The organism is Gardnerella sp. DNF01189 (assembly GCF_049244195.1).
Classification (GTDB): Bacteria; Actinomycetota; Actinomycetes; order Actinomycetales; family Bifidobacteriaceae; genus Bifidobacterium; species Bifidobacterium swidsinskii.
On sequence record NZ_CP058385.1, the window covers coordinates 346,030 to 576,715 of the forward strand.

Annotated in this window: 182 protein-coding genes, 6 tRNA genes, 3 pseudogenes, 1 CRISPR repeat array and 3 riboswitches (2 of these 195 running past the window's edge); of the genes and pseudogenes, 73 read left to right on the plus strand and 118 right to left on the minus strand. The window is 41.5% G+C overall.

The window, feature by feature from the left end; all coding sequences use genetic code 11:
• The 3 genes from HXT41_RS01395 to HXT41_RS01405 form a co-directional block, all read right to left on the minus strand.
• A protein-coding gene (locus tag HXT41_RS01395) for a DUF58 domain-containing protein (RefSeq protein ID WP_415691625.1) crosses the window boundary here: on the minus strand, positions 1-422 show its beginning. Its footprint begins 520 nt before the window's first position; 422 of the gene's 942 nt are visible here — the first part of the coding sequence; its start codon is at positions 420-422; its stop codon lies off the left edge, out of view.
• The gene (locus HXT41_RS01400) at positions 419-1,543 is read right to left on the minus strand and encodes an AAA family ATPase (protein WP_033888761.1); all 1,125 of its coding nucleotides are present in this window, start codon (positions 1,541-1,543) and stop codon (positions 419-421) included. The genes HXT41_RS01395 and HXT41_RS01400 overlap by 4 nt, the downstream gene beginning before the upstream one ends.
• 90 nt (positions 1,544-1,633) lie before the next feature.
• Entirely contained in the window at positions 1,634-2,350 is a 717-nt protein-coding gene (locus tag HXT41_RS01405; RefSeq protein WP_004106746.1) for a uracil-DNA glycosylase, read from the minus strand.
• A gap of 127 nt (positions 2,351-2,477) precedes the next feature.
• Here HXT41_RS01405 and HXT41_RS01410 point away from each other — a divergent pair, with 127 nt between their 5' ends.
• Positions 2,478-3,146, plus strand: a complete 669-nt coding sequence (locus HXT41_RS01410) for a LytR C-terminal domain-containing protein (RefSeq protein ID WP_102703072.1) — start codon at positions 2,478-2,480, stop codon at positions 3,144-3,146.
• Positions 3,147-3,346: 200 nt separating this feature from the next.
• Positions 3,347-4,972, plus strand: a complete 1,626-nt coding sequence (gene groL / locus HXT41_RS01415) for a chaperonin GroEL (protein ID WP_012914136.1) — start codon at positions 3,347-3,349, stop codon at positions 4,970-4,972.
• A 106-nt stretch (positions 4,973-5,078) separates the two neighbouring features.
• Here the strand turns inward: groL and HXT41_RS01420 are convergent, their stop codons facing one another.
• A complete protein-coding gene (locus tag HXT41_RS01420; RefSeq protein WP_004111519.1) occupies positions 5,079-5,372 on the minus strand; it encodes a WXG100 family type VII secretion target in 294 nt (97 codons plus the stop codon).
• Positions 5,373-5,423: 51 nt separating this feature from the next.
• Here HXT41_RS01420 and HXT41_RS01425 point away from each other — a divergent pair, with 51 nt between their 5' ends.
• The 6 genes from HXT41_RS01425 to HXT41_RS01450 all read left to right on the plus strand — a co-directional run bounded on the left by HXT41_RS01425 (position 5,424) and on the right by HXT41_RS01450 (position 13,827).
• On the plus strand, positions 5,424-6,329 hold the full coding sequence (locus HXT41_RS01425; protein WP_421788764.1) for a hypothetical protein: 906 nt from the start codon (positions 5,424-5,426) through the stop codon (positions 6,327-6,329).
• A 78-nt stretch (positions 6,330-6,407) separates the two neighbouring features.
• Positions 6,408-7,148, plus strand: coding sequence for a response regulator transcription factor (locus tag HXT41_RS01430; protein ID WP_004111521.1), 741 nt, complete (start codon positions 6,408-6,410; stop codon positions 7,146-7,148).
• Positions 7,149-7,150: 2 nt separating this feature from the next.
• Positions 7,151-9,097: a sensor histidine kinase gene (locus tag HXT41_RS01435; RefSeq protein WP_012914138.1), complete on the plus strand. Its 1,947-nt coding sequence runs from the start codon at positions 7,151-7,153 to the stop codon at positions 9,095-9,097.
• A gap of 191 nt (positions 9,098-9,288) precedes the next feature.
• Complete coding sequence (locus HXT41_RS01440) at positions 9,289-9,678, plus strand: cold-shock protein (RefSeq protein ID WP_012914139.1); 390 nt, start codon at positions 9,289-9,291, stop codon at positions 9,676-9,678.
• A gap of 17 nt (positions 9,679-9,695) precedes the next feature.
• The gene (locus tag HXT41_RS01445) at positions 9,696-11,084 is read left to right on the plus strand and encodes a DUF3027 domain-containing protein (RefSeq protein WP_033888762.1); all 1,389 of its coding nucleotides are present in this window, start codon (positions 9,696-9,698) and stop codon (positions 11,082-11,084) included.
• Between the two features lie 151 nt (positions 11,085-11,235).
• Positions 11,236-13,827 (plus strand): ATP-dependent Clp protease ATP-binding subunit, encoded by a 2,592-nt coding sequence (locus tag HXT41_RS01450; protein ID WP_033888763.1) that lies wholly within the window; start codon positions 11,236-11,238, stop codon positions 13,825-13,827.
• A 90-nt stretch (positions 13,828-13,917) separates the two neighbouring features.
• Here the strand turns inward: HXT41_RS01450 and HXT41_RS01455 are convergent, their stop codons facing one another.
• Together HXT41_RS01455 and HXT41_RS01460 are read right to left on the minus strand one after the other, a co-directional pair.
• On the minus strand, positions 13,918-14,601 hold the full coding sequence (locus HXT41_RS01455) for a DUF4190 domain-containing protein (protein WP_421788765.1): 684 nt from the start codon (positions 14,599-14,601) through the stop codon (positions 13,918-13,920).
• 307 nt (positions 14,602-14,908) lie between these two features.
• Positions 14,909-15,049, minus strand: a complete 141-nt coding sequence (locus HXT41_RS01460; RefSeq protein WP_004111528.1) for a type IIL restriction-modification enzyme MmeI — start codon at positions 15,047-15,049, stop codon at positions 14,909-14,911.
• Between the two features lie 552 nt (positions 15,050-15,601).
• Between HXT41_RS01460 and HXT41_RS01465 the strand changes: the two genes are divergently transcribed.
• The 4 genes from HXT41_RS01465 to HXT41_RS01480 all read left to right on the plus strand — a co-directional run bounded on the left by HXT41_RS01465 (position 15,602) and on the right by HXT41_RS01480 (position 18,390).
• Positions 15,602-15,985, plus strand: coding sequence for a recombinase family protein (locus HXT41_RS01465; protein ID WP_410310404.1), 384 nt, complete (start codon positions 15,602-15,604; stop codon positions 15,983-15,985).
• Between the two features lie 48 nt (positions 15,986-16,033).
• Positions 16,034-16,528, plus strand: coding sequence for a recombinase family protein (locus tag HXT41_RS01470; RefSeq protein WP_410310403.1), 495 nt, complete (start codon positions 16,034-16,036; stop codon positions 16,526-16,528).
• Between the two features lie 57 nt (positions 16,529-16,585).
• Entirely contained in the window at positions 16,586-17,362 is a 777-nt protein-coding gene (locus tag HXT41_RS01475) for a hypothetical protein (protein ID WP_410310402.1), read from the plus strand.
• Between the two features lie 311 nt (positions 17,363-17,673).
• Positions 17,674-18,390: a hypothetical protein gene (locus HXT41_RS01480; RefSeq protein ID WP_421777153.1), complete on the plus strand. Its 717-nt coding sequence runs from the start codon at positions 17,674-17,676 to the stop codon at positions 18,388-18,390.
• A gap of 165 nt (positions 18,391-18,555) precedes the next feature.
• On the opposite strand, the gene HXT41_RS01485 is transcribed toward HXT41_RS01480, so the two are convergent.
• Positions 18,556-18,855, minus strand: coding sequence for a hypothetical protein (locus HXT41_RS01485; protein WP_410310400.1), 300 nt, complete (start codon positions 18,853-18,855; stop codon positions 18,556-18,558).
• Positions 18,856-19,222: 367 nt separating this feature from the next.
• On the opposite strand from HXT41_RS01485, the pseudogene HXT41_RS01490 reads away from it, so the two are divergent.
• Positions 19,223-19,390: pseudogene (locus HXT41_RS01490) on the plus strand (ATPase); the annotation flags it as partial.
• Between the two features lie 265 nt (positions 19,391-19,655).
• Here the strand turns inward: HXT41_RS01490 and HXT41_RS01495 are convergent.
• Positions 19,656-19,988 carry a type II toxin-antitoxin system RelE/ParE family toxin gene (locus tag HXT41_RS01495; protein ID WP_012914160.1) on the minus strand — a complete coding sequence of 111 codons (333 nt, stop codon included), beginning with the start codon at positions 19,986-19,988 and terminating at the stop codon, positions 19,656-19,658.
• Positions 19,985-20,299, minus strand: a complete 315-nt coding sequence (locus HXT41_RS01500; protein WP_012914161.1) for a type II toxin-antitoxin system RelB/DinJ family antitoxin — start codon at positions 20,297-20,299, stop codon at positions 19,985-19,987. Before HXT41_RS01500 ends, HXT41_RS01495 begins: the two co-directional genes overlap by 4 nt.
• Before the next feature lie 406 nt (positions 20,300-20,705).
• On the opposite strand from HXT41_RS01500, the gene HXT41_RS01505 reads away from it, so the two are divergent.
• The 27 genes from HXT41_RS01505 (at position 20,706) to HXT41_RS01635 (ending at position 52,203) form a co-directional block, all read left to right on the plus strand.
• Positions 20,706-21,464 carry a hypothetical protein gene (locus HXT41_RS01505; RefSeq protein ID WP_012914162.1) on the plus strand — a complete coding sequence of 253 codons (759 nt, stop codon included), beginning with the start codon at positions 20,706-20,708 and terminating at the stop codon, positions 21,462-21,464.
• Between the two features lie 271 nt (positions 21,465-21,735).
• Positions 21,736-22,818: a hypothetical protein gene (locus HXT41_RS01510; protein ID WP_421782541.1), complete on the plus strand. Its 1,083-nt coding sequence runs from the start codon at positions 21,736-21,738 to the stop codon at positions 22,816-22,818.
• Between the two features lie 426 nt (positions 22,819-23,244).
• Positions 23,245-23,457 carry a helix-turn-helix domain-containing protein gene (locus tag HXT41_RS01515; RefSeq protein ID WP_421788766.1) on the plus strand — a complete coding sequence of 71 codons (213 nt, stop codon included), beginning with the start codon at positions 23,245-23,247 and terminating at the stop codon, positions 23,455-23,457.
• Positions 23,457-25,064 (plus strand): N-6 DNA methylase, encoded by a 1,608-nt coding sequence (locus HXT41_RS01520; RefSeq protein WP_421788767.1) that lies wholly within the window; start codon positions 23,457-23,459, stop codon positions 25,062-25,064. The genes HXT41_RS01515 and HXT41_RS01520 overlap by 1 nt, the downstream gene beginning before the upstream one ends.
• Positions 25,051-25,692, plus strand: coding sequence for a restriction endonuclease subunit S (locus tag HXT41_RS01525; RefSeq protein WP_421788768.1), 642 nt, complete (start codon positions 25,051-25,053; stop codon positions 25,690-25,692). Before HXT41_RS01520 ends, HXT41_RS01525 begins: the two co-directional genes overlap by 14 nt.
• 20 nt (positions 25,693-25,712) lie before the next feature.
• Positions 25,713-26,189 (plus strand): restriction endonuclease subunit S, encoded by a 477-nt coding sequence (locus HXT41_RS01530; RefSeq protein WP_421788769.1) that lies wholly within the window; start codon positions 25,713-25,715, stop codon positions 26,187-26,189.
• A gap of 3 nt (positions 26,190-26,192) precedes the next feature.
• Positions 26,193-29,534, plus strand: a complete 3,342-nt coding sequence (locus HXT41_RS01535; protein ID WP_421788770.1) for a type I restriction endonuclease subunit R — start codon at positions 26,193-26,195, stop codon at positions 29,532-29,534.
• 94 nt (positions 29,535-29,628) lie between these two features.
• The gene (locus HXT41_RS01540) at positions 29,629-30,525 is read left to right on the plus strand and encodes a hypothetical protein (protein WP_033888756.1); all 897 of its coding nucleotides are present in this window, start codon (positions 29,629-29,631) and stop codon (positions 30,523-30,525) included.
• 161 nt (positions 30,526-30,686) lie between these two features.
• The gene (locus HXT41_RS01545) at positions 30,687-31,031 is read left to right on the plus strand and encodes a 3'-5' exonuclease (protein ID WP_421788771.1); all 345 of its coding nucleotides are present in this window, start codon (positions 30,687-30,689) and stop codon (positions 31,029-31,031) included.
• 65 nt (positions 31,032-31,096) lie between these two features.
• Positions 31,097-31,870 (plus strand): helix-turn-helix domain-containing protein, encoded by a 774-nt coding sequence (locus tag HXT41_RS01550; RefSeq protein ID WP_116994713.1) that lies wholly within the window; start codon positions 31,097-31,099, stop codon positions 31,868-31,870.
• An 88-nt stretch (positions 31,871-31,958) separates the two neighbouring features.
• Positions 31,959-32,705: a hypothetical protein gene (locus HXT41_RS01555; protein ID WP_421788772.1), complete on the plus strand. Its 747-nt coding sequence runs from the start codon at positions 31,959-31,961 to the stop codon at positions 32,703-32,705.
• Positions 32,706-33,233: 528 nt separating this feature from the next.
• A complete protein-coding gene (locus HXT41_RS01560; protein WP_116994712.1) occupies positions 33,234-35,489 on the plus strand; it encodes a KAP family P-loop NTPase fold protein in 2,256 nt (751 codons plus the stop codon).
• Positions 35,490-35,827: 338 nt separating this feature from the next.
• Positions 35,828-36,159: a CRISPR direct-repeat array (repeat unit 28 nt; unit sequence GTCTTTCCCGCATACGCGGGGGTGATCC).
• 592 nt (positions 36,160-36,751) lie between these two features.
• Entirely contained in the window at positions 36,752-37,066 is a 315-nt protein-coding gene (locus HXT41_RS01565; RefSeq protein WP_116994711.1) for a hypothetical protein, read from the plus strand.
• 600 nt (positions 37,067-37,666) lie between these two features.
• A tRNA-Gly gene (locus HXT41_RS01570) sits at positions 37,667-37,739 on the plus strand.
• A 28-nt stretch (positions 37,740-37,767) separates the two neighbouring features.
• Positions 37,768-37,838 (plus strand) — tRNA-Cys (locus tag HXT41_RS01575).
• Positions 37,839-37,868: 30 nt separating this feature from the next.
• Positions 37,869-37,940, plus strand: a tRNA-Val gene (locus tag HXT41_RS01580).
• A 39-nt stretch (positions 37,941-37,979) separates the two neighbouring features.
• Positions 37,980-38,052: transfer RNA gene (locus HXT41_RS01585), tRNA-Val, on the plus strand.
• 234 nt (positions 38,053-38,286) lie between these two features.
• Positions 38,287-38,376: riboswitch (TPP riboswitch) on the plus strand.
• 168 nt (positions 38,377-38,544) lie between these two features.
• Positions 38,545-39,786 (plus strand): hydantoinase/carbamoylase family amidase, encoded by a 1,242-nt coding sequence (locus tag HXT41_RS01590; protein WP_004108971.1) that lies wholly within the window; start codon positions 38,545-38,547, stop codon positions 39,784-39,786.
• A 299-nt stretch (positions 39,787-40,085) separates the two neighbouring features.
• Entirely contained in the window at positions 40,086-41,570 is a 1,485-nt protein-coding gene (allW, locus tag HXT41_RS01595) for an allantoin permease (RefSeq protein WP_421788773.1), read from the plus strand.
• Position 41,571: 1 nt separating this feature from the next.
• Complete coding sequence (gene allB / locus HXT41_RS01600; RefSeq protein WP_415692999.1) at positions 41,572-42,948, plus strand: allantoinase AllB; 1,377 nt, start codon at positions 41,572-41,574, stop codon at positions 42,946-42,948.
• Positions 42,949-43,021: 73 nt separating this feature from the next.
• The gene (thiS, locus tag HXT41_RS01605) at positions 43,022-43,219 is read left to right on the plus strand and encodes a sulfur carrier protein ThiS (protein ID WP_004106666.1); all 198 of its coding nucleotides are present in this window, start codon (positions 43,022-43,024) and stop codon (positions 43,217-43,219) included.
• Entirely contained in the window at positions 43,220-43,843 is a 624-nt protein-coding gene (gene thiF, locus HXT41_RS01610; RefSeq protein WP_004108962.1) for a sulfur carrier protein ThiS adenylyltransferase ThiF, read from the plus strand.
• Positions 43,833-44,600, plus strand: coding sequence for a thiazole synthase (locus tag HXT41_RS01615; RefSeq protein ID WP_004108959.1), 768 nt, complete (start codon positions 43,833-43,835; stop codon positions 44,598-44,600). The genes thiF and HXT41_RS01615 overlap by 11 nt, the downstream gene beginning before the upstream one ends.
• 143 nt (positions 44,601-44,743) lie before the next feature.
• A tRNA-Gly gene (locus HXT41_RS01620) sits at positions 44,744-44,819 on the plus strand.
• 174 nt (positions 44,820-44,993) lie between these two features.
• Positions 44,994-48,245: a tetratricopeptide repeat protein gene (locus tag HXT41_RS01625; RefSeq protein ID WP_101886048.1), complete on the plus strand. Its 3,252-nt coding sequence runs from the start codon at positions 44,994-44,996 to the stop codon at positions 48,243-48,245.
• Positions 48,246-48,303: 58 nt separating this feature from the next.
• Complete coding sequence (gene ligA / locus HXT41_RS01630; protein WP_116994760.1) at positions 48,304-51,072, plus strand: NAD-dependent DNA ligase LigA; 2,769 nt, start codon at positions 48,304-48,306, stop codon at positions 51,070-51,072.
• Between the two features lie 3 nt (positions 51,073-51,075).
• Positions 51,076-52,203 (plus strand): Mrp/NBP35 family ATP-binding protein, encoded by a 1,128-nt coding sequence (locus tag HXT41_RS01635; protein ID WP_012914185.1) that lies wholly within the window; start codon positions 51,076-51,078, stop codon positions 52,201-52,203.
• A gap of 93 nt (positions 52,204-52,296) precedes the next feature.
• Here the strand turns inward: HXT41_RS01635 and HXT41_RS01640 are convergent, their stop codons facing one another.
• On the minus strand, positions 52,297-53,667 hold the full coding sequence (locus HXT41_RS01640) for a DUF349 domain-containing protein (RefSeq protein WP_012914186.1): 1,371 nt from the start codon (positions 53,665-53,667) through the stop codon (positions 52,297-52,299).
• A gap of 96 nt (positions 53,668-53,763) precedes the next feature.
• Here HXT41_RS01640 and hisS point away from each other — a divergent pair, with 96 nt between their 5' ends.
• From hisS to HXT41_RS01700, 12 genes are all read left to right on the plus strand, one after another.
• Positions 53,764-55,164 carry a histidine--tRNA ligase gene (gene hisS, locus HXT41_RS01645; RefSeq protein WP_041160579.1) on the plus strand — a complete coding sequence of 467 codons (1,401 nt, stop codon included), beginning with the start codon at positions 53,764-53,766 and terminating at the stop codon, positions 55,162-55,164.
• Between the two features lie 91 nt (positions 55,165-55,255).
• Positions 55,256-57,052 carry an aspartate--tRNA ligase gene (gene aspS, locus HXT41_RS01650; RefSeq protein ID WP_116431675.1) on the plus strand — a complete coding sequence of 599 codons (1,797 nt, stop codon included), beginning with the start codon at positions 55,256-55,258 and terminating at the stop codon, positions 57,050-57,052.
• 146 nt (positions 57,053-57,198) lie between these two features.
• Complete coding sequence (locus tag HXT41_RS01655; RefSeq protein WP_012914189.1) at positions 57,199-58,011, plus strand: amino acid ABC transporter ATP-binding protein; 813 nt, start codon at positions 57,199-57,201, stop codon at positions 58,009-58,011.
• 70 nt (positions 58,012-58,081) lie between these two features.
• Positions 58,082-58,915: a glutamate ABC transporter substrate-binding protein gene (locus HXT41_RS01660; protein ID WP_012914190.1), complete on the plus strand. Its 834-nt coding sequence runs from the start codon at positions 58,082-58,084 to the stop codon at positions 58,913-58,915.
• Between the two features lies 1 nt (position 58,916).
• Positions 58,917-59,594, plus strand: a complete 678-nt coding sequence (locus HXT41_RS01665; RefSeq protein ID WP_004108938.1) for an ABC transporter permease subunit — start codon at positions 58,917-58,919, stop codon at positions 59,592-59,594.
• 5 nt (positions 59,595-59,599) lie between these two features.
• Complete coding sequence (locus tag HXT41_RS01670; protein WP_064621584.1) at positions 59,600-60,685, plus strand: amino acid ABC transporter permease; 1,086 nt, start codon at positions 59,600-59,602, stop codon at positions 60,683-60,685.
• Between the two features lie 209 nt (positions 60,686-60,894).
• Positions 60,895-62,334: a UTP--glucose-1-phosphate uridylyltransferase gene (locus HXT41_RS01675; protein WP_064621583.1), complete on the plus strand. Its 1,440-nt coding sequence runs from the start codon at positions 60,895-60,897 to the stop codon at positions 62,332-62,334.
• 292 nt (positions 62,335-62,626) lie between these two features.
• The gene (locus tag HXT41_RS01680; protein ID WP_004108930.1) at positions 62,627-64,546 is read left to right on the plus strand and encodes a helix-turn-helix transcriptional regulator; all 1,920 of its coding nucleotides are present in this window, start codon (positions 62,627-62,629) and stop codon (positions 64,544-64,546) included.
• A 2-nt stretch (positions 64,547-64,548) separates the two neighbouring features.
• Positions 64,549-64,890 (plus strand): hypothetical protein, encoded by a 342-nt coding sequence (locus HXT41_RS01685; RefSeq protein ID WP_064622067.1) that lies wholly within the window; start codon positions 64,549-64,551, stop codon positions 64,888-64,890.
• Between the two features lie 27 nt (positions 64,891-64,917).
• Entirely contained in the window at positions 64,918-67,551 is a 2,634-nt protein-coding gene (locus HXT41_RS01690; protein ID WP_064622069.1) for a DEAD/DEAH box helicase, read from the plus strand.
• A 109-nt stretch (positions 67,552-67,660) separates the two neighbouring features.
• Positions 67,661-68,008, plus strand: a complete 348-nt coding sequence (locus tag HXT41_RS01695) for an RNA polymerase-binding protein RbpA (RefSeq protein ID WP_004106625.1) — start codon at positions 67,661-67,663, stop codon at positions 68,006-68,008.
• A complete protein-coding gene (locus tag HXT41_RS01700) occupies positions 68,001-68,735 on the plus strand; it encodes an HAD hydrolase-like protein (protein WP_012914194.1) in 735 nt (244 codons plus the stop codon). The genes HXT41_RS01695 and HXT41_RS01700 overlap by 8 nt, the downstream gene beginning before the upstream one ends.
• A gap of 257 nt (positions 68,736-68,992) precedes the next feature.
• Here HXT41_RS01700 and HXT41_RS01705 read toward each other — a convergent pair whose 3' ends face one another.
• The 20 genes from HXT41_RS01705 to uvrA form a co-directional block, all read right to left on the minus strand.
• Complete coding sequence (locus tag HXT41_RS01705; RefSeq protein WP_231130938.1) at positions 68,993-69,262, minus strand: hypothetical protein; 270 nt, start codon at positions 69,260-69,262, stop codon at positions 68,993-68,995.
• Between the two features lie 118 nt (positions 69,263-69,380).
• Positions 69,381-69,986, minus strand: coding sequence for a MerR family transcriptional regulator (locus HXT41_RS01710; protein ID WP_102703127.1), 606 nt, complete (start codon positions 69,984-69,986; stop codon positions 69,381-69,383).
• Entirely contained in the window at positions 69,964-70,404 is a 441-nt protein-coding gene (locus tag HXT41_RS01715; RefSeq protein WP_004108920.1) for an FHA domain-containing protein, read from the minus strand. Before HXT41_RS01715 ends, HXT41_RS01710 begins: the two co-directional genes overlap by 23 nt.
• Before the next feature lie 18 nt (positions 70,405-70,422).
• Positions 70,423-71,259, minus strand: coding sequence for a DUF881 domain-containing protein (locus tag HXT41_RS01720; protein ID WP_004108919.1), 837 nt, complete (start codon positions 71,257-71,259; stop codon positions 70,423-70,425).
• A 3-nt stretch (positions 71,260-71,262) separates the two neighbouring features.
• Positions 71,263-71,595 carry a small basic family protein gene (locus HXT41_RS01725; protein ID WP_004106615.1) on the minus strand — a complete coding sequence of 111 codons (333 nt, stop codon included), beginning with the start codon at positions 71,593-71,595 and terminating at the stop codon, positions 71,263-71,265.
• Between the two features lie 2 nt (positions 71,596-71,597).
• A complete protein-coding gene (locus HXT41_RS01730; RefSeq protein ID WP_081378935.1) occupies positions 71,598-72,647 on the minus strand; it encodes a DUF881 domain-containing protein in 1,050 nt (349 codons plus the stop codon).
• Positions 72,648-72,662: 15 nt separating this feature from the next.
• On the minus strand, positions 72,663-73,271 hold the full coding sequence (locus tag HXT41_RS01735; protein WP_103013867.1) for a CDP-alcohol phosphatidyltransferase family protein: 609 nt from the start codon (positions 73,269-73,271) through the stop codon (positions 72,663-72,665).
• A gap of 123 nt (positions 73,272-73,394) precedes the next feature.
• Complete coding sequence (gene rpe / locus HXT41_RS01740) at positions 73,395-74,060, minus strand: ribulose-phosphate 3-epimerase (protein ID WP_103013866.1); 666 nt, start codon at positions 74,058-74,060, stop codon at positions 73,395-73,397.
• 79 nt (positions 74,061-74,139) lie between these two features.
• A complete protein-coding gene (gene lgt / locus HXT41_RS01745) occupies positions 74,140-75,057 on the minus strand; it encodes a prolipoprotein diacylglyceryl transferase (protein WP_103013865.1) in 918 nt (305 codons plus the stop codon).
• A gap of 42 nt (positions 75,058-75,099) precedes the next feature.
• Positions 75,100-76,131 carry a phosphatidate cytidylyltransferase gene (locus HXT41_RS01750; RefSeq protein ID WP_116994705.1) on the minus strand — a complete coding sequence of 344 codons (1,032 nt, stop codon included), beginning with the start codon at positions 76,129-76,131 and terminating at the stop codon, positions 75,100-75,102.
• A gap of 33 nt (positions 76,132-76,164) precedes the next feature.
• Entirely contained in the window at positions 76,165-76,719 is a 555-nt protein-coding gene (frr, locus tag HXT41_RS01755) for a ribosome recycling factor (RefSeq protein ID WP_004106603.1), read from the minus strand.
• Positions 76,720-76,738: 19 nt separating this feature from the next.
• Complete coding sequence (gene pyrH / locus HXT41_RS01760; RefSeq protein WP_004108906.1) at positions 76,739-77,488, minus strand: UMP kinase; 750 nt, start codon at positions 77,486-77,488, stop codon at positions 76,739-76,741.
• Positions 77,489-77,662: 174 nt separating this feature from the next.
• Complete coding sequence (gene tsf, locus HXT41_RS01765; protein ID WP_076002884.1) at positions 77,663-78,514, minus strand: translation elongation factor Ts; 852 nt, start codon at positions 78,512-78,514, stop codon at positions 77,663-77,665.
• 100 nt (positions 78,515-78,614) lie between these two features.
• The gene (gene rpsB / locus HXT41_RS01770) at positions 78,615-79,433 is read right to left on the minus strand and encodes a 30S ribosomal protein S2 (RefSeq protein ID WP_032842488.1); all 819 of its coding nucleotides are present in this window, start codon (positions 79,431-79,433) and stop codon (positions 78,615-78,617) included.
• Between the two features lie 309 nt (positions 79,434-79,742).
• On the minus strand, positions 79,743-80,231 hold the full coding sequence (locus HXT41_RS01775) for a peptide deformylase (RefSeq protein ID WP_004108893.1): 489 nt from the start codon (positions 80,229-80,231) through the stop codon (positions 79,743-79,745).
• A 62-nt stretch (positions 80,232-80,293) separates the two neighbouring features.
• On the minus strand, positions 80,294-82,333 hold the full coding sequence (locus tag HXT41_RS01780; RefSeq protein WP_076002885.1) for an AMP-dependent synthetase/ligase: 2,040 nt from the start codon (positions 82,331-82,333) through the stop codon (positions 80,294-80,296).
• 287 nt (positions 82,334-82,620) lie between these two features.
• Complete coding sequence (locus tag HXT41_RS01785; protein ID WP_004108888.1) at positions 82,621-83,211, minus strand: hypothetical protein; 591 nt, start codon at positions 83,209-83,211, stop codon at positions 82,621-82,623.
• A 365-nt stretch (positions 83,212-83,576) separates the two neighbouring features.
• A complete protein-coding gene (locus tag HXT41_RS01790; RefSeq protein ID WP_064622111.1) occupies positions 83,577-84,707 on the minus strand; it encodes a GuaB3 family IMP dehydrogenase-related protein in 1,131 nt (376 codons plus the stop codon).
• Positions 84,708-84,745: 38 nt separating this feature from the next.
• Positions 84,746-87,085: an excinuclease ABC subunit UvrC gene (uvrC, locus tag HXT41_RS01795; RefSeq protein ID WP_116431667.1), complete on the minus strand. Its 2,340-nt coding sequence runs from the start codon at positions 87,083-87,085 to the stop codon at positions 84,746-84,748.
• A gap of 101 nt (positions 87,086-87,186) precedes the next feature.
• Complete coding sequence (gene uvrA / locus HXT41_RS01800; protein ID WP_254597235.1) at positions 87,187-90,078, minus strand: excinuclease ABC subunit UvrA; 2,892 nt, start codon at positions 90,076-90,078, stop codon at positions 87,187-87,189.
• 284 nt (positions 90,079-90,362) lie between these two features.
• Between uvrA and HXT41_RS01805 the strand changes: the two genes are divergently transcribed.
• Positions 90,363-91,964 carry an ABC-F family ATP-binding cassette domain-containing protein gene (locus HXT41_RS01805; protein WP_004108881.1) on the plus strand — a complete coding sequence of 534 codons (1,602 nt, stop codon included), beginning with the start codon at positions 90,363-90,365 and terminating at the stop codon, positions 91,962-91,964.
• 46 nt (positions 91,965-92,010) lie between these two features.
• Positions 92,011-94,227 carry a beta-carotene 15,15'-monooxygenase gene (locus HXT41_RS01810; protein WP_421788774.1) on the plus strand — a complete coding sequence of 739 codons (2,217 nt, stop codon included), beginning with the start codon at positions 92,011-92,013 and terminating at the stop codon, positions 94,225-94,227.
• Between the two features lie 19 nt (positions 94,228-94,246).
• On the opposite strand, the gene HXT41_RS01815 is transcribed toward HXT41_RS01810, so the two are convergent.
• The 3 genes from HXT41_RS01815 to HXT41_RS01825 form a co-directional block, all read right to left on the minus strand.
• Positions 94,247-95,434: a pyridoxal phosphate-dependent aminotransferase gene (locus HXT41_RS01815; RefSeq protein ID WP_421788775.1), complete on the minus strand. Its 1,188-nt coding sequence runs from the start codon at positions 95,432-95,434 to the stop codon at positions 94,247-94,249.
• Positions 95,435-95,527: 93 nt separating this feature from the next.
• Positions 95,528-96,301 carry a polyphosphate--glucose phosphotransferase gene (gene ppgK / locus HXT41_RS01820; protein WP_004108876.1) on the minus strand — a complete coding sequence of 258 codons (774 nt, stop codon included), beginning with the start codon at positions 96,299-96,301 and terminating at the stop codon, positions 95,528-95,530.
• Between the two features lie 93 nt (positions 96,302-96,394).
• Positions 96,395-97,429, minus strand: coding sequence for a glycosyltransferase family 2 protein (locus HXT41_RS01825; protein WP_421788776.1), 1,035 nt, complete (start codon positions 97,427-97,429; stop codon positions 96,395-96,397).
• A gap of 72 nt (positions 97,430-97,501) precedes the next feature.
• Positions 97,502-97,648: riboswitch (FMN riboswitch) on the plus strand.
• Between the two features lie 6 nt (positions 97,649-97,654).
• Here HXT41_RS01825 and HXT41_RS01830 point away from each other — a divergent pair.
• The 3 genes from HXT41_RS01830 to HXT41_RS01840 all read left to right on the plus strand — a co-directional run bounded on the left by HXT41_RS01830 (position 97,655) and on the right by HXT41_RS01840 (position 101,092).
• A complete protein-coding gene (locus HXT41_RS01830; protein ID WP_004108872.1) occupies positions 97,655-98,224 on the plus strand; it encodes an ECF transporter S component in 570 nt (189 codons plus the stop codon).
• A gap of 47 nt (positions 98,225-98,271) precedes the next feature.
• Positions 98,272-100,596 carry an energy-coupling factor transporter ATPase gene (locus HXT41_RS01835; RefSeq protein ID WP_416091195.1) on the plus strand — a complete coding sequence of 775 codons (2,325 nt, stop codon included), beginning with the start codon at positions 98,272-98,274 and terminating at the stop codon, positions 100,594-100,596.
• 190 nt (positions 100,597-100,786) lie between these two features.
• Positions 100,787-101,092, plus strand: a complete 306-nt coding sequence (locus HXT41_RS01840) for a YhbY family RNA-binding protein (RefSeq protein WP_004108863.1) — start codon at positions 100,787-100,789, stop codon at positions 101,090-101,092.
• A gap of 13 nt (positions 101,093-101,105) precedes the next feature.
• Here HXT41_RS01840 and HXT41_RS01845 read toward each other — a convergent pair whose 3' ends face one another.
• The 4 genes from HXT41_RS01845 to HXT41_RS01860 form a co-directional block, all read right to left on the minus strand.
• The gene (locus HXT41_RS01845; protein WP_102703135.1) at positions 101,106-102,494 is read right to left on the minus strand and encodes a replication-associated recombination protein A; all 1,389 of its coding nucleotides are present in this window, start codon (positions 102,492-102,494) and stop codon (positions 101,106-101,108) included.
• Between the two features lie 87 nt (positions 102,495-102,581).
• On the minus strand, positions 102,582-105,110 hold the full coding sequence (locus HXT41_RS01850) for a DEAD/DEAH box helicase (RefSeq protein WP_103013862.1): 2,529 nt from the start codon (positions 105,108-105,110) through the stop codon (positions 102,582-102,584).
• Between the two features lie 50 nt (positions 105,111-105,160).
• Complete coding sequence (gene der / locus HXT41_RS01855; protein WP_102155121.1) at positions 105,161-107,365, minus strand: bifunctional cytidylate kinase/GTPase Der; 2,205 nt, start codon at positions 107,363-107,365, stop codon at positions 105,161-105,163.
• Complete coding sequence (locus tag HXT41_RS01860; protein WP_041160499.1) at positions 107,362-108,135, minus strand: pseudouridine synthase; 774 nt, start codon at positions 108,133-108,135, stop codon at positions 107,362-107,364. The genes der and HXT41_RS01860 overlap by 4 nt, the downstream gene beginning before the upstream one ends.
• Positions 108,136-108,381: 246 nt before the next feature.
• Here HXT41_RS01860 and HXT41_RS01865 point away from each other — a divergent pair, with 246 nt between their 5' ends.
• The gene (locus HXT41_RS01865; RefSeq protein WP_004108851.1) at positions 108,382-109,353 is read left to right on the plus strand and encodes an MIP/aquaporin family protein; all 972 of its coding nucleotides are present in this window, start codon (positions 108,382-108,384) and stop codon (positions 109,351-109,353) included.
• Positions 109,354-109,361: 8 nt separating this feature from the next.
• Here the strand turns inward: HXT41_RS01865 and HXT41_RS01870 are convergent, their stop codons facing one another.
• From HXT41_RS01870 to HXT41_RS01940, 15 genes are all read right to left on the minus strand, one after another.
• Positions 109,362-109,679 (minus strand): hypothetical protein, encoded by a 318-nt coding sequence (locus tag HXT41_RS01870; protein ID WP_012914210.1) that lies wholly within the window; start codon positions 109,677-109,679, stop codon positions 109,362-109,364.
• A gap of 141 nt (positions 109,680-109,820) precedes the next feature.
• A complete protein-coding gene (purH, locus tag HXT41_RS01875; RefSeq protein ID WP_116994699.1) occupies positions 109,821-111,491 on the minus strand; it encodes a bifunctional phosphoribosylaminoimidazolecarboxamide formyltransferase/IMP cyclohydrolase in 1,671 nt (556 codons plus the stop codon).
• A gap of 33 nt (positions 111,492-111,524) precedes the next feature.
• Positions 111,525-112,898, minus strand: a complete 1,374-nt coding sequence (locus tag HXT41_RS01880) for a DUF6350 family protein (RefSeq protein ID WP_421788777.1) — start codon at positions 112,896-112,898, stop codon at positions 111,525-111,527.
• A gap of 89 nt (positions 112,899-112,987) precedes the next feature.
• Positions 112,988-113,569: an adenine phosphoribosyltransferase gene (locus HXT41_RS01885; RefSeq protein WP_012914213.1), complete on the minus strand. Its 582-nt coding sequence runs from the start codon at positions 113,567-113,569 to the stop codon at positions 112,988-112,990.
• Between the two features lie 140 nt (positions 113,570-113,709).
• Entirely contained in the window at positions 113,710-114,111 is a 402-nt protein-coding gene (gene yajC / locus HXT41_RS01890) for a preprotein translocase subunit YajC (RefSeq protein ID WP_064621375.1), read from the minus strand.
• Positions 114,112-114,170: 59 nt separating this feature from the next.
• On the minus strand, positions 114,171-115,175 hold the full coding sequence (ruvB, locus tag HXT41_RS01895; protein WP_217431467.1) for a Holliday junction branch migration DNA helicase RuvB: 1,005 nt from the start codon (positions 115,173-115,175) through the stop codon (positions 114,171-114,173).
• Positions 115,176-115,269: 94 nt separating this feature from the next.
• Positions 115,270-115,899 carry a Holliday junction branch migration protein RuvA gene (gene ruvA, locus HXT41_RS01900; protein ID WP_064621376.1) on the minus strand — a complete coding sequence of 210 codons (630 nt, stop codon included), beginning with the start codon at positions 115,897-115,899 and terminating at the stop codon, positions 115,270-115,272.
• Between the two features lie 87 nt (positions 115,900-115,986).
• The gene (gene ruvC / locus HXT41_RS01905; RefSeq protein WP_012914216.1) at positions 115,987-116,568 is read right to left on the minus strand and encodes a crossover junction endodeoxyribonuclease RuvC; all 582 of its coding nucleotides are present in this window, start codon (positions 116,566-116,568) and stop codon (positions 115,987-115,989) included.
• 6 nt (positions 116,569-116,574) lie between these two features.
• Positions 116,575-117,333: a YebC/PmpR family DNA-binding transcriptional regulator gene (locus HXT41_RS01910; protein ID WP_004106544.1), complete on the minus strand. Its 759-nt coding sequence runs from the start codon at positions 117,331-117,333 to the stop codon at positions 116,575-116,577.
• A 62-nt stretch (positions 117,334-117,395) separates the two neighbouring features.
• Positions 117,396-118,052: a CDP-alcohol phosphatidyltransferase family protein gene (locus tag HXT41_RS01915; RefSeq protein ID WP_064621377.1), complete on the minus strand. Its 657-nt coding sequence runs from the start codon at positions 118,050-118,052 to the stop codon at positions 117,396-117,398.
• A gap of 215 nt (positions 118,053-118,267) precedes the next feature.
• The gene (gene thrS, locus HXT41_RS01920) at positions 118,268-120,298 is read right to left on the minus strand and encodes a threonine--tRNA ligase (RefSeq protein WP_012914217.1); all 2,031 of its coding nucleotides are present in this window, start codon (positions 120,296-120,298) and stop codon (positions 118,268-118,270) included.
• A 182-nt stretch (positions 120,299-120,480) separates the two neighbouring features.
• Positions 120,481-121,374 carry a metal ABC transporter permease gene (locus tag HXT41_RS01925; protein WP_004108805.1) on the minus strand — a complete coding sequence of 298 codons (894 nt, stop codon included), beginning with the start codon at positions 121,372-121,374 and terminating at the stop codon, positions 120,481-120,483.
• Complete coding sequence (locus HXT41_RS01930; RefSeq protein ID WP_012914218.1) at positions 121,375-122,331, minus strand: metal ABC transporter permease; 957 nt, start codon at positions 122,329-122,331, stop codon at positions 121,375-121,377.
• A gap of 6 nt (positions 122,332-122,337) precedes the next feature.
• The gene (locus HXT41_RS01935) at positions 122,338-123,060 is read right to left on the minus strand and encodes a metal ABC transporter ATP-binding protein (RefSeq protein ID WP_041160582.1); all 723 of its coding nucleotides are present in this window, start codon (positions 123,058-123,060) and stop codon (positions 122,338-122,340) included.
• Between the two features lie 144 nt (positions 123,061-123,204).
• On the minus strand, positions 123,205-124,386 hold the full coding sequence (locus HXT41_RS01940) for a metal ABC transporter substrate-binding protein (RefSeq protein ID WP_004108796.1): 1,182 nt from the start codon (positions 124,384-124,386) through the stop codon (positions 123,205-123,207).
• A 472-nt stretch (positions 124,387-124,858) separates the two neighbouring features.
• Between HXT41_RS01940 and HXT41_RS01945 the strand changes: the two genes are divergently transcribed.
• The 4 genes from HXT41_RS01945 (at position 124,859) to HXT41_RS01960 (ending at position 128,525) form a co-directional block, all read left to right on the plus strand.
• Positions 124,859-125,998, plus strand: coding sequence for an ADP-dependent NAD(P)H-hydrate dehydratase (locus HXT41_RS01945; protein ID WP_102155119.1), 1,140 nt, complete (start codon positions 124,859-124,861; stop codon positions 125,996-125,998).
• A 98-nt stretch (positions 125,999-126,096) separates the two neighbouring features.
• Positions 126,097-126,747, plus strand: coding sequence for an HAD family hydrolase (locus HXT41_RS01950; protein WP_012914222.1), 651 nt, complete (start codon positions 126,097-126,099; stop codon positions 126,745-126,747).
• 180 nt (positions 126,748-126,927) lie between these two features.
• Positions 126,928-127,860: a LysR family transcriptional regulator gene (locus tag HXT41_RS01955; protein WP_012914223.1), complete on the plus strand. Its 933-nt coding sequence runs from the start codon at positions 126,928-126,930 to the stop codon at positions 127,858-127,860.
• 215 nt (positions 127,861-128,075) lie between these two features.
• Positions 128,076-128,525 carry a Panacea domain-containing protein gene (locus HXT41_RS01960; RefSeq protein WP_012914224.1) on the plus strand — a complete coding sequence of 150 codons (450 nt, stop codon included), beginning with the start codon at positions 128,076-128,078 and terminating at the stop codon, positions 128,523-128,525.
• A gap of 198 nt (positions 128,526-128,723) precedes the next feature.
• Here HXT41_RS01960 and HXT41_RS01965 read toward each other — a convergent pair whose 3' ends face one another.
• The 3 genes from HXT41_RS01965 to lepA are packed head-to-tail and all read right to left on the minus strand — an operon-like array spanning position 128,724 to position 132,436.
• Positions 128,724-129,179, minus strand: coding sequence for a hypothetical protein (locus tag HXT41_RS01965; protein ID WP_012914225.1), 456 nt, complete (start codon positions 129,177-129,179; stop codon positions 128,724-128,726).
• 57 nt (positions 129,180-129,236) lie between these two features.
• Positions 129,237-130,559: a radical SAM family heme chaperone HemW gene (hemW, locus tag HXT41_RS01970; protein WP_004108768.1), complete on the minus strand. Its 1,323-nt coding sequence runs from the start codon at positions 130,557-130,559 to the stop codon at positions 129,237-129,239.
• On the minus strand, positions 130,556-132,436 hold the full coding sequence (gene lepA, locus HXT41_RS01975) for a translation elongation factor 4 (protein WP_012914227.1): 1,881 nt from the start codon (positions 132,434-132,436) through the stop codon (positions 130,556-130,558). Before lepA ends, hemW begins: the two co-directional genes overlap by 4 nt.
• 262 nt (positions 132,437-132,698) lie before the next feature.
• On the opposite strand from lepA, the gene rpsT reads away from it, so the two are divergent.
• The gene (rpsT, locus tag HXT41_RS01980) at positions 132,699-132,959 is read left to right on the plus strand and encodes a 30S ribosomal protein S20 (RefSeq protein ID WP_004106518.1); all 261 of its coding nucleotides are present in this window, start codon (positions 132,699-132,701) and stop codon (positions 132,957-132,959) included.
• A 97-nt stretch (positions 132,960-133,056) separates the two neighbouring features.
• On the opposite strand, the gene HXT41_RS01985 is transcribed toward rpsT, so the two are convergent.
• The 6 genes and pseudogenes from HXT41_RS01985 to HXT41_RS02010 form a co-directional block, all read right to left on the minus strand.
• On the minus strand, positions 133,057-133,335 hold the full coding sequence (locus HXT41_RS01985; RefSeq protein WP_033888441.1) for a hypothetical protein: 279 nt from the start codon (positions 133,333-133,335) through the stop codon (positions 133,057-133,059).
• A gap of 1 nt (position 133,336) precedes the next feature.
• A complete protein-coding gene (locus tag HXT41_RS01990; RefSeq protein ID WP_012914229.1) occupies positions 133,337-133,894 on the minus strand; it encodes a hypothetical protein in 558 nt (185 codons plus the stop codon).
• 309 nt (positions 133,895-134,203) lie between these two features.
• Positions 134,204-134,599, minus strand: a pseudogene (locus tag HXT41_RS01995) (transposase-like zinc-binding domain-containing protein); the annotation flags it as partial.
• 154 nt (positions 134,600-134,753) lie between these two features.
• Positions 134,754-135,467 carry a trimeric intracellular cation channel family protein gene (locus HXT41_RS02000; protein ID WP_041160500.1) on the minus strand — a complete coding sequence of 238 codons (714 nt, stop codon included), beginning with the start codon at positions 135,465-135,467 and terminating at the stop codon, positions 134,754-134,756.
• Positions 135,468-135,607: 140 nt separating this feature from the next.
• Positions 135,608-136,777 carry a branched-chain amino acid aminotransferase gene (locus HXT41_RS02005; RefSeq protein WP_004108753.1) on the minus strand — a complete coding sequence of 390 codons (1,170 nt, stop codon included), beginning with the start codon at positions 136,775-136,777 and terminating at the stop codon, positions 135,608-135,610.
• 245 nt (positions 136,778-137,022) lie between these two features.
• Positions 137,023-137,646, minus strand: a complete 624-nt coding sequence (locus HXT41_RS02010; RefSeq protein ID WP_012914231.1) for a 50S ribosomal protein L25/general stress protein Ctc — start codon at positions 137,644-137,646, stop codon at positions 137,023-137,025.
• Positions 137,647-137,972: 326 nt separating this feature from the next.
• On the opposite strand from HXT41_RS02010, the gene HXT41_RS02015 reads away from it, so the two are divergent.
• On the plus strand, positions 137,973-140,021 hold the full coding sequence (locus HXT41_RS02015; protein ID WP_012914232.1) for an AMP-dependent synthetase/ligase: 2,049 nt from the start codon (positions 137,973-137,975) through the stop codon (positions 140,019-140,021).
• 180 nt (positions 140,022-140,201) lie between these two features.
• Here HXT41_RS02015 and era read toward each other — a convergent pair whose 3' ends face one another.
• The 6 genes from era to HXT41_RS02045 form a co-directional block, all read right to left on the minus strand.
• Entirely contained in the window at positions 140,202-141,263 is a 1,062-nt protein-coding gene (gene era / locus HXT41_RS02020; protein WP_064621622.1) for a GTPase Era, read from the minus strand.
• Between the two features lie 22 nt (positions 141,264-141,285).
• The gene (locus HXT41_RS02025; protein WP_116994696.1) at positions 141,286-142,785 is read right to left on the minus strand and encodes a hemolysin family protein; all 1,500 of its coding nucleotides are present in this window, start codon (positions 142,783-142,785) and stop codon (positions 141,286-141,288) included.
• 20 nt (positions 142,786-142,805) lie between these two features.
• Positions 142,806-143,366, minus strand: coding sequence for an rRNA maturation RNase YbeY (ybeY, locus tag HXT41_RS02030; RefSeq protein ID WP_064340645.1), 561 nt, complete (start codon positions 143,364-143,366; stop codon positions 142,806-142,808).
• A gap of 3 nt (positions 143,367-143,369) precedes the next feature.
• On the minus strand, positions 143,370-144,563 hold the full coding sequence (locus HXT41_RS02035) for a PhoH family protein (RefSeq protein ID WP_064621624.1): 1,194 nt from the start codon (positions 144,561-144,563) through the stop codon (positions 143,370-143,372).
• A 3-nt stretch (positions 144,564-144,566) separates the two neighbouring features.
• Positions 144,567-144,929: a histidine triad nucleotide-binding protein gene (locus HXT41_RS02040; RefSeq protein ID WP_004108733.1), complete on the minus strand. Its 363-nt coding sequence runs from the start codon at positions 144,927-144,929 to the stop codon at positions 144,567-144,569.
• A gap of 113 nt (positions 144,930-145,042) precedes the next feature.
• Positions 145,043-145,840, minus strand: a complete 798-nt coding sequence (locus tag HXT41_RS02045) for a 16S rRNA (uracil(1498)-N(3))-methyltransferase (protein ID WP_103013857.1) — start codon at positions 145,838-145,840, stop codon at positions 145,043-145,045.
• A 94-nt stretch (positions 145,841-145,934) separates the two neighbouring features.
• Here HXT41_RS02045 and HXT41_RS02050 point away from each other — a divergent pair, with 94 nt between their 5' ends.
• A complete protein-coding gene (locus tag HXT41_RS02050; RefSeq protein ID WP_103013856.1) occupies positions 145,935-147,029 on the plus strand; it encodes a succinate dehydrogenase/fumarate reductase iron-sulfur subunit in 1,095 nt (364 codons plus the stop codon).
• 1 nt (position 147,030) lies between these two features.
• Here the strand turns inward: HXT41_RS02050 and HXT41_RS02055 are convergent, their stop codons facing one another.
• The 5 genes and pseudogenes from HXT41_RS02055 to HXT41_RS02075 all read right to left on the minus strand — a co-directional run bounded on the left by HXT41_RS02055 (position 147,031) and on the right by HXT41_RS02075 (position 150,827).
• Positions 147,031-147,834 (minus strand): TIGR00730 family Rossman fold protein, encoded by an 804-nt coding sequence (locus tag HXT41_RS02055; protein WP_103013855.1) that lies wholly within the window; start codon positions 147,832-147,834, stop codon positions 147,031-147,033.
• A gap of 72 nt (positions 147,835-147,906) precedes the next feature.
• A pseudogene (locus HXT41_RS02060) lies at positions 147,907-149,145 on the minus strand (Na+/H+ antiporter NhaA); the annotation flags it as partial.
• Between the two features lie 167 nt (positions 149,146-149,312).
• Positions 149,313-149,386, minus strand: a tRNA-Arg gene (locus tag HXT41_RS02065).
• 152 nt (positions 149,387-149,538) lie between these two features.
• On the minus strand, positions 149,539-150,213 hold the full coding sequence (locus HXT41_RS02070) for an ATP-dependent Clp protease proteolytic subunit (RefSeq protein WP_004108705.1): 675 nt from the start codon (positions 150,211-150,213) through the stop codon (positions 149,539-149,541).
• A gap of 2 nt (positions 150,214-150,215) precedes the next feature.
• A complete protein-coding gene (locus HXT41_RS02075; protein ID WP_004108703.1) occupies positions 150,216-150,827 on the minus strand; it encodes an ATP-dependent Clp protease proteolytic subunit in 612 nt (203 codons plus the stop codon).
• Positions 150,828-151,041: 214 nt separating this feature from the next.
• Between HXT41_RS02075 and HXT41_RS02080 the strand changes: the two genes are divergently transcribed.
• Positions 151,042-151,845, plus strand: a complete 804-nt coding sequence (locus tag HXT41_RS02080; RefSeq protein WP_064621629.1) for a hypothetical protein — start codon at positions 151,042-151,044, stop codon at positions 151,843-151,845.
• 128 nt (positions 151,846-151,973) lie between these two features.
• On the opposite strand, the gene HXT41_RS02085 is transcribed toward HXT41_RS02080, so the two are convergent.
• The 7 genes from HXT41_RS02085 to HXT41_RS02115 all read right to left on the minus strand — a co-directional run bounded on the left by HXT41_RS02085 (position 151,974) and on the right by HXT41_RS02115 (position 162,275).
• Positions 151,974-153,269 (minus strand): chloride channel protein, encoded by a 1,296-nt coding sequence (locus HXT41_RS02085; protein WP_231875303.1) that lies wholly within the window; start codon positions 153,267-153,269, stop codon positions 151,974-151,976.
• A gap of 259 nt (positions 153,270-153,528) precedes the next feature.
• Entirely contained in the window at positions 153,529-154,878 is a 1,350-nt protein-coding gene (gene tig, locus HXT41_RS02090) for a trigger factor (protein ID WP_012914242.1), read from the minus strand.
• Between the two features lie 53 nt (positions 154,879-154,931).
• Positions 154,932-156,362, minus strand: coding sequence for an HRDC domain-containing protein (locus tag HXT41_RS02095; RefSeq protein ID WP_064622074.1), 1,431 nt, complete (start codon positions 156,360-156,362; stop codon positions 154,932-154,934).
• Positions 156,363-156,553: 191 nt separating this feature from the next.
• Positions 156,554-156,934 (minus strand): hypothetical protein, encoded by a 381-nt coding sequence (locus HXT41_RS02100; RefSeq protein WP_116994693.1) that lies wholly within the window; start codon positions 156,932-156,934, stop codon positions 156,554-156,556.
• Positions 156,935-157,077: 143 nt separating this feature from the next.
• The gene (gene pflA / locus HXT41_RS02105) at positions 157,078-157,959 is read right to left on the minus strand and encodes a pyruvate formate-lyase-activating protein (RefSeq protein WP_064621742.1); all 882 of its coding nucleotides are present in this window, start codon (positions 157,957-157,959) and stop codon (positions 157,078-157,080) included.
• Positions 157,960-158,069: 110 nt separating this feature from the next.
• Positions 158,070-160,445 carry a formate C-acetyltransferase gene (pflB, locus tag HXT41_RS02110; RefSeq protein ID WP_004108690.1) on the minus strand — a complete coding sequence of 792 codons (2,376 nt, stop codon included), beginning with the start codon at positions 160,443-160,445 and terminating at the stop codon, positions 158,070-158,072.
• A 117-nt stretch (positions 160,446-160,562) separates the two neighbouring features.
• Positions 160,563-162,275, minus strand: coding sequence for an NAD+ synthase (locus HXT41_RS02115; protein WP_004108689.1), 1,713 nt, complete (start codon positions 162,273-162,275; stop codon positions 160,563-160,565).
• A 221-nt stretch (positions 162,276-162,496) separates the two neighbouring features.
• Here HXT41_RS02115 and HXT41_RS02120 point away from each other — a divergent pair, with 221 nt between their 5' ends.
• The 4 genes from HXT41_RS02120 to thiC all read left to right on the plus strand — a co-directional run bounded on the left by HXT41_RS02120 (position 162,497) and on the right by thiC (position 167,892).
• The gene (locus HXT41_RS02120) at positions 162,497-163,330 is read left to right on the plus strand and encodes a MetQ/NlpA family ABC transporter substrate-binding protein (protein WP_004106340.1); all 834 of its coding nucleotides are present in this window, start codon (positions 162,497-162,499) and stop codon (positions 163,328-163,330) included.
• Positions 163,331-163,535: 205 nt separating this feature from the next.
• Positions 163,536-164,384, plus strand: coding sequence for a methionine ABC transporter ATP-binding protein (locus HXT41_RS02125; protein WP_004108686.1), 849 nt, complete (start codon positions 163,536-163,538; stop codon positions 164,382-164,384).
• A gap of 2 nt (positions 164,385-164,386) precedes the next feature.
• A complete protein-coding gene (locus HXT41_RS02130) occupies positions 164,387-165,067 on the plus strand; it encodes a methionine ABC transporter permease (protein WP_004108684.1) in 681 nt (226 codons plus the stop codon).
• Between the two features lie 64 nt (positions 165,068-165,131).
• Positions 165,132-165,237: riboswitch (TPP riboswitch) on the plus strand.
• The gene (thiC, locus tag HXT41_RS02135; RefSeq protein ID WP_012914246.1) at positions 165,235-167,892 is read left to right on the plus strand and encodes a phosphomethylpyrimidine synthase ThiC; all 2,658 of its coding nucleotides are present in this window, start codon (positions 165,235-165,237) and stop codon (positions 167,890-167,892) included. It overlaps the preceding riboswitch by 3 nt.
• A 328-nt stretch (positions 167,893-168,220) precedes the next feature.
• Here thiC and HXT41_RS02140 read toward each other — a convergent pair whose 3' ends face one another.
• The 7 genes from HXT41_RS02140 to hrcA form a co-directional block, all read right to left on the minus strand.
• Entirely contained in the window at positions 168,221-168,757 is a 537-nt protein-coding gene (locus HXT41_RS02140) for a peptidylprolyl isomerase (protein ID WP_064621922.1), read from the minus strand.
• A 236-nt stretch (positions 168,758-168,993) separates the two neighbouring features.
• A complete protein-coding gene (locus HXT41_RS02145) occupies positions 168,994-174,783 on the minus strand; it encodes a GA module (RefSeq protein WP_421788778.1) in 5,790 nt (1,929 codons plus the stop codon).
• A gap of 463 nt (positions 174,784-175,246) precedes the next feature.
• A complete protein-coding gene (locus HXT41_RS02150; RefSeq protein ID WP_004108666.1) occupies positions 175,247-176,077 on the minus strand; it encodes an inositol monophosphatase family protein in 831 nt (276 codons plus the stop codon).
• A gap of 226 nt (positions 176,078-176,303) precedes the next feature.
• On the minus strand, positions 176,304-176,957 hold the full coding sequence (gene serB / locus HXT41_RS02155) for a phosphoserine phosphatase SerB (protein WP_004108662.1): 654 nt from the start codon (positions 176,955-176,957) through the stop codon (positions 176,304-176,306).
• A gap of 25 nt (positions 176,958-176,982) precedes the next feature.
• Positions 176,983-177,966, minus strand: coding sequence for a methionyl-tRNA formyltransferase (gene fmt, locus HXT41_RS02160; RefSeq protein ID WP_004108659.1), 984 nt, complete (start codon positions 177,964-177,966; stop codon positions 176,983-176,985).
• Between the two features lie 69 nt (positions 177,967-178,035).
• Entirely contained in the window at positions 178,036-179,187 is a 1,152-nt protein-coding gene (gene dnaJ, locus HXT41_RS02165; RefSeq protein ID WP_102703152.1) for a molecular chaperone DnaJ, read from the minus strand.
• A gap of 90 nt (positions 179,188-179,277) precedes the next feature.
• Positions 179,278-180,294: a heat-inducible transcriptional repressor HrcA gene (gene hrcA / locus HXT41_RS02170; RefSeq protein WP_165845982.1), complete on the minus strand. Its 1,017-nt coding sequence runs from the start codon at positions 180,292-180,294 to the stop codon at positions 179,278-179,280.
• Between the two features lie 219 nt (positions 180,295-180,513).
• On the opposite strand from hrcA, the gene tkt reads away from it, so the two are divergent.
• Together tkt and tal are read left to right on the plus strand one after the other, a co-directional pair.
• Positions 180,514-182,613 (plus strand): transketolase, encoded by a 2,100-nt coding sequence (tkt, locus tag HXT41_RS02175; RefSeq protein WP_416091166.1) that lies wholly within the window; start codon positions 180,514-180,516, stop codon positions 182,611-182,613.
• A 220-nt stretch (positions 182,614-182,833) separates the two neighbouring features.
• Positions 182,834-183,937 (plus strand): transaldolase, encoded by a 1,104-nt coding sequence (tal, locus tag HXT41_RS02180; protein WP_116994688.1) that lies wholly within the window; start codon positions 182,834-182,836, stop codon positions 183,935-183,937.
• 259 nt (positions 183,938-184,196) lie between these two features.
• Here the strand turns inward: tal and HXT41_RS02185 are convergent, their stop codons facing one another.
• From HXT41_RS02185 to HXT41_RS02270, 18 genes are all read right to left on the minus strand, one after another.
• Positions 184,197-185,828: an RNA-binding domain-containing protein gene (locus HXT41_RS02185; RefSeq protein WP_012914255.1), complete on the minus strand. Its 1,632-nt coding sequence runs from the start codon at positions 185,826-185,828 to the stop codon at positions 184,197-184,199.
• Positions 185,829-186,088: 260 nt separating this feature from the next.
• On the minus strand, positions 186,089-186,916 hold the full coding sequence (locus HXT41_RS02190; RefSeq protein ID WP_116994687.1) for an HAD hydrolase family protein: 828 nt from the start codon (positions 186,914-186,916) through the stop codon (positions 186,089-186,091).
• A gap of 80 nt (positions 186,917-186,996) precedes the next feature.
• Complete coding sequence (secG, locus tag HXT41_RS02195) at positions 186,997-187,245, minus strand: preprotein translocase subunit SecG (protein WP_004127207.1); 249 nt, start codon at positions 187,243-187,245, stop codon at positions 186,997-186,999.
• Between the two features lie 52 nt (positions 187,246-187,297).
• Positions 187,298-188,095, minus strand: a complete 798-nt coding sequence (gene tpiA, locus HXT41_RS02200; protein ID WP_012914257.1) for a triose-phosphate isomerase — start codon at positions 188,093-188,095, stop codon at positions 187,298-187,300.
• Positions 188,096-188,259: 164 nt separating this feature from the next.
• The gene (locus tag HXT41_RS02205) at positions 188,260-189,465 is read right to left on the minus strand and encodes a phosphoglycerate kinase (protein WP_004108635.1); all 1,206 of its coding nucleotides are present in this window, start codon (positions 189,463-189,465) and stop codon (positions 188,260-188,262) included.
• Positions 189,466-190,149: 684 nt separating this feature from the next.
• Positions 190,150-191,097: a DNA-binding protein WhiA gene (whiA, locus tag HXT41_RS02210; protein WP_012914259.1), complete on the minus strand. Its 948-nt coding sequence runs from the start codon at positions 191,095-191,097 to the stop codon at positions 190,150-190,152.
• Positions 191,098-191,386: 289 nt separating this feature from the next.
• Positions 191,387-192,262: an RNase adapter RapZ gene (rapZ, locus tag HXT41_RS02215; RefSeq protein ID WP_100066708.1), complete on the minus strand. Its 876-nt coding sequence runs from the start codon at positions 192,260-192,262 to the stop codon at positions 191,387-191,389.
• A gap of 80 nt (positions 192,263-192,342) precedes the next feature.
• Positions 192,343-193,536, minus strand: coding sequence for a shikimate dehydrogenase family protein (locus tag HXT41_RS02220; RefSeq protein WP_076002916.1), 1,194 nt, complete (start codon positions 193,534-193,536; stop codon positions 192,343-192,345).
• Positions 193,537-193,558: 22 nt separating this feature from the next.
• Positions 193,559-195,979: a primosomal protein N' gene (locus tag HXT41_RS02225; RefSeq protein WP_012914261.1), complete on the minus strand. Its 2,421-nt coding sequence runs from the start codon at positions 195,977-195,979 to the stop codon at positions 193,559-193,561.
• Positions 195,980-196,051: 72 nt separating this feature from the next.
• Positions 196,052-197,269: a methionine adenosyltransferase gene (gene metK, locus HXT41_RS02230; protein ID WP_012914262.1), complete on the minus strand. Its 1,218-nt coding sequence runs from the start codon at positions 197,267-197,269 to the stop codon at positions 196,052-196,054.
• A gap of 138 nt (positions 197,270-197,407) precedes the next feature.
• Positions 197,408-197,692, minus strand: a complete 285-nt coding sequence (gene rpoZ / locus HXT41_RS02235) for a DNA-directed RNA polymerase subunit omega (RefSeq protein ID WP_004108619.1) — start codon at positions 197,690-197,692, stop codon at positions 197,408-197,410.
• An 82-nt stretch (positions 197,693-197,774) separates the two neighbouring features.
• Positions 197,775-198,383, minus strand: coding sequence for a guanylate kinase (gmk, locus tag HXT41_RS02240; protein WP_012914263.1), 609 nt, complete (start codon positions 198,381-198,383; stop codon positions 197,775-197,777).
• Between the two features lie 15 nt (positions 198,384-198,398).
• Positions 198,399-199,310 carry an orotidine-5'-phosphate decarboxylase gene (gene pyrF, locus HXT41_RS02245; protein ID WP_004106386.1) on the minus strand — a complete coding sequence of 304 codons (912 nt, stop codon included), beginning with the start codon at positions 199,308-199,310 and terminating at the stop codon, positions 198,399-198,401.
• Between the two features lie 3 nt (positions 199,311-199,313).
• The gene (gene carB, locus HXT41_RS02250; RefSeq protein ID WP_076002918.1) at positions 199,314-202,709 is read right to left on the minus strand and encodes a carbamoyl-phosphate synthase large subunit; all 3,396 of its coding nucleotides are present in this window, start codon (positions 202,707-202,709) and stop codon (positions 199,314-199,316) included.
• Positions 202,710-202,741: 32 nt separating this feature from the next.
• Positions 202,742-203,953, minus strand: coding sequence for a glutamine-hydrolyzing carbamoyl-phosphate synthase small subunit (gene carA, locus HXT41_RS02255; RefSeq protein WP_421788779.1), 1,212 nt, complete (start codon positions 203,951-203,953; stop codon positions 202,742-202,744).
• An 86-nt stretch (positions 203,954-204,039) separates the two neighbouring features.
• Positions 204,040-204,522 carry a transcription antitermination factor NusB gene (gene nusB / locus HXT41_RS02260; protein ID WP_004106395.1) on the minus strand — a complete coding sequence of 161 codons (483 nt, stop codon included), beginning with the start codon at positions 204,520-204,522 and terminating at the stop codon, positions 204,040-204,042.
• Positions 204,523-204,689: 167 nt separating this feature from the next.
• The gene (gene efp / locus HXT41_RS02265; RefSeq protein WP_004111770.1) at positions 204,690-205,253 is read right to left on the minus strand and encodes an elongation factor P; all 564 of its coding nucleotides are present in this window, start codon (positions 205,251-205,253) and stop codon (positions 204,690-204,692) included.
• Between the two features lie 83 nt (positions 205,254-205,336).
• Entirely contained in the window at positions 205,337-206,542 is a 1,206-nt protein-coding gene (locus HXT41_RS02270; protein ID WP_004108607.1) for a zinc-ribbon domain-containing protein, read from the minus strand.
• Positions 206,543-206,775: 233 nt separating this feature from the next.
• Between HXT41_RS02270 and HXT41_RS02275 the strand changes: the two genes are divergently transcribed.
• Positions 206,776-207,165 (plus strand): YccF domain-containing protein, encoded by a 390-nt coding sequence (locus tag HXT41_RS02275; protein WP_004108603.1) that lies wholly within the window; start codon positions 206,776-206,778, stop codon positions 207,163-207,165.
• On the opposite strand, the gene pyrE is transcribed toward HXT41_RS02275, so the two are convergent.
• The 14 genes from pyrE to HXT41_RS02345 form a co-directional block, all read right to left on the minus strand.
• On the minus strand, positions 207,141-207,833 hold the full coding sequence (gene pyrE, locus HXT41_RS02280) for an orotate phosphoribosyltransferase (protein WP_421788780.1): 693 nt from the start codon (positions 207,831-207,833) through the stop codon (positions 207,141-207,143). The two genes, HXT41_RS02275 and pyrE, sit on opposite strands and share 25 nt — an antisense overlap.
• Positions 207,834-207,895: 62 nt before the next feature.
• A complete protein-coding gene (locus HXT41_RS02285) occupies positions 207,896-208,885 on the minus strand; it encodes a dihydroorotate dehydrogenase (protein WP_116994678.1) in 990 nt (329 codons plus the stop codon).
• A gap of 5 nt (positions 208,886-208,890) precedes the next feature.
• On the minus strand, positions 208,891-209,787 hold the full coding sequence (locus tag HXT41_RS02290; protein WP_116994677.1) for a dihydroorotate dehydrogenase electron transfer subunit: 897 nt from the start codon (positions 209,785-209,787) through the stop codon (positions 208,891-208,893).
• Between the two features lie 94 nt (positions 209,788-209,881).
• Positions 209,882-210,925, minus strand: a complete 1,044-nt coding sequence (pyrF, locus tag HXT41_RS02295; RefSeq protein WP_288231417.1) for an orotidine-5'-phosphate decarboxylase — start codon at positions 210,923-210,925, stop codon at positions 209,882-209,884.
• A 34-nt stretch (positions 210,926-210,959) separates the two neighbouring features.
• Entirely contained in the window at positions 210,960-212,372 is a 1,413-nt protein-coding gene (locus HXT41_RS02300) for a dihydroorotase (protein ID WP_174182561.1), read from the minus strand.
• 55 nt (positions 212,373-212,427) lie between these two features.
• A complete protein-coding gene (gene pyrB / locus HXT41_RS02305; protein ID WP_103013848.1) occupies positions 212,428-213,663 on the minus strand; it encodes an aspartate carbamoyltransferase in 1,236 nt (411 codons plus the stop codon).
• Between the two features lie 144 nt (positions 213,664-213,807).
• Positions 213,808-214,140, minus strand: a complete 333-nt coding sequence (locus HXT41_RS02310; RefSeq protein WP_174182560.1) for a type II toxin-antitoxin system mRNA interferase toxin, RelE/StbE family — start codon at positions 214,138-214,140, stop codon at positions 213,808-213,810.
• The gene (locus HXT41_RS02315) at positions 214,140-214,373 is read right to left on the minus strand and encodes a hypothetical protein (RefSeq protein WP_174182559.1); all 234 of its coding nucleotides are present in this window, start codon (positions 214,371-214,373) and stop codon (positions 214,140-214,142) included. The genes HXT41_RS02310 and HXT41_RS02315 overlap by 1 nt, the downstream gene beginning before the upstream one ends.
• An 80-nt stretch (positions 214,374-214,453) precedes the next feature.
• Complete coding sequence (locus HXT41_RS02320; RefSeq protein WP_421788781.1) at positions 214,454-217,642, minus strand: bifunctional [glutamine synthetase] adenylyltransferase/[glutamine synthetase]-adenylyl-L-tyrosine phosphorylase; 3,189 nt, start codon at positions 217,640-217,642, stop codon at positions 214,454-214,456.
• Positions 217,643-218,263: 621 nt separating this feature from the next.
• Positions 218,264-225,187 (minus strand): peptidase, encoded by a 6,924-nt coding sequence (locus HXT41_RS02325; RefSeq protein ID WP_416091162.1) that lies wholly within the window; start codon positions 225,185-225,187, stop codon positions 218,264-218,266.
• 874 nt (positions 225,188-226,061) lie between these two features.
• Positions 226,062-226,916 (minus strand): methylenetetrahydrofolate reductase [NAD(P)H], encoded by an 855-nt coding sequence (metF, locus tag HXT41_RS02330; protein ID WP_116994673.1) that lies wholly within the window; start codon positions 226,914-226,916, stop codon positions 226,062-226,064.
• 3 nt (positions 226,917-226,919) lie between these two features.
• Positions 226,920-229,274, minus strand: a complete 2,355-nt coding sequence (metE, locus tag HXT41_RS02335) for a 5-methyltetrahydropteroyltriglutamate--homocysteine S-methyltransferase (RefSeq protein ID WP_116994672.1) — start codon at positions 229,272-229,274, stop codon at positions 226,920-226,922.
• 713 nt (positions 229,275-229,987) lie between these two features.
• Positions 229,988-230,545, minus strand: coding sequence for a SixA phosphatase family protein (locus HXT41_RS02340; protein ID WP_004108244.1), 558 nt, complete (start codon positions 230,543-230,545; stop codon positions 229,988-229,990).
• A 9-nt stretch (positions 230,546-230,554) separates the two neighbouring features.
• Positions 230,555-230,686, minus strand: partial view of a tRNA (adenine-N1)-methyltransferase gene (locus HXT41_RS02345; RefSeq protein ID WP_076002925.1) — the 3' portion only. Its footprint extends 1,005 nt past the window's final position; 132 of the gene's 1,137 nt are visible here — the last part of the coding sequence; its start codon lies beyond the right edge, outside the window; it ends in the stop codon at positions 230,555-230,557.

The window sequence follows — 230,686 nt, forward strand, 5'->3', positions numbered from 1 at the left end:
TCTGCACACAACAAAGAAACAGCATCATGACGTTTTAAACTCAAAGATGCAAAAAAGCATGCAGAGTTAGACGCAACTTCATACAGAGATTCTCCAGAAACACAAGCTCCATTCATATTGATGCTTGTATCTAAAGCAATCCAAGTATGAGAAGACGAAGTACGCTCTCTAGAAGACACCATAGGTTGTCCAGTTCGAGCACTCGCAGACCAATTCATCATGCGAGCTTCATCTCCTGGCTGCCACGCGTGTATGTCAATAATATCACCTGTGCCAAAACGTCTGTGCGAAGGATGGTCTCCCTCTAATAAGCCTAAAGCTTTACGCGCAATAGGCAAATCAATTCGCTGATCCAAAAGCTCAATTTTGCGACGCACGGCTTTAGCAGGTTCAGATAATACTAACCGCTTCGTACGCATCATGGCACAGGAACCGTCTTAACTAATGCATCAATTACTTGATCTGTAGTAATAGAATCAGCTAAAGCTTCAAAAGTTAAAAGTATGCGATGCCTTAACACTTCATGCGCAAACAATTTAATATCTTCAGGTATCACATAATCGCGTCCAGAAAGTAAAGCGTGAGCTTGAGCAATACGAATAAGTGCAATTGATGCACGCGGGCTAGCTCCCATACGAACCAATGAATTAATTGTAGGAAGTGGATGCGTACCTTCACCGCGAGAAGTTGCAACAAAATCAACTACATATTTCATAACTGCTTCAGAAACGTGTATGCGACGCGCTGCAGTACGCATAAAAACAACATCTTGCAAACTTATGCGTTGAGTATTTAGCTTTGAAGGATCAACGACATCCAATCCGCGTTGAGTAAGTAATTGCAGCATACGAACTTCCTCTTCAGGATTAGGGTAAGTCATAACTGCCTTTACCATAAAACGATCCATTTGGGCTTCTGGAAGATTAAATGTTCCTTCTTCCTCAATTGGATTTTGCGTAGCAATAACCATAAATGGTTGAGGCAGAGGAATTCTTTCGCCTCCAATAGTTGTTGCTCCTTCTGCCATAGCTTCAAGCATTGCAGATTGAGTTTTTGCATTTGAGCGATTAATCTCATCCAACAAAATAACATTTGCATGGATAGGACCAATTTGCGTAGTAAAATGTTGAGAAGCAAAATCAAAAACTTGAGTACCAACTAAATCTGCTGGCATTAAATCCGGAGTACACTGCACACGACGGAAACTACCTGACATAGCTGTTGCAAGAGTTTGAGCAGCAGTAGTTTTTGCGAGACCTGGTACTGATTCAATAAGAATGTGTCCGCCTGCAATAAGAGTAAGAATAAGAGACTCTCGTAAAGCGTCTTGACCGACTAAAGTTTGTGCAAAACGTGCGCGCAAAATATTTGCAATTTGCTGACAACGACGTATGTCATCACTCGAAATAGTTGCAGTGACTTGCGCACTTGCATTAGAAACAGCAGACGGTTGAGGTACAGCTGATCCAATGCCAAGCTTAGAAGCAATTGAAGTTTTATCGGTTAACGGTTTCTTCTGTGGTTGCGGTGGAAATAATGCCATAAGAGACATTTTAACCGATATGCAGTACTGACATGTTCAAAAATGGCATTTTTATTGTCTTTATAAGATAATTTGCAATATTTAAGACAATTAGATTTCTTGAGAATCTAGGGACCAATTAATTGGCGAAACTCCCATATTAATTAAGGCCTGATTAGCTCTTGAAAATGGATGCGATCCAAAGAATCCTCGCATTGCAGAAAGAGGACTTGGGTGCGCTGAAGTAATAAGAGTTGCATTCGTCAGCAAAGGAGCCAAACTTTGCGCATTACGACCCCATAAAATAGCTACAAGCGGCAATGGATTACCATTGCAATCAGTTCTATTGTTTAATGCTCGAATAGCTGCATCGGTTACAGGCTCCCAACCTTTTCCTTGGTGGCTATTTGCCTTACCGGCCTCAACAGTTAAACATCTGTTAAGAAGCATCACACCCTGCCTGGTCCACGGTGTTAGATCTCCACTTTTTGGAGTTTCTACACCTAAATCGTTTACTAATTCTTTATAAATGTTTATGAGACTTTTTGGCAGTGGGCGCACTTTTGCAGCTGTGCAAAAACTTAAGCCTACTGGATGGCCCGGCGTTGGATATGGATCCTGGCCAACAATTAAAACTTTAATGCTTTTTAGTGGAATAGAAAAAGCACGCAAAATGTTGTGGCTAGCAGGAAGAATATGATGTCCGCTTTCTATCTGCTCTCGCAAAAATACTCCCATTGCGCGTATTTGTGGCTCAACTGGCTTTAATGCTTCAGCCCAATCAGGATCCATTAGCTCGTTTAAAGGTTTAATATTTTGAGGATTCATATTGCTACTGTATGTCAAGGCATACCATAAAAGGAAACCAATCAAATTTTCTAAATTTGTGCTTTGTGCTAAGCATTAGATAGTATAGATTCATTATTGTTTAAATGATTTTATAAGGAGTGCAATTATGGCGCGAAATAATCAGAACGTGTCGTATACGCCTGATGCTTTTGATGAGCCACCAGAGGGACCGATTGGAGTTCATCGTGGAAATCCTGCGTGGTATGCCGTAATACTTCCTTATTTTGTTGCATTAATTGTTGCAGCGGTTGTTGGTGTTTTGGTTTGGGCTATCGCTTCTGGCGAAATCTCACATCTTCCGTTGCCTTGGAATCATCAGCAACAATCATCTCAATCAGCATCGCCTTCTAAGACTTCTGAAAACAAAAAGTCGGTTAAAAGCGACGAAGATAAATCTTCTGAAGGCGAAGATGACGACGATAATAAATCTGAAGAAAATAAATCAGATAGGAAAGATGCTGGTGACTCTAAGGATAATTCAGCAAATGATTCTAAGACGCAAACTTCACTAGATAAATCAGTTGCTGTGAAAGTTCTTAACGCAACCAAGATAAGCGGTCATGCTGCTGCTGGCGCAGATAAGTTAAAGCAAGCGGGATACGCAAATGTGACAGCTGGAAATCCAACTGGTAAAGTCCCAGGCGAGTCTGTTGTTTGGTATAAAGACGATTCACAAAAAGCTGCAGCTGAAGATATTGCAAAGACTTTAGGTATTAGTGCTGTCGAAAATGAAAAACAAATCGTTTCTCCGATTGTAGTTGTGCTTTGCAAGTAATATTTTTCGCATAAAAATAACCGGTTAGAATTATTTTCTAACCGGTTTTTATGTATAAACGCCAAAAAAGTTGGCACTCGGGTACATAGAGTGCTAATCTTCAAATTAGCACTCAAGCCTTGAGAGTGATAATAAGCAGCTGACGGCTTATTACTCAAGATTGCAGTGAAAAGTTCATAAATAACGTATGTGGAGGAACTATGGCAAAGATTATTGCCTACCAGGAAGACGCCCGCCAGGGTATGCTCGCCGGTTTGGATAAGCTTGCAGACACTGTTAAAGTTACACTTGGTCCAAAGGGTCGCAACGTTGTATTAGATAAGACTTACGGTGCACCAACTATCACAAATGATGGCGTTTCTATCGCTAAGGAAATAGATCTTGAAGATCCATACGAGCGTATTGGCGCCGAACTTGTTAAGGAAGTAGCTAAGAAGACTGATGATGTTGCAGGCGACGGTACTACAACTGCTACTGTTTTGGCACAGTCTTTGGTGCATGAAGGTTTGAAGAATGTTGTTGCAGGAAGCAACCCAATCGCTCTTCGCCGCGGCATCGAAAAGGCTGCTGAAGCAATCGTCAAGGAATTGCTTGCTTCTGCAAAGGATGTTGAGACCAAGGAACAGATTGCTGCTACTGCTACGATTTCTGCAGCTGATCCTGAAGTTGGCGAAAAGATTGCTGAAGCTTTGGATAAGGTCGGTCAGGATGGTGTTGTCACAGTTGAAGACAACAACAAGTTTGGTCTTGACTTGGACTTCACTGAAGGTATGCGCTTTGATAAGGGCTATATTTCCCCTTACTTCGTCACTAACGCTGACGATCAAACTGCTGTTCTTGAAGATCCATACATTTTGCTCACTTCTGGCAAGGTTTCAAGCCAGCAGGATATCGTCCACATCGCTGAGCTTGTTATGAAGTCTGGCAAGCCATTGCTTATTATTGCTGAAGATGTTGATGGTGAAGCATTGCCAACACTTGTTTTGAACAAGATTCGTGGCACTTTCAACACTGTTGCTGTTAAGGCTCCAGGATTCGGCGATCGTCGTAAGGCTATGCTTCAAGATATGGCTATTTTGACCGGTGCACAGGTTGTTTCTGACGACCTTGGCTTAAAGCTCGATTCTATCGACGCTTCTGTGTTTGGTCACGCAGCTAAGGTTATTGTTTCTAAGGATGAAACAACTATCGTTTCTGGTGCTGGATCTAAGGAAGATGTTGATGCTCGCGTGGCTCAGATTCGCGCAGAAATCGAGAACACTGATTCCGATTACGATCGCGAAAAGCTTCAGGAGCGTCTTGCTAAGCTTGCTGGCGGCGTTGCTGTTATTAAGGTTGGCGCTGCTACTGAAGTTGAAGCTAAGGAGCGTAAGCATCGTATTGAAGATGCAGTTCGTAACGCTAAGGCTGCTATTGAGGAAGGTTTGCTTCCAGGCGGTGGCGTAGCTTTGGTTCAGGCTGCTGCAAAGATTGAAAAGTCTCAAGCAATCACAGAGCTTAAGGGCGAAGAAGCGACGGGTGCTGCAATCGTGTTCCGCGCTGTAGAAGCTCCAATCAAGCAGATTGCTCAGAACTCTGGCGTTTCTGGAGATGTTGTGCTCAACAAGGTGCGTGAGCTTCCAGAAGGCGAAGGCTTCAACGCTGCAACCAACACTTACGAAGATTTGATGGCTGCTGGCGTTACTGACCCAGTTAAGGTAACTCGTTCTGCTCTACAGAACGCTGCTTCTATTGCAGGTTTGTTCTTAACCACTGAAGCTGTGGTTGCTAACAAGCCAGAAAAACCAGCTGCAGCACCACAAGCTGGTGCCGACATGGGCTACTAAATTAAAAGTTGTAAAAATTTTATAGCTGAATAGCTCATAGTAAATGGCGGTATGCTCACAAGTAAAGTATACCGCCATTTATATTTCATTAGATTATTCAGACTATTCAGCCCATTCCAAATAGGGAAGTAGCTTGAGCTTCCGCATCAAGATACACTCCTGACGCATGTTGCATAGCTTGCTGAATTGCTTCTAATGATTGTTCCATTTGTTGTTGCGCCGCTCGCCACTGCTGAGCGGTCGACGCAAATTGTGTAGCCGCCGATCCAGTCCACACGCTCTGCAATTGCTGTAAATTGGTATACATCCCGTTGACTGCATCTCTAATTGCACTAACCGAGGTTCCAACGGCTGCCGCAGCCTGCTGAATTTGCTCTGAATCAACTCGAAATTGTGCCATATTTCCCCTCCATTTGTTTTGCGTCTAAATAAACGCTTTTTATAAATTATTTTGCGAAACATTCCAAATAAATTAAGCAAGGATTTTTATAATGCTACTTTTACTTGTGTGATGTCACGCTATTATGAATATATGCCATCAAAAAACTACGAAAAAGATTCATGCACCAATGTGGTTAAAAGCTTAACTTGCACGCGTATTGCAAATTTTAACTACCAGCATTCTCATTCAAAACTATTTTTAGCTAAACGCGTATTGCTTTTATTAATGGCATTTTTATTTAGTTTTTCTTTTATTCTTCCAACTCTTCCAATAAATTCGCTCATATTTTTACCTTTAAATAGAGTAAATACAATTAATGCATATGCTGAAAGTAATGAGCAAAATTCTGGAATAGTTGCAACAGACTCAATAACAGACACAGAAAATTTGCTTGGGGATTCTGTCAGTAAAGTTGCTGACATGATTGAGACAACAAAAAAGCGTACAGGAGTAAATGTTAGGCTCTTATATTTGTCTACTTTTGGAAATACAAAAAATCCATCAAAATGGGCTAGTGATTTGTTGATTAGTACGCTTCCAGCTAAAAATACTGTGCTGCTTGCAGTAGCAACTCATAATGGAAGATTAGTTGTAGCTGTTTCGCCTAATTCCGATGAATGGCTCAAAAATAAAAATACTGTAGACTCGTTATCCGATGCAGCTTATAAGCCATTAGTAAGCACAACTGGAACGCATTGGGATCAATCTGCAATAATGATGATGAAACAAATAATGCGTGCAAAACGTACGTCAACAACTTCTTCTGCAAGTCTTATTTCTACAATTATTATGCTATTAATATTGTTGGCATTATTCTCAATAGTCGCGATTATTCTGTTTAGAAAGAATCGCATACAACGTCAAATACTTGCTGGTGTTAGAAAAGCTCGTAGAAGGCACGCTCGTCACAGGTAGACAAAAATATTCGATAACTTGTTTTATTTTCAGCAATTATTCAGGAAACATTCAGCTTGATAAGTGATGCTAATCAATATGAGTAAGAACGTTGAAGCATCTATTGTCGTGGTCGATGACGAGCCATCAATCCGTGAACTTTTGGTAGCATCTTTGCATTTTGCTGGGTTTGAAGTAGAAACTGCTGCATCCGGCTCAGAAGCTGTTGAAGTAATTGAACGAGTAAATCCAAATCTTATCGTTATGGATGTTATGCTCCCAGATATTGATGGTTTTACTGTTACGAGGCGTATTCGTCAAAATGGAATTAAAGTTCCTGTATTGTTCCTAACTGCAAGAGACGATACACAAGATAAAATTATGGGTCTAACCGTTGGTGGAGATGACTACGTTACAAAGCCATTCAGCTTGGAAGAAGTAGTGGCAAGAATACGAGCAATTCTTCGCAGAACACAAGAACCTGATGAAGAAACTCATATTATAAAAGTTGCAGATCTTGAGATTAACGAAGATTCTCATGACGTAACTCGATGCGGCGTGCCAATCGAACTTAGCCCAACTGAATACAAACTACTTCATTATCTTATGGACAATGAAGGTCGAGTTCTGTCAAAAAGCCAGATTTTGAATCACGTATGGCAGTACGATTGGGGCGGAGACGCAGCAATCGTTGAATCTTATATTTCTTATTTAAGAAAGAAGATTGATGGCATTGAAATTACTGATGATTCAGGAAAACAGCAAAAAGTAGTTCCTCTTATTGAAACTAAACGTGGCATCGGTTATATGATTCGAGAGCCTAAGGCAGGTCAAGCCTGATCATGCAATCTAGTAATAATAACTACAATAACGCTGAATCAACTATTAGCAACAGCACAAATAATAACTCTAAAGATGATTCAGATGTTAGAACTGCTGGAAAAAGTGTTGCGATAGAGCTAAGTGAAAATAACAAAAAAAACAAAAAGCCTCGTAAAACCTGCTGGCTACGTCGTCGCATAAATGCAATACCACTGAGTACGCGTTTAGTTGCATGTACTCTCGCTATTTTAACTGTAGCCGCTTTTTGCATATCACTATCAATTCAGCAGCTCGTAGGAAATTATTTGCTAGAAAAAACTGATGTACAATTAGCAAGTCAAGCGCAATTTGTTTATGACAATGTTGATTCATTGCGCATGAAAAACTCAAATCAATCTTCAGTAGGTCCAAATAATTACTTTATGCAAGTTAGAGATACGCATAATAAAATTATTTCTACTCCATTAATACCAATTAAAGGATCGGTTGTTTCGGTTCCTAAACTTCCTGCAGACGGTTTTGATAGTAAAAAAATTGTTACCCACAAGCCTTACACAGCACCTGCAATCGTCAAGGGGAATACTAATAAAGTCGATGCAATCACTAAAAAGGCTGCAACAGCTCCATGGAGAGTTTTAGTATTAACGTGGGGTCAAAAAAATAGCTATAACTCAGAGTTAAGTGTTAGCGGTTATGTCTATATTGCTTTATCTCTTAGCGATCAAATTGATACCGTTAGCACACTTACTCGTTACTGTATAATGGTGAGTATTGCAGTTATTTTGTTTGGAGCAGTATTTTCAGCAATTATTATTCAATCAGCTTTAAGACCGTTAAAACGAATTGAAAAAACAGCTTCAAAAATTGCTTCTGGAGATTTAAGCAAACGAGTTCCATCTGCTCCTGAAAATACTGAGGTTGGATCTTTAGCAGCTTCTCTTAACTCTATGCTTGCTCGTATTGAAAGAGGATTTAATGAGCAAGAAGATATGACAGAAAAAATGAAGCGATTCGTTTCAGATGCAAGTCATGAATTACGTACTCCATTAGCTGCAATTCATGGATATGCTGAGTTATATACAATGTGGCGCAACATGCCAGGAGAGCAGGAGAGAGCAGATGACTCTATTGCCCACATTAAGGCTTCTAGCGAGAGAATGACTGAACTAGTAGAAGATTTGCTTTCTTTGGCGCGTTTTGATGAGGGTCGTGGAATTAATATTTCACAGCAAGTTAGCTTATCTCCAATACTTTCTGACGCGGCTAATGATCTACATGCTCTTGATCCTGCTAGATCCGTTCAACAAGGCTATTTAACTATTTCAGATGAGTGGAAGCTTATGAGTTGCACAAATTGCGATTTTGAGCGTAAGCTCCAATTCCATGTTGGTACACTTCCAACTGTTACGCTACTCGGTGATGGTGCTAGATTACGCCAAGTAATGACAAATATCGTAGGAAATATTCATAGATACACCCCTGTTGATTCTCCTGTAGAAATTGCAGTAGGAGTTATGAAGGCGTCTATAACTCCAAATGAATTATCTAAATTACCTTCTGTAAAAGAATCACTGAAGGAGTTTTTGGAAGCAGCGGAAGTCAGCCAATCTACTGATACGGGTCATAAGTATGCTGTAATTCGAGTTGTTGACCATGGCCCTGGAGTTCCAGAAGAATCATTGTCTAGAATTTTCGAGCGTTTCTATATTGCTGACCCATCAAGAGCTAGAGAAAAAGGTGGAACTGGCTTGGGTATGGCAATTGCGCAATCTGTAGTAAAAGCACATCATGGTTTTATTTGCGCAACTATATCTTCTCCACTAGAAGCATCGACCAATTCTAAAACTAATCTTGATGACACTATGGATGGGTCTGAGCAAATAGATGTTAAAGCTCATGGCCTAACTCTTACTGTAGTTCTGCCAGTTAATGAAATCGATGAGCCTTCTAAAATTGTTAGCGATTAAAATATTGGCATTAGCAACACTTGCGTAGGTTAAAAAAATTTTATTGCCCGCGTGTATGCGCTACAATGTAATAAGGAAACAAGTAATAACAATATTTGGTACACTATCTATAAACCTATCGCATATGCTGATACTTTATGCCTTGTGCACTTCAGCGTGCGAAATGAGAATTATTTGGAGTGAGGTGTGTTATGCCCAATGGGCGCGTGCGTTGGTACGATACGCAGAAGGGGTACGGCTTTATTGTTGGAGATGATGGTAAGGATGTTTTCTTGCCAGCAGCAGCATTGCCAGTTACTGTAAAAAGTTTACACAAGGGTACACGAGTTGAGTTTTCTGTAATTGAAGGTCGCAAAGGACCACAGGCTATGGGCTTGAATGTTATTGCAACAGCACCATCGCTTGTAAAGGCTACTCGTCCTAAAGCCGAAGATATGGCAGCTATTGTAGAAGATCTTATTAAGCTTCTTGATTCTGCTGGTAATGGTTTGCGTCGACGTCATTACCCATCAACTGCTGAAAGCAAAAAACTTGCTACATTGTTGCGTGCAGTGGCAGATAATTTTGACGTTCAGGAATAGTGTCTGGAATATTATTTATGACTGATGAAGTGATGGATCCACAAGAACTAGCTAGAAGTATAGCTGTGGAAACTTCAGAACGTACTGATGCAGTAGGAGATTTTGTATCTTCTATAGAGCTTGGCAACGGAGTTACAGACTTTCGTTTCGTAAGCAATTTAGTTGGGTATGAAGGCTGGCAGTGGTCAGTTACGTTGTATCATGATGAAGAAACGCAACGTTGGACCGTGAACGAATCAACGCTTGTTCCTACTGAAAATTCTTTGCTTTCACCACCATGGATTCCGTGGAAAGACCGCTTGAAACCAAGTGATCTTTCTGTAATGGACTCTATTGGCACATCTGAAGACGATTCTCGACTAGAAGATGGCTTCCGTCAAGTAAATAATATTGATGATAATAATTCTGAAAAGAATATAGAATCAGCAAATTCAGATGATTATTCTGAGTCTAAAACTGAAGATGACGCTAAAGCTAATACTAGCGAAGAAGATGCAGACACAAACGCAAACGCAGAAAAAGATATTAATCAAAATCAAGAATCTTGCGATGCAAATAATGATTTTGACGAAGATCTTGAAGAAGCTGTTTCAACGCTAAGACTGTCTCGCAGACGAGTAATGACTGCGGAAGCAATTTCGCAAACAGCTAAACGCTGGTACGCAGGTCAACATGGCCCAAAGTCGTTATCTACAAAAATTGCCGATGGCAAAGCATGTTCATCATGCGGATTCCTCATTCCTCTAGCTGGAAGTTTAGGCTCTATGTTTGGCGTATGCGCAAACATGTGGAGCCCAGACGATGGGCGAGTTGTATCGCTTGATCATGCTTGTGGTGAGCATTCTGACATTGAACCACCTGAGCCATCGCAGCTTTGGATTCAATCTGAGCCTGCATACGACGATTATCATATTGACATTTTGCAACAAGCTCCACGAGATGAGCGAGCAGACGTTGAGCTTATTGAGGAAGCAATCGAAGACAGTAAGATGCATCGTCGTAAGCGCAGAAAATTAGATTCAAAATTGCGCAACAAAAGAGAAGTCTCAACAGACAACGATGAACAAAATAATTTATCTGAATCTGATTTAATAGACAATTCAACTATTGGCGAAAAATCATATGAAAATAATGATGACAAAAATCGCGAAATTGAAGTTGAAAATCAAACTGAAAAAATTGAAGAGACTGTAGCTAATGAATCTGAAAAATTTGAAAAATCCCAAAAAGATACAGATTATCCTGATTCTTCAGAAGTAAACTTAGTAGACGAAAATTCTGTTACAGAAGAAATACCGTTAACAGGAAAAGTGGAAGAGTCACAAGAATCTGAAGACACTTCAAAAACTACAGCATTCACATCAATGCGATTATATAAAAGAAAATCTCGCAGACAACATAAGTAATTATGCAAGAAACGAGAATATGAATATTTAGGTTCATCATTCATGATTATTGTGATGCTATGGAATGCTGTACGAATGAATAAATATATACGACGCTTCGCGTCATGGCGACTCGTTACCATGGAATGAAAGAAAAGAACGGAAGGCAGTTATGTTTGAACGGTTCACTGATCGCGCACGACGCGTGATTGTGCTAGCTCAGGAAGAGGCTCGCTCACTTCAGCACAATTATATTGGTACTGAGCATATTTTGCTAGGGCTTATTCGCGAAGGTGAGGGCATTGCCGCGAAAGCGTTAAGCTCAAAAGGCGTAGGCCTAGAAGGCACTCGCAAACAGGTTGAAGAGATGATCGGCAAAGGCACTGTTTCGCCTGCTGGTCATATTCCTTTTACGCCTCACGCTAAGCAAGTGCTTGAACTGAGTTTGCGCGAAGCTCTTCAGCTTGGTCACAGTTATATTGGTACTGAGCATATTTTGCTAGGGCTTATACGCGAAGGCGAAGGTGTGGGCACGCAAGTACTTATAAAGATGGAAGTTGATCTTGGAGACTTGCGAAGCACTACTGTTGATTTAATTCGTGGAGATAATGCTCCTAATGGTAGCGAGAAGGGCGAGTTAGCTAATGCTGGAAGTGTGCAAGATAAGCGAAATCAATCCGGCTCTGCTCTTCTTGATCAATTTGGACGCAATTTAACATTTGAAGCTCAAGAAGGAAAGCTTGATCCTGTTATAGGTCGTTCTGAAGAAATTGAACGCGTTATGGTTGTACTTAGCCGACGCACGAAGAATAATCCTGTGCTTATTGGAGAGCCTGGAGTTGGTAAGACTGCAGTTGTAGAAGGTCTCGCACAGAAAATCGTTGAAGGCGATGTGCCGGAAACGTTAAAAAATAAGCAAGTTTATTCTCTAGACTTAGGTTCAATGATTGCAGGATCTCGCTACCGTGGCGATTTCGAAGAGCGCTTGAAAAAAGTGCTTAAAGAAATTAAAACACGCGGCGATATTGTGCTTTTTATTGATGAGATTCACACTATTGTTGGAGCAGGTTCTGCTGATGGAGCTCTTGGTGCATCCGATATGCTTAAACCAATGCTTGCGCGTGGAGAGCTACAGACAATTGGTGCTACTACTACTGACGAGTATCGCAAGTATATTGAAAAAGATGCTGCTTTGGAGCGTCGTTTCCAGCCGATTCAAGTTCCAGAACCTACAATTGCTGAAACTATCGAGATTCTTAAAGGATTGCGTTCTCGCTACGAAAATCACCATCATGTAACTATTACCGATGGAGCTTTACAGTCTTCTGCTGAGCTTTCTGATCGTTACATTCAAGATCGTCACCTTCCAGATAAGGCTATTGATCTTATTGATGAAGCTGGTGCGCGCTTGCGTATTAAGCGCTTGACTCAGCCGCCTGAGCTCAAAGAATTAAACCATAAGATTGCTAAGATTTCCGAAAAGAAAGATGAAGCAATCAAGCAGCAAGATTTTGAAGAAGCTGCCAATCTTCGCGACGATCAAGAAAAGCTTGAGAATGAAGCTGCAGAGAAGGAAAAGGCTTGGCGCGAAGGCGAGTCTAACGTCAAGATGGTTGTTGATGAAGACATGATTGCTTCCGTTGTTTCGAGCACTACAGGCATTCCTGTAGTAAAGCTTACTCAAGCGGAATCACAGAAGCTTCTTCAAATGGAATCTGAACTTCACAAGCGTATTGTTGGTCAAGATGAAGCTGTGTCTGCTTTAGCTCGCTCGATTCGTCGTGCTCGAGTTGGTTTGAAGGATCCTAAACGTCCTTCTGGATCGTTTATTTTTGCTGGTCCTACTGGAGTTGGTAAAACTGAGCTTGCCAAGGCGCTTGCAAACTTCTTGTTTGATGACGATAATGCCTTAATCAGAGTTGACATGTCAGAGTTTGCAGAAAAGTATGCTGCGTCTAGGCTTTTCGGTGCTCCTCCTGGATATGTTGGATATGAAGAAGGTGGCGAGCTTACTGAAAAAGTTCGCAGAAAGCCATTCTCTGTGGTGCTTTTCGACGAGATTGAAAAAGCTCATCCAGATATTTTCAACACGCTTTTGCAGGTACTCGATGACGGTCACTTAACAGACGGTCAGGGTAGAAAAGTGGACTTCAAGAATACGATTATTATTCTTACCACCAATCTTGGTACTCGCGATATTGCGAAGGCTGCAAACACTGGCTTTACACTTGGAAATAACGCTGATTCCACGTATCAGCGCATGAAAGATCAGGTTAATTCTGAGCTTAAGCGTCATTTCCGTCCAGAGTTCTTAAACCGTTTGGACGACACTATTGTGTTCCGTCAGCTTACGGAGCCAGAAGTTCGTCAAATTGTTGACATGGACGTGAAGTTGCTTAACGACAGGCTGTTTGATCGTCACATGTCTCTAGAAATTACGGATGCCGCTAAGAATTTGCTTGCACAGAAAGGCTTTGATCCTTTGCTTGGTGCACGTCCGTTGCGTCGCGTAATTCAGCGAGATATTGAGGATACTATTTCTGAAAAGATTTTGCTTGGTGAACTTTCTGACGGCGAACACATTAAGGTGGATGCTGAAGGCGAAGGATTGCTGGGGGAGTTCACAATTAAAGGCGAAAAGTTTGAGACAATAGACACAACTGCTGCTGTTGCTACTGAAGAAAATAAATCTGAGGATAATAAGTCTGAAGATAGCGAAAAAGAAGATAGCGCAGCTAAAGAAGATAGCAATAAGAATAAGTAAAGTTACACAATAACTAACTGAATACACTAAAAGCCCGGCGCGTAAACTCGTCGGGCTTTTGTTTGAATAAATTTTATAAAAACGTATAAATTACTTAGCAGTTATGTCAGACGCAGTGCACATTACATTAGCAGAAGTTCCAGCTGCGCTCTTATGAGACACTTCTTTGCCATCAACAGTAATTGAACATTCAACTTTGTAATTGTCTGGCGTTGGATTATCAACGTCTATTTTTGGCGATGCCATGATTGTCCAATCCTTTTGAGCATCCTTGCCAGTAAAGACTTTCTCCCAAACACCATTATTTGTGCTTTCATTGCTGTTAGAACCAGAAACTAATAAGTTAATATCAGTTGGAGCAGTGCCCTTAACTTGAATCTTCATCTCTTTAGCATTCTCATTGGCAATACCTTTTGCCATATTGTCTAGCTTTTTACTTGCTTTATCTAAGCCAGACTTAGCTTTATCTATAGAAGCACTAAAACTTGCTTGCATAGATAAAGTAATTACTATTGAAAGGATACCTAGAACAAGACCAGCGATTACCATTCCATGACCACGCTTGTGTCCTTTTTTACCAGTTGATTTCCAAGAGCATCCAGCAAAAACTATTGCTAGAACTCCCAACACTATGCACAAATTGTTAATAATTGGAACTACAGAAAATACAATGCTAATAATACCCAATACAAGCGCAGATACTCCAAGCCCACTCAAATGCTTGTTATTGTTATCATTATTCACTGGAGGCATTTCCATATTCTCCCCATTCATCTTTCTTCCTTTCTTAATTCGATTTGAAAATTATGCAAAATTAGAGTCAGCCCCAAAATTTGCATACATCACAATAAAGTTTATTCACTTAAAAAAAAAGCAATATTTTTTTCGAACTATGAGGATAAAAGGTTCAGTTACGAGTTTCACAATTCAACTGCGTATTGTTTCAGAAGAATGAATATGCTAGAAGGTCACACAAAACTTGTGACCCTCTGCTAACAGCAATCAACACTTCTTAATATAAATCCTGACTTGTAGAAACTACAGATTTGTTTTTAGTTTTGTGGGTTTGTTTATATTAAATTCATTCCTTAGTCATGTGAATATAGGATTTGAAGAGAATTTCTAGGCGCTCGTCGTTATTAGTGCAAGGCTTTGTAGCACCAAAAGCAACATCTACTATTTTATCTAGCTCGTTGTGAGCTTTGCGCAAATCTGGAGGCATGTAGGTCGGTCTAGTTTCTTAACTCTTGGATACTCTGAAACTGTTTGCTTTCGTACTCTGAAACTGTTCCTTCTAAACTCTGAAACTGTTTGCTTTTATACTCTGAAACTATTGCTTTCTGTGTTATATATCCCAACACTCATCATGTTGAGAGTGTCGTATTGATGTCTAGGGCTGATTAGGTGAGTGCAAGTTTGCCCTTGTGTAGCAGGGTTTAGTGAGAGTTATCGTTAAAGGGTTTAGCCTGTGGTGGATTTAAGCTGGCTTTGCTCGGTTTTTGAACGTATTTTGGCTGTTTGAGGGAAGATATCAACGTTCTAGGGTCGCGTGCACAGGATGTTAACGTACTTCGCTTGCGTTGAAAGCACACTGTGCTTTCAACTTTGAGCAAGCTCAGCGAATCGAAGTGCATTCGCGAATTATATTTAATCGCTCATGCAAGTCGATTCGCCACTTTGCACCCAGCTGGTGAAGTGGGAAAATAAGGTTTAGGCTAATTATCATGGAGAAGAAATCTAAGTTTCGTTAGTCTAAAAATAAGGAGAGATGGCTATGGATAAGATAGATGAGCTAAATAGTGATGTGATAGTCATCAAACCTAAGCGGGTTGTTAAGGATTATGCTGTAGGTATTTATGCTCGTGTGAGTACGAATCGTAAAGAGCAGCTGGATAGTCTTTCGACTCAAGTGTCTGGTCTTACTCGTCTTGCTGCTTCTCACATGACTTGGTTTGTTGCTGATATTTTTCTTGATGTTGCTTCAGCTAAGGTTGGATCTTCAAGAAACGAGTTTAATCGAATGATTGATGAGTGTGAGAAAGGTAATCTTGATATTATTCTTACTAAAAGTGTGAGTCGTTTTGGTCGTGATACAGTAGATGCTTTAGAAGTATTAAAAGTAATAAAACAAGCCTGTGCAAGAATTATCTTTGAATAAGAAAACCTAGATAGCCAAGAAGATGATACAGATATGATCATATCCATTATGGAATCATTAGCACAATCAGAAAACGGACAGAGAAGTGAAAATATACAATGGGGTCTGAAGCAAAGAGCAGCACAAGGCACATCAAAACTTTATAATCGAAAGAGCTATGGCTATAATCATGATGAAAATGGAGAGTTGATTATAAATTTCCAACAAGCAAAAATAGTCAAGAAAATATTTAATTGGTACTTAGATAGGAAAAGTGTCATAGGCATTGTCAAAGAACTTGAAAAAGAAAATATTAAATCTCCAACAGAGAAAAACAAATGGCCAAAAAGAAGTATTGAAACCATGTTAGAAAATGAAAAATATACAGGTTCTGTAAAACTATTAGATTCAGTAAATAAAGAAAATTATTATCTTCTAAAAGACAATCATGAAGCAATTATTACAGAGGAAGTATTTAATAAGGTTCAAAAAGAAAAATCAAGTAGAAGTAATCTTAATGAGGACAATGTTAGAAAGAGCAGAAAATATAGTTCAAAAAAATAAAGTTATGTTATAGTACATCAGAGGATAACACAAAATTGTAAATATAAATGAGGTAAGATGGTGAAAAGAAAACAATTTGATGATTTTTATTTTGTTAAAGACGTTCAATTTCATGAATTAGATGAAGTTCAAGAGCATTATGAAAAAAATAACGGTGACATATCTTATTATAAAGGAAATATGAGATGTCCAGAATGTAAAGAAGCCAGACTAGCTTTTACACACAAAACATCAAAGAACCGTGAATACTTATCAAAAGAGCCTACTTCGAATCATTTAGGCAACTGTTCCTATAATTATGATTATGCTACTAAAAAACAAATAATTGAGTATGTAAAAACAATTAATGAAGACCAAATTCAAGATAAGCTCGAATCAGCATTAAATATGCTGATGAATAGAGACACATCAACAGACATTAAGATAAATAGTCACACACAAAGAGATAATCCACTTATTATAAAAAGTTCTAACGGGGGCAATTCAATACAACGAACAATCCCAAGAAAGAGTTTTAGTATGCGGTTAGATAAAGAATATGAAGGTAAAGTTTTTATATTCTATGGTAAAGTTAAATTAAAGGTTGAGCCAGTGAAACAAGCAGAGCAAGAGGGACGAGTTGAGCCATCTGAAGAATTTTTCAAACTATTGATTTATACCAAAAGAAGAGATGAGACATGGGGATATAAAACAAAAGTATTTCGTGGAAGAGTTGAAGATAAAATAGATGAAACTAAAGAATATGATATAGCAATTTTAGGGTATCTCGACTTTTCTTATGGGAATACACCAGAAATAAAGCTGGTAAAATACAACTCATTACTATATAGATAAAATCTTATGAGAGAGGTTATAACGAAATAATAATTATTTTTTAGCACTTTCTATAGTTGAGTCATATATTAGCCTAATCAAAAAAATAGTTGGTGCAGACGATAATGATGTAAAACAAGAATAATTAGCGGTTTTATGAAATAAAAATGAGATAGAATATAACCTAACTATCACACGTGGAGTGTGTTTGCCTAATGTCCAAGGCGTAATGTCGAGACGCGTGGAGTGTACAAGATTGATGTAAGAAAAATGCACACCATTTGCACCTGGCTTTGTATGTGTATTTTACGCAGAAGGAGAGAGAGTTTATTATGGGTAACAATAGTTCGAAAGAAGAGTTAAATACTGAAATAAAAAATGCTGGAAAAGCATATTCTGAGATAGAAACATTGAATAAGGATTTAAGTAAATTTAAAACAAATCAAAATCAAATTAACATGCATAGAGGTAGAGGTAAATTCAAAAATTTATATTGGTGGGTAATAGATCTAGAAAATGAAGTGGATATTTACAGGATTAAATATAACAAAATTTTTTTAATGCCATATACTTTTGGACTTACAGAAGATGATTTAAATACAAATACAAGTACGGATATAATAGATTTGAGAAATTATGAAGAAAATGATGAGTTATCTGATGAAGAAGGTAATAATTTATTTTATCGCATAAGTAAACAAAAAAATTATAAAAAAGCTAAAATACATTCTAACAATTATAACGTAGATATAACTACAGGTAATTTTCACCCACATGATGCTTTGAAGGGAGTAATAAAAGGGGAAAAAATTAAACAAATCATGCTAGTAAGAAATACCTTAAGAAATACATATAAAAATCAATCTCACTACGGAGTTTTATGCGAAAAAAACAATTGCCCTAAAGGCGAAGAAAAAAATTTCATAGTTTTAAGAGATGAAGCCAATGAATTCTACTACATTCCTAAAAAATGCATAAAACTAGTAAAAGAAAACGAAGAACTTGGAAAAGCACTTATTGATTTTTTAAATTCCATAGGAGTTGAATAAATAATATTACTTAGAACTAAGAAATAGTTATCAGATGTAAATGTGATGTGACCCCAAAAAGTTAGACTTTTGTGCTTGAAAAAATAGGGGGGTATTTGATAATTTTACGTAAGAAAATAAGTAAAGCAGCTATAGGCTATAAGAAAAAATAATATTTGTATATCCCTATTTTTCATATTCGTGTATAACACGTTTTATAAGAGCTTCTTTACCGGGGCCTGGTTCAATCATTGATAAGAAATGACGGGATGAAATTGTTGTAAGCAGATCAATTAGATATCTCACGCTTTCGTCAGGCCCAAGAATAGTATCTTCTTTACCAATATGTTTAAGGATGTAATGCTTGTAGTATTTAGCCGTACTATTAGGTTTCCAACCATTTTCTTTTAGTTCATTGTATAATTTGTCAAGATCTAAAGTAATGGTGACCGTTTTAGGTAAATTAATGTTTTCATTCTTATCCATAAATTTGTACCTCCTATTGCTGATAACATACTTCAATGTAGAAACAAAGGCAACAAAATTAAAAAGTGGTAGGTAAAAATCTCCAAAGACCTATTATACGCTACGCAAAAAGACTGTATAAAGCTTCAGGATAAAGAAATTTTCAGATCTCAGGAATGGTTGACATACCACATATTGATGCTCCAAATTATATTGTTGTGTCTAGTGGTCTTGTGCCGTTTTCTCAAAGGCAGTGTAGCTGTGATAAGCAAGACTTTGTTTGCTTTTACGAGCATGACATAAAGTTTAGAGATATTTTGACGCATACGGAAGATTACTTGATGTTAACACGTGGATGTCGTTGTTAACTAGTAAAGGTAATCTAGACAGACCTAGCTTGAAAAAGTTTAAAGAATTATTCCCTAATCAAACGAAATTACGCATACGATTCTCGCTGAATAATCTCAAACTAGACGATGATATGTTGAATATTCCGTTATTTATGGCTGATTACACGGATAAGCTTATAGAACTTGCGCTGAAAGAGAATAATTAAGAAAGAAAGATAATTAAGAAAAGGAACGATTAGAAGACATAGAAATAAACTAGTGCAAAAGTTAAAAAGAGTGTCAAATCCTACGAAACGTTACGACCAGCCTGGGGGGCTTCTAGGCTGGTTTCATTCCCAAAAATCAAGCTATTAAGCCAATCTTAAACCTTTTTGCGATATTTTCCTATCGTTAAAAGGTGCACCCAATATCCATAGTGTGCACTAAAAAGTGTGAATACGTTGCCAGTACTTTTCTATCCCAAATCGCGCATTAATTGTTTGAGTCGTTAACAATGTTTTCAATATTTCTGCCTGAGTAGAAGATACGAATAACTGTTACAGTCATTTGGTTTTCGTCTACTTGGTAAAAAACTGTGTAGTTATCGACTGAAACTCTGCGTATTCCCATAGAATGCCACGGCTCCCACTCTACAAGCTGATAGCGCATAGGCATAGTGTTAAGAGAACGGATAGCATTCTTAATGCGGTTGACTTGTTTTTCAGCTGTTTTTGGAACTTGTAATGTAAAGCGAATGTATTCGTATAGTTCTGTAAGATCAAGGAACGCTTGCGGAGAATAAATGACGCTATAGGTTGTGCTCATACGCCGTATTCCTTAGCGAAGAATTGTTCTACTTCATCTGCACTATATTGTTTGCCAGTCGAAAGTGAATCGATGCCTTTTTGTAATTCTGCATCCAGTTCGGCTCGAGTTAAATTACCTAAAGCAAGCGGTTTTTCTTGTGTATTAGTCGGCAGACGAAGTTCAAATGGCATGCCTTTTTGTAAAACGATTTGACTATAAAGCATTTGGATTGCTGAAGATGGAGTTATTCCAAGCTGGTTCAATATGCTTTCAGCGTTTTCTTTAAGATTTGTATCTATTCTTGCATATACAGCGTTTGTGTTTGTCATTGTGTTCGCATCCTTTCTGACCTTATTTTACAAAATAGTTGCAAGCATACGCAAGCAGATGAAAGCAAAAGTTTAACTACTATTCAGATTATAGCTTTCCGTTGTTGGTTTAGGTGTTTTTTGTTGGATGTGAATTAGGCGCATTGACGAACAAATAACGCGCTTTTGGGGGTCATGTGATTACAGAAACTGTTTGCTTTCTGTGTTATACGTTTCGCAAGCATCACGCTACTTGAGCCTTTTGTTAACACGTTAAAAATTGCAGTGGGATAATACAAAAGGATTACATATCAGTTTTCTGCATCAACAAATTCGTACGTACGCTGATTCTATTAAATACGTACGCTGATTCTATTAAAATAGTTTCATAATCTGTACGCACTTTTAATGAGGAGAGTGTTTAGTTATGGGATATTCAGTTACACAACGCATTAAGAGCATTAAACAACCTTATGGTGGATATTTGCCACGAAAAGAATTTGTTGAAGAATCATTAGGCGAAGGAATAGAAGACTTATACGATAAAGAGAACATTCACCCAAGTTTAGTTGGTATAGTAGTTGACTACATGACTCGTTTAATGTCTGGATCGAGTGCAATAGACGCGTTTAAAATTTCCTTATTGGGCGCAATGATTATAAACGAACACGATAATGCATCGAAACTTATGTCTGGCATTAAAGGACTTGGCGATGAAGATATAGTTAACGCCGTCAAACTTGTTGGATTCGACGTATGCTTTAGATATGGTCCTATTGGCTACAGGCCTTTTGACGAAATCAATCCCGATGAGCACACAATCCAGAACATCAGAGTTATGGTTCAGCGCTCGCTTCATTTTCTTGAGTGTTATGGCCCGAAGGTGCTTGATGGTTTTACGCTAGAGGGCGGTTACACTGATACGGTAAGTGCTGGCGATGGTGATTTTATAACAGCAGATACTTTGTGGGATTTTAAAGTTTCTAAAGAAAAGCTGGATAAGGATCAGACTCTTCAACTGCTTATGTATTGGCGTATGGGTTTGCGTTCTATTCATCCAGAGTTTCAGAATATTAAGTACTTGGGTATTTATAATCCGCGCATGAATAAGGTTTATCGAATTGCTGTTGAAAACATATCCGAGGAAGTTATACGCGAAGTTGAGAAAGATGTGATTGGATATTAGGATTAGGCGGTTTTGCATACAAAGTATGTCAAGTAGGAAACATATTGCGCAATGAGCTTAACGAGAGGAGCATTACGCACGAAACTACTTCTAATATTTAGTGTTTTATGCGTGGGAGTCCTTTGTTTATATCAATAGTCTTTAACTGAATGTTTTGTGGTTTGAGCTAAAAGGTGGTTTTGTGATACAGTTTCATTGATACAAATATGGTGAGAATAAAGAAGTTCTAGTTCATAGCCGGCAAGTGTTCTTGCGTTAAGGAGTGCTTTAAATGTCGCAGAATAACGAAATGTCAGAATTGACTAAGTCAGGGTTATTGGATATTTTCGTGAGCGAAGAAGATAAAACTGGAAATGACATTTTAGCAATGTCTGATTTTTTTGATGTCATAGATAGAATTAAGCGTGATGTGGAAGTGAATACACTGTGGGAAAAGATTGATAATGTTGGAAACGTTGTTGGTTTAGTATCAAATGCTCTTAAGATTGGCTTTGATGTTTCTAATGCAAATATGCTTGTTGCAGATTTTTCGCATTTTGGTGAAGATATTATTAACGGTCTTAAAAATGGTACGTATAGTATTCAAGAATCAAAAAAGTGTGTTGGCAATTTTTGTTCTAACATTGTTAATGCAAAAGGACGTATTGTTAGGTCTATTACACTAAGAAAAGCAATTGATTCAACACAAATTTTTTCTAATGTTCCAATGCTGTGTATACAACTATCTCTTCAGCACATATCTTCACAAATAGCTGATGTAAGTAGAAAAATTGATATGATGATTGAAGACGCTCGTAGCGAAAGCTTGATTGATAAGTTTATGAATGCGAGAGACAAGATTAAGTTAGCATCTAATGCGTCATCAGAAGAACAAGAAGAATATCTAAAAGAAGCAGACACATATTTAATGGAAGGTCTTAACTCTTTGTATTCGAATATATATAACCGAGTCAAAGACTTAGATAAGATTAATAAAAAAAGAGTATGTGGAAGTATTAATGATGTAGATTCAATACTTTCTTATATTACTGAAGATATGAAAATAATACCGAAATATCTTGGGCTAAGAACATATCTGTTTCATTATCGTGGAAAGTTTGAGGATATAAAGTCTATTTTCGAGCATTATTCAGGTTTTCTACGTAAATTAAATGAAGCAAGAATTTATAGCGGTAATAAATATACTGCTTTTGAATTAATTCACGAATATTACCAGTACAATGAGGAAAATATTAATTTTTGGCTTGAAGAGCCAAAACAGATAATTAATTCAGTTGATTCATATAAGGCTCTATTGGCTAATAAGAGTAGAGATATCTTGTGTTTAGAGGCGGAGCGTTTAGAAAATGAGTAAAGAATGCGAAAAGCGTCGTTGTAAGCTTTGTAAGAAATTGCTTATATGTGAGAAACATTTATGTAAAAGATGTTACTTAGATGCAAAAAATAAGTTTTGTTTCGCTGCTGGTACTGCTGTTATTGCTTGTCTATCAGTTTTTAGTAAAAATGCATATGACAATAAAAACAAAAATTCTAGCAAATGTGACAATTCTAATGAAGACTGATTTATTTGCGTAAATTTATAGCTCTTTGTTACTTATTTATCTTTGATAATTCAATTATCAGCAATGATCTAAATCGATACCTAAGAGATTATCAACAAGATTTATCACAACCCACGTCATATTTGTCTTTCACTTTCACAGCAACAGCTAGTTCTTTATATCGTTGATATACTCACAGAATCGTGATAATGTTTAATTATTAAAATAAGGAGGGGGTTTTGGCTGTTAGTTATAAAAAACTATTACATCGCATGATTGAAGAAGATATTTCCAATCAGGACTTAATGAGAATGAGCAATATTTCCGCCAACATTATTACGAAACTACGCACTGGGCAATATATATCACTGGAAAAAGTGGAAGGCATCTGCACGGCTTTACACTGCACGCCCAACGATATTTTGGAATTTATGGCGGAGGATGAAAAGTAATGGCTAAAAAGGAAACTGCTGAAAAGGCATTAAATATAGATAGTATACTTTTTAATTGTAGAGATTACTTACGTGCAGCACGAAATTCTGGCTCATTTTTTGAAAAAAGAGATATGATGCTCACACTTGTATTCTTGCGTTTTATCGGTGAGAAATACGAAGACGGCATCGAATCACTCCGTAAGACTTTAATTGAGCAGGGACTAGACCCTGATGATGAAAACATCAGAGCTGCATTCTTTGATGATGCTACTTTTGCAGATGGAACATACAACCTTCCTGTAGAAGCAAGATGGTCAACCATCATTAACACACCGGCTCCAAAACTCAATGTTGCACTTGACACTGCATTAAGCAGACTTGAAGAGGAAGATCCTCAGCTTAAAGGTTGCTTTATAAAGGGTACATTTACCACTCGTAATTTAGCTGCTAATGACATCAAGAAAATTGTTGATGAAGTTAATAAAATCAGTCACAAGGCTTTTGGTGAAGAAAAAGATTTAATTGGCTATGTGTATGAATACTTCCTTAAAGAGTTCGCAGTTAATGCAACAAAAGAAGAAGGAGAATTCTATACTCCTCACGATGTAGTTAAGCTTATTGCAGCTATGATTGAACCGTTTGAAGGCACACTTTATGACCCTGCCTGCGGTTCTGGAGGTATGTTTATTCAAAGTACCGAACTTGTGAAATCAAAGCAGGGTAATCTTAATAGCATCAATATTTATGGTCAGGAAAAGGAAGCTGCAACTTATCGTCTTGCAAAGATGAATTTGGCACTTCGTGGTATTAGCCATAACCTTGGTGGCACAAATGATTCTTCATTTACCCATGATTTACACAAGGGATTGTATTTCAACTACATCATGGCAAATCCACCTTTCAATCTTAAAGGTTGGTATGATGAAAATCTAAAGAATGACCCTCGCTGGGCAGATTATGGCACACCGCCTGAAAGCAATGCCAACTATGCGTGGATTTTACATATACTCTCACACTTAAAACCTTCTAACGGTGTTGCTGGATTCTTGCTTGCTAACGGTGCATTAAACGACAGCGATACATTGGAAATTCGCAAAAGACTTATCCAAAATGATAAGGTGGAAGCTATTATTGTTCTTCCGCGAGAACTGTTTATTACAACGGACATCAGTGTAACACTTTGGATTTTGAATCAGAATAAAAAGGGCGGAAAATACCACGATAGAAATCTTCGTAATCGTGAGAATGAAATTTTGTTCATGGATTTACGCACTTGGACGGAAAATGCTGTCAAAGGTGAAAACAAGAAAAAAGTACGCCTTAGTGCTGAGCAGATTCAGCATGCTGCCGATATCTACCACACTTGGCAAAGTGAAGGCACAGACGGCAATAATTATGCCATTCCGGAACTTTATCGCAGTGTTGGGATGACAGAAATTGAAAGCAAGGGATGGGCTCTCACACCAAGCAAATATATCGAGTTTATCGACCATGATTTAGATATAGACTATGACAAGGAAATGGCACGCATTCAAGCCGAGATGAAAGATCTCCTGCATGAGGAAAAAGAGTCGCAAAAGATGCTTGAGGACGCCTTCAGGGGGATCGGTTATGGGATTGAGTAAATACAAACTTGGTGAATTGATTGAGCAATGTGATGAAAGAAACGATGAGCTGAAATACACGTTGGAAGATGTTAAAGGAATATCAATTCAAAAGATATTTATTGAAACTAAAGCTGATATGAAGGATGTATCGCTAACCCCATATAAATTGGTGCGGCCTGATAATTTTGCTTATGTTACAGTTACTTCGAGAAACGGTGAAAAAATTACATTAGCACATAACACAACTGTTAACACCTATATCGTTTCATCTTCATATATCGTTTTTAAAGTAAATAGAACTGATTTGCTTTTATCTGATTTTTTATTTATATATTTCAACCGTCCGGAATTTGACCGCTATTCACGCTTTAACTCTTGGGGTTCAGCAAGAGAAACTTTTAGCTGGGAAGATATGTGCGATATGGATATTGACCTTCCGTCACTTGCCATCCAGCAAAAGTATGTAGATGTCTACAATGCCATGGTCGCCAACCAAAAAGCCTACGAGCGTGGATTAGAAGATTTAAAGCTTACTTGCGATGCTTATATTGAGGATTTATCGACCTGTGATTGGCATAAAATAGGCAATTACATTAAAAGGAATAGAAAAAGAAATCAAGAAAAAAATTTACCAAAGCTGGTGTAAAAGGCTTTAACAATGATGGTTTGTTTATTGAACCAATGAGGTTGTTTTCTGGCGATATATCTACATTCAAAATAATAACAAAAAATGATTTCGTATATAATTCGAGAATTAATAGCACAATAAAAAAGTTAAGTATCGTAATAAACGAAGCTGAAGATGTAATTGTTAGCCCTGCTTATGAGTCATTTTATATAGAGAAGGGCAAAGAGCTACTATATCCATTCTATTTATATTTGCTTTTACAAAGAGAAAGTTTTGCAAGAAAAGTGCTTTTTAATTCCTTTGGAAGCTCAACTATTGTTTTCGGATTTGATGACCTAAGTGAAATAGAAATACCAATACCAAGTTTTTCAGAACAGGTTGCTATAGCAAATCTTTATAAGGTTTATAAAGAACGATGGTCAATTAATGAAAAACTAAAAGCCCAGATCAAATCTATCTGCCCTATTTTAATTAAAGGCTCTATCGAAGAAGGAAAAAACACAAAGGAGGCATAATCTATGGCAAACTTAAAGGAATATAACGGCCACTACTGTGAATCAGAGTATGAGTATGCCTTCATTGGATTCCTGGAAGCGGAAGGCTGGGATTATATCGCCGGCAATAATATCAATCGCATCAGCAAAAGAGATGTATTGATTGCTGATGATTTCAAAAAGTTTATTGCCAAGACAAATCCAGAACTTACCGAAGATGAGGTTACACAGATTTTCGACAATGTTCGTCTTGTCGGTGCTGAAAGTGATTTTGCAACCTTACATAAAGTCTATGGTTGGATGGTTGATGGTATTCAGTTTACACCGCAAGACGGTTTAGCCAAGATGATACCTCTTATCGACTTTGAAAATCCTTATAATAATATATTCCGTGTTGTGAACCAGTTTACTGTGGAATATACAAATAACGGACAGAAGGAAAATCGCAGACCTGATGTGCTGTTGTTTGTTAACGGTATGCCATTATGCGTTGTCGAACTTAAAAATCCGGCTGATGTCAATGCAACAGTGTATGACGCGTGGGAACAGATTAATATTCGTTATTGGAGAGATATTCCCCATTTATTGCATTACTGTCCTCTTGCCTGTATTTCCGACGGTGTGAAGACACGTCTGGGAACAGTTCGCACTCCTTATGAGCATTTTTATGCCTGGCGACGTGTGAATGATGATGATAAAGTTTCTACGCTTCCTTTCGCTGAAACTGAAACAATGATTAAAGGTGTATATTCACCTGCCAGATTTTTAGAGATTTTCAGAGATTATATTTATTTCCAAGATAGTATTTATGACAGTGCCGAAGTTGAAATTGTATGTAGATATCCGCAGTTTTTTGCTGCAAAATTATTAAAGCAAAGCATTGTTAATTCTATCGCTACCGGAAATGGTAAAGGTGGTACATATTTTGGAGCAACTGGCTGTGGTAAAACATATACAATGGCTTTTCTTGCCAGGCAGCTTGCACTTCGTTGTTCTAATATTCCTCAAGTAGGCTCACCGACAATTATTCTTATCGTTGACAGAGAAGAATTACAAAAGCAGGGTGCAAAGTTATTTACCAAAAGTAAAGAATTCTTAAATCTTGGTGAAGTATCTGTTGTTAAAAACAGAGCACAGTTAAGACAGGAGCTGGGTGCAAGACAAAGCGGTGGTTTCTATATCTGCACAATTCAGAAATTCTGCGACCGTGAAGATGATAAAATCGGGCTTATCAATGACCGTCAGAACATTATATGTTTTTCTGATGAAGCTCACAGAACTCAGCTTGAACATTCTAAAAAGATTCAATTCAGTAAAGATGCTGATGAAAATATGAAAGCTATGGTATCAAAGCCATATGCAAAAGTATTAAAGGAAGCATTTCCGCATGCTACGTTTGTAGGTTTCACAGGAACTCCTATTGCCGAAACATATCAGACCTTTGGTCAGGAAATTGATAGATACACTATGGATCAGGCGGTCGCAGATGGACTAACTGTTTCTATTAAGTATCATCCTCGTATTGCCAAAGTATTGCTTGATAAGAACAAGGCAAAAGAAATTGAAAATTACTATAAAAAGTGTGCCGATGATGGTGCAACGTATGATGATATTGAAGCCAGTAAACATGCAATGAGTTCTATGGAAGTTATCCTTGCTGAGCCTTCTCGCTTGGAAAGGCTTTCTACAGATATTCATGACCATTATATTTCATCTTGTGATAGTGACCCAGATAGAATTCAGAAAGCAATGATTGTCTGCTCTAACAGAAAAATTGCATATTCACTTCTTTTGAAATTCAAAGATAAATACCCAGAATGGTTTGAAGAAAAGAAAACTCCTGACAGAGTTACTGCAACAGATGAAGAACTTAAAGAATTAAAACCTATGCCATTTATGGCTATGGTATCGAGTGTTGGAAGTAATGATGAAGCTGAGATGTATAACTATCTTGGTGGCGTTAAAAATGATAAACGTTGCGAAGAACTGGATGCAGCCTTTAAACAAGAAAAGTCTAATTTCCATATAGTTATCGTAGTTGATATGTGGATTACAGGGTTTGATGTTCCGTCACTTACCTATTTATACAATGATAAGCCTTTGAAGAAGCACTTGCTGATTCAAACTATCAGTCGTGTAAACAGAAAATATCCCGGCAAAGAATATGGTATGGTTATCGACTATATTGGCATTCGCGATAATATGCGTGAGGCCATGAAGGTTTACGGTGGTGATACATCAGTTGCTCCCACATCGGATGACGTTGAGCAGGCTACCTCTGCATTCAGGGAGGAGATTGAAATACTTAAAGCACTGTTTACAGATTATGACTTAGCTCCATTCCTTAATACGAAATGTGACCCTGTTGAAAGATATAAATTACTTTCCAAAGCCGCTGAGTATGTCTTTACATCAGCACAGGTCTTGCAGACAGAAGGAAACGGAAAAACTAATCAGGTCTCGTTTAAGACATATTTCTTAAAGTCTGTTAAGAGAATGAGAAGTGCTTTTGATATTTGCCAACCTTCTGGGAATCTGGGCGAAGAAGAATCTGCGCTTGCACAGTGCTTTATGGCTATAGCAGGTTTCGTTCGTAAAATGAGCGGAACCAGCGATGTTGATGCTGAAACTATGAATCTTGTGGTATCAAAGATGGTTGAAGAGGCATTAAAATACAATAAGGTAGAAAGTGTTCTTGAAAGTGGCGAGGAAGAAGATATCTTCTCTCCTGAATACTTTGAAAAATTATCAGATGTAGAAATGCCTGCTACAAAGTTAGAATTACTTATCAAAATGCTCCGTAAGCAAATAAAGGAATATGGCAGGGTTAACCAATTGGCAGCGAAATCTTTCCAAGAAATGATTGAAAAGACTATTGATGAGTACCATGAAAGACGTAAGCACCTTACTGCTGAAGAAGCCGGGGCAACACAGGAAGCTGCCTCAGAAGATATTATTAAGGCTGCAACTGAACAAGCTTTAGTGATACTTCGTCAGATGAACGAAAATCGTGAGAGTTTCCGTAAAATAGGATTAACCTTTGAAGAAAAGGCATTCTATGATATTTTGATTGCTCTTCGTGACCAGTATAAGTTTGAATATGGCATTGACAAAGAAGTTAACGGTGTTGTGATAAACGATAAATGCAAGACACTTGCTAAAAAAGTTAAGGAAATAATAGATACCGAGTCTTCATTTGTGGACTGGCTCAACAATCAGAATGTGCGTAATCAGTTAAAATTAAAGATAAAGATTTGTTTGGTTAAGAACGGCTATCCGCCACAGTATAGTCCTGAAGTGTTCACAAAGGTTATGGAACAGGTGGAAAATTTTGAGGAGCATTCTGAAACAACTTCAGAAAGTTAGGTTATTCCTTTTCCTTGTTCTGCTCCTACACAAAGATCTATGATGTTTGATGAGGATAGTGCCCTATATAGCAGAAAGAAGGATGGTGAATAACATGGGAAGTATTGTTTTAGAATTACAGAATGAAATTGTGTCATCAAATTGCGATGTTGTTAATATATTACGCAAAGCACATTTGATTGCATCAAAATTAAAGCTTGCTGATTTTGATCAATGGATTCAACACGAATTAAATGGTTATCCTGACAAAGAATCTTGTCCTGAGTATAGAAAGGTTTGTGGAAGTTTAAAAGCTTTCAATCCTTATCGCGGTTGGATTCCAACCTTAATACAGGATAATGAATTCGAAAAAATGATTTGTGAAAGAAAGTTAGTAAATTCAATTTCTGAAATCATTTCTTTATGTCAGTCCTCAGAAAATGTATTAATTTTAGATTTTTCAGGCGAACAACTTGCATTGTTTGATAAAATGTTTGATTCGCCACTTCCAATGAGGTATGCATTACATGTACCTACAACTGCAGTTAAAGACATTGAAGAAAAAGTCAAAAATACTATTTTAGAATGGACATTGAAATTAGAATCGAAAGGTATTGTAGGGGAAAATATGGTTTTCTCTGAGACTGAAAAAGAATCCGCAGTGAACATGCCGCAAACCGTGAATAATTATTACGGAAATACAAGTGTTATCAATTCACCATCCGATAATGTACAGATAGTGTCTGGAAGTGAGAACACAGTTACATTTTCATATGATAAAGTTAAGGATGTAGTTGATGCCGTTGAAAAAAGTATTAGTGAATCTGATTTATCAAAAGAGGATATAGAAACAGCAACAGAATTATTAGCTGACATCAAATTAAAAATTGAAGAAGAGAAGAAACCGCATATTTTAAAATCAGCATTGGTTGGACTAAAAGACTTTTTAATCAATACAGGTGCCGGCGTTACTGCAGGGGTAATACAAGCTAAAATGCAAGGTTTGTTCTAAAAAATCTCACATACCGTTTTGATACTTGAGTATAAGAAAACGACCACACAGAGTACCTCTACTCTTGTATGGCCGTTATTTCTTATATTCCCGCTTAAAGGCTTTCAGTCGGTTTTCTCTTAATCCCTTACTGAACGCCCCTTAAGGGTGTTTATATTGTTATGCGTAAAGATTTGCAGGATTATATTAATGAATATAATCCTAAACTTTTACGTCACAGCAAAGCGTGTGGTAAAAATTTAGAAAATTTAGATTTTAAAACCATTGGAAAAGTAAAAGGATTATCGTTTGACCATGTTGCAATATTAGTCACCAAGCAAATATTGAATTTTATTAAAAATAAAGATAAAGTCTTGACACAGAAATCTGCTTGCGAGTTTTATGTAGCTGTTACTCGTGCTAGACATTCAGTTGCTTTAATTGTAAATTCACTTCCTACAATTGATCCTTCATTAAATATTAAGGAATGGAAACCTATATTGAAGCAAGGTGTGTTTGATCTTTAAACTGATAATTGAAAAGAAGTATCAAAACTGTTTCCTTAACGCAACAATTTTGATACACTTGCGTTATGTCTATTTTTGTGAATGATACTCTTCTTACGCGTGAGGAAGCTGCAGCCAAGCTAGCAGTTAGCACTCAGAGAGTTAGCGCATTATGCTCTAATCATTTACTAACAGCATACACATTCGGAAGTAGGAAGATCTTAATTTCACTAGATTCCGTAAATCGTTACAAACAACAAAACTCTAAAAGCGGTAGGGCGTATGCTCCGTCATTAGCTTTTGCAGCATTGTTTATGCTTAGCGGTTGTGAAGTTTCGTGGATCAATAGGCAGCAGAAGTATCGTATAGAAGCATATTTGCGCTCGATTAGTCCGCAAGATTTGGTTAACCGATCTAAAAATCGCGCGAAAACAATGGAATATTGGTGCAGAAAATCACGTTTAGCAGAACTTTCAAAGCACTTAATACTTTCTGCTGCAACTGGAAATATGCATACACAATTCCAACTTACGCAAGTTGACAAAATAGAAGGATATATAAGCAGTAACAATCTAGGGGATTTAATAAATAAATTTCATCTTAAAAAGAGCGAAGACGGCGCGGACAGTTCAATAATTAACGTTAGACTCCGCGTTATTGAAGATTCTGAAGTTTTCTATTTTATTCGCCAAAATTCGTCTTCACGCATTACTGAAGGCACGCAAGAATCATCGGTAAAATCCTTTATGCCGATCGCAGTGTGCGCTGCAGATCTTGCCGAATCGTTTGACGTTCGCGAGCGCCAAGCAGGATTAAACAAGCTCTCAGAACTGCTTACAACATACAATAATGCAAAATAAAATTTAGTCACACAACAAATCAATAAAAAAGAATCATACCTTTTGCTAAAATTTAGAAACAATATTGGGGAGTTTTTGGGGGAGTTTTATGATTGATATAAGTGTACCTACACCTACAGTTGAAATTTCTAGTAGCACACATCCGTGGAGCACGATATATGCACTATCTAAATCGTGTGATAGTTCACTATGGATTTTAACTGGCGGACTTATGATTCAGTTACACGCAATAATGAATGGAATTACAGCACGCCCTACTTCTGATGCTGATTTATTGATTGATGTAATTTCTAATAAGGATAACGTTCGTAAAGTTTATAACGCTCTAAAAAATCTAGGATTTGCACTACAAACTGGCCTAACTGGATACGCAACCAGATTAAGGAATAACAAAAATGATGTTGTTGATGTGCTAATAGCTGATCATACTCCCAAAAATCTATTAGTCTTTTTGAATATCTTTAATACTCCACTTTTATCCATGCCAGGCGGAGCTCAAGCAATAGAACGAAGCATGCTAGTAACGCTTATTGATAGACATGAAAATAATGAAGCAATGCTAAGAATCCCAGATTTACTTGGAGCGCTCATATTGAAAAGTGCTGCATATAAGGCAGATAATATGGGAGACAGGGAAAAGCATTTGTATGATGCAGCGCTAATAGCATCTTTAATAGACAATCCAGATTCTGAAGCTAGCAGATTGCACAGTAAGAATGATTATAAAAGATTAAGATTTTTAAAATCAAAACTTACTAAAGATTCAATATACTGGGACACTCTAGATGCCAAGCATAAATTAAACGGTCTAGATGTGATTAATACGCTTGTATAACTTTGCATATGATATTTATATACAAATATAAACAGCTGCAATTTATTGTCTGTAATTTTTAGTGATATAAACCAATGCAGCAATCAATAATTTCGCTTGAGAATATTACGCACCTGTGTATCAAAACTATTTCCTTAACGCAACAATTTTGATACATCTTCACACTAACTTTGTAAATTAGATTTGGTATACAAACAAAGTCAAAGTTGTAAATACAGCAATATTTTGTAGCATGAGTTATAGGAGTCTTCCTGCGTTGAAAGTCGGCTTCATGCCGTCGGTGATTTACTCACCTTAGGCGTTGTGTGGGCTCCTTTATTTTTTTGATTTTCAACCATCAATACTCTGTATGCCAGTTTGTATTCTATGTAATAGTATTTTCAAATTTTTGTGTTTATAACCTTATAACTCAATTTTTTAGAATACCTAATATTATTGTAAGGATTAGCTAAAGAATAATTTGCATAAATGATTAGAATATAAATTATTATACGAAATACTGCAATTGCAAAAGTAGGGAGAAAGCATATGAGCTACGTTGCGGATAAACCTATTGAAAAAGCTGATGAAGATTTATTGGGAAGATCTGATTTTGCTAAACAATTTGGAAAATCGATTTGTGAATATGATAGCAAAGATGGTCTTGTAATCGGTTTGTATGGAAAGTGGGGTAGCGGCAAGACATCTATTATTAACATGGCAATATCCGAGATTCCAGTAAATAAATCAGAGAAGAAAAAATGGTATTCAAAAGTATACAAAAGAATCAAAAAAATTTTTACTTCACAAAAAGCTGAAGAAGAAGATCAATGTCATTATCCAATAATTATAAGATTTTCGCCATGGAATTATTCAGATAAAAACAATTTGATTAGTTTATTTTTCCATGAATTGAAGAATAAATTAGGCGTAACTAAAGGAGAAGAGAATAAAGGAAAAATCGGAAAGGCTATAAGTCAATATTCCGATATTATTGACGTTTCATTACTTATTCCAGTAGTTGGGCCTGCAATCGCTCCTATATTGAAAACTATTTCCAAATCAAAAGGAGCTAAATTGATGCAAGCTCCTAGTTTAGATGAAGCTAAAGAAAAACTGTGTAAGGCGCTAGAAGATTTTAACCACAAAATAATTGTTTTTATCGATGATATAGACAGATTAACTACTCCTCAGATTAAAGACATTTTCCAATTGGTTAAGCAAGTAGGCGATTTTCCTAACATAATTTATGTTCTTACAATGGATAGGGAAATTGTTTGCAATGCTTTGTCTGAATATCACAATATTGACGGAGATGAATATTTAAAGAAAATTGTTCAAGTTTCTTTTGAAGTTCCTGAAATTGATAAAACAACAGTGCATGAAATATTAAGAGATCGCCTTAATGATATTGTTCATAAAAGCAAGAATGAAGAAGAATTTGAAAATAACAAATATTTTGAAACAGTACTTGAAAAGTGCGTAAATCCATATGTAAATAATATAAGGGATGTAAATAGATTACTTAATGCTTTCCGCTTCAAGTATGGCGCTTTATGTGAAGAAACATCATTTGTTGATTTATTAGCTATTACTGCAATAGAAATTTTTGAGCCTAAGCTATATGAATGGATTATTGATAATTCAATCTATGTATGTGGACCACAATCATATAACGATTTAAATAAATATGAAAAAAGAACTTATGAATACTATAAAAATGAATTCAAACAGTTAGGACTAAATTCAGAGTCATCTATACGAATGCTCATATCGATGTTCCCCCAATTTGCTAGGTCTATTAATTACATTGGCGAATATTCTCATTCAGACGATTTGCAACTTTTAAGAGATAATCGCATCGCATCTGTTGAAAAATTTAGTTTATATTTTATGTTCGATATAGATAGAATTAAGGTTTCAAGAGAGAAAATTTATGATTGCTTGTATAAATATGATAAAGATCTTTTAATTAGTACTGTTAAAAATATTAATTCGCAAGGCAACCTTGACTATTTGTTAAGAAGCATGGAGTCATTGTTTGATAAAGAGCATTATGAGCGTTTTAAGTTCGTTGTATTTACGCTTATAAATTTGTATGGAGAATTTGTAAATAAAGCAACAGAAATAAATGAGATAAATAATATTTCTGATTCAGTATCTGAATTTGTACTCTATTTTATTCAAACATTAGACTCTGAATATAAACGTTATGAAATAATTTATTCTATTCTTAAAAATTCCAATAAATCTAATCTTGGACTTATTGCAGCTATTCTTAATCAAGAAGAAATGGCATTTGGGAGATTTAATAATAAACCCGAGCGTAAGGATTTGCAATTAGTTAACTTAAAGCATTTAGAATCTCTTGAAAAAATTTATATAGACAAAATTGAGCTCATTTCAAAATCTGAAAATATGTTAAATATAGGAGTATTTAACATAGTATTTTATTTGTGGGAAGATCTTGATAAAGAAGGAGCTGAAAATTATGTTAAAAAACTATTTAACGATAAAGTGAGTAAACTTAAATTTATATGCACTAAAGCATATTTCTTCAGTGGTTCGAATGATTATGGATGGGATTTTAATTTAAAAAGTTACTCAAATTATATTTCTAGAGAAAATCTTTACAATGAAATTAATGATTCCGTTAAAAATCATTTAGATGAATTTACTAAAGAAGAACAAATAAAATTAGCGTCGTTTGTATTGAATTATGAAAATAATAGTGATGACTTTAACCATGCGTCTGAGCGAGAAGCATTGCGACTCATAGAAAAGTGGAAACTGAAAGCAACTTAGCAAAGTAATAAATCATATTGGGCACTAGAGCACTGCAGTTGGTGCCCAATATTTTTTTTGTCGCTATAATCTAACCGCAAAGTATTTAAAACCGCTCGCACCCGCGTATCAAAACTGTTTCCTTAACGCAACAATTTTGATACACTTGCGTTATATCTATTTTTGTGAATGATACTCTTCTTACGCATTAAACATCTACATCTGCTTTACTTTTGTAAGAGTTATACCACTTTGAACAATTTTAAATTTATACTACAAACGGATTAACTGAAGGCGTACAAGATCTAGATTCAAGGAATCACAATAACAATGTTGTTGATGTATAATCGCTTTTGATAGTCTTTCCCGCATACGCGGGGGTGATCCCTTATACAACAAATATTAAACGAAGCTCGTTCTGTCTTTCCCGCATACGCGGGGGTGATCCCAAACCTTAACGATGCACTAGAACGCGAAATTGGTCTTTCCCGCATACGCGGGGGTGATCCTATTATCGCGTAAGTGAAAAAATTGAGCAGCATGTCTTTCCCGCATACGCGGGGGTGATCCTACTTTTGGCTGGCTTGTCAACAGGAACATGGGGTCTTTCCCGCATACGCGGGGTGATCCCAAGCTCACTAATAATGGCGAAACGCAGGGTATGTCTTTCCCGCATACGCGGGGGTGATTCTACACAGTGGTAATCCTTGAAGCGCACTAAGTAAATAAAAAGTCCCGAACAGCCGAAGTGTCCAGGACTCACTATCCACTATACTGCAGGCTCATTATGAAATTAGATGCGATATTATCAGCCATACTCTCACTCGTTATTATCGCTGGAATATGGTGTCATTTTTCGCCTTGGCTCATACTCTTTCCCGCATACGCGGGAGTGACCCCATTTTAACTATTATCATTATGATTTGGTTAGATTTCCGCCACGACAATAAGCGCAAGTAAAAAACGGGGGTTCCAACCACTCATACTGGCTAGAACCCCTAGCCTTCAATCTTTCCACAGATTATGAGTAGAGCAAGAGTATTAGGTATTATTTCGGCAATATGCGCTATTACCGCATACGCTGAGGTGATCCTATAAATATTGTGATACGATATAACCAACGTGGGGACCTCGGCAACCAGCTTTCAAGACTGGAACATTAGTCTGAGGAGCACCCCACGTTTTTCAGTTTTTGCAACGATTGAGAGAGAAAATAAAAAAAGTGTGGAGCGTTAATACAGCATTCCCAGTTGTGGAAAATAAGAAGGGGGAGTGAGAAGCTGATGAACATGCAGAAAATTTATTATGACATGGCTGAAAAACTTCGTCCCTATGCTGAGCCATACATGAATGAAGATTGCAAAGAAGCAGCTAGTAATGCTACATGCGCAAGAGAGCCTTATGAAGCGTTAGCAGATTACTTAAGTTTTGTAAGTTTTGTAAGTTTTGCATGGGAGCAGCAAGATACTCCTCGCAAACTTATTATTGAAGCATACAATCTTATCGACGATGACTATCTTGATTCATATAACGAAATGGCAGATAAACTAGGGATTCCACGTCGCCAACATTCTGCAGATTACGACGAAGATGAATAAATCTTATATTAAAAAACACTTAAAATGAAAATTGCGAGGGAACCCCTCGACTAACAATCTGACGTAAACGGCAGCTGCGAGGCCCTCGCGTTATGTTCATTATAGCTTTATTTTTTATAATATCCAATGTACCAAAGGATTCAATAAATACTATTGTTCAAAAACGTTTATCTAGGGAAGATACAAAGCTAAATTGCGTTTGCATAATAGAAAACGGGAAAATTAACTATTACAAAAGAGCTGGTGATTCCCCCAAACCTACCCCGTGAAGGGTCAAGGGTAAGGGGGAGCCCCAGCTCTCAATTCGATTCTATCATATGAGCACCTTCCTTATGTGCAAAGGTTACTCATATTGTTGTTATTGTTTGGCTAGATTTATCATAAGCAATAATCGCATGTATCAAAACTGTTTCCTTAACGCAACAATTTTGATACACCTTCGCCGAATAGAATATATGACACACCAACAGACACGCTGAAAAACACGCCAAATAGCACACCAAACGACACGCCAAATAGGCGAGGGCTTGCATTTGAGAATATTTCGGGTATAGTAGTTACTCGTGCTTCGGCGCTGACATTGGTCAGTAAAGTTGCATTGCGGACATAGCTTAGTTGGTAAAGCGCAACCTTGCCAAGGTTGAGACCGCGGGTTCGAGTCCCGTTGTCCGCTCTAGGTCCGATGAGTTATTCGACCTTACGGTGGGTTAGCCAAGCGGTTAGGCAGCGGCCTGCAAAGCCGTATAGATGAGTTCGACTCTCGTACCCACCTCGATTAAGCTTCAAGCTTAATTAACAACCTGGGCGGTTGGCGCAGTGGTAGCGCACTTCCCTGACACGGAAGGGGTCACAAGTTCGAACCTTGTATCGCCCACTCGAAAGGATTGCCTTTCACGCATAATTAAAAAATTTTGGGTGATTGGCGCAGCGGCTAGCGCACTTCCTTCACACGGAAGGGGTCATAGGTTCGATTCCTATATCACCCACAATATGTTCGCAGTGTAGAAGCACTGCGTTTTTTGTTATCTGGCTATTTTTTATTTGCTAACCTTCATATGAAAATTTTTCGCAGCCGAACACACATGCAACCACAAATGGAAGCAATATCTCATAGCAGTCAACCAATCAGTCAACCAACCAATCATTTCTTCACAGAAACACACATGATAATGTTCATTTTGAGTTCATTTAATATCGTGCTATACTCATCCGAGTACAAGTGAAAATTGCAGGGGTACTGGAAACAGTTGAGAAACACCCTTTGAACCTGTTTTGTTAAGACATGCGTAGGGAGCAATTACAGTAAGTGATTTCTTTCTATCACGATTTTCGTGATATCTTGCGTTGCCACAAAGTAGTAGCAATTACACGAGTATCAACTAAACAATTAAAAAAAAAACTAAACAACCAAAACCAAAAAATATCCGCCTGAATGTCACTTTTGGGGAAACTTGCACAAGTGAGGAGGAATACTGCAGATGATTAATAGCAGCATAAGTGCTGAAACTATAGAATCAGCCATAAGCTGGCTTGCAGGATTCACAGAAAAACCAGGAGAACAAGGAGTTACTCGACCTCTTTACACAAAATCTTGGAAACAGGCTCTTTTTGCTCTTCGTCAACGATTTGAAAAACTCGGTATGACTGTAGAATTCGACCAAGTTGGAAACCTAATTGCAACTGTTGAAGGATGCGAAAAGCCAGAAAGCATAATAGCTTGTGGATCGCATATTGACACAGTTTCAAGAGGAGGTCGTTTTGACGGTCAACTTGGAATAGTTGCAGCATATTTAGCAATTAAGAATTTACTTACTAGATATGGAAAGCCAAAGAAAAGTCTTCGCATTATCTGCTTAGCAGAAGAGGAAGGCTCACGTTTCCCATACGTATTCTGGGGTTCAAAGAATTTCTTCGGACTAGCCAAAAAAGAGGACGTAGAAAATATTTGCGACAGTGAAGGTGTTCCTTTCGAAACAGCAATGCGTGAAGCTGGGTTCAATTATCAAACAACTCAACCTAAGTTCGCAAATCTTGAAGCCTGGATTGAGCTACACATTGAGCAGGGACCAACGCTTTACAGCAATCACGAAGATTTAGGTATTATCACTAGCATTGCTGGTCAGCATCGTTGGGATATTCATCTTAAAGGCGTACAAAATCACGCTGGCACAACAATGATGTCCTACAGGCACGATGCAGTAGATTGCATGTCTCATATAATCGCCAAGAATCTTGACAAAGCCAAGCAAGCAGGCGACCCACTGGTACTTACTTTCGGTAGAATCAGCGTAGTTCCAAATCAAGTAAATATTGTTCCTGGAGAAGTTACTTTTTCAATGAACTGCCGTCATACAGATAAAGCTTTTCTTGATAAATTCTTGCAGGAACTCGACGAGGATATTCACGAAACTGCCAAGTCTTATGGCATTACAGCGCAGATCGATAAGTGGATGTCTGACGATCCTACACCACTTAGCGACGATATTATTAATCTTTTGAAAGATCAAGCTAATAAGCAAGGTTATGCGTACAGAGTCATGCATTCAGGTGCTGGTCAAGATACGCAAATTTTTGCTCCGTTTGTAAAATCCGGAATGATTTTCGTTCCTTCAAAAGATGGTATTAGTCACGCTCCAGAAGAGTACACAGATCCACAAGACGCTGTTCACGGAGTAAAGCTTTTACGAGATGCTCTGCATAGTTTGGCTTATGAGGACTAACTAAAAACCAACTAAAAAGATAACGAAAACCAAATAAATAGAAATCTAGGAAGGACGCAAAAGGCATATACGATGCAAACTTCACTGCTTAATTAATCGCAGCGAAGAAAAGTGAATATCGAATGAGAGTACAACGCTTATTCACGAATAAGAGGCTGATACGAAGGGGCGCACCACCACGGGTACGAAATCCTTTCGTATCTTTTTTTATTTTTGAGCAAAGTTGCGATTATTACTTTCAAAAAACTCAAAACACAAAAAAGAATCAAATTACAAACAAGAAAAGTAAGGAGGTGCGCATGCAAATTAGTAAACTGCTACAAGACGAGCCAGTAGCTAGTAAAAACTTGGAATGTTACCGCGAGCGCGGCTACACCAACGAAGATTTACTGCCAAAGCCGCAAGAAAAACGCACAATGAGCGCTCTTAATTTTTGCACTTTGTGGATGCAGTCTGTACACAATATTCCTAATTATGCTGCAGTTGGCGCGTTCCTTTTGATGGGATACTCTCCAATTTACGTAATGATTGGTATCATGCTTGGCGCAATTCTTACAGCAATTGTCATGGTTGCTAACGGTGTTGTAGGTTCCAAATACGGCATACCGTTTTCTATGCATTTGCGCGCAACATACGGAAAAGCAGGCGCTCAGCTACCAGGATTCCTTAGGGGAGTAGTTGCTGCAATCTGCTGGTATGGCATTCAAACATATATAGGTGCGAAAGCTTTAGAGATTCTAGTTGGCAAAATTTGCCCTGAGTTTCTTACGTTTGGAAGCAAAATACCATTTGTTGGTTCGCACATACCTATTATTATTTCCTTCGCAATATTTTGGTTGCTTAATTTGGCGATTGGCTTAGGTGGAGGAAAGACTCTTAATAAGCTAACTGTAGTATTAAGCCCGCTTATTTACGTTGTTTTTGGTTGCATGAGCGTATGGGCTATTAGCTGTGCTGGTGGTTTATCTGCAATCATGCAATATCATGCTACCGTTCAAGCTCCAACTAATTGCGGTCTTGGGCTTTTCATGATGATGGTTGTAAATTCTGTGCTGGGTGTTTGGGCTGCTCCTGCCGTTTCTATTGCTGATTTTACGCAAAACGCAAAGTCAACTATGGCTCAACTAAAAGGTCAAATTGCTAGCTTCTTGCTGAGTTACGCGCTTTTTGCTTTTACAAGCGTAGTTATTTTAGTGGGCGGATCGCTTTTTTACCATGAAACTATTACAGATGTTCTTGTTATCATAAACAAGTGGGATAGTATTCCTGCAATTGCAATAGCTACTGGGTTGCTTCTACTTACTACAGTTTGTACAAATGCTACTGGCAATATTGTTCCTGCAGCATACCAGCTAACTGCTTTAGCTCCGCGATTTGTAAATTATAAGCGTGGCGTAGTTATTGCAGCTCTTGTAAGCACTGTGTTAATGCCGTGGAAGTTTATGGCTAATATTACAGGCTTTTTGAATCTTATTGGCATGCTTTTAGGCCCTATTGCAGGTGTTCTACTTGCCGACTATTACGTAGTAAAGCGCACGCATATTGATCTTGATCAAATTTATTACGATACAAATAGCTCGTCAAAATCTGCTTATTCTGGAACTAACTGGATATCTTATACTTCTACGATACTTGGGCTTTTATTTGCTCTTTCCGGGCAGATAATTCCTCTACTTTCACCGCTTACTCAAATCTCATGGATTGTGGGATGCGCTGTAGGATTCGTGTGTCAAATATTACTATCAAAAGTTTTTCAGCCAACAATGGCTAAAGAAAGGAAATAATATGAACTACGATGTAGTAATCACAAACGGTTTGGTTGTATTCGATAATGAAGCCACCAAAGCCGATATAGCAATTAAAGACGGCAAGTTTGCCGCTTTTGGAAGCAACTTTACAGCCGATAAAACTATTGATGCAACTGGTTTAATAGTTGTTCCTGGAAAAGTTGATTCTCATGTTCATATTAACGCTCCAGGCGGCGGCGTTCGCGACGATTGGGAAGGTTTTGTAACAGCAACTTCTGCCGGCGCAAAAGGCGGCATTACTACAATGCTGCAAATGCCTTGCAATCAGATTCCTGCTACTACTGATGGAAAGTCATTTGAAGCAGTGCTTGAAGAAGCCGACGGAAAGCTCAAGGTTGATGTTGGTCAAACTGGTGGTTTGGAGCCACAAAATCTAAACGGTGGGATATGCGAGCAAGATAAGCAAGGTGTTGTTAATTACAAGGCATTCCTTGGAACTACAGGCGACAAGGATTTGCAAGTTGATTTGTATAATTGCGACGATTATTCCCTCTACACCGGTATGCAGCAGATTGCAAAAACCGGCAAAATTTTGATTATGCATTGCGAAAACGCTCCTATTACAGACCAGCTTGGAAAGAAAGCTCATCAAATGGGAGCTAGAAAGCTTTCTGAGTTCGTAGCAACCAGACCTGTTTTCACTGAAGTTGAAGCTATTGAGCGCGCTTGTCTTTTTGCTAAAGAAACTGGATGCAGAATTCATATTGTTCATGTTTCTTCACCAGAAGGTGCTCAAGCTGTTGCTGACGCTCGTAAGAATGGCGTTGACGTAAGCTGCGAAACTTGCAACCATTACCTGTATTTCGACACTTCTGAGCTTGACGAGATTGGAAATATTGCTAAGTGCACTCCGCCGATTCGTGACAAGGAAAACCAGAATGGCTTGTGGGAAAAGGTTTTTGACGGTTCTATTAACTTCATTGTTTCCGACCATTCGCCAGCTCCTTTGAGTTTGAAGCAAACTGATGATGCTTTCACAGCTTGGGGTGGTATTGGTAGCGTTCAAAACGATGTTGATGTGTTCTTTGATGAAGCTGTGCAAAAGCGCGGAATGTCATTAACTCAATTTGTGGCATTGAATTCTAGCAATTCTGCAAAACGCTTCGATCTGAAAGGAAAAGGAAGCATACGTTTGGGTTACGACGCAGATCTTGCATTCATTAAGCCAAACGCTCCTTATGTTCTTAAAGCTGAAGACCTTGAGTATCGAAACAAGTTCAGCCCATACGTTGGTCGCACTATTGGCTGCCAGGTGGTAAGAACTTTGCTTCGCGGCGAAGAAATTTACAGCCAAGAAAATGGCGTTTGCAAAGGCTTCAAGGGCAAGTTTATTCTTCATCCAGCTAAGGATTAGGTAGAATCTTTAAACGTAATATTCAAACGTAATATTCAAAACTTAAAGCATATTCTATAGAAAGGAGGTAAGTGTGCTGAAACTTAATCACGATACTGTGGATTATGTTGAGAACGAGAATTTACTTGAACTACTTAAGCGCGAAGGCTACGACAGTACTTTTGTTGCAATAGAAGTTGATGGTGAATTAGTAAAACGCAAAGATTTTGAAACTTTCATAGTTAAAGATAACGCAAAAATTGAAGTATTTAGCATTATGGGAGGAGGATGAATGGAAAGTGACGATATTCGCGCAAAAGTTCTTAAACGTCAGCTAAAGGAAGATAATGATTTGTTTGCTCAACAATCAGTTTCAATACTTGGCTGCGGCGGTTTAGGATCAAATATTGCGTTGATGCTTGCGCGAGCCGGCGTAAAAAAGTTGTACATTTACGATTTTGACAGTATCGAGTATTCGAATTTAAACCGTCAAAATTATACGATTAACGAAATTGGACAACACAAAGTATATGCTACTAAAGCGCGACTTAATGAAACTTTGCCGTACGTTGAAGTAGAAGCTTTTGTGCAAAAAGTTACGCCGGAATCGTTGGATGAGATTGCTGAACGCTCCGACTTGTTTATTGAAGCATTCGACAATCGCGAATCGAAAGCAATGGTTCTTGACTATTTCATGAATCATCCTAACAAATATGTTATTACTGCTTCTGGCTTATCTGGACTAGGAGATATTAGGAACGTAAAAATTAAGCATCTTTCAAACGTGTGCTTAGTGGGTGATTTTAAGTCTTCTCCCGAAGAAGGCTTGTATTTGCCTTATGTTTCGATTATCGCAAGTTTAGAAGCCTTAGAAGCGTTGAAATGGATAAAAAATGGAGGAAATTATGGAGAATGAAGATTATTTAGAATTGGGCGGTAAGAAGTTTACTTCTCGATACATTTTGGGTTCTGGAAAGTATTCTGAGGAGCTTATTGATGCCGCAGTAAATAGTGCTAAAGCTGAAATGATTACTGTAGCAATTCGCTATAGCGAGAAAGCTGCAGGAATTTTAAAGCATATTCCAGAAGGCGTTACCATTTTGCCTAATACTAGCGGATGCGTAACTGTAGAGGAAGCAGTTAACACTGCACATATTGCTCGCGAAATGGGTTGCGGAAACTTCATCAAGCTTGAGATTATTCCTGATCGCAAGTATTTGTTGCCAAACAATGAAGCTACTTTGCAAGCAACAAAGATTTTGGCTGACGAAGGCTTTACTGTTCTTCCTTACATGTATCCAGATTTGTACTTTGCTAAGGCAATGCGCGACGCTGGAGCTGCTGCAATTATGCCTCTCGGCTCTTTGATTGGCTCTAACAAGGGTCTTGAAACTAAGAAGTTTATTCAGCTTATTATCGACGAAATCGATCTTCCTGTTATTGTCGATGCCGGCATTGGCGTTCCAAGCCAGGCTGCTGAAGCAATGGAAATGGGTGCTGCAGCTGTAATGGCAAATACTGGAGTTGCTACTGCAAACGATATTGTGCTTATGGCTAAAGCATTCAAGCTTGGTATTGAGGCAGGCCGCGCAGCTTATCTTGCAGGCCCTGGTCGAGTGCTTGAAAAAGGTGCAACACCATCTTCTCCAAAGCGCGATGACGAAAGCAAGTAAGCAAACAAATAAAATAAGTCTTCAACTTAAAACACTGAAAATCTGAAATAAGTAAGCCTTACAAGTACAGCCAGTACTTGTAAGGCTTGCGACATACCTAATTTGCACTTTTTATGAAAATGATATAAGGTATTCACTTGTTTGCGGACATAGCTTAGTTGGTAAAGCGCAACCTTGCCAAGGTTGAGACCGCGGGTTCGAGTCCCGTTGTCCGCTCCATTTGAAAATAAAATATCCACAATTCTGCAACATTCACACATCGAACATGCGTTTCCTATATACTACTTATATACTGAACTATGATGTGACGAGTGCAGTCAGCGCATAAGATTAAATGCTGAATGCTTACGAACGCAACTTGCATTATGTCAACGACTTGAAAGAATGGGGATTATGGCTGAAGACGTGCAATCTACCGAGCAGACACACTCTAAAGAAGATCGTATGTCAATCATGTCAGACGCTATTGATTCCTTATGGCAACAAGGCGAAATTACTTCCATTCCTACTTTTTCTAAACACCGTATTTTTCGTGATTTTCCAGGACTTCCAGCAAATACCCAACTAGCTTGGTTTAAAATCCCTGGGAAACTATTTGGAATTGCACTAGGTTTATGCAAAGATGATGGAAAACATTTTCGTCAACTTGCAATCGCAGACAAAGATGGGAGAGTTTACACAGGAGATAAAGTAACTCCTGTAGAAGCAATTGAGCGCATACCACAATTGTCATTTATTGAGCAAGGGTCTTTTAATCTATATAACAAAACTAGATTCTATGGATCTAAGCAAATACAAGCATCACATAACTTTACAAAACAACTACAAAGCGTATTTAAAAATTTACGAAAAAAGAAAGTAAATAAGAATACTTCAAGCTCATACGCAAAACAAAACATTAACGATAAGCCTTTTGTCTATGGCGATGTTGTTATGCAAGTTTCTTTAGATGATGGCTTGCATCAAGTTGCTTCATGGATTTGCTTAAACAATGGAAAGCATAAAAAATATACTATTGAAGGCACACGCGTATCGTTGAGTGACGATTTTAGATGCAATCTTTCATATGAAGACGCTATTGCTACAGTATTTTTTGCGACTTTTTTTGTGCCAGATTTACACCAATCATTAGTTGGTTTTGGATATTTTCACGTATTACACCGCTTGCATACAGAAGCTCCTCTTGGCGCAATAAGAAGAAGCGTTTCCGATATTAAAACTGCGCGCAAAGAAGGTTTTAGAGTTTCCGGTTTGGAAGAATACTACGAACGCGTCATGCGCGACGTTGGAGCATTAGAGCAAACTCACAGTCTAGAAGCAGTCCATGCAGCGGAAAGATTACACTTACAACCTGCACAGAAAACTTCAGCACATTACTTGATTTGGGATGATTCATTAGAGCCTTCTGCAGCTTTGAAAGTGTTGCGCATTGAAGGTGCATTAAACAGACTACAAGCAATTTATCAATGCATTCAAGCAAACGCATCGCAAGGTGGTAAAAGTTTAGAAGATAATATTACTTGCGAGCGCATTTGTGCTATCGATAACTCATTTATTGAAGATCCAGCTTTTATTGCTAGCGAAGATTTAGGAATGCAAAGTTTCGGAGATCCTACGCAAGATGACTGTATTCGCCCATTAATGCATTTATGGCGCAAAGCTCGCAAGTGCCAACAGTCTGCATCGTATTTAAAACAGACTGAAGCAGGAGAGTGGTTGTATCGCCAATCTTTAGCTGAACTTATTCGTAGCTTGTATTTACCGTTCCGTTTTGATGCAGATTTTCGCTCTAATTTAGGAGATGGGAAAGTTGCATTAGCTTTTACAGCAACAGGATCATCACTAATGCCAAGAAGTATCTACGATACTCATAAAAATAAGTGGCATGAGTATAGCGATAGCGAAAAGTCCAATATTTCAGTAAATTACAATTTGAGAATTGGAATTATGCTTGCAACTCTCGCTTTTGGTATTAGCGATAAAATACAGCAAGTTTCTATTAGACTTGACTCTATAGGTTTAGAAGAAATGGTTGCTGCACAAGATAGCGCTATTAGCAATCTACTAAATCGTACGCTAAGAGCACTAAATAGAATTGATAACAATAGTACGCACGAAAAAGGTGAGCCAAAAGATGGAGACATTCATGGTGACCCTTCTAAGTTGCAAGATTTGCAACACCTACCGTTTGCTGATGTTGTAGAAGCTGCGCAATCATTAGTAGATGAGCATAGTGATGATTTAACAAGCGCGATGGAAGTCGGAAACAATGAAAACAACGCAAACAACACAAATAACACAAATCCTTTAGCAGCATTTAGCGAACCGCCAGAAGTGCGAACTTTAATGACCGTCACTTTCGAACGTGACAATTTCGTAAAACATATTCGTTCGCACGGATTACAAAATCCTATAGAATTCTACAAAAAATCTAACGCGCGTATAAGCTTAAACGAAAATTGCAAGCTTAACACTGTAGAACCATCATTCGATTTGCATGACACTTGCTTCTCGCCTAACGGCGCACAGGAAGAGCCAGAGTTTTCAGACACACTATTTAACGAAGAACAAGAAGAAATACTCGGAACAGAACATGCTAAAGGTCTTTCTATACAACGAGAAGACTTGCTACAGCAAGCAGTCGCCGATTTTCATCATATTGCTTCACAACCATTGCTAACAACAGCTGAAAAAGCTCGTGAAGCAATGAATATCATCGAACAAATTGGCGACCCAGAGCTTAACAACCAAGCAGATATAGTAACTCGTTCACTTATTGACGAAACTACAATACCGGAACTTCATTTCAAAGCATCTCAAAATATAAGAGATATGCGCATACACGCCCAAGAACAACTCATAGAGGGCGACATTAAACAAGCATTAGAATCTTATGAGAACAATATTGCAAAATTTGACACCATGTTCACAATAGATAATGCTGTGCCACGTTACTTTAATTCATATGCAGAACGAGTAGTGTACAACCGCTTATTCGCAACACCAGACGAGCAAACACTACTTATTCCAGACGGATTATTCTACGCCCACATGGAATTAGCAGATTTGCTCTCACAACTACATCAATATGATGCGGCGTTAAAACATTTAAACACAATGGTTTCATACGCTCCAACATACGCATTATCGCATTTGCGACTTGCAGCAGCATTATCGCAACAAGAAGATTGGACGTCAACAGTAGCAGCATGTCTAAACGCACTTCGAGTCGCATTAGACAAAGACGACGCAGCATTCGCATACTATAGATTAGCTTATGCAGCTTGGATGCAAGACAAGTTCACTCTGGCAGCAAGCGCTTACCGAATGGCAGACTATTTAGCTCCAGGAAGAATAGAACCGCTACAAATGGAACTAGAAGAATTATTATCACGAATGCGCTCGCAGTGTTATAAAGCTCCTACTAGTATGGATGATGTCAGACATTGCTTTATGAGTGACGATATTCCTGTCTGGCCTAATATTGAAGCAAATCATATTATTGGAAAAGCTGCAAAGCTAACTGTTGACGATGGAATGTTTGTAATTGCAAGAACTTTGTGTGTAGCACATATTCGAATGTCACTGAATGACGATTGTGAAGGTGCAGTACAATCACAGTTCTTACGTTCATTAAATGCGTAAATGGTAAGTGACATAATCTATATAAAGCAACAGCTGATTTGAAGGGGGTTTCATGAGTATGGCTCACGATGATATCGAGTCAAAAAACGCACAATGGACTCTTTTTGACGATTTTGACGAGCAAAATGAGACTCATGAAAATACGCAAAAAACAGATACGTGGATTGCTCAACTTCAGCCAACAGACACTGATGCGTTGGCTCTTGGAAACTTGCAGCCAGCGACGCTTACTATAGAGCAAGCTGCGAAACTTTGGGCAAAATTGGCAGCTTGGGCACAATCTGATCAAATTGCTTATTACGTAGAAGATTCTCCGACTAGTTCAGACGCAGCATATGATGCAAGAATGCGAGCGCTAAGCGCTTTAGAAGCTGCCTTCCCAACTTTAGACACACCTCAATCTCCAACACATCGCGTAGGTGGAACTTTTTCTAACGATTTTACTTCTGTAAAGCATCCGTCTCGAATGATGAGTTTGGATGACGTATTTTCAATTGAAGAATTACACGATTGGTATAACAGCGTAATTCGCGATTTACAATGGGATGAGTCTCAACCTCTTCCTATGACTTGCGAAGTAAAAATTGATGGTCTTGCTTTAAATCTTATTTATCGCAACGGTACTCTTGAACAAGGTCTTACTAGAGGCGATGGCGTAACTGGCGAGGATATTACATTAAACGTAAGAACGATTGAAGCAATACCAACACAGCTTCATTCTGATAATCCTGACGATATTCCTGAGTTCGTGGAAATTCGTGGCGAAGTTTTTATGAAATGGGAAGACTTTAGAAAATTAAATGATGAACAAGAAAATGCTGGACGAGTTGCTTTTGCAAACCCTCGTAACGCTGCAGCTGGCTCTTTGCGCCAAAAAGACCCACGAATTACAGCCACGCGTCGATTAAGCTTTTTTGCACACGGACTAGGTGAGCTTCGTTGGAAAGAAAATACAAGCCATAACAATAGTGAAACAAAATTTAATCAGTCTGACGCATATAAGCTCTATCAACAGTGGGGAATACCTGTTTCTCCGTACACAAGAAAAGTCACAAATTTTTCTGAAATAGAAGAAATGATTGACTATTACGGAAAGCATAGAGCAAATATTTTGCACGCTTTAGACGGCATAGTTGTAAAAGTTGATGACAGAGCATTACAGCATCAACTAGGAGCTACTTCTAGAGCTCCACGATGGGCTATTGCATACAAGTATCCTCCTGAAGAAGTTAATACTTATTTGAAGGATATTATTGTCCAGGTTGGAAGAACTGGAAGAGTAACTCCTGTAGCTGTTCTTGAACCTGTTACTGTAGCAGGATCGACAATTTCGCGTACAACTCTTCATAACGCTTACGAAGTTGAACATAAAGGTGTGCTAATTGGCGATACTGTCGTAGTTCGTAAAGCTGGGGATGTTATTCCGGAATTAGTCGGACCGGTACTTAAAGCTAGGGAAGGGCGAGAAAATGAACTTAAAAAGTTTGTTATGCCAGAATACTGCCCATCTTGTGGAACTAAGCTAGCTCCTGCAAAAGAGGGAGATAAAGACATTCGTTGCCCAAATGTAGAAAACTGTCCAGCTCAACTTACAGAACGAATAATTCACTTGGCTTCCAGACAAGCTTTTGATATTGAAAATTTGGGCGATAACGCTGCGCTAGCTCTCACAAATCCTGAGGATTGCAGGCCTACAACTGCAGAAGTTTACTGCCCAGATATGGATAAAATTATAATTCAGCGAGGCGCAACTCAACAACCATATATACCTTCACCAGATTTAACGCTACCTGAACCACAAACTCCAGTACTTAGAAATGAAGCTGGATTATTTAGTATTACTGCCGACGATTTACAAAATGTAATGGTTTGGAAAGAAATTCCTCTTGTTGAAGAGTGGAAAGAAGTTAGTAAAGACGGTAGCTTTAAAAAGCGTACACGCAAAATAGGCGGATCTGGTCTTTGGCATCAAGTTAGAGCATTTTGGACTCGCACAATCGAAGCAAAGTTATCTACAAATTACGAAGCAGCAGAAACTTCCGAAAAAACTACTTCACTAAACGAACAATGGGATCCTCAATATCCTAAATTCCAGGTTCCAATTGACGCTAAAGTAGTACTTTGGAAAAATAAGCGCATTACTAGAAATGCTAAAACTAGCGACAACGCTAAAGAAACAATAAATGTGCCATGGTATACAAGACCTTCTGAAACTACTCGTAGCATGCTTGAAGAAATAGCTCAAAAAGGCAAAAATGCAGCACTGTGGCGAGTTTTGGTTGCTTTATCTATTCGTAGACTAGGTCCACCAACTGCACGTCTTATAGCGGCAAATTTTGGATCTTTAGACAATATTTCCAAAGCATCTATTGAAGAACTTACACAAATTGATGGAGTTGGTCCTGAAATTGCGCAAGCAGTATACAACTGGTTCCAGCAAGCTAAAGACCCTGCTAATTGGCAATTTGAAGTATTAAAATCGTGGCAAGGAGCAGGTGTAGTAGGAAAAGTTGAAGCATCATCTTTCGCTCAAACATTAGTAGGTAAAACAATAGTTGTTACAGGATCTTTGCAAGGATTTACACGGGACAGCGCAAAAGAAGCTATAGTCTCAAGAGGCGGCAAAGCATCAGGGTCAGTAAGCAAGAACACATATTGCGTTATTCTAGGCGAAAATGCAGGATCCAAGGCAACTAAAGCGCAAGAACTTGGCATTCCTATGCTTAACGAACAACAGTTTAATACTCTTTTAAAAACTGGGAACTTAGAAGAAATACTACAAATTGCAAATAATACTGTGCCAAATCTCATTGCTGAGGAATCATAACGCATGAATACAAGTGAACTCGAAAAACAAGTTTACGATTTACTGGGTAGCGTTATTGATCCAGAATTAGGTCGCTCTGTTACCGAATTAAATATGGTAACCGGAGTGCATGTGATAAAAAAAGCTGAAACCATTGATGCAACAAAGTTTGCTTATGATGTAGAAATAAATCTTGAACTTACTGTGCCAAATTGCCCTCTGGCAGAAGTGATTACAGGACGAGTTCAAGAAGCTATATCTAAATATCCTCAAGCAATACTCATACCGCACGTTAACGCTACTGCAATGAGTAAAACTAAATTAGAAAAGTTAGTTGCAGATTTAAAAGCTGAACGCAAAGAAAATCCATTTAATAAAGCTGGCACTCGCACGAGAATTTTTGCTATAGCTTCTGGGAAAGGCGGAGTGGGAAAATCTTCTATAACTGCTAATTTAGCTGCAACTTTTGCAGCATTAGGTTACGATACTGCAGCTATTGACGCCGATATTTACGGCTTTTCTTTACCGCGAATGTTTGGAGTTAATTCTCAACCAACAAATTTAAACGGAATGCTTATGCCTGTAGTTGCTTGGGGAGTAAAACTTATTTCTATTGGAATGTTTGCTGGAACCGATCGTGCTATTTTGTGGAGAGGGCCACGATTACAACGTTCTTTAGAACAGTTTCTTTCCGATGTTTGGTGGGGCAACCCCGATGTTTTACTTCTTGATTTAGCTCCAGGCACAGGAGATATGGCATTAGCTGTAGCGCAATCCTTACCAAACGTAGAGCTTGTTGTAGTAACAACTCCACAGCCTAGTGCATCAGATGTGGCAGTTAGATCAGGTCTTATGGCTTTGCAAATTCCTGTAAAAGTTCGCGGAGTTGTTGAGAACATGAGCTGGTTTGAAAATAACGGCGAGCGCTTAGAATTGTTTGGTTCAGGGGGAGGAAAGAGAGTAAGCGAACAACTTTGTAACGCTCTTGGCACTAATGTGCCTCTTTTAGCTCAACTTCCTTTAGATCCTGCGCTTAGAGAAACTGGTGAAGCAGGGCGACCTGCTGTTCTAACCGAAAATGGAAAATTGGCAGATTCTAATTTAGCTAATACTTTTATTCATTTAGCTAAATCTTTAATAAAAAACTCTTAAAAGCAAATAAATCTTAAAATACAGCCGAAAAATAAGTATGGGGTCGCTTGATTTTTAAGCAACCCCATACTTTTAATTAGTTATAAAACTAATTTACTTAACAGCGCTAAGCCACTGCTCTTTAGTAGCCTTTTCAGCTTCCAACTTAGCTTTACGCTTATTATCGGTTTCCTTAGCAATAGCAGCGTTAAGCTCTTCGAGTTGCGCTTCCAACTGTAAAGCAAAACTGGACTTACGAGCATTAGCTTCAGGATCAGCCTCACGCCAAGCAGCGTCTTCAACAGCCTTAATCTTTTTATCAACGTCGTTCAAGCGAGACTCAATACGACGCATATCTTCACGAGGAACGAAACCAATAGCATCCCATTCTTCCTGAATCTGAGACAAAGCCTTACGAGCCTTCTTAGCAGCTTCTTCATTTTCTACTGGCAACAAAGCCTCTGCTTTTACGAGCAAAGCTTCCTTCTTAGCAAGATTTTCGTGTTCTCCAGCATTAACCTTTTCACGGTCATTTTGACGAGCATGATAGAAAGCATCAGCAGCTTCGCGGAACTTAGCCCACAAAGCATCATCGTGCTGACGACCAGCATTGCCAGCTTTCTTCCAACGATCCATCAAAGCATTGAACTTCATAGAAGTTTCACGCCAATCTTTTGAATCTTTTAAGCTTTCAGCTTCTGCAATAATAGCTTCCTTAAGCTGCTTAGCAGTATTACGCACGTGCTCACGTTCTTTAACCCAAGAGTTACGAGCCTGAGAGAATGCAGAACGAGCCTTTGAAAAACGCTGCCACAAAGCATCGGCATCAGACTTATTTAAGTGAATAGTAGTACGCTGATGCTCCTGCCATTCGTCAAATAAAGCACGTAACTTATCGTTTAATTCACGCCAGTTTGTAGATTCATTCATTTGTGCTACTAACGATTCTGCACGTTCTACAATATTTGTACGTTCTTTCAAAGCTTTTTCTAGAGCTTCTTTTCGAGCTTTAGAGATTGCTTCCTTCTTTTCATTACCTTTTGCAGCCAATTCGGCGTGTCGCGCACGTAAAGCAGCAATATCGCCTACGGCAGCAGGATTTTCCAATTCAGCTTTCAAAGTATTAAGCGTTTCGTCAATTTCTTTTGCTTTTACATTGGAAGCTTCCAAGCGCTTAGCGAAAAGATCAAGCTTAATCTTCAAATCAAGATAACGATGAATATAGAAAGTCAACGCTTCTTCAGGAGTGCCAGTGGAGTATTGACCAACCTCACGCTCAACACCGTTTTCAGTAACGTAAACAGTGCCATTTTCATCAACACGGCCAAAGGTTTTTGCGGCTTTAATATCCTCTTCACTATAAGAAATGGTTGGTGCTTGAGCAACAACACGAGTCTTATGCGCGAAGCTTGCTGGAGATGGAGCAACTGGCTTTGGCGCGGTAGTAGTTTTAGTAGTTTCTTCAGGTTTAGACTGTTCGGTCACGGGACGACTCCTTACAGCAGATGCACGGTAACATTGTTACGAATAAGTATGACGGTAAGCCATGATTTTTCCGCAACACCACCTATTATAGTGGACATGGTACAAGGCTCATCAATATCGGGTTTCCCTGAATGGCTTCCTAGTGAACGCGCTGTTGAACAGCAAGTAATTGACACACTAAGAGAAGTGTTTGAACTCAACGGTTTTATTGGAATTGAAACGCGTGCAGTAGAACAGGGTTCAAGCTTATTAAAAAAAGGCGAAACCAGTAAAGAAATTTATTTATTATCGCGTTTACAAGAAGTTGGTCACGAATCCGACACTCCTGTAGAAGAACGCATTGGCTTACATTTCGATTTAACAGTTCCACTCAGCCGTTACGTCGTTGAGCATACTGGCGATTTGACGTTCCCATTTAAGCGCTGGCAAATGCAAAAAGTTTGGCGAGGGGAGCGTCCACAAGAAGGTCGTTTCCGTGAGTTTGTTCAAGCAGATATCGATGTCGTAGGAAATGGCGAATTACCTTCACACTACGAAGTTGAACTTCCACTTGTTATGGTTGAAGCTCTTGAGCGTTTACGTAAGTTTGGTCTTCCTAAGGCAACTGTTCATGCTAATAATCGAAAGCTTTCTGAAGGTTTTTATCGCGGTATTGGATTAAGCGATATCGAGGGAGTTCTTCGAGAAATCGATAAGCTAGACAAAATTGGCGCTGAAGAAGTATCCAAGCTTTTGGTAAAAGAATGCGGCGCTACGGCTTCTCAAGCTGATGCATGCTTAGAATTAGCTGAACTTACTGCCGAAACAGGAGATGAGTTGAAGTCTCGTTTCAACGAATTATGCGATAAGCATAATATTTCTCGAAGTGATGATAACGAGTCTTACGTTTTAGCTTCTCAAGGTGTTGAAACTCTTGCGATGATTGTAGACGAAGCAGCACGTATTCGCCCAGGCGCTGTTGTTGCTGATTTGAAGATTGCTCGTGGACTTGACTACTATACTGGTTCTGTTTACGAAACTTTCCTTGATAATGCAGCATCTCTTGGTTCAATTTGCTCTGGTGGACGTTACGATAATTTAGTTTCACAGGGCAAGAAGAAGTATCCAGGCGTAGGACTTTCAATTGGCATGTCTCGACTGCTTTCTTATATGCTTCACACTGCAGGAGCTACTGTTTCCCGAGTTTCTCCTGCTGCAGTACTTGTTGCAGTGTGGAATGAAGAAGATCGTCCTGCATGCAATGCTATTGCTAAAACTTTACGAGATCGAGGCATTGCAGCAGATGTTGCTCCTAGCGCAGCAAAGCTTGGTAAGCAAATAAAATATGCTGACAAGCTCGGCATTCCTTATGTGTGGTTCCCTGCTGATAGCACTGAATCAGAGTCATCTCACGATGAAGTAAAAAATATTATTACTGGCGAACAGGAAACCGCGGATGCCACGTCTTGGCAACCGGATACTGTTTATGCCCGGCAGACAGTTTCTTGCGCTAAATAATGTTCTTGCAAATTTGCTTGAATATTGTGCGCAAAATCATGTCAATAGAAACAAATGAATATATCAATTAGATTGTAGAGGAAGTGGACTTATGAGCCAGACGGCGTATCGCACACATCATGCCGTTGAAGTGACTGAAGAATTAGTCGGGCAAAAAGTAACCATCGCTGGTTGGGTTGATCGTCGCCGCGATCATGGTGGAGTTGCCTTTGTTGATGTCCGTGATAACACAGGCTTAGTGCAAGTTGTTATTTACGATGAAGAAACTGCACGACCATTGCGTAGTGAATTCGTTGTGCAAGTGACCGGCGAAGTTCGCTTGCGTCCAGATGGCAACGAAAACGATCATTTAGCAACCGGTAAAATTGAGATTGTTGCAGAAACTGTTACTATTCTCGCAAAGTCAGACGCTTTGCCATTCCAGGTTTCAACAGCTTTGGAAAACGAGTCCGAGAACAAGCTTCCAAGCGAAGATGTTCGTTTGAAGTATCGTTACCTTGATTTGCGTCGCCCATCTATGCAGCGCAATTTGAAGCTTCGCTCTGATATGGCTAAGGCTGCCCGCCATGCTTTGGAAGACATGAACTTTACTGAAGTTGAAACACCAACTTTCATTAAGTCAACTCCTGAAGGTGCTCGCGACTTCGTTGTTCCAGCACGATTGGTTCCAGGCTCTTGGTACGCACTTCCACAGTCTCCTCAGCTTCTAAAGCAGTTGCTCATGGTTTCTGGCGTCGAGCGCTACTATCAGCTTGCTCGTTGCTATCGCGACGAAGACTTCCGTGCAGATCGTCAGCCTGAGTTCACTCAGCTTGATATGGAAATGAGCTTTGCAAGCCAGGAAGATGTTATGGCTATGGCAGAGCGCGTTATTGCTGCTATTTGGAAGGAAGCTGGTCACGAGATTACTCTTCCTTTGCCTCGTATTACTTGGCAGGAAGCAATGGATAAGTATGGTTCCGATAAGCCTGATTTGCGTTTTGGAAACCCACTTATTGAGTTGACTGACTACTTTAAGAACACTCCATTCCGCGTGTTCCAAGCTTCATACGTTGGCGCTGTGCTCTTTAAGGGCGGTGCTGCAACTCCTCGTCGCCAATTTGACGCTTGGCAGGATTGGGCTAAGCAGCGTGGAGCTAAGGGATTGGCTTACGTTGTGTTTGGTGAAGATGGCGAGTTAAAGGGTCCTGTTGCTAAGAATCTTAGTGAAGAAGAGCGCGCAGGTCTTAAGGAAGCTGTTGGAGCAGAAGATGGCGATGCAGTGTTCTTCGCAGCAGGTTCTCGCGAGTCTTCGCAGCTTTTGCTCGGCGCAGTGCGCGTTGAACTTGCTAGCCGCGCAGGATTGCTTCACCCAGATGAGTTTGCTTTCACTTGGGTTGTTGACTTCCCACTATTTAAGCGCACTGATGATCCAGATGATGACGACGTTGCCGTTGGTCACTCAAAGTGGACTTCTATGCACCATCCGTTTACAATGCCATCTGCTGATTGGATTGATAAGTTTGATAAAGATCCAGAGCACGCTATGAGCGATTCTTACGATATCGTGTGCAACGGTAATGAAATGGGCGGCGGATCCGTTCGTATCCACCGCGACGATATTCAAGATCGTGTGCTTAATGTTCTTGGAATCGATAAGGCTGAAGCTGACGAAAAGTTCGGCTTCTTGCTTGAAGCTTTCAAGTATGGTGCTCCACCTCACGCCGGTATTGCTTTGGGTTGGGATCGTACTGCTGCAATTTTGGCAGGCGCAAGCTCAATCCGCGACGTAATTGCATTCCCTAAGGCTGGCGGCGGTCGAGATCCTCTAACCGGCGCTCCTGCTCCGATTTCTGACGAGCAGCGTGCTGAAACTGGCGTTGATTACGATCCAGAAGAAAACGAGTAAATAGAAATACTTGTAAAAAATATTATTGATAAGCCGTTGATTGTTGATTTTATAATCACAATCAACGGCTTTTTTGTAACGTAAGAGTTACAAAACGTAACGATAGTGATAAATAGCTGTAACACAGATTAGCTAAACTTCTTGTTATGGATAAGCAAGTATCAAAGTCAAATCCAAACGCCGAGGATATGACTAATCGCACTATTTCAGTGCAAAAAGCGGCAAATCCCCTCGTAGAACTAAGTCATGTCGAAAAGCATTATGGAAAACTTCATGTGCTAAAAGACATCAATCTGACTGTTAACAAAGGCGAAGTACTAGTTATTATCGGTCCATCTGGTTCTGGTAAATCGACAATGTGTCGCACAATTAACCGTCTCGAAACTATTGATTCAGGTGACATACGTATTGACGGTGAGCCACTTCCTCAAGAAGGAAAAGAACTTGCAGCTTTGCGAGCAGAAGTTGGTATGGTATTCCAGTCCTTTAATCTTTTCGCTAACAAGACTATTTTGGAAAATGTTACTCTTGCTCCAATGAAAGTGCGCCATATGGATCAGCAAAGTGCTGAATCTCTTGCTATGGAATTGCTCACTCGAGTCGGAGTTGATAATCAAGCAAACAAAATGCCTTCACAACTTTCCGGCGGCCAGCAGCAGCGTGTTGCAATTGCTCGAGCTCTTGCTATGCAGCCAAAAGTTATGCTTTTTGACGAGCCTACATCTGCACTAGATCCGGAAATGGTTAATGAAGTTCTTGATGTCATGGTTGAGCTTGCAAAAGAAGGCATGACTATGATTTGTGTTACCCACGAAATGGGATTTGCACGCAAGGCAGCTGACAGAATTGTATTTATGGCAGATGGTCAAATTCTTGAACAAGGCACTCCTGAAGAATTCTTTGAACATCCAAAAACTGATCGTGCAAAAGATTTCCTTTCCAAGATTCTTACGCATTAATCTGCTTTTTTGTTTTATCTTTCAGTAAAAATTCTGAAACTTTAAAACAGTTCTTACGAAGGGAAAAGATATGAAAATATTACAAAATCGCATTTTTCGTGCGATACTAGCGATGCTTTGTACCATATGCTGCGTTATGCCGCTTACAGCTTGCGATCGTAGCGATGGTAAAAAAGTCATACGCATTGGTATTAAATTCGATCAGCCTGGTATGGGTTTCAAAAAATCAGGAACTTACGTTGGATTCGACGTTGATGTTGCTAAGTACGTTGCCAAAAAGCTCGGCTATTCAGAAGATCAAATCGTATGGAAAGAATCACCATCTAAACAGCGTGAAACAATGCTTCAAAACGGTGATGTAGATATGATTGTTGCAACATATTCCATTACTGACGCTCGCAAGAAAATGGTTTCGTTTGCAGGACCTTACTTTATTGCCGGTCAGGATTTGCTAATTCGAAAAGATGAGCATAAAGTAAGCGGTCCAAATGATTTGGACGGAAAGCGTTTATGCTCAGTTTCAGGCTCAACATCTGCAATTGCTATTAAGGAGCGTTACTCTTCAAAAGTACAGCTTATGCAACAGCCTGGTTATGCAGAATGTGCAACTGCATTATTCTCAGGAATTGTAGATGCTGTAACTACCGACGACATTATTCTTGCTGGTTTAGCAACCGCTTCTCGAGGTCGTTTAAAGCTTGTAAACAAGCCATTTACCGCAGAATATTACGGAATTGGCATTAAAAAAGGAAATACAGGCTTAGCTAAGAAAATTAATGCAGCCTTAAAAGACATGATTCGTAACGGATCATGGAAAAGAGCTCTAGACGACAATTTACGAGGCACTGGCTTTAAGCCGAACGCAAAGTATAATCCGCCAATTCCTCAAGAAGGAGAGAAGTAATATGCAAGATTTTATGCAGCTATTTACCTCCTACAATATTCCAGGAGCATTCTTGGTTAATATTGAAATAACTTTATGGAGTGTACTTTTTTCATCAATTATTGGCGTAATTCTTGTTACTATGCGCATTTGCCCTGTTTCATCATTACGCATGATTGCTACAGTTTATGTTGAATTGTTTAAAAACATGCCACTTACCATCATTATGGTTTTCATGGTTTTAGGCGTTTACGCTCAGCTTAAGATAGGATTCTCCTCAATTTTTGAAGTGAATTTCTTCTGGCTGGCAGTTGCTGGATTGTCGCTTTATACTGCAGCATTTGTTTGCGAATCTTTGAGATCTGGTCTTAATACCGTACCTGTTGGTCAAGCAGAAGCTTGCCGCGCCCTTGGATTAAATTTCTTCCAATCTGCAACACAAGTAATTCTTCCACAAACTTTCTGCGGTTCAGTAGCACCATTAGGTAATACATTTATTGCTTTGCTTAAAAATTCTACAGTTGCTGCTGCAGCATCAGTTGCCACTGAGACTTCAACAATGATGAGCGAAATGATTGAGAAACATGCAGATTTGATTGTTCCAATCTTCTTAATTTTCGCTTGCGGATACATTATGCTCATCATTCCTATCGGCATTTTGACTACTTATTTGTCAAATAAACTTGCTGTGAGAAGGTGATAACAATGGCTAAACAACGTGAACAATCATTATTATTCGATACTCCAGGTCCAAAAGCTCTTAAGAAAATTCGCATAGCTAATATTATTGCCGGTTGCATTTTTGTTATTTGCATTATTGCTATTCTCGTTCGTTTGAGCAATCCTCCAGAGGGAGAAAACCAACTTTCTTGGACGCTTTGGAATCCTGCACTCGAATCTGAGGCCTGGGTTGATTTTTATCTTCCTGGATTATGGATGACACTAAAAGCATCGTTACTTGCAGTAGTTGGTTCTATTGTATTTGGCTTATTCTTCGGACTTTGCCGTTTACTACCTAATTTTATTATTCGTAGTATTTCCGCAATAGTAGTAGAATTTTGCCGCGCAGTACCAGTATTGATGCTTATGATTTTCTTGTGGAGAGCATTCGCACTTTCTGGTATGAAAGAATCATCATACTGGGCTGTTGTTTTGGCACTGATTATGTATAACGGCTCTGTTGTTGCAGAACTTGTTAGATCAGGTGTTGGCAACTTGCCAAACGGTCAAAGAGAAGCTTCACTTGCATTAGGATTGAGCGAGTACCAATCATTGACACAAATTGAAATGCCTCAGGCAATTATTGCTATGATGCCTGCAGCAGTAACTCAGCTTGTAGTTGTTTTGAAGGATACTGCACTTGGTTCAATTATTATGTACACTGATTTGCTTCAGGAATCGCGCAGACTCGGATCAATGTACTTTAATATTTTGCAAACATTAAGCGTTGCAGCAGTAATATATTTCCTTATTTGCTTGGCATTGTCTTGGTTTGCACAATGGTTGCCATCGCACTTGAAGAATCGAACTGCCGCTCCAACAGAACCAGAGCCTGTTGCTCCAATTGCTATTATGGATCCTTCTAATGTGAACCAAATGGCAGTTGCTAGCGAAGTTAAAGAGCTTCCTTATGGCGGTACTCCACGTAAGTATCACGTACATCATCGCGGTACGAACGCTTCTATTCACCATTGGCGCCACACTCGTTACTTGCAAGGCTACGACGAGCATCATCTAAAAACTGGCGATGAACCGGAAGAAAATGATGACAACAATGCAGAAAATAACTAAATTTCATATTTAGTGGTGTTTAGTAGCAAATTTTCTCATAAGCGCAGTCGGTATTTATTATTGGCTGCGCTTATTATTTTCTATCTTGCAATTTCTAACTTTGGTAGAATCATAATAGTATTTCAAAATAACCGTTAAAAGCAATATTTGCGCAGCAACGCACAAATCGCTAAACTATTAAGGTCACATGCATACGAGGAGGCTTTTACATGGATGACGCGTTTGAGTTGTCCGCTGCAAAGATGCGCGAACAAGGCATGAGCGAAATTGCTATTGAACAATTTAAACACTTATATAATGCTTGGAATTTAGATAAATCAGGGGATAAGTCTGCGGAGTTTATTCGCGAGAGCACGGTTGAGCCTATTAAAAGCGTTCCAACTTTCCACGAAATTTACGAAACTATTGATCACGACAAAGCTGTTAACGCATTCGCAAAAACTGCTTTTATTAAATTAAATGGCGGTTTGGGAACATCTATGGGCTTGTCTTGCGCAAAATCTTTACTACCAGTTCGTAGGCATAAAGCTCGCCAAATGCGCTTTATTGATATTATTATTGGACAAGTTCTTACAGCTCGTCAGCGATTAGGAGTTAATCTTCCGCTTATTTTCATGAATTCTTTCCGCACGTCTCATGATACTTTGCAAGTACTAAAACGCAATCGCAAGTTTGTGCAAGACAATATTCCTGTAGAAATTATTCAACATCAAGAACCAAAATTAGCAGAGGAAACTGGAGAACCGGTTTCTCACAAGGAAGATCGATCTCTTGAATGGTGTCCTCCAGGTCACGGCGATATTTTTTCAACTCTGTGGGAATCTGATTTATTGCATACTCTTAAAGAAAATGGAATTGAGTATTTGTTTATTTCAAATTCTGACAATTTAGGTGCTAGACCGTCGCGCACTCTTGCTCAACATTTTGAAAATACTGGCGCACCTATCATGATTGAGGTTGCGAAGCGAACTCAAGCAGATCGTAAGGGCGGTCACATTGTTAGGGACGCGAAAACAGGAAGACTAATGCTACGAGAAATGACACAGGTTCATCCTGAGGATCGTAGAAGCGCACAAAGCATTAAAAAACATCCATACTTCAACACAAATAATATTTGGGTTCGTGTAGATGCTCTAGAAAAAAAGTTAAAAGAGCACAAAGGGATTTTGCCTTTGCCTGTTATTTTTAATCACAAAACTGTTGACCCAACTGACGAAAGCAGCACTCCGGTAGTGCAATTGGAAACAGCAATGGGAGCAATAGCTTCACTTTTCGATGACGCAATTTGCGTAGAAGTTGATCGCATGCGTTTCTTGCCTGTTAAAACAACCAATGACTTATTTATTATGCGATCAGATAGATTCCATCTTACTGATTCATATGAAATGGAAGATGGTAACTATATATTTCCTGATATTGATTTGGATCCACGTTATTACAAAAACATCAATGATTTCAACGAAAGATTCCCATATTCTGTTCCAGCTTTAGCTGCTGCAAAATCAGTAACTATTAGGGGAGATTGGACATTTGGAAACCAAGTTTCAATGTTTGCTGACGCTGTTTTAGAAGATACAGGAGAACCAAGTTATGTGCCAAATGGAGAATTCGTGGGACCGCAAGGAATTGAACCAGACTCTTGGGTTTAAAGCAGATTTCTTGCAAATATGCGATTTTTATTGATAGTAAATAAAATTATCTATAAAAAATTATATGGCGTGTCGCGAAAAAATGGCGTATTTTCAACGTTGTTGATGTTCGTGTGAATAAAAAATATATAATTATTAGAAGTTTTTTAAAAAAATGTCCACACGTACCGCAAAACACCATTAAAATAGAAAAGGTGTGCGCAATATTGCAACACAAGTTTTGCTGCATTTCGTAGTCGCTTGTATGCAAGGCGCATAAGTAAATTGATACAAACATGATACGTGAGGACTAATGGTAGAAGGAAGCAACGGAAGGCGACGTTTTTCCGACAAATGGGGCAAACACGAGTTAGATGTACTCGCTGTATTGTCTTCCGCATTCCCGCAATGGCTGACTTCGCGTCAAATTGCACAGCGCGTAAAGGCATATGCAGATTCATACGGTGAGCTTGCAGATCAAGCAGCTAAAGCAGCATTCGCAAAACAGTTCCAGCGAGATCGCGCAAAGCTTGCTGCTATGGGTATTGCAATAGAGTCTAGGCAGCCAGAATATTCTTCGAAGTCCGAAGGTCAAGACTTTGCGTCTTATCGTTTGCAATTAGGCGATGAGCCTCGCGTACGTTTACGTTTCGACCAATCTGAATTACCAGTTTTAGCTGCAGCAAATTATCTTGCTCGTTCAATGTCTATTTCTTCTCTTGATTCAGGTCAACACGAGCAACAGCGCACTTCTCGCACTGCTCCTAGAGTTCCACAAACTCCTATTCCTGGCTTAGGATTAGATTCAATCGCACCTGGTCTTGGAACACAAATGCTACCTGATTCATTGGTAAAAGTTATTGATTCTCGCAGATTTGCCGCAACTGTGGATGTCGATGGTGAACATTTAAACGTTGCTTATACTGATGCTGACGATTTAGCGATGTTTGTACTAGAACATCCTGGATCTAGCGTAGTAAGCCCTCAAGAAGCGGTTGATGCTTTCCATCGCCGTTTGCACGCAGCAGTTAATTTTGCTCAATATGACGAAAATGAGCAAAAAGATGAAGAAGGTGCTATACAAGAAGCGCAAAATATTGAAGAACAAAATAGCAACACTGATAAATCGCATACCAAAAAAGGCTCTTCATTCCAAACTGGAAGTGAAGTAGATCGTAGGCTTCGATTGATGCTTTTCTTGTCTGCTCATCTTGGAGAGGAATTCCCATTAGACGAGCTTGCTGAGCGTTTTATTGGTAGACCAAAAAGCGATGATGAACTTCGTCGATTTGTTACAATTCTTCACAAGGATATAAATACTCTTACTACTGTTTCTGACGATGGGGAAATGGCCGGAAGCCAATTCTTTGATATAGATTGGACTCTTCTTGAGAACGAGGGAATTGTTTCTGCTACTAACTCTTTAGGATTGGAAAGACTTGCTGGAATTTCACAGCAATATTTGAGCATGCTTACTGCGTCTGCTAATTATTTGGCGCATTCCTTGCTTTTGCCTATTGAACAGCGCACACAAGCTGAATCCTTGTATAAGCGTCTTCGCCGTCATGTTCTTCCTGGTCAAACTCCATGGCTGAGTTTAACAGGTTACGAAATTGAGCCTCGAAATTGTTCTATTGTTCGCAGTGCTATTAACTCTGGATCTTTACTAGATATGGAATACACTGACGGGGCAGGACGTATTCGTCGCAAGATTGTTGCACCGTCGAAGATTTACGTTGATGAAGGCGTTTACTATGTTGCAGTATGGACTGATGTAGAGCAGCAAACACCAGAAGATAAACGTGAATTTGTTGCTAAAGATACGACAATTAATAAAGCGAATGGATTGCCTCGCATTTGGCAAGTTCTTCGCGTAGCACGTATTGAACGTGCAGAAGTTGTAGAGCCTGTATCTCAAGTTAAAATTCCAGATGTGCCAGTTAGTGAACTTCGCAAGTGGAGCTTTGATAACGGAACTGAAACTTGCTTCATTACCGATGAAACAGAATTGAACTTTTTGAAGAATCTTTCTGGAGCCACTATGGAAACTTGTGGCAGCGGAGTAAAAGTCCATCTTACTGTTTCTTCTGATTCATGGTTCGTTGCTTTTTGCATTGCTCACGCACGTCATATTACAGCTGTTGCTCCTGAAACATTGCGCAGTATGATTATTGCTCGCGCTCAACGTGAATTAAGCGTTAATCACGCTGATAATGCGAATACAGAGGAATAACAATGCCTTGGTGGATTTGGCTACTCATAACAGTTTTTATGCTGATAATGGTAGCGCTAGGAGTTGTTATTGTCATTTTAAGCGCAATAAAAATAGCTAAGGTCTGTTTTGGTATTTCCGAAGACGTTTCTTCTAGATTTGAACGTTTGCATGAACCAAATAAAGAAGATAATGAAAATCCTCGAGATCCATTATTTACACTTCCTATTAAAGATGCAACGAATCGATATGAGCGAACGCACACAAAAGTTATTGAGCGTCATCAAAAAATTCGCGAAAATCACCGTAAAATATGGCAGCATTGGGATAAAAAATCTCTTCGCGAAGAAGACATTCAGCTATAGCATATAAGAAAGCGACTAATACTTTTTATGTCTCATTTATCACAGAAAAAAGACTGCAAAAATAAATCAGGCAATCCAACTGACTGCAATGAGAATGATGTAGTATTATCTCCTTCACAACGTTTCGCAGCTTTTAAAAATATAATGAAGCACGAGCACTCGATGGCATCTAAATTTGAGCGTTCTTTGTCTTTTGAACTTGATGATTTTCAACTTGAAGCTATTGATGCACTAGAAAATGGCAATAATGTTTTAGTTGCTGCTCCTACTGGAGCTGGTAAAACTGTTGTTGCGGATTTTGCTGTATTTCTTGCGCAAAATCGCAATGTAAAAGCTTTTTACACAACACCTATTAAAGCTTTAAGTAATCAAAAATATCACGATTTCTGCGAACTGTACGGCTCAGACAGAGTAGGGTTATTAACTGGCGATACTTCTGTAAATCCTGAAGCAGACATTGTTGTAATGACTACTGAAGTTTTAAGAAATATGCTTTACGAGCATTCGATTACGTTGCAATCTTTAGGTTTTGTCGTTCTTGACGAAATTCATTATCTTGCAGATAAATTCCGCGGAGCTGTGTGGGAGGAAGTTATTATTCACCTTCCGAAATCGGTGAAAATTATTGGGTTGTCTGCAACTGTTTCAAATGTTGAAGATTTTTCTGCATGGCTAGAATCAGTGCGTGGAGAAACTCATTTGGTTGTCGACGAACACAGACCTGTGCCTTTAGAAAGACATGTTGTTATTCAAGAGGATTCTGCAACTGAGCCTGAGTTACTCGATTTATACGACCATGACAATAATGGAAACGTAACTAAGCGCGTTAACCCTGCATTGACTAGGAAACTTAATGAATTCGAGTACCGAGCTCGTCGCCGTAAAGAATCTTACAGCGATAGCAAATACCGTTACAGAAAAGGTAAGAAACACAGAGTTAACGGGGGAGTTGCACAGTTAGATAAATGCGCGAAACGACATACTCCTCGCCGCTGGGCTGTTATTGACGAATTAGATTACCTAGGAATGCTGCCAGGAATTTATTTTATCTTCTCTCGTTCCGGATGCGATCAAGCTGTTCAACAATGTTTAAACGCAGGATTAATACTTACCTCTGATGAAGAAATGTACGAAATACGTAAAATTGTCGACAGTATGGTTGCAAATCAACTTTCTAAAGAAGATTTACACGCTTTAAGCTTTGAACGTTTTCGTTTTGCTCTCGAACAAGGATTTGCAGCACATCATGCCGGTATGATTGCATTATTCCGTCACATTGTTGAAACACTATTTGAACGCGGACTTATTAAAGTTGTTTTTGCAACAGAAACACTTGCTTTAGGCTTAAATATGCCAGCTCGAAGCGTTGTTGTAGAAAAGCTAGTAAAATTTGACGGCACTGGGCATGTACCTCTTACGCCTGGAGAATTTACGCAACTTACAGGTCGTGCTGGAAGACGTGGAATTGACGATATTGGTTACGCAATTCTTGTAGATCATGCTGATTTCGTCCCTCAACAAGCTGCAGCACTTTCTAGTAAACGCGTATACCCGCTACATTCCAGCTTCGTTCCTACGTTTAATATGGCAGTTAATTTGCTGAACTCAAGCGATGCAGACACTGCTAGAACAACACTAGATTGTTCTTTTGCTCAATGGGAAGCTAATGCTTCTGCTGAACGTTTACATAATCGCATGAACGAACTTGAAACAGCTCTTAAAGGCTATGAAGAAGCATTCCACTGCGAACATGGAGATTTTGCTGAATTCTTACAATTACGCATGAAGCTTAAAGAAGCTCAACACGATCAACGCCGTAAACTTAAACATACTTTATTCCGCACAGATGCAGAACGCACAGCAGCGTTTAAAGCGTTGGATGATGTTATTGCAAATCTTAGAGAAGCTGAGCGAACGCATCCGTGTGCAGGTTGTGCAGATATTCAACAACATTTGCGTTGGGGCTACCATTGGATTAGAGAACATAAGGAACTTGATCAAGTACGTGAACGCTACGAATCTCGTACTGGTTCTGTTGCTAGAACTTTTGACCATATTTGTGACGTATTGTACAGTTTGGATTATTTACAATCTGAAGATTCTTCACAAAACCAAATTTTGCACCTTACTGAGCGCGGTCAATTGTTAAGAAGGTTGTATAACGAACTAGACATTGTATTTGCTGAAGCTATTTGCGAAGGAATTTTTAATGATCTTTCGCCGCTTGAATTATTATCGTGCTTGTCTGCATTAGTTTATGAATCTAGAGGACCTGCAGGGGGAGAACCTAGACGATATCCAGGCGGCAAAGATGGCGCGATATTTAATACAGTATTGCGAATGAAAGAATTATTTATGCGTACTAGCGCATTATGCGCAGACGCTCATTTGCCAGCGTTAAGACCGCTTGAATTTGGTGCTGTAGATATTATGTACGATTGGGCTAATGGTGCTGATCTAGCTGAAGTTTTGCGCAATACCGACAGCACTGGAGGAGATTTCGTGCGTCAAACTAAACGTCTTATTGATTTACTTACTCAACTTTTTGCAACAGGAGAATATTTACAAGCTATAGATGGCGTAGATAAAAATCTTGCTTCATGCGCTTATGAAGCTGCAAAACTATTAAACCGTGGAGTTGTAGCATACTCAGATGTATAAGTATGAGCATATACAAATAAAACGCATGTATTTTGTATATATAAATCGTTTTTATATATATAGTCCGTGCAATTCGGTAATTTTATAAAGTACTACACAAGGAGATACTATGGCAGAACGCAGTTTACGCGGTATGAGCATTGGTGCGAAATCATTGGAATCTGACGATAATGTAGATTTCGCTGCACGAAATGATGTTGTGTATGTGTGCCCAAAGGGGCATCGCACGATTCTTCCTTTTGCTCAAGGCGCAGAAATTCCTGAAGAGTGGGAATGCCGCTGCGGCACGATTGCACATCGCGAAGGCGACGATGATCGCCCAGATGATGATTTCAACAAGCCGTCTAGGACGCATTGGGATATGCTGCTTGAACGTCGTAGTGAAGAAGAATTAAAAACTTTACTAGACAAGCGTCTAAAAATGCATCATGAGGGCTGGATTCCTGACTATGAGTGAATTCTCAGTGTCTTCAGGATGTACTAGTCGTCACATTATTCTGCTTGATCTTGATGGCACATTAACAAAGTCAGATGCTGGTATTATTACTTGCGCAAAGCTTGCATTGAAAGAGTTGAAACAGCCTATTCCGGACGATGCTGAAATGCACCGTTTTATAGGTCCTTCAATTTTAGAATCTCTTCAACGCAATAATGTGCCTGAATCGCTGCTAGCAAAGGGACTTGCTACGTATCGCAAGTATTATTCTGAAGTAGCAACTTTTGATGATCCTAATAATCCTGGTAAAAAAATTCCAGGATGCCTACTTAACAAAGTATACGATGGAATACTTGAGCAACTTACAAAACTTCGTGAAGCTGGATATTATTTAGCAACCGCATCTTGCAAGCCAGAATATCAAGTAAAGCCTATTTGCGAATATTTTGGTTTGACGAAGTATCTTGACGGAATTTATGGCGCGAGTAAAGATATGTCGCGTATTAGCAAAACTCAAGTTATTCGTTATGTTTTTGATGTGATTGATTACAATCCAGAAAAAGGCGACAGAGCTTTGATGGTTGGAGACCGCTGGACTGATGCTGACGGAGCAAAAGATTGCGGCTTGGATTGCTTGGGATGCGCTTGGGGCTATGCTGAGCCTGGCGAGCTTGAAGCACACGGATCTTACAGAATTATTGATAGCGTAAACGAATTAAACACTGCAATTTGCGAATATTTCGCTTAATCTAATCAGAATTTTTGTCGTAACGGCTTTTTCTTTACACCCTCGTAAAGTTTCGGTCGTTTTTTAGTGAGAAAACGACAGTTTCTTTACAACGCTGCACAGTTTCTGCCGGTTGAGCTTATTATTTGACTAGATTTACTTGATATTTATCCGATAATGTACGTTATGTCAAATTAGAGATAATAATCAAACGCAACCAACAAAGTCTCACACTACTATCAAATAATATCCCTACGATATACTTCTTGCTAAATAATCTAAGACTTGCAACTTCGGTACGCACAAAATAGCATTGCAAAAATATTAGCAAAAATAAGCGCGATAATAATCGCATATGACGCAATCAGCGTTGATCTCATTAATAACCAATAATCATCACAAACAAATCCAAAATCGCGAACAATATGCAAAAGCATGTATGCAAGCATTGCGCAAGGAAGCCCACAACAATGCGTAATAACAATACTCCAAGGCATTAAACCAATAGAACTTCTCTTATCACTATTGCTAATACTATTTGATTTCAAATAAGCATTTTTTCGAAATTTTACTAAAAAACGTACGCAAGCAAATAAACTATATAAAAACAATGATACTGAAGCAAACCAGCAAATAACAGCGATAATAACAACTACGAACATGCCATTATCCCCACGTTTCCTGAACAAGACTCCATGAGTTTGAAGATGTATGAGAAGTAGGTTTTGAACAAGATTTGCGAGTAGACTTACTACTTTTTTCTTCAACTTGCGTAGCATCAACAGAATTTTCAGAAGATAAGTCCTCTTCCACTCTAGAAACAATGCGACCAACAGCAATAGCAAATACTGCTAAACCAGAAGCAAGCATACGACGCATATTATCTTGATTCTCATCGCACTCTTGAACAGATTGACCATCACAAATAATAGTCATACTTCTCAAACGTTCTTCTGAGTATCGATTAAGAAAAATAATAGCCGTAGTAACATTAACTAAATTAACACCAGCATCAAGCAGCCTTTTAGCTACAGCCATAATCGCAATATCTTTAAAAGAATACAAACGACGAGAACCAGAACCGCTAGATGCATGAATTGAAGGCTCTATAATGCTTTTACGAGCCCAATAATCGAGTTGCCGGTAAGTAATACCGGCAACCTTCATAGCGACACTACCACGGTATCCTGAAGCGTGATCAGCAGACAAGGAAAAGTTAAAAAGCTCCCCCTGTACTGCATTAATCACATTATCGGACTGTGACTGCGTCATGTGCGAAAAATACCAGTCTGAATTTGCCAATCATAATTTCATCGCCATTATGCAGCACTGATTCATCAACACGTTCACGATTTACATACGTACCGTTTAGGCTTCCAGAATCTGAAATGCTAAACACGCCATTATGGCGCTTAAACACTGCATGCGCACGCGAAACGGTAGAATCGTCTAACAAAATATCAGCATGCGAATCACGTCCAACTGTTACTAAATCTTCATCGAGAAGATAGCGAGAACCAGACACTGCTCCCCTAGTTGAAATCAACAACGCAGTACCAGGAAGTAATTTCGCTATAGTATCAAAATCATCCTGCTGCATAGGACGATCTGAAGTTGTATTCATTGGAATATGAATAGCTGGCATACCAATAATAGTGGTTTCGCCAGCTGTAGGAATCGGTTCAGTCATACTTGCTATTCTACCTTGTTACTCGACTGGTTTTGCATATTCGTACTGTTTTGGTTCGCGTGTCGAAGTAATTTCTACTTCATCAGGCACTGAAACCATTACAGAAGAACCAAATTTAATTTTTAAACGCGACCCAACACCGCCTGCAATATTAACAGCATTTTGCAAATTCTGAGGGTCACCAATTGCTTTCACAATATAAGGAGGATCAATTATAATATTGTCGCATATAAGACCATGTTTAGTTTGCGAAATATAGCTTGAAGTAACTATTCTTACATCGTTAATAGACATAACTTCTACGCCAGCATTTCGCAATTCCTCTATTAGCTGAAACATCGTAGCGGCATCAATATTCTCTTTTTCACCTGCAGTAATGTGAACTACAATACCTTTACCTACTGCCGGCAGACGTCCAGAAATAAGACCATTTGCTTGAGCATTCTGCTGAGCAATACGACGAGCTTCATCTTGTTTATCTACTGCTTCACGCAACGAATTAAGCTGACCTGTTAATTCACTTTTTCGGCTTTCCAAACTCTGAATTTGAGAATGAGTTTCTGTAATAAGACGAGTCAATTCTTCTTCGCTCATTGTTTCATACAAAAGTGAGTTGCTACGATTAACTTGAATCATGTACGCAAAACCTAATAAAGCGCAGAGCAACATCATTAAAAAACCCGTAAATATACGCGCTCGAGTAACGTGACCGCTTAGTGAAGATTTTACTTTACGATGAACTGCTGGGAAAGATCCAGTTTGAGTTTCATCACTTTCACGATCATGCGATTTTTGACGACGCATTTTATGAAGAATATCATCATCTTGTGGAGAATGAGAAAACATTGAAACCATATGCTAACTCCTGAAGATGAAACGACGAATTGCAGAAACGTTAGAGAAAATACGAATTCCTAAAACAACGATAACTGCAGTTTGTAATTGCGCACCTACGCCAAGCTGATTTCCAAGCAAAACAAGCAACGTAGCTGCTATAACATTTGAGAAGAATGAAATAACAAAAACTTTATCCGAAAAGTTTCTTTCAAAATATGCACGTGCAGCACCAAGCAACGCATCTAGTGCTGCAACGACCATAATAGGTAAATAAGGTTGAATGACAATAGGAATATCTGGATGAACAACAACTCCAATTAATACTCCCAAAATTAATCCAAAAATCGCTGCCATGCTTATCTCCTAATTCTCTCATTGGCAAAACTAATATCGCCTGTGTTTGCTGCACTGAGTCGTATAACTCTCGAAGGTGAAACCTGTGGATTAATGCCTGCATTAACTAAAGATGCGTACCATTTCATGCGTTTCATATCATTACATTGTTTAATTAAATCATCAGAATCGCCAATAACTTCAATAACATATGGACTTTGAGTTTGATTAACTCCAATAAGAATAGTTTGACCAGCAACACGAATAGAAGTTTGCGCTCCAAGTCTATGCCCGTTAACAGAAATAGCTTCAGCACCTGCTTCCCACAATAATGACACAAATTGTTGAATATCACGATCTGTAACTAATCGCATTCTTGCGCCATTACTTTCGCGAGGTAAAGAACCGCTATTCACATCGCTCGAAGCAGAAATAGGATTAGCAATAGTCAAAGTAATCCCAGAACCTTCTACAGCATGAGTGCCATTAACCATATCATCTGATTTACTAACTTCATCCTCTTCAGGCGTAGTAATTTTTTGCGACTCATGATCTACGTTATTTCTCAATGACGTTACTTCTTCTACAAGCTTATCGAAACGAGACGTATAGCCAGACAACTCATTAGCTAATGAAGAACGTATTGCTTTTCTAGGATCAGTGTGCAATTTGCGAACAAACTGGCTCCCAACAGTACCAATAGAAACACACAATAAAAATACTATAGCTCTAGTGAACCACAGATTAAACGGTTTAACAGGTTGTTTACTTAATCTTGCATCCATAAACATTGGATCAACTGGACGATTAGTTAAATCATCAATAAGACGCAAAGCATAATCGTCAATATAACGTCTACGATCATGATTGTGAGCAAAACCACTGGAAGACATTACAACATGATGCGTTGAAATACCAGTAAATGAGTGCGAAAATAATGCCCTACGCCTAGTCAGCGACATCCCATCAGGAGCAGCAAAAGACATTGGCATAGTGCTTTTATGAGACGTATGTTTTACATCTAAATCTTTGATACTATCTTTTAAACTAACAAATTCATCTTGCTTAGTCATATGTGCGTACACGCCTTATTTAGTTTTTGTTGACTTAGCAAGTAACAAATAAGCTTGCATATAGTAAAGCAGACCAGCATACCAATATAGAGCAATACCCCACACTCCACATGCAAGTGCAGCAGCATAAAGTACGAGCATAGACTCAGTAGGTACAGCATAAACAATCATTAAAGAAACAATTGAAAGCATAAGAAGTGCTGTGCCAGCTTTACCTACAAAGTTAACAGGCAAAGGACCATAATCTCTTTGCGCAAGTACTATTACAAGTACAGCCATAATAGCATCACGCAATACTACTAATAAAAGTGCCCACCAAGGGATAATCATTGCAACAGCTAAAGCTAACGTACTGCAAAAAATCAATAGACGATCAGCTATAGGATCAAGGATTTGACCCAACTTACTAACTTGATTCAAAGTACGAGCAATATAACCATCAAGACAATCAGAAAACGCAGATATTGCTAAAACAATAAGAGCAAAAGTCATCTGATGCTGTGTAATAAGCCAAGCAATGTAAGGAATTGAACATATGCGCAAAAAACTGATTAGATTAGGTATCGTCAAAACTCGATTCATTGCTTCAGGACTATATTCCTGATTAATAGCGAACTTAGTCATAATATCTTCCTCATACGAAATCACTCAATTAATCAGCATATATTCGCATCAAAAAAACTCGCTTGTTGTGCAATACTTAACATGTTGGGGACATATTTCATGTCCCCAACATACATCTAATATTTATTCGCGCCAAGCAGCCTTTGCAGTATTACGAATAGCTTCAATCGCTTCTTTAGGACTTTCTGCTCCATAAACTGCAGAACCTGCAACAAGCACATCAGCACCAGCTTCAGCAACTATTGCTGCAGTCGAAGGGCTAACTCCTCCATCAACCTGAATATGAGTATTAAGACCACGACGAGTAATTTCGTCGCGTAAACGGCGAACCTTATTCATTTGATTAGCTAAGAACTTCTGTCCACCGAAACCAGGCTCAACAGTCATAATAAGAACCATATCGAATTCATCAAGAATATCGAAAATAGGTTCAACTGGTTCCGCAGGGCGCACAGCAAAGCAAGCTTTACAACCCATATCGCGAAGCTGACGAGCTAATCTCACTGGAGCATGAGTAGCACCCATATGGAAACTCACAGAAGCAGCTCCAAGCTTAGCGTATTCTGGAGCCCAACGATCTGGATCCTCAATCATCAAATGTACGTCAACTGGAAGTTTAGTAACCTCACAAATTCGCTTAACAATTGGTTCACCCAAAGTCAAATTAGGTACAAAGTGATGATCCATTACATCGACATGAACAAGATCCGCATTAGATATTGCATCAAGGTCACGCTCAAGATTACAAAAATCTGCGGAAAGAATGCTAGGTGCTATTTGTATATTCATGTGTACTATTCTAGAAAATGCAAGCGACTAGTTTTATAAAAACAAAATTTTTAAAATTGCTTTTTCAAATACTTGAATCTTATTTACTAGAAGTATTCTGAGACTCACGTTCTCTTTCGTCTGAAGTTATATCTATAAGTCGTTCAACAAGAGACTCACGAGTACTAGCACTCTTTTGCAGCAAAGCAAAAACAATAGTTGCACAAATAAATACGATAATAGAAACCCAAACATTAATGCGAACACCTAAGAAAACATGTGAAAAATCAATTCGCAATGCCTCAATCCATACTCGTCCGATTGTGTACCACATAACATAAAGTGCGAATACGGAACCGGCTTTTAATTTCTTAGCTATAACTTTGCCAAAATAAATAAGCAATGCAGCACCGATGAAATTCCAAATCATCTCGTATAAAAATGTTGGATGGAATAATGTGCCTTCTGGGCACGTTAACCCATCATAACATCTTTCGCTATGACCTATTGCTTGAGTGGTATCATAATTTAACTTCAAACCCCATGGCAAGTTAGTAGGAGCTCCGTAAAGTTCTTGATTAAACCAATTCCCCAATCTTCCTATACCTTGAGCAATAAGCACTGCAGGAGCTGCACAATCAGCTAGTAATCCAATAGGATATTTACGATACTTGCATAATACACAAGCAGCCAATGCGCCTAAGAATATGCCGCCCCAAATTCCTAGACCACCATTCCAAATTCTAAAAATTTCTAAAAAATCACCATTAGAGCCAAAAAACTTTTCTGGAGTTGTAATAACGTGATACAAACGCGCACCAATTATTCCAGCAGGAAGACTGACTAAAACAAGATCAAGTATCTGGTTAAAATCTCCTCCAAGACGCTTCCATCGACGCGTAGTAATCCACATTGCAATCAAAATACCGGCAAGAATACTAAGAGCGTAAAACTTTATGTTTACAAAGCCAAGAGAAAATTGCGAAATACTTGGCGACGGAATAAAACAGACTGTCATGGCGTCGATATTAGTCTAAGCCCACGATTGCGACAGATAAATTCAGAAATGAGCAAGTTGCAAAAGCACAAGCAGCACAGGACCGCACAGCAAAATAGAATCTACTCGGTCAAGAACACCACCATGACCTTTTAGCAAATGTCCCATGTCTTTAATACCAATATCTCTTTTAAGCATAGAAGCACACAAGTCACCGAATGTGCCAATAATTCCAGAAGAAATACCCATGACTAATGGCATCCACCAGAAATTGAACCAAGAGGAACCATAAAAACCTGCAATAATTGCATATGCTCCTATAATTGCAAAAAGCATTGAGCCTATTAAGCCTTCTACAGACTTCTTAGGAGAGATTCGCGGAGAAAGCTTATGTTTGCCCAACCATGCACCAGCAAATAATCCGCCAGTGTCACTTAATGCAGGTAAAAATACCAAAAGCATAGCGTGAGCAACTGCGTATTTTGTATTTGTAAGAGCTAATACGATGCAAGAAGCTAAAAGTGGAATGTACAACACCACGAATAGCGAAACAGACGTATTCGTAAATAAAGTATGTTCGTATGATGAGCGGTTAGAACCATCGAGCTTTTTTTCTACAGCTTGCATCGTTCTATCTGAAATAGTACTGCTAAGAGTCGCACAAATTACTGTAAGAAGCAAAGATGCAGTAATTCCACTAGCCATAGCAACAGCATGCCATTTTGCATAGTATGTTGCAAAAATAGTTACAAGCGAACATATTGATAACGTCACGAAAGGAATACGCAAACCGAGAGTTGCAAAATCAACATGTAATTCCCACAATGCCAGAACCATAAAAATGGCCATAAGCACTATAAAGACATCAATGCTAATAATTAAGCAAGAAACAATTGCAACAACTAGTACTGCGGCGGTAGCAATTGCCTGAGGCATATTCCTGCCTGTGCGACGATTAATATCACTTAAAGTTTCATGGGTGCCATGTGTAGCAGTATCTGCTTTGTCAGAAGACAATCCTACTTCTGATGCAGTTTTTTCAGCATTTGCTTTACTGACTTCATTGACAAAATTATGCTGTTTTATTTGACTCATACGGCACCCATTCAGTTTGAAACTACAAAAATCTCAGACTTCCATAATTTCTTTTTGCTTACCTTCAAGCAAAACGTCTAAAGAATCAGTAACTTGCTTAGTTACTTTATCAAGCTCTTTTTGTAAACGATCACCTTCATCTTCGCCAAGTTCACCATCTTTAACAGACTTGTCAATAGATTCCTTAGCTTTGCGGCGAATATTGCGAACTGCAACTTTGCCTTCTTCTGCTTTATTCTTAGCAAGCTTGACGTATTCCTTGCGACGTTCTTCCGTGAGCTCTGGCATAGTAACACGAATAACATTGCCATCACGATTAGGGCTTACACCTAAATCAGAATCGCGAATAGCCTTTTCAACAGCATTCGCTTGAGAAGCGTCAAAAGGCGTAACTGAAAGAGTTCTAGGCTCTGGAACACCAATAGATGCAACAGCTTTAATTGGAGTTGGAGCACCATAATAATCAACCATAATTCCGTTTAGCAAAGCAGGATTAGCACGACCGGTGCGAATACCCATAAAATTCTCTTTAGTAGCTTCAACAGACTTATTCATCTGTTCACGGGCTTGATCAATTATTGCTGACATGTGTTCTCCTTTATAATATTTAAGCAAATGTTGGCTCTGCATTAGACACTAATGTGCCAATAGATTCTCCAACAAGAGCACTAGTTACGTTACCTTCGCCCTCAAGACCAAACACACGAATTTTTTGATTATTATCGCGAGCCATAGAAAGCGCAGACGCATCCATAACAGCTAAACCATCAACGATAGCGCGCTTGTAGTTTAATGTTAGGAACTTACGAGCAGTAGAATCTTTACGAGGATCAGCACTATATACGCCATCCACACCATTCTTGCCCATAAGAACTTCATCGCAATGAATTTCCAATGAACGTTGAATAGAAACAGTATCAGTAGAAAAATATGGCATTCCGGCACCAGCACCAAAAATAACCACACGACCCTTTTCAAGGTGACGAATTGCTTTCAACGGAATATAAGGTTCTGCAACCTGACCCATTGTAATAGCAGTTTGTACGCGAGTTGCTTGCCCTGCTTGCTCAAGAAAATCCTGAAGAGCCAAGCAGTTCATTACAGTGCCCAACATACCCATATAATCGCCACGGCTACGATCAATACCTGCTTGCTGCAGTTCTGCTCCCCTAAAGAAGTTACCGCCGCCGACAACAATAGCAACCTGAACGCCTTGATTCACTGCAGCTACTATTTCGCCAGCAATCCTACGAATGACATGAGTATCAATACCAACAGCACCACCACCGAATGCTTCTCCAGAAAGCTTTAATAAAACCCTACGGGACTTTCCTTCATCCGTTTGTGCAATAGCCATACAGATTCCTCCAGTCATAACGGCGAATGAGGTATATCTTTGTCAGTTTATCTATCAATAACGACACTCAAAACGCACGTTAAGCTGGACAATGAATATAAAAATGGGTTGCGCACAACTTGTGCACGCAACCCTATATACAAGAACAAAAATAAATTCTTATATAATTAGTGCTTATTCAGCAGCACCTTTGCCAACCTCAACGCGAGCAAAGGCAAGAGCGGTGCCGCCAACTTCCTTGAACAAGTCACCAACGCTCTTGGATGGATCCTTAACGTATGCCTGCTCGAGAAGTACAGTTTCCTTGAAGAAGGCGTTCATACGTCCTTCAACAATCTTTGGAACAATCTTCTCTGGCTTGCCTTCAGCTAAGGACTTCTCGGTTGCAACGCGACGCTCAGATTCCAAAACTTCTTCTGGAACATCTTCACGGCGAAGCCACTGCGCACCCATAGCGGAAATCTGCAAAGCAGCTTCGTGAGCAACCTTTGCACCAGCTTCGTCAGTAGCAATCATGGAAACGATGCTTGGAGGTAATTCCACAGACTTCTTGTGAGCGTAAATCTCAACGTGTGGACCGCTTACCTTAGCAACCTGACCAACCTTGACATGCTCGCCGAACAAAGCTGCTGCTTCTTCAACCGATTCCTTAACAGTTGCACCATCAGCTGGGGCTGCAAGTACTTCTTCAGCAGTAGAAGCATTAGCTTCAACAGCATGGTCAAGAACAGTGTTTGAGAATTCCACAAACTTTGGTGTCTTTGCCACAAAGTCAGTTTCAGAATTCAACTCAACTGCGTAACCAGTTTCGCCTTCAGCAGACTTAACAACCTTAGAAGCGACGGTACCTTCCTGAGCCTTACGACCTTCACGCTTACCAGCTGCCTGAATACCCTTAGCACGGATGATTTCCTTAGCGCGGGCAACGTCGCCTTCAGCTTCAGTAAGAGCCTTTTTAACGTCCATCATGCCGGCGCCAGTTTCTTCGCGCACCTGCTTAATCAACGCTGCAGTAATTGCTGCCATTTTGTTCTCCTCGTATCAATATGATTCTTAAAAGCTGCAAAAAGCAAAATCAATTGGATTTTGCAGCTTCTAAATAAGAATCTGGTTGCAAATTAGCTTATCAGGCGTTTGCCTCAGTATTTTCTTCCTTGGCAGGCTTAGCTTCAGCTTCGCCTTCCTTGGTGAGCAATTCCTTCTCCCAAGCTGCCATTGGCTGAGCATCATTACCTTCAGACTTAGCGCCCTTACCGGCATGCTCAAGCAAACCTTCAGCTACAGCATCAGCCATCAAGCTAGTCAATAACTCAATGCCACGAATAGCATCGTCGTTGGCAGGAATTGGATACTCAACAGCCTCAGGATCAGTGTTGGTATCAACAATTGCTACAACTGGGATACCAAGCTTATGAGCTTCTTCAACAGCCAAAGCTTCCTTGTTAATATCAACAACGAACATGGCGGATGGAGTGCGGTTCATGTTGCGAATACCACCGAGCTGCTTGGAAAGCTTGTCCTTCTCGCGCTCGAGAAGCAAAAGTTCCTTCTTAGTCAAGCCGGATCCACGAACATCGCTAAAGTCCATTTCCTCAAGTTCCTTCAAGCGCTTTACGCGAGTAGAAACAGTCTGGAAATTAGTCAACATACCACCAAGCCAACGCTCGCAAACATAAGGCATGTTTACGCGAGTTGCCTGATTCTGTACAGCTTCCTGAGCCTGCTTCTTAGTACCCACGAAGAGAACAGTGCCGTTGTGAGCAACAGTCTGCTTGATGAAGTCATAAGCCTTGTCGATCATGTCGAGAGACTTGAACAAATTGATGATATGAATACCATTGCGCTGGGTAAGAATGAACTGCTTCATCTTTGGGTTCCAGCGACGAGTCTGATGACCGAAGTGCAAACCAGCCTTCAGCATTTCGCTCATGGTAATCTGTGCCATATCTATATACCTTTCTTGTCGGTTATTTCCTGGCCATGTCTGTTCGCATGCAACTTGGTTAACACATGTCTAAATCCAAGCCGACCGACACGAACGGACGCGTACATGGCGCGTATTTGCGAATCCGTGTAGACAATAAAAAGCGAGCAATCATACAACGCGGCAATACTCATGCTCAAAATGGACACGCAAAGAGCGATTATATCAGATGCTCAATACTAAAAATCGGCATTCTTGTAGTGATAAAAGCAACAAAAACGCCGATAATTTTTAAAAAATTATTTACGCATAAAGCATAAAAACTAAAACTTAGTTACGCATATTATTGCGCAACTCACGCAACGCTTGACGGCGCACGTCCTTTTCAAGCCTATCTAAATAAATATGACCATCTAAATGATCACACTCATGCTGAATCATTCTAGCCATAAGACCTTCACCTTCAAGCACTACAGTCTTACCATCTAAATCAATTCCACAAGCTCTAGCATAATTTGCACGCCTAGTTTTGTACCATAATCCAGGAACAGAAAGGCAACCCTCGTCGTCGTACTGTTCACCTTTTAGCTCTTCAATTACGGGATTTAAAATATAGCCGATTCGACCATTTATATTGTAAGAAAAAGCTCTAAAACTTACACCAATCTGATTAGCAGACAATCCAGCTCTACCTGGGTCATTTACCGTTTCCAATAAATCATCAACTAAATGTTTCACAGCTGGCGTAATTTCACGAATCTCATCACAAGGAGTTCGCAATACGGGATCCGGAACAATACGAATTTTTCTAATAGACACTCGATTACTCTTTCTTTTATGTAAGTAGAAATAACGAAAACAACTACAAATATGTAAGCTTTTTACTCGACATGTTCATTATGATCACTATGCGATGTCGAAGAGGAATCTGATGAAGATTCTTCACCAAAACGCTTCAAATGATTCGCAGCTTGATCGATAGCTTGACGTACTCGAGGAGTTACAGCTTCCTGAGCTTGCTTAACAGTCTCCTGTGCTTGCTTAACAGTCTCAGTAGTTTTATCGAGAATCTTTACAGTTGCTGGCAAAGGACGAGTATTAGGCTTTGGAGCATACAATTGCGTTTCGATAATATCAGCATAGCGAGCAAGAATCTTCGGACGAACAATCTTCATACTTGGAGTCAAGGTTCCAGCATCTTGAGTAAATTCATCTTGCAAAATAACAAACTTACGAACAGACTCAGCGCGAGAAACAGTACTATTAGCTTGGTCAATAAATTGCTGAATTACTGAACGCACTGCTTCGTTAGTAGCAATCTCACTCATAGTAAGGTTAACATCCATGCCCTTATTCTTTAGCCAAGAACGAACCATATCTGGATCAAGCTCAATTAAAGCAGAAACGAATGGCTTACCATCGCCCACTACTACAGCATGAGAAACTAATGGGCATTGAGCAATAATACCTTCCATAGGAGCAGGACTTATATTCTTGCCACCGGCAGTAATAATAATATCTTTTTTGCGACCAGTAATAGACAAGAATCCTTCATCATCTATTGAGCCAAGATCGCCTGAATGCAACCATCCATCTTCGTCAATAACTTCTGCAGTAAGCTCAGGCTTATTGAAATATCCCATAAATACGTTAGGACCTTTAATAAGCACTTCATCATCGTCAGCAAGACGGATAGCTATACCAGGACCAGGTCGACCTACAGATCCAACTTGATTTGCATGCTCAAAATTAACTACACAAGGAGCGGCAGTTTCAGTCATTCCATAGCCTTGAATAAAAGTAATGCCATCAAGACCATTAAAGAAATGAGCCAAATCAGCATCCATTGGAGCTCCACCGCAGGCCAACCATGAAAGATTAGGGCCTAAAGCTGAGCGAATAGACGAGCCAACTGTTTTCATATACATCGCATGATTCATGCGTGCAGCAAGAGAATGAGTTTTACCTTCAACATTGTCGCGAGACCATTGAATGAAATGTTTTACAGCTTTAGCAAAGATACGACCCTTTATACCAGCACCAGCTTTTTGTGACGCAGCATTATAAACTTTTTCAAAAACTCTAGGCACGCCAAGTAAATACGTAGGCTTAAAACTACGCAAATCAGCCAAAAGATGCTTAGCATTAGGCACATATCCAATAACACCGTGAGCACCAATAGCAACATATTGAATGTACCGAGCAAAACAATGCGCCAATGGAAGGAATAAAAGCAAACGATTTGGCTTGCATAACATATCGTTAAGAACATCATAACCAGCAAAAACAATATGCGTAAAATTACGATTTGAAAGCATTGCGCCTTTAGGTCTACCAGTCGAACCAGAAGTGTAAACAATAGTAGCTAAATCATCTGCCTTAACAGCATCAACAGCTTTATTAAGCTCATCATCAGTAGTAGATTTACCAAAATCAACAACGGCTTCCAAGCCACCAGCTTTGAAATTAAATACGGTTTTCAAAGTTATATGTTTATGATCCTGACGAACACGCTCTAAGCATTGAGCATGCGCATCGTCTCCAGCAAAAGCAATAACTGGCTTAACTTCATCGATAATGTCAGCTGCCTGCAATGCTGAATCTGTTTCATAAATAGGAATGCTTACAGCACCAATACATGCACAAGCAAAATCGACAACACCCCACTCATAGCATGTAGCAGAGTAAATAACAACTTTGGAGCCATGCTGAACTCCGAGCGCTATTAAGCCTCGAGCTACTGCACGAACTTTCGCGAGCATTTCAGATGAAGTAACATCATGCCAACGACGAGTTTCATCGTCTTGCCATTGAGCAACCAAGTCTTGTGGGCTACGCATAGCACGATTGGCGAGTAAGGAATAAATGGTATCACCGTCTTGAGTTGGGTGAATGGCTTCTACAGCAAATTCTCGGAGCATATTATTTATTGTACTTGATAACAGAATCGACACGACTGCACGAAGTACAAAAAATAATACTTAATATTGTCATTTACAAACAAACACTGGGAAAAAACTTAGATTCTACAAGTCGTACAAGTTAGAATGTTTAATCTTACAAAAGTGAACCCCTTTATTGCTAAAATTGTTGAAAAATCAGCAAATCAAGCAATAAGGGGCTCATATTTATTTGAATATATGTACATAAGTCTTCAAACGCATTATCATAGATGTCTTATTTCAGCTACCTACTATAAGCGACGATTTTATCCTAGATCTGCATACGTGCAAATCCAACGATTATTTTTCAATTCCAAAGATAACGACGCCCAGTATTTCACAGGTCCTGCACAAATGCGCACAACACCTTCAAAATGATTCGGGCTGACTAACATTCCATTAAACAAACTCGGAACTGCAGGAAAACTACGCACAGCAGAGCGAGTTTCCGAATCGTTATTATCAGTGAAATACTCATCCATCAGTTTCCACATGTTAGTTAATTTAGTAATACAACTTTTTGTTAGAAGCTGCGACATTGCTGGAGAAATAGGCCTACCTCTCGAAATATCTGCAGCTATACAAGCAATTTGACAAGTTTTTAAAGCTAAATTAACAAAAGCCTGCTCATCTCTACTGTCGAAATAACACATTCCAACATGGTATTTCAAGCATTCACGAGAAAAACCAACACTAACTTCACCCTCATATACAGGCAAGCTAATACGAGGTCTACAGAAAACATGTGGAGGATCCTCGTCATTGTTTTTCTTAGTCTTTGAGGACTTATCTTTCAGCTCATCATCACTGTAATCGTTATCATCCATGCCATAGGCATCAGCAAAATCTATCTTCATATTTCTCTCCTGTTTTAACAATTATTTAAAACTGTTGTTATTTAAAACTTGTTAAGTTTATATTTCTACAAACTAAACGAGTTTAGATAAAAGCTTACAACGTAATTTTTCTCTAACTGCGTAATTAATAAAAATGTGGATAAATTACAAAATATTCGTCATTTTTATTGAAAATAAACGATTTTATGCGTGTTGAATTATACACATTACGGTTTAAGAGAATAGCAAATATAGCTAAAAATCATATTTATGCATAAATCAATAGAATGTTCATATAGATATAACAATTTTGAAAACAAAAATGGCGGCTCAGAACAAATTACTGAACCGCCATATTTTATGCAATAAGCATCATACTTATAACACTAACGAATATCCTGATGGAATGGGTTAAATACTACGCTACAACGCTGGAAGCTCTTAACATCAACATAACCTGTAGAAGCCATTGTTCTGCGCAATGCACCAACAAAGTTTGTAGTACCATCTGCTTCATGACTTGGGCCAAAAAGAATATTCTCTAACGGAGCCACAGTGCCAACATTTGAACGCATCCCGCGAGGAAGTGATGAATGACGAGCCTCAGCACCCCAATGAGTGCCATGACCAGGAGCCTCAGTTGCGCGAGCTAATGGAGTACCAAGCATAACTGCGTCAGCTCCAACTGCAAGAGCCTTAATAAAGCTGCCGGAATTACCCATTCCTCCATCAGCAATAATTTGCACGTAACGGCCGCCGGATTCATCCATATAATCCCTACGAGCTTCAGCAACATCCGCAATAGCAGTAGCCATAGGTGCTTGCACACCTAAAGTATTCATGGTTGCGGATACTGCTCCGCCGCCAAATCCAACTAAAATACCTGCAGCTCCAGTTCTCATCAAATGAAGAGCAGAAGTATAATCTGCGCAACCTCCAACAATAACAGGAACATCGAGATCGTAAATAAACTTCTTTAAATCAAGAGGTTCATGATCTTTAGAAACATGTTCCGCAGATACTGCTGTTCCGCGAATCACGAATAAATCAACACCAGCTTCTAGAACAGTGTTATATAATTCTTGCGTGCGTTGTGGAGAAAGAGCTCCTGCTACTGTCACTCCAGCATCTCTGATTGTATGCAAACGCTTTGCAATCAATTCTGGTTTGATCGGCTCAGTATAAATCTCCTGAATGCGGCGGGTTGCAATGTTTGACGGCAACTCAGCTATTTCTTTTAACAAAGGTTCTGGATTCTCATATCGAGTCCATAAACCTTCTAGATCAAGAACTCCAAGACCACCCATTTGACCAATTGCAATCGCAGTATCCGGGCTAGTAACCGAATCCATCGGAGCAGCAATAATTGGGATATCAAACGTATAAGCATCTACTTGCCATGCAGTAGATACAGCTTGAGGATCACGCGAGCGACGCGAAGGAACAATAGCAATATCGTCAAGCGAATATGCAACTCGGGCTTTTTTGCCCAAACCAATTTCAATTTCCTGAGACATACTTCTTAGGCTAGTGCCCTATGCTGACGAGTTGCGACTCATAGTAATTCATCATTATTTTTACGCAAAGCACTGTATATAGCTTTTGCTTTATTCTCACCAATTCCAGGCACTTTTTGCAAATCTTCTAATGAAGCATTTTTCAAAGATTTTATTGAACCAAAAAATGCAAGCAAACGTTTACGATACACTGATCCAATTCCAGGAATAGCATCAAAAGTAGAATGCAATGAACCTTTTCTTCGCAATTTACGATGATACGAAATAGCAAAACGATGAGACTCATCTCTAGCGCGCTGCAATAAATACAATCCTTCTGAGCTTCTCTTAAAAATGATTGGATAATCTTCGTCAGGAAGCCACACTTCTTCAAGCTTCTTAGCTAAACCACAAACAGTAATATCACTTACGCCAGCATCTTCCATAGCTCTTTTAGCAGCTTTTGCTTGTTCTTTTCCTCCATCGACAATAATTAATTGAGGCTTATAAGCAAAATGCCGCGCACTAGTCAACGAATTACCTGAAAAATGCTTATTAGAAATACTGTTGGAATCACAAATATTAATGTCAGATGAGTCAGATGTATCTGATGCATCTAATGTATCAAGCTTATCTTCTGCATAAACATCTTTATGCTTAAACCTTCGCAATAATGTTTCATAAACAGCACTTAAATCATCTGTTTTACCATCACCGTGTTCACCTCGAACCGCAAAATGACGGTACTCACTAGGACGAGCAACACCATCTTCAAAAACAACCATAGAAGCAACTTGATAACTGCCATCAACTGTATTTGAGATATCATAACATTCAATTCGCAAAGGAGATTTACTCATTCCAAGCGCTTTTGCTATTTCATTCATAGCTTCTGTTCTCATATCTATGCTGTTAATACGGCTAGATTTTATGCGTTTCAATTCCTGACTAGCATTATCGTTTGCACGATCCATAAGAGCACGTTTTTCTCCGCGCTCTGCAACTCTAATACTTACTTGAGAACCACGAATATTGCTAAGCCACAATTCAAGCTCTTGCTTACGTTCTTCAGAAATTTTAATTGGAACTATAATCTCACGAGGAACAGGCGAAATAGGAGCAAGTAAATCCTCACGACCTGTTCTCTCTTGACGTTCACGACGAGTTTTAGTAGCTTGTGCTCGCAATATTACATCAGTTGCAGTAGCTTGTTGCGTAGAGCTAACAGCGTCGCGAACTTTCTTAATGCTAATAGTATCTTCATGGTTTTGTGTGTAATTTTGCTCATATTCTGCGTATACGCGAGTTAATAAATCAGCTATAAGATCACTGTCACTGATATGCTCATTTCGTTCTACTGACCAATTTTTCTCTCCACGAATCATTCCAGCTCTGACAAAAAATACATGAATTGACGCTTCAAGCTCATCTCCGCAGAATCCAAAAACATCTGCTTCTACATCATTGTCAAACACAACTGCATTTTGTTGCAAAATAGTGTTCAAAACAGCAATCTCGTCACGCAATTTAGCTGCACGCTCAAATTCTAGCTCTTCACTTGCTTCTTTCATCTCGTTCTTAATTTGTGAAATATAAGACTCTCCAACACTGCCTGTAAGTATGCCAACTACATGTTCTACCATCTTGCGATGTTCGCTAGGATCTATGTTTCCTATACAAGGAGCTGAACATTTACCAATCGAAGCAAATAAGCAAGGCCTACCAGTCCTATGAGCTTTGTTAAAAACAGAGGATGAGCATGTGCGAATAGGAAAAGTTTTAAGTAAAGAATCTAAACTATGACGAAGAGGCCACACTTTTGCATACGGACCAAAATATCTAGCATGCCGCGCACTACGATTTCTAGTAATCCATACTCTTGGAAAAGTTTCTTCTAGCGAAACTGCAACATAAGGATATGTTTTATCGTCACGAAAAACTACATTAAACCTAGGATTAAAAGCTTTAATCCAAGTATATTCAAGTGTAAGAGCCTCAAATTCAGTGCTTACAACAGTCCATTCCAAACTGCGAGCTGTAAGAACCATAGATTGAGTTCTAGGATGAAGTTGGTAAAGAGGTTGAAAATAATTCGCTAAACGATTGCGTAAATTTTTTGCTTTTCCAACGTAAATAACTCGCCCCTCGCCATCACGCCACTTGTATACTCCAGGTTGCGCTGGAATATCACGAGAAGCTGGACGGAATAAATCACGAGTATCACCAAGCAATGGAGCTCCTAATGCATTTACTCTTTCATTATCAAATGATGAATCTTTCGAAAACTGTTCATCTATCATTTCTTGCGTTTTACGCCATTTTTCACTATCTCTCATCCTATTTCCTTCTTGCAAATCATATGCTTTATGAGAATTTTTATTAAGATCATTATCTTTCATTTTCACCTCCTTTCCTAAACAAGATTTATGCAACTATTCATAAGATTTGTCGAATAAATTTCTAAGTTCGCAAATTACAAATCGGTAACTTTTTTGAACGCTTAATGTAACATTTGCTTAAGGAATTTACCTGTCCAACTCTCGCCATTACGCGCTACGCTCTCAGGACTACCTTCCGCAACTAAGGTTCCGCCTTTATCTCCTCCTTCTGGACCTAAATCAATAATCCAATCTGCAGATTTGACAACATCAAGATTATGTTCAATTACAATAACACTGTTGCCTTTATCTACAAGAGATTGCAAAACCGCTAGAAGTTTCCTAACATCTTCAAAATGTAGTCCAGTAGTAGGTTCATCAAGAATATAAATTGTTTTACCAGTAGATCTTCTCTGTAGCTCTGTAGCAAGCTTTACTCGTTGAGACTCACCGCCAGAAAGTGTTGTTGCGCTTTGACCAAGACGAATATAGCCCAAGCCAACTTTTACTAAAGTATCTAAATACCGAGAAATAGAAGGATATGCTTTGAAAAATATTGCAGCTTCACAAATAGGCATATTAAGAACATCTGCAACAGACTTTCCGTTATATGTAACTTCCAAAGTTTCACGGTTATAACGTTTACCATGACAAACTTCGCACTCTACGTATACGTCAGGCAAAAAGTTCATTTCTATTTTTAAAGTACCGTCGCCATGGCATGCTTCACATCTGCCTCCTTTAACATTAAACGAGAAGCGACCAGGACCATAGCCACGAACTTTTGCTTCTGGAGTCTGAGCAAACAATGAACGTATTTTATCCCAAACACCAGTGTAAGTTGCTGGATTAGAACGAGGAGTTCTTCCTATAGGATTCTGATTGACATGCACTACTTTGTCACAAAGCTCAATACCATCAATACATTTGTGTTTTCCTGGCACAATTCGAGCACCATTTAGTTTGTCTGCAAGAACTGGATACAAAATTGAGTTTATAAGTGTTGATTTACCAGATCCAGATACACCCGTTATGCATGTGAATACTCCCAAAGGTATGCTTATATCAATATTTTTTAAATTATGCTCATGGGCATTAATTATATGAAGCATACGATTTTCGTCTACACTACGACGTTGTTTTGGCACATCTATTGAGCGTCTGTGAGCAATATAATCTCCAGTAATTGAACGCTGAGCTTTAATAATTCCATCAGACGGACCTGAATATACTACTTCTCCTCCATGCTCACCAGCTTCTGGACCAATATCAACAAGCCAATCAGACTGACGAATAGTATCTTCATCATGCTCAACAACAATAAGCGTATTACCAAGATTTCGCAGATGATGCAATGTTGCAATCAAACGCTCATTATCTCTTTGATGCAATCCAATAGACGGCTCATCAAGCACGTACATAACACCAACTAAACCTGATCCAATTTGAGTAGCTAAACGAATACGTTGAGCCTCTCCACCAGACAAAGTTTTTGCAGCTCTTGAAAGAGTAAGATAGCTTAAACCCACATCGTTCAAAAAACCAAGTCGAGCACGAATCTCTTTTAATATTTCTGTTGCAATTACTGCTTGAGAACCATCCAAATGCAAAGCATTTACCCATGCTAGACTTCGCTCTACTGGCATATCGCAAACTTCAGCTATGGAAGTATTAGATACTGTAACCGCAAGAACTTCTGGGCGTAAACGCTTTCCATTACATTTTTGGCATGGAACTTCACGCATATACGACTCATAATATTGACGCATTTGATCAGAATCAGTTTCGTCATGTTTGCGCATAAGCGTACGAACTACACCTTCAAAGCCAGTAGAATATTCACGCTGACGCCCCCACCTATTTGTGTAGGAAACTTGAACCGTGAAATCATGACCATACATGATGTCATGTTTAACGTCTTCCGCTAGATCCTTCCACGGAGTATTCATATCAAAATGCAAATCTTTAGCAAGTCCTGAAAGTATGTGCTGATAATACATTCCAGCTGACTTATTCATTGCCCACGGCTCAATAGCTCCTTGCGCAAGAGATTTGTCTGGATCCGGGATAACAAGTTCAGGATCAATTTCGAGATTGTATCCAATGCCAGAACATTCAGAGCAAGCACCATAAGGAGCATTGAATGAAAATGTTCTAGGCTCGATCTCATCAAGCTCTAATTGATGATTATTTGGACATGCACGATGTTCCGAAAATGATTTACGACGCGTTTGCGAGTCTTCTGGTTCGTCAACAAAATCAGCAATTACTACTCCTTTAGATAGTTTTAATGCTGTTTCAATCGAATCAGTTAATCGAACACGAATGCCATCTTTAATAACTAAACGATCTACTACTACTTCAATTGTATGTTTCTTCTGTTTAGTAAGAGTAATATCTTCAGAAAGCTCATGCATTTGCCCGTCAATAATCGCACGAGCATAACCATCTGAGCGTAAAAGCTCAAGCGTGTCTTTAAATTCTCCTTTACGACCACGAACTACTGGAGCAAGAATTTGCAATCTCGTACGTTCTGGCATAGCAAGCAATGAATCTGTCATTTGCTGAGGAGTTTGAGAACTTACTATTTGACCACATTCAGGACAGTGAGGCACACCAATCCTTGCAAACAATAATCGCAAATAATCATATATTTCTGTAATAGTTCCAACAGTAGAACGAGGATTGCGATTCGTAGTTTTTTGATCAATAGAAACAGCAGGACTTAGACCCTCAATAAAATCAACATCAGGCTTATCCATACGCCCTAAAAATTGGCGAGCATAAGCACTAAGCGACTCAACATAGCGTCGCTGACCTTCTGCAAAAAGCGTATCAAACGCAAGCGAGGACTTACCAGATCCAGAAAGACCAGTAAAAACAACCATACGATTCCTAGGAATCGACAAACTTACATTTTTTAGATTGTGCTCTCTAGCACCCTGGATAGTTATTTTCCATTCAGAAGGAATACTAGATAAATCAGCTATAAAAGTACCGTTGTTAGCGCGCATAGGAGCATTATCAAGCAATTCTTGCAACGAGTTGTTTTGTTCATTCGCCTGTTTTGACACAATTACCTCCACACTTCCCCATAATCACTTGAATATTCCCAACCAATACCCAATTTTATTACTAACAGGAAAATTATAGAACAAGTGTTCGAAAAAGTAAAGTATTTGACTATCAACCACATGCTGTATTCGTTACCAGTAAGCAGTATAGTAGTGAGTTTGCTTATAACTTTTATAAGTAATAAATAGTAGCAGCCTAAATTTTGGGGAACGGAACAGACATTATGCCTATTGACGCACAAGCTTTAACCATTCAGATTGGTGCGCGAACGCTGTTAAATCCTACCGATTTTCACGTCACAAAAGGAGATAAGATCGGTTTAGTCGGCAGAAACGGCGCAGGCAAAACTACGCTTACTCGCGTTATTACAGGAGACATGCTGCCAGCAGGAGGCTCGGTTAGAGTTAGTGGAGGTTTAGGCTACTTACCTCAAGACACGCACGCAGCAGACCCAGAGCAAAGTGTTATAGATCGCATTATGAGCGCTCGAGATATTGCTTCTATCGTTTTGCGTATTCGCAAAGCGGAAAAAGAAATGACAGATCCAGATCCAGACATAATGACTAAAGCTATGAACCGCTACGACAAAGCAATGCAAGATTTTGAAAAAGCAGGCGGTTATTCAGTGCAATCTGAAGCAATATCGATGGCAACCAGCCTGGGACTTCCACAAGAAGTTATGCAACAAGCTTTAGGCACACTTTCAGGTGGTCAACGTCGCCGCATAGAACTTGCTAGAATTCTGTTTTCTGACGCAGACACATTAATTCTCGATGAGCCTACAAACCACTTAGACGCAGACTCAATAATATGGTTGCGCAATTATCTTAAACGATTTGAAGGTGGATTCCTAGTAATTTCTCACTCCACAGAATTACTAGACGAAGTAGTCAACAAAGTATGGCATTTAGATGCTCAACTTGCAAAAATAGACATGTACTCAATGGGTTGGAAAGCATACTTGCATCAGCGCGTAGTAGACGAAGAAAGACGTCGTCGCGAACGAGAAGTTGCAGAAAAGAAAGCTGAACGCCTGATGAAACAAGGCATTCGCTTGCATGCTAAAGCTACAAAAGCAGTTGCTGCTCAAAACATGATGCGAAGAGCTGAACGCTTATTAAGCGAAACAAGTGAAGCTCAAAAACAAGAAAAAGTTGCAGATATTCGTTTTCCAGAACCAGCTGCATGCGGAAAAACTCCAATTATGGCAAAAGATATTTCCAAAGCGTATGGTTCTAATATTGTTTTCGCTGGAATTAACCTTGCTATAGACAAAGGTTCACGCGTTGTCATTCTAGGCTATAACGGTGCTGGAAAAACAACAACATTACGCATTTTGGCAGGAGAAGAAACAGCAGATACTGGTGAAGTTCAATACGGACACGGATGCAAAATAGGTTATTTTGCACAGGAACACGATACATTAGACTTGGATTCTACAGTTTTGGAAAACCTTCAGCACGTTGCACCAAACCTGGATGACACGCAAGCACGTTCTATGCTTGGCAGCTTCCTGTTTTCCGGCGACGACGCAATGAAGCCTGCAAGAGTGCTTTCAGGCGGCGAAAAAACGCGTCTAGCACTTGCAACACTAGTAACTTCCAAAGCCAATGTGCTACTACTAGACGAACCTACTAACAACTTAGACCCAGCATCTCGAGATGAAATACTTAAAGCTATTGCAAAGTATGAGGGAGCAATTGTTCTTGTTACACACGATGAAGGTGCAGTTCAAGCCTTACAACCTGAGCGAGTGCTACTCATGCCTGATGGCGACGAAGATTTGTGGAATGACGAATATCTCGATTTAGTTGCCGAAGAGTAAAATGTTGAACTGAATTACTTGAATTGTGCAATAGAATGGTTAAGCAGTGATTTCAACATACGCGTCTAAGACTTTGCCAAATACGGCGAATAGTGCCAACAGTCGTATAAGCAATCAAATTGACAATCATTGCATAAAACGTGCGCTACATTTTTTGCGAATACCATTCATCGTAATAATTCTTATAACCTTATTTGAATGTTCTATTGGAAATCTGCCATTTTGGAGTAGTGTTACAGGAAGTACAGATAGCATTTCTGCGCACAACGATATAGGTTCTGGAATTAGACGCTTAGATTCCGGCGGCATTCTTATAACGGATCCTTCAGAAGCATATTTAGAAGTAACATCCGACGGAAGTTCGCCTTATATTCGCTTAGAGCCTGCGATTATTAAAAAGAAAAGCAAAAATAATAATCTTATTTCAAACATCAATGTTTTAGTTGAAGCAAACAAATACTTAAGCAAACCTCAAAGCACAAACACTGCTTCTCTAAACCCATCTTTGCTTAAACTTCCAAAACAAGCAGTAGGAAAATCTTGCATTGTTAGGGTGTGGCTGCAACATCCAATAGGATCAATATTAAATATTGAAGACTCAAGAGCAAACGTTCGAGTGCCTTTTAGGTGGTCATGGGGTCGCGTATTAATACTTGCTATTTTTGCATTTTTTGTTACGCTTTGGAATCCTTGGTCCAAGCTTTGGAAAATTAAACTCAACACTCATAGTCTTATTCAACGTTGCTGCTTTGCTGCTTCTCTTCTTCCATTTATTGCTGTTGGTTTAATAACTATTTTTTGGAATTTACGAAACGCAACTCCTATGCATTTTTACACAAACGGTAATTATGCATATGATTTTGATCAATATGCTCACACTGCAGACGCATTGTTAAAAGGTCAAGTGCATTTAAATCTCCCTGTTCCTAATGAATTAGAACACTTGCAAAATCCTTACGATCCTACGGCTAGAAATAATTTGTTAAACCACTCAGTACAACATATGTATTGGGATTACGCATACTACAAAGGTCACTGGTATTCCTACTTCGGAGTTCTTCCAGCAATATTGCTATTTTTGCCTTATCGCATTATTTCAAGACTATGGACTCCAGAAGGCTCTATGCTTCCAACAACAGTAGCTACGATAATATTCTTAATTGGTTTTCTTATAGCAGGCTCCCTATTGGTTATTCGAATTATTGAGCAGACTTCAAAAAAAGTATCTTTAGGAACGACATCCATTGTTCTTGCTTTATTCTTCATTACTTCAAATACAGTGTATTTGTGGTTTAGAACGTCATTTTATTCCGTACCTATGGCAGCGTCACTTTTCTTCACATCTCTTGGATTGTGGTGCTACCTAGGTTTTAATAAAACACACTCTTTGCTAAATATTGTTTTAGGTTCTTTCTTTATTGCATTAAATTTAGGATGTAGACCTACTTTTTCTATAGCTGTTCTTTTTGCACTTCCTGCAATTTATTCGCATATAGAAAAAGATTTACCAAATATTTTGCGCAACTGGAAAAAAGTTTCTTCATGGCATAAGCCTTTTAAATATTTTGCAGCTTGGATACTGCCATGCGTAATGACTGCAATTCCATTTGGCGTTTATAATCTTTTGCGCTTTGGCTCACCGTTAAATTTTGGCAATGAGTATCAAATAACTATTACTGACATGACGACTATGCGTTTGCCGTCACAAAATATTTTGCCGTCTATTTTTAGCTATATTGCGCTACCTTTGCGTTTTATTCCAACTTTTCCTTGGATTGGTATTCAGCCTATCGCATTTGACCGTTGGCAATACGCAGAGCCTATGATTGGCGGAATGTTTACACTTTCACCATTGGCATTAGTTGGCATAATATGCGTATTTATTATGAAAAAACGCTGCCACACGCATATTGCTTGGCGCACAAGCGTAATAGCTATAATAGTTGGGCTTGTTCTCATTGTTTTCGACAGTTTAAAAGCTGGTATCGGATGGAGATATATCGCTGATTTTGCGTGGGCTTTTGCTATAGCTGCCGCAATTGGAATTAGCTTGCTTTTAGAGTATGCGTCCATCTTGCAATCAGAAAATTCTTTACATAAAAAAACTATTGCTTACACAATACGCTTACTTGTAGCAGTATTGCTATTTGCTTCTATTGCTATCGCTGTACTCAGTTGGTTTGTTACAGGACGTGAAGACAGCACGCTTCGTTTTAATCCAAACTTATGGTTCGCGTTTAGGAGTTGGATGACATTGTTTTAAATAATTATTTATATAATTACTATTCTTCTAACAATGCATCTACAGTTCGAAGAAGCGCATGCAATCCGCTAATAAACTGCTGCGGCTCTGGCAATAATGACAATGCTAAATACCCATTAACTGGCATATCGAAATAATATCCAGGTTGAGAAACTAGATTGTAATCTTTCATCAATCTCAAAGCTAATACATCATCGTCAATGCAAGATGGTACACGCAATAAAATATTCCATCCGCCTTCTGCACGCAACGCGCTAACACAGCATTTAGGCGTGGATACCAACGTTTCTCGAAGCGTATGCAGATTATTAATAACACGATTCCGTACAATAGCGCTTTGAGAAGATGCATATTGCAATAATTCTGGTATTCGCTCAGAAACAGTATTACCAATAGGCAAAAAATCATCCGCTATAACGTCAAGCCTTTTTTGTGCTTCATAAACATCATCTTTAGGACCTGAAACTTCAATCCAACCAACTTTTGCGTGAGGAGCAGCAAGCATTTTGGAGAATCCATCAAGCGCAAAAACTAAAGTGGAAGATTCTCCAGCAAAACGAGCATTGCCAGCAAAAGGCTCAAGCGAATATTCATAAAATACTTCGTCTGCAATAATCGCAACACCATTATCACGACATAATTGCAATAGTATTTCACGTTCTTCAGGCTTAACATATGAGCCTGTAGGATTATTTGGATTAATAAGCACAAGAGCTTTAATACGCAAAGACGCATCTTCTAAAAGTTCTCTAACACGCGCAATATCAATAGTCCAAGAACCATCATAGTGCAAAGGATACGGTATTGCATTCACGCATTGCAAGCGTGCAATAGACTCTATAAGAGGGTATCCAGGAGTTGGTCCCATAACGGCATCCCCTGCATCGCATAAAAGCATCATAAGCCATGCGTAAGCTTGAGAAGTTGAAGAAAGCACATAAAGCTGATCTGGATTAAGCTTTGGTGGAACAGACTTTTCAGTGCGGTTATCTCGCTTATTGATGAAGTTTGAAAGAATATCGCGAATTTCCTTAGGACCTCTAGGGTCTGCTGTGTAACGTCCACTTAAACATTGAGGAGCTAAGCCGTGAGACGTTGGATTGGAATCGTTTAATTTAGTAAGCTTTACGCCATTAAAAATAGCTTTTCGCTGAGCTAAAATAATAGAATTTGGCTCACTCACATCTACTCTAGAAGAAAATCGCACAAAACTACCCTAACACTTGGCATAACAAAAGCTGGGCTGCAGCATAAACTGCTCACCCAGCTCAATAGATAATAAATAATATTTAGTTATTTTTTAGTTTTGCTGCATTTTTTGCATTGCATAGTAAGCTGCACCAATAATTCCAGCCTCATTATGCAATGTTGCAACAACAATAGGAGTTTTAATATCGATATGCGGCAAGAACTTTTCGCTTACGCGGCTAACGCCACCACCGACAACAAACAAATCCGGGTTGAAATACTTTTCCATCAAGCCATAGTACTTAGTCAAACGCTTAGCCCACTTCTTATAGCCCATATCCAACTTTTCACGAACAGAAGAAGCAGCGTACTTTTCAGCATCGCCTTTACCTTTTTCAAGCTGAATATGACCAAGCTCAGTGTTTGGAATAAGCACACCGTTGTAAATCAAAGCCGTGCCAATACCAGTGCCAAGAGTAGTAGCAATAACCAAGCCATCCTTGTCTTTTGCTGCACCAAAACGCTGCTCAGCTAAACCAGCAGCATCGGCATCGTTAACTACTGTTACAGGACGACCACAAGCCTCGCTAAAGACTTCAGTAACATCAACACCAATCCAAGACTGGTCAAGATTTGCCATAAAATCGAGCTTCTTACCAGGCTTAATTGGAGCAGGGAACGCAATTCCAACAGGCACATCTGCAGGTACTTCAAAATGTTCAAGCTGCTGACGAACAATATCTGCAACTGCTTGAGGCGTAGAAACCGCAGGAGTGAGAATTTTGTATCGAGGTTCTGCAAACTCTCCCTTTTCCAAATTTACTGGAGCAGCCTTAATACCAGAGCCACCAATATCGACGCCAAATGCTTGTGCAGTGTCAATCATTTCACTAACACTCCCCTCTGAATGTGTGCTGTATGGACAATTACCAGTATTCTATCGTATATCTGATACGACACGCTTACTATTTACTAACTTCTACTTCAACGAAGGCATAGGTTTCCAGTCTTGATCGTGCAAAATTTTTCGAGAATCAATCCAACCGGTAAACAATTTACCAATACCCGAAATAATATGCTCACGATCGACAGCAATCAAACGAATAATCTCTTTAGCAGCTGTTAAAGCAGTTCCAAGCGCAAACATAAACGGACGAAAATCGCCATGAACCATAAAGTAGCGAGCCATAAAGCCTCTATTTCGCATAATATGATAACGATTCATGTCCGATGTTGAATTTAGCTGACGCACTCCTGCAATATCCCAATTAGGAATATCACGAGTGCGACGAAGAATAATATCCGGAACAACAATAGGGTTCGTAACCTTACTCGCAAGATACCCGTAAGTAGTATCATCCCAGTAAATAAAGTAGCGCGAATCCGGGAAGCCGATTTTTTCAACTATATCTCGACGAATCAAGCCGCCCTCAAAACACATCGTATTCATAACTTTGTATCCAGCTCTGCCGAAAGCAGCAGAAGCAATAGGATTTGGAATACCAAGCGGAACCAAAAAATCATACTGCCAGTAGAAATTACCGCCGTCGTAATCTAAACGACTTCCTTGAACAACAGCGTGACGCTTAGTCCAAGGAGCAAGACGCTCAATAGATTCAGGCACTGTTTCAACATCGTCATCCATAACCCAGAACCACTTAGCTCCAAGTTCATAAGCTTTTTTAACACCAGCACTAAAACCGCCAGCACCACCAAGATTTTCATCTTGCGGAGCATACACAACATGAAGTTCATTGCCTTCACAATCTTTTTGAGCTTTACCCCAACGATTAGTTAAAGAAGCTTCAAGACGAGCAACCATTTCGCCGGTTGTGTCACTGCACTCATTGTCAACAACGACAATACGCCAAGGGCATTCTTTTAAACATTCAAACGAATGAAATAAATTCTCCAAAAGCTCTTGACGCTTATAAGTGACAACAACAATAGCTAATTTATCAATGCTAGTTGCGTTATTAGTACTAATTTTTTTTGATGCACTCGTATTGCTCATACTTGTATTCTCGCACCTACCCTCGCCACACAATTATCACAACAATGTTCTTAGCATGAGATACAAAAGAATAGTTAGTTTCAGGGAAGGTGAAAATCCTTACTGGCGGTAACAAAATACGTGTTTCATGCGTTTTTGAAGCCCGCGAGCAGCTTACAAGCTGCTGATTCGGTTAAATTCCGAAGCCAACGGTTACAGTCCGGATGAAAGAAACGGAGACCCATCATGGGCATTTCTAATACAAATAATCACCAAACTTATGCAAAGAACTCTAACTGGTCTAGCGAAAAAATAGCAAAATACGCTCTATTCGTGGCACTTTCAATGGCTGTAAGTTTCATAGAATTTCCACTTATTCCAGACCTCAGCTATCTTAAATACGATCCTTCTGGAATCGTGTGTCTCGTAGCAGGATTCGCGTATGGTCCTGCAGCTGCAGCAATCGTAAGCATACTCGGCTTTGCACCACACTTATTTACCAATCCACTCGGCACAGTTATGGCAGTGCTAGTATCTTTAGGAGCTAGCGTTACAGCAGCAATCGTATACAAAAAAATGCATACCAAAAAAGGCGCAATCATTGCACTTTTGGCAGGCTCGATTGTTGCTATTGCTCTTGCAATAGGTGGAAATCTTGTTATTACTCCTCTTTACGCTCACATAACTGTTTCGCAGGTTGCGGCTCTTATTCTTCCAGCATTACTGCCATTTAATATTATTAAACTTGCTTTGCACGTAGTAGTAACTATGCTTATTTACAAACCAATTTCTAACCTGCTACACGAAAATAAATAATTATCCCAAACGGAATAGTTATGCATAATATCAACACAAGTAATAGCATGAACGAAGCTAAGAAGCACATGATTGAAAACAATTCGCAAGTAGTGTTGCGAAATATTTGCTTTAGCTACGATGATGGAAAAACTTGGACGCTTAATAATTTAAGTCTTACAATTAATCCTGGCGAACGCGTGGCAATTGTGGGATTAAACGGTTCTGGTAAATCAACCTTAGCAAAAATTATTGCAGGTTTAACAGCTCCAGATAGCGGTTATGTTACATTGTGCGACGAAAAAGTTTTTGAAAATACTACTGCTTGTGCTGAATCATATAAAAATGCACGAAAATATATTGGTGCACTTTTCCAAAGTCCTGAAGACCAGATTATTACCACAATTACTGAAGAAGATGTTGCTTTTGGACTAGAAAATTTGCAATTCCCTCAAAAAGCAATGTATAAGCGTATCAGTGAAGCTTTAAAAACTGTTCATATGGAAGATAAACGTTACGCTGACCCTAGCACTATGAGCGGCGGACAGCAGCAACGAGTAGCTTTAGCAAGTGCTATTGCTATGAATTCTAAACTGCTTGTTCTTGACGAACCTACTTCTATGCTCGACTCGTTCGCACGTAAAGACGTTGATGCTTTATTTGATAATTTGCACAAAAATGGCACTACTATCGTTCAAATTACACATAATTTTGAGGAATGCAAACGCGCAAATCGCATACTTTTACTAGAAAATGGTAACCTGAAAGAAATAAGCTTTAATGGTTTAAAAACTTACTTTTCTAATATTGAATTAGCAAATAATCATGTAACTAAAATTAGCGAGAACAAGAACTTAACAGATAGCAGATTCAAAGAAAATAAGTCAGATATCGCTGTAGAAATTTCCGGACTAACTGTTCAATATGATAAAACTTCTCCAGCTGTTATTGACGATTATTCACTAACTGTTAAAAGCGGCGAAACAGTTGCAATAATGGGCGAAAACGGCTGCGGTAAATCAACTCTTGCTAAAACAATGTGTGGATTGTTAAAAGCCAATTCAGGAAATATAACAGTACATGGCATATCTGTTAAAGGTAAAACATCTAGAATAATACGACAAAAACTACATCAAACAATTGGCTACGTTATGCAACTGCCAGAACAACAGCTTTTTGCTGATACAGTACGGAACGATGTCGCTTATGGGCCAAAAAATTTTGGGCTAAAAGACAGTGCTCTTAAAGAACGTGTGGATGAAACACTACGCTTACTGAACCTTGAGAATTTGGCTGAAAAATCACCTTTTGCGCTTTCTGGAGGTCAGCAGCGTCTTGTTGCAATAGCTGGCGTTTTAGCTTGCAAGCCACGCGTACTCGTACTGGATGAGCCAACAGCTGGATTAGATTTTGAAGCTGCGTTACGTATCCGAAAAATTCTTGGAATGCTACATAATCAAGGCGTAACCATAATACTTATTACGCATAATCTTCAAGAAGCAGAAAATTTAGGCGCAAGACTAGTAACATTAAAAACAAGGAATAAAGCAAGCAATAAAGAATGCAGCACAGCAAAAAATATTGAAAATACCAAAAACAAAGAAAGTTCCACAAAAGCAAAAACAACTTCGTTACTTCAATCTTTTGACCCACGCGCAACGCTTCTATCATGCTTTATTCTTATGCTAAGTGCTTTTAGTATTACTAACTACATACAGTTAGCTATTCTTGCTTTTGTAACATTTACTCTAACTGTTGCTGCAAAAATACCATTCGTTAAACTTATTGCTTCGCTGCACATGATTATTGCAATATTTGTTTTCTCCGGACTACTTAATATTCTCGCAGTGCGAACCGGCACAGTGCTAGCAAATATTGCAACTATTCCTATTACAACCGATGGAATTAACTATGCAATACTTTTTGCAACACGATTCTCGCTTGTTATTATCATTGGAGCAGTTCTAGTACTAACAATGAGCCAAACAACGCTTAACGAATCTTGCACACGATTACTATCACCACTTCGACATATTGGAATACCAACGCAAGAAATAGCACTTATTATGAGCCTAGCGCTACGATTCTTACCAACGCTTAGCGCAGAAGCGCACTCTGTGGCACTAGCGCAAATCGCTCGCGGAAGTAGCATTCGCGATGGTTCTTTTAAACAACGAGTACACGCTATAACAGCTTTAATTGTGCCAGGTTTTGCAGGAGTAATTCGCCATGCTGACATTCTTGCGCTCGCATTAGATGCACGCTGTTACACGCCTGGAGCTGAAAGAACTCACTTGCACTCATGGAAAATGCGTATAAAAGATGTACTGCTATTAGTAGTTACTCTTTGTGTTGTAAGCGCGATTATTGTGTGCAAAATGCTACCTTTGTAATAAAAAATTTTGAAAATATTTCACCTTTTGCAGCAAGCGCAATAAATACGGAATAACTACGGAATAAATGCGCAATAAATAAATTTGTATTATCACATGCAACAATGCGCAATATACTGTATAATCCGTTAAGCACTATGTAATTTATGTAATATTTGCGTTATAAAACTTGCATTTGAAAGGACTCCTTATGGCATTGACAAAGAAGCAGATTAAGCAACTTCGCGCGCTCGCTAATACGCTTAGCCCACTTTTATACGTTGGCAAGAACGATATTACTGATGCAGCTGTGAAGCAAGCAGACGAAACCATGCAGTACCACGAGCTCATGAAGTGTGCTGTGCAAGATGGTTCCGGATTAAGCGCCAAAGAAGCTGCTGATGCACTTGCTCAAAAGCTCGGTGCCGAAGTCGTGCAAGTAATCGGCAATCGTTTTGTTTTGTTCCGCGTATCCCCATTAGACAGCGTTGAACACATTATGCTTGTGCGTGAATAAATAAATAAAACATTTACGAATTAGTTTTATTATTTTTATTTTCAGAATTGTGAAGAATGGCACGGATTTGAGATAAGCGTTGAGTAAGCTCATGCTCGTAGCCACGATTCGACGGCTGATAGTATTCGCGACCAACTAGCTCATCTGGCATATACTGTTGCGATGCCACAGCACCCGGATAATCGTGAGCATACTTGTACCCATCATGGTTTCCCCAACTTTTCATCAAAGCAGTCGGGGCGTTTCGCAAATGAAGAGGCACTTGACCAATATTTCCAGCATCAACATCTTGCAAAGCCTGATTAATAGCATTATAGCTTGCGTTTGATTTAGGAGCGGTTGCTACAGCAATTACAGCTTCCGAAAGAATAATGCGTGCTTCCGGCATTCCTATTAAAGCAACAGCTTGAGCTGCAGCAACAGTTACTTGCAAAATTTGCGGAGCTGCCATGCCAACTTCTTCTGCAGCAGCAATCATAATTCGTCTGGCAATAAAACGCGGGTCTTCCCCAGCTCTAAGCATTCGCGCTAAGTAATGCAAGGACGCGTCAACATCACTTCCGCGCATCGACTTAATAAAAGCAGAAATCACATCGTAATGATCGTCGCCGTCTTTGTCATAGCGAACTGTGGTAGTGTCCATTACGTTAGAAACAACATCGGCAGTAATAACAGGTTTCTTTTTGCCATGCTGTAACGCAACATCTCCTGTTACTGCCCCTGCAGCCGCCTCTAAAATAGTGAGAGTTTTGCGAGTATCTCCCCCACTTAAGCGAATAATAGAATCAATAGCGTCATCGTCGATTTTAAGCTGATTATTAAGACCATTTTCGCTAGTTAGTGCACGTTCTATAAGAGTGTGTAAATCTTCAACGCTAAGTGACTCAAGTTTAACAACTATTGATCTGCTAAGTAGCGGCTTAATGATTGAAAAGCTCGGGTTTTCAGTAGTAGCACCAATAAAAGTTACGTCGCGATTTTCAACGCTTGGAAGCAAAGCATCTTGTTGAGATTTAGAAAAACGGTGAACTTCGTCAATAAATAAAACTGTTTCTTGACCATTACTAACTAAACGCTCATGCGCGCGATCAAGTACCGCTCGAACGTCTTTAACTCCAGAAGTTACAGCAGAAAGCTCTTCAAACACGCGACCAGACTGACGAGCAACAATATAAGCGAGCGTAGTTTTGCCAACTCCCGGAGGACCAAACAACACAACAGAACTTGGAGCAGTAAGAGAACCTTTAGATTGCGGATTTGCAAGCCTGCGCAAAGGAGAACCTTCTTTTAGAGCATGCGACTGCCCTAGCACGTCTTCAATACTGCTCGGGCGCATACGCACTGCCAACGGACGAGTTACATCACTCGGCGCGCTACTTGCTGCAAATAAATCCTGCTCCATAAATACCAGCTTACACTACATATAGAACAAACGTTCGATTGCATTTTGCGTCTTGCATTTCGTATTCTGTTAACACATTTTTAAAAATCACACGTGCGAAACTTGGTAATCAAAGAACACAACTTCACCTTCGTCTTGAGTTGTATCTAAATCGACAACGCCAGTAATAGCCCAATTATGATCCCCATCTGAATCGTCAATAATCTGCCGAACTTTCCACGAATGTTCACTTTTCTCAAGCGAATCATCCAAAATAAACAAGTCGCCACTTCGAGCCTTAGCATCTATTCCAACATACTCGTGCTCATCGTAATAGTCGTCAAGCACATCATTCCACTCGTGAACGCCATAACCCCAAGCTTTGTCAAGCTCTCCTAAAGTATCCGCATCTTCCAAATCCATAAGTTGCACACGTCGGAACATTGCATTCCTAATCAACACAATAAGTCCACGACGATCCTCAACCACAGACTCAGAAGTTCCAGGCGCAGCCGTAGTTACAGCATTAGCTTCAGCGTCCGAACCTCCTGCACTCTCCCACTCGTCAACAAGACTAGAATCAATAGAGCGCACAACAAGACGAAGCCACGAAATAATATCACGCAATTCTTCGTTAAGCATGTCTTCTGGCACAGTGCGAGCGAGCGAACGGTAAGCGTCCGAAAGGTAGCGAAGAAGCGTTCCCTCACTTCTAGCAATGCCATAACGAGAAATGTATCCAGTAAAATCAGAGACGGTTTCAACCATGTCTCGAAGCACAGATTTAGGCTTTAGCCAGTAGTCGTTTGCCCACGGCACGTCCTTGCGGTATTGCGCAAAAGCAGGAGCTAGCAAATCCTCAAGAGGCTTAGGATAGCTAACTTCAGCTAAGCGTTCCATGCGCTCCTCGTAATCAATGCCATCATCCTTCATACCAGCCATTGCAGCATCGCGAGCCTTACGCTCCTGCGCGCGAAGAACAGGCTTAGGGTCATCTAAAGTTGCTTCAACCATAGAAATTACGTCAAGCGCATAGCTTTGAGATTCTGGGTCAAGAAGTTCCAAAGCTGCGAGCAAGAACGGAGAAAGCGGCTGATCCAGCGCAAAGCCTTCAGGCATTGCAACATCAAGCTCATAATCGCAAGAACCGTTCGCGCGCTTTTTAGATTCAATAACTTGAGTATCGAGCAGAGTTTGGAAAATATCGTTGCAACGCTCAAGCAATTTCTCTTTATCTTGCGGCTTTTGCGCACTATCTTCAATAAGTTTTTCAACGCGTGCTCTAGCGTCTCCGCCTTGCGTAACTTCGTTCAAAATCATTGAATGCGTTACAACCATATGAGGATTCAAAGTTTCTGGAGCACTTTCAATAAGCTTAGTAAACGTTGGTTCGCCCCAAACAACAAAGCCCTCTGGAGCCTTCTTACGCTTAACTTTTTTAAGCTTCTTAGGGTCATTGCCAGCTTTTGCAACAGCGCGCGCGTTTTCAATCTCGAACTCTGGAGCCTCTGCAACTACTAAGCCCTCTGTATCAAACCCCATTCTGCCTGCACGACCTGCAATTTGATGAAACTCGCGAGCGCGAAGCTTGCGACTACGATTCCCATCAAACTTTGTTAGCGCTGTAAGCACAACAGAGTGAATTGGCACGTTAATACCAACGCCAAGAGTGTCTGTGCCGCAAATAACGGGCAACAATCCTTGCTGAGCTAGCTGTTCAACAAGCCTGCGGTAGCGCGGAAGCATGCCAGCGTGATGTACGCCAACGCCTGTGCGCAGTAGCCTTTGCAAAATTTTGCCGAAGCCTGTAGTAAATTTAGTGCCTTTAATCGCTTGAGCAATTTTGTCTCGCTGCTCTTTGCTAGAAACTCCCGTACTAGCTAGCGCTTGAGCTGTTTCTAGAGCTGCGTCTTGCGAAAAATGAACTACGTAGATTGGCGTTAAACCCTTGTTAAATAAGAGTTCTACAGTTGTGGCAAGTGGCTTATCTGTGTACTCATATTCGAGTGGGATTGGTCTTGGAGCGTCTGCAATAATATCGACGTTTCTTTTTGTTGATTTTTCTAAGCGTTCCGCAATATCCGTTACGTCTCCAAGAGTTGCACTCATAAGTAAGAATTGCGTATTTGGAAGTGTAAGCAGCGGAACTTGCCAAGCCCATCCACGCTCTGGATCACCATAGTAGTGGAATTCGTCCATTGCAACGCAATCAACTTCAGCATTTACACCTTCACGTAAAGCTTGATTTGCTAAGATTTCCGCCGTGCAGCAGATTATTGGAGCATCCGCATTAATATGCGAGTCGCCTGTAATCATACCAACGTTGTCACGCCCAAAAATAGCTACTAAATCGAAGAATTTTTCGGATACGAGAGCTTTAATTGGCGCAGTATAGTAGGAGCGTCTGCCGGTGGCGAGTGCTGTGAAATGCATGCCGAGTGCTACTAGAGATTTTCCAGAACCTGTTGGAGTGTTTAAAATAACGTGGTCTCCTGCAAGCAAATCCATGATGGATTCTTCTTGATGCGGCCACAAATCTACATGTTTGTTATCTTTAACCCAATCAACAAATGCTTGAAAAATCTCATCTTCGCTAGCATGATGCAAATCGAAAGCTAACTCGCTCAAACCAGCCATATACGCTCCTACTTTACTTAACACCAACCTACTTGTGACTTAATCGCGCTTTATTTGCGCTTCTTCTTATCTCGTACTTTTACGGAGATTTGAATAGGAGTTCCCTCGAATCCAAATTCTTCTCGAAGTGATCGCTCAATAAAGCGACGGTATCCGTGCTCTAAGAAGCCAGTTGTAAATATTACAAAACGCGGTGGGCGCGTAGAAGCTTGCGTGGCAAACAAGATTCTCGCTTGCTTTCCGCCTCGCAAAGGATGCGGATGAGCAGACTGAATACGCCCTAAGAAAGCGTTGAGCTTGCCTGTAGGAATGCGCTTATCCCAGCTGTCTAAAGCTGTTCGCATAGCGCGCGCAAGACGATTCGTATGCCATCCTGTTTTTGCAGAAAGATTTACGCGCTCAGCCCAAGTTACGCGCTCAAACTCAGTTTTCCATAAGCGTTCCATGCGCTGTCTGGAAAATTCGTCCATCAAATCCCACTTGTTAAACACAAGTACGATTGCGCGACCTGCATCCACAGCCTGGCTCATAACTTTCAAATCCTGCTCTGCAATAGGCTGGGAAGAATCGAAAAGAATCAAAGCAAGTTCCGAGCGTTCAATCGCAGCTTGCGTACGAAGTGAAGAATAGTATTCAGCACCCGTAAGCTTGTGCTGCCTGCGCTTAATACCAGCAGTGTCAATAAACAGCCAATCCTCGCCGTCAACTCGCACAACCTCATCAACAGGGTCACGAGTAGTTCCAGCCAAATCGTTTACAACAGATCGCTCTTCATGAGCTAAATGATTCAAAAGCGAAGACTTACCAACGTTTGGACGACCTACTAAAGCAACTCTGCGAAGTCCTTCTGGAGTTAAGAATCCTGAAGTTTTATTCGCTTTCTTCAAAGAATTGAGAGCTGCATCAAGCAAATCTCCAACGCCTCTGCCGTGCATTGCAGAAATTCCGTAAGGCTCACCCATTCCGAGCTTCCAAAACTCTGCAGTCAAATACTCGCTTCTAGCATCGTCAACCTTGTTAACTGCCAGAGTAATAGGCTTACCTGCAGCACGAAGCATTGAAACAATACGCTCGTCTGTAGCTGTTAAACCAACTTGACCATCTACTAGGAAAATCACAGCGTCGCTTAAACGCACTGCTATTTGCGCTTGTTGAGCAATAGAAGAATCAATGCCTTCAACATCTGCTTCCCAGCCGCCAGTGTCAACCAGCTTAAAGTTAGTTCCAGCCCACTCAGCGTCGTAGCTTACGCGATCTCTCGTAACACCTGGAGTATCTTCTACAACAGCTACACGATGGCCCAAAATACGATTGACAAGCGTTGATTTTCCAACGTTTGGTCGACCTATAATGGCGATTACTCCAACAGCTTTAGAGTCTTTTGCATCGTCTTGACTTACTTCGTCGCCTCGAAGAAGCGCACGGTCTTCATCGTCAAGATCGTAGCCTTCAAGATTAGCAGCATAGCGGTCGTACTCATCTTGCTCGATAGCAGCGTCAACCATTTCAACAAGAGCATCGAGAGTCTGCTCAAAAGTCAAATCAGAATTATCTAGCGTTGTAACACCGTCTGCTGCTTGAAGAAAATGCGTAACTTTAGCATCTTTAGCGTCACGAGCGTGAATATCGTCTTCTTCAGATTCATTATTTTTAGATTCATTATTTTGCAAATTTTCTTGCGCAATATTCTGCTTGTTTCTGCGAGCTTGACGCACTTCTTCGCGTGCAGTAAGAAGCACTCGAACTTGAGCATTAGGAGCAACAACAGTAGTAATATCGCGTCCTTCTGCAACTATTCCCTCTCCGCCTGAGAAAGAATCTTCATCTGACTCTGAAGCAATATACGCTCGCTGAGCAGCAATAAGCATACGGCGAACTGCAGGAATCGAAGATACAGTAGACACATGCGAAGAAACTTCGCTGGAACGCAATTCTTCGCTAATATCCTCACCTTCGACAGTCACTACAGGATTCTTAGGATCAACACTAAAGTCAGCGTCACTTTCAGTAAATAAGGCTCCAACAGCTTCAATAATTTGATTAAAACGTTCAGTATCCGCTGGATTTACAGGATTTCCTTCTTCATCCAATTCAAGCTTCGTGCTTAAATCAATACCTTGTTTCAAGCACCACCAAGCAGCAGCTCTATACATTGCACCCGTATCTAAATACGCAAAACCGTAGTATTGTGCTAAAGCACGAGAAGTAGAAGACTTACCTACTCCTGCTGGTCCATCAATTGCTACACAAATCACAGGCCAACCTCCTTAGAAAGCGAACGCACTTCTGTTTGAGAAAGCACGCGATACGATCCAGCTTTTAAGTCGCCCAATTTAATAGGGCCAATTTGCGTACGAACAAGACGCTTTACAGGGAAACCAACGGCTCCAAAAATCCTGCGAACAATACGATTTTTGCCAGAATGCAACACAATTTTTACCATGGTTGTGTCGTGATTCTGGTCGATTATTGCGCAACGGTCGAGCTTAATCCAACCATCTTCAAGATTCACGCCTTGCGAAACCAAGCGGCGGCAAACCATACCGTTGATTTTGCCTTCAACAGTTGCAATATAAGTTTTCTCAACCTCATACTTTGGGTGCATTACGTGCTGGCTTAGCTCGCCATCGTTGGTCATTAAAATAAGACCTTCAGAATCGTAATCCAAGCGTCCCATGTGGAAAATTCGCTCGTACTTGTCTCCAACAATATCTCTTAAAGTAAAGCGACCTTTTGGATCGTCCATTGCGCTAAGAACTCGCTTAGGCTTATGCAATGCGAGCGTTACTAGCTTTGTGTTGAACTTTACGCGAGATCCATCAACGCGCACTTTTTGACGTTTTGGATCTACTCGAGTACCAAGTGTTGTAACCAATTCGTCGTCTACTTCAACACGCCCGTCAAGAATAATCTCTTCACACTTGCGTCTTGAACCAAATCCCGCTTCAGCAAGCAGCTTTTGCAGTCGAATGGCGTTGTTGTCATCTGAATGCGCCTGATTGGCGCGGGAATATGCGTTTGGCATCGTTCTCCCAACGTGACCTAAAGAATTACATACATACTTGCGCCAGAATTTACTTAAGAATACGCAGTATAAGCAATTCATTACTCATTAACTTACTAATTTATGTGGCAATTTATTAAATTTGCAATAAATCAAAAAACACCACGTCTTCCTATGTTACCGTATGGCATAGCCGTGATAGTATAGCCTAGGTTTCATTGTGTTGCAATCATTAACAAAGCGGCACAACTAAAATTAAGGAAAGTTATGATTAAAACTACAGATACACCGTGCAGCACAACTAAAACTGCTGCGCCACTTATTGTTCGTATTGGTACTGAATTTATTGCTACAGCTTTAGCGATGTTCGTTGTTTACACTTTTTATTCTCTTACTACTGTAATGTACGGAATCAATGTTTTAATGATTGCCGCCGGCACTGGTATCGCTTATGCTGCAGCGACATATATTGCATCTAAAGTTTCTGGAGGCCACCTTAACCCTGCAGTAACAGTTGCTTCGATGCTTACTGGACGCACTTCATACACTGCAGGATTATGCTACATTGTTGCCCAAGTTCTTGGTGCTATTGCAGCTGCAGGATTGTTTATTCTTATTATTCCTCAGCAGAATTCAAGCATTAATCCATCACAAGTTGGCCAAGGCTCAGGTTTTGACAAAAAGTATTGGTTTGTTTCAATAGTAAACGGATTCGAAAAGGCATCTCTTTCTGCACGTCAACTAAAAGAAATAAACTTGTCTTTCGGAATAGTATCTGCGTTATTAGTTGAAGTTATTGCTGTTATTTTGATTGTTGCCACTGCATTGCGCAGCACAGACCATGAAGGTAATACTAAATGCGGTTATGCAACACACATCGGTATTGCATACGCAGCTGGTGCTTTCATTACATATCAAATTACAGGAGCTGGTTTGAATCCTGCTCGTTCTACCGGCATTGCATTATTCGCAAACTCTCATGATTTGGAAGTTAAACCACTAAGTCAATTGTGGGTATTCTGGATTGCTCCAATTTTTGCTGCAGCGCTTGTTAGCCTAGTTTTGCTATTAACAAAGCTTCTTTCAAACTCAGCACAAAAACCTGCTGTATCAAATGAAACAAATCCTGCACCAATACAAAACTTTGCAGACACAAAAGCAGATGCTCCTGTAGCACCAGATATGAGCTATGAATACGTTCAAAACGTATCTGACAATAACGTTGCGAACAATCTTTAAGAATAAAATTATAGCAAAAATATAATTGAAGCGTATGTTATAAGCAAACCTATGCCGAGCGTAATACTGATGAAAGAATCAAAGCCAACTGAGCGAACTTTCCAAGGGCTACGCTGACGCATAATTAAGCGCATAACTCCTAGAAGTACAGCCGTCACAGAAATAACAACTGTGGCGGCTTTTACATATCCTATAAATGCCAATAATGCGCAAAGTCCAATAATAATTGCTACAATCCATTCAGCATAAGGTTTACCCTCACGTTTTTCCGACACGTACGGATGTTCCGTTTTAGTGCTTCTAGTCTGATGCTCACTATCTGTCATACTTGTATCATACCTGCTCCGCGATAAGAAAACATGAGTTGTTTTAGGCACTAACACAAAGATGCAGCGCTTGAAGCACACAAACGCTGCATCCATAATATTGATTAATTTATTTGTCTATGAATCTTAGCTAAAGCAATTTTAGTGGAAGAAGTGACGAGTACCGGTAGTGTACATCGTTACACCAGCTTTGCGCGCAGCTTCGAACACTTCTTCGTCGCGAATAGAGCCACCAGGCTGCACGATTGCGCGAACGCCAGCTTCAATCAAAATTTGCGGACCGTCAGCGAATGGGAAGAAAGCATCCGAAGCCGCAACAGCTCCACGAGCACGTTCAGCACCATCAGCCAAAGTATTCGCACGTTCAACAGCCAAATGGCACGAATCCACGCGATTAACCTGCCCCATACCAATGCCAACAGTAGCATTATCATGCGCAAGTAGAATTGCGTTAGACTTTACACAACGAAGCGAACGCCAGGCAAATTGCAAATCGCGCAAAGTATCAGCATCAGCAGGATCTCCAGAAACAAGCGTCCAGTTTTCAGGATTATCACCAACTGCATCAATCTTATCTGCAGACTGAACTAAAGCACCGCCGTCAATAGGATGAACTTGCAAACCTAAAACTGGCGGAGTTGCAACCTTCAAAATGCGGAGGTTCTTTTTTTTAGTGCGAAGCAATTCCAAAGCTTCAGGCTCATAGTCTGGAGCCACAATAACCTCTGTGAAAATTGGACGCACACTTTCTGCCATTTCTAAAGTGACTGTAGTATTTGAAGCAATCACACCACCGTAAGCACTTACAGGATCGCAAGCGTGAGCTTTCTTGTGAGCTTCAGCTGCATTAGTTCCAATAGCTAAACCGCATGGATTATTATGCTTGCAAACAGCAACTGCAATTTGTGGAGCAAAATCCCAAACCGCACGCCAAGCAGCATCCGCATCCACATAATTGTTGTAGCTCATAGGTTTTCCGCCAAGAAGCTCAGCTTGAGCTAAACCGCCCTTATGCAGAGGATCTAAATACAATCCTGCTTGCTGATGAGGGTTCTCGCCATATCGAAGCGTATGCTCTAAGCTCCAAGTGCGCGTGTAGTTTGCAGGAAGCTTTACAGATTCAGCATTTTTACTATCTTCTTCATCATTTGTGTTCAAACTTTCAGGCTTCTGCCATGCTTTACTTGTCCACTCAGATATAGAAGCATCGTAAGCTGCTGTATGAGCAAATGCTTTACCAGCCAAATATTCGCGCTCTTGCAAATTAAAGCCTTCACCTGAAACGATTCTATTAGCTAAAAGCTGGTAATCTGCAGGATCTGTAATAACGGCAACAGACTTATGATTCTTTGCTGCAGCACGAATCATAGAAGGTCCACCAATATCAATTTTTTCAATAATTGCGTCACTATCAGCACCGCTCATTACAGTGTCTACGAACGGATACAAATTAACTACTACAGCATCAAACGGCTTTATGTTTAGCTTTTCAAGTTGCTTTACATGATCAGCATTACTCATATCTGCAAGAATTCCAGCGTGAATATGCGGATCTAAAGTCTTCACCCTTCCATCAAGACTTTCTGGGAAACCAGTAACGTCAGAAACTTCAATAACATGAACGCCAAGTTCCGCCAATTTAGCAGCAGTAGAGCCGGTTGAAACTACTTCAGTATCAGCCTTTCTAAATGCTTCAGCTAATATTTCAAGTCCTTCTTTATGAAAAACTGAAACAAGAACTCTACGAATTTGCCTTTCACCTGTGGTTATCAGCACATTTGCGTTTGATTCTTTGCTCTGTGTCTGTTGCACGGCGGCCTTCCTTCCCAAAATAGTAGTGAGGAATTATTTTCTTTTAGCCTTCGATGAAACCGTCCTAGGAGCGGCTTTTTTCAAAGGCAAAGGTTGATTATTTTTATTACTAGCCTTATTTTCGATTAATTCTGCAAATTTTACAGGTTTATTCGACTTACTAGCAACAATAAGATTTAAGCAATATCTCGCACCACAAATAAGTAGAATACTAAAAATTGAAATAACCAATGCTACAGCAGAAGCGTATAGAGTAAGATGACCAACAGCTCTAGTACTTTCAATAATGTCAACTCCAATATAAGAAAGTCGACATTCCCCTAATGAACCATTTGCTATTGAAAAAACAACAGTCCACATAATTGTAATTAAAGCGGATACGCCAACACTATCAGTTGCAGCTTCTATAGCGTTCAACATAAAAGACTCACGCTCAGTTTTATCAATAATATTTTTTAGGCGCAAGCCACAGCCGCTTTTATGCAATAAAGCTACAAACATTACAATAAAGCATAAAGTTGGAACTATAGAGTAAAAAACAGTGCGATGCACAACGTCAATAACAGCATCAGGAAATATTCCAAAAACCGGAATAGGCGGCAAAGATTTACGTTGAGAAACTGTTAAAGTAAATTGTGCAACAGATCCAATATTAAATCCAGATCCACAAATCCAAGATAATGCCCAAATAGCAACATTAGGCAACCAAACTAAGCAAGCAATAGTTGTAAGAATACGCGAACCATTTTGCATGCCTAGTTTATTGAAATATGAATTAACATAACCAAAATTTGTACAAGCCCAAACCACAACAGTTATTAACGCAACAAACGCATATAAACCGAACAAAATTACCGCAGTTCGCTTAGTAATACGAATATTTTTTTGAATATACTCAGGACATATTTGCTTATAACGCTGCTTAGCAGATACAAACAGCGAGCTTCTTGGGAAAACCGCTATAAGTAACGAAATTAAATAAACACAAGAAGATTTACAAGCAACAATAAAAGTAGAATCAAGTAAAGTAACATGCGTATTTTGAGAAAGTATCGCATTAATAGCAGCCCAGACTACAAGCCCAGTAAAATATGCTATATTCCCACCTTTAATACGACGAATTAAGCATACAAGCGTTGAAATAAGTAGAAAAGTAAGGCCTAAAGGAATAATCGTAAGAATGCAATTTCCAAAAGTAAGACCCACGCCTTGAGCAAACATAAACACAGCCCAAGTCATAGACATTGCAGATTCAGAAAGATTACCTGTTCCTTCTTCGATAGAAACCACAAGAAGTGTGAGAGATAAGAAAAGACCTATCGTAAGAGAAAAAATAAAAATAACAATAACAGGAGTTATTACACCTTTAGACATGTTTATTAAGGATGACTTAAGCTTTTCAACCATGCCTTTTCCTTTCAATTCTTTTAGGTGCAAAACCAATATATTGTTTTAAATAGGATATTACTTTAATAATAAGCGATAATAATAAACTTTTAAGCTGGCATAGTAATTAAACTACTGCAAGGATAATCGCATAACTCACTCATTCCACTAATACCAGTAAGTTCAATAACAAAACTAAAACCTGCAACTATTCCTTGAGCGCGCTTGACAATATTTGCAGCAGCTTTTGCAGTGCCTCCAGTTGCAATAAGATCGTCAACAATAAGCACACGTTGACCTGGCTTAATAGCGTCGCTTTCAATTTCAATACTTGCCTGACCATACTCAAGCATGTATGACTCAGTAATAACTGGAGGAGGTAGCTTACCAGCTTTACGAATAGCAAGAAAACCTTTGCCTAACCGAGATGCCAACAATGGTCCAAAAAGAAAACCTCGAGCTTCAAGCCCAGCAATCAAATCAATTGAATCAGCTGGCACAGGCAAGGCATCAATTAAAGAATCAATAAGAATTCGCGAAGAGCGCGCATTTGAAAATATAGGAAGAAAATCACGGAATATAATACTAGGATTGGGGAATCCTGGAACGGTACGAATCAAAGAAGCAAGATAAGCGGCATCATCGTTGCTTACTGTTTTCAACGTTTTCACTGTAATATCCGTTGCTGTCATAATCCTAACGTTCTTTTCTTCACAAGACTTGTTATTGGAATATGGAAAGAATGTCACATATTCGCGTGATGCGTGAGACATGTGCTGACTCACACATCACGACTTAAGTATTAAATTATAAATTTATGAGATAAAAGTTATTACTTTTCAGATTCTGCAGATTCTGATACTGGCTCGTTATCTTCGCTTACAGATTTATTTGCATCATCTTGCTTAGCTTCTTCAGCTTGTGCAGCTTCTTCTGCTTCTTCATCGCTAATAAACGCTGGACGCACATACAATCTGTTCACAGCGCGGAAAGATACTCGCATCAAACTACCTTCTGAATCGATAACAATCTCTTCATATTGAGTATCTACGCTTACAATCTTGCCGATAATGCCGCCGATTGTAATAATTTCAGTACCTGGTTCCAAAGATTCATGGAAGGAACGCATTTCAGCTTGACGCTTCTTAGCATTGCGAGTCTGGAACATCATCATGCAAACCATTGCTACAACGAGAATAATAAGCATGCCATACTGCTGGAAAAATTGAGGCAAAGTAAACTCCTTAAGTATCCAACCCTAAGACGGTCGAAATGCCGTCCAAGTTAATTATTTTAAGCTAGCTCACTGACATTACTAGGCTCTTTAAAGCCCAAATGTTTCCAAGCTTTACTAGTTGCAACACGACCTTTAGGAGTGCGAATTAAGAATCCTTCACGCACTAAATATGGTTCACATACTGTTTCAACAGTTTCAGCTTCTTCACCAACCATTGCAGCTAGATTATTAAGACCAACCGGTCCACCGTTAAACTGACAAACCATAGCCTTCAAAACTGCAATATCAAGTCGATCAAGACCTTGTGTATCAATCTGGTATAAAGCTAACGCTTCAACAACAGCTTCATGATTTACTTCTGACAAATCATGCACAATAGCCCAATCTCTGACACGTCTCAACAAGCGATTCGCTATACGAGGAGTGCCACGAGAGCGTAACGATAGCTCTTTAGCAGCTTGATCTATAAGGCGAATTCCTAAGACTTTAGCAGATCGCTCAATAAGTTTTTCAAGCTCTTCGTGAGGATAAAAATCAAGGTGAGCAGTAAAACCAAAACGAGCGCGCAATGGAGAAGGCAACATTCCTTCCCTAGTGGTAGCTCCAACTACAGTAAAACGAGGAAGAGTTAGCGGTATTGATGAGGCACCAGGACCTTTACCGACCATAACGTCAACGCGAAAATCTTCCATAGCAATATAAAGCAACTCTTCTGCAGCACGAGGCAAACGATGGATTTCGTCAATAAACAACACCTCACCTGCGTCAAGCGCACTTAGTATAGAAGCTAAATCTCCAGCATGCTGGATGGCAGGACCTGAAGTAATTCGAATAGGAACTTGCAATTCATTAGCAACAATCATTGCTAATGTAGTTTTTCCCAATCCAGGAGGGCCAGCCAATAACATATGGTCAGGCGCAACATCACGCTTTTTAGCAGCATCTAAAAACAGTTGCAATTGCGCTTTTAAAACTGGTTGACCAATAAAACCTTCTAATGCGCGAGGACGAAGTTCCTCATCACTGAGTTGCTCATTTCCTAAAGGCGTTGAAGAAACCATGCGTAAGGATTCTTCAGCAACACCAGTATTTAGCGCAGAAGTATACTCTTCACTCACTTCAACTCCCCCAATACTAGATTCTTTACAAACATGATTACCTACCCCTATCAAGTGAAGCTAATGCCATTCGTAAAACATTAGGCAAATCTGCATCAGATATAGGAGTAGAAATATTATTATCTGCACAAACTTGCTCAACTGCTCTTTGAGCGTCAACTTGTCTCCAACCCAATGAAACAAGACCCTCTATTACGCATTGCACGCTAGAATCAACAATCTGCTTATTAGATTGAGTAGAATCATTAGAACTATCTGCCAGTATTGAAGAATCAAGAGAACCCTTCAATTCCAAAATAATCTTCTGCGCACCCTTTTTCCCTAAACCAGGAGCAGAAGAAAGAGAAGTTACATCTCCCTCAGAAATAGCTTGTAAAAGACGATCAACATTCAAAGTTGAAAGCATAGAAAGAGCAACTTTAGGACCAATTCCACTAACTTTTTGCACTTGCAAAAACATTCGTTTAGCAGCTTGAGTTGTAAAACCATAAAGAGTTAAAGCATCTTGCGAAACTTGAAGCGACGTATAAACGCGAGCTTCCTGGCCTTCATGCAAAGAAGACAAATCTTGAGAAGGCATATAAGTCTCATAGCCAACTCCAGAAACAACAATAAGAGCAGAACGAGCATCAATTGACGCAACTTGTCCAACAAGCATTCCAATCATAAACTCACTCCCACTTAACAAAAACTCATAGCTTAAAGCACATAAAGTCAAATACAATTATAATAGAACATCTGTTCTATTAATATCCTACATGCCTCGAACGACAGAAGAAGATTTACGCGCCTGAGCTTGAGCTAAAGCCCACTGTTTCTGCGCAGCAGTTAGATGCTGCTCGCGCTCGCCACCTTGTAAAGCACCAGAAGGACGAAGAGCATGACAAATAGCTTGAGCTAAAGCGTCGGCAGCATCAGCAGGAGTAGGCAAAACATTAAGTCCAAGTAGTCGCGCGACCATGCGCTCTACTTGAGGTTTTTGAGCTTTTCCGTTTCCAGCTACAGCAAGTTTAACTTCAGTAGGAGTGTGTAAAGCAACAGGAATATTGCGCTGAGCTGCAGCAAGCATTGCAATACCTGCAACCTGTGCAGTGCCAAGAACAGTATTTCGATTTTCTTGCGCAAAAACACGTTCAATAGACACAGTATCAGGCGAAAAACGCTCAATTTTTTCAACTAATCCATTATAAATCTTTAAAAGTCGCAAATCTTGCGAAAGATCAGGCTCAGACCTCAACACATCGACGTGAATAAAAGAAAGCCGACGCGAGACGCCGGCTTCAATCACGCCGACCCCGCAGCGAGTAAGCCCGGGGTCAACGCCCAAAATCATCATAGGAGACTATTCATCTTCCTCAAGCTGAGCCATAACTTCATCTGAAGCGGTCCAGTTGCTGTAAATATTCTGAACATCGTCCAAGTCATCGAGATTATCGATTAAGCGAGAAACCTTTTGAGCATCTTCGAAGCTCAATTCAACCTCATTATTTGGATGCATAATGATATCTGCAGAATCATAGTCGAAACCAGCTTCCTGCAAAGCCTTACGCACAGTTACCAAATCACTGGAATTGGTGTAAACAGAATAAACATCGCCATCATCAGCAACATCTTCAGCTCCAGCTTCAGCTGCAACTTCGAAAAGCTTATCGTAGTCAACACCTTCGGATGGAACTTCAATCAAACCTTTACGTTCGAAGTTGAAGCTCACGGAACCGCTTGTTGCCAAAGAACCGTTGCCCTTAGTAAGAGTTGAACGCACATCAGCAGCAGCACGATTACGGTTATCAGTAAGGCATTCAATAATCAATCCAACACCTGCAGGAGCGTAACCTTCGTAAACAATCTCTTCATAGTTTGCGCCGCCAGCTTCTTCACCAGAACCACGCTTTACAGCGCGCTTGATGTTGTCAGCAGGCATGGAAGCCTTTTTAGCTTTAACGATGGCATCGTACAGCGTAGGGTTACCATCAGGATCGCCACCACCCAAACGTGCAGCAATTTCAATGTTCTTAATAAGCTTGGCAAAAAGCTTGCCACGCTTTGCGTCGATAGCGGCCTTCTTGTGCTTTGTAGTCGCCCACTTGGAATGACCTGACATGATACTCCTAAAACGTACAGTTAATCAAACGAAACGATTTTATTGCGCTTTCGCGACAAATTTTATTTATCTTTTATATCAAGCCCATGCTTTACTTCAAAAATACGCTGGAAAACTGTAATAATACCGCCAATAGCAAGCAGAATCATAGCAAAACTTAACCAAAAAAGTTGATTTGTAAGACCAACAAGCCCCATAGCAACAAGAATCACAGCAACTCTATCTGCACGAGTTATTAAACCTTTTTTAGAATCTACATTTATTGACTGACCGCGAGCGCGAGTGTATGAAGTTACGAAAGCTGCCATAAGAGCAACCAAACAGCTTAATAATCCTACACACTTTATTGCATTGCCATTCAAAGTTGAAATCCAAGTGCACATATCTTTTTCGTGAGCTTCATACAAACAAATGCATACAGAGGAAAATAATGACCAGTCTGCAATGCGATCGAGAGTTGAGTCAAGAAATGCACCAAATTTTGTGCCGCCTGTTGTCAAAGCAGCAACAGAACCATCTAAACTGTCCGCAAGCACAAAAATAGTTAAAAATATAGTGCCAACAACAAACTGTTTAGTAAAAGCAGTAACAAAAGCAATAATAACTACAGCTATTGTTCCGACAATTGTTACACAGTTAGCACTTATGCCTAATCGGACTAGCAATTTTGCAATTGGAGAAATAGTGCGCTTAAACCCGCTGCGTAATGATTCCAACATTGAATGCAACCTTCCTAGCGTAATCAAGCAAATAAAACTTGGGTTCAATAAACAATCTCATATTAGTCAATCGGCTGTAATACACACAAAAGCCCACACAACGTTAAGAAGTGTGGACTTTTGCTTATTTCGTTTATTTATTGCAATTTAGTTTTCAAGCGAAACTGTGCTGCTTAAGTAACGTTATTTAAATTACATAACTTAAATAGCTTATGCTACTTAGTGTAGCGCTCGAAATCTTCTGCAGTATTGACCTGAACGCGCTGCTTAATGATGGACAAAATCCACTCTTTAGCTTGCGAAACAGGAACGCCATTCAATTGGCTGCCATCGCGGAAGCGGAAGCTCACAGCATTGTTGTTCACATCCTCTTCGCCAGCAATCAAAGTGAATGGCACCTTAGACTTAGAAGCGTTACGAATCTTCTTGCCGAAGCGATCGTCAGAGTTGTCCATTTCGCAACGAACCATATTCTCTTCCAAATCGCTAATCAATTTTTGCAAGTGTGGAGCGAACTCGTCTGCAACAGGAACGCCAGTTACCTGAACTGGAGCCAACCATGCTGGGAACGCGCCCGCGTAATGCTCGAGCAAAATAGCGAAGAAACGCTCAATAGAGCCAAAGAGTGCGCGGTGAATCATCACAGGACGCTGGTGGCTACCGTCAGCCGCAATGTACTCCAACTTAAAGCGCTCAGGCAAGTTGAAGTCGAGCTGAATAGTAGAAACCTGCCAAGTGCGACCGATTGCGTCTCGAGCTTGCACGGAAATCTTCGGGCCGTAGAATGCAGCTCCACCTGGATCGTCCACGAGTTCCAAACCAGACTCTTTAGCAACCTCTGCCAAAGTATTAGTTGCTTCTTCCCAAATCTCGTCGGAACCGACGAACTTATGCTCATCCTTAGTGGAAAGCTCCAAGTAGAAGTCGTTCAAACCGAAGTCTTTAAGAAGACCAAGCACAAAGTTAAGCAAGCTCTTCAACTCATCGCGCATCTGCTCGCGAGTGCAGTAAATGTGCGAATCATCCTGAGTCAATCCACGAACACGAGTTAAACCATGCACAACGCCAGACTTTTCGTAGCGATACACAGTACCAAACTCAAACAAGCGCAAAGGAAGCTCGCGATAAGAACGCTGGCGAGACTTGAAGATCAAGTTATGCATTGGGCAATTCATTGGCTTCAAGTAGTAGTCAGCACCTTGGCGAGTTACGTTACCATTTTCGTCGCGCTCTTCGTCAAGCTTCATTGGAGGATACATGCCATCCTTGTACCACTGCAAGTGGCCGGAAGTCTCATATAAGCCACCCTTAGTAATGTGCGGAGTTTGTACGAAGCTGTAGTGATGCTTTCTGTGCTGCTCGCGCGAATAATCTTCCATTGCGTTAATAATTGCAGCACCCTTTGGATGGAATACGGCTAAGCCTGGGCCAATCTCGTCTGGGAAGGAGAACAAATCCATCTCTTGACCAAGCTTGCGGTGATCGCGCTTAGCAGCTTCTTCCATGCGAGTTGTGTAAGCTTTAAGCTCTTCCTTGCTAGGCCAAGCAGTGCCGTAAATGCGCTGAAGCATAGGATTCTGCTCCGAGCCACGCCAGTAAGCTGCAGCCACACGCTCAAGCTTAAAAGCCTTAATGTAACGCGTGTTTGGAAGGTGAGGTCCGCGGCACAAATCGCTCCAAACCTTGTTTCCTTCGCGATCTACATTGTCGTACATGCTAAGCTCATGCTTGCTGATTTCGCCAGAGGCAGCAGGATCAAGAGCTGCTTCCTTATCCCCAATCAACTCCAACTTATAAGGTTGATTTGCTTCTTCTTCGCGCGCTTCGTCCTCTGTTACAACGCGACGACGGAAGCTTTGAGACTCTTTAATAATGTGCTGCATATGCTTTTCGATTTGCTTCAAATCGTCTGGCGTAAATGGAGTATCAACATCGAAATCGTAGTAAAAGCCGTCTTTAATTACAGGACCTACGCCCAACTTTGCGTCTGGTCGAATTTCTTGAACAGCTTGAGCCATCACGTGAGTAGCGGAATGACGCATGATTGCGATGCCATCTTCACTATCAAGGGCCACTGATTCCACGGTATCGCCGTCATGAAGAGACGTGTACAAATCACGCAACTCGCCATTTAAACGCACAGCAATAATATTCTTATCTTCCGCGAAAAGTTGGGCGCCAGTGAAGCTTGCATCCACCTCCTTGCGTTCCTCGTTTACGGTGATGGAGATGGTATTTTCAGCCATAATTGTCCTTTTCTATCGGGGTCTTGCGTTACTAATGTGCAGACCTGGACTTGTGTGACGTCGATAAACTTACGCGATTAAACAATCAACAAAACGCGCAAAAACGACGTCAATCGCGCGCATTTTTCACGCGCAATTCGTTGACATTCTAGGACAACAGAGCGACTTTTAAAACTCTTTTGCTAAATAGCGTTTTCGGCTACTTTTTCTCGCCTTGCATGCAATCTTGATGAAAAATCATTAATTTTTATAAAAATGCTTTCGCCAATCTTGACTATTAAGAAGAAAGCTCCAGCGCAAATAGCAATAGTGCCACCGGCAGAAAGCTTCAGTATTACAGCTAAAGCTAGTCCAATTAAAGCAATTGAAACAGCAGTAATTACGCATGCAAGTACGAATTTATTTATAGAAGCAATTCTTCCCTTTAATGCTGCAGCAGGAGCAGCAATAAGAGATACTGAAACAACTGTACCAACTGCTGGAATAATAACGGAAACAGTAATAATAATCAAAGCAAGAACCATGCCCTGTATAAAACCTGATCTTCCGCCTGCAGCACGGTAATTAATAGGGTCAAACGAGCAATGCACAAGATTAGCAGAATTAAAAATCCATAATCCCAAAACAAGCAAGAAAGCAACAGAGGCTGAAATTACGTCTGCAGGAGTGCAATTAAGCAATGATCCAGTTAAAAATCCCTCAATACGCAATGGCAATGGAGCAAACCACTTATTTAAAAAGTATCCACTAGCAAAGCCAACAGTTAAAGTAATACCAGCTGCAGCTTGCGAAGAAATGCCTTTAAGATGCGAAAGTGCATACATTACTAAAGAAAGTACAACACACGCAACAGCAGCACCGACAAAAAGCCCAAGCGACAAAATATTTTGATCTATTGTATAAGCAGAAGTTAAAACTACACCTAATACTGCTCCAGGAAAAGCAGCATGAGTAATAGATTCAGTAAAGAATATTCGCTGATTAAGAAGCGCGAGAGAGCCAACAAAACCACATAGAGCACCTACAACAATTGCTTCAACTATAGGTAGAGCAATAATTTGCCAAATACTTACCATCTATTCCCTACCTTTACAAGATTTTGCTAAAACATGCATATCGGTACCGCTTGTATGAGTTTTATGCGCAAAAACTATAGATGAAATGACTTGGAATAGCCAGCGTACAATAAGCACAACTACGAACATTGCACACATGCTTAATGCAATTGCAGCTTGAGGAGAAATAGGATGATCAAGCTCCAAATTCATAACGTACATACCAAGAACAACTCCAGCAATACCAACAAAGATACCAACTGCAACCATACGCCCAACTGTTCTAGACACTAAACGAGCACTAGCTCCTGGAATAATAAGGTACCCGATCACAAGAAGAACACCAACAGCTGAAGATGCAGAAACAACAACCGCAGCAATGCCAACGTTAAGAACAATATCGACAAAAAGAGTATGCACTCCCATTAATGGAGCACTTGCTCGATCGAAAGCAACAATAATCTGCTGTTTCCAAGTTGCCAAAAGCACAATAATTGCAAACAAGCAAATCCACATTGCTTGAGTCATTCGCTCATCAGTGACATCAAGCAGCCTACCAAACATCAATGCCTCGAGCTGACCTGACATATCACCTTTTTTTAGTGAAATTACTACACCAAGAGCAAAGAAAGTAGTTAAAACAGTTGCGATAATCGATTCATTTATGCGAGTTGAACGAGAAGCCCACACTAATGCAGCAACTAAAAATACTGAACAAATTGCAGCACCAGGAATAATTTGATCTATGCCACCGTATAAAGCGCCTACAACAATTCCAGGAAATATGCCATGCACAATAGCTTCCGCATTAAATTCAGCACATCTCAAGTTCACAAATACACCAACGATTCCGCTAGCTATAGATAGAACTATAAGTAAGCAGAACGGGCGAAAAATATAAGGAGCAGAAGCAATAAAATCAAAACCAGGAATTGGTTCCAGAACTTTTCTTAATGACTCAACTAATTGGGCAAGCATTGAAAATCAGCCTTCCGCAATTTCCGAAAAAGTAAGACCTGCAGAAGCAGCAGGCATGCTTCCACCATATGCACGAGTAATATTTTCTTTAGTCATTACTTCTTTAAGCGCGCCAAAAGCAATCTGCTTGCCAGCTAAAAGTAGCGCTTTTTCACAAATAGCATCTGCAATAACTAAATCGTGCGTAGATACAACAAAAGCAATACCTTCTTGCTTTGCTGATTTCATAATATTAAGAAGTTCTCGGCGATTCGGTTCATCAAGACCATTAAAAGGTTCGTCGAGCAAAATAAGCGTTGGCTTTGCAACAATCGCGCGCGCAAGAAGAATGCGCTGGCGCTGACCGCCAGAAAGGTCACCAAATCGCACATCTGCGCGATTGAATAAACCAACATGATTAAGAGCATCCTCAACAGCTTTTTTCTGATCTTTTTTAAGCAATCCAAGAAAACCTGTCTGTCTACTTAAGCCCATTGCAACAACTTGCCGTGCAGTAATCGGGAACGTTAAATCCAAATCAACCTGCTGTGGAACATATCCAATAGACAAAGCCTTAGGCATTTTCAGTTCACCGCGACTTACGCGCACGATACCAATAATAGCCTGCAAAAACGTTGTTTTCCCAGAACCATTTGGACCTATTAAAGCCAAAGCTTCCCCGGCTTGCACACTGCCATTAATACCAGTCACTACAGTTTTATAACCGTATGCCAGGTCGCAATTTTTCATTGCAAGGACGCTCTTATTCACTATATTTCCAGTCTTTTCAGTTTATTAATAAGTATTCGTAACAGTAACTTCTTGCTTTCGCTATTAAACTTTCGCTATTAAAGTTACTGTTACGATACTATTATTTTTACTGTTATTTATATGTTACTTCTTCAATGCAGTCTTAACTGAATCTGGAAGTTCAGGAACATTACCATTCCAAGCTTTCACCAATGTTTCAACATTGTGAACAATGGAACCGATGTAAGTTTCGCCTGCAGATCCGACTGGTCCAAGCGAATCTCCATAAAGTGCGTCGTCGCCAATAACAGCCTTTACTCCTGCTGCTGCAGCAACAGCCTTGATAGACTTGGAATTGTTAGAATTCTCAGCAAAAATCGCAACAGCTCCGGACTTCTTGACATCTTCTGCAGCTTTCTGAATATGATCTGCAGTAGCATCCTGCTGGCTGTTGAAATCAGAAAGTGCTGCACCAATGAACTTCACATTGTAGTCACGAGAGAAGTAACCGAATGCATCGTGAGAAGTGAAGAGAACACGATGCTTTTGTGGCACACTATTCAAAGCTTTAGTTGCCCAAGCATCCAAATCAGTCAAAGACTTAACGAACTTTTCAACATGCTCATCGAAAATAGATTTGCTCTTAGGAAGAGCTTTTCCGAGGAAATAACCAATATTCTTAACCTGAATCATCGTGTTCTTCGTGCTGGTCCAAATATGTGGATCGTACTGGAATTCAGGCTCCTTCTCGCCTTCTTCTGGAGGGAATGGCCACTTTTCAGCATGCACCTTAGCGATACCGCGATCAACCTTGTATGGAAGATCCTTTTCCTTAGCAGTCTCAGCCTTTGGATCCTTGATTTCGTCAGCAGTGAGAATACCGGAAGTTACACCCATAGTGCCCTTAAAACCGGTAGCTTTCACAGCTTGATCCAAGAAGTGCTCGAGATCTACACCAGAAACAAGCATCAAATCAGCCTTAGAAAGAGCTTTAGATTGAGCTGGAGTCATTTCATGCTCATGAGCAGAAGCGTTTGGCGCAAGCAAGCAGGTCAAATTAATTGTTGACTTTGCTTTGTCTTGAGGAGCTCCGATTACAGACTTCTTGCCCTGAGAATCAGTCTTATTGAGGCTCAATCCAGATTTTGCGTCAGCAGTTGAAGCGATTTGAGTTACGTAATCGCAAATTTGAGTTGTAGTTGCCACTACATTTACTTGATTGCCCTTCGCCTTATTTTCGGCATTTTTTGCGGAGCCGCAAGCACCCATAGAAGTTGCTAATAATGCAACCGCAGCTGCAGTTGCGAAAATTCGTGAAGTTTTCACACTCGTTCCTTTCGGGAATCTTTAACTGTTATTGCATGGGTTGATTGTGAGAGGTACTCATGAAAGCTATTCATGAAAAAAATAATCATTCGCAATAACGCTTATAGCATAAGAAAAATATACGTGACGGTCAATAAAAAATGTGAAAAAATATAATTATTTTTGCAAAAATGCGTTTCGTGAATTTTTCATCTGCTATAATGCAAAATTTCAAAAAAGACCATGCTGCTTTCTGCTTTATCTTGCATTAAAAAACGTTAATATACCAACGAAAAAATAAATGTGATTATAACATTTGGACAAATTTATTAATCAGGCATTTTTGTTTATTTTTTACGCAAAACTAGTAGCGACACGCCATAATATTCACGACACGCAGAATAACAAAAAAATTACAAATATTTTCAAAATGTTTACAAATTGTAACAATACATAAGTTTAGACAGTAATACACATGTTTAGCCAACTCTGCATGTGCTTAATGACGATTACACTTAATACTATGTTTGGCAATACAGATGGTATGAATTACATTGCAAAACCTGACAGTTCGCACACTGACGCTAAAAACTCTGCAAATAATGAAATATCAGTAGATATTCATCTTGCTTCCACACCATTGCGCACGCCTCATGCAAGCGATAATAAATATTCAAGAGGCGTTCTAGGCGTAATTACCGGTTCAAACGACTATCCCGGAGCAGCAGTGTTAAGCACAAGCGCTGCAATACATGCAAATATTGGAATGGTCCGTTATTCAGGTCCTCTTCGTGCACAAAATTTAGTATTGCAAGCATCCCCTGAAGTAGTAGCATACGAACAATTAAACGGAAAAATCGACGCAATAACAGTTGGATGCGGCATACCAGACGAAAGCCATTGCAACGACGAAACGGCTTTATCTCAAAGAAAATACATTGCTAGCATACTTGCAAAATACTCCAACGAAAACGACAACGACAACAAAAACGACAACGCTGAAACGCAATTAAATAACAATCTTCCGCCAATATGCGTAGATGCTGGAGCATTAGACTTACTACCAAAACAAGTTTGCGAAAAAGTAGTTCTCACACCTCACGCAGGAGAATTAAGCTCGCTTTTTACTAGATACGATTTAGAAGTAAGCGCACAACAAATAGCCAGCAACCCAACACACTACGCTCAAAAAGCAGCCGATCTTACTGGAGCAACTGTGTTAGTTAAAGGCGCAACAACAGCAGTTGCATCACCATCAAAATTGCACTCTCCTATTTATATTGCACAATACGCTCCATCCTGGCTAGCAACTGCAGGTTCAGGAGATGTTCTAGCAGGAATTTTAGGAGCATTGCTGGCTCAGCACGAAAAAGATAACGAAAACAACGCGAACAACAACGAGAAAAACAATGCGAACAACAAAAATTACGCACTTATTGCAGCGAGCGCAGCTGTGATTCATGGAGTTTGCGCAGTATTTGCGTCACGCAGTAGCGGAGGAAACAATTACACTCAACTAGTGCAAGACATAGTGAAATCAAAGCGTGCTTTAACTTTGGAACATCCAATTGTGGCAAGCGACATTATAAATGCATTACCGCATGTTCTTGGGATTCTTATTAATATAAAGTAGCGCGCGGAATAATATCAGCAGTGTACAAAATTAACGCATGAAACAAAATACGCGAATGTAAAATAACGTATGAAACAAAATAGAAGGAGTAGAAATAAATGACTAACGCACAAAATATTGAGATCCATGACGTCATGTTTGATTATTGCAGAGTTCTACTCGAATGGAATTGCCGAAACTGTTTGCAAAACCAGTTCCCGAATTTAGTTGATACTATTTGCCCTAATGGAAGCTTTGGAAAGAACGATTTAGCCGGGTTCTATGAATTTGAGGACCGCATGGATGGCGGCGAGCTTTTGAAAGATCTTATGCCTGAATACGAACGTCGCTTTGGAAGCGAACTTGCTGAAGCTTTCCGTTGGTATTGCGCTCATTATGACCAAGTTTTGACACGAATGATGCCTGGAATGGTTGATTTATTGCATGATTTACGTAAAGCTGGATACGGCGTATGGGGCTTAACAAATTGGTCTAAAGAAACTTTCCCACTTGCGTTACGCAAATTCCCAGAACTTTCTACTCTTTTGCAAGGAACCATTATTTCCGGTGTTGAGCATTTGCATAAGCCAGAACCGGAAATTTTTGAACTTGCTATAAGTAGATTTGGATTAAATCCGCAAACAACTGTTTTCTTCGACGATAAGCCAGCAAATATTGATGGAGCTCATAGAGTTGGCATGCATGGATTTGTTTTTACAACTGCAGAGCAAGCGCGTAAGGATTTAGCTTCAATAGGAGTAAATCTTTAATAATTGCTTAAATATTTAGCTTATACTACTAAGATTATATATAAAACTATGGTTATGTGGAACTATGGTTATGACAACTAAGAATTAGGTTATGCCTATACCTTTTGCTAGATTCGTTAGCGGCTCATTTATGTGATTTTTGATGATTATCGTAACTTTTAGCTCACGAAAGAAGCTCGTATGACTTTGCTACAACTGAAGTATATTGTAAAAATCGTTGACTGCGGTTCAATGAATGAAGCAGCACGAGCACTATATATTTCACAACCAGCATTGAGCTCTTCTGTAAAAGAGCTTGAAAGAGAACTTAACATTGAAATTTTCACTAGATCCACTCAAGGAATTGCATTAACAGCTGATGGAGCTGAGTTTTTGACGTACGCTCGACAAGTAATTGAGCAGGCGGATCTTCTTGAAGAACGATACAAAAGTACGAAGCCTCGCCCACAATTATGCAGCGTTGCAACACAACACTACATGTTTGCTGTTGAAGCATTCGTCGATATGATTCGCAGTATTCATTCTAACGAATACGAGTTTTCAATTCGCGAGACGCGCACAAAAAATATCATTAAGCAAGTAAGCGATATGCGCGCAGACCTTGGAATTCTTTATCTTTCTGACTACAACAAGGATGTAATCGGCAAGCTGCTTCGTGAAAAACATTTGGAATTCCACCCGCTTTTCCGAGCAAAATTGCATGTTTTTCTTTCTAGAAATAATCCGCTTGCAGTGCGAAAAAGCTTGAGCTTGGAAGATTTGAAACCGTATCCGTTTATTCAATACGAACAGGGAGAAGAAGGAAGTTTCTTCTTCGCAGAAGAAGCGGTTTGGCCTACTCGCCCACCGAAAAAGATCAACGTTTCTGACCGCGCTACCATTTTAAACTTTATTATTGGGTTGAATGGTTACACTGTTTGCACTGGAATAGATAACGGCGATTTAAACAATGAAAAAATTGTCACTATTCCGCTTGAATGTGATGACACTATGCTTGTTGGCTGGATTACCAACGAGCGCACGAAGCTTTCAAGAGCTTCACTCGCTTATCTTACGCAACTTAAATCTGTGCTTGTAAGACATGGTTACGCGCTTATAGATTCACGAAATTAGTTTATTAACTTACTCGCTTATTAACTTATTGCATGTTGAACTATTAAATGATTAGTTCGCAAAACAACAATCAAATAAGTTGAACTTGCAAAATAACACAAACTAAAAAATAACTCATAATACAAGTTGTCCACATTTCTTTAATCGAATTGACGCTCACTTTTTCCATTCATAAAATCGCTATTAATTTGTTGCAAAGAAAAAGGAGATGCGTGATGGGCATTATTAATGTAGCGGCAAAAATATTGGAAATTATGGGACCAATGACAACTATGAAGCTGCAGAAGCTTGTGTATTATTCTCAAGCGCACAGCTTAGCTACAACTGGATTGTCACTATTTCCGGAAGATTTTGAAGCTTGGACGAACGGTCCGGTTTCATTGGAACTATTTAACAGGCATCGAGGAAGATTCACAATTCGCAAAGAAGAACTACTGATTTCTCTTCCAGAAAGATGCGCAACTTTAGAATATGAGCAGGTCAAGATTATAGAGGAAGTGTGCGCAAAACTTGGAAATCTTACAGGAAATCAGCTCAGCGAAAGAACGCATAAAGAAGATCCGTGGATTCGCGCGAGAATCGGCATATCTGCAAATCAAGGCAGCGAGGAAATAATTTCCAAGAAGTCAATGCGAGATTATTATTTGAAACATCCGATTGCGTAGTAGCAAAATCCTTCTTGAAATAGCACTCGCTAAAAAGTACGTAATCGCAATAGACATAACAGGTAGAAAGTGCAACATACAAAAAGCAGAGAATACACAATGCACAAATTGTAACACACAAATAATTAAGGCGAGCACGTTGTTATTAGCAAGTGCCCACCTTAATCATTAAAAAACATTCTTATTTTATAAGTACATCTAAATCGCAGTGCCGTGCTCGTCAAGGCGCGGATTCTGCCTAGAATTACTAAAGCTAAAGAACAAGCCAAACACGCCTAATGCAAACAAAACGGAAACTACCACAACAAGCACAATAGGCTGGCTAGGAAGCCACATAATCACCAAGAAAGCAAGCGCGGAAAGCAAAATCACAGCCCAGGAAAACACTCCGACAACTTTACGAACAACATTCCAAGTATCATCGCCCAACTGAGATCGCTTAACATTGCGAGCCAGTCTCTCCTCCTCAGCTGTCACGTTAGAAGTTGGCTTCCAAGGACCAGTTCCCCTCTCTTGAAGTCTTCTAGAGCGTTCTTGTAAATTGTATTCGTCAATCATGCCTCCGCGAGCGCGACCTTTTGTTTCATCATATTGAGAAGGAATCCCCTTGCGGCTCTGCCTTTCCTTCGCGCGACGCTCTTTGCGGTTTGCCATGATTGTTCCTTTCTACATTGAATTTTCGTATATCAAGCATTTATGACACAATACGCACTATTTTAGCACGGTAAGGCCTTCTTCACACGCGTCGACAATTCTTTCTATTAATAAATCGTTGAGCAGCCTACCTTTGCGTGTTGCGATAATGCGATTTTCGTGCAACACTGCCAAATCTTCCTTACACACTTCGCGTAACACTTTTTGCAAATGCGAATCATCGAACACCTTATTAGTTTCGCGCATCTTTTCGCACAATTGCAAAATATTAAGACCTTCTTTAATGCGAAGCCCAAGCATTACTTCTTCAATAAGCGCATCTTCAGCATTTATACACTCGTAGTTTTGCCACGGCACATTTCCAAGATTTATAGCATGCGCCCATCGTTTTGGGTGCAAAATATCCCATGAGCGAAGGTTATAAAACTCGTTTGGATTAGCTAAAGAAGCACTATCATCCATGCTTTGTTTACTAATACGATTGGCAGCATTGTAGTGCGAATGTGCTCCAGGACCAATTCCAGCCCAATCAATATTTCGCCAGTAGCCAAGATTATGTTGAGATTCAAAACCCGGACGCGCCCAATTAGAAATCTCGTACCATTGTAATCCAGCAGAGTTAAAAAGTTCGTCTGCCAACTCGTATTTTTGAGCTTCATCATCGTCGTTTGGCGCTTGAATAGTGCCAGCAGCGATTTGACGACCCATTTTTGTGCGCGGCTCTACCGTTAGCGCATATGCAGAAATATGGTTAACACCTAGGCTTAAAGCCATTTCTACTGACTCTCGCCAATCGTCTAGACTCTCTCCCGGAGCGCCATAAATCAAGTCAACACTTGAACGCAAACCACATGCGTTTGCTGCTTTTACACCGCGAGTTACGTTTTCTGGAGTATGCGTGCGGTCAAGAGTTTTAAGAACATGCGGCACTGCTGATTGCATTCCGAAAGATATTCGCGTAAATCCGCCTTCTGCAAGCGTTTCAATATACTTTTCGTCTGCAGTATCCGGATTTGCTTCAGTAGTTATTTCCGCGTCTTTATTAAACCCCCACAAGTTGCGTATTTCTTGCAAAATTCGCACTAAATCTTGCGCTTTAAGAACTGTTGGAGTGCCTCCACCGAAGAAAACAGATTGCGCTTTAGGTTCGAAAATTCCGTGATATTCCTGCCATTTTTTTACAAGACGCATCTCTTGAATCGCAACATCCGCATAACCTTCGCGACTTGCACCTTCACCCAAATCGCGAGCAGTATACGTGTTAAAATCGCAATAACCGCAGCGGCGCAAGCAAAACGGCACGTGCACGTACACTTCAAAAGGCATACTTTCAGTTTGCATAGCTGATTTATTTAATTCAGCATCCAACTCTAAACTCATCCTTCAGACTTTTGCGCTGCGCGAATCTTATCTTTAGTATCGCGATCGTTTGCGCTCTCGTCTGTAGCCAAAGCCGCAACGAATGCTTCCTGCGGAACTTCAACATGTCCGAGCATCTTCATGCGCTTCTTACCAGCCTTCTGCTTTTCAAGAAGCTTACGTTTACGCGTAATATCGCCGCCGTAGCATTTAGCGAGCACGTCTTTTCGAAGAGCGCTAATAGTTTCACGAGCAATAATTCTAGAGCCAATTGCAGCCTGAATTGGAATTTCAAACTGCTGACGAGGAATAAGTCCACGAAGCTTCTTAGTCATCATAACGCCGTAAGAATAAGCCTTATCTCGGTGCACAATCGCACTAAAAGCGTCAACCTTATCTCCCTGAATAAGAATATCAACTTTCACTAAATCGGCAGCTTGCTCGCCATCTTCGTGGTAGTCAAGAGAAGCATAGCCTTTTGTGCGGCTTTTAAGCTGATCAAAGAAGTCAAAAACGATTTCTGCAAGAGGAATCCTGTAATGCATTTCCACGCGGTCTGCACTAATGTATTCCATTGTGCCCATTTCTCCGCGATGATCCTGGCACAAATCCATTACAGCACCAATAAATTCTTTCGGCGTAATAATATCTGCAGCAACCATTGGCTCAATAATGCGCTTAATCTTGCCTTCTGGAAACTCGCTAGGATTTGTTACGTGATGTTCTTTACCATCTTCGCTAGTGACGTCATAAGTTACGTTAGGAGCAGTGGAAATAAGATCCAAGCCAAACTCGCGGCTTAAGCGCTCTGAAACAATCTCCATGTGTAGAAGACCTAAGAATCCACAACGGAAACCAAAGCCCAACGCAACAGACGTTTCTGGCTCGTAAATAAGAGCTGCATCATTAAGTTTTAGCTTGTCGAGAGCATCTCGAAGATCTGGGAATTGAGCGTTATCAATTGGGAAAAGACCTGCGTAAACCATAGGTTTAGGGTCGCGGTAGCCATCCAAAGGCTCAGATGCAGGATTTACGGCGCTAGTAATAGTGTCGCCGACTTTAGATTGACTCACGTCTTTTGCGCCTGTAATTACGTAACCTACTTCCCCAGCTCCAAGCGCCTTTGTTGGAGTCATATCTGGGCTAATAACGCCGATTTCAATAGGATCGTGCGTCATGCCGATTCCCATCATATGCAATTTTTCGCGCGACTTAAGTTCGCCATCAACCATACGAATATAGGTGACAATTCCGCGATACGAATCATATACTGAATCAAAAATGAGCGCGCGAGCAGGAGAATCAGGATTTCCGCTTGGGGCTGGAACTTCCAGCACAATTTGATCAAGTAAGTCTTTAACACCTTCGCCGGTTTTACCAGAAACGCGCAACACGTCCTCCGGCTTGCAACCAATTAATCCAGCTATTTCTTCAGCATGCTTGTCTGGCTCTGCGCTTGGCAAGTCGATTTTGTTAAGCACAGGAATAATCGTCAAATTGTGGTCGATTGCCATATAAAGATTAGAAAGCGTTTGCGCTTCAATGCCCTGAGTTGCGTCAACAAGCAGCACCGCACCTTCGCATGCTGCCAGCGCGCGTGAAACCTCGTAAGTAAAATCGACGTGACCAGGAGTATCAATCATGCCAAGCGAATACTCTTTGCCTTCAAAAGTCCACGGCACTCGAACAGCCTGAGATTTAATAGTAATACCGCGCTCTTGCTCAATATCCATGCGATCCAAGAAACGGTCTCGCATTTCACGCTCTGGCACGATTCCTGAAAGTTGTAAAATGCGGTCAGCTACAGTAGACTTGCCGTGATCGATATGCGCAATAATGCAGAAATTGCGTATCAACGATTGATCCGTAAATCCTGGCTGGTTATGCGGTGTAATCAAGGCAAATATCTCCTTTTAAGAATGCGAATACATGAAAACATGCAAACATAAATCAAGCACTATAACTAATCAATATTAGCAAATCTACTACCTTAGCGTAAAGTGCAAAATACGAAAGTTATTTATTAAATAGCATATTCAATAAGTTTTTAATTAAACCAACAATAACAAATTAATTATATAAACTACTATATTTATCTAATAAGCATGATACACTTATCATTTGTATGTCCTTATATAGCAAACGTCGTTTGGAGTAACAGTGGCAAACATTAAGTCGCAGAAAAAGCGTGTTCTCACTAACGAGAAAGCACATAAGCGTAACGTAGCAGTAAAGTCTGCTTTGAAGACTGCTATTCGTGCTACTCGTGAAGCCATCACCGCTGGTGATAAGGCTGCAGCGCAGGCCGCTTTCGCAGTAGCCGCTAAGAAGCTTGACAAGGCTGCAGGTCGTGGCGTGATTCATAAGAATCAGGCTGCAAACCGCAAGTCTGGTCTTGCTGTAGCGATTAACGCTCTGTGAAGTTTGTGCAGGTAACTGCATAACACAGCATGTAAGGAAAATCCCCAGTACCAATCGGTGCTGGGGATTATTTATATCACTCTATCGGCAACGTAATTTAGACGATATACGCCAATACGAGTACCACTACGAGTATAACTGCCACGGCAGCAGCAAACACCACGTAATCCATCGGCTTCACATGGTGATGCTGCAACAATGCATGGCATACAAACGCTGCGATCAGCAAGATTACCCCTGAAATAGCATTGGCATACCAAGGTAAATGATTGATGCACGAGAAAACAACACTCGTCAGCCAAATGGTAGCAAACGAAGCAAGCCATGACCGATGCCCTGTTGTGGCATGCTTCTTCGAAATAGTTGCATCATCCATATTAACACCCCAATGCTGCTGTCAAAGTGCCACCTGCAGCGCTACAAGCTATATCAGCCGAAACACCAGCAATTGGTGACGCCAATCCAGAAATACCAAGTGATAATGGAGTACAAACTGTTGCATCCCATAAAACATTCCATCCCACACCAATCCATTTAGGAATACAATGATGTTTCTTTCCACCACGTTCTAAAGCTGTCTCTAAGGAAACAGTAGGAGCAATCCTATGAAGAACTTTGCTATAACCAAAATCAACATGCTGCCCGTCATGAACTGTTAAATTGATAGTTGCTATAGTATGATTTGTTGCATCTCTCCAAGTAGCTATATTATTCTTTACTACGATAGTATCACCAGCTAGCGTATGCACATTCAATCCTTGTCCAGATACTGGAACAATTGAACGTCGACCATCTGGAGAACGCAATCCTCTCATTTCAGACTTAAAATTCCCATATTGTGATGTTGATTGAACTGCAAAAGATGGAGTTGCAAACACCATACTTCCAAGTAATGATGCTGCAGCTATTAACAATGAACTAACTTTCTTCATCATAAGATGACCTCTCTAATATTGGCCTTATCAATTAGTGAGTAAGCGTATTCCAGTAAACAGCATGTTGGCCAAACATGTGGTGAGTGATTCACGTTGTTATGCTCACAAGGCGATAATATAATACTTGATTGATAGAAACGCCGTCATAATCAGGTAAGCGGCAAAAGTGTGTCTGTAAACGTGTTTATTCAGGCGTGTCGTTAGTGTAGTGTTCCTTTTCTAATTGATATATCTGGGTAGTAATCTGCCCTACATAAGTCAAAGCTTGTATCGAAACCCGAAGACCCAATTGATTGCTGGTCATCAATAATTTTCTTTGTTACACCATTGCAAAGCAATAACTTTACCCTTGCTTGCCGCGGTTAATAAACACCACCCGTATGGAAGGTATGTTCCATCGATTTGAACATAGTCATAAATTTCGCCTGTCTCGGGTAATTCTGGTTTAACATTCCAATACCATTCAATCCGATATCGCCATGTTCTATCAGAACCACTAGGACAGGCTTCACATTGAGTCTGGTTTCCCATAATCCAATGAATGAATTTATCAAATTGTGCTACATGTGTAATATCTTAACGTTTCCTTGTAAAAGACATTCCACATGCAGTACATCTCCAACGGATAGCACCTTTACGTGTTCTACCATTTCTCTTCATTGAATGAGAGCATATTGGGCAGCGTTTACTACTTAATCTAGGCATGTATTAAGCACATCGCACGCCTTATACCTCTATTTGTTTTCAATGTCAAGTAATACTAAATGTTAAGCTTTTTAGCTTAATGACAGCGAGCTTCCCTTGGTATTTCAACGAAAACTCGGGTTTTTAGACACACTTTTTTGCCGCTTACCCAATATTAACGATGACGACGATTATTAATACGACGAATACGAGGACGTCTAACCTTAATAGGTTCCGTGCGGTTCATTGCTCCAAATAAAGTTAAATCTAGTTTCACAGACAACAAACGCATTGCAACAACAAGAGCAACAATAAGGACATCAAGCAATATTTCAACAGTTAAACCAAAATAACCTGCATGCCTTGCTTTTACAACAAAAACGGTTAGTACACATCCCACTGAAGCAGGGAAAGCGTACCAATGCTTATCCCGCACAATAACAGGAACTTGGTTCAAAATCATGTCGCGAATCAAACCGCCTCCTAAAGCAGTTGCCATTCCTAAAAATACTGAAGCCATACCAGACATGTGGAAATCCAAGCCTTTTGCTGTGCCATTCACCGCAAACAAACCCAATGCCAAAGCATCAAGCGTAAGCATAAGCCAACGCCATTTATCAATCTCAGGGTGAGCAACAGCCACAATAACACCAGAAAGCAAACCTGTAATAACAAAACCACGATCAGCAATACCAACAGGCGGCAATGCTCCAAGCAACACATCACGAACAATACCGCCACCCAATGCAGTTATCCAAGACGTAGTAATAATCGCAAAAACATCATAATTCTTACGAATAGCCCACATGCCGCCAACCATGCCACAACATCCCATAGCAACATACTCAACTATAAGAAAAAAGATGTTATCCCCTAACGCACCTTCCAAAGCATTTCCCTTCAAATAAATTCACCAAAACACTGCGCGCATAACAAACAAACGCGTTGTACTCTATACGATATCTAAATATAGAGTACAACGCGCCATAAGCAACATTAGATTAGATAATATTAACTAACTTATATAAATCAGTCGCAAACTTTCCACATCCAGTTATGCTTATCTTCGACATCACCGAGTTGAATGCCAAGTAACTCATCGCGCAAAGCCTGAGTCAACTCACCAACACCACCATCGGCAACCTTAAGATCGAATTCATCGGACTTAAAGCGACCAATTGGCGTAATGATTGCAGCAGTACCGCAAGCAAAGACTTCAGTAACCTCGCCAGAACGAATGTCGTCAAGCAACCCTTGAAGAGGAATCATGGTTTCAACAACCTTATGTCCTGCTTCCTCAGCAAGCTGAATCAAAGAACGACGCGTAACGCCAGGAAGAATACTGCCAGTAAGAGATGGAGTTTCCAAATGGCCATCCTTGTGGAGTGCGAACATATTCATGCCACCAAGCTCTTCCAAATAAGTCTTAGTTGCAGCATCGACGAAGCACACCTGCTCGCAACCGTGCTCAATACCCTTGTATTCACCAAGCAAGGAAGCAGCGTAATTTCCACCGCACTTAGCAAAACCAGTACCACCAGGACCAGTACGGAACCACTGATCTTCAACCCAAATGCTAACAGGCTTCAAACCACCCTTGAAGTATGGGCCGGATGGAGAAGCGATAACACAGTATTCAACTTCGTGAGCTTCGCGCACACCGAGGAACGGCTCGGAAGCAAACATGAATGGACGCATGTAAAGCGTATACTCTCGACGGCTCGGAACCCATTGCTTATCTCGCTTTACCAAGGCTGCAACCGATCCAATAAAATCATCAATAGAGAGTTCCGGCAAATACAAACGCTTAGCAGAATTTTGGAAACGAGCAGCATTAATATCTGGGCGGAAAAGCCAAATAGAGCCGTCGGCGCGCTTATAAGCCTTCAAACCTTCAAAGCACTCCTGAGCATAGTGCAACACAGATGCACCTGGATCCATTTTCAATGGACCATAAGGCTCTACACGACGATCAGACCATCCTTCGCCTTTAGTCCAAGACATATGAACCATATTGTCGGAGAAAATCTGACCGAAAGCAGGCTTATCAATAAGTTCGTTGCGCTTTGCGTCCGAAACTGGATTATCATTCGGCAGAACTTCAAAGTTGCCAGCCAATTTGTTCAACAGAGTTGTATCGCTATGATCATAAGACTCATAAGCGTCAGAAAACTCTGGAGCTACTTCTAAATCAGCCATTATGTCTCTTTTCTATGTGGATTATTTCTACTTGCCTTTTACCGCAATTAACGTATAGAATAATACGATTCTTGTTTTTCGCAAAACTTACACGCCAAAATTTTTCAAAAAATATTTCAAGAAATACGCTTTAAACTAAAATTTATTTAGCAAATTCATTGATTTATACAAAAAGCCGCATAAGAACTGACTTATGCGGCTTAAAATTTTAAACTATTTTATAAGTTATAAGTGAATACGTTAACTTACTTTTCTTCTGCAGCAGGAGCAGCAGCTGGAGCGGCGGCAGCAGCATCTGCAGCAGGAGCAGCAGCTTCGGCTGTAGCAGCATCTTCAGGAACAGTGACGCTCACAACGGATTCTTCGCCATCCATATCGAGCTCAACACCCTCAGGAAGCTTGACATCCTTAGCAAACACCTTGATGCCGTCGGTCAAACCATCAACGTTAACAACCAAACGCTCTGGCAAGTTAGCAACGTCTGCGCGAACCTTGAGCTCCTGGACATCCACGAATGCAACTGCAGCACCCTTTGGAGTGCCTTCAACGAAGACTGGAACTTCAACGTCAATCTTTTCGCCAGCCTTAACTTCGTAGAAGTCAATGTGTTCTACAATGCGCTTAACAGGGTTACGCTGAACATCCTTAACAACTGCAATGCGAGATTCCTTGCCAAACTTAATAGTGAACAAAGCATTAGCGTGACGCAAAGCCAAAGTGGTTTCGCGCATTGGAAGAGTAACATGCACTGGTTCAGCACCGCCAGCATAAAGGCTTGCTGGAATCAGCTTAGCTACGCGCAAACGACGAGCAACACCCTTACCAAACTCAGTGCGCAATTCGCCTTCAAGAGTAATTTTTGTAGCCATATCGGTCTCCTTATGGTCTGGATAGTTTAGTTTGTTAATCCAGCTTCAGGCGCACCGACGCGCCGAAAACCATAAGAGGCTATCAGCCCAGTCGATAACGGAACTCTGCCACAAAGCTAGCGGCATATTCCCTCGCCAAAGCAACTTTGCTATTCTAACGACAGGCTACGACTTATGGCAAATACAAAATTATTACTAATCAAATCGAATATAACTGCTACTTGAGCATACGAACGATTATTATAGTTAATAGTATGCAAGTGCATAGCATGATACTATGATGTGCGCTTAATCCGCAAGCCGTTTGGCATAATGAAGGAGCAAATGTGTCCGTTTTTAATGCACTCCAACAGCAAGCGTTTAATCTTGCCCGTAAAGCATTGCGTATTGGCAGTAACTTCGCGCACCCAGTCAGCGATGACCGTGCAGGCGAACCAGACTACCTTAATACGGATCAAGAAAACACAAATACTTTACTTTCACAAAAGCAACGCCTTCCACACGTAGAAGAGTGGGGCGCGCAAATGCCAACAACGACGTTTATCGATCCGGAAACAGGCTTGCTGACCACAAAAACCGAAAGCGCAGCACCTCTTGACGAAGGCACAAGCATTTATGACTTATATGCAGATCGCGCAGCACGTATGGGTGACGATCCGCTTTACACTTATAAAGAAAACGATAAGTGGGTCACAAAAACAGCTAATCAGTTCCTTCAAGAAGTACGCGATGCTGCAAAAGGTTTGATGCACTACGGATTGCGCAAAGGCGACGCCGTTGCCCTTATGTGCAAAACATCATATGAGTGGGACGTCACCGACGCAGCAGTTATGGCTTGTGGTGGTGTTCTTGCAACTATTTATGACACGGATTCAGCTGAGCAAATTCGCAATATTGTGAATAATTCCGACTCGCGTTTCCTTATTGTTGAAACAACTGACATGCGAGATAAAGCTGATGGAGCTATTGAAGAATGTCCAAGCTTGGAACGCATTATTTGCATTGAAACAGGCGGTTTAGCAGAACTTCAAGCTTTCGGATACGCTGTTAGCGATGAGGAACTAGATGCTCGCATTGATTCTGTAAAGAAAACAGACTTGTGCTCTATTGTTTACACTTCTGGTTCCACAGCTGCACCTAAAGGCGTGGAAATGACTCACGAACACTATTGCACTACAGCGTTGAATTTGCCTGTTTACTTGCCAAATTTGCTTAGCGAAAAAGACGGTTCTGTGCTTTTGTTCCTTCCTCAAGCACACTCTTTTGCAAGAGCAATTAACTATATTGTTGTTGCAAGTACGTTGCGCATTTATATTGCTCAAGGTATTCCTACTTTGATTTCTGATTTGCAAGTTGCAAAACCTACGGTTATGATCGTTGTCCCTCGAGTTCTTGAGAAGGTTTATAACGCAGCTTCGCAGAAGGCTGGTCACGGTGCTAAAGGCTTGGCTTTCCAGGGTGCTGTTGTGACGGCTCAACAGTATATGAAGGAAGTTCAGGAATTTGGTGATGCTAAAGCTCTTACTAAAGCTCGCCGCACTGCTTACGATCCGCTTGTTTATCGTCCACTTCGTCAAGCTCTTGGCGGTCGCGCACGCTGGATTGTTGCAGGTGGAGCTCCTCTAGATCCTGAATTGCTTTCATTCTTCCGCGGAGCAGGAGTTCCTGTCTACGAAGGTTATGGTCTTACAGAAACTACTGCACCATGCGCGTTTACTCCTATTGGAGTTCCATTCCGAGAAGGTTCTGTTGGCATCGCATTCCCAGCTTTTACTTTGCGAATCGCATCCGACGGCGAAGTTCAAATTAAAGGCACTTGCGTATTCCATAAGTATCACAAAAACGATGAAGCAACAGAAACTTCATTTACTAAAGACGGATGGTATGCAACAGGCGATTTGGGACGAATTGACGACGATGGCATGCTTTATATTACCGGACGTAAGAAGGATTTGATCATTACTGCTGGCGGTAAGAATGTTGCTCCTGGACCTATTGAAGAGATGATTAAGAGATGCGAACTTGTGTCTCAAGCTCTCGTTCTTGGAGATAAGCGTCCGTTTATTTCTGCACTTGTTACTTTAGACGAAGAAACTTTACGAAATTGGCTTAAACTCAAGGGTCTTGACGCCACTATGAGCATGGAAGAGGCTGCTAATAATGCTGTCGTTCGTGCTGAAGTGCAAAAATTTATAGATCTTGCCAACGAAGGCGTGTCACGCGCAGAATCTGTGCGAAAGTTCATTATTTTGCCAGAAGAGTTTACGCAAGAAAACGGCTTAATGACTGCGTCTATGAAGATTATTCGTCCACGAGTTATTAAGCGCTACACTACTTTACTTAATACACAAATGTATACGACGCGCAAAAAGTAGTTTGTTTAAATTAACTTAACTAAGTGCATATCGCAAAACCGCGGCTTAACTTGTTTTATTCAACTTGCTCGCCGCGGCTTTGCATTAATTTACGACAATTTTGTGCAAACACATTAGGCTTAAGGCACAATAAAATTAAGTAATTGTCCAATAATATCGAAATAAGCAAAATATGCTCTACTAGAACCCTAAACGCTCAAGCTTCTTAGGGTCGCTCTGCCATCCTTTTGCAACTTTCACATGCAATTCAAGCACAGCTTTTGTTCCAGTAATACGATTTACCGCCGTGCGCAAACGCTTCTTTACGCGCACTAAATGCTCCGCACGATGACCAATAATAATCGGCTTTTGAGAATCACGCTCAACATAAACAGATACAAGCACATGCGCTTTATTGTCATCATATTGAGTATCTTCGCCATCCCCCGGATACACAATATCGTCAACTACAACAGCTAAAGAATGAGGCAACTCGTCGTCCAACTCTTCCAAAAATGCGCCGCGAATAAGCTCCGAAATCATGCTTTCTGGGCTTTCCTCACTAAGCTGATCCGCCGGATACATTTGCGGACCTTCCGGCAAGTTCTGAATCAAAACATTCTTAACTTCGTCAACATTGTCGCGTTCCAACGCACTCACAGGCACAATATCCGTAAAATCGGCAAACTGCTGAATTTGAAGCAAATGCGCAACTAACTCGCTGCGGCTAAGCGTATCGATTTTCGTAACAATACCGATAAGCGGAACTTTCCAAGTCCAATTGCCCTTCTCATCTTTTTTAGCAAAATCAGAACGAAGTCGACTCAGAATTCGCCTATCCCCAGGACCAATCTCCTGGTCTGCTGGAAGCAAAAATGCAATCGCGTCAACATCTGAAAGTGACTCGTCAACAATATCGTTCAAACGCTGACCAAGAAGCGTACGAGGACGGTGAATACCAGGAGTATCAACCAACACCATTTGTGCATTATCGGTAGTAACAATCCCTCGAATAGCTTTACGCGTAGTTTCCGGACGAGACGACGCAATAGCAATTTGCGTACCAATAAGAGCATTCATAAGCGTAGACTTACCAACGTTTGGTCTACCAACTACAGCTACGAAACCGGAACGATAACCGTGAAAATCAGGAGTAGAAATCGTTGCGCGAGTTGAAGCGTCTAGATTTGCAAACATCTCGTCGTCAAAGTCATCAGTGTCATCGAAGTCATCAGTATCGTCAAAGTTGTTAATATTATTCACGTTATTCTTACCGTCCAGTTCTTTATTTCAGCATATTCGTTTGTTTCATAGTACTAGCTTGCTTCAAAGCATTGGTTTGTTTGCTTTCAGCAGATTTTTCGGAAGAGCTAATGTCATTTTGATTATCCTTAGACTCTTCCAAAACTTGCGCATCTCGTTCTACTAAAATAGTAGATACTTTCTTTCGCCTACCAGCTGAATCTACAGCAGTTAATTTTAGTCCTCTTGTAACAGCACTGGAACCAACAATCGGCACATTGCCAATCAACTTCGTAAGCAAACCAAACACAGTATCCACATCGTCTTCGTCAATATGAACTTCAAAAATATCTTCCAAATCTGCGATTGACGTTCGAGCAGGCATCTTCCACACGCCGTCACGTATTTCTTCCGGATCTGCATGCTGAGTGCGATCGTGCTCATCTTCCAACTCGCCAACAATTTGCTCAATAGCATCCTCAATAGTAACCAAGCCTGCAATACCGCCGTATTCGTCAACCACTACTGCCACATGCTGGCGAATTCGTTGCATTTCATGGAATAAATCGTCAACCGGCTTCGACTCAGGAACAAGCATAGGGTCTCGGCTAATTGTTTCAATTGCTCTAGAAGATGCTGCAGGATTAAACACAGTAGCGCGTACAGCATCCTTCAAATAAGCAACGCCTACTAAATCATCTACAGAATCTCCAATGACGGGAACTCGAGAAAATCCTGAACGAGAGCATAATTTAAGGAAATTTTCCAGCGTTTCGTCACTTTTTACGCAAATCATATCAGTTCTAGGCACCATTATTTCGCGAGTCAAAGTATCTGAAAGCGTGAGCACATTGCGCATCATTTCAGAAACTTCCGGATCGAAATCATTCGCTTCAACAAGTCGGTCAATACTCGCCTTTGCTTGATCCAGCTGAATATCTTCCAAAGCTTCATCATCTGAAAGATCAACATGCTTTTTCCTAGAAGTGACGTCAACATCGCTAGCAATATGCACTAAAGGATTAATCGCAATAGCAATAGACACAATGCGAGAAAGCCGTATCAACTTTGCTACAGGTTGAGCCGCACCAACCGAACGTGGACGAACAAGAATAGAAATCACAGCTACAACTACTGAAACAACAACACCAATAATAAGAGTTACCCATAAAGGCGAGCCGAAAAATGCAGCTAAAGAAGCAAACAAAACTCCATCTAAAACGTTACATAGCACACGCACAAAAGCACATGCTCCAGAAGTTGTATAACGGTCAGCAATCAGTTTTTTTACACGATGGATTCTAGCAATTCGACGCATACGCACTATGGCACTAGTTTCATCATCATGCATTTGCGCTTCAATCATAAGATTATTTAAGCTTGCACGAGTAACTCTAGGCAATGCCCCTTCTGCAGCAGCCATAGCAAGCGAAAGCCATACAAGCAGCATTGCCAGCATAAGCAATGCGGCTAAACCAATCCAGACATGCAACGGCAATTGCGGAACTGATATGCTAGAAAATATTCGTTTAATATATTCCATAATTATGCTCTTAATGCGCTTTAATGCTGTTTTTTATTTTTATTTTTGACGCTACTCGCTTCATGCTCAGCATCGTAACGCTCAAGCTCGTTTACTGCACCTTCTGGCAAAGTTGCATCATACAATTCTCCAGATCGAGCAGCGAAAAAAGTAAGCATTAGTTGACGTTGCAAACCAAACATTTGCTTTTCTTCTTCCGGAGTAGTGTGATCGTAGCCAAGCAAATGCAAAATACCGTGAATAGTTAGCAACAACATTTCTTCCATAGTACTATGCCCAGCTGCGAGCGCCTGCTGTTGAGCAACCCACGGGCAAATCACCAAGTCTCCAAGCATTCCTTCAGAAACTTTTTCATCGCTTCCAGGAGTAAGTTCGTCCATTGGGAAACTCATAACATCCGTTGGGCCTTCTAGGTTCATCCAACGTTCATGCAAACAGGCAATTGGCTCTGGATCAACAAAAGTAATTGATAAATCCGAATGCGTACTTACTTTCATTTGTTGAAGAACCCACATTCCAAGATCTGAGAAGATTTTAGCGTCAATATTCCACACTGTTTCATTCATGACTTCAATGCTCATGATTTATCCGTTATTCCTCTCAGTAGATTCTTTAGTACGTTCACGTTTTTTACGCTCAAGCATTGCATCGTAATTTTCGTATGCTTCCACAATACGACCAACCAAAGCATGACGCACAACGTCTTCTGCTTGCAAATGCACAAAAGCAATATCTTTAACTTCGCCCAAAATCTTCTCGATAGAAACAAGACCAGAACGTACAACTGCTAAATCAACCTGCGTGCTATCTCCTGTAATCACCATGGTTGTATTAAAACCAAGTCGAGTCAGGAACATTTTTAATTGCTGAACAGTCGCATTTTGCGCTTCATCAAGAATAACAAAAGCATCGTTTAATGTGCGCCCTCGCATATAAGCAAGAGGAGCAACTTCAACAACATTCTCGTCAAGATAGCGTTTTAGTTGTGCAGATCCAAGCATATCAGAAAGTGCATCATAGAGTGGACGCAAATATGGATCAACCTTATCGTTTAAAGTACCAGGCAAGAATCCTAAGTTTTCGCCAGCTTCAACAGCAGGACGAGTAAGAACAATTCTGCGGACTCTTCCATCTTCCAATGCACGAACAGCTTTAGCAACTGCTAAATACGTTTTTCCAGTGCCAGCAGGACCAATCCCAAACGTTACAATATTGCAATCCATTGCTTGCACGTACGCTGTTTGTCCAGCAGTTTTTGCGCGAACAGGATTTCCTCCAGCAAACGTAATCACGCCTTTACTCATTCGAGCTCTTCTACTCATAGCACGGCGATGCGCTTCTTCACTAGAAGGCAACAGCTCACTTGAATCTCTTGAAAACTCATTTTCAGTGCGCGAAACAGAATTATTAATTACATACGACGAAGAAGTAATACTATTCCCAAGCACTCCACCATCATGACCGATACGGTTTATACGCACATTGTGTTCACCGTTATGCAAAATATCACGCTCAAGCATGCGTCTTACTTCGTACGCATCCATAGGTTGTTCGTAAGCCGCATCAATCATGCGTCTAAACGCATACTCAGCTTTAGCTGCATCTTCATCTGCTCTAGCTGAACGAGCAACAATTTGAACATCTTTGCCTCGCACAGTAATATCTGCTTCTGGAAAAGCATGTTCTACTTCACGCAAACCAGCATCTGCAGCACCTAAAACTGCAACCGAGCTTAATTCGCTAGGAATTTGCACAAAACGCGTAGTACTTTTCGTCACGGTTTACAAGCTACCTTCTACAAGTTTTTCGCCAGTCAATACATGAGCATGAACATGAAACACTGTTTGACCAGCATCAATACCAGTATTAAATACGAGTCGATAATCACCGTTGAATTCATCATCAGCAATTTTTTGCGCAACACCAGCAATATGAGCCAAAGTTTCAGGAGCCTTACTAGCAAGCTCAGCAACATTCTTATAGTGATTGCGCGGCACAATCAGCACATGCACTTTTGCTTGCGGATTAATATCTTTAAAAGCAACTACCGAATCGTCTTCATAAACTCTGCTGCTCGGTATTTCTCCAGCAACAATTTTACAAAAAATGCAATCAGCATCAGTATTGTAAGTGATACCACTCATGGTTTCTCCCCTATTTGTTACTAAATGAAATCAATGCCTTAAGCTAAAAAGCAATCGACATGCTTCTTACTATTTTACACAATTATGAGCACTTTTAGATACGATTTATGCGATTATTCGTAACGTCCTAAAGCGCGCGAAAGAAGAGAAAGAGCTACAGGGCCTGCAGTAGATGCACGAAGAATATTACTGCCTAAAACGCAGCTTTTAGCACCAGCATCAATAAACATTGACACTTCATCGTCACTAATACCGCCTTCTGGCCCAACCAAAACGTAAACAGTGCGCTCTTTACCATCCTCCAAACAGCGCTCGCTAAGAGTATTTACTGCTTGTTCTATTTGATTCCAGCAATCAGTTGCGTCTTGATGCAATACAATTACGAGATTTCCGTAAACGCACGCACGCCTACATATTGCCACTATTTGCTTGCTTGAAACACATTCTTGAAGTTCAGGCATCCATGCGCGACGAGATTGCTCTGTAGCAGACTGTAAAACTTGGCTCCAACGCTTATCTGTGCGACCAGGTTTCCACTTTGCAATTGAACGATCCGCACACCAAGGGATTACTTCATCCACGCCAATTTGCGTAGCCATATCAATTGCTTGCTCATCGTGCCCTGTTTTTGCCAAAGCTTGAACAAGCGCAAGTCTAGTCATGCGAGGAGCTTCCCTAGTAAATGCTTCTACACAAACCAAGCCGTTTTCTACATCCGTCACCTTTGCGTGAATGCGCAAGCCTTTGCCGTCAGAAAGTTGCAAAGCATCGCCTTCTGATAACCGCATGGCGGATATAGCGTGACGTTTTACTTGAGATGGAAGCGCAATCGTCCACCCTTCTTCGATTCCTTCTGCAAGCACAGGAGCATTATCGTGATCAGTATCAAGCAAAAATAAAGCGTCAGTCATAGTTCAAGCCTAACGTGAGGATGCGCCAAGTACTAAAAAATGTTTCTGTGCAAGTATTGTGGCAAACTAGAACAGTACGTATTGGAGGTTTGCAATGAGTAATGAGCTTGGTGATAACACTGCGCTTGTTACTTTGCGTATTTCACGTTTTACTCCATTTGATAAATCTGAAGATAATTCAAACAGTAAACAGACGGAGCACAAGCGCAGAGAAAGTCCTTTTGCGCGCAGGAAGCGCAGTAATCCTTTCGCAAAACTAGATTCTTCAGAAAATAACATAAACAATTCTTCAGAATCTAGTGAATCCAGAATATCTAGTGAATCCAGTGAATCTTCCGAATCTTACGAATCTTCTCCAAAACGAATTCAAGGTAAGCATTGGGTTCAAGATTACAGTTTACGCGTTCATTCTACTGACACTATTCTTGACTGTTTACTAGCTATTAAACGCACAATCGACCCAACTTTAGCTTTCCGCTACTCATGCGGTCACGGCGTTTGCGGTTCTGACGCTGCAAACGTAAATGGCATGCCAACCTTACTATGCAGTGCAACTATTGGCGCAAACGCACGTCCTGAAAGCACAGATAGCGTGCAATCTCGAGGCTTTAGAAAAACTGGCACTACAAGCAGCTCCTCACAGCCGGCAAAATCGCCAACTTTAAAGCAAAAATCTAAAGAAACTACCACTTTGCAAAATGGCACTTTTGGTATTATTGAGCTTGCTCCACTTTCAGGATTTGCAGTTCAGCGAGATCTTATTTGCGATATTTCGCCTATGATTTCGCAAATAAAACGCTTAGAACCTTATTTGCAAGCATCTAACGTTTCTACGAGAAATACTGAAGGGAAACTCCAGCTTATTGAGTTTTTGCAACATCCTGAGGAACTTAAAAAATTTGAGCTTTTGAGCAATTGCATTATGTGCGGTGCTTGCGAAGGAATTTGCCCAATTTATGCAGGCGGAGAAGCCTTTATTGGGCCTGCAGCATTGGTTAACGCGGCTCGTTTTATTTACGATTCCAGAGACAACGCAACAGAGCATCGTCTTGATCTAATAGACAGCAGTGACGGTATTAGCGCATGCCAGTCAGTTAGAGCATGTTCAAGACAATGCCCTCGCGGAATTGATATTGGCGAAGAAATTTGGCAGCTTACAACGCTTGTAAACGAGCGCAAAAACTCTTAGATTATTCAATTCCAGATGCTATGCGCACCGCCTCTATTGGGTCGTCTGTAACAGCAAACAAGTGCGGATCGAGCGAAGAAATAAAACCTCGTTGAGTTACTGTAGACTTCAGCCAGTCAATCAAACCATTCCAGTACGAAGTACCGAAAAGAACAACAGGCACGCGCGCAACCTTATGCGTTTGCACTAAAGTCAAAGCTTCAAACATTTCATCCATTGTGCCAAAACCGCCAGGGCACACAATAATTCCAGAAGAATACTTCATAAACATTGTTTTACGCACGAAAAAATACCGAAATTGCATGCCAAGATTAATCCATTTATTCAAACCCTGCTCATGAGGAAGCTCAATCCCCAATCCTACAGACGTACCACCAGCTTCTGCAGCTCCACGGTTTGCAGCTTCCATAATTCCAGGACCGCCACCTGTAATAACAGCAAAACCACGTTTTGCAAGCTCTGAGCCCATAGTGCGCGCTAAAGAATACTCGGGATCGTTTTCTTTTATTCGAGCAGAACCAAAAATACTAACAGCTTTACCTAACGATGCAAGCGCGTCAAAACCATCAACAAACTCAGCTTGAATACGAAGCGCACGCCACGGATCCGCACTACGCCAATCCCATCTTTTATCTACTTCTACACCAACTCCAGAAACAAGCTGCTGATTGTTATCGTTACGAAGAAGCGTCTCTGTAGTGCTCTCCTTAGGAATCATAGAACCGCGCATCACAACAGAACCACGATGATACGTGTTATTCCAAGGTGGAACATCTACTGAAAAATCTTCTTTACTATTAAACATGATTTCTCCATTAGAAACTTACTTGCAAAGATGTTAAGAATATAATTGAAATTAGTCTTCAACTTCATCTAATTCTTCTTCCATATGCTTTGATTGCATAGAAAGTAAGAATCCAGAAACTCCTGCAGCAATAATAGAAGCAACAAGAACTCCAAAACGTGCTTCAGCAGACAAATCTGCGTCAGAATACGCAAGAGAAGCAATAAGAAGAGAAACAGTGAAACCAATTCCACACGCACATGCTGTAGGCATTAAGTCTACTACTCGAAGACCATCAGGAACTTTCAAGCCCAGAACACGCTTTGATATCCAAGCAGTTACCATAATTCCAACAGGTTTACCAACAACAAGAGCAATAGTGATGGCAATCAAAATTGGCGAGAAGAACAACTCCCAAGTCAATGTTTCAAAATGCACTCCTGTAGCGAAAAGAGCGAAAATTGGAAGAGCCAATAACGCAGAAACAGGCTGAATTTTTTCACGATAGCGTTCAGCCCGAAGCGTTTGTTCACCATGAACTAAATGCGCCGGAGTTAGCAAACCCACCATTACTCCAGCTAAAGTTGGATGCACACCAGCTTCATACATCATAATCCATGCCATAATTCCTACTATTACAACCAACGGCCACGGAACACGCTTTAAACGCACTAAAGTAGTCCAAACCAAACCACAAGCAACTACTCCAGCAAACCAATACCATGCGTTAAGAGACGAGAAGAACACAGCAATAAGTGCTATTCCAAGCAAATCGTCTACTGTAGCAAGAGTCATAAGAAATGCGCGCAAAGCATGTGGCAAAGTTTTTGCAAATAAAGCAAGAACAGCAAGAGAGAAAGCTATATCCGTTGCCGTAGGTATTGCCCACCCGTCACGAACCATATCAAGCGAAGGTAAAGCGCCAGAAGTAAGACGCATAATCTCCTGCCCGGCATGCAATTCAGAAAATACAGTTACCGTAGCAACAAACAGTAAAGGAGGTACAATCATTCCACCAACAGCACAAATCATTGGCATTGCAGCTGCACGAGGATCAGAAAGCGAACCAGCAATAAGTTCGTGTTTTAAATCTAAGCCAACTGACAGGAAGAAAATAGTAAGCACGCCGTCTTGCACCCAATGACCAATTGACATATGTATATTCGTCCACGGAATGCCTACATGAGTATGCGATATGGCTTCAAATATTGGCGCTGTTAAAGGAATGTTTGCAAGCAATAAGCCAGTAAGAGCAAAACCAAGCATAATTAATCCAGAAATTCGCTCATTATTTGCAATATTGCAAGCTATTCTCCAACTGCGTCGTATCATATTGTAAATATTTCCTCCACTAAATGCATTTATAGCATTTATAGCGTTTATAACGTTTTATAGTGCAAAATATGTGATTCGCACTTTCAAGTATAACTGAGAGGCATAAACCGAGCTAGTTGCATACGAATAAAAAAACGCGGAGCAAAAGCTTCGCGTTTTGTTTGTGCGCCAGACAGGATTCGAACCTGCAACCTTCTGATCCGTAGTCAGATGCTCTAATCCGTTGGGCTACTGGCGCATGTTTCCAGCCTCAAGAACCATGTCCTTGTTTCCGGCAACTTGACTAATATACAACCATCTGCACTAAAACACAAACCCCGGCGTGTCGACCGGGGTTTGTTGTTAAAAATACTGATATTGATAAATATCCGCTAAGTTGTAAAGATTGAATTATGCTCTACGCTCAAGCACTTCGTCAACCATTCCATAAGCTTTGGCTTCTGAAGCAGTCAAAATAGTATCAACTTCAATATCTTTACGAATACGCTCAATATCTTGACCAGTATGTTTTGCAAGCGTTGATTCTAACCAAGAACGCAAACGCAACATTTCCTTAGCCTGAAGCTCAATTTCAGTAGCTTTACCAAAATCTTGGCCCATTGCAGGCTGATGAATAAGCACACGCGCATTTGGTAAAATCATGCGCTTACCAGCAGCTCCAGCAGCAAGAATAATAGCAGCAGCAGAAGCAGCCTGACCCAAGCAAACAGTTTGAACATCTGGATTAATGTACTGCATGGTGTCATAAATCGCAGTCATAGCAGTCATCGAACCACCAGGTGAATTAATGTACATCATCACATCGCGATCAGAATCCATGCTCTCTAAAACAAGCAACTGAGCCATAATGTCATCAGCAGAAGTGTCATCTACTTGCACACCCATGAAAATAATGCGATCTTCAAACAACTTAGTGTAAGGATCCTGAGTTTTCATGCCGTATGGAGTTTGCTCGCCAAACTGAGGCAATACGTAACGATTAGTAATGCGCTGAGCAGAAGTAACACCGCCAAAACCAGCTAAACGCTCGGCACGCGCAACAAACTTTGCTTCTTCACTTGCCATAATTACTCCTCACCGCGCATAGAAGCAGGAGTGGTCACAATCTTATCTACGAAACCATACTCCAAAGCTTGCTGAGCTGTAAACCAGTGATCGTATTCATTATCTCGGTAAATTTCCTCTACCGTATGACCAGTCTGCTTTGCAGTCAATTCAGAAAGCGTTTTTTTCATATCCATAATAAGCTCTGCATTAATTCGTACATCTGTAGCAGTACCACCGACACCGCCAGAAGGTTGATGCATAAGCACACGCGCATGCGAGGTAATATAACGCTTACCAGGAGTGCCAGAACTAAGCAAGAACTGACCCATAGATGCAGCCATGCCAACAGCAATAGTCGCAACATCTGGCTCAATTAATTGCATAGTATCGTAAATTGCCATACCAGCAGTAATTGAACCTCCAGGCGAATTAATATACAGCCAAATATCCTTCTTAGGGTCTTCCGCAGCAAGCATTAACATTTGTGCGCAAATAACATTGGCATTCTCGTCTTTTACTTCAGATCCCAACCAAATAATGCGATCTTTTAGCAATCGATTAAAAATAGAATCAGTTGATGTAGACGCTTCAGCCTGTTCCATCACAGGAGAAGCTGTAAAAAGCTCAGTCACTATATCTCCTTGTTACCACGTAATTATTTCTACACTACCTTGTGCGCATGACCACATAGAAAATATTGCGAATATGATTTGAATTGAATGTTTTACACCAAATTTCTAGAATTTTATTCATATCAACAGATGTAATTTTTACTTATTATCCTACACTAGTATGCATTATTGAGTATATTTTTATCGGATTATCAATTCATTATAAGGAGTAATTATGGATTCTAACCAATTGCCAGATAACAACTACTCGCCTGCTCCGATGCCAAATAACGAGTATCCAAATAATGGTTACCAAAATAATACATACCCAAATAATGTAAATCCAAATAACGGATACCCAAACAATGGTTATGAAAACAATGAGTATCAAAACAACGTATACCCAAATAACGGATACCCAAATAACGGATACCAGAACAACAATTACCCTAATAATGTAAATCTAAATAATGGTTACCAACCAAACGTATATCAGAATAATCAACAACCAGTCAACAACTATCCTGCAAACGCTTATCCAAATGCAACAAATACAAGTGCTCATAAGTCAAAATACACTTGGCTTATTGTTGTCATAGTAGTAGCAATAGTTGCAGTAGGTGGCTACGTAATTTCAAAACCACATTACAATTCAACTAATCTTAAGCCACATTACAATTGCTCTGCACCTAAAAGCGCAAATATTGAAGAATACGTACATTGCCATTCAGAAGAAGCTAAAAAACTCACTAATGGATTTAATGATGCCACTAGCAGCTCACCATTCAACATAACGTTTGCCACTAAAGGTGATCAGCTCAATATAAATGCAAAGTTCAAAAAGCACCTATCTGATTTAGAAATTACAGCGTTAAAGACTGGAATGCAAACATACGGCGATAGCCTCTCGAACTTGATGCCACAATCAGCATCGGATGAAATGAAAGAAAAAATTATTGCACCAGTGCGCATACATTTCTCCTTCTCAAACGATGATGGAACTTTTATTGCAGATAAAGAATTCAGTTCTAATAATTAATTAAAAAATAACTAAAATAACCAACATAACTAAAAAATATTTACTAATAACAAATGCGCCTTTGCTAATACTGAACTAGCATAGGCGCATTTATTTTGCATATATTGTATTTTCTATACTAAAAAAATTTAAACATTATTTGCGGCTAAAAATTTTGGTATCATCGTTATGCTTCTAGATACAGCACAAGAAACAACCATTGGAATAATCATAATCATAGGCAAATTCACTAATTGTGCTACCAAAAAAAGCGCAAACCACAATGACTTTCGACTTGCAGTTAGCAGACTTGCAGCACCAAAAATAGCAGCTATTACCAATATTTTGGGCTGACTTGATAACATGCCACCAACAACTGGAATGTTCATACTTATAAAACCTATAATCAGCCCTACGCAAGCTCCAGACGACATACTCGGCTGAAGCACACCACCACTTGCGCCAGCTCGAAGAGTGCAACTTGTTAAAATTATTTTTACAACAACCAGTAGAAGCAAAGTTACCAAAGAGTTTTTGTCAATTGCAATACTTGTTTTTGCAATGTTATATGCGTATTGCGCTAAAGCTCGACCATTGCCCATAATGGCTGGATTCCATGATGCAACTAATCCTGTTACTAAGCCCATTAATGGCAAAAAATATAAAATTTGGTAATTGCGAGCACACTTAGAGCGAGCCCAACGAATCATCTTATGGAAAAGAGTGCCAACAATACCACAAGGAATGCCAACTATAATTGCAAGCAGCAACACAGTCGTATTGACAATATGGATGTCATCAAGACTTGACAAACAATAGTAAGGCTCATACCCAAGCACAAAAATAGTAGTCAATGATGCAATTTCACTTATACATAACGCAATAGCAAAAATACTAAATTTTTGTATAAACCAATACCATTTCAAACGCTTTAAAGAAGATTTCGAGTCATGAGAAAAACGTGGAATTGCAACCAAACCTAGCGTCATAATCGCACCCGCTATTGGAGCGCGATAAACTCCAGCTAAACCAGCACCAGCAGCACTTGCAACCAAAACGCGAGCTTGAAATTCACTGACTCGGATAAAGCAGAGTAACTTCTGAGTAAGCATTGCAGCCAATTCTCGAGGCGCAACTTCCCTACCTAAACTTGCGCCAGAAGCAACTATAAAAATTTGTAAACATACATGGATAATCGTTGTATGCCATGGCATTGATTGACCACGAACAGCATGAGCTATATCGACAATACGATTAGAAGATTTTGTCCATAACCACATCCAAATAATTGCAGCAACAGATATGACAATTAATACAACAGCAACGTAGTGCAATACTGGCAATCCAACTGGCGAAGGTTTAAGAGCAGATTCTGAAAATCCGAACATTACGTTTTGCACAGCATGTAGTAACAGAGTTAATAATATTGCACCAACCCCAGCCATAACTGCAACAAAAAAAGCAATAAGACTTAATCGTAAACATGTAAAAACATAGCTCAAACACTTACAAAGTTTTTTACTGCCTACTATTTGCAAATTGCGTTTTTCCATTAGCAGCAGCCTTCCTTATGTTATTTGTTTTTCATCTTACTTGTTTTTCACTTTCTTTAAAGTATAACAACAACACAAAAACCCAGAGCAAAAGCCCTGGGTTTTTAGCAAATATGAGAAAGTATAAACTTTTTTTCTTGCTTGAAAAATACTACTTAGAAAGTTCGTCAGCAACTTCTGCAGCAGCAGAAGCAGCCTTCACGCTTTCGTCTTCGTCATCATCCTCAGACAAGAATGCACTCAAGTCAAGAGCTTCTCCGCCAGAAACGAACTTTACAGCACGCATACCAGCAAGCAAGCCCTTAGAACGAGCAACTTCCTGCACAGCAGAACCAAGCTGACCGTTATTAACGATTGCGTTAATGAACTGGTTTGGATCCATGCCGTACTGCTGAGCAACAGAAACCAAGAAGTTGGTGACGTCAGCCTGGGAAACAGTCACATCCATCTGTTCAGCCAAAGCGTCAAGAACCATCTGGTCGCGAAGTTCCTTCTCAGCAGCCTGCTGAGCTTCATCCTTCTGCTTCTTGGTAGCTTTTTCAGGATCAGGGGTCATGCCCTTCAAATGCTCTGAAACAGCCTTGTCCAAAACGCCCTTTGGCACAGGAATTTCAACTTCTTCCTGAAGCTTAACAAGGAATGCGTCACGGGCATTAGTTGCCTGACGACCTTCAGCAGCCTGCTCGCAAGCCTTGCGAATATCTGCCTTCAAATCCTTCAAAGTATCAAACTCAGAAGCTTCCTGAGCAAAATCATCATCAAGCTCTGGCAATTCCTGAGTCTTTACGGAATTAACCTTAACCTTGATCTGAGCCTTCTCGCCCTTATGCTTGCCGGACTCGAGAGTACCTTCAAAGGTGGTTTCTTCACCGGCAGAAAGGCTATCCAAAGCCTCATCCAAACCGTCAAGCAACACACCGGAACCGATTTCGTAGCTTACGCCCTCTTGCGCATCAACTACTTCGTCATCGATACGAGCTTCCAAATCAATGTTAGTGTAATCACCCTTAGCTGCAGGACGGTCAACACCAACCAAAGTAGCAAAACGCTGACGGAGGCTTTCCAAGCGCTCCTTGACATCCTTGTCGGAAACCTTTGGCTTCTCAACTTCAATCTCAACGCCCTTGAACTTGTTCAACTTGAAATCTGGACGACGCTCAACTGTCGCTACAAACTTAAGACTTGCATCTGCATCAGTCGACGTTGGAACTTCCTGAACGTCAAATTCTGGCTGATCCATTGGGCGAATCTTCTTTTCTTCCAAAGCCTTGGAATAAAGCTCTGGTACAGCGGAATTTACGGCTTCGCCGGCAACAGCTGCGAAACCGACGCGCTGATCTACAATCTTGCCTGGCACATGTCCCTTACGGAAACCTGGCACGTTAATTTGCTTAGCAATCTCCTTACGAGCTTCTTCCAAGAATGGCTTGAAGTCTTCGAGATCTGCGGTAATGGTGAGCTTAACTTTAGTTGGCTCAAGATTCCTGACGCTGATTTTCACGCTTGCGCTCCTGAAATTACGTTTTTTCTAGCTTCTGCCGTATGGCACAACCGTTACATGATAGCGCGAGTTACGGACTCAGCTACCAATCGGGTTTGCCATTCGCGAGCACCATGCTCACTTAAGAATGTTTTAACATCAATATCTTGCGCATCATCATGCCAGCAAAGATTACGAATAATCTGTGGTTTGATAATAATTTCTGCAGGAGTATGAGTGTATTCAGAAATTTGATTTAACTCAGCTTTTACTCTTTGTAAACGCTCGTAACGCTTAGGGTGATGTTCTCGCCAATATTTCATAGATCTAGGAGCGCTTTGGGAATCTTGCATATCCTGCAAGTACTGCGAATCCGATAAATCATGGCAATCCTGACAATCATTAGAACCTTGCGACTCGTCAGTATCTGTTGACTTAAGTACGTTCGTTTTACGAGATTCGCGCGAATTAAGTTGAATAGCTCCATTCGGTAATACTGGATGCACATCATCCATAGCCGTTTCACCAGATTTTGCGCGCAAAATAGCATTCTCTATAACGTTTTTCCAAATAGATGGTTTAACTTTGCGCTGAATTGGAGCGTAACGCTCGAACATTTTGTCTTGCTCACTGCCAGTGTGCATTCGCACTCGCTCATTCAAAGAACGAATAGCACGAAACGCACGCGCATTACTAGGTTTACGCTTACCAGCTTCAATAATCGCAGCGTCAGAAAGTAGCAGAGTTGGCGCAATATCATATTCACGCGCTAAAGCATCTCGCTTTTGCCACAATGCTTTCGCAATAACTAAACCAACACGATCGTGCATAAGTACGCTAATATGCGATATTTTAAGCCATGGACGTGGATGCGGAGCTTTCTTTTGTGCACCCTTACTAAGTAAGTGTTTAAATTCTTCTTCCGCCCAAGAAAGTTTACCTTGCTTTTTAAGTTCGACGCGCATTACTTCTTCTAGCTCAATAAGTAATTCAACATCTAAAGCTGCGTAATTTCGCCAATCTCTAGGAAGTGGGCGGTAAGACCAATCTGCTGCAGAATGTTCTTTTGCAAGAGTAAGACCCAAATAATATTCAGTTACAGAGCTTAAACCAAAGCGCTTTCTGCCAAGTAATTTAGCTGCGATTTCGGTATCAAATAATGCAAGTGGGCGCAAACCAATATTGAAAAATCCTGGCAAATCTTGCATCGAATCGTGAATAATCCAAGGCACATCCCCTACTGCCTTGTTAAATTCGTTCCAATCAGCTCCAAGTTTTGTAAGTTCTATAGGATCTAATAATCCAATTCCTGCACCCTTGCGTTTGAACTGAATCAACCAATCTTCATGACTGTAGCGAAAACCGGAAGCTCGCTCAGCGTCTGCAGCTAAAGGACCGGAGCCTGCCGCCAACAAGCTGCAATAATCTTTATATGCTTCAAGCGTATCAATGACTTCTGGAACTCCTTCTCTAGGCTCTTTTAAAAGCTTTGGTTCCTCGTTCAAGTACGCCTCCCGATTGCATGCTTTACCCAAATTCTTACGCTTTTTGCAACTTATTCTGTACTTTTTGCAAAATATCCGTAAAAAATATTTAAGCCGTGTTACAGATTATGCATCTTTAACACGGCTTCAACTTTCGCACACAACTACGACTATTCAAAAATAAAAAATCAAATAAATAATCAATTAAATAATCAATCTGTTTTATTGTTTGCTACTTCGTCATTTATGCGCTTAACAAGCCTAGTTTTAAGGAATCTAGTAAGAGTAAATGCGACTACCGAAGCTAAAACTGTTGGAACAACGTAGCCAGCATGTAAACCTAAATCCGAAAAGTTGACTATTGGAAAAGTGACAAGTTCTGTAACAACAGCTATAACAATAGATATTATTGGCACTTCAATAAGAAGTTTCTCATCAAACGATGCAACAATGTTTATTGGCAATAAAATTATTGGCAAAATAACGAAAATAGTAAGCGCTGTAGCAAAACCAAACTGATCGTTACACCGCACAAAAACAGCTAACGCTAATGTAAAAGCTAATGCAATCCAACAACCTATTCTGCGCTTCATTGCGTATCCTTTCTCTAAAAAAGAGTATTTGTATAATTATACAAAAATCCTTCAAAAAACAATACGATACGCAAAGATTGCCTAAATTACAGTTACATTTTTGACGCAATTTAAATGCAGTCTAAATGCAATCTAAACGCAGTCTAGTACACAACAAAACCGTGATCTTTGAACTGGTTTACAACTCGTTCTTTAAGTGCTCTAGAAGGCCCTTTTTGATTCTCAAGAGGATATGGAATCCTAAGCTCATGCCACTTTGGACGTCCTAGTTGATGGAATCCAAGCACGTCAATATGCTCAACAGCATCACCAAACGAATCGCAAATCTCGGCAACTTTTTCAACGTTTTCTTCACTGGAAGTCAAATCTGGAACAAGCACAAAACGCACCCAAATCTTCTTACCAGCTTTCGCCAAGCGCTGACCAAAGTCAATAGTTGGCTGTAGCAAGCCGCCGGTTACTTTTTTATACGTTTCTTCAGTTCCTGATTTAACGTCAAGCAAGCAAAGATCAATGTCGTCAATCATTTCATCTGTATAATTGCGATTCAAAAAGCCCGAAGTATCTAAGCAAGTATGAACGCCCATCTCTTTTGCAGCGCGAAATACTCTAGATACAAAAGCTGGCTGCATCATGGACTCGCCGCCAGAAAATGTGATTCCTCCACCTGTTGCTTTAAAAAGACTTTGATAGCGGTCAACTTTTTTAATCATTGCATCCAAATAGACTGGCTTGCCGTCACGCATTTTCCAAGTATCAGGATTTTGGCAATACTGGCAACGAAGTGGGCAACCGCTCATAAACACCGTCATACGAGTTCCAGGACCATCAACAGAAGTATTGATATCCCACGAATGCACAAATCCAATATCGCCAGTTTTAAGAGCAACTAAGCGATCTTTACGATCCAGCCCAATTGGCGACTCAAATCCAGAAAGTCCACCCATTAAAGTTTGGCGAGCATACTCTTTTGACTCCTTCAACATATGCTGAGTTGTGGTACGAAACGCTGTGTTTTCAGCCATCTAACTGCCCTCCAAACTATTTATAAATAAATAATAAATAATATACGCAATTAACAAAAGCCGGGAGCGAAACTAGCCTCGCTCCCGGCGGTGTTTACTAATCAACCAAATCAGTCAGTAACTGAACCCTGGTGGAATGTACGAGAAATAACGTCGAGCTGCTGCTCCTTAGTGAGCTTTACAAAGTTCACTGCGTAGCCGGAAACTCGAACCGTCAAATGCGGATACTTTTCTGGGTGCTCAACAGCATCTTCAAGCTGTTCCTTACGCAACACGTTGATGTTTGCGTGGTACAAGCCGTGACCGTTGCCAGCATCCAAAATGCCAACCAAGTTGCTGATGCGCTCGTCTTCGTCACGACCCAAACCGTCAGGAGTAATGGTGTTCGTAAGCGAAATGCCGTCAAGAGCATCATCGTAATCAATCTTTCCAACGGAGAACATCGAAGGAAGCATACCGTGCGAATCCATGCCGTTTTCTGGGTTTGCGCCTGGAGCGTACGGAGTGCCCTTCTTGTGACCGGATGGGAAGGAACCAGTGTTCTTGCCATACTCAACGTTAGAAGTAATAGTCAAGATGGACTGAGTTGGAACAGCATTACGGTACACAGGCAAACGCTTTACCTGACCCATAACAGTGCTTACAACCCACTTTGCTAAGTCGTCTGCACGATCGTCGTCGTTACCGTAAACTGGGAACTCGCCAACAGTCTTGTAGCCAACGATTAAGTCGTCGTCGCCGCCCTCGATGTACTCGTACTCGTGACCTTCAGTGGTCTTAGCATCCTTGTTGTAGATTGGGTAAACCTTTGCATACTTCAAAGCAGCCAAGGAATCTGCAGCAATAGACAAGCCGGACATGCCGCAACCAAGCGTACGGTAGACTTCCCTATCATGCAAAGCCATTTCGATGGACTCGTAAGCGTACTTATCGTGCATGTAGTGGATGATATTCAAAGCCTCAATATAAGTCTCGGAAAGCCATTCCAAAGCCTTCTCGTAGTTAGCCTTAACCTTCTCGTAGTCGAGAGTGCCGTCAGCTTCTGGCTTGATTGGGTCAATAACACCCTTATCGATAACTTGCATGCCGGTCATTTCATCGCGGCCGCCGTTAATAGCGTAAAGCAAAGCTTTTGCAGAGTTCACGCGAGCTGCGAAGAACTGCATTTGCTTACCGACGCGCATTGGAGAAACGCAGCAAGCAATAGCAGCGTCGTCACCCCAGTGCTCACGAATGTCTTTATCGGACTCGTACTGGATTGCAGAAGTGTCGATAGAAATTCGTGCGCAGAAACGCTTATAAGCTTCTGGAAGCTTTGGATCCCAGAAAATAGTGATATTTGGCTCAGGACCAGGTCCCAAATGCTCAAGAGTCAAAGTGTTGAGCAAACGGAACGAAGTCTTGGTTACGAAAGTGCGGCCATCCTCGCTGAAGCCTGCATCGGACCAAGTTGCCCAGTAAGGATCACCAGAGAAGATTGCGTCGTAATCCTTAGTACGCAAGAAGCGCACAATACGAAGCTTCATAACAAGAGCGTCAATAATTTCCTGAGCGTCGGTTTCGTTAATTAAACCTGCCTTCAAATCGCGCTCAAAGTAGCAATCGAAGAATGCGGAAACGCGACCGAAGCTCATTGCAGCGCCATCCTGGCTCTTAACAGAAGCAAGATAGCCCATGTAAGTCCACTGAACAGCTTCCTTAGCGGTCTTAGCTGGACGAGTCAAATCCAAACCGTACTCGTTACCCAAGTTAATAAGCTGCTTCAAAGCCTTAATCTGCTCGTCATGCTCTTCGCGGAAGCGAATCCAATGCTCAATTTCGGTCTCGGTAAAATCGTTACGGTATGGAATCGAATCCTTGTCGCGCTTCTTAAACTCAATAAGCATGTTCACGCCGTAAAGAGCAACACGACGATAATCGCCAATAATACGACCGCGGCCGTAAGCATCTGGCAAACCGGTCAAAATCTTGTTGTGGCGAGCAATCTTAATATTCTTGGTGTAAACGCCAAACACGCCATCGTTATGAGTCTTACGGTAGACGGTGAAAATCTTCTTGATTTGAGGATCTACTTCCTTGCCAGCTTCTTTAATAGCTTGCTCAACCATGCGCCAACCGCCGTTTGGCATCATAGCGCGCTTGCAAGGCTCATCAGTTTGCAAACCGACGATTACGTTATCTACTTCTGGGCTTTCAATGTAGCCTGCTGGCATTGCGTCAATACCTGCTGGGATATGAGTTTCAACATCATAAACACGACGCTCACGTTCAACAGCTAAGTAGTTGTCGTCGAGATACTTCCACATGTGCTTCGTTTTTTCAGTGGCATTTGCCAAGAAACTTTCGTCACCTTCATATGGCGTATAGTTCTTTATTATAAAGTCGCGTACGTCAATGTCTTTCTTCCAATTGCCGTCAGTAAAACCATTCCACGCTTCGGTACGAAGATCCTCTTCACTGAGAACTGGCGCATCAACTGATGTCATGTTTAGACTCCTTTTGTACCCGCAACGCATCTTCACGCTGCCTTAATAACAATGTTAGAGCATAAGTAAACGCATACACGAGTAGTTTTGCAAAAAATCTAGTGAAATATATCACATTTATTCACGAAAAGCTGTGGTAACAGGCATTCTGCGATCCCTGCCAAAAGCAATAGCACTTACTTTTGGTCCAAGCGGATACTGCCTGCGCTTCCATTCTGCGCGATCAACTAAACGCATAACCGTGTCAACAGTATGCTCGTCAAAACCATCTTCAAGCAAATCCGCTCTACCATGAGCAAGCTCAATATGAGCCTCTAAAACACGATCAAGCAAATCGTACTCAGGTAAAGAATCAGAATCCTTTTGCCCTGGACGCAACTCTGCACTCGGAGGCTTAATAATAGAATTAACCGGAATAAGCACACCATCTTGCGGAGCTTTCGCTTTCGTAACTTCTGTTTGCTCAGAATCCTCATATCCAACAATTGGCAGCATACCAATGCCTACTCCAGCATTCGCAGCGCGATTCCTCCAACGAGAAAGTGCCCAAACGCGCGTCTTAAACAAATCCTTAATAGGAGCATACCCTCCTACCGCATCGCCATAGATAGTAGAATATCCGCAAGCAAGCTCCGATTTATTACCAGTTGCGAGCGCCAAAACACCGCGCGAATTCGAGTAAGCCATTACGATTACGCCACGAACGCGAGCTTGCAAGTTTTCTGCTGCAACACCTTCTAATGAAAGTTGCGATTGGAAAGCTTTAAAAAGCGGTTCAATTGGTTGCACATCATAGTGAGCGCCAATTCGCTCTGCTAAATCGCGCGCATCGTCTTTAGAACCGTCCGAAGAGTACATGCTTGGCATAGAAATGCCATACACATTTGCTCCACCGCAAGCATCGGCAGCCATAGTAGCTACTAAAGCAGAATCAATTCCTCCAGAAAGTCCTAAGCACACACCCTTAAAACCATTCTTACGCATGTAATCTCTAAGACCTACAACACACGCACAATACACTTCTTCGTCTGCGTCAAGTTTTGGAGCAATGCTTGAAACTTTCTGCTTTTTCAGCGAGTTATCAAAATCAACAAACGACAAATCTTCATCAAACATTGCCGAGCGTTCAAGTAAAGTTCCGTCAGCATCAACAACAAAACTTCCACCGTCAAAAACCAAATCATCTTGGCCGCCGACTTGGTTCACATATACGACTGGCGCATTGACTTCAACAGCGCGCTTTTGAGCCAAACTCAAGCGCACATGAGTTTTACCTTCCTCATATGGAGAACCGTTCATAGTTATTAGCGCATCGATACCAAGTTTTGCCAAACGCGCAACAGGACCGCCGTCTTGCCAAATATCTTCGCAAATAGCAAAACCTAGACGCATTCCATCTACTTCCAGCAGCTCACACTTATTGCCAGAAGAGAAAATACGAAACTCGTCAAAAACACCATAATTTGGCAAGAAATGCTTGTCGTATTGCAACACAGATTTACCTTCATGCAATACGAGAAGCCTGTTTCGAGGCTTTCCAGCAGACTCGTCAAAGCCAACAGTTCCAACTACTACGTAAAGCTCCCCCAAGCCTTCTTCCGCAAGTTTTGTTGCAAGCAAGTCTGCAGCTTTTTGTGCAGTTGTGCGGAACGTGGCACGCAAGGCGAGGTCTTCAATAGGATACCCAGTCAAAGTCATCTCAGGAAACACAACCATGCGAGCACCCGACTGCTTTGCGCGCGCAGCATACTTCAAAACTTTTTCAACGTTGCTATCAATGTTCCCAACGCAGGTATCTATCTGCGCTAACGCCAATCGCAAAAAACTCATACATTACAGTCTAGTAGATAGCTTCATTGCAAGTAAGCGACGTGTTGAAAAACTTATTTTTTCTCTTTCCACACTGCAAGTATGCGAATTATTAACACGTCATAAATAATACTAATAAGCAAAGTGTAGAATTATTGATTTTTCTCGCCTATATTGATAATTCGTTACTCGCGAAGGGGATTTAACTTTAAACAAATTTCACCGAACAAGGAGCAGGAAATATGCGAAAAATTAAAGTTATTGCATCAATTACAGCACTGGCAGCATTAGCGACTTTCACTTTAAGTGGCTGCGGTAGCTCAAAAGCAGGCGCAAAGGATGACAAGACCATTACTGTTGCAGCTTCACCTACCCCGCATTCTGAAATCTTAAATAAAGTTGTAAAGCCAATCTTGCAAAAAGAAGGCTACAAGCTAGTAGTAAAGGAATTTACTGACTACGTGCAGCCAAATACAGCTACTGAAGAAGGCGAAGTTGACGCAAACTACTATCAGCATTTGCCTTATCTTGACAACTTTAATAAGGAAAAGGGAACTCACCTTGTTTCAGTAGGTGGAATTCATTTTGAACCATTTGGATTGTATCCAGGAAAAACCAAGACGATTAAAGCATTAGCAAACGGAGCAACTGTTGCAGTTCCAAATGATCCTACTAATGAGGCTCGCGCATTGCTTCTTTTGCAAGATGCCGGATTGATTAAGTTGAAGAATCCAAAGGATATTAACGCTACTACAAAAGATATTACTGAGAATCCTAAGAATTTGAAGTTTAAAGAACTTGAAGCGGCAACAGTTCCTACTGCCATTAAGGATGTGGATCTTGCTGCCATGAACGGCAATTACGCTATTCAAGCTGGTTTTAACCCAACTAAAGACCCACTTACTTCAGAAAAAGTTGGAGGCATTGCGGCTAAAACTTATGAAAATATTATTGTAGTAAAGAAGGGCTCTGAAAAGTTTGCAAAAATCAAAGCCTTACTCAAAGCTTTGAAGACAAGCGAAGTGCGCGACTATATTACTAAAACTTACAAAGGCGCTGTGCTCCCTGTTTTCTAAAAAATACTCACAATGTAGCCACCTAATGCCGCATGTGTATGCTTCGTGTATGCTTTGCGGCATTATTTTATAAGCGTGTAATATACGTAATGTGCGTGCTAGTTAATAATCTAGTTAATGACGCTAGTTAGTAACTCTAGTTAGTAACTCTAGTTAGTAACGAAGTATATTTCACACAGAAAGCAATAATCTGTTAAGGAAAAGCATGATTCAGATCGAACATCTTCACAAAAGCTACGGCAAAGGTAGCAAAGCGAACGAAGCATTACACGACATTAATCTGACTATTGAATCGGGAGAAGTATTCGGAATCCTTGGTTCTTCTGGTGCAGGAAAGTCTTCGCTAGTTCGTTGCATGAATCTGCTTGAGCGACCAACTTCCGGCAAAATTATTATTGACGGAAATGATATTAGCGAAGTAAAAGATAAAGAACTTGCAAAAGTACGCACTAATATTGGCATGATTTTCCAGAATTTTAGCCTTTTCCAGCAGCGTACAGTATTGCGAAACGTCACTTTCCCATTAGAGCTGAATCACACTGCAAAAAAGGAACGAGAAGAACGCGCAAACTACTTACTTGACTTAGTTGGTTTACAAGATTTTGCAAACCGCTACCCTAGCCAGCTTTCAGGCGGACAGCAGCAGCGCGTAGCAATTGCACGAGCATTGGCGAATAATCCGTCGATTATGCTTTGCGACGAAGCAACAAGCGCACTTGACTCCACAACTACTGCGCAAATCCTTGATTTATTGAGCCGAATTAACCGCGAACTCAACGTAACGCTTGTTATTATTACGCATTCGCTGGCTGTAGCACGAAATATTTGCGACCGAGTTGCAATGATTGATGGCGGACGCATTGTGGAATTAGGTGACACTGATACGCTTTTTGCAAATCCACAAAGCGATATTTTGCGAACTCTTATTGCAGATGAAAAACAGGAAAATCATCGCGCTAAAATTACAAGCACGATTGCAAGCGAGCTTAACAATAAGCCAGAAAACGCACAAACAGACGAACAAACAAACGCGCTTACCAACGAGGTGAAATAACAATGTTAGAAGCTGCTACACAATTTTTTAACGACTACGGCAACTTACTTATTGAAGGCGTGCAAGACACACTCGTAATGACATCAGTTGCAACACTTTTTGCATACCTTATTGGACTTCCAGTTGGCGTACTTCTCATTACATCAAACAAAAAAGGCATTTGCCCCAACGCGCCAATTAACGCAGTTCTAGGCTGGATTGTTAACATCGTGCGTTCTGTGCCGTTTATTATTTTATTAGTTGCAATAATTCCTTTCACTCGTCTCATAGTTGGCACTTCTTTGGGAGTTCCTGGGGCTATTGTGCCTCTGGTGATTACGGCTGCACCATTCGTTGCTAGAGTAGTTGAACAATCTTTAGCCGAAGTTGACGGAAGCTTAATTGAAGCAGCACAAAGCTTTGGAGCAAGCAAATTGCAAATTGTTTGCAAAGTGTTGCTGTGGGAAGCTTTACCTTCGCTAATTCGCGGAGCTGCGCTTACATTTATTACGCTTTTTGGATTCTCCGCAATGGCTGGAACAGTTGGCGCAGGCGGACTCGGAGATATTGCAATACGATACGGATACCAGCGTTATCAATACGATGTGATGACAGTTGCTGTTATCCTTTGTATTATTCTCGTGCAGATTGTGCAAAGCTTGGGAGATTTTATTTCACGCGCAATCAATCATCACGAACGCTAAAGAAATTCGCAACATACCCACCACCAATTAAATGCACATAATCGTGTAAACTTGCTGGTAATTCGACATTTTGCAGGGGTGCTTTCGAAAGAAGGCTGAGATGGTATTAGTTTGCCTAACCCTTCGAACCTGTTAGTTAATACAACGTAGGGAGCAACGATTTTAGTATGACATCGAATTATCCGTACGCATCAATGCGTAATCAATTTAATCTAAGCGCCTGCTTTATTGCAGACCCACAAGCTTGTAATAATCGTCCGCTTACCGATATTGTCGATGATGCTTTGCGCGCTGGAGCGACTTTTATTCGTCTTCATTGCAACAATGAAAACGCTAAAGAAATCACTACTATTGCACGCGATATTGCACAAATCATCGAAGACAATAACAAATGCGATTCTGTAACTTTTGTTATCGACGAGCGTGTTGATGTCGTTTGGCAAGCTCGCAATCAAAGCATCAAAGTTGACGGAGTGCATTTAGCACAAAGCGACATGGAGCCTAGAGAGGCTCGCGCTCTTCTTGGCGAAGATGCTGTAATCGGCTTATCTGTTGAAACCGAAAGCTTAGTTAAAGTAATAAACGAACTTCCAGATGGATGCATTGATTACATTTGCGTAACAGCAATGCGCAATCCTGAAGAAGGATGCGAAAGCACTACTGCCGCTTACGAATTGGAAGCAAATCACACAACGCTGGACGAAGCGAAAATTAATACGATTTGTTCCGCAAGTGATTTTCCAGTTCTAGTTGGCGGAAGAACTGCACTCGACGATATCGATACAATCGCTCACACCAAGGCTGCAGGATGGTTCGTTTCTGAAGCATTGTATTCTTCAGAAACACCAGAATCAACTATGCGTGAATTTGTTGAACATTGGAAAGCTGTGCGAGGTGAAGAAAAGCACGGCTACGCTAAGCGAGTGATAGTTGCAGAAAATTCTGAATCAAAATCTTCAGAAACTCAAGAAAAGAAGCCAACTTTTATTAATGCGAAAGAAGCAAAGGATGCTGCGAAATTAGCTAAACAACAGCGAGTTGACATTGCAGCTCGCGGATGCACTCAGCGCGATAAAGCTCATATTCGCAAAACAACTCCAATTCATTTTGAGTATGAATATGGTTCTTATGATTTGGAAGTTCCTTATACGGAAATTAAGCTTTCGGATACTCCTGGCGTAGGTCCTAACCCGCCTTTTAAGGATTACAATACAGAAGGTCCAAAGTGCGATCCGAAGGAAGGTTTGGCTCCGCTTCGCCTTGACTGGATTCGCGACCGCGGTGACGTTGTGGAATATGAGGGTCGCAGGCGCAATCTTCAAGACGACGGCAAGCGCGCAATTAAGCGAGGCAAAGCTTCTAAAGAATGGCGTGGACGCACGCATAAGCCAATGAAGGGCGCGGATCATCCGATTACACAAATGTGGTACGCTCGCCACGGAATCACTACTCCAGAAATGCAATATGTTGCAACGCGCGAAAATTGCGATGTAGAGCTGGTTCGCGAAGAAGTTGCAGCCGGACGTGCTGTAATTCCTTGCAATATTAACCATCCTGAAGCTGAACCTATGATTATTGGCTCGCGCTTCTTGACTAAGCTCAACGCAAACATGGGTAATTCTGCTGTTACGTCATCTATCGACGAAGAAGTAGAAAAGCTTACGTGGGCCACGAAGTGGGGTGCGGATACCGTTATGGATCTTTCCACCGGTAACGATATTCACACAACGCGCGAATGGATTTTGCGCAACTCCCCTGTGCCAATTGGAACAGTGCCAATGTATCAGGCTTTGGAAAAGGTTGAGGATGATGCTTCTAAGCTCAGCTGGGAGCTTTTCCGCGACACTGTTATTGAGCAGTGCGAGCAGGGCGTTGACTACATGACTATTCACGCTGGCGTGCTTCTTCGCTACGTGCCGCTTACTGCAAACCGCGTAACCGGTATTGTTTCTCGTGGTGGCTCAATTATGGCTGAATGGTGCTTGCAACATCATCAAGAGAGCTTCTTGTATACGCACTTTGAAGAATTATGCGAGATTTTCGCAAAGTACGATGTTGCATTCTCTTTGGGTGATGGTTTGCGTCCAGGTAGCTTGGCTGATGCTAACGATGCGGCTCAGCTTTCCGAGCTTATGACGCTTGGCGAGCTTACGAAGATCGCTTGGAAGCATGACGTACAGGTGATGATTGAAGGTCCTGGTCACGTGCCATTCGACACTGTGCGTATGAATATTGAGATGGAAAAGGCAATTTGCCAGAATGCTCCATTCTATACGCTTGGTCCTTTGACTACGGATACCGCACCTGGCTATGACCACATTACTTCCGCAATTGGTGGCGTGGAGATTGCGCGATACGGCACCGCAATGCTTTGCTATGTGACTCCTAAGGAACATTTGGGGTTGCCTAACAAGGATGACGTGAAGCAAGGCGTGATTGCGTATAAGATCGCTTGCCACGCAGCTGATCTTGCTAAGCATCATCCACATGCTATGGATCGCGACAACGCAATCAGTAAGGCTCGCTTTGAGTTCCGCTGGTTGGATCAGTTCAACTTAAGCTATGATCCAGATACCGCAATCGCCTTCCACGACGAAACACTTCCTGCAGAACCGGCAAAAATGGCGCACTTCTGCTCGATGTGCGGACCAAAGTTCTGCTCGATGGCTATTTCGCAAAATATTCGTAAGCGTTTTGGCGGAGCAGCTCAGCAGGAGCAGCTCGTTGAAGAAGCACGCAGTCAGGCAATTGCCGATGGTATGAAAGAGATGAGCAAAAAGTTCCAAGAATCCGGCTCATCGTTGTATCAAAGCGTGAAAGCATAAAATGATGAGGTACGGAAGTGCGGAAGCAAAAACTGAATTGCAAGTGCTTCAATAACAATACTTACAACGAATAATAATAGAAGAAGGTTGATATGAACCAAAGCGAGTTTTATAGTGAGCTATTATGCTTGCTATAAGACTCGCTTTCTTTATATCCGCATTTAAATTCTATTAATACAACCTTTCCGTTGCATGCGTTGTAAAGTTTCTGCCGCCTTACAGCAAAAATCCGACATTTTCTGTACACAAGCGTATAGAAAATGTCGGATTAGCAATTAAGAACTTTAGTATTAAAGAATATTAAAGAGTATTAAATCATAACGTTTAATCACAAAACTTCAATAGAAATAATACCTACAGGCTCAAGAGGAGCATCAGATCGATCCGTCGCAACAGCCTCGAGCTTATCGACGACCGCCTTCGATTCATCGTCAGCAACTTCGCCGAAAATTGTATGGTGACCGTCAAGCCATGGAGTTGGCACAGTTGTAATGAAGAACTGCGAACCGTTAGTGCCATGCAAACGACCGTCACGACCGTGACGCTTTCCAGCATTTGCCATAGCGAGCAAATAAGGCTTATCGAACTTCAAGGACGCGTCAATTTCATCGTCAAACTCGTATCCAGGACCGCCAGTTCCATTGCCGAGTGGGCAGCCACCCTGAATCATGAAATCCTTAATGATGCGGTGGAAAGTTAAACCATCGTAGAATGACTCATGCGAAGGTTTTCCACTGAATGGGTCAAGCCACTCGCGCTCACCAGTAGCTAAGCCAACAAAATTTTTGACGGTTTCAGGCGCTTTACTGTCAAACAAATTGATTTTTATATCGCCTTCAGAAGTATGCATAATAACTGTAGTCATGTGGTAATTCTCCCATATTTTCAAGACTGTTTCAATTCGTGTTAAATAAAAATATTCTCATACAAAAATGCCTCACTTTGCGTAGTAAAGAAAGACGCAAAGTGAGACACGTTTTACATTAACTTCATTATGCTAATTAACCCAATACTCAGCAAACTTACTGAATACAATTAAGCAAACATTAAGCAGCTCTAAAACTAGCTGATCTGCAATAACCAGACCAGCTAGCAAATATTCTACTTACTACTGTGGCGAGAAGTACCACGACGCTTAGTTGAGAAAAGCGCAGCACCAGCAGCACTAAGAGTTGCAGCAAACAAGCCAAACACAGACACGTCACTACCAGTCTTACTAAGCTGAGCAGCACTACCACTCTTCAACACCTGAGCGCGCACAGAAGCACGAACATCAGCCGCATGAGCCTTAGCAGCAGCCAAAGCCTTACGAGCAGCAGAAAGCTTCTGAGCTGCAGCATCAACCTGAGCCTGAGTTGCGTTAGGATCAGCCGCAACCTTCTTAGCCTCAGCCAAAGCAGCATCCAAAGCCGCCTGAGCCTTAGAAACTTGAGCATCAGCCTGCTTCACAGCCGGATTGCTTTCAACCGCAGCGTTCACAGCAGCAGAACTTGCGCCATTAGCATTATTAGCGTTAGCGTTGGCAGCATTGGTGTTAGCAGCGTTACCTGCATTACCCGAGTTTACGCCAGCACCAGCGTTACCATTATCAGCATTTCCAGGCTGTGAATCAGACTCAGCACCCTGAATCTGAACATTCAACTCACCCTTATCCACAGTAGTAGACGCATTATCATTCACACCATAACCAGCTTCAGAACCAGAACCAGGAGTTGGTTTCTTACCGTCAAGAGCCTCTTCAGCTGCCTTAAGCTTTGCAAGAGCAGCGTCAACAAGCTTCTGCTTTTCAGCTTGAGTCTTAGTTGTTACATCTTCCTCGCCTGCAGCAGCCTTCTTCGTACCAGTTAGCTTATCGATAAGATCCTTAGCATCTTGAAGAGCCTTATCAAACGCAGTCTTCTTTTCCGTCGTAGTAGAATACGTATACCTATCTGAGTTCTTAACGTTGCTATCCTTATCAATCTCATCTTGCAACGGCTTGGTATCAACACCATCAAGCGCCTTACGCGCATTTTCAAGCTTCTGAAGTGCGTCGTCTACCGCTTGTTGATCTTTAGCCTCTTGCTCGGGAGTGCGCGGAGTAGAGTCTAGATTCTTATCGTTTTCGTTATCTTCTTTAGCTTTCTTCAATGCCGCTTCCGCGTCAGAGAGTGCCTTGTCAAATGCTTCTTTCTTCTCCTTAGAAGCGGTCGTGTACAGAGGATCGCCAGGTGTAGCCGGCTTAGTGGAATCGTTAGGATCAGCTGGCGTTGGCTTAAGCTTAGAATCGTTATCTACTTCAGCCTGAAGTAAATCAGTGCTTACGCCCGCACCCTTAACTTTGTCATCAATCGCCTGCATTGCCTTAAGAAGATCCTTATACAGCTCATTAACCTGATCCGCATCCTTAGGATCGCCATTAGCTTTGTCTAGCACGGCTCCAGCAGCAGTAGCAGCATCGTCAAACGCTTTCTTTTGCTCATTGCCTTCTTGCAGACCCTTATACTTGTCGCCCTTAGCGAACTTATCAGCGATCTCTTTCAGCTTTTCAAGACGAGCCATGGCAGTATCGGTTGCAGTAGCATTGGCAAGCGCGTCGTCGATGTCGTCAGAAGTTGTACCGTCAGCGTTCTTGTGATCAGAAGCATCAGTATCTTCAATAATCTTCTTGAAAGCTTCCTTCTGCGCATTGTTCAAATGATCAAGCGCAGCAATCTGCTTCTTAGCATCCTCTATCTTCTTAGCCTTCAAAGCGCGATTAGCAATAGCAGTTGGGTCGCCAATCTTCTTTGCATCATTGATGTCATCAATAGCCTTCTGCTTTTCAGCATCTGGAAGATCACTATCTTGAATGCGTTTCTTCTGATCTTCCTTTTCTTTATTAAGTACAGACTGATCATCGTATGTGTTCTGAGAAATATCGCGCTTGCCCTTAGCATCTTCGATTGCCTTGTTTGCGTCATCAAACGAAGTTTTCACGCCATCAACAGCATCCTTGATTTCAGAAGGCTTTGTTGCACTGTTAACAGTGTTCTTGGCATCATCGATTGCCTTAGTGGCAGCTTCATACTTATCTTTAGCTTTTGCTTTCTGCTCATCATTCAACGCCTTGTATGCTGCATCAAGTTCTGCCTTCTTAGCATCAAGCTTGGCAATACCAGCATTCTTAGCATTCTGCTCGTTAATCGCATTCTGGCGCTTGGCTGCGTCAAGATCATTCTTAATCTCTTCTGCAGTAGCAGCAGGATCCTTCTTTGCAAGAGCATCTTCCAAAGCAGTGAGTGCTGCATCCTTCTTGCTTGGATCAGAACCAATTAACTCCTTAAGAGCCTTATCGTCCTCGCTACTAGAATTGCCGTGGCTTAGGAACGGAAGCGCGCCAGCACTAACATCCTTGTGCGCTTCATTAAGATTATTAGCTTCATCTAAAATCTGCTGAACTTCTTCAGGAGTCTTAGCACCAGGCTTGGTAGCATCCCCACTCTTTCCATTCAGCTTTTCCTTGAGCTTATCCTTTTCATCTTGAGTCAGATTGCCAAGACCATCAATTGCATCAGAAGCTTTCTTTTTCTTATCCTGTAGCTCTTGCTTCTTCTGGTCCTCCTGCTTTTTATCTTCCTCTTTTTTCTGCTCTTTTTCCTTATTTTCTTTGTCTTTCTTTTCTTTTTCCTTTAACTGTTCAGGAGTTACATTATTCTTGCCAGCCTGCTCGTTGGCCTTCTTAAGAATATTCTGAATATCATCAGCACCTTTAGCATTATCAATCTCATTCTTATACTGGGTTTTTTGCTCCTCAGTAAGCTTTGGATTGCGGTCGATAAGCTTCTTCGCATCATCCTTCATCTGCTGGAGTTGCTTATCATCAGGCTTTGGAGTTGGCTTGGTTTCCTCCTTACTATAGGTAATAGGAACAGTGAAGAGCTGCTTGCCATTCTGATCCTTAAAGACGATTGACTTATAGTCTTTCGCCCCACTGGTTTCGCTGGAAGTAACTGACTTGATATTATCGTCAGCAATCTCCATGTAAATAGTGTCAGACTTTGGCTTAAGATCAGAAGCAGATGGAAGGTAAGGAATATTCATGCTTTCCGTTTTTATTTGGAAGTTATTCTGACCATCATAGTTAGCGTCAAAGAATGCCTTAACAGCCTTCTTGAAATCTTCTTCAGTAGGCTTATTCGGATCTTTAACCTTAATTGCAGCAGGTTCGTTATACTTGCGCTCAGCTTTCTTGGCATCAGTAAGCTTGCGAATAAGGTCGCGAAGAGCCTTTTCATCCATACCATTGATGGCGTTATCCAACTTATCTGCATCGGTGATTCCAGCGCGCTTCAAGTCGTCATTGGTAAGCCCATCATCTTGACGCTGCTTCAGCAAAGCTTTTGCTTGCTCTTTGAGCTTATCAATTGTATTATCCTGAGATGGTTGAGTATTTCCCTTTTTAACATACAAATCTTTGGCTTGGATGGTAAACAGAGTCCCTTCCATGTCAGCAGCCCAATCGCCTGCACTACCATCATCTTCCATCCACTGGTGACCATGAACTGTAATAGCGTAACCGTTAGTATTATCTATACTAAATGAAGTCATTGGTCCATCATTCTTACCAGATGCACCGTAAGGACCCATATTCTCAGTACCGGCTTTTGGAGTCCAAGTTGTTTTAACAGCAACATCGCTCGTAACAGCTTGCAAATCAGAATCAGATACATTATCGTAATTGTCTTTTACAAACTGCTTTAAAGCCTTTACAGCCTCTTGAACAGTTGGTGTATCGCCTTCAGTCTCCGTCTTTGTAACATTATACTTAAAGGTAATTTTCTGATTATCTGGATCGTTATATGTCTTAGTTTCCGTAGAAGGCGTCTGAGACGTTTGCGTATTTGCTGTCTGCTTGAAGAACACGCTCATGGGATAAGTAGCGTCTTTATAGCCATCCGCCTTAAACGTAATGTAACCTTTACCGTCTTTCACGCTATACGAAACATCAGTAATAGTTACATCTGAATTATCTTTAGAATCCTTACCCTTAACCTTCATTAAGGCTTTTTTATTTGCATCAAGAGCTTGGCTGTTAGTTGTTAAATCTGCTTCTTTCATATTGAATGGATCAAATTTAACTCTTGTTTGGGTTGCAGGCGCTTCAACGATGAACTCTTTTTCAGCAGCAGGAGTTGGAGCAGGCGGCTTTGGAGTTGGATTTTCCTCAGCAGCCTTTTGCTTTAAGAATTGCCAGGAAGGAATCTCTGTTGTTGAACCGTCTGCCCAAGTAATAATAGCGTTCTTGAATTCTTTATCAAAGCTTACAGGAGTTTTACCGTCTTTCTTAGCTGCAGTATAGATATCCAAGTCGGCGTTTGCTTTATCAAAAGCATCGGTTACTTGCTTTTGCTCTTCTGTAGTCAAGCTAGAAAGATTCCCAACCTCAATTGGATCAGGTACCACGTAAGGCGCCCAATCGGAGATTTTTGGTCCTTGGAATACCAAATCTTCAGCAGGAATAGTAAGTTTTGAATCATCCTCGTACGTAACTTCTACAGAACCATCTTCTTTAACATTGAACTCGTACTGTTTACTATCAGCATTCTGCTTCACATGCTTCAAGAACTCGTTTGGAGCTGATCCTCCATTAGCATCAATAATCGCTTGACGAACTTTAGTTTTTTCATCAGGCGTGAGCTTCTTCAAATTCACGACAGGCGTGCGAGTTGGCAAAGTTGGCCTGTACTTATCTTTATCAGTCTCGTCTTTTGTTACAAGCAGGCTCGCAGGAATCGTGCGAGTCGTCTTGTCTTTGAAGGTTATAGTTGCAGAGCCGTCCTTATTTACCACAACACCATTATCAGCAACTAATTCCTTGAAGTACTTGGTGTTTTCATTCGCTTTTTCAATTTTTTCTTTAATAGCCTTTTGCTCGGCTTCACTTAAAGCGTTAGTCTTCTTAACCTTTGTAACCTCTGGATACGCAAGCTTCAAATAATCCGCAATCTTTGGCGTATTGTGCTTTTGACCAACCGCATAGTGCCAGTTACCTGCAAAACGGTAAACGCCAGCGGCAAAACGAAGCGGATTGGTGTCACGCTCTTTCCATGCATTGTCTTCCATCTCGGAAACGTAAGTCATGTCATACCAACGCTGACCAGCAGACTCCCAGTCTACGAAAATACCCTTAAGGCCTTGAGTTTGCTTTTGGTATTCTTCCCATTGTTGTGCGGTATTGCCCGCATTATCGTAGCCTTTATTGTCTTTGGTACCCAAGCCCATAAGCTGTTTCCAGCCTTTGCTGGCAAGAATATTTTCGTCACTAAAATAATAATTAGAAATATTAGTCCATTCCTTAGGACTATTAAAATGTTTGTCAGAAACAACGCCATAACCGTTTGCGTCGGTTGTAATATATTGCGAAGAACCAGCAGGTTTAACCTGCTCCTTGCCATTTTTTGTTAACTTTTCAATACGCTTAAATTGAATATCTTGAGGATCTTTCAAACCAGCAGGAACACCAAACCACCACATTGGACGGAATCGCCAATCGTCAGCTGTAGCATTGTTGTGGCAATTAGAAAGATAATGAACGCGAACAAATTTACCAAGAGGGTCTATGCCTTCAGTACCGCCAGCTTTGGCGTGCTCAAAGGTATCGTAATATTCAACGTCAATGTTGAAATGAGCCTCGGCATATTTTGCATCAGTTTTGAAACCGTAATAAACATTGTTGCCAGTGCCGTCTACATAACCGTCAGCATAGGCAGGCGAGGAAACGAATACCCCCCCCCCGAGCACCATAGCACCTGCGAGCATAGCTGCGCACACGCTCTTAGAAAGTGGCGCGTAAATAACGCTGTTACTCGACTTTTGCATAGACTTTTGCAAATCGGCAAGATGCTTCGCACTCATAATCTTCTTCGTCATTATTCCTCATTTCAATAATGTGTCTTCTTTATGTTTCTGCTTATGCATAACTTGTAATATGCAATAATGCAGCAGCCAAACAAATTAGCATTCGCCTCTTTGTTTCATACCAATTTGCTATTTACACAACGCTTCATACTCTCTTAATACGTTTCAAGCATGCATAAAAATGTGCAAACTGACATTCGTACAAGTTATATGGTACTCAACTATTCATACATTGCAAACCTTTTCATGCAATAATTTGTGTAGCGTAAATCACATAATTCGCAAATCACGCATGAATACGTATAAATTACATGTTAAGACGTCATAATATTTATGAAAAAAAAATTACGATACGCCGCAAGATAATTGAATGCTTACGCAAGGCTACGAGTTACTTGCGTAATGTTATTGACTGCTTACGTAAGACTATTAACTACTTACGCAAGAATATTAGTTACTTACGCAAGAATATTGCTTATTTAAGATACGGCTTTAACTCGTTAATAAGCAAACCGTTAGAAGCAACTACGTCATTTTCGCGTCGCCAATGAATAGGGTTTCCATCCCACTGGCAAACCTGACCCTGCGCTTCTAGCACAACCACGGCACCAGCAGAAACAGCTGGAATATCCCAATGATGCAAGTGAGGCTCAAAATAAGCGTCATAAGTGCCATCTGCCACCTTGCACAAGTCGAGCGACGCAGGTCCAATACGCTTAATATCCGCAGGGCAGCCCTCTTCAACAGAAGCGACTACGTCAAGCGCGCGCTTAGATTCACCAGGTATATAAGACATTCCATAACAAACCACAGATCCTTGCAAAGTAGAAGTTGTGGAAGGCGTAATCTTCTCACGCTTCTCTCCTTGCGGAGTTCTACGAATACGAATAGCACCCTGACCCTTTGCAGCCAAATAAGTCAATCCCAACGCAGGAGCGTGCACAACGCCAAGAACCGGACGAGCGGAGCCTTCATCGTTAAACTCAAAAAGCGAAACCGTAAGAGTCCACTCAGCCATATCGCGATTAAAATTAATAGCACCGTCAACGTTTCCAACGCACCAAAAACGTTCTCCCGGATTGCATTGCTCCGGCTTAGTTTGCCAAAAACCTTGGAAAGGATTCACATAAGTCAAACGATTTTGAATAAAACGCACGAGCTTATCGCCAAAACCAGATTCAGATTTATTAGGATCACCCAACGCAATCGACGTCATATCTTGAGGGCTTAATTGATCCTGATACGCATGTTTACCAACATCTTCCAAAATACGCGCAACTTCAAGCGCAACTTCTCGTAAATTCAACTTACGCTCCCTACCCTAAATGCATAAATTCCCGTATTTATGCACACTCTCTCTCCCATAAATTAACTTTATTTTACTCAACAATAGAAAGATTCACCAACACATTTAAGCTCTGCGGTTAAAAGATACAGAACTTTCACAAAAAATTTAATCATTAATCTTTAATCATCATTCGCAATTTTACATTGCCTACGTACATTACTCAACTTTTACTTTTAAAAACGTATTAATTCGCATTCAAAAAACGCAAGACAGCGCTTAAATCGCGAGTAAGAATGCAGTAAGGAGTAGCCGCTTGAACTGTTGGTTTTGCGCAAAAAGCTACGCCTAATCCAGCGAATTTAATCATTGAAATATCGTTCGCTCCATCCCCCACTACAACAGTTTGTTCGCGATCAATTCCAAGATTAGTTACCCAAGTTCTAAGCGCTTCAACTTTTGCATTAGCATTAACAATATTTCCAAGTACGTTGCCAGTAAGCTTGCCGTCAATAGACTCTAAATGGTGAGCCGCCCAAAAATCAATATTCAAACTCGGCAAAAATTCGTCCAAAATCTCATGAAAACCGCCAGAAACTGCGCCAACTTTCCATCCGTGCGCATGAAGCGTGTCAATTAAAACATTCGCACCTTTAGTTACATGAATTTTAGAAATAATACGCTTTTTGCACTCGTCAATATTCAAATCGCGAAGCATACTCACGCGCGAACGCAAGGAAGTATCGAAAGTAATTTCGCCACGCATTGCTCGCGCTGTAATCGCAGAAAGCTCATCGCCGCATCCAGCTTCTGCACCGAGCAAATCGATAACTTCTTCCTCAATAAGCGTTGCATCAACATCCATAACCAAAAGCCCTGGTTTAGACAAAGTTGGCAACATCGAAGAAAAGTTCATAATCATAATTTTATGCGCAGTAAGCTGCTGCCGAAAGCCTAGCTCCGCGCGCCCAGTCTGCCGCTTTCATAGCTTTCTTTCCCTGCGCTTTTACTTCCAAAAGTTCAAGTACGCCGCTTAAAGTACCAACCCAAACTTGCTTCTTGCCAGCAAGCAATTTTCCAGGATCAAGCTTCATCAATTCCTCACCATGCGGATCGTTAGCATCTGCCGGAACTGCACGTAAAACATGCAAAGTAATCGGATCCGCATTATGTTCATCGTCCGCATGAAGCTCGCACCACGCGCCCGGATTTGGCGTACAAGCGCGAATTTGACGATCGACTGCAAAAGCTGGCGCATGAAAATCAATATGAGCATCTTCAACAGTGATTTTTTGCGCAACTTCTTGAGGAGTTTGATCTTGCTCAACCGGCACAATTTCACCAGTTTCCATGCCACGAAGAGATGCTGCAAGAAGCGGCGCGCCGTCGTTTGCAAGTCGTGCAAGAAGATCGCCAGAATTTTCGTGAGACTCAATTTTTGTAGTAAACTGCGCCAAAATAGGCCCACAATCCATGCCGCGCGTAATGCGAAAAACCGTAGCACCTGTAATATCATCCCCAGCCCAAATGGCGCGCTGCACAGGAGCTGCACCTCGCCATTGCGGAAGAAGCGAAAAATGAAGATTATACCAGCCGAGCGGCAACGCGTCTAAAACATTCTGTCGCAAAATCTTGCCGTATGCTACAACTGCTGCAGCTTTTGCACCGGTTGCCGCAAGCTGTTCAAGAAACACATCTTCATTTTTAGGATCCGACTCAAGCACTGGCAAGCCGAGCTCAAGAGCAGCCTGTTTCACAGGGCTTGGCACAAGCTTTCTACCGCGACCAGTCGGAGCGTCCGGTCGCGTAAGAACAGCGCGAACATCAAAATGCTCACTATCTTTAGTTAACTCGCGAAGAGACGGAACCGCAACTTCCGGAGTTCCAGCAAACAATATTGGTAATGCCATATTTCCCCACTATTTTAAATCAAAGCCGTAAATTAAAGCCGTTTAAAGCAGTAAATTAAATCCGTAAAATCAGCCGGCAAAAGCTTCCTTTAATTTACTAAAGAAACCTTTACGCTCACTCGACTGCTCACTTAACGAATGCTGCTGCACTTGCTTCATAGAACTATCATGCAATTTAGCAAATTTTTCAATCAAAGCACGCTCTTCATCATTCAACTTAGAAGGCGTTTGCACTAGCACATGAACCACGATATTTCCGCGATCTTTAGAACGAAGCTTCGTCACACCAAGATTTGGCAAAGTAATAGTGTCTTCATTTTGGCAGCCTGCAGGAATCGTTATTTTCTGAGCACCATCAAAAGTGTCGATTTCAAGGCTACGACCAAGAACAGCCCAGCTCATAGGAACTGTAATCCAACAATGCAAATCATCCTCGTTACGAGTAAATTGCTTATCTGCACGAATATGAATATCAACGTACAAATCGCCGGCAGGACCGCCGCACTCACCAACGCTTCCTTGGGAAGCTAAGCGCAAACGACTACCGTCACGAATTCCAGCCGGCACGTTCACTCCAACTTCACGAATTGAACGCACACGACCATGACCGTGGCAGTTTTGGCAAATATTCTTAATAATCGTGCCGTGACCTTCGCAATGCTCACAAGGCATCGAAGACATCATTTGACCGAGCATAGTGCGCACAACTTTTTGGCAGAAGCCAGAACCGTGACACACAGAGCACTGTTCTGGAGCGGAATTGTCGGCAGAACCGGAACCAGAGCAATCCTTGCAAACGCCAAAAGTAGTTAACCGTACGCTAACATTTCCGCCAAAAATAGCGGTTTTCAAATCAATACGAGCCTCAGCTAACGCATCATCGCCAGGCTGCACACGCGAAATTGGTCCTTGCGAATTACCGAAAGAACCGCCAAAGAACTGGCTGAAAATGTCGCCCATGCCCATATCTGCAAAACCAGCACCTGAAGCTCCGGCATTTCCTGCAGAAGGATCGTTAGGATCAACACCCATGTCTACCATTCGACGCTTTTCAGGATTAGAAAGCACGTCGTAGGCAGCATTTACTTCCTTAAACTTTTCTTCAAACTCAGCGCCTGCAATATCAGGATGATATTTGCGGCTCATTTTGCGATAGGCTTTGCGAATTTCGTCGTCGCTAGCATTGTGATCAACGCCTAGAACTTTGTAGTAATCAGTCAATTAATTCCCCTTTTACCTTTTTCTAAAATCATTCTTGCATAAGGCACAGCCAGACATAAGCCGAATAACCAGCCATAAACCAGCCACGTTTTATGAATTTTCGGATATAAACGAATTAAGGTAGCGCGCAACAGCCTTAACAGCAGTCATCGTTGCAGCATAATCCATATGCGTAGGACCAATTGATCCAATAAACGCAGAGTCAGAATCAGCATTGTATCCGTAAGTGCTTGTTACAACAGAAGCGTTAAGCAAACCAGGAGTGTGCGTTTCCGAGCCGATTGCAACACTAACACCACTTGCACAATCGCTTGCTTCCTCACTTAACGAAGTCATCAGTCGCATAATAACAGCCTGTTCTTCGAGTGCGTCAAAAAGTGAAGCAAAATCAACAATACTTTGTCTATGCGCAAGTTGAGAAGCTCCAGCCATATATAAGTCGTGAGTATGCTCACCGTCATGCATATCTTCTAAAGCGTTAGCAAGTTGACTAATAATTTGCAAAGCTGACGCTAAATCCTTGCGATTTGCGAGCGCATAAACGCGTTGTGAAGCAGATGAAAGAGATAGCCCAATGCAGCACTCATTAACCATATTAGTTAGATGCAATAAGTCATTTGAATTTATAGTAGTTGCTTGAATCATGTGCTGAGCTACGCCTCCAGTATCTGTAATCACAACAACCAAAAGCGTAGAAGACGATACTTGAACAATCTCAATTCTTTTTACTTTTGACTTAGACAATGCTGGAGATGCTACGAGAGCGACTTGACCCGTAATACTTGCAAGAAGACGCGCGGAACGTTGCAAAGTATCTTGCAAACTAACAGATCCGCTTAAAAAGTTACGTATAGCGCGACGCTGCGGTTCAGAAAGCGGAATAACAGAAGCCAAACCGTCAACAAAGTAGCGATAGCCTTTTTCAGTAGGAATACGACCTGCAGAAGTGTGCGGTTGAACAAGGTATCCCTCCTCTTCCAAAGCCGACATATCGTTACGAATAGTAGCTGAACTCACACCAAGCTGATGATGCTTTGCAAGAGCCGCAGAACCAACAGGCTCTTGAGAACGAATATAATCCTCAACAACTGCGCGCAAAATCATCATGCGTCGTGACTGCATTACCACTCCTTACAAACACTCTAAATACTATATTCCTATAGTAGTCTATTTCTTAGCACGCAACAGAACATAAAAGCAAACTTTTGACACACTTTGTAACATATTCGTCGCGCGCGAAAGATAGGATTGAAGGGCAATGAGAGGGTAAAAAGCCAGCGTAAGCTGTGCTTAAAAACCCGGATTATTGGAAGGAAAGTAGATCACATGACCGATTTCAACTGGTCTGCATTAGACGAGCGCGCCGTAAAGATGGCGAAGGTTCTCTCGGCTGATGCTGTTGAGCGAGCAGGACACGGACATCCTGGCTCCCCTGTTTCATTAGCACCGATTGCGTACACATTGTACCAGCATTTCATTAAGCACGATCCAGCTGACCCAAAGTGGGCTGGCCGCGATCGTTTTATTCTTTCTGGCGGTCACGCTTCGCTTACGCAATACGTGCAGTTGTTCTTCTCTGGATACGGCTTGACTCTTGACGATCTCAAGTATTTCCGTGGCGGTGCAGACACGCGTACTCCAGGTCACCCAGAATACGGCTTGACTCCAGGCATCGAAATGACTACTGGCCCACTCGGTCAGGGTCTTGCTTCTGCTGTTGGTTTCGCTTACGGCCAGCGCTTTGAGCGCGGTCTTCTTGATCCAGAAGCTCCAGCAGGCACTTCCCCATTCGATCACAAGGTTTGGGTTATCTGCGGCGAAGGCGACGTTGAGGAAGGCGTTTCTTCTGAAGCTGCTTCCTTGGCTGGAAACCAGAAGCTTGGCAATTTGACTGTAATCTTCGATGCAAACCACATTCAGATTGAAGGTGACACTAAGCTCACCTTCTCTGAGGATATTCTTGCTCGTTACCGTGCATACGGTTGGTACACCGATGAAGTTAGCTTCATCCAGCCAGACGGCTCCTACAAGGAAGACGTTCAGGCTTTGGCTGCAGCTATTGAAAAGGCTCAGGAAGTTACCGATAAGCCTCACTTCATTAAGGTTAATACTTTGATTGCTTGGCCAACCCCAGGCAAGACCAACAACGAAGCTTCCCACGGCTCCAAGCTTGGCGAGGAAGCTGTGAAGGGCTTGAAGGAACTTTGCGGTTTCGACCCAGAAGTTTCGTTCCCAATCGACGAAGAAGCTTTGGCTCACGCTCGCAAGGTTGCAGAGCGCGGCTTGGCTGCTCACAAGGCTTGGGACGAAGCTCTTGCAAAGTGGGCTGCCGCCAACCCAGATAAGGCTGCTCTTTACGAGCGTCTTAAGGCTGGCAAGCTTCCTGAAGGCTTCGACAAGGCTATTGACGACTTGGTTGCTGGCTTCGAAGTTGGCTCTAAGGTCGCTACCCGTAAGGCTTCCGGCGCAGTTCTTAACGCAATTGCTGCTGTTATGCCAGAACTTTGGGGCGGTTCCGCTGATTTGGGTGGCTCCAACAACACCAACATTAAGGGTGCTGACTCCTTCGGTCCATCCGAGGACGCAACTCGCACTTGGCCAAACGTTTCCGAGCATGGTCGTCAGCTTCACTTCGGTGTGCGCGAGTTCGCAATGGGTGCTATTACCAACGGTATTTTGCTTGGTTCTGACACTCGCCCATTCAACGGCACCTTCTTCCAGTTCTCTGACTACGAGCGCCCAGCAGTTCGCTTGGCTGCTTTGATGGAGATTCCAAATCTCTACGTTTGGACCCACGATTCCGTAGCTTTGGGCGAAGATGGTCCAACTCACCAGCCAATCGAACACTTGGCTGCTTTCCGCGCTATTCCTCAGCTTGAGGTTGTGCGCCCAGCAGACGAGTACGAAACTGCTGAAGCTTACCGTCACTTCTTCGAAAAGAAGAACAGCTACCCAACCGCCATGATTTTGACCCGCCAAGGCGTTCCAACCCTCGCTGAGACTGCTGAAAAGGCTCGCGAAGGCGTGAAGCACGGCGCTTACGTTTTGGTTGATTGCGAAGGCACTCCAGACGTAATCATCATGGCAACCGGTTCCGAAGTTCAGTGGGCTGTTGCTGGTGCCAAGACTTTGGCTGCTGAAGGCATTAAGGCTCGCGTTCTTTCCATGCCATCTCTCGAATGGTTCGAAGAGCAGGACGACGAGTACAAGGAAGCAATCTTGCCAAAGTCCGTTAAGGCTCGCGTTTCCATCGAAGCTGGCTTGGCATTGCCTTGGTACAAGTATCTTGGCGATTGCGGCAAGGCTGTTTCTATCGAACAGTACGGCTTGCAGGGTGACGGCGGTCAGAACATGATCGACTTGGGCATTACTGCTGAGCACGTAGTAGAAGCTGCTAAGGCTTCTATCGAAGAAGCTCGCGCCTAAGATAGCTTGACAAAAAGCAAGTAAGCAAAATAAAGCTTGATGTATCAAAATAAAATTGGTATGTCACAAAACTAGAAGTGCTAACGAAACACTTCACAAGAGACAGCGACGGCGTGTTGATGCCGAGCTACCGTTGGTTCGACATCAACCGCTGTTTCTTGTAAAAACGCCAAAATACCGACGTGCCCCAATTGGTGGAGCACAGTGTTAAGGAGATAACATGACTGAAGCAACGCAGCGCACCAGCGATTCCGGCGTTTCTATTTGGTTGGACGATTTGTCCCGCACCCGCATTGAGTCCGGCTCTTTGCAGGATTTGATTGCTAACAAGAATGTTGTTGGCGTTACTACCAACCCATCCATCTTCCAGAAGGCTTTGAGCCAGGTTGGTCCATACGATGCACAGCTTAAGGAACTCGGCAAGGTCGACGTTGAAACCGCTATCCGCGAGTTGACCACCACCGACGTTCGTAACGCAACCGATATCTTCCGCGAGATCGCTGAAAAGACCGACTTCGTTGACGGCCGCGTCTCCATCGAAGTTGACCCACGCTTGGCTCACGATACTGCTAACACTGAGAAGCAGGCTGAAGAGCTTTGGGCAAAGGTTGATCGTCCAAACGTTATGATCAAGATTCCAGCAACTTTGGAAGGTCTTCCAGCTATCACCGCTACCCTTGCTAAGGGTATTTCTGTGAACGTAACCTTGATCTTCTCCCTCGAGCGCTACGAGCAGGTTATCGACGCCTTCATCGAAGGTATCGCTCAGGCTGCCGCTAACGGCCACGACTTGAAGCACATTGGTTCCGTAGCTTCCTTCTTCGTCTCCCGCGTTGATACCGCTGTTGACAAGCTCCTCGAAGCTAACGGTTCTGAAGAAGCTAAGGCTCTTGAAGGCAAGGCTGCTGTTGCTAATGCTCGCTTGGCTTACGAACTCTTCGAGAAGAAGTTCGCAGCTGATCCACGTTGGGCTGAGCTTGAAGCCAAGGGTGCTAAGAAGCAGCGTCCACTTTGGGCTTCTACTGGCACCAAGAACGCAGCTTACTCCGATTGCAAGTATGTTGACGAGTTGGTTGCTGAGCATGTTGTTAACACCATGCCAGAAAAGACTTTGAACGCTCTTGCTGATCACGGCAACGGCGCTGCTTCCGTTAAGGGCACTTACGAAGAGAGCCACGCTGTTATGAACAAGCTCGCTGAGCTTGGCATCAGCATCAAGGACGTTACCGACAAGCTTGAGGCTGACGGTGTTGCCGCCTTCATCAAGTCTTGGGATTCCGTGATTGCTGACGTGCAGTCCGGCATCGATCGCGTAAACGCCTGATTTGATTAATCAGTAATAAATAAACATAAACCGCACATGTTCGTGGATTAATTCACACATGTGCGGTTTTTGTTTGCGGAGCACTCCAAACGAGAGGAAAACTCCCTACAATTGGAGCACTCAAGCAGATTAACCAACTGAGAAAATAACGGTGATTACTTGCCAGAAAGAGTTTGCCAGCGAGATTTGGTTAAAACGTTACGATAGCGCACGCGAGTTTCGTGCATAAGCGATTAATTCACACATGTGCGGTTTTTGTTTAACTGCGGTTAAAAACGTAGGTAGTAGCTCGACCTTTTCCACAAACTGAAATATCTCCTCTACTAACTAAATCAGATAACAATTGCTTAGCCTTGGTACTACCCACGTTAAGAATATTTTGCACTTGCTCACGCTTTATTGTTCCATGATTATGTACTGCTTCAATAATCTTTTTATAGCAATCGTCAACGCTCATACGTTTATGCGAGTTATTAGAATCTTGCGAAAGTGAATTTGTAGTAAGTTCTGAATTATAAGTACCGTTCACTAAATTCAATGAATTAGCATTAAGTTCAGTTTTGTTTTTTGAAGAACCAGATACAAAGTTATTCTTATCGCTTACAAAAAATTCAAGAGTAGTACGGTCTGGATTAAAGGACTCACTTAACATTGGATAGCGTATTCCAGCCCAATCACAACCAGCTCTCATAGCATCAAATCCGCTTCCAGCACGTTCAACAACAGAAATCAGCGCGAACATTTTAAGCAGTGCTGGATTCCGAGAATCAGAAAAACCTCCAGCTAAAGCCACTTCTACAGGCATACGTAAGCAACCCGGGTTTGCAAAAGAAAGCTTAAAACCATCATTTGCGCTATTTGTTTCTATAGAAGATTGTGAAGAACCATCAACATCAGTACTCACAGCATCATTATATGTAATAACAGTATTACCTCGCATATAATAATCAGCATGAATCAACGTGTTTGCAAGGGCTTCTCTAACTGCCATATGCAACGGAGTATCATCAACTCGTAATGACTGCGAATTAAGCAAAAATGGTACATCAATTTTACGAGAAAGACGCTGCCATACAATACTCCAAAAATCATAAAGATTTCCACTCCACGAACCATCCGAGCTGACAATCCTATGACTCCACCTACTATCAGCATTGGTAATTTCTCTGTAGTCGAGAAAATAGTACGGAAATTCCGTAATAATGCACCACTCCTGACCAAACATTAAAAGACCCGATCGAGTAGGATGCAATTTATTCGACTCGTCTTTTGCTAACGCTCCGATTCTCATAAGAAATTCATCTGTATCAAGCGTAAGCCAAGGATGTTGAGGACGCACTGCACTTAGCATATTGCGGTAAGAGCGCACAGTCTCCATATCAAAATCGTCAACACTGTGTTGCAACAGTGGAGATTGATCCATAGAATTTACGCTCGAACCATTGTCTCTGACCATCGCTTGATACTCTTCTTGCGAACATTTGTAGTCGCCTTCGAAATTACGACGATACGTACCGCCTATAGGATTTCCATTAATATAAATCGGTTTATCAGAACGATTTGCTCTTGGAACGGTTATGCGAATAATAGATTTGTTATCATCCATCTGTTCAATAGAAATATTTTCTTCAATAAGAATATTCGAACTAATTTTATTCTTATTATTTAGCGTATCCCAAATATCTTTTACCATATGTTCAGGGTTATTTACGCCAACAAGCTGTAAATTATGCTGAGCATCTTCGCCTACACCCAGCAAGATAGTTCCACCATTCGTATTAGCAAAAGCACAATACGTTTCCCACATACTTCTCGGCGTACCGTTTGAAGCCGCTTTCGCTTCTAATTGATTACTCTCTCTTAGTAAAGACAGCGAATTTATATTGAACATTGCAGTCTCGCTTCGTAAGTTAGGTTTGTTGCAATATCGTTTTTAGTTAAGTTTGTATTTATATTTGCATTTAAAATCGGACATTTTAAAGCTTAAAAATATTTTTTGCGTCCGATTTTACATCCTTTTCGTCCGATTCTACTTGTTTTGCGTCCAAAAAACAAGAAAACGTCCGTAAATTTTGCCTAAACGTCCGTATTCTGTAGAACGCGTCCGATTTACTGCTATTTGCGTCCGATTATGATGATTGCAATAAACCGCTAGAGCAATTCGTTTTGAAGCCAGCTGGCAACACCGTCGTCATTGTTGGAATCGCAAACTTCGTCCGCAATCGCAAGCAAACGCGGATTACTATTCGCCACCGCTACCCCATAACCACCAGCACGGAACATGTCGATGTCAATAATATCGTCGCCAAAAACAACTGTGCGGCTCGTCTTTACGCCCAAACGATCGCAAATAACGTTCAGCGCGTGTCCTTTGTTTGCAAGAGGATTCGTGAGCATCCACAACACGTCTTCGCTAATATGCAATGAAAAATCGCTTGGAAGAATGCTCTGAAGTTTTTCCTTCTCACTCTCTCGAGGAACAATAATAATCTTGTCTGCAATGCCACTCGGAACATTAGAAAAATCGGTAATAATAAAATCCTGCTCGTTCCAAAGCATACGAACATCAAAATTAGTGTAACGAACATCGTTCATAACAATACCAAGACGGAGTGTAGGTATTTTATCAAGCAATTGCAGGCAAACATCAGCAGCAAGATTAGAGTCAAAACCAAAGCGAGTAAGAGTATCAATGCTTCGCTGCGAAGTAAGTTCAGAAACAGTGCTGTGAGCGCAATCAAAATCAATAAGAGCACCGTTTAGATACGCGCAAACTTGAGCTTTTAAATCGTGAACAAAATCAAAAGCACTTCCAACAGGACGAGCCGTAATAATAGCAAGCGGAATCCCAGATTCATGCAAACGCTCAGCAGCTTGCATAGTTTCGCGGCTTAAAAAGCGGCCTTCAAAAGTATCGGAATCGTGAAGCATAGTGCCGTCAAGATCAGCAATTAATAAAGAAGGAGAAAAACGAAGCATTGTAAGGACCTAAATAAACGAAGCCAAATAAACAAAAAGCGCACAATCTACTGACCATACGCTTTTTACAAAAAGAATACTTAAATTAGAGAGAACTTAGTCATTAAGTTCAAAATAACAATTACCGCAACCCAAATCAGTGCAATAATCACTGTCCAACGGTTCAAATTCTTTTCTGCAACACCAGAACTACCGGCGTTCTTCGTTAAACCGCCGCCGAACATGTCGGAAAGGCCGCCGCCCTTGCCCTTGTGCATCAAAATCAACAATGTTAACAAAATGCTGGTGAGCACAAGCAACACTTGCAAAACAATTTTCAGAGCGGACACAAGTAACCTCCTGTCTTAGAGTACCCGATTAATCTTAATAAGAACCGTTGACCTATAGACGCGATTGTGCTGCGGTGAGTCGCACAATATTCGACAACTCCTCTGCATCCAAAGAAGCTCCACCAACCAAAAATCCGTCAACATCAGGCTCAGCAATAAGACTTGAAGCATTAGAAGAAGTTACAGATCCGCCGTAAAGAATACGAACAGTATCTGCAACATCGTCACCGAACGTAACGCGCAAGTCTTCACGAATAGCCAATGCAGCTTCCTGAGCTGAGTTAGCAGTGGCAACCATACCCGTACCAATTGCCCAAACTGGCTCGTACGCAATAATTAAACGCTTAGCTTGCTTCGCATCCAAATCGCGCGTTACATCATGCACTTGCCCTACAGCAAAATCCAGCGCAACACCCTGTTGACGTTCTTTAAGACTTTCACCAACGCAAAGAATTGGCTGCATTCCTGCGGCAAGAACAGCTCGAACTTGATCAACTATATTTGCATCATCTTCAGGATGATACTTGCGTCTTTCAGAATGACCAACAATAACCATTGAACATCCAAGACTTGCAAGCATATCTGCAGAAACATCACCAGTAAAAGCACCTTGAGCAGTAACAGAAACAGCTTGAGCTCCGTACAATATTGGCAAATGGTCAGACTCAACAAGAACTTGCACGCTTCTTATTGAAGTAAAAGAAGGCATAAGTGCAATTTCACAATCGTGATAGTCGTAATGCGCGTCACGCAGTAGCCACGCAAATTTTTGTATAAAATGCGTTGCTTCGCGGTGATTGAAGTTCATTTTCCAATTACCTGCGACTAGCGGCTTTCTTTTAACAACCATAATCACCCTTAAAAATTGAGGATTGAAGATTAATAGTATTGCGCAAATTAGTGTTATGCCGACCTCGATTTACAAAACGGATTCATAAAATCGAAAGTCGGCATAAGCGGAAATATTTAGTTTATACTTGCTCGCGTAAATACTACTTACTCAAGCAATATTACTTACTCAAGCACACTCAAACCTGGAAGAGTCTTGCCTTCCAAGAACTCGAGAGAAGCGCCGCCGCCAGTAGAAATGTGCGAGAAGCCATCTTCTGGGAATCCAAGGTTGCGCACTGCAGAAGCAGAATCACCACCGCCGACTATAGTGAAAGTGCCGTTCTTAGTTGCATCGACCAAGCCCTGAGCTACAGCGCGAGTACCGGCTGCAAACTCTGGAACCTCGAACACACCCATAGGACCGTTCCAAACAACAGTCTTGGAGTCAACAATCTTGTCGTGGAAAAGCTTCTGAGAGTCAGAACCAATATCCAAGCCCATCTTGTCTGCAGGAATAGCGTCTGCTGGAACTACTTCTGGAGCAACTGGAGTATCCCCTGCTGGGAAGCCAGCATTCACAACAATATCAGTTGGAAGCACAAGCTCAACGCCATTCTTCTTAGCGGTTTCAATGTATCCCTTAACCTTCTCGAGTTGATCCTCTTCAAGCAAAGAAGTACCAACTTCGTGACCCAAAGCCTTGAGGAATGTGAACACCATACCGCCGCCAATAACAAGACGATCAGCCTTAGAAAGCAAGTTTTCAATAACGCCGAGCTTGTCGGAAACCTTAGAGCCGCCGAGAACAACAGTCAAAGGACGCTCTGGGTTTTCAGTTGCGCGAGAAAGTGCCTTAACTTCCTTTTCAACAAGCAAGCCTGCAGCTGCTGGAAGATCGGCAGCAACATCGTAATTTGAACCCTGAGCGCGGTGCACAACACCAAAGCCGTCGGAAACAAACACTTCGCCAAGAGAAGCAATCTTCTTAGCGTAAGCTGCGCGCTCGGAAGCATCCTTGCTGGTTTCTTCCGCGTTGAAGCGCACATTTTCAAGCAAAACAACGTCGCCATTATTCATGGCAGCTACCTTAGCTTGAGCATCTTCGCCGTAAGTGTCTGCAGCCAAAACAACATTTGTGCCGAGCAATTCACCCAAACGCTGCGCAACTGGAGCCAAGGAAAGCTCTGGAACAACCTGACCCTTTGGACGACCAAGGTGAGCCATCAAAATCACCTTAGCACCCTGCTCACGCAAAGCCTTAATGGTTGGTAAAGCAGCACGAATACGACCATCATCAGTAATCGTCGTACCCTTGAGAGGAACGTTAAAATCAGCGCGAACCAATACGCGCTTACCACTCAAATCTCCCAAATCTTTCAGTGTCTTCATTGGTATCCTTTCCAAACCATATTGGCTTACCATATTTGACTTACATACTGGCTTACCGTGCCGGCTTACTTCGTTCAACAAAACGCAAAATCAGCCTCAAACATCAACACATTGCCGGGTGCAATTATACCGCACATCTTCAACAATCCCTATGAACAACGCAGCTTTGCACCAGTGCTCTGCTGACGTTGCGTCTGTAGCTTTGCAGTAATGCTTCTGCGAAAAGTGGTTTTGTAGCTTTGCAGTTGCGCTTTGCAAACGTTGCGTCTGAAGCTTTGCAGTAATGCTTTGCAAACGTCGACTATATGTTGCTTAGTGAACTTTGACATTAATGCTCTGCAGACGTTGAGTATTTATTGCTTGGCGAACACTAACATCGGTGCTGCTGCACACTCCACACCAATCACTCTTCCTACCACACCAAAAACAACTGCGATTGGAATTAACGAGTGAGGGGTGGGTGTTGCTTGGTCGAGCAATATAAAAGCGGAACGATAGTAATAATCTTGTTGACGAATACTATTTTTGCAGAGAAAGTAAGTAAAAAACTAAACTTAACTACGCAACCGCTAAGTCCAAGTAAGGTATAAGAGCGGAGCGCTGCGAGACAAGTAACACCCACCGCTCACAGCCACATAAAAAAACCCGCCAGCCAATACAGCTACAAACCACGCAAAATCAGCATTAAAGCTGCTGCATACGCGACTTCTCAACCTTCGCTGAAAGCTGCAAAAGTCTACGAATTCGCCCTGCAATCGCATCCTTTGTAATAGGAGGATCAGCCAAGTGACCAAGCTCTTCCAAACTTGCGTCGCTATGCTCAAGACGAAGCTTTCCAGCCATCAACAAATTATCTGGAATATCGTCGCCCAAAATATCGAATGCGTGACGAACCTTTTCGCATGCCTCAGCAGCAGCCTTAGCACTACGACGCATATTCGCATCGTCAAAATTAGCCAAACGGTTTGCTTTTCCGCGAGCTTCACCGTCCGAACGCTTACCGGTCCATTCGCGAGCAGAACGAGGAGCACCAATCAAAATCAACATTCGCTCAATTGCGTCAGAATCGCGCAACGTCACTCGCTCAGAGCTACGAACCTGACGAGCCTTGGCGCTAATGCCAAGTCGCGCCGCCATAGTTTGCAAAGCATTTGCAGCCTCATGAGTTGGGCAAACAACTTCCAAATAGCTAGCTTTGCCAGGGTCGGAAATAGCACCGTGAGCCAAGAAAGCACCACGCCAAGCTGCTTTGATTTGGGCGATACTTCCACCAACAATCTCAGGTGCAAGACCTGCAACAATTCTCATACGTCGATCAAGAAGACCAGATTGCAAAGCCAGTGCTGCAGCACCACGCTCAACTACCACGTCATAGCGAACTACAGTGCCCGTAGGAGTTTGCCGAGAAACTTGAGCAATTGTTGCTTCCCTCTGGAAATAAGTTTTCAATACCTCAACAAGCCACTGAGCTGCGCGCTGAGAATCCAACTGAGCGCGAATAACAGCTTGATTATTTACTGGCCTTAAGCCGCCAGCAAAGCGCATCATTGCTGCAGCTTGAGCCATAATGACAGTCGGGAGCTCATTGTTGTTTGAAACGAGTTCATTTTTGACGTCGTCAAGAAGAGCCAAGGGACAACCTCCTACTTTTGTTCTTCTTAAAATATGAGTGCTGTTGGGTACTTGCATGATGCTGTGGCACACGACATGCCCGGCTTTCTGTGATACAGAATACGTTGGACATTTTACCGGTTTTTGCACATGCTTTACATGCTTTTAGTACAAGATTTTTTATATTTTATATAATTTACACAATTTTTATTTAATTTTTTAATTAATTTTAATTGATTAGTTTCATAATCGCATTTCACTACTTTACTTTTTCACTACTTTACTTTTTGCTACTTTACTTCTCCACTTATTATGATCTTCTCTGTAGCTCTCTTGCAGATACTGTAACTTGCAAACCGTGCAATCTCAAACGTCTAGCAAGCTCAATACTTACGGCAACAGAACGATGCTGACCGCCAGTACATCCTACAGCAATAGTCACGTAATGCTTGTCTTCTTTAGCGAATCCGTCGATAGCTGTAAGAAGCGCATTTTCGTAAGAATCTAAGAATGTAATTGCCGCAGAATTCGATAAAACATAATCTTGCACAGCTTGATCCTTACCTGTAAGCTCCCTTAATTCAGGAACCCAGAAAGGATTCGGCAAAAATCGCATATCGGCAACAAAATCAGCGTCCATTGGCATGCCGTATTTAAATCCAAAGCTGAAAATATGCACAGAAACAGTAGAAGAGCCTTTTCCAAGCAATCCTTCGTAAAGCTTTGTAGAAAGTTGGTGAATACTAAGTGCAGAAGTATCGATAATAATATTTGCGCAATCTTTCAGATGACTGAGCAGCTCTCGCTCTTCTAGAATACCGTCAATAAGTCTGCCACCGCGCTGCAAAGGATGCGGTCTACGCACAGACTCGTAACGTTTGATAAGCACAGCATCTGAAGCATCTAGAAACAGAATTCGCGTTTTTACACCAAGGTCATCAATATGCGCAAGAACTGCAAACAGGTCGTCGAAATATCCTCTAGAACGCACGTCAATAACAGCAGCAAGCTTATGCACTTTAGAACCGGATGAAGTCATCATATCTACTAGCGGTATGAGCAGTTTTGGCGGAAGATTATCGATAACATACCATCCCATATCTTCCAACGCGTTAGCAGCGTGCGAGCGCCCAGCTCCGCTCATGCCTGTAATTAGCATAACTTCAAATCTGTCAGATAGTTGCATACTAGTCGACGCGGAACGTTGCGTAGTATGTTGCGCATCACGTTGCACATCACTTTGCGTAGTATGTTGCGTATTATCGCTCATAATGCCTCCTGTAAGGCTTTTCGCATGAGACTACTTAAGTCATCGTAATATCTAGCCTTGTCAGCACTAGGTTTATAACCAAGCTCAGAACCAGTCTCAGCACAATCCTCAGCGCCAGTCTTAGCACAATTCCCAAAATTTTCTTTAGATTGCCTGTACTCAATCGTCATAAGACTTACTTGTGCTAAAGCTTGTTGCAAAAGCATTTCTTCTCCGCCAATAGCGCAACCGTATTGTTGCCATACACTAAGTAGCATGCTTGGGCGAGGATCGTAAACTACGTCAAGCAATGTTCCTAATTTCGTTTGATTATTCGCACTATCTTGACAGTACGCTTTCAACGCAAGCGCAATTGGATCTGCTACATGCGCTGGAACTGTGCTTATGACTATGTCTGCTTCTGCGATTGCACGAACAGCTTCGAGTGAATTTAAAGATTTCAAAATGAGAGATTTATCACATTCTGACAATTTTTCTGCACTCAATTTTTCTGCGCTATAGTCTGCAAATTTTGAAAATACTTCTTCGCTTATTGTTGGGAACTCAATACCTTGCACAGGCTCATACATAGCGTCATTTTCTTCGCTTTTATTATTTTGACCTATGCTTATTTTATTTGGAAAATCAGCGCAATACTTTTGTATAAGATTATTAAAACGTTCAACGCCTTTTACACTACCGTCATCTTCAGTTCTAGCAACAACTTGCACTTGCTCAAGCTTTGCTACTTGCGCAATTTCAATTAAAGCTGCCAATGCAGAGGACGCAGTGTTGCCACTGCCAATAATAACAGCCTTTTTTACTTCGCATATACGCTCATGTAATGCTTGCATAAATGTTATTAATATGCCACTTACGTCAGTGTTGTATAGCTTTATTTGCGATTGCGAAGCGGTTGCTGGGTTGCTAGTAAAAACTGCAGTATTTGCCACGTTAAGCGCGCGCGACCAGTAGTCGCAAGGTGTACCGAGTTTCATTACGGTTTTTTTAAGCGGCATAGTAAGGCTTAAGCCTTTCCAAGAATCGTCAAGATGCGCAATAAAATCGCGAAGCTCTGTTTCGCTTACTTTTTCCTTACTATATTGCCAATTTGTAAGACCTAAAACCTTATAAGCCGTGTTGTGAAGCACAGGAGACAGCGAATGCGAAATAGGATCTCCCAAAACTGCGCAATGATATGTTTTTAACATTTTTCTCTCCCCTATTAGTAAGTTAGTACGCTAATAAATCTTTTGGATCAACACAAAAACGCAACTCTCCTGCAGCACGTGTTGCTACGTGACGAGCTACTTCCTTGTGCAATCGGTTCACTAATTCTTGTCTTAAATAAAGCGGAACTCTTACTACAGCTTTTACACGGTCGTAAATATCGTCAAAATGCTGGTATCTGTCTGTAACAGGCGGATGCATTGGAACAATTCCTAATAATGGAGAAATTGCTGAAAAATCAGCATCTTGACTACTTTCGCACCCAAGATTTTCTTGCATTGCACCAATGTTTTCAAGCGCACGCATAACCGCATCACGAGCACCCCATACGCATGCTGCAGTTACACAAGGCGGCAATATTGCTTGAGCTCTTTCTGAAAGCTCATTGCAAGAAAGTTGAGTCGTATCCCACAATGTAAGCGCACGCGCAAGAACAGGATACGTTTCGCCAATCAAAAGCACACTTCCTCCGCGCGCTCTAGGAGCACATAAAGCAGAAGCTTTCATCCACGAATTAAGTGTATCTATTCGCGCATCAAGCCCCGAAGCGTACAAACTTACCCACGTATCGAGTATTGCTACAACACCATATTCTCCGTTACAATTTGCGTCTTGCGTTTGTACGCGAGGCTCACATCCAGGAGTTGCAACAACAATTACAGGTTTTTCATCAATACACTGGATAATTCCGTTCGGTTGGTGTTGTGACGAAATAATAATAGGCACGTTGCGAAATAGTTTAGATAATTCTTCTGCAACACCAGCAGCGCCAACTTGTATAACTCGCATATTGCTACTGCCACAATTAGAACAAGACCAATTTATTGCACTAGCACCACACCACGAGCAACGTGCTGTTTGCTGACTATTTGCAACATCGAGAGGCCCGGTACATCGTCTACAGCGCGCTTGACGTTTGCAAGAAGAGCATATAGCCGATTGCGTCACGCCATCTTGCGCAATAGAAAGCAGCACAGGCTTACCATCCGAAAGAGCATCATTAATAGCTCTTACTGCGCTATGCGGTATGCGAGCGCCAATACTTGGGTCAGCTAATTTCAATAAAGCTTCACGATTAAGCCAACGAACCCACGGAACTAACTTTTCGCGAGCAAGTCTACTCGCACTTACAGGGATGCTAGATCCGCTTATTGTTTCAGCAGTTTTAGCAGATTGAGTAGTTTGAATAACTTTAGTAGTTTGAACGGATTGCTCACCTTGCGCATCTTGCGCATTCGACATATAGCAGTCTACTTCACTTTGACTAAGCGCGCTTCTGGAATACGACATTGACACAAATACGCCGCCATGCCTTTTCGCACGAAGCCGCATAACGCCACGCGCTTGAGCATACGGCATCATGCCATCAGCATATTGGTACGCGCAATCTTCAACAATCGCAAATAAAGCATCTCCCTCAACTGGAGCATACATTGCAGCTCTAGTGCCAAGAACGCAAGGAACTATTCCGGACGCGATTGCACGCCAAGCTCTATATCTATCAGCTGGAGGATCCGCAGCACAAAGTCGAGCAACATCGCCATCAAAACTTCCAGCAGAAAAACCACGATGATTCTCACTGACGCGCTTATATGGCTTTAATCCGTAAACCATTAGCGCGCGCATTACATCATTTACTTCTCTTAGCGTCGGCAAAACTACAACAGCTTGCTTACACGCGCTTAAAGCAGTGACAATCATCCACGCTAAATCTTGTGCAAGTCGGCAAGAACCTGGTAAAGCGTCTACAATAAAAGATTGAGAAGAATTATTTTCTGCTTGCTTGACTAATTGATTTTCTGTTTTATTTTCACTAAAACTTGCGTCAATAGATTTTTTGATTAATGCATTGTATAAAATATTTGCATTTTCGTAATCATAAATCATGCGAGAAGTTGTAGCGTAACCTGGGTTTGTATTGTTATCGTTTTGCAAACGCTTCTTAAGATTTTCACGCCACTGTTTTCTGCGTTGCAAGCGTATGTTGTCAAAAACTTCCTCATGCTCAACACGAGCTACGCGTTGAGGCACAGCAAGACGCAAAATATTTGAGCTAGTTCCACCATAAGCTTTAGCTATGGCGTCAATATCGTCTCGCAAAGATTTAGAAAGCAAAACATCTGAAGGAAACACGCGCTCTAAAAATCTTAAAGCAGTATGAGGGGTGTCTGTATGCGAAGAACGAGACCAAATAACTCCAGTGAGCTTTTGTGCTCCAAAACGAACGCGTACAAACGCCCCAGGCTGAGCAGATTCATCTTGATCTTGCGATATCAAGTAATCAAAAGTACGACCTAAATGTGAAGCTTGAACATCAAGCATCACATGCGCAATAGGGCATTCATTAGCAGGCACTAGAGAAACAGCATTGCGCTTACGTCTTGTTTTACGCGCTAAGCCGTCTAGCGAAGGTTGCTCTGCCATAAATAACCCTTAGTTTTACTTGAATTACATCACATAATTACTGTTATTTTACAGCAAAATTTATCAATAAAACTACTTTTTTAGCGCATCTTTCAATTGCTCAATACGATTCGTTTCTTCCCAAGGGAATTTGACATCCGTACGACCAAAATGACCATAAGCTGCGGTTGGAGCATAAATTGGCTTAAGCAAGTTAAGCTCATCAATAATCGCAGCTGGACGCAAATCAAATACTTCACGCACAGCACGCGCAATATCTGCACGCGTAATACCTTCAGCTTCAGTTCCGAAAGTTTCTACGTTTACGCTTACAGGATCAGCAATACCAATAGCATAAGCAACTTGAACTTCTGCCTTATGAGCTAAACCAGCTGCCACAATATTTTTTGCAACCCAGCGAGCTGCATAAGCTGCAGAACGGTCAACTTTGCTAGGATCCTTACCGGAAAAAGCTCCACCACCATGATGAGCAGCACCACCATAAGTGTCAACAATAATTTTTCGACCAGTTAAGCCCGAATCAGCTGCAGGACCTCCCAAAACGAAGGAGCCAGTAGGGTTTACAAGCATACGGTACGAATCGTGCGCAACTTTTTGAGCAAGAACTTCGTCCAACACAGGATTAACAACATGTTCAACAAGCTGATCTTGTAACCAGTCTCTAGAAACTTCTGGGTCATGCTGAGTAGAAATAAGCACAGTATCCAAACGTTTAGGCAATCCTTTTGAATCATACTCAATCGTTACTTGAGTTTTCCCATCTGGACGCAAATGCGCAACAGTGCCATCTTTACGAACTTTAGCAAGCTTTTGAGCTAAACGATGAGCAAGATAAATCGGCAAAGGCATTAAAGTATCTGTTTCGTCGCTAGCGTAACCAAACATAACACCTTGATCGCCTGCACCTTGAGCAGCGTAGTGCTCCTCACGAGAAGATGCACTCTCGCAAGAAGCATCCAACCTAGCAACACCTTGATTAATTTCTGCACTTTGCTCAGTTAAAGAAACCATAACACCACAAGAATCAGCATCAAGACCAATTGTGGAGCTCGTGTAGCCAACATTACGAACAACTTGACGCACGATTCCCGGAATATCGCTATAAACTTCACCACGCACTTCGCCAAAAACCACAAACTGACCAACGGAAGCACAAACCTCTACAGCAACATGCGCATGAGAATCCTGACGAAGCATATCGTCCAATATAGCGTCAGCAATTTGATCGCATAACTTGTCAGGATGACCTTCAGTTACAGATTCTGCAGAAATTAATTTACGTTCTTCCACATTTCCCCCTTACGTTTATAGTCGATAAGGCTAAATACAGGCTAAATAAAGTGAAAAACGCAGCCGTGCATCCGCTTTATTGAGCACGGATGATACGCGACTGCGAATACCCATAAAGACGTTTATTAGCAAGGCTTATTAATTACCTTCGCTTAAATCGTCCTCACCAAGAGTCTCTTCAAGCAATCCAGCATTAATTTCGCGGAAAGCAATAGCTAAAGGCTTTTCTTGATTTTGATACTCAACTAGTGGGCCAACATTTTGAAGCAAACCTTCATTAAGCTGAGTAAAATAAGCATTAATTTGACGTGCTCGTTTTGCAGCAAATAAGGCAAGCGCATACTTGGAATCCGCATGTTGCATTAAATCATCAATCGGTGGATTCGCAAGACCAGTAGGTGTTGGCTGAGTGCCTAATGCCATAATATTCTCCAAATTCTATGGTGCCACAATAGTTCCAAAAGGCTTATTATATGCTATCGATTGGATATTGCGTAAGTTTTAACTATAAGTCGTATTCGCTTGCAATAACATTCCACAGTTCATCTGCGGCACGCTCAGCATTATCGTTCACAATAACAACATCAAACTCTTTAGCTGCAGCAATCTCAACTTTAGCGGTTTCCAAACGTTTTGCTTGCTGCTCAGGAGTTTCAGTACCACGACCAATAAGACGACGCTTAAGCTCTTCAAAGCTCGGAGGCGCAATGAACACGTACACGACTTCTAATCCAAGACGAGCTGCCTCTTGTTTTACACGCCTAGCTCCTTGCAAATCTATTTCCAACAAAGTAGGAATATCTTGCGTAAGATGATCCAAAACAGGCTGAAGAAGGGTGCCATAATGAGCCATGCCATGAACCAGCGCAGTTTCCAAGAATTCGCCATTACGCTTACGACGCTCAAATTCTTCTTCATCTAAGAACCAATAGTGAATACCATTAAATTCACCAGGTCTAGGCGCACGAGTGGTAGCAGAAACAGATAGCCAAATATGTGGATGCTTCTCACGAAGTATGCCTTCTACTGTGCCTTTACCAGCCGCAGTAGGACCCGTTAATACGATTAATCGACGTCTAGACTGCGAAACTGCAGTCTCATCCGTGGCACCCATTTGTTTACCTCTCGTTTACACACATTCGCCTGAATCAACAAGAGCCTGACGAATATCCAATGCTATGCGTTCAGTTGCAGCCGAAAGTTCACCAATATTTGGACCATGCGACGCAATCGAACGCGAAACAGTTACCAATACATTACCATGTGTACCAGCAAAAACACGCTTTAAATCGTCAGCTTCTGCACCTTGCCACCCATAACCAGGAGAAAGAATTGGACCAGTAAAACTGGTTACGTCAATTCCACCACCGTTCATCCAGTCGCCAATAGTCGCTCCAACAATTAAACCAACAGAACCCATTCCTTTAGTTTTATTGTTAAAACTTTGAGCCGTTTGAGCAATTCCGTGAGCTACAGTAGTTCCGCGGTAAGTTCCGCTTTGCCTAATAGCAGTTTGCAAACTTGCGCCTTCGCGATTAGAAGTTAGAGACGCAATAAAAACACCGCGACCGTTATTAAGAGCTTCGTTAATTAAGCCGCCCATAGAACGTGCACCATAATAAGGAAGCAAAGTAATAGCATCAGCAAGAAGCGGAGCTCCAGGCTTAAAATATGCGTCTGCAAGCGCAGAAATAGTAGTAGACAATCCTCCATGACCGCAATCAACAATAGTAATAATATCCATTTGACGAGCGGCATACAGCACACGCTCAAGCGCTGCGAAACCCTTAGAACCATAGCGCTCAAACATGCTGGATTGGAATTTAACTGCCGCTGCCCTACCATTCATAGCTTGCAGCATGCGCATAGAAAAAAGTTCAGCTCCAAGAGCATCCATGTTGTATCCCCAATTAAGCAGCATTTTGCGATGAGGATCGATTCCAACACACAATGGTCCATATTTTGCCATAGCGTTCTTCAAACGCAAACCAAAATCGGATCGTTGCGCCTGCACTTCTTGATCACGAATGCTCTCGGTCATGTATTAAGCCCGACTTTCTTGACTTTCTGCCTGTTCAATTGCAAACAACTGCTGAGCATGTTCTTGTATGCTCATCACCTGATAATCGTTGTTCTTAACAGCTTCAATAGCCATTAATACTGGTGCGAATTCGGTAATAGTAGTGAATTGCGGAAGATCAGCTGCTACAGCTGCTGCACGAATGGCATAACCATCAGTGCGCGATCCCCTTGAATTCGGCGTATTCAATACCATATCAATCTTACCATTTTCGATAAGCTCTACAACATTCTTACCGATTCTTTCATGTGCTTTCTCACTATTTGGCATATCCTTCGCCGTGTCGCCCTGACTAGAAAGCTTATCGACAATCACGGAATCAATACCATAACGACGAAGCACAGAAGCTGTACCTTCAGTAGCCCAAATCGTAAAACCAAGCTCCACTAATCGCACTGCAAGAAGCGGAAGTTGACGCTTATCTGCATCACTTACAGACACAAACACGTTGCCGCTGGTAGGCAAACCACCCTTGTATGCTGCAAGCTGGCTCTTAGCAAAAGCATGTGGGAAGTCACGATCGAAGCCCATAACTTCGCCGGTAGAACGCATTTCTGGTCCGAGCAAAATATCAACCGTACGACCAACAGGAGTGCGGAAACGCTTGAACGGCAGCACAGAAGCTTTAATAGCAACTTGCTGACCTGGATGAATATCACCACCATCGCCTTGCGGAAGAAGAAGTCCACGCTTGCGCTGCTGTGCAATTGTTTCACCAGCCATAATTCGAGCAGCAGCTTTAGCAAGAGCAACACCAGTAGCTTTAGAAGCAAACGGAACAGTACGAGACGCTCGAGGATTTGCTTCAATTACATACAAAGTGTTTGCCATAAAAGCGTACTGCACGTTAATCAGACCGCGAACTGAGCAGCCGCGCGCAATCGAAAGCGTGCCTTCGCGAAGGCGGCGAATTTGATCGTCCGAAAGCGTGCTTGGAGGAAGAGTACAAGCAGCGTCACCAGAGTGCACGCCAGCTTCCTCAACATGCTCCATAATGCCGCCAATATAAAGCTCGTTGCCGTCGTAAAGCGCGTCAACATCAATTTCAATAGCGTCCTGAAGGAACTTATCAATCAAAAGCGGCGAAGGCAAGCGGCCAGAAACAACAGTGTCTGCTCGAGCTTCATCCAATGCGCGATCAACATACTTTGCAAGCTGAGCGTCGTCGTACACAATCTCCATTCCGCGACCGCCGAGTACGTAGCTTGGACGCACAAGAACTGGGTAGCCGATTGCGTGAGCTGCATCTTTTGCTTCCTCAAGGCTTAAAGCTGTGCCGTATCGAGGAGCGTTCATGCCTTCTTGACGAAGAACTTCGCCGAAAAGCTCACGATTTTCAGCCAAATCGATAGCCTCAGGAGTCGTTCCCAAAATTGGAACTCCTGCAGCTTTAAGACGAGCAGCAAGCGAAAGTGGCGTTTGGCCACCAAGCTGCACAATCACGCCCTTAACAGGTCCAAGCTTCTTTTCTGCTTCGTAAATTTCAAGCACATCTTCGAAAGTAAGAGGCTCAAAGTAAAGGCGGTCAGACATGTCGTAATCTGTAGAAACTGTTTCAGGATTGCAATTAACCATAATGGTGTCGTAATCCTTGCCCAATTCCTGAACAGCGTGAACGCAAGTGTAATCAAACTCAATACCCTGGCCGATTCTGTTTGGACCAGAGCCAAGGATAATCACAGCTTCGCGATCGCGCTTCTTCAACTCGCTTTCGTCAGCGTAGCAAGAATAGTAGTACGGAGTTGCTGCGTCGAACTCAGCTGCGCAAGTGTCAACAGTCTTGTAAACAGGGCGCAAACCGTAAGCCCAACGAAGCTCACGAACCATGTTTTCGCCTTCGTCGCCAAGATTACGCAAATGCGCAATCTGCACGTCCGAAAGACCAGCAAGCTTAGCACGCTTCAAAACTTTAGGAGTTAAGGTTTCAGCTTCACGAACTGCGAGCGCAGTTTCGTTAATTTGAGCCAGCTGCTCTACAAACCAAGGGTCGATTTTTGTTGCTACAAAAATTTGATCTGGCGTTGCTCCACCCCAAAGCGCGCGCTGGATTTGCAAGTAGCGATGCTCGGTTGGAGTATGCATTTCTTCAAGAAGCTTATTAACTTCTTCCTTGCTTGGACGCTCGCCATCCCAGCTAAAGCACGCGTGACGCTTGTCGATTGAGCGCATTGCTTTTCCAAGGGATTCCTGGAAGTTTCCAGCCAAAGCCATTGCTTCGCCAACCGACTTCATAGAAGTTGTAAGCGTGGTGTCTGCTCCTGGGAACTTTTCGAAAGCAAAGCGCGGAATCTTCGTTACAACATAGTCGATTGTTGGCTCGAAGCTTGCAGGAGTTGAACGCGTAATATCGTTTTGAATTTCATCCAAAGTGTAGCCTAAAGCAAGTTTCGTTGCGATTTTTGCGATTGGGAAGCCAGTTGCTTTAGATGCGAGCGCGGAAGAACGAGACACACGCGGGTTCATTTCGATTACGATAATGCGACCAGTTTGAGGGTTGATTGCGAACTGAATATTGCAACCGCCGGTATCGACGCCAACGCCTCGAATAATAGCGATACCGATATCGCGCATCTTTTGATACTCTCGGTCGGTAAGCGTAAAGCAAGGAGCTACTGTAATCGAGTCGCCAGTGTGCACGCCTACAGGATCGACGTTTTCGATTGGGCAAACAACTACGACGTTATCTTTTGCGTCGCGCATAAGTTCAAGCTCAAACTCTTTCCAGCCTTCAATGCCTTCTTCAATAAGCACTTCGTTTGTTGGAGAATAGTGAATGCCGGCTCCTGCAATGCGGTGAAGCTCTTCTTCGTTATGAGCAATACCAGAGCCCAAGCCGCCCATTGTGAAGCTTGGACGTACTACTACCGGGTATCCTAAAGTTTCAACAATTTTGTCTACTTCTTCAATCGAGTGAGCAATAAAGGATTTTGCTGACTCAGCTCCGGCTTTTTCAACGACTTTTTTGAAAAGCTCTCGGTCTTCGCCGCGGTCGATTGCTTCCAAAGAAGCGCCAATAAGCTCAACGTTATATTTTTCTAGGATTCCTGCACGACCCAAATCCATTGCAGCATTAAGTGCAGTTTGACCACCAAGCGTTGGAAGAAGCGCATCCGGACGCTCCTTTGCAATAATTCGCTCCAAAATCGAAGTGTCAATTGGCTCAATATATGTTGCGTCCGCAAGTTCCGGGTCGGTCATAATCGTAGCCGGGTTAGAGTTGACCAAAATTACGCGAATGCCTTCTTCGCGAAGAACTCGGCAAGCCTGCGTTCCGGAATAATCAAACTCTGCAGCCTGACCAATAACAATCGGGCCGGAACCAATTACCATAACCGACTTAATATCAGTACGTTTTGGCATAGTAAACTTCTCTTTCCGTAAATCTTAAAATCTTACTTGCTTTTTCGAGTGTTTTCGCGCATCAATTGCACAAAACGGTCAAATAGATAGGAAGCATCGTGCGGGCCTGCTGCAGCTTCCGGATGATATTGCACTGAGAACGCTGGAATATCAAGGCATTGCAAGCCTTCTACAACATTGTCGTTCAAGTCAATATGCGAAACTAGCACGCGACCAAAGTGACCGTTTCCATAAGGAGATTGGACAGGACCGTCAAGAGGAGCGTCCACTGCAAAGCCGTGATTATGAGCTGTAACTTCCACTTTTCCGGTTGTAACGTCTTTTACAGGCTGATTAATACCGCGGTGACCAAACTTCAGCTTGTAAGTGCCAAAGCCGAGCGCGCGACCAAGCAACTGGTTTCCAAAGCAGATACCAAAGAACGGGTAGCCTGCATCCAAAACTTTACGCAAAAGCTCAACTTCGCGATTTGCTTGGCCAGGATCTCCAGGACCATTCGAGAAGAATACACCGTCTGCGTTAAGAGCTTGCAGCGATTCGAAGCTTATTGAGGAGCTTACGACGTGCACACGGCAGCCGCGCTCAGCCAAACGGTGAGGAGTCATGGATTTAATACCAAAGTCAACTGCTACAACCGTGTAAAGTGGATCTTTTCCTTCAAAATCACCGCAAGGCTCAATCGTATACGTTTCTTTAGTGCTGACTTCATCCGTTAAGCGCAAGCCTTGCATTTGAGGAGTCTGCTTAATTTCGTCAACGAAAGAAGCAACGGTACGAAAAGCCCCGGTTGACGAATCAACCAGGGCCTTATTAGAAAAAATGCCGGCACGCATAACGCCTACCGAGCGTAAATGACGTACCAGCTTTCGAGTATCAATACCACTAATGCCAACGATACCTTGCTTTTGTAAATCGTCTTCCAAGGAACCTTCAGCTCGCCAATTGCTAACTACTGGGCTTGGCTCCTTAACTACGTAACCTGCAACCCAAATGTGGGCAGATTCTGAATCTTCGTGATTCATTCCCGTATTACCTATATGTGGGAATGTTTGAACTACGATTTGTTGATCATAACTTGGATCAGTTAATGTTTCTTGATAACCAGTCATGCCCGTGGAGAACACAATCTCAGCGCGCGTAGAACCTTGCGCACCGAAAGGCTTACCAACGTAAACCTGACCATCCTCCAACACCAATACTGCATCATCACTGCCGAATCCGGCAAAGGTGTCGTTGTAATCCACCTTAACCCCCTTATGGCTTTAGGATATTCGTGGCAAGTTTACTCAGGTTGGCGGACGGGCGACGCGCCGGCGATAGTTATTGCTTCTTACTCGGCAGCAGCTTCTTCCGTAGACTCTTCCGTAGCAGCGTCTTCAGGAGAAGATTCGCCGTTAAACTTTGCCAAGCACGCGTCTTTATCTGCCATAATCGCGCTTAGTAAGCCGTGAATAAACGCAATAGCTTCGTCGTCGCTATACATTTTTGCGAGCGCAATCGCCTCGTCAATAGCAACTTTATCTGGAATCTCATCGTTAAGAAGCATTTCCCAAACTGCAATGCGCAAAATATTGCGATCGATAACAGCCATTCTGCCAACTTTCCAGCCAGTCGAATAGCGGTTTAGCGTCTTGTCGATTCTGTTACGTCGCTCTCCTACGCCTCGAACAATCTCAATAGCGTACTCTGGGAGCGGAGTTTGAGCGCCAGGCTCCTTAACTCGCTCCTCAAGCAAAGAAAGAATATGCTGATTCTTCTCATCCGCCTCATACAGCGTATTCAAAGCCCTTTTACGAGCGGTAGAACGTGCCATCGTAACGCCCTTCTGTGTAACGTATAAAAATTACTTAATAAAGTTGTATCAAAAATTACGCGACCCAGCAACGAATAATCGCCACCGGGTCACTCTATAAAAATTATTGAGAAATAAATAGCTAATTTAATTAGATAACTAATTATTTTAATTAGATAATTAATTCTTTAGTTTTCACGACCAAGATAAGAGCCGTCACGAGTGTCGACCTTCACCTTTTCGCCTTCACCCACAAAGAGTGGAACCTGGATTTCAGCACCGGTTTCCACTGTTGCAGGCTTAGTACCAGCGTTAGAACGGTTGCCTTGCAAGCCTGGCTCAGTGTGAGTAATAGTCAAAATCACTGAAGCTGGAAGCTCAACGCTCAAAGGAGTACCGTCATGGAAACTTACGATGCAGTCGGTGCCCTCAAGCAAATACTTGCTCTGCTCGCCAACCAAAACCTTAGGAATATAAACCTGGTCGTAAGTGGTCATATCCATAAAGACGAAGTTGTCGCCATCTTCGTATGAATATTGCAACGTGCGGTTATCAACGGTCTCGAACTCCATCTTCATGCCGGCATTAAAAGTCTTGTCGACAATCTTGCCCGAGAGCACGTTCTTAATGGTGGTACGCACAAAAGCAGGACCCTTGCCTGGCTTCACGTGCTGGAACTTAACGACGGTCCAAAGCTGACCGTCAAGGTTCAAAACCGATCCATTCTTAATATCATTGGTAGTCTGTGCCACGAGTTACCCGTTTCTTTCGCTAATAGGCTGCAAGTTAAGCAGCTAAGAAATAAACCTTGCTTATTATGCCACAAAGTGTCAACTTAATATATTTGAAGATTATTTTTCAGCAAATTCAACAATTTTGAAACAAATTCAGCAACGTCATCTTTATCTGCACTTTTTGTTAAAACAGACACTCCAATCTTGTTCTTGCCCTTCTTAAGAATCAAGAAATAGTTATAAACATTCTTAATTCCTTGACCACGATGAGCCATAACCTCTATGCCGTCTGGAACGTTCACGCCATCAGCAGAAATATCGTAACCCGTCGCATTGGCAATAGTCGAATTTTGCATAGCTTTTGAAAGCATCATCGCAGCATCATGAGAAGAAGTAAGATTTTCGTGACCATCGTTCGATGCATCAATATCACCATATTTGCGAGTAAAAGATGTATTTGCATAGCCATTATCTGACAGCCATTGATCTAATCCGTCTATGCCACCTTGATCATCTAAAAGTTCATTAGCGGAATCATTACTCATTGTCTTAATAACATCTTCACATTTATCTTCATAATCATGATGTGGATTATCCTTAGTATAAAGAACAACAGGGAAGTAAAAACCTACAGCAGGGAATGTTTTACGAGAATTAGAAGACTCATACAATATGCCCTTCTTGCCAGAAATTGCTACAGATACGCTATTATTTGAAGCAAAATTGTTTACTAATTTATTGATTTTTTTGGTATTGAGCTTTTCACTCGCTCCAATAGCGTTATCCTTATCGCTGCTAGTATCACTATCTTCATCGTCTGAATCTAAATCATCATTGGTTAGAACATGCTGCTTAGATTTATTATTTTTTGATTTTGATGATTGTAATTCAGTTTTATTATTTGATTGAGCTGTTCGCGCATTATTTACATACCACCATGCACCAGCACCTATCACCAAAACACAGGCAATAATAGCGGCTATTAAAGTAATAATTACTTTCTTCTTGCGCTTATCATCATCTGAATGAGAATAATTAGCCGGAGCTTCGCCTTGTGCGTAAGGTGAATTATTCATAGAAGGCTGTTCGTTCGAAGAACCCATAATAGGAGAACCTGAAACGCTTAGATTATCCGATAAAGCTTCCTGCGCAGGAAATACAGTAGTAGGCACTTCGTTAGTAGGCAATTCGTATTGTTGATTTTGGATTGCTGACTCGACTGCTGGCGTAACTTCTAAAAGCGCTCCGCAAGTATTGCAAAACTTGCTATTATCATCATTTTTATTACCACATTGCGTGCAGAACATATTCTTCCTTTAAACAAATGCATCTATTGCAACACATGATTTTACACCAGCCTACAATAAATATTTCAAATTCTTTATAAAAATTGCCTTTTCTTTAACTACAAAGACTGCGTAGCAATAACGCAACACCAGCATACCTACATACAGCAATACAATCATAATGCCATAACACACTATAAATACCGAACAAAATCATACTTCATTAAAACTTAAAAAACTAATATACTACTTTTATGAAACTTCTTGGCAATATTGTGTGGCTGATATTCGGCGGTCTTTTCATTGCTGCAAGCTGGTTACTTATAAGTTTCCTTCTTTGCATAACCGTTATTGGCATACCATTCGGTATTCAAGCATTCAAAATGGCAAAGCTCACGCTCACGCCATTTGGAAAACATGTTATTTACCGAGGCGGCACTAGCACAATTTGGAACATACTATGGATTGTATTTTTCATTGGGCCAATGCTTGCATTAGGCTATATCGTTTCAGGATTCATTTGCTGCTGCACAATTGTTGGCATTCCATTTGGCATACAATCTTTCAAAATGGCAAAACTTGCGTTGTGGCCGTTTGGTTCCGAAATTGTAGAAGATAGTTACGCACCATATGTACGCAAGTAATCGGCAGCGCGCGAAGCTAATTCCTCATCCATAACTGGCTTACCGTCAGCATTAACTAAACGCTTTGCTGCAGCGAAAATTTCGCGCACATTTGCAATTGGCAAAACTGGGAAACCAAACTCCTGCTCTACTGCTTTTACTGCAGAAAGCTCACTGTCTTTCGTGCGTTCCATTCTGTCTACTGCCAAAATCAAGCCAACAACTTGCACATTTGCTTCCGCTTTAAGCTTTGGCAAAGTTTCGCGAACTGCAGTTCCAGCAGTCATCACGTCGTCAACTAACAGAACTTTCATGCCGTCTTTTAACGGTTTTCCAACCATAATTCCGCCGTCGCCATGATCCTTTCGCTCTTTGCGATCGAAAGTAAAACCAACAGGCATATTGTGATTATTCGTCAAAGCCATTGCCGTAGAAACTGCCAGCGGAATACCCTTATAAGCAGGGCCGAAAACAGTGTCGATATCTTGCGGAAGTTTGCCATCTTCGATTGCTGCAACAACGCGCTCAGCGTAGCATGCGCCTAGATTTGCGATTTTCATGCCGTCGTCAAAAGCACCAGCGTTAATAAAATAAGGTGATTGACGACCAGATTTCAGCGTAAAGTCACCAAATTTAAGCGCACCTGAATCAAGCAAAAACTTTGTAAAACGTTCGTCTAATTCTGCCATAATTAGCTCTCTTTCTTAAAATGATTTTAAATACTTTCTAAATACTTTTTAAATACTTAATTTCAGCGCCAAGTTTTGCCTTCAGCGAGTAAAGACGCAAGCTTTGGACGAGAATCAAGCAAATCGTCAAGCTCGCGGGCAATGCGAATAGGAGCAGTAGGATCCACCAAAGCAGCAGCACCAACTTCTACAGCATTCGCGCCAGCATACAAGTATTCCAAAGCTTTTTCGCCAGAATCAATGCCACCAATGCCAATAATTGGAATATCTGGCATAGCTTGACGAACTCTCCACACAAACCCAAGTCCAATCGGGAAAATAGCAGGACCGGAAACACCGCCCGTGCGATTTGCAATAATCGGCTCGCCTGTTCGAATATCAATTCGCAAACCAACCAGCGTATTAATCATGCTAAGAGCATCCGCACCAGCGTCAACAGCAGCTTTGCAAATCGAAACAATATCCGTCACATTTGGCGTCATTTTCACGATCATTGGCTTGCTTGTCATTGCGCGAAGACGCTTAATTAAGCGGTGCAATGCAACCGGATCCGTGCCAACGCTCATTCCGCCGTGAGTCACGTTTGGGCAGCTTACGTTAATTTCAAGCATGTCTGCAGCAGAATCTGCAAGCTTTTCAACAACTTGCGCATAATCCTCGTCACTGTGACCAGCAACATTAGTAATAACAAGCGCTCCCATGGATTTTAGTTTTGGCAACTCGTCTACTAAATAATGGTCGACACCAGGATTTTGCAAGCCCACTGCGTTTACCATTCCAGAAGGAGATTCTGCAGTGCGCGGAGAAGGATTTCCTTCCCAAGGAACAGGGGAAACACCTTTTGTACAAATTGCGCCGAGTTGGCTTACGTCGTAAAAGCGTCGGCAAGCTGCAAGCTGGAAAGTTCCAGAAGCTGTACCAACCATGTTTTTCCACTTAACGCCTGCAACTTGAGTTGGATGCTTCCAAATGTGGCTAGTGTCAAAGCCAAAAGTTTCAGCGGAATTTGCGTTATTTACAAAATTATTTTCGGCATTATTTACAGCACTCATATTTTTTACTCCCAACCCAAACGATTCGCATCAAAAACAGGACCGTCGTTGCAAACTTTCAACCTGCCTTCCAAAGTGTCAACAACGCAAGCAACGCAAGTTCCGTATCCGCAGCCCATACGCGCTTCTAAACTGAGCTGGCACTCAATATTTCTTTCATGCGCCCAGTGAGCTACAGCTTTCATCATAGGCAAAGGTCCGCAAGACAAAATAACCGTTGGTAAATTGTCTTCGAAATCAAAATGCTTAACTTTTTCAAGTTCGTCAAGAAGTGTAATAACAGTTCCTTCAGCATTTGTAATACTGTGTACGTCTGAAATATATTCTTTCATTAAATCATCTGCAAAACGCTTGTTACGGTAGCCAAGCACTGCCGTTACGCTAGAATCTTCACGCTTTGAAAGCGTTTGAGCAGCACACAAAATAGGCGGCACGCCCAAACCTCCACTGACCAACACATAATGTGCAGGTTTGGAAATATTAAAGCCAAGCCCTAAAGGGCCAAGAGCGTCAATACTATCTCTTGGTTTAAGCTCAGCAAACTTAGCAGTACCCTTGCCAATCACAGCAAAAATCAAAGTAAAAGTATCACCTTCTACGCTTGCAACTCCAAAAGGACGCGGAAGCATAGCAGTTGGATCAGGGGAATACAAGTTCACAAATTGCGCAGGAGCAGCTTTTTTAGCAATCTCAGAATCTCGCAAAGTCAAACGGTACACGCCTTCGTCTAGCTTCTCATTATTGAGTACTTCTACAGATCTGCGCCCCCAAAGGCGCGAATATTTTGCATTATTGCTTTCGTCTGCAGAACTTGATCCGGAAGAATCAAAAGCGTCTTCACGTAACGTAATTATGGCGTTTCCAGAAGCTTTTCGCGTTGGAATAAACATGCCATCACTCATGTGGTTTCCCCTACCCTTGTATGTGTTTTGTACCGTTGCGTTTTATTTTTAATTTTAATTATATTTTTAGTTATATTTATTTTAGTTATACATTCTAGCGATACACTGCATTTCGCAAGTCGTCACGCATATTTTTCGCAGCAACAACTGCAGAATCACGCACAATATCAAGAATGTCATCAAGAGACATATGACCTTGATTTTTAGCGTAATCTTCAGACTTTTTCCAAGCACCAATAATACCGCGAGAAGAATTGACAATAGCGCCTTCAGAATTTGCATCAAACATTCCAGCAACATCTTGAGCTGTACCGCCTTGAGCGCCATAGCCTGGAACAAGGAAGAAAGTGTGCGGCATAATCTCACGCAAATGCTTGCCCTCCTCCGGATGCGTGGCACCTACAACTGCACCAATTCTTGAATAACCGTGCTTACCAATGCTTGAAGCACCCCAGTTCTCAATCAAATCAGCCATATGCTCATACACTGGCTTGCCATCTTGCAAAATAAGCTCCTGCAGCTCTTTGCTAGAAGGATTCGAAGTGCGAAGCAGCACAAAAATGCTTTTATCGTGCGCTACTGCTTCATCGATAAAAGGCTTCACACCATCCGAACCCATATAAGGGTTTACTGTAAGCGAATCTTCATGCCAAACGTCAAGATTTTTAGAGCTTTTTAGAAGATTTTTAAGAGATTGAGGAAGCACGTTACCAGTAGTATTTTCGTCTTCAAAATATGAAGAAAGATTAGCAAAACCGCTTAAATGAGCAGCATATTGACCAGCTGTAGAGCCAATGTCTCCGCGCTTTGCGTCACCTATTACAACTAATCCTTGCGATTTCGCATACTCGCAAGTCATTGCGTAAGTATCGATACCAGCAGGACCAAGTGCTTCGTACATTGCAATTTGCGGCTTTACTGCAGGCACAAAATCTGCAACCGCGTCAATAATAGCGCGATTAAACTCAAAATAGGCTGTAGCTAAAAGCGTTGGCAGCGCATCCTCGCCTTCTACTTCCTGTAAAACTTCGTCCGCAAGAGAGCTAATAATTTCGGCTGGTACAATACCTGGCTTAGGGTCCAAGCCAACAACGCTAGGATTTTGCTTGGCTGCAATCGCTTCAATAAGTTCGTCCATAATTTACTACCATTCCAAATTTATATTTAATCAATCACATTCTCGAGAAAGCAATTTCTGAACCAATAATCGTCGCAACAGGCCTTCCTGTAAGTTGCCATCCATCAAAAGGAGTATTTCGAGCTTTTGAATGGAACGAATTTGCATCAACCGCCCAATTTTCGCGCATATTAATCAGCACTAAATCAACGTTTTCAGGGTGCTCAGTAATACTTAAACGCAGCGTTCGCTTGTTTGCGCATCGCGAAGAAACGTTAAGCAAAGCCGCAATATCAGTAGGTCTTCTGCTCATCAATTGCATTGGATTTACTGCCATTAATTCGATTAAATGCTTATCGTCCGTATATCCTGCATCAACAAGCACTTTACGGCACACACCATACGCGCACTCAAGCCCAATAATTCCGTTAGGAGTGCTTGCAAAATCTCCTGACTTTTCTTCCGCAGTGTGAGGCGCGTGATCTGTTGCAATCATGTCAACTGTACCATCCGCAATAGCAGCGAGCGTTGCTTGCCTGTCTGCTTTTGAACGAAGAGGAGGATTCATCTTAGCCATCGCGCCATATCGCAAAACATCCTCATCACACAAAGCTAAATAGTGAGGCGCAGTTTCGCACGTAATCGGCAAACCCTCTTTCTTTGCCTTACGAATAGCTTCAAACGCAGCAGCAGTGCTCACATGCTGGAAATGCACATGTACGCCAGTTTCGCGGGAAGCATCAATATCTCGCTGAACAATTGCAAGCTCAGTAGAAGCTGGAATTCCACCAACACCAAGCATTTTTGCGATCGGACCCTCGTTCACAGCTCCCGTATCATGATGCTCACAATGCTCCACGAATGGCAAACCAGTTTGTTTTGCCATAGCTAACACATCTCGCAAAATCGGTTCAGGCACTGCAGCACCGTCGTCGCTTATAGCAGTAATCGGGTGCTTTTTCATAGGAGAAGTTTTTTCGTCATCGTCGATTCCAGCAACATACTTTTTCCAAAGCTCAATATTGCTTGGTTTTAAGCCTTTACGCCCCAATGATGCGCACACGCTCAAATCGTAGCGAACTGGCAATTTTACGCCGTAAATGCAACCATAGCGCTGCAAATAGTCAACTACATTATCTACATCAAATGGAGCATCTTCCCAAGGCTCGCCGTCAAGAGCTGGAACAGTATTTGGCATAATCAAAACTTGCGTATAACCGCCAGCCGCAGCAGCCTCACTGCCGGTCATCATTGTTTCTTTTGCTGTTTGACCTGGATCTCTAAAATGCACATGCGGATCTGCAAAGCCAGGAGCAACAACCCAATCGCTTGCGTCAATGTCGCCAGTAACGCGCGCATTCCGCTCTATAAGGGCATCCTGACGAACGCCATCAACAATAAGATCAATACGTTCGCCAGTATCCCACACAGAGATATTGCGCAAAGTTAAGGTGCCTGATTCGTTCATTTCACTCCTGGTTTTGCGTAATTTTTACAGTTATATAATAATATTATTAAATTTTTTATTTAGTTTCTGCTTCTTCGTCGCAATACATGCAGCGATACTCGTGCCTTACGGAATCAGCTTTGTAGAACTTGCGTTTAAGAGTTAGTTCGCTGTTTGTTATGCAACGAGGATTCGGGCAAGTAAGATCTTCAGGCACATTCACGTCCGTTACGTGCACGCGAGGATCCGCCAAAGAAATTCCGTGTGCGTCAACTGCTCGCAATTCGTCTTCTGGCACGTTTACAAAATCAGTTGGCTCGTAGCCGCAAAGCTCGTCTCCAAGAACGGAACTTTCCAAAGCCATACGCATAAGCATACCGTTTTTAACCTGCTCAAAGTATGCTGCGCGAGGATCATCATCAACGTCAAGAGCAATCTCGTTAATTCGAGGAAGCGGATGCAGCACAGGCATATGCGACTTTGCTTTTTGCAATTTTTCTTCAGTCAAAATGTACGTGTCACGAAGTCGCAAGTATTGCTCGCGATCCGTAAAACGTTCTTCTTGCACGCGAGTCATGTAAAGCACGTCAAGCTTGCCAATAACTTCCATCAAGTCGCGAGTTTCTTCATAAGTGCACGAAGGAGTGTCAATAATACGGTCGATTACGTACTGCGGAGTTTTAAGCTCATCCGGGCTAATCAGCACAAAATGAACGTTTCCAAAGCGGCACAAAGTTTCAATAAGCGAGTGAACCGTGCGGCCATATGTTAAGTCGCCGCACAAGCCGACAGTGAGATTATTAAGGCGGCCGAAACGCGCAAGAATCGTTGCCAAGTCTGCAAGAGTTTGAGTTGGATGCATGTGACCGCCGTCGCCAGCGTTAATAATAGGCGTGCTCACAGCTTGCGTTGCAACAAAAGCAGCACCCTCCTTTGGGTGACGCATTGCAACAACATCGACATAGTTAGACACGACTTTCAAAGTATCGTTTACAGTCTCACCTTTGCTCGCACTGGAAAGTTGCGCACCTGCAAAACCGATTACTTTTCCACCTAAACGCAGCATTGCTGTTTCGAAGCTTAAGCGGGTGCGCGTGCTCGGCTCATAAAAAAGAGTGGCCAACACTCTGCCATCGCAAGTGTGAGCCACTTCTTTACGGTGCGAATCAATGTATCGCGCTTTGTCTAAAAGCATTCGTATTTGCGCAGTTGAAATATCGTCTAATGTAACAACACTTTTGCCAGCTAGAGAATTTGCAATTGTACTGCGAGAAAAAGTTTGATGCAAAGAACTAGAAATTGCGTTCGTCATAATAAGTACCGCTCACCTTCCGTCAATTGGCAAACGGTCGCAACCACACGCGACCTACGTAATTTTACTGATTAGCGTTGACGAATCCCCCCACCCCCGGAGTGGCGGAGAACTATAACTTATTATGCAACATTTAATAAGTACTTAATCCAATAAATCTATTTGTTCCAATACAGTTTGTTGATTACGTTTACCATAAGTAACCTTCAAAATATAAACTGTATTTTCTTCTAAAACAACTCTGTAATAAACAAGAAAATTCTTTACAATAATACGACGCACACCAAGTGAATTCCAAGGCTCATACTTAACTACAGGTGCAAACTGAGGAAAAAGAGACAGTCTTTCAATACTAGATTTAATAAAATTAATAATTCTTATGGAAGTTTTCTTAGAGATATTAGATGCAATATAGTCTCTTATATTTTTTAAATCATTTTCTGCATCCTGAGTAACAAGAATATCAAAGGAACTCATTACAAGCCCTTTTCTAACTCAGCAAAAACATCCGCATACGGACGCACTAAACCAGAAACTGACTGCTTATAACTATGCATAAGTTTTGCAGCAAAATCAGTAGATAATAATTCGTCATTTTCTTCTAAATTTTCACCACTGACTGCTTGTTTTATAGGCGCAGAAACATCAGCATAAAAAACTGAAGTGTTGGCTCTTTCTTTTACATTATTACTCATTACTGTATTTTTCATTAAAATCACCTCCCGTCCTGAAATTATAACCTAAAGAAGAGAATGCAACAATAAATGTGAAGCGACTAAAGATTGAGAAATTAGCGAGCGTAGAAAAGACGAGACATGATTTCACGGCACTGACGCATAGTTGCTAAAAGATCGTTTTCAAAAACGCGGCCCTGGTTCGGCTCGTAGCCAAGGTAAGTTGCAATTCCACCCAAAGAATACGAGTCAGTTGGAATAATATCTGCGCGAGCCATTGAGCCAGACCACAAGAAGTTTGCGTTGCGCACCGCGGAACACATATGCCAGCAGCGGCTTAAAACTTCAGCATCCTCGTCGCTTATAAAATGCTCAGATTGCAATGCTTTCAACGCTTGCATAGTTCCAACTACTCGTAAAGATTCATGCTTTGAAGCATATTGCAATTGCATCAATTGCACAGTCCACTCAACATCGCTTAAACTGCCACGACCAAGCTTCAAATGCCTGTCCCTACTCACACCTCGAGGCAAACGCTCCGCTTCCATGCGCGCTTTGAGCTTACGAATTTCAGCAAGCTGAGAATCACTAAGAGGATTTGCAGCGTAACGCAATTCGTTTACAACGCCATCAAGCAAAGCATCCGCCAACTCCTTAGAACCTGCAGCAAAACGCGCTCGCAACAACGCTTGATGCTCCCAAGTGCTAGCCCATTGACGATAATACTTTTCGCAAGATTCTAGCGAACGAACAAGCGGACCGTCTTTTCCTTCCGGACGCAAATCCAAATCGACCATGATTTTTGGTTCAAGCGTAAGAGGACCTTGCAAAATATTACGCAAAATATCTACAGTTTTTTGCGCAAAGCGGTGAGCTGCGTTGAAATCGCAATCTTCACCAACAGGCTTGTAAATTACCATAATATCTGCGTCAGAACAGAAGTTTACTTCTCTACCACCGTAACGACCTAAAGCAATAATAGCAATTTCAGCTTGAGGAGCATTCAAATTCATGACTGACACAGCTTCACGCATGGACCATTGCAAAGTCGCATCTAAAATAGCATCAAACACATCACTCATTGCAAGCATAGAAGTATCGTCATCAATTAGACCACACATCCAAGCTAAAGCAACTCGCTCAATTTCCTGCCGGCGAAGAGCGCGCAAAGACTGCGCAAAATCCGCAATATTACTTGCATAACGCGCAACCATTGCACTAGTTTGCATGTCAAGACTTGCCCTATCGCGCGCAGATAACGCTTCGTCGTCTCCAAGCCAAGTAATAGACTGCATAGACTGCATCATAGCGTCGCCAAGATAGCGCGAATCCGCCAAAACGTGGCAAAGACGCTGAGCTGCGGAAGGAGAATCACGCAAAAAACCAAGATACGTATTTTTTCCGCCAAAACGCTCCGCAAGACGCCGCCACGCAAGCAAACCCATATCCGGATTCTGCCCGTCGCCAAGCCACTTCAACACTGCCGGAAGCAAAATTCTATGAATTTTAGCAGCCCTAGAAAGCCCCTCTGTAAGCGCTTCAACATGCAACTGTGCTGCGCGAGCATCCGCAAAACCAATAGAAGCAAAGCGCGCGCGAGCAGCCTCCGGCGAAAGTACAATAGGATCCGCATCCGTTTGAGCGTTAATAGGAAGCATCGGACGGTAGTAAATATCCTTATGCAAGTGCCGAATTTCACGACGAGCTTTATCAAAACGCGCAACTAACTCTTCCGGACGAAGCCGCACAGCACGAGCAAGGCGGCAAATCTGCTCATTGTTGTTAAGCTGCTCTGTAGAAATTGTGCGCGCGCGATCCAAGCCGCCGTTTCCTTGCGCACCCAAATCTGGGAACAAATGCGTGCGATGCATACTCCACATTTGCTGACGATGCTCAAGAACACGCTCAAAACGGTAGTGTTCTGCCAATAGCGCCGCCTGAGACCTAGAGACGTAGCCACCTTGAGCCAACGCTTGCAAAGCGGAAATAGTATCCCTTACTCGAAGCGACTCATCCTCACTTCCGTGCACAAGCTGCAGCATTTGCACAGTAAACTCAACATCGCGCAAGCCGCCTTTACCAAGTTTCATATCCAAATCGCGTTGAGAAGCCGGAATAAGCGACTCCACACGCTGACGCATATGCTGGCAGTCAGCTACAAAATGCTCACGACCAGAAGCCTTCCAAATAAACGGCTCAACCATATCGCGATAAGCTTTTCCAAGATCCGTATCCCCTGCTGCAGGGCGCGACTTCAAAAGCGCCTGAAACTCCCAGCTACTCGCCCACTTTTCATAATATTCTCTATGAGAATCAAGCCTACGAACAAGAGGACCATCCTTACCTTCCGGGCGAAGCGCAGTATCAATCTGCCAAAGCGGAGGCTCCACAGAGCCCATAACCACCGACTGGCATACTTTTTGCAAAACCATTGCCATAGAAACACCAACGCGCAAAGCAGCATCCTGGTTCTGCTTGTTGCTTAAATCCGCAGGCTCCACAACATAAATCAAATCGATATCGGAAACGTAGTTAATTTCTTGCGCTCCAAGCTTGCCCATAGCAATAATCGCAAATCTGCATGCGGAAGAACCAGTAACCTGTCCTCGCGAAATAGACAACGCTGCCTCTAAAACAGCATCGGCAGCGTCGGAAAGCTTACGACTAATATCTGGCTGCACTTCAACAGGGTCAGCGCTCGCTAAATCAGCCGCCATAATTGCAGCAACATGCTCACGGTAGCGCGCACGAAGCGCAGAAACTGCTTGTGCAAAGCCGAGTGATGTTAAGTAAATTGTGTTAGAATCGCTGCTTTCAGAAGAAACAACTGTTGCAGTGTAAGCTTGTATTGCTTCGAGTAAGTCTTTTACGCGTTCTTCCCTAGTCATTGCAAAAAGATGATTCGGGTCATTTGCTGCAGCTTTTATAAGATTAGGTCTTGTGCGCATAAGCATTGCCAACGCGTTAGACGCACCTAATACTTGCATTAGGCTTGTTAATGAGTCAGATACTTGCGAATTTGAAGTTGAAATATTATTTATTATTTCGGGGTATGTTTCACTTAAATCTTGCAATGAAAGCAATGCAGAATCTGGATCTTCAACTGTGAGCGCGCTTCTTAGTAGTGTTTCAAACGATATTTTATTGCAGTTTTTGCATATTGCCATCATTGCGCAACGTGCGGCATCCGGGCGAGCAAAACCGGCTTTAATAAGGCTTCTTGAGGTGAGTGCGGAAGAGTTCGTGCTGCTTTCGTTGCAGTTGGTTTCAGTAGTTGCACTATCTGTTATGTTCGCACTTTCCATACCGCAACTTTACATTGTGGTGGTGTACAAGGCTGCGAAACTACCTGCTTTCGCGCTCATAGCGTGGCGAGTTTTAGGCATCATTCTTAACGTGGCGCAAGTTTTGGGGGATTTCTCTCCTCGCACGTCCCGTCCTTCAGTCGCTTTGGCTGTTAAAGACTCTCATGCATACTTTGTTCTCTACGAACGTTGCTCCATCAGTCCTCTTTTAGTGCTCGTAAAGAAATCCCCCAAACTCTGCGTGCTAATTCGTTAATAACCGTGTCTATCGCAGAGATTTTTCGATTTTTCTTCTTCGCTTGGCGAATCAGCAGCCTGCGGCTCTGCGCGACGACCTGCCGAAGCGCTTAAAGCGTAGCGCGCGAAGGTAACTCGGAGCGGAAACTCGCTTAAGTTGGAAGTCCAGTGGACTTCCAACGCGAGTTTCGTAGCAAGCGCGTTACCCGCGCGAGCATGTCTTCGCTCAGCACGGACGCTAATGTTCTTTAAGCAACAAATAGTCACCGTTTGCAAAGCACTGGCGCAAAGCTACAGGAACAGCATGTGCAGCGGCAGCGGATGAAAAAATCCCTCGCGGATTATCGGAAGATAACCTGCGAGGGATTTTAGTTACGCGATAGACTACTCGTTAGAGTGCTTACGACGGCGAGAAGCTACGCCAGCAGCACCAAGACCGGAGAAGATTGCAGCAAGACTTGCAAACAAGCCAGTTGCAGCACCCGTCTTAGCAAGACCACCAGCATTACCGGAAGCATTACGCAACGCAGCCTTAGCAGCCTTAAGATTCCTCAAAGCGGCATCAACCTGAGCCTGAGTAGCATTCTTATCAGCAAGCACACGCTTAGCCTCAGCCAAAGCCTTCACGTAAGCTCTAGCAGCAGCAGTATTCGCCTTAGACGCAGCAGAAGAATCTGCTTCAGAATTATTAACCTCGACTCGCAAAGCAGTCTTATCAACCGAAGCACTCTGAGAATCACTAGCATCAGCATCATAGCCGCTACCGCTTCCAACACCACTGCCTATGCCAAACGGGTGATTAATCTTATACTTAGCCGCCTGAAGCTTCTTCAAAGCCGCGTCAACCTCAGCCTGAGTAGCATTCGGATCCTTAAGCACACTGTTAGCCTCAGCCAAAGCCTTGTTATAGGCGTCAATATCCTCAGTCATTCCAATCATAAAGAATACAGAATCACGGAACTTAGCATCAGCATCTGCTTCTGTTTTCAGCTTGGAAGGATCAGTCTTGTAATCATCGGCAATCTTCTTCTTGGCGGCTTGGAGATCCTTCAGAGCATCGTCAAGTTGCTTTTGAGTTGGGACTTTAGTACCATCTGGAAGATCAGTCTTTGGCTTTCCAGTAGTGCGATCAAACTTATCAAGAAGATCCTTGGCAGCCTTGAGCTTCTTGTTATAGTCGTCAAGAGCTTTCTTAGCAGCGTCATCACCCTTAGCAGTCGCATTCTTGAACTCTGGAGTATTCTCGAACACGTCGGTTCTGGTGTCAGTATCTCCGCCCTTCGACTTATCAACTTCTTCTTGCAAGTCATGCGGACTGGTGACGTAGTTCTTAGTAATCTTATCTTTAATTTCCTTCAGATTCTTAAGAGCCTCGTCAACTTCTTGCTGAGTTGGGAGTTGCTTTCCAGCTGGAATGTTGGCTTTTGGATTGCCACTCTCGTCGAATAGATCAAGAAGTTCATTGGCTTTCGCTAAAGCGTCATTGTACGCTTGTATGTCTGCGTTATCCTTGCTGTCAGCACCCTTCTTGGCAAGAGCATTCTGATACTCGGTAGACTTTTCGAACTTCTCGGTGTCTGGCTTAGCTCCGCCGTCGTCCTTAAGCTCTTTCGTTTCTTTCTTAAGAGCGTCGACTTTGGTCTTGAAGTTGTCGTCGATATCCTTCTTGGCCTTCTTCAAAGCCGCAAGAGCATCATCAACCTGCTTCTGAGTTGGACGATCTTCTGGCTTTGCGTTTGGATCAGGATTCTTGACCTTTTCAATAAGCTCGTTTGCTTTAGCAAGCTTCTCGGCATAAGCTTTAAGCTTTTCCGTTGCAGTAGCGTCACCAGCGTTCTTCTTTTCAAGCGCGTTCTTGTACTCAACCGACGCCTCGAACGGAGGTGTTACAGGTTGACCCTGTGCGTCCTTATCGCCGACTTCGTTTTCAAGAAGCTTTGCATCAGTCTTGTAGTTGTTAGCAATCTTGTCTTGAGCTGCTTGCAGTTTCTTTAGCAAGTTGTTTACAGACTTCTGAGTTGCTGTCTTCTTCCAGTTATCATCATTAAGCTTCTGCTTGATTTGATTGAGAACATTCTCGAAGCCAGTGTCTTTGCCAGTTTCACCCAAGTCATTTGTAGCACCTGGATCACCAGCAGTCTTCTTAGCAAGAGCATTTTGATACTCAGGCGTCTTCTTGAAGCCATCATCTGCAAAGTCTTTGGCAGAAGTCAACGCTTCAAAATTCGTCTTGTAGTTGTCAGTAATTTGCTTCTTAGCTGCAGTAAGAGCATCGAACGCATCGTTAATCTGCTGTTGCGTTGGACGTTCGCTGTTCTTCTTGTTTGTATCCTTTGCATCACTTACTAACTTGCGAGCATTTGCAAGAGCATTCTTGTAAGCAGTAACGTCTGCATTTTCATTACCATCGCTTGTCTTAGCTTGAGCATTCTTGAACTCTGGAGTAGCTTCAAAGTCGCCTTCAGTAACAGCAGGAGCATGTTCAGCAGTAGACTTGTTAATTTCTGTCTCAAGACCAGTAGTAACAGTCTTATAGTTATCCTCAAGCTTCTTGCGAGCTTCGTCAAGAGTCTTCAGCGCCTCGTCGATTTCTTTTTGAGTTGGCTTTGCGTCTTGCGGCGTATCTTTATCATCATGCTTCTTCAAAAGCTCTTGAGCTTTTGTCAAAGCTTCATCATACGCCTTCTTGTCTGCGGCGGCCTTGTTGTTCTTATCATCATCAGGAACAAGCTTGCCATCCTGCTCCTTCATGAAGTGAGGATCAGACGCATTGCGATACGCATCAGAGGTAAGCGTTCCTTCTTCTGGAGCAGGAACGTCTGCCTTGGTACCATGCTTCTTTACGCTCGCTTTGAGCTTGGCGACGTCGGTGTTGTACTTGTCAAGCTCGGCGCGAGCCTTGTCAAGAGCAGCCTTGGCGTCGTTAATTTCCTTTTGCGTAGCATCAGGCTTCTTGATGAGCAAGTCTTTGGCTTCGTTGAGTGCTTTGCCGTAGGCATCTGCTGCCGCTTTAGCAGCAGCGTTCTTGGCATCATCCGGTCCCGAGCCATCAGGCTTTTGGAAGCTTGGCTGCGACGCGTTCTTAAACGCAGGGCTTGGATGAGTGGTTGCGTCCTCGTTAATCGACTTAATCAGCTCGTCGGTCTTAGTCGCAAACTTATCCAGTGCCTTCGCTGCTTCGTTCATTTCCTTAAGGATTGTGTCAACATCCCTGTTCAGCGGCTCACCGTTCTTGTGCGCTTGAATGTCTTTCAGGTAGTCCTTATCGTTAGGGTCGCCATCTTCCTTTGGGATAATGTTATCAGGAATATCATGACCATTTGCTTGATCCTTCGGAAGCGTGTTAGTAAGCGCAGCTGTTAGTTTCGCTGCTGCCTTTTCATACGCTTCCTTAGCCTTTTTAGCAGCTTCTACCTTAGCTTTTTCTTCTTCACTAGGATTTTGCTTTTCGGCAAGTTCTTTCAAATTCGCGTAGGCTGGGCTGTGTTGTATTGCAAAGTCATTAAGCGCAGCAGCCGAAAGTCTGCTGGTGTCGGTTGCGTAGGTGTCAATAATCTTGCGAGCAGCGATTAGCTGCTCTTTAACCGCATCAACCTTTTTCTGATCTACGGTGCTCCCAGGCTTATTTAATTCATCCATCAAGTCTTTTGCAGCGTGATAAGCGTCGTTATAGGCTTTGAAGTCCTTAGCAGCCTGAGAATCTTTGCCCTCAGCTTGTGCCTTATCAAAGGCATTGAAGTAGGCCGGCATCAAATAACCGCTGAAGTTGTCCGCAATAGCTTCCGCTAAATCAGTTGCTTTTGTCTGATAAGTTTCAGCATAAAGTACCTTTTCAGCATCTTCGAGTGCTTTCTTGGCATCCTCAACGTCTTTCTTGGTGGCCTTGTCGTCAGCAAGAACCTGCTTAGCTTTTGCAAGTGCGTCATCGTAATTCTTAACGGCTTGCTGAGCAGCAGTATCGCCAGTCTTATTCTTGGCGTTCGTGTAGAACACGCTATGCTTGTTAGGATCTTTATCTAAGCTCTTTTGCACCGCAGCGGCAAGAGGAGCCTTGTCGGTTGCGTTGGCATCAAGTGCTGCCTTAGCTTTCTTAAGATCATCAATAGCCTTGTTTACTTCTTTTTGAGAAGCGTTTGGATCCTTGAAGACCTCATCAGCCTTCTTAACAGCGTCGTCGTACGCCTTGCGCTGTTCAGGAGTCGAGTTCTGGTAAGTTGGATCGGCATTTGTCAGCGTTTGATTGCCTTGATTATCCCTACCCGTGTTTACCTTGCCGTCCTTAGCGATGGCATTATTCAACTCATCCTTGTTGGTGGTAAAGTCGTTAAGCTTTTCGCGCGCAGCATCAAGCTTAGCCTTAGCGTCGTCAACAGCCTTCTGCGTGGCGTTCTTGTCTTCCTTTACCTTATTAGCTTCCTCAAGAGCCTTGTCGTAATCTGTCTTTGCCTTCTTAGCAGCTTCGTTTCTGTCCTTATCATCAGAACCGTCTGCCTTCTTGAAGTCAGGGTCGCTTACGTTCTTGAACTGGTTTGTTGCTTGCGTGCCAGTTGCGGCGGTAGTGCCTTCTGCAGCCTTACCATTAGCATCAATCGAGTCGTTCAGCTTATCCTTGTTGGTGTCAGCACCATCAAGCTCGGCGCGTGCCTTATTAAGGTTAATCGTAGCGTTATCGATTTGCGCCTTCTGCTCTTCGGTAAGGTCTTTTTCTTGCTTGTCCTTAACAGTTGCAAGCAAGTCTGTTGCAGTCTTTAATGCCTTTTCATACGCATCTTTCTTATCAGCAGACGCGTTGTAATACTTCGACTGTGTTGGAACATCCTTGCCCTCAACGTTTTCGGTCTTGTGCTCGCCAATCGAATCCGAAAGGTCTTTCGTCTTATGATTCGTCTGCGGCACAAAGATAACGTTAATTGCCTTTGCTGTATTGCCTGGATTGCGGCCTTGCTCCAGATAAACATGCTTATAGTATGTCATTGCATACGGCTCAACAAACAGACGCGCCTTGAAAATCTTGCCCTTTTTAGCAGCCACCGTTACAGAGCCAGCCTCTGTATCCCATGAATACGAACCAGCATCTGATAAATTATCACCGAGGTCTACGTCAGAATTAGAAACTTTCTGATTCCCAGACCAATAAGCGCCACCCATATTGCCAAGCGTAAGCTCGCCCGTTGGCTCTTCATTTTGCAACGCATAGTTCATGTGCGACTTGCGCGAATGATTACTTGTACCTTCATAGGCAAGCGTCTCGCCGCCTGTAAGGTCGCGCAAACCAGACTTTGGATCCTTTGGTTTAGCTTTCAGCAAACCAAGAATCTTTGTTGTATCAAATTCTTCTGCTTTAGTTGGATCGTAACGGTAGATAATAGTGGTTTTCTGATCATTACTCCAAGAAATACCTTCGTCGGTTTCGCGACCATCAATCTTGGTTTTAGTCCAAGTAACGTCGTAATCCGTACGAATATTTGGAAGCTTTGTAAGCTTATTAGCCTTTATATCAGACGTAAACTCGGCAACTGACTTGTCAGTCTTGATCTTAACGGTAATCTTGTTTTCCGCCTGACCATTAGAGATACCCTTATTAGCATCACCAGATGCAGTAAGATCGCCAGTAAGGTACGAAAGCGAAATCTGATCTGTGCTGGTAAGACCAAGCTCTTTATTGCCTTTATTAGCTTCAAAAATAGCTGTTTTAATTCGGTCAAGTTCGGCATTGGAGTAGCCAAGTGGATTAGCAACAAAGACTGCCTTATCGCCAGTTGGAACAGTAACATCCTTTTCTTCAAGCTTCTTCAACACAAGGTCACTGAGTGCAATCTTAGGAGCGTCCTTAGCATCCACGCCAGCAAAGTTGATAGTGACTTCACCCTGGTCGTTAATGGTCACCTGATCTTGGCTTACGTGATTAAGGTGCGCAAGCTTGCGTTTAATTTCGGTTTTTACATCATCGGAAACCTTGGACAGGTCGTCCACAATCGGCTTTTCGATACGCGTATCGTAGCGCGCAACAGTAAGTGGAATAGCTTGCGACTTAAAGCCCAAATCCGTAACCATATAGGTGTTAAGCGTATTCGCGCCAGCTACGTAAGTCTTATCCGTTGCGCCTTGAGCTGAGGTTTCCTTATTAATAGCCTCAAATGCAGTCTTGTCGTAAGCACCATCAGCTTTTACGTTAATATTTTCTGTAAATTTATCAGAAAGCTGATTATTTACAGACTTCTTATCACTACGCGCTGTCTCAATATTGCCAGCGGCAGTAATTGCTGATTGAACCTTTTCAGGAGTAAGCTGCTCGTTATACTTAAGCACCACAGAGCCGGAAGTTTTTGGCGGCACAAGCGTTACAGCACGGAATACGTTTGTTTTATAAGCAACAGTTTCGTTATTATCTTTAGTTACGTACACGAAAATAGAGCGACTGGCTGTATACTTCTCAGCGCCTCCATTAAGGTTACCATCCCTAAAAAGAGTTGTCATCTTAAGGTCAGCAGAACCATCATTATTCGCAGTAAACTCATATTCGCCAGAATAAGCTTGGTGTTTACCTGAATTTTTCGAGTAAAAATCAATACCTCTCTCACTTTTCTCATTATTGAAACCATTCGTCTTAGCAGGGAAAATAGCGATACTGGTAATATTGCCATCTTTTGGCTTTGCAAAATGGAAAGTAATAGTATGCTTTTCACCATCTACGCTGTATGTATTGTCTGAGCTTCCCCAGCCATACACGTTCGGCATAGTGTCAGCGTTATTCTCGTCAATATCAATCTTGGTATTAGAGGTATCCGTTGTGTCTGGATTAATTTTATTAGGATCTTGACCTGCTGAACCATCAGAAGCGCGATCTTGATTTTCAGTTGCAGTCTCGTCGGTTGGCTGAGCATCAGGCAACGAGCGCTTACCACGAATCTTTACAACAGTCGATTTATTTTCAGTACCATCAGTATTTACAGTATTCTCGGATTTCTGCTCAGCCTGCTTATTGGTATTCTCAGCCTTATACCCAGCCTCTTTATTAGCTTCAGTCTGATTCTTATCGCCAGCTTCAGCCTTCTTACCAGTCCCAGCATTCTCACCAGCAGTCACAGGCGTCTGAGCTACATCCGGCTTAGTATCAGGAGTACCACTCACCTCCGCCGCCATTGCCGGAGTTGCACCAAAAGCGAACGACGCACCAGCTAACACGCCTGCAGCGCCAACCGTAAACGCCGCCACCTTGCGAGCATCCACAGCCTTCGCAATCGCGTTACTTACTGCAGCATCCAATGTAACCTTGCGTGCGTGCTTTCCGGAATTTGAATTTATCATAATGATATCTCCTTAATATCGATTCTCTCTGAATAAGTCTTTATGAATTTATTAGTGAAGAGCTTTATGTAGTAATCAAACGCTGATTGAACTACAATCAGATACATATAAAACTTCCACTCAGCTTTCAAAAGCACGAATCCCTTGTTGAGATTTATGTTCAATAATACCTAATATATGAATATTTTGCAATGTATCTGTTATGATGCATAGCCTACTAACCCCCCCCCCGCGAGACTTTATTTCAACGTTTTCGGCAGGTTTTTGCAATCAAAATTAATATAGTAAATGTAAGCTAGATTACAGTTTTAATGGCGATTCTAAACACATGTTTAGAATAAATTGCATTTATTTTGTGCATATATACATAGATATACATTTATATACACTCACACACTCTATGTTAAATTTCAATACTCACTGCCCTTCAGTCGTGTGGATATTAGTGTGGTAGAGATTTGAGATTTTTCGCACTGAGCGAGGACGCATGCACGTTTATGAAGTTTTGCAGTTGCGCTCTGCGCAGACGCTGATTCCTGTTGATTAGTGAACACTAACATCCGTGCTACTGCATGTGCCACTCCAAGCACTCTTCCCACCACAACAAAAAACAATTGTGAGTGAATTATAACGTGTGAGTGATAGGAATTGCTTGGTCGAGCAATATAAAAGCGGAACGATAGTAATAATATTATTGACGAATACTATTTTTGCAGAAAAAGTAAGTAAAAAAACTAAACTTAACTACACAACCGCTAAGTCCAAATAAGGTATAAGAGCGTAGCGCTGCGAGACAAGTAATTCCTATCACTCACCTTTGCATAAAATAAAACCGCAAATAAAGAAATCCCCCAAAACTCGCAAACGCTACCACCTACCCAATCTTCGTAAACAGCGGCTTCACATTCGCCCAAATCCTGCGCGCAATGCCCGGGTGATTCATGGTATACAAGTGAATGCCATCCACACCTTCAGCAATTAAATCGTTAATCTGCTGAGAAGCAAAAATACTGCCAGCATCGCGCAAACAATCAGCATTACTCCCCCAACGATCCATCATTGCGGAAACTTGCGAAGTAATGCGAGACGCACACAAACTCGTCATGCGCTTAACTTGCGAAGCGTTCGCAACAGGCATCACGCCAGCTTCAATTGGCACATTAATACCAGCGGCACGCGCCAAATCACGGAAACGCAAAAAATCCTCGTTATCGTAAAAAAGTTGCGAAATTAAATGCGTAACACCCGCATCAACCTTGCGCTTCAAATTATCAATATCCGCTTGCAAACTTTCCGCTTCCGGATGCTTCTCCGGGTAGCAAGCACCCAAAATCGGCAAATCCGGGTGCTTTGAACGAATATAATAAACCAAGTCACTAGCGTGCTCAAAAACGCCTGCCGATTCCTGGCCAGCAATCACATCGCCGCGCAAAGCCAAAACACCGGAAACACCAGCATTATCAAACATTTCCAAAGCTTCATCAACAGCATCATAATCAAGGTATCGAGCAGTCAAATGAGCAACCGCGTCAATACCATATTCGGAGCGAATCGTATGAGCAATACGCGCAGTAGCAGTACGATCCTGCAGCTTTCCAGTGCCGTAAGTAACCGAAATAAAATCCGGGTCAAGGCCTTTCAACCCATCCAAAGTATCATAAATCGTACCGATAGGAGATGTGCGCTTAGGTGGGAAAACTTCCAGCGAAAACTTTGGCTTATATGGCATAACTCACCCCTTGCACTGAGAATTGCACTGCTGATTGCTTAGCTTGTTAGCTTGCAATTGCGCACGAACCTCTTTAGCTGCAGCAACAAGATTCTCCAAGCTTGGCCAAGTTTCAGCGTCACCTCGAGTTTTAAGACCGCAATCCGGGTTAATCCACAGCTTCTCGGCAGGCATCTTGCGCAAAATCTCGTGAATACGCTCCACAAGCTCCGTCTTACTAGGCACGCGAGGAGAATGGATGTCGTAAACGCCAGGGCCAGCCTCAGTCTCAAAATGCGCGTCGTGAATAGCGTCAAGCACAACCAAGTCACCGCGAGAAGCCTCAAAAGAAATCACATCCGCATCCATAGCGTCAATGTCACGAATAATGTCATTAAACTCCGAATAGCACATATGCGTGTGAATTTGCGTAGTCGCAGCCACAGCAGAATGAACCAGGCGGAAAGCAGAAATCGCCCAATCCAAATACTTCTTATGCCAATCAGAACGACGAAGCGGCAACTTTTCACGCAAAGCAGCCTCATCAATCTGAATCACACGAATACCAGCTCGCTCCAAATCCAACACCTCATCGCGAATAGCAAGAGCCAACTGCTGAGTCTGCTGCTCGTGAGTAATATCCTCGCGAGGCCAAGACCAGTTAAGAATCGTCACCGGACCAGTAAGCATGCCCTTAACAATATGCTTCGTGCAGCTTTGAGCGTAAGCACTCCACTCCACAGTAATTGCAGACTCGCGAGAAACATCCGACCACACGATTGGAGGCTTCACGCAGCGAGTGCCATAAGACTGTACCCAAGCGTTCTTCGTAAACTTAAAGCCGCGCAAATGCTGGCCAAAATATTCAACCATGTCGTTTCGCTCAAACTCGCCGTGAACAAGTACATCCAAGCCAATTTGCTCCTGATGCTCAATGCACTGAGCAATGCGATTGCGCATAAACTCGTCGTAAGCTTCGCGAGTAATTTCACCCTTACGAAGATCAGCACGAGCGTTACGAATATCCTTAGTTTGTGGGAAGGATCCAATAGTTGTCGTTGGCAAATCCGGCAAGCCAAGCGATTCCTTTTGCAGACGCTGACGCTCCGCCCTCTTAGGCAATCGCACAAAATCAGAATCTTTAAGATTCGCAAGACGATTAGCAACAGCAACATCCGCTTTCACGCGTGAACCGTCAAACAAAGCCTGATTTTTAGCCAAAACGTTACTAGATTTGCGGCTTTCGTCGCCTTCTGCAGAAAGATTGGCAATATCGCGAATCTCTTGCAACTTTTCAACAGCAAAAGCAAAATGTTGCAACACATCCGCACCCAAAGCATCCTCACCAACAGTGCTAAAAGGCACGTGAAGAAGCGAGCAAGCAGTAGAAACAGCTACGCGATCCGTAATATTCTCGCGCAAAGCGTCAACCAAACCAAGGCTTACAGCATAATCGTTGCGCCAAATATTACGGCCGTTCACAACGCCTGCAAAAAGCGTAGTTTTTTCGTTCACACCATAATGCTCAATGGCTGCAAGATTTTCTTCCTTGCCTTCCACTAAATCAACGCCAACGCCGTCAAAACCAAGATTATTCACAGTTTCGTAAGCGTCAGCAATATTGCCAAAATACGTGTTAAGAAGAAGCTTAACTTCCGCACTCCTGACTTCAAGCAAAGGCTTATACAAAGCTTCAAAAAGCTCCAAATCGCCTTGCTCTTTATCCAACGCCAAATAAGGCTCATCAAATTGCAACCAAGTTGCGTGAAGCTCGCCAAAACGCTTAACAATACTCGCATAAGCAAAAGCCAGAGCCGAAATCACAGACTCTGTTACTTCCAACTCCTGAGCTTCAGGAGTACGAGCCAACTTCAAAAAAGTGTACGGACCAATCAGCACAGGCTTCGTTTCCAAACCCTGCGCGCGCGCCTCCAAAAACTCGTCAAAAGGCTTAGTTCCAGCCAAATGCAAGCCTTCCGGATTCTCAACTTCCGGAACAATATAGTGGTAGTTCGTAGTAAACCACTTCTTCATTGGCAAAGCCGTCACATCTCCGCGCTCACCCTGGTAGCCGCGCGCGATGGCAAAAAGCGTATCCTCAGCATGCTCAAAATTCAATTTACGATAACGCTCAGGCACAGCACCAAGCAAAATAGCAGTATCGAGCATTTGGTCATAGTAGCTAAAATCATTACTTGGAATTAAATCAATCCCAGCTTCAGCTTGCAAACGCCAATGCTTAGCTCGCAAAGACTGAGCAACTTCACGCACTTCATCCAAAGAAGCATCCTGCTTCCAGTAACGTTCAATAATCTTCTTCAACTCACGATTAGCGCCAATACGTGGAAAACCGGAAACCGAAGTAAAAACCGTAGACATACATCCTCCAAAAAATTTCTTTGACTCGCTTTAGCCTAGCAAAGAAATGCTTGAATGCGGTCATTCAAGAACTTGGGGTGTCGTTATAAGATTAATTTATATGCTTAATTTCGTGCGCGTTTCTTTTCCTTGGCGAAATGTGAGCAATGGAAATTACCAGCGCGCCGAATTGATTAACGTGGCGCGAGTTTCGGGGGATTTCTTTCCTCGCACGTCCCGTCCTTCAGTCGCTTTGGTTGTTAAAGACTCTCATGTCTACTTCGTTCTCTACGAACGTTGCTCCATCAGTCCTCTTTTAGTGCTCGTAAAGAAATCCCCCAAACTCTGCATGCTAGCCTTTAATAACCGTGTCTATCGCAGAGATTTTTCGATTTTTCTTCTTCGCTTGGCGAATCAGCAGCCTGCGGCTCTGCGCGACGACCTGCCGAAGCGCTTAAAGCGTAGCGCGCGAAGGCAACTCGGAGCGGAAACTCGCTTAAGTTGGAAGTCCAATGGACTTCCAACGCGAGTTTCGTAGCAAGCGCGTTACCCGCGCGAGCGTCCGCGCTCAGTGCGAAAAATCTCAAATCTCTACCACACTGGTATTCGTGCAACTAAAGTCACGAAATTAAGCTACGGGTGGGTGCGCAGCGGGGGGATTATTTTTTGGCGTGGTGTGGGCGGCAGCACTGATGCTAGTGTGCCTTGAACAACAGAAATCAGCGCATTCTTAGCTAGGCAAAGGATTTGGGCGTAAGGATTGCGAGAGCAGTAGCACCGCGCAATCCGCAAGTCGCGAATGGACGATCAGACACAAGCACCACAACCGACGCATTAGCAAGCCCCAAACGCATCGCCCCAAGCACATCCGGATCCGAATCAGGCGAAGAAAGCCACTGCGCAGCCATCGACATCGTCGGCTCATGCCCAACAATCATCGTCGTATGAACATCGCCTCGAATCGCTTGCAACTCGTCCATAACAGATTGCATGCCGCCATCATAAAGACTTTTGCGCGACTCAACCACAGGAGAGTCGCCAAAACGCTTCAACATGCGTTTCAAAGTTTGCTCAGTGCGATTCGCACTAGAACACACAATATAATTCGGCACAAGCTTCAAAGATTCCAAGCCTTTTGCCATAATTTTCGCCTGCTTCAAGCCCTTATCAGTAAGACCACGACCCCAGTCGTCGCCCATTTCAGGAGCTTCAGCCTTCGCATGACGCATCAGCAACAAAACGTACTTACTATGATGTGCTTTCTTCATAAGCTTTTTCATTGGTGATGCCATAATGCTCTCCTACTTAGCTTGATTATGCGCTGATTGTTGTGCAGACTGCGAATCTTGCAAATCTTGCGACTGCGAATCTTCCGGCAATTGCGCAAGCTGCACGTCTAAATCACGTAAAACTTTACGCAATTTACGATCCGA

What these genes read in the sequence shown, in the direction of transcription:
- HXT41_RS01830 (WP_004108872.1), top strand. Translation starts at nt 97,655, where the DNA reads ATGGGCATTTCTAATACAAATAATCACCAAACTTATGCAAAGAACTCT.
- HXT41_RS01960 (WP_012914224.1), top strand. Translation starts at nt 128,076, where the DNA reads ATGGGCATTATTAATGTAGCGGCAAAAATATTGGAAATTATGGGACCA.
- HXT41_RS01665 (WP_004108938.1), top strand. Translation starts at nt 58,917, where the DNA reads ATGCAAGATTTTATGCAGCTATTTACCTCCTACAATATTCCAGGAGCA.
- pyrF (WP_004106386.1), bottom strand. Translation starts at nt 199,310, where the DNA reads ATGACCGAGAGCATTCGTGATCAAGAAGTGCAGGCGCAACGATCCGAT.
- HXT41_RS01420 (WP_004111519.1), bottom strand. Translation starts at nt 5,372, where the DNA reads ATGGCACAATTTCGAGTTGATTCAGAGCAAATTCAGCAGGCTGCGGCA.
- HXT41_RS02275 (WP_004108603.1), top strand. Translation starts at nt 206,776, where the DNA reads ATGAAACTTCTTGGCAATATTGTGTGGCTGATATTCGGCGGTCTTTTC.
- HXT41_RS02125 (WP_004108686.1), top strand. Translation starts at nt 163,536, where the DNA reads ATGATTCAGATCGAACATCTTCACAAAAGCTACGGCAAAGGTAGCAAA.
- HXT41_RS01670 (WP_064621584.1), top strand. Translation starts at nt 59,600, where the DNA reads ATGGCTAAACAACGTGAACAATCATTATTATTCGATACTCCAGGTCCA.
- HXT41_RS01720 (WP_004108919.1), bottom strand. Translation starts at nt 71,259, where the DNA reads ATGGTTTCAATGTTTTCTCATTCTCCACAAGATGATGATATTCTTCAT.
- HXT41_RS02340 (WP_004108244.1), bottom strand. Translation starts at nt 230,545, where the DNA reads ATGGCATCACCAATGAAAAAGCTTATGAAGAAAGCACATCATAGTAAG.
- thiC (WP_012914246.1), top strand. Translation starts at nt 165,235, where the DNA reads ATGACATCGAATTATCCGTACGCATCAATGCGTAATCAATTTAATCTA.
- HXT41_RS01785 (WP_004108888.1), bottom strand. Translation starts at nt 83,211, where the DNA reads ATGAAGATAGATTTTGCTGATGCCTATGGCATGGATGATAACGATTAC.
- HXT41_RS02270 (WP_004108607.1), bottom strand. Translation starts at nt 206,542, where the DNA reads ATGTTCTGCACGCAATGTGGTAATAAAAATGATGATAATAGCAAGTTT.
- HXT41_RS01695 (WP_004106625.1), top strand. Translation starts at nt 67,661, where the DNA reads ATGGCAGAACGCAGTTTACGCGGTATGAGCATTGGTGCGAAATCATTG.
- HXT41_RS01590 (WP_004108971.1), top strand. Translation starts at nt 38,545, where the DNA reads ATGATTAATAGCAGCATAAGTGCTGAAACTATAGAATCAGCCATAAGC.
- HXT41_RS02310 (WP_174182560.1), bottom strand. Translation starts at nt 214,140, where the DNA reads ATGAGTTCCTTTGATATTCTTGTTACTCAGGATGCAGAAAATGATTTA.
- HXT41_RS01480 (WP_421777153.1), top strand. Translation starts at nt 17,674, where the DNA reads ATGGGTAACAATAGTTCGAAAGAAGAGTTAAATACTGAAATAAAAAAT.
- HXT41_RS02140 (WP_064621922.1), bottom strand. Translation starts at nt 168,757, where the DNA reads ATGACTACAGTTATTATGCATACTTCTGAAGGCGATATAAAAATCAAT.
- HXT41_RS01510 (WP_421782541.1), top strand. Translation starts at nt 21,736, where the DNA reads ATGTCGCAGAATAACGAAATGTCAGAATTGACTAAGTCAGGGTTATTG.
- HXT41_RS01485 (WP_410310400.1), bottom strand. Translation starts at nt 18,855, where the DNA reads ATGGATAAGAATGAAAACATTAATTTACCTAAAACGGTCACCATTACT.
- HXT41_RS02045 (WP_103013857.1), bottom strand. Translation starts at nt 145,840, where the DNA reads ATGACTGACGCTTTATTTTTGCTTGATACTGATCACGATAATGCTCCT.
- HXT41_RS01915 (WP_064621377.1), bottom strand. Translation starts at nt 118,052, where the DNA reads ATGTTGGAATCATTACGCAGCGGGTTTAAGCGCACTATTTCTCCAATT.
- hemW (WP_004108768.1), bottom strand. Translation starts at nt 130,559, where the DNA reads ATGAGTTTAGAGTTGGATGCTGAATTAAATAAATCAGCTATGCAAACT.
- HXT41_RS01805 (WP_004108881.1), top strand. Translation starts at nt 90,363, where the DNA reads ATGCCTATTGACGCACAAGCTTTAACCATTCAGATTGGTGCGCGAACG.
- HXT41_RS01500 (WP_012914161.1), bottom strand. Translation starts at nt 20,299, where the DNA reads ATGACAAACACAAACGCTGTATATGCAAGAATAGATACAAATCTTAAA.
- HXT41_RS01410 (WP_102703072.1), top strand. Translation starts at nt 2,478, where the DNA reads ATGGCGCGAAATAATCAGAACGTGTCGTATACGCCTGATGCTTTTGAT.
- HXT41_RS01690 (WP_064622069.1), top strand. Translation starts at nt 64,918, where the DNA reads ATGTCTCATTTATCACAGAAAAAAGACTGCAAAAATAAATCAGGCAAT.
- ruvA (WP_064621376.1), bottom strand. Translation starts at nt 115,899, where the DNA reads ATGATTGGAATGCTTGTTGGACAAGTTGCGTCAATTGATGCTCGTTCT.
- tal (WP_116994688.1), top strand. Translation starts at nt 182,834, where the DNA reads ATGACTGAAGCAACGCAGCGCACCAGCGATTCCGGCGTTTCTATTTGG.
- HXT41_RS01685 (WP_064622067.1), top strand. Translation starts at nt 64,549, where the DNA reads ATGCCTTGGTGGATTTGGCTACTCATAACAGTTTTTATGCTGATAATG.
- HXT41_RS01495 (WP_012914160.1), bottom strand. Translation starts at nt 19,988, where the DNA reads ATGAGCACAACCTATAGCGTCATTTATTCTCCGCAAGCGTTCCTTGAT.
- HXT41_RS01700 (WP_012914194.1), top strand. Translation starts at nt 68,001, where the DNA reads ATGAGTGAATTCTCAGTGTCTTCAGGATGTACTAGTCGTCACATTATT.
- HXT41_RS02290 (WP_116994677.1), bottom strand. Translation starts at nt 209,787, where the DNA reads ATGAGTGATGGCATGTTTATTCCAACGCGAAAAGCTTCTGGAAACGCC.
- HXT41_RS01860 (WP_041160499.1), bottom strand. Translation starts at nt 108,135, where the DNA reads ATGCCAAACGCATATTCCCGCGCCAATCAGGCGCATTCAGATGACAAC.
- HXT41_RS01925 (WP_004108805.1), bottom strand. Translation starts at nt 121,374, where the DNA reads ATGGTAAGTATTTGGCAAATTATTGCTCTACCTATAGTTGAAGCAATT.
- HXT41_RS01865 (WP_004108851.1), top strand. Translation starts at nt 108,382, where the DNA reads ATGATTAAAACTACAGATACACCGTGCAGCACAACTAAAACTGCTGCG.
- HXT41_RS01655 (WP_012914189.1), top strand. Translation starts at nt 57,199, where the DNA reads ATGGATAAGCAAGTATCAAAGTCAAATCCAAACGCCGAGGATATGACT.
- HXT41_RS01540 (WP_033888756.1), top strand. Translation starts at nt 29,629, where the DNA reads ATGGGAAGTATTGTTTTAGAATTACAGAATGAAATTGTGTCATCAAAT.
- HXT41_RS01435 (WP_012914138.1), top strand. Translation starts at nt 7,151, where the DNA reads ATGCAATCTAGTAATAATAACTACAATAACGCTGAATCAACTATTAGC.
- HXT41_RS01945 (WP_102155119.1), top strand. Translation starts at nt 124,859, where the DNA reads ATGTGCTTAATGACGATTACACTTAATACTATGTTTGGCAATACAGAT.
- pyrF (WP_288231417.1), bottom strand. Translation starts at nt 210,925, where the DNA reads ATGGACGAACTTATTGAAGCGATTGCAGCCAAGCAAAATCCTAGCGTT.
- HXT41_RS01675 (WP_064621583.1), top strand. Translation starts at nt 60,895, where the DNA reads ATGGATGACGCGTTTGAGTTGTCCGCTGCAAAGATGCGCGAACAAGGC.
- HXT41_RS02300 (WP_174182561.1), bottom strand. Translation starts at nt 212,372, where the DNA reads ATGAACGAATCAGGCACCTTAACTTTGCGCAATATCTCTGTGTGGGAT.
- HXT41_RS01475 (WP_410310402.1), top strand. Translation starts at nt 16,586, where the DNA reads ATGGTGAAAAGAAAACAATTTGATGATTTTTATTTTGTTAAAGACGTT.
- HXT41_RS01560 (WP_116994712.1), top strand. Translation starts at nt 33,234, where the DNA reads ATGAGCTACGTTGCGGATAAACCTATTGAAAAAGCTGATGAAGATTTA.
- HXT41_RS01790 (WP_064622111.1), bottom strand. Translation starts at nt 84,707, where the DNA reads ATGTCTCAGGAAATTGAAATTGGTTTGGGCAAAAAAGCCCGAGTTGCA.
- HXT41_RS01505 (WP_012914162.1), top strand. Translation starts at nt 20,706, where the DNA reads ATGGGATATTCAGTTACACAACGCATTAAGAGCATTAAACAACCTTAT.
- HXT41_RS01935 (WP_041160582.1), bottom strand. Translation starts at nt 123,060, where the DNA reads ATGAAAAATTGCGACCTGGCATACGGTTATAAAACTGTAGTGACTGGT.
- groL (WP_012914136.1), top strand. Translation starts at nt 3,347, where the DNA reads ATGGCAAAGATTATTGCCTACCAGGAAGACGCCCGCCAGGGTATGCTC.
- HXT41_RS02325 (WP_416091162.1), bottom strand. Translation starts at nt 225,187, where the DNA reads ATGATAAATTCAAATTCCGGAAAGCACGCACGCAAGGTTACATTGGAT.
- HXT41_RS01885 (WP_012914213.1), bottom strand. Translation starts at nt 113,569, where the DNA reads ATGACAGCAACGGATATTACAGTGAAAACGTTGAAAACAGTAAGCAAC.
- ybeY (WP_064340645.1), bottom strand. Translation starts at nt 143,366, where the DNA reads ATGAGCATTGAAGTCATGAATGAAACAGTGTGGAATATTGACGCTAAA.
- HXT41_RS02320 (WP_421788781.1), bottom strand. Translation starts at nt 217,642, where the DNA reads ATGGAAAGTGCGAACATAACAGATAGTGCAACTACTGAAACCAACTGC.
- tpiA (WP_012914257.1), bottom strand. Translation starts at nt 188,095, where the DNA reads ATGGTTGTTAAAAGAAAGCCGCTAGTCGCAGGTAATTGGAAAATGAAC.
- HXT41_RS01460 (WP_004111528.1), bottom strand. Translation starts at nt 15,049, where the DNA reads ATGCCTCCAGATTTGCGCAAAGCTCACAACGAGCTAGATAAAATAGTA.
- HXT41_RS01850 (WP_103013862.1), bottom strand. Translation starts at nt 105,110, where the DNA reads ATGGCTGGTTTGAGCGAGTTAGCTTTCGATTTGCATCATGCTAGCGAA.
- HXT41_RS02115 (WP_004108689.1), bottom strand. Translation starts at nt 162,275, where the DNA reads ATGAGTTTTTTGCGATTGGCGTTAGCGCAGATAGATACCTGCGTTGGG.
- HXT41_RS01450 (WP_033888763.1), top strand. Translation starts at nt 11,236, where the DNA reads ATGTTTGAACGGTTCACTGATCGCGCACGACGCGTGATTGTGCTAGCT.
- HXT41_RS02145 (WP_421788778.1), bottom strand. Translation starts at nt 174,783, where the DNA reads ATGACGAAGAAGATTATGAGTGCGAAGCATCTTGCCGATTTGCAAAAG.
- HXT41_RS01825 (WP_421788776.1), bottom strand. Translation starts at nt 97,429, where the DNA reads ATGAGCAATACGAGTGCATCAAAAAAAATTAGTACTAATAACGCAACT.
- nusB (WP_004106395.1), bottom strand. Translation starts at nt 204,522, where the DNA reads ATGGCACGTTCTACCGCTCGTAAAAGGGCTTTGAATACGCTGTATGAG.
- HXT41_RS01750 (WP_116994705.1), bottom strand. Translation starts at nt 76,131, where the DNA reads ATGAGTCAAATAAAACAGCATAATTTTGTCAATGAAGTCAGTAAAGCA.
- HXT41_RS01780 (WP_076002885.1), bottom strand. Translation starts at nt 82,333, where the DNA reads ATGCTCCGAGAATTTGCTGTAGAAGCCATTCACCCAACTCAAGACGGT.
- HXT41_RS01870 (WP_012914210.1), bottom strand. Translation starts at nt 109,679, where the DNA reads ATGACAGATAGTGAGCATCAGACTAGAAGCACTAAAACGGAACATCCG.
- HXT41_RS01470 (WP_410310403.1), top strand. Translation starts at nt 16,034, where the DNA reads ATGGAATCATTAGCACAATCAGAAAACGGACAGAGAAGTGAAAATATA.
- HXT41_RS02070 (WP_004108705.1), bottom strand. Translation starts at nt 150,213, where the DNA reads ATGGCAAGTGAAGAAGCAAAGTTTGTTGCGCGTGCCGAGCGTTTAGCT.
- HXT41_RS02025 (WP_116994696.1), bottom strand. Translation starts at nt 142,785, where the DNA reads ATGGAATATATTAAACGAATATTTTCTAGCATATCAGTTCCGCAATTG.
- allB (WP_415692999.1), top strand. Translation starts at nt 41,572, where the DNA reads ATGAACTACGATGTAGTAATCACAAACGGTTTGGTTGTATTCGATAAT.
- HXT41_RS01930 (WP_012914218.1), bottom strand. Translation starts at nt 122,331, where the DNA reads ATGCTTGCCCAATTAGTTGAGTCATTAAGAAAAGTTCTGGAACCAATT.
- HXT41_RS02040 (WP_004108733.1), bottom strand. Translation starts at nt 144,929, where the DNA reads ATGAGTGGTATCACTTACAATACTGATGCTGATTGCATTTTTTGTAAA.
- HXT41_RS01965 (WP_012914225.1), bottom strand. Translation starts at nt 129,179, where the DNA reads ATGGCAAACCGCAAAGAGCGTCGCGCGAAGGAAAGGCAGAGCCGCAAG.
- HXT41_RS01950 (WP_012914222.1), top strand. Translation starts at nt 126,097, where the DNA reads ATGACTAACGCACAAAATATTGAGATCCATGACGTCATGTTTGATTAT.
- pyrH (WP_004108906.1), bottom strand. Translation starts at nt 77,488, where the DNA reads ATGGCTATTGCACAAACGGATGAAGGAAAGTCCCGTAGGGTTTTATTA.
- HXT41_RS01550 (WP_116994713.1), top strand. Translation starts at nt 31,097, where the DNA reads ATGTCTATTTTTGTGAATGATACTCTTCTTACGCGTGAGGAAGCTGCA.
- HXT41_RS01715 (WP_004108920.1), bottom strand. Translation starts at nt 70,404, where the DNA reads ATGACTGAACCGATTCCTACAGCTGGCGAAACCACTATTATTGGTATG.
- HXT41_RS02100 (WP_116994693.1), bottom strand. Translation starts at nt 156,934, where the DNA reads ATGAAGCGCAGAATAGGTTGTTGGATTGCATTAGCTTTTACATTAGCG.
- allW (WP_421788773.1), top strand. Translation starts at nt 40,086, where the DNA reads ATGCAAATTAGTAAACTGCTACAAGACGAGCCAGTAGCTAGTAAAAAC.
- HXT41_RS01520 (WP_421788767.1), top strand. Translation starts at nt 23,457, where the DNA reads ATGGCTAAAAAGGAAACTGCTGAAAAGGCATTAAATATAGATAGTATA.
- HXT41_RS02120 (WP_004106340.1), top strand. Translation starts at nt 162,497, where the DNA reads ATGCGAAAAATTAAAGTTATTGCATCAATTACAGCACTGGCAGCATTA.
- HXT41_RS02185 (WP_012914255.1), bottom strand. Translation starts at nt 185,828, where the DNA reads ATGTTCAATATAAATTCGCTGTCTTTACTAAGAGAGAGTAATCAATTA.
- rpsB (WP_032842488.1), bottom strand. Translation starts at nt 79,433, where the DNA reads ATGGCACAGATTACCATGAGCGAAATGCTGAAGGCTGGTTTGCACTTC.
- metE (WP_116994672.1), bottom strand. Translation starts at nt 229,274, where the DNA reads ATGTCTACGGTTTTTACTTCGGTTTCCGGTTTTCCACGTATTGGCGCT.
- pflA (WP_064621742.1), bottom strand. Translation starts at nt 157,959, where the DNA reads ATGGCTGAAAACACAGCGTTTCGTACCACAACTCAGCATATGTTGAAG.
- HXT41_RS01725 (WP_004106615.1), bottom strand. Translation starts at nt 71,595, where the DNA reads ATGGCAGCGATTTTTGGATTAATTTTGGGAGTATTAATTGGAGTTGTT.
- HXT41_RS02220 (WP_076002916.1), bottom strand. Translation starts at nt 193,536, where the DNA reads ATGTTAAAAACATATCATTGCGCAGTTTTGGGAGATCCTATTTCGCAT.
- HXT41_RS01445 (WP_033888762.1), top strand. Translation starts at nt 9,696, where the DNA reads ATGACTGATGAAGTGATGGATCCACAAGAACTAGCTAGAAGTATAGCT.
- HXT41_RS01835 (WP_416091195.1), top strand. Translation starts at nt 98,272, where the DNA reads ATGAACGAAGCTAAGAAGCACATGATTGAAAACAATTCGCAAGTAGTG.
- HXT41_RS01440 (WP_012914139.1), top strand. Translation starts at nt 9,289, where the DNA reads ATGCCCAATGGGCGCGTGCGTTGGTACGATACGCAGAAGGGGTACGGC.
- HXT41_RS02050 (WP_103013856.1), top strand. Translation starts at nt 145,935, where the DNA reads ATGAGTAATGAGCTTGGTGATAACACTGCGCTTGTTACTTTGCGTATT.
- HXT41_RS02055 (WP_103013855.1), bottom strand. Translation starts at nt 147,834, where the DNA reads ATGTTTAATAGTAAAGAAGATTTTTCAGTAGATGTTCCACCTTGGAAT.
- HXT41_RS01565 (WP_116994711.1), top strand. Translation starts at nt 36,752, where the DNA reads ATGAACATGCAGAAAATTTATTATGACATGGCTGAAAAACTTCGTCCC.
- HXT41_RS01455 (WP_421788765.1), bottom strand. Translation starts at nt 14,601, where the DNA reads ATGAATGGGGAGAATATGGAAATGCCTCCAGTGAATAATGATAACAAT.
- HXT41_RS01880 (WP_421788777.1), bottom strand. Translation starts at nt 112,898, where the DNA reads ATGGTTGAAAAGCTTAAGTCATCCTTAATAAACATGTCTAAAGGTGTA.
- lgt (WP_103013865.1), bottom strand. Translation starts at nt 75,057, where the DNA reads ATGACAGTCTGTTTTATTCCGTCGCCAAGTATTTCGCAATTTTCTCTT.
- aspS (WP_116431675.1), top strand. Translation starts at nt 55,256, where the DNA reads ATGAGCCAGACGGCGTATCGCACACATCATGCCGTTGAAGTGACTGAA.
- HXT41_RS02085 (WP_231875303.1), bottom strand. Translation starts at nt 153,269, where the DNA reads ATGGCTGGGGTTGGTGCAATATTATTAACTCTGTTACTACATGCTGTG.
- ligA (WP_116994760.1), top strand. Translation starts at nt 48,304, where the DNA reads ATGGCTCACGATGATATCGAGTCAAAAAACGCACAATGGACTCTTTTT.
- fmt (WP_004108659.1), bottom strand. Translation starts at nt 177,966, where the DNA reads ATGGCATTACCAATATTGTTTGCTGGAACTCCGGAAGTTGCGGTTCCG.
- HXT41_RS01525 (WP_421788768.1), top strand. Translation starts at nt 25,051, where the DNA reads ATGGGATTGAGTAAATACAAACTTGGTGAATTGATTGAGCAATGTGAT.
- HXT41_RS01400 (WP_033888761.1), bottom strand. Translation starts at nt 1,543, where the DNA reads ATGGCATTATTTCCACCGCAACCACAGAAGAAACCGTTAACCGATAAA.
- HXT41_RS01955 (WP_012914223.1), top strand. Translation starts at nt 126,928, where the DNA reads ATGACTTTGCTACAACTGAAGTATATTGTAAAAATCGTTGACTGCGGT.
- thrS (WP_012914217.1), bottom strand. Translation starts at nt 120,298, where the DNA reads ATGGCTGAAAATACCATCTCCATCACCGTAAACGAGGAACGCAAGGAG.
- frr (WP_004106603.1), bottom strand. Translation starts at nt 76,719, where the DNA reads ATGTCAGCAATAATTGATCAAGCCCGTGAACAGATGAATAAGTCTGTT.
- HXT41_RS01660 (WP_012914190.1), top strand. Translation starts at nt 58,082, where the DNA reads ATGAAAATATTACAAAATCGCATTTTTCGTGCGATACTAGCGATGCTT.
- HXT41_RS01430 (WP_004111521.1), top strand. Translation starts at nt 6,408, where the DNA reads ATGAGTAAGAACGTTGAAGCATCTATTGTCGTGGTCGATGACGAGCCA.
- HXT41_RS02190 (WP_116994687.1), bottom strand. Translation starts at nt 186,916, where the DNA reads ATGCTTCGTTTTTCTCCTTCTTTATTAATTGCTGATCTTGACGGCACT.
- HXT41_RS02130 (WP_004108684.1), top strand. Translation starts at nt 164,387, where the DNA reads ATGTTAGAAGCTGCTACACAATTTTTTAACGACTACGGCAACTTACTT.
- HXT41_RS01735 (WP_103013867.1), bottom strand. Translation starts at nt 73,271, where the DNA reads ATGACTAAGTTCGCTATTAATCAGGAATATAGTCCTGAAGCAATGAAT.
- rpoZ (WP_004108619.1), bottom strand. Translation starts at nt 197,692, where the DNA reads ATGGCATTAGGCACTCAGCCAACACCTACTGGTCTTGCGAATCCACCG.
- HXT41_RS01985 (WP_033888441.1), bottom strand. Translation starts at nt 133,335, where the DNA reads ATGGATGATGCAACTATTTCGAAGAAGCATGCCACAACAGGGCATCGG.
- HXT41_RS01680 (WP_004108930.1), top strand. Translation starts at nt 62,627, where the DNA reads ATGGTAGAAGGAAGCAACGGAAGGCGACGTTTTTCCGACAAATGGGGC.
- serB (WP_004108662.1), bottom strand. Translation starts at nt 176,957, where the DNA reads ATGTTGCCAACTTTGTCTAAACCAGGGCTTTTGGTTATGGATGTTGAT.
- HXT41_RS02005 (WP_004108753.1), bottom strand. Translation starts at nt 136,777, where the DNA reads ATGGCTGATTTAGAAGTAGCTCCAGAGTTTTCTGACGCTTATGAGTCT.
- HXT41_RS01615 (WP_004108959.1), top strand. Translation starts at nt 43,833, where the DNA reads ATGGAGAATGAAGATTATTTAGAATTGGGCGGTAAGAAGTTTACTTCT.
- metF (WP_116994673.1), bottom strand. Translation starts at nt 226,916, where the DNA reads ATGCCATATAAGCCAAAGTTTTCGCTGGAAGTTTTCCCACCTAAGCGC.
- HXT41_RS02080 (WP_064621629.1), top strand. Translation starts at nt 151,042, where the DNA reads ATGGATTCTAACCAATTGCCAGATAACAACTACTCGCCTGCTCCGATG.
- HXT41_RS01625 (WP_101886048.1), top strand. Translation starts at nt 44,994, where the DNA reads ATGGCTGAAGACGTGCAATCTACCGAGCAGACACACTCTAAAGAAGAT.
- rapZ (WP_100066708.1), bottom strand. Translation starts at nt 192,262, where the DNA reads ATGCAACTATCTGACAGATTTGAAGTTATGCTAATTACAGGCATGAGC.
- HXT41_RS02315 (WP_174182559.1), bottom strand. Translation starts at nt 214,373, where the DNA reads ATGAAAAATACAGTAATGAGTAATAATGTAAAAGAAAGAGCCAACACT.
- carB (WP_076002918.1), bottom strand. Translation starts at nt 202,709, where the DNA reads ATGCCAAAACGTACTGATATTAAGTCGGTTATGGTAATTGGTTCCGGC.
- pyrB (WP_103013848.1), bottom strand. Translation starts at nt 213,663, where the DNA reads ATGACGAACGCAATTTCTAGTTCTTTGCATCAAACTTTTTCTCGCAGT.
- HXT41_RS01535 (WP_421788770.1), top strand. Translation starts at nt 26,193, where the DNA reads ATGGCAAACTTAAAGGAATATAACGGCCACTACTGTGAATCAGAGTAT.
- HXT41_RS01545 (WP_421788771.1), top strand. Translation starts at nt 30,687, where the DNA reads ATGCGTAAAGATTTGCAGGATTATATTAATGAATATAATCCTAAACTT.
- HXT41_RS01555 (WP_421788772.1), top strand. Translation starts at nt 31,959, where the DNA reads ATGATTGATATAAGTGTACCTACACCTACAGTTGAAATTTCTAGTAGC.
- HXT41_RS01465 (WP_410310404.1), top strand. Translation starts at nt 15,602, where the DNA reads ATGGATAAGATAGATGAGCTAAATAGTGATGTGATAGTCATCAAACCT.
- hisS (WP_041160579.1), top strand. Translation starts at nt 53,764, where the DNA reads ATGGTACAAGGCTCATCAATATCGGGTTTCCCTGAATGGCTTCCTAGT.
- tkt (WP_416091166.1), top strand. Translation starts at nt 180,514, where the DNA reads ATGACCGATTTCAACTGGTCTGCATTAGACGAGCGCGCCGTAAAGATG.
- hrcA (WP_165845982.1), bottom strand. Translation starts at nt 180,294, where the DNA reads ATGATGATTTTGCGCGCAGTTGTTGAGGATTATATTCGTTCTCAAGAG.
- uvrA (WP_254597235.1), bottom strand. Translation starts at nt 90,078, where the DNA reads ATGCGCGCTAACAACGGTACTTTTATAGCTGATTTATCTAGTATTCCT.
- HXT41_RS01710 (WP_102703127.1), bottom strand. Translation starts at nt 69,986, where the DNA reads ATGACGCAGTCACAGTCCGATAATGTGATTAATGCAGTACAGGGGGAG.
- HXT41_RS01635 (WP_012914185.1), top strand. Translation starts at nt 51,076, where the DNA reads ATGAATACAAGTGAACTCGAAAAACAAGTTTACGATTTACTGGGTAGC.
- gmk (WP_012914263.1), bottom strand. Translation starts at nt 198,383, where the DNA reads ATGGGTGCCACGGATGAGACTGCAGTTTCGCAGTCTAGACGTCGATTA.
- HXT41_RS01990 (WP_012914229.1), bottom strand. Translation starts at nt 133,894, where the DNA reads ATGATGAAGAAAGTTAGTTCATTGTTAATAGCTGCAGCATCATTACTT.
- HXT41_RS02225 (WP_012914261.1), bottom strand. Translation starts at nt 195,979, where the DNA reads ATGGCAGAGCAACCTTCGCTAGACGGCTTAGCGCGTAAAACAAGACGT.
- HXT41_RS02285 (WP_116994678.1), bottom strand. Translation starts at nt 208,885, where the DNA reads ATGAGTGCTGTAAATAATGCCGAAAATAATTTTGTAAATAACGCAAAT.
- HXT41_RS01405 (WP_004106746.1), bottom strand. Translation starts at nt 2,350, where the DNA reads ATGAATCCTCAAAATATTAAACCTTTAAACGAGCTAATGGATCCTGAT.
- ruvB (WP_217431467.1), bottom strand. Translation starts at nt 115,175, where the DNA reads ATGGTTTCTTCAACGCCTTTAGGAAATGAGCAACTCAGTGATGAGGAA.
- uvrC (WP_116431667.1), bottom strand. Translation starts at nt 87,085, where the DNA reads ATGAAAGATAATGATCTTAATAAAAATTCTCATAAAGCATATGATTTG.
- HXT41_RS02205 (WP_004108635.1), bottom strand. Translation starts at nt 189,465, where the DNA reads ATGAAGACACTGAAAGATTTGGGAGATTTGAGTGGTAAGCGCGTATTG.
- thiF (WP_004108962.1), top strand. Translation starts at nt 43,220, where the DNA reads ATGGAAAGTGACGATATTCGCGCAAAAGTTCTTAAACGTCAGCTAAAG.
- HXT41_RS01845 (WP_102703135.1), bottom strand. Translation starts at nt 102,494, where the DNA reads ATGGAGCAGGATTTATTTGCAGCAAGTAGCGCGCCGAGTGATGTAACT.
- HXT41_RS02010 (WP_012914231.1), bottom strand. Translation starts at nt 137,646, where the DNA reads ATGGCTACAAAAATTACTCTTGAAGGCGAATTGCGCACTGAGTTTGGT.
- HXT41_RS01910 (WP_004106544.1), bottom strand. Translation starts at nt 117,333, where the DNA reads ATGTCAGGTCATTCCAAGTGGGCGACTACAAAGCACAAGAAGGCCGCT.
- HXT41_RS01840 (WP_004108863.1), top strand. Translation starts at nt 100,787, where the DNA reads ATGGCATTGACAAAGAAGCAGATTAAGCAACTTCGCGCGCTCGCTAAT.
- tsf (WP_076002884.1), bottom strand. Translation starts at nt 78,514, where the DNA reads ATGGCAGCAATTACTGCAGCGTTGATTAAGCAGGTGCGCGAAGAAACT.
- ruvC (WP_012914216.1), bottom strand. Translation starts at nt 116,568, where the DNA reads ATGATGATTTTGGGCGTTGACCCCGGGCTTACTCGCTGCGGGGTCGGC.
- pflB (WP_004108690.1), bottom strand. Translation starts at nt 160,445, where the DNA reads ATGACATCAGTTGATGCGCCAGTTCTCAGTGAAGAGGATCTTCGTACC.
- pyrE (WP_421788780.1), bottom strand. Translation starts at nt 207,833, where the DNA reads ATGGCAGAATTAGACGAACGTTTTACAAAGTTTTTGCTTGATTCAGGT.
- HXT41_RS01730 (WP_081378935.1), bottom strand. Translation starts at nt 72,647, where the DNA reads ATGACTAAGCAAGATGAATTTGTTAGTTTAAAAGATAGTATCAAAGAT.
- ppgK (WP_004108876.1), bottom strand. Translation starts at nt 96,301, where the DNA reads ATGATTGACACTGCACAAGCATTTGGCGTCGATATTGGTGGCTCTGGT.
- rpe (WP_103013866.1), bottom strand. Translation starts at nt 74,060, where the DNA reads ATGAATATACAAATAGCACCTAGCATTCTTTCCGCAGATTTTTGTAAT.